General features: G+C 45.8%; 216 protein-coding genes, 8 tRNA genes, 3 pseudogenes and 4 riboswitches (2 of these 231 cut by a window edge). Of the genes and pseudogenes, 171 read left to right on the top strand and 56 right to left on the bottom strand.

The genetic code is table 11. The features are described from left to right. Positions 1–240: the final stretch of a carboxylesterase/lipase family protein gene (locus MHB46_RS07865; RefSeq protein WP_341163700.1), read on the top strand. 1,242 nt of this gene lie to the left of the window's left edge; only the last 240 of its 1,482 coding nucleotides appear in the window; the start codon falls outside the window, past its left edge; its stop codon occupies positions 238–240. A gap of 143 nt (positions 241–383) precedes the next feature. Here the strand turns inward: MHB46_RS07865 and MHB46_RS07860 are convergent, their stop codons facing one another. The 6 genes from MHB46_RS07860 to MHB46_RS07835 all read right to left on the bottom strand — a co-directional run bounded on the left by MHB46_RS07860 (position 384) and on the right by MHB46_RS07835 (position 7,433). Then, a complete protein-coding gene (locus MHB46_RS07860; protein WP_341162015.1) occupies positions 384–2,414 on the bottom strand; it encodes a methyl-accepting chemotaxis protein in 2,031 nt (676 codons plus the stop codon). A 240-nt stretch (positions 2,415–2,654) separates the two neighbouring features. Beyond that, positions 2,655–3,602 carry a DMT family transporter gene (locus tag MHB46_RS07855; RefSeq protein WP_341162014.1) on the bottom strand — a complete coding sequence of 316 codons (948 nt, stop codon included), beginning with the start codon at positions 3,600–3,602 and terminating at the stop codon, positions 2,655–2,657. Positions 3,603–3,774: 172 nt separating this feature from the next. Continuing rightward, positions 3,775–3,919, bottom strand: a riboswitch (FMN riboswitch). A 121-nt stretch (positions 3,920–4,040) separates the two neighbouring features. After that, positions 4,041–4,736: a hypothetical protein gene (locus MHB46_RS07850; protein ID WP_061829586.1), complete on the bottom strand. Its 696-nt coding sequence runs from the start codon at positions 4,734–4,736 to the stop codon at positions 4,041–4,043. After that, a complete protein-coding gene (locus tag MHB46_RS07845) occupies positions 4,729–5,652 on the bottom strand; it encodes an ABC transporter ATP-binding protein (protein ID WP_316243421.1) in 924 nt (307 codons plus the stop codon). Before MHB46_RS07845 ends, MHB46_RS07850 begins: the two co-directional genes overlap by 8 nt. Before the next feature lie 127 nt (positions 5,653–5,779). After that, complete coding sequence (locus MHB46_RS07840; RefSeq protein ID WP_061829584.1) at positions 5,780–6,724, bottom strand: sensor histidine kinase; 945 nt, start codon at positions 6,722–6,724, stop codon at positions 5,780–5,782. 1 nt (position 6,725) lies between these two features. After that, on the bottom strand, positions 6,726–7,433 hold the full coding sequence (locus MHB46_RS07835) for a response regulator transcription factor (protein ID WP_023987588.1): 708 nt from the start codon (positions 7,431–7,433) through the stop codon (positions 6,726–6,728). A gap of 1,183 nt (positions 7,434–8,616) precedes the next feature. Between MHB46_RS07835 and MHB46_RS07830 the strand changes: the two genes are divergently transcribed. From MHB46_RS07830 to MHB46_RS07815, 4 genes are all read left to right on the top strand, one after another. Continuing rightward, entirely contained in the window at positions 8,617–9,915 is a 1,299-nt protein-coding gene (locus tag MHB46_RS07830) for a right-handed parallel beta-helix repeat-containing protein (RefSeq protein WP_341162013.1), read from the top strand. A gap of 972 nt (positions 9,916–10,887) precedes the next feature. Next, positions 10,888–11,391, top strand: a complete 504-nt coding sequence (locus tag MHB46_RS07825) for a DUF6933 domain-containing protein (RefSeq protein WP_165176350.1) — start codon at positions 10,888–10,890, stop codon at positions 11,389–11,391. Between the two features lie 98 nt (positions 11,392–11,489). Next, entirely contained in the window at positions 11,490–11,798 is a 309-nt protein-coding gene (locus MHB46_RS07820) for a hypothetical protein (RefSeq protein WP_013309242.1), read from the top strand. 213 nt (positions 11,799–12,011) lie between these two features. Next, a complete protein-coding gene (locus tag MHB46_RS07815; RefSeq protein ID WP_254326514.1) occupies positions 12,012–13,643 on the top strand; it encodes a formate--tetrahydrofolate ligase in 1,632 nt (543 codons plus the stop codon). Positions 13,644–13,667: 24 nt separating this feature from the next. Here the strand turns inward: MHB46_RS07815 and MHB46_RS07810 are convergent, their stop codons facing one another. Further along, positions 13,668–15,398 carry an ABC transporter substrate-binding protein gene (locus MHB46_RS07810; protein ID WP_341162012.1) on the bottom strand — a complete coding sequence of 577 codons (1,731 nt, stop codon included), beginning with the start codon at positions 15,396–15,398 and terminating at the stop codon, positions 13,668–13,670. A gap of 107 nt (positions 15,399–15,505) precedes the next feature. Continuing rightward, on the bottom strand, positions 15,506–16,492 hold the full coding sequence (locus MHB46_RS07805; protein WP_341163699.1) for an ABC transporter substrate-binding protein: 987 nt from the start codon (positions 16,490–16,492) through the stop codon (positions 15,506–15,508). 317 nt (positions 16,493–16,809) lie between these two features. Between MHB46_RS07805 and MHB46_RS07800 the strand changes: the two are divergent. The 6 genes and pseudogenes from MHB46_RS07800 to MHB46_RS07775 all read left to right on the top strand — a co-directional run bounded on the left by MHB46_RS07800 (position 16,810) and on the right by MHB46_RS07775 (position 23,550). Next, positions 16,810–17,371, top strand: a pseudogene (locus MHB46_RS07800) (LysE family translocator). 110 nt (positions 17,372–17,481) lie between these two features. Next, positions 17,482–18,759, top strand: a complete 1,278-nt coding sequence (locus MHB46_RS07795; RefSeq protein ID WP_341162011.1) for an outer membrane lipoprotein-sorting protein — start codon at positions 17,482–17,484, stop codon at positions 18,757–18,759. Positions 18,760–19,018: 259 nt separating this feature from the next. Then, positions 19,019–20,215: an alanine racemase gene (alr, locus tag MHB46_RS07790; RefSeq protein WP_165176342.1), complete on the top strand. Its 1,197-nt coding sequence runs from the start codon at positions 19,019–19,021 to the stop codon at positions 20,213–20,215. 294 nt (positions 20,216–20,509) lie between these two features. Further along, complete coding sequence (locus MHB46_RS07785) at positions 20,510–20,791, top strand: CopG family ribbon-helix-helix protein (RefSeq protein ID WP_007429334.1); 282 nt, start codon at positions 20,510–20,512, stop codon at positions 20,789–20,791. A gap of 6 nt (positions 20,792–20,797) precedes the next feature. After that, positions 20,798–21,148, top strand: a complete 351-nt coding sequence (locus MHB46_RS07780; protein WP_007429335.1) for a type II toxin-antitoxin system PemK/MazF family toxin — start codon at positions 20,798–20,800, stop codon at positions 21,146–21,148. A 179-nt stretch (positions 21,149–21,327) separates the two neighbouring features. Continuing rightward, positions 21,328–23,550 (top strand): Tex family protein, encoded by a 2,223-nt coding sequence (locus MHB46_RS07775; RefSeq protein ID WP_341162010.1) that lies wholly within the window; start codon positions 21,328–21,330, stop codon positions 23,548–23,550. Between the two features lie 105 nt (positions 23,551–23,655). On the opposite strand, the gene cmpA is transcribed toward MHB46_RS07775, so the two are convergent. Continuing rightward, complete coding sequence (cmpA, locus tag MHB46_RS07770; RefSeq protein ID WP_007429337.1) at positions 23,656–23,790, bottom strand: cortex morphogenetic protein CmpA; 135 nt, start codon at positions 23,788–23,790, stop codon at positions 23,656–23,658. Between the two features lie 144 nt (positions 23,791–23,934). Between cmpA and MHB46_RS07765 the strand changes: the two genes are divergently transcribed. The 3 genes from MHB46_RS07765 (at position 23,935) to MHB46_RS07755 (ending at position 24,669) form a co-directional block, all read left to right on the top strand. Further along, positions 23,935–24,459, top strand: a complete 525-nt coding sequence (locus tag MHB46_RS07765; RefSeq protein ID WP_341162009.1) for a SprT family protein — start codon at positions 23,935–23,937, stop codon at positions 24,457–24,459. A gap of 44 nt (positions 24,460–24,503) precedes the next feature. Continuing rightward, positions 24,504–24,579: transfer RNA gene (locus tag MHB46_RS07760), tRNA-Asn, on the top strand. A gap of 1 nt (position 24,580) precedes the next feature. Next, a tRNA-Ser gene (locus MHB46_RS07755) sits at positions 24,581–24,669 on the top strand. Between the two features lie 177 nt (positions 24,670–24,846). Here the strand turns inward: MHB46_RS07755 and MHB46_RS07750 are convergent. After that, complete coding sequence (locus tag MHB46_RS07750; RefSeq protein ID WP_341162008.1) at positions 24,847–25,722, bottom strand: Cof-type HAD-IIB family hydrolase; 876 nt, start codon at positions 25,720–25,722, stop codon at positions 24,847–24,849. A gap of 69 nt (positions 25,723–25,791) precedes the next feature. Beyond that, entirely contained in the window at positions 25,792–26,553 is a 762-nt protein-coding gene (locus MHB46_RS07745) for a DeoR/GlpR family DNA-binding transcription regulator (protein WP_341162007.1), read from the bottom strand. 244 nt (positions 26,554–26,797) lie between these two features. Between MHB46_RS07745 and MHB46_RS07740 the strand changes: the two genes are divergently transcribed. From MHB46_RS07740 to MHB46_RS07715, 6 genes are all read left to right on the top strand, one after another. Continuing rightward, positions 26,798–26,869: transfer RNA gene (locus MHB46_RS07740), tRNA-Glu, on the top strand. A gap of 86 nt (positions 26,870–26,955) precedes the next feature. Continuing rightward, positions 26,956–27,031: transfer RNA gene (locus MHB46_RS07735), tRNA-Lys, on the top strand. Between the two features lie 15 nt (positions 27,032–27,046). Beyond that, positions 27,047–27,129 (top strand) — tRNA-Leu (locus MHB46_RS07730). A gap of 163 nt (positions 27,130–27,292) precedes the next feature. After that, positions 27,293–27,748 (top strand): MarR family winged helix-turn-helix transcriptional regulator, encoded by a 456-nt coding sequence (locus MHB46_RS07725; protein WP_053324898.1) that lies wholly within the window; start codon positions 27,293–27,295, stop codon positions 27,746–27,748. A gap of 185 nt (positions 27,749–27,933) precedes the next feature. Beyond that, positions 27,934–28,308: a helix-turn-helix domain-containing protein gene (locus MHB46_RS07720; protein ID WP_023987599.1), complete on the top strand. Its 375-nt coding sequence runs from the start codon at positions 27,934–27,936 to the stop codon at positions 28,306–28,308. Between the two features lie 93 nt (positions 28,309–28,401). Further along, positions 28,402–28,785 carry a helix-turn-helix domain-containing protein gene (locus tag MHB46_RS07715; protein WP_013309253.1) on the top strand — a complete coding sequence of 128 codons (384 nt, stop codon included), beginning with the start codon at positions 28,402–28,404 and terminating at the stop codon, positions 28,783–28,785. A 124-nt stretch (positions 28,786–28,909) separates the two neighbouring features. On the opposite strand, the gene MHB46_RS07710 is transcribed toward MHB46_RS07715, so the two are convergent. Together MHB46_RS07710 and MHB46_RS07705 are read right to left on the bottom strand one after the other, a co-directional pair. Next, positions 28,910–29,131: a Rha family transcriptional regulator gene (locus tag MHB46_RS07710; RefSeq protein WP_023987600.1), complete on the bottom strand. Its 222-nt coding sequence runs from the start codon at positions 29,129–29,131 to the stop codon at positions 28,910–28,912. A 296-nt stretch (positions 29,132–29,427) separates the two neighbouring features. Continuing rightward, the gene (locus tag MHB46_RS07705; protein ID WP_341162006.1) at positions 29,428–30,153 is read right to left on the bottom strand and encodes an urease accessory protein UreF; all 726 of its coding nucleotides are present in this window, start codon (positions 30,151–30,153) and stop codon (positions 29,428–29,430) included. Between the two features lie 262 nt (positions 30,154–30,415). Here MHB46_RS07705 and MHB46_RS07700 point away from each other — a divergent pair. Beyond that, positions 30,416–30,498 (top strand) — tRNA-Leu (locus tag MHB46_RS07700). 145 nt (positions 30,499–30,643) lie between these two features. Here the strand turns inward: MHB46_RS07700 and MHB46_RS07695 are convergent. Further along, a complete protein-coding gene (locus MHB46_RS07695; RefSeq protein WP_103048853.1) occupies positions 30,644–31,129 on the bottom strand; it encodes a glutathione peroxidase in 486 nt (161 codons plus the stop codon). 466 nt (positions 31,130–31,595) lie between these two features. Next, positions 31,596–31,768: riboswitch (cyclic di-AMP (ydaO/yuaA leader) on the top strand. A 115-nt stretch (positions 31,769–31,883) separates the two neighbouring features. Here MHB46_RS07695 and MHB46_RS07690 point away from each other — a divergent pair. The 5 genes from MHB46_RS07690 to kdpC all read left to right on the top strand — a co-directional run bounded on the left by MHB46_RS07690 (position 31,884) and on the right by kdpC (position 37,184). Then, on the top strand, positions 31,884–32,279 hold the full coding sequence (locus MHB46_RS07690; protein WP_165176324.1) for a hypothetical protein: 396 nt from the start codon (positions 31,884–31,886) through the stop codon (positions 32,277–32,279). 183 nt (positions 32,280–32,462) lie between these two features. Then, positions 32,463–32,540 carry a potassium-transporting ATPase subunit F gene (locus MHB46_RS26215; RefSeq protein ID WP_071559652.1) on the top strand — a complete coding sequence of 26 codons (78 nt, stop codon included), beginning with the start codon at positions 32,463–32,465 and terminating at the stop codon, positions 32,538–32,540. Positions 32,541–32,691: 151 nt separating this feature from the next. Next, positions 32,692–34,368: a potassium-transporting ATPase subunit KdpA gene (kdpA, locus tag MHB46_RS07685; protein WP_250258949.1), complete on the top strand. Its 1,677-nt coding sequence runs from the start codon at positions 32,692–32,694 to the stop codon at positions 34,366–34,368. Between the two features lie 37 nt (positions 34,369–34,405). Further along, a complete protein-coding gene (gene kdpB / locus MHB46_RS07680) occupies positions 34,406–36,436 on the top strand; it encodes a potassium-transporting ATPase subunit KdpB (protein WP_341162005.1) in 2,031 nt (676 codons plus the stop codon). Between the two features lie 19 nt (positions 36,437–36,455). Further along, a complete protein-coding gene (gene kdpC, locus MHB46_RS07675; protein WP_341162004.1) occupies positions 36,456–37,184 on the top strand; it encodes a potassium-transporting ATPase subunit KdpC in 729 nt (242 codons plus the stop codon). Positions 37,185–37,294: 110 nt separating this feature from the next. Here the strand turns inward: kdpC and MHB46_RS07670 are convergent, their stop codons facing one another. Beyond that, entirely contained in the window at positions 37,295–38,614 is a 1,320-nt protein-coding gene (locus tag MHB46_RS07670) for an Nramp family divalent metal transporter (RefSeq protein WP_341162003.1), read from the bottom strand. Positions 38,615–38,829: 215 nt separating this feature from the next. Further along, positions 38,830–39,114 (bottom strand): annotated as a pseudogene (locus MHB46_RS07665) (manganese catalase family protein); the annotation flags it as partial. Between the two features lie 261 nt (positions 39,115–39,375). Here MHB46_RS07665 and MHB46_RS07660 point away from each other — a divergent pair. The 3 genes from MHB46_RS07660 to MHB46_RS07650 all read left to right on the top strand — a co-directional run bounded on the left by MHB46_RS07660 (position 39,376) and on the right by MHB46_RS07650 (position 40,800). Beyond that, on the top strand, positions 39,376–39,795 hold the full coding sequence (locus tag MHB46_RS07660; protein ID WP_013309264.1) for an organic hydroperoxide resistance protein: 420 nt from the start codon (positions 39,376–39,378) through the stop codon (positions 39,793–39,795). A gap of 123 nt (positions 39,796–39,918) precedes the next feature. Continuing rightward, complete coding sequence (locus MHB46_RS07655) at positions 39,919–40,245, top strand: hypothetical protein (protein WP_025722703.1); 327 nt, start codon at positions 39,919–39,921, stop codon at positions 40,243–40,245. 129 nt (positions 40,246–40,374) lie between these two features. Continuing rightward, positions 40,375–40,800 carry a thiol-disulfide oxidoreductase DCC family protein gene (locus tag MHB46_RS07650; protein WP_165176314.1) on the top strand — a complete coding sequence of 142 codons (426 nt, stop codon included), beginning with the start codon at positions 40,375–40,377 and terminating at the stop codon, positions 40,798–40,800. 8 nt (positions 40,801–40,808) lie between these two features. Here the strand turns inward: MHB46_RS07650 and MHB46_RS07645 are convergent, their stop codons facing one another. Further along, entirely contained in the window at positions 40,809–41,585 is a 777-nt protein-coding gene (locus MHB46_RS07645; RefSeq protein WP_103047579.1) for a DUF3153 domain-containing protein, read from the bottom strand. A gap of 235 nt (positions 41,586–41,820) precedes the next feature. Here MHB46_RS07645 and MHB46_RS07640 point away from each other — a divergent pair, with 235 nt between their 5' ends. The 15 genes from MHB46_RS07640 (at position 41,821) to MHB46_RS07570 (ending at position 59,155) form a co-directional block, all read left to right on the top strand. Then, the gene (locus tag MHB46_RS07640) at positions 41,821–42,792 is read left to right on the top strand and encodes a metal ABC transporter solute-binding protein, Zn/Mn family (protein ID WP_103047580.1); all 972 of its coding nucleotides are present in this window, start codon (positions 41,821–41,823) and stop codon (positions 42,790–42,792) included. 14 nt (positions 42,793–42,806) lie between these two features. Further along, positions 42,807–43,571 (top strand): metal ABC transporter ATP-binding protein, encoded by a 765-nt coding sequence (locus tag MHB46_RS07635; RefSeq protein WP_165176308.1) that lies wholly within the window; start codon positions 42,807–42,809, stop codon positions 43,569–43,571. 5 nt (positions 43,572–43,576) lie between these two features. Next, positions 43,577–44,506 (top strand): metal ABC transporter permease, encoded by a 930-nt coding sequence (locus MHB46_RS07630; protein ID WP_341162002.1) that lies wholly within the window; start codon positions 43,577–43,579, stop codon positions 44,504–44,506. Then, positions 44,503–45,399 carry a metal ABC transporter permease gene (locus tag MHB46_RS07625; RefSeq protein ID WP_165176304.1) on the top strand — a complete coding sequence of 299 codons (897 nt, stop codon included), beginning with the start codon at positions 44,503–44,505 and terminating at the stop codon, positions 45,397–45,399. Before MHB46_RS07630 ends, MHB46_RS07625 begins: the two co-directional genes overlap by 4 nt. Positions 45,400–45,614: 215 nt before the next feature. Beyond that, complete coding sequence (locus tag MHB46_RS07620; RefSeq protein ID WP_341163698.1) at positions 45,615–47,942, top strand: histidine kinase; 2,328 nt, start codon at positions 45,615–45,617, stop codon at positions 47,940–47,942. 528 nt (positions 47,943–48,470) lie between these two features. Next, entirely contained in the window at positions 48,471–49,628 is a 1,158-nt protein-coding gene (locus MHB46_RS07615; protein WP_341162001.1) for a ParA family protein, read from the top strand. 15 nt (positions 49,629–49,643) lie between these two features. Further along, a complete protein-coding gene (locus MHB46_RS07610; RefSeq protein WP_341162000.1) occupies positions 49,644–50,891 on the top strand; it encodes a CpaF family protein in 1,248 nt (415 codons plus the stop codon). Then, positions 50,888–51,679 carry a type II secretion system F family protein gene (locus tag MHB46_RS07605; RefSeq protein WP_341161999.1) on the top strand — a complete coding sequence of 264 codons (792 nt, stop codon included), beginning with the start codon at positions 50,888–50,890 and terminating at the stop codon, positions 51,677–51,679. Before MHB46_RS07610 ends, MHB46_RS07605 begins: the two co-directional genes overlap by 4 nt. Before the next feature lie 6 nt (positions 51,680–51,685). Then, the gene (locus MHB46_RS07600) at positions 51,686–52,570 is read left to right on the top strand and encodes a type II secretion system F family protein (RefSeq protein WP_080942820.1); all 885 of its coding nucleotides are present in this window, start codon (positions 51,686–51,688) and stop codon (positions 52,568–52,570) included. 13 nt (positions 52,571–52,583) lie between these two features. Further along, positions 52,584–52,775: a Flp1 family type IVb pilin gene (locus MHB46_RS07595; RefSeq protein ID WP_013309278.1), complete on the top strand. Its 192-nt coding sequence runs from the start codon at positions 52,584–52,586 to the stop codon at positions 52,773–52,775. Beyond that, a complete protein-coding gene (locus MHB46_RS07590; protein WP_190298841.1) occupies positions 52,775–53,443 on the top strand; it encodes a TadE family protein in 669 nt (222 codons plus the stop codon). Before MHB46_RS07595 ends, MHB46_RS07590 begins: the two co-directional genes overlap by 1 nt. A gap of 40 nt (positions 53,444–53,483) precedes the next feature. Continuing rightward, positions 53,484–55,700 carry a hypothetical protein gene (locus MHB46_RS07585; RefSeq protein ID WP_341161998.1) on the top strand — a complete coding sequence of 739 codons (2,217 nt, stop codon included), beginning with the start codon at positions 53,484–53,486 and terminating at the stop codon, positions 55,698–55,700. Then, positions 55,669–56,664 (top strand): TadE/TadG family type IV pilus assembly protein, encoded by a 996-nt coding sequence (locus MHB46_RS07580; protein ID WP_341161997.1) that lies wholly within the window; start codon positions 55,669–55,671, stop codon positions 56,662–56,664. The genes MHB46_RS07585 and MHB46_RS07580 overlap by 32 nt, the downstream gene beginning before the upstream one ends. Positions 56,665–56,758: 94 nt before the next feature. After that, on the top strand, positions 56,759–57,271 hold the full coding sequence (locus MHB46_RS07575) for an A24 family peptidase (RefSeq protein WP_341161996.1): 513 nt from the start codon (positions 56,759–56,761) through the stop codon (positions 57,269–57,271). Between the two features lie 63 nt (positions 57,272–57,334). Beyond that, positions 57,335–59,155: a DUF6382 domain-containing protein gene (locus tag MHB46_RS07570; protein WP_341161995.1), complete on the top strand. Its 1,821-nt coding sequence runs from the start codon at positions 57,335–57,337 to the stop codon at positions 59,153–59,155. Positions 59,156–59,352: 197 nt separating this feature from the next. Here the strand turns inward: MHB46_RS07570 and MHB46_RS07565 are convergent, their stop codons facing one another. Then, positions 59,353–60,267: a TIGR01777 family oxidoreductase gene (locus tag MHB46_RS07565; RefSeq protein WP_341161994.1), complete on the bottom strand. Its 915-nt coding sequence runs from the start codon at positions 60,265–60,267 to the stop codon at positions 59,353–59,355. A 298-nt stretch (positions 60,268–60,565) separates the two neighbouring features. Between MHB46_RS07565 and MHB46_RS07560 the strand changes: the two genes are divergently transcribed. From MHB46_RS07560 to ppnP, 4 genes are all read left to right on the top strand, one after another. Then, a complete protein-coding gene (locus MHB46_RS07560; protein ID WP_025722686.1) occupies positions 60,566–61,693 on the top strand; it encodes a deoxyribonuclease IV in 1,128 nt (375 codons plus the stop codon). Between the two features lie 22 nt (positions 61,694–61,715). Continuing rightward, positions 61,716–62,615, top strand: a complete 900-nt coding sequence (purU, locus tag MHB46_RS07555) for a formyltetrahydrofolate deformylase (protein WP_341161993.1) — start codon at positions 61,716–61,718, stop codon at positions 62,613–62,615. A gap of 392 nt (positions 62,616–63,007) precedes the next feature. Continuing rightward, complete coding sequence (tkt, locus tag MHB46_RS07550) at positions 63,008–65,053, top strand: transketolase (protein ID WP_341161992.1); 2,046 nt, start codon at positions 63,008–63,010, stop codon at positions 65,051–65,053. A 215-nt stretch (positions 65,054–65,268) separates the two neighbouring features. Then, positions 65,269–65,583 carry a pyrimidine/purine nucleoside phosphorylase gene (gene ppnP / locus MHB46_RS07545; protein WP_023987633.1) on the top strand — a complete coding sequence of 105 codons (315 nt, stop codon included), beginning with the start codon at positions 65,269–65,271 and terminating at the stop codon, positions 65,581–65,583. A 108-nt stretch (positions 65,584–65,691) separates the two neighbouring features. Here ppnP and MHB46_RS07540 read toward each other — a convergent pair whose 3' ends face one another. Continuing rightward, positions 65,692–66,591 (bottom strand): NAD(P)-dependent oxidoreductase, encoded by a 900-nt coding sequence (locus tag MHB46_RS07540; protein ID WP_341161991.1) that lies wholly within the window; start codon positions 66,589–66,591, stop codon positions 65,692–65,694. Positions 66,592–66,841: 250 nt separating this feature from the next. On the opposite strand from MHB46_RS07540, the gene MHB46_RS07535 reads away from it, so the two are divergent. The 3 genes from MHB46_RS07535 (at position 66,842) to MHB46_RS07525 (ending at position 69,565) form a co-directional block, all read left to right on the top strand. Further along, entirely contained in the window at positions 66,842–68,197 is a 1,356-nt protein-coding gene (locus MHB46_RS07535) for a glucose-6-phosphate isomerase (RefSeq protein ID WP_013369975.1), read from the top strand. Between the two features lie 148 nt (positions 68,198–68,345). Further along, entirely contained in the window at positions 68,346–68,978 is a 633-nt protein-coding gene (locus MHB46_RS07530; protein WP_029516377.1) for a YigZ family protein, read from the top strand. Between the two features lie 5 nt (positions 68,979–68,983). After that, positions 68,984–69,565, top strand: a complete 582-nt coding sequence (locus MHB46_RS07525) for a TetR/AcrR family transcriptional regulator (protein WP_029516378.1) — start codon at positions 68,984–68,986, stop codon at positions 69,563–69,565. 172 nt (positions 69,566–69,737) lie between these two features. Here the strand turns inward: MHB46_RS07525 and MHB46_RS07520 are convergent, their stop codons facing one another. Continuing rightward, positions 69,738–70,139: a secondary thiamine-phosphate synthase enzyme YjbQ gene (locus MHB46_RS07520; protein WP_061829625.1), complete on the bottom strand. Its 402-nt coding sequence runs from the start codon at positions 70,137–70,139 to the stop codon at positions 69,738–69,740. Between the two features lie 219 nt (positions 70,140–70,358). Here MHB46_RS07520 and MHB46_RS07515 point away from each other — a divergent pair, with 219 nt between their 5' ends. After that, on the top strand, positions 70,359–71,420 hold the full coding sequence (locus tag MHB46_RS07515) for a sulfate/molybdate ABC transporter ATP-binding protein (protein WP_061829549.1): 1,062 nt from the start codon (positions 70,359–70,361) through the stop codon (positions 71,418–71,420). 165 nt (positions 71,421–71,585) lie between these two features. Further along, complete coding sequence (locus MHB46_RS07510) at positions 71,586–72,356, top strand: MBL fold metallo-hydrolase (protein WP_165176278.1); 771 nt, start codon at positions 71,586–71,588, stop codon at positions 72,354–72,356. Between the two features lie 15 nt (positions 72,357–72,371). Here the strand turns inward: MHB46_RS07510 and MHB46_RS07505 are convergent, their stop codons facing one another. Further along, positions 72,372–73,865, bottom strand: coding sequence for an aminotransferase-like domain-containing protein (locus tag MHB46_RS07505; RefSeq protein WP_341161990.1), 1,494 nt, complete (start codon positions 73,863–73,865; stop codon positions 72,372–72,374). Positions 73,866–73,997: 132 nt separating this feature from the next. Here MHB46_RS07505 and MHB46_RS07500 point away from each other — a divergent pair, with 132 nt between their 5' ends. Beyond that, positions 73,998–74,909, top strand: coding sequence for a DMT family transporter (locus MHB46_RS07500; protein WP_013309297.1), 912 nt, complete (start codon positions 73,998–74,000; stop codon positions 74,907–74,909). Between the two features lie 139 nt (positions 74,910–75,048). Here MHB46_RS07500 and MHB46_RS07495 read toward each other — a convergent pair whose 3' ends face one another. Together MHB46_RS07495 and MHB46_RS07490 are read right to left on the bottom strand one after the other, a co-directional pair. After that, a complete protein-coding gene (locus MHB46_RS07495; RefSeq protein WP_023987642.1) occupies positions 75,049–75,849 on the bottom strand; it encodes a Cof-type HAD-IIB family hydrolase in 801 nt (266 codons plus the stop codon). 162 nt (positions 75,850–76,011) lie between these two features. Continuing rightward, entirely contained in the window at positions 76,012–77,013 is a 1,002-nt protein-coding gene (locus MHB46_RS07490) for a lipoate--protein ligase (RefSeq protein ID WP_341161989.1), read from the bottom strand. Between the two features lie 159 nt (positions 77,014–77,172). Here MHB46_RS07490 and cobD point away from each other — a divergent pair, with 159 nt between their 5' ends. The 10 genes from cobD (at position 77,173) to MHB46_RS07440 (ending at position 87,640) form a co-directional block, all read left to right on the top strand. Next, a complete protein-coding gene (cobD, locus tag MHB46_RS07485; RefSeq protein WP_069291415.1) occupies positions 77,173–78,276 on the top strand; it encodes a threonine-phosphate decarboxylase CobD in 1,104 nt (367 codons plus the stop codon). Then, positions 78,266–79,237, top strand: a complete 972-nt coding sequence (cbiB, locus tag MHB46_RS07480; protein WP_341161988.1) for an adenosylcobinamide-phosphate synthase CbiB — start codon at positions 78,266–78,268, stop codon at positions 79,235–79,237. The genes cobD and cbiB overlap by 11 nt, the downstream gene beginning before the upstream one ends. A 44-nt stretch (positions 79,238–79,281) precedes the next feature. Continuing rightward, positions 79,282–80,040, top strand: coding sequence for a histidine phosphatase family protein (locus MHB46_RS07475; RefSeq protein WP_445667586.1), 759 nt, complete (start codon positions 79,282–79,284; stop codon positions 80,038–80,040). Positions 80,041–80,162: 122 nt separating this feature from the next. After that, positions 80,163–80,356: riboswitch (cobalamin riboswitch) on the top strand. 208 nt (positions 80,357–80,564) lie between these two features. Continuing rightward, positions 80,565–81,572 (top strand): ABC transporter substrate-binding protein, encoded by a 1,008-nt coding sequence (locus tag MHB46_RS07470; RefSeq protein ID WP_341161987.1) that lies wholly within the window; start codon positions 80,565–80,567, stop codon positions 81,570–81,572. Further along, positions 81,569–82,615, top strand: a complete 1,047-nt coding sequence (locus MHB46_RS07465; RefSeq protein WP_341161986.1) for a FecCD family ABC transporter permease — start codon at positions 81,569–81,571, stop codon at positions 82,613–82,615. The genes MHB46_RS07470 and MHB46_RS07465 overlap by 4 nt, the downstream gene beginning before the upstream one ends. Further along, complete coding sequence (locus MHB46_RS07460; RefSeq protein WP_053324912.1) at positions 82,612–83,445, top strand: ABC transporter ATP-binding protein; 834 nt, start codon at positions 82,612–82,614, stop codon at positions 83,443–83,445. Before MHB46_RS07465 ends, MHB46_RS07460 begins: the two co-directional genes overlap by 4 nt. 43 nt (positions 83,446–83,488) lie before the next feature. Beyond that, positions 83,489–84,559 (top strand): nicotinate-nucleotide--dimethylbenzimidazole phosphoribosyltransferase, encoded by a 1,071-nt coding sequence (gene cobT / locus MHB46_RS07455; RefSeq protein ID WP_341161985.1) that lies wholly within the window; start codon positions 83,489–83,491, stop codon positions 84,557–84,559. Then, positions 84,556–85,116 carry a bifunctional adenosylcobinamide kinase/adenosylcobinamide-phosphate guanylyltransferase gene (cobU, locus tag MHB46_RS07450; RefSeq protein ID WP_341161984.1) on the top strand — a complete coding sequence of 187 codons (561 nt, stop codon included), beginning with the start codon at positions 84,556–84,558 and terminating at the stop codon, positions 85,114–85,116. The genes cobT and cobU overlap by 4 nt, the downstream gene beginning before the upstream one ends. Beyond that, positions 85,113–85,982 (top strand): adenosylcobinamide-GDP ribazoletransferase, encoded by an 870-nt coding sequence (gene cobS / locus MHB46_RS07445; protein ID WP_341161983.1) that lies wholly within the window; start codon positions 85,113–85,115, stop codon positions 85,980–85,982. The genes cobU and cobS overlap by 4 nt, the downstream gene beginning before the upstream one ends. A 38-nt stretch (positions 85,983–86,020) precedes the next feature. Next, positions 86,021–87,640 (top strand): cobyric acid synthase, encoded by a 1,620-nt coding sequence (locus MHB46_RS07440; RefSeq protein WP_341161982.1) that lies wholly within the window; start codon positions 86,021–86,023, stop codon positions 87,638–87,640. 219 nt (positions 87,641–87,859) lie between these two features. Here MHB46_RS07440 and MHB46_RS07435 read toward each other — a convergent pair whose 3' ends face one another. Continuing rightward, the gene (locus MHB46_RS07435; protein ID WP_341161981.1) at positions 87,860–89,560 is read right to left on the bottom strand and encodes a methyl-accepting chemotaxis protein; all 1,701 of its coding nucleotides are present in this window, start codon (positions 89,558–89,560) and stop codon (positions 87,860–87,862) included. 499 nt (positions 89,561–90,059) lie between these two features. On the opposite strand from MHB46_RS07435, the gene MHB46_RS07430 reads away from it, so the two are divergent. The 5 genes from MHB46_RS07430 to MHB46_RS07410 all read left to right on the top strand — a co-directional run bounded on the left by MHB46_RS07430 (position 90,060) and on the right by MHB46_RS07410 (position 97,003). Beyond that, entirely contained in the window at positions 90,060–91,301 is a 1,242-nt protein-coding gene (locus tag MHB46_RS07430; RefSeq protein WP_341161980.1) for a PTS transporter subunit EIIC, read from the top strand. Positions 91,302–91,506: 205 nt separating this feature from the next. Further along, on the top strand, positions 91,507–92,340 hold the full coding sequence (gene licT / locus MHB46_RS07425) for a BglG family transcription antiterminator LicT (RefSeq protein ID WP_023987656.1): 834 nt from the start codon (positions 91,507–91,509) through the stop codon (positions 92,338–92,340). Between the two features lie 170 nt (positions 92,341–92,510). Further along, a complete protein-coding gene (locus MHB46_RS07420; RefSeq protein ID WP_341161979.1) occupies positions 92,511–94,415 on the top strand; it encodes a beta-glucoside-specific PTS transporter subunit IIABC in 1,905 nt (634 codons plus the stop codon). Between the two features lie 243 nt (positions 94,416–94,658). Beyond that, the gene (locus MHB46_RS07415) at positions 94,659–96,056 is read left to right on the top strand and encodes an L-cystine transporter (RefSeq protein ID WP_061829066.1); all 1,398 of its coding nucleotides are present in this window, start codon (positions 94,659–94,661) and stop codon (positions 96,054–96,056) included. Between the two features lie 248 nt (positions 96,057–96,304). Continuing rightward, complete coding sequence (locus MHB46_RS07410; protein ID WP_069291426.1) at positions 96,305–97,003, top strand: queuosine precursor transporter; 699 nt, start codon at positions 96,305–96,307, stop codon at positions 97,001–97,003. A 67-nt stretch (positions 97,004–97,070) separates the two neighbouring features. Here MHB46_RS07410 and MHB46_RS07405 read toward each other — a convergent pair whose 3' ends face one another. Together MHB46_RS07405 and MHB46_RS07400 are read right to left on the bottom strand one after the other, a co-directional pair. Beyond that, on the bottom strand, positions 97,071–98,159 hold the full coding sequence (locus MHB46_RS07405; protein WP_341161978.1) for a M24 family metallopeptidase: 1,089 nt from the start codon (positions 98,157–98,159) through the stop codon (positions 97,071–97,073). Positions 98,160–98,231: 72 nt separating this feature from the next. Continuing rightward, a complete protein-coding gene (locus tag MHB46_RS07400; RefSeq protein WP_341161977.1) occupies positions 98,232–98,960 on the bottom strand; it encodes an MBL fold metallo-hydrolase in 729 nt (242 codons plus the stop codon). A gap of 202 nt (positions 98,961–99,162) precedes the next feature. On the opposite strand from MHB46_RS07400, the gene MHB46_RS07395 reads away from it, so the two are divergent. After that, a complete protein-coding gene (locus tag MHB46_RS07395; RefSeq protein ID WP_341161976.1) occupies positions 99,163–99,675 on the top strand; it encodes a GNAT family N-acetyltransferase in 513 nt (170 codons plus the stop codon). A gap of 121 nt (positions 99,676–99,796) precedes the next feature. Here MHB46_RS07395 and MHB46_RS07390 read toward each other — a convergent pair whose 3' ends face one another. From MHB46_RS07390 to MHB46_RS07380, 3 genes are all read right to left on the bottom strand, one after another. Beyond that, complete coding sequence (locus MHB46_RS07390; RefSeq protein WP_103047615.1) at positions 99,797–100,231, bottom strand: threonine/serine exporter family protein; 435 nt, start codon at positions 100,229–100,231, stop codon at positions 99,797–99,799. A 20-nt stretch (positions 100,232–100,251) separates the two neighbouring features. Beyond that, on the bottom strand, positions 100,252–101,007 hold the full coding sequence (locus tag MHB46_RS07385) for a threonine/serine exporter family protein (protein WP_061829072.1): 756 nt from the start codon (positions 101,005–101,007) through the stop codon (positions 100,252–100,254). 112 nt (positions 101,008–101,119) lie between these two features. Then, complete coding sequence (locus MHB46_RS07380; RefSeq protein ID WP_341161975.1) at positions 101,120–101,974, bottom strand: hypothetical protein; 855 nt, start codon at positions 101,972–101,974, stop codon at positions 101,120–101,122. Between the two features lie 359 nt (positions 101,975–102,333). On the opposite strand from MHB46_RS07380, the gene MHB46_RS07375 reads away from it, so the two are divergent. Beyond that, positions 102,334–103,065 (top strand): HAD family hydrolase, encoded by a 732-nt coding sequence (locus MHB46_RS07375; protein WP_254351418.1) that lies wholly within the window; start codon positions 102,334–102,336, stop codon positions 103,063–103,065. 137 nt (positions 103,066–103,202) lie between these two features. After that, positions 103,203–103,883: a serine/threonine protein kinase gene (locus MHB46_RS07370; protein ID WP_341161974.1), complete on the top strand. Its 681-nt coding sequence runs from the start codon at positions 103,203–103,205 to the stop codon at positions 103,881–103,883. A gap of 85 nt (positions 103,884–103,968) precedes the next feature. Here MHB46_RS07370 and MHB46_RS07365 read toward each other — a convergent pair whose 3' ends face one another. Then, on the bottom strand, positions 103,969–105,387 hold the full coding sequence (locus MHB46_RS07365) for an NAD-dependent malic enzyme (protein WP_341161973.1): 1,419 nt from the start codon (positions 105,385–105,387) through the stop codon (positions 103,969–103,971). A gap of 272 nt (positions 105,388–105,659) precedes the next feature. Then, the gene (gene speD / locus MHB46_RS07360) at positions 105,660–106,466 is read right to left on the bottom strand and encodes an adenosylmethionine decarboxylase (RefSeq protein WP_013309324.1); all 807 of its coding nucleotides are present in this window, start codon (positions 106,464–106,466) and stop codon (positions 105,660–105,662) included. Positions 106,467–107,152: 686 nt separating this feature from the next. On the opposite strand from speD, the gene MHB46_RS07355 reads away from it, so the two are divergent. Beyond that, positions 107,153–108,001, top strand: a complete 849-nt coding sequence (locus tag MHB46_RS07355) for a hypothetical protein (protein WP_341161972.1) — start codon at positions 107,153–107,155, stop codon at positions 107,999–108,001. An 86-nt stretch (positions 108,002–108,087) separates the two neighbouring features. Here MHB46_RS07355 and MHB46_RS07350 read toward each other — a convergent pair whose 3' ends face one another. Next, on the bottom strand, positions 108,088–109,101 hold the full coding sequence (locus MHB46_RS07350; protein ID WP_341161971.1) for an RluA family pseudouridine synthase: 1,014 nt from the start codon (positions 109,099–109,101) through the stop codon (positions 108,088–108,090). Positions 109,102–109,324: 223 nt separating this feature from the next. Here MHB46_RS07350 and recQ point away from each other — a divergent pair, with 223 nt between their 5' ends. The 3 genes from recQ to MHB46_RS07335 all read left to right on the top strand — a co-directional run bounded on the left by recQ (position 109,325) and on the right by MHB46_RS07335 (position 114,646). Then, a complete protein-coding gene (recQ, locus tag MHB46_RS07345) occupies positions 109,325–111,223 on the top strand; it encodes a DNA helicase RecQ (protein WP_061829079.1) in 1,899 nt (632 codons plus the stop codon). Positions 111,224–111,279: 56 nt separating this feature from the next. Continuing rightward, on the top strand, positions 111,280–113,148 hold the full coding sequence (locus MHB46_RS07340) for a B12-binding domain-containing radical SAM protein (protein WP_341161970.1): 1,869 nt from the start codon (positions 111,280–111,282) through the stop codon (positions 113,146–113,148). A 184-nt stretch (positions 113,149–113,332) separates the two neighbouring features. Continuing rightward, the gene (locus MHB46_RS07335; protein WP_061829081.1) at positions 113,333–114,646 is read left to right on the top strand and encodes an alkaline phosphatase; all 1,314 of its coding nucleotides are present in this window, start codon (positions 113,333–113,335) and stop codon (positions 114,644–114,646) included. A gap of 257 nt (positions 114,647–114,903) precedes the next feature. On the opposite strand, the gene MHB46_RS07330 is transcribed toward MHB46_RS07335, so the two are convergent. Both MHB46_RS07330 and MHB46_RS07325 read right to left on the bottom strand, forming a co-directional pair. Continuing rightward, complete coding sequence (locus tag MHB46_RS07330) at positions 114,904–115,509, bottom strand: DedA family protein (RefSeq protein ID WP_341161969.1); 606 nt, start codon at positions 115,507–115,509, stop codon at positions 114,904–114,906. Positions 115,510–115,524: 15 nt separating this feature from the next. Beyond that, positions 115,525–116,100, bottom strand: coding sequence for a class I SAM-dependent methyltransferase (locus MHB46_RS07325; protein ID WP_061829083.1), 576 nt, complete (start codon positions 116,098–116,100; stop codon positions 115,525–115,527). Between the two features lie 544 nt (positions 116,101–116,644). Here MHB46_RS07325 and MHB46_RS07320 point away from each other — a divergent pair. From MHB46_RS07320 to MHB46_RS07245, 16 genes are all read left to right on the top strand, one after another. Next, positions 116,645–117,022: a hypothetical protein gene (locus MHB46_RS07320; protein ID WP_341161968.1), complete on the top strand. Its 378-nt coding sequence runs from the start codon at positions 116,645–116,647 to the stop codon at positions 117,020–117,022. Positions 117,023–117,210: 188 nt separating this feature from the next. Next, the gene (locus tag MHB46_RS07315) at positions 117,211–117,564 is read left to right on the top strand and encodes a FlxA-like family protein (protein WP_341161967.1); all 354 of its coding nucleotides are present in this window, start codon (positions 117,211–117,213) and stop codon (positions 117,562–117,564) included. 295 nt (positions 117,565–117,859) lie between these two features. Further along, complete coding sequence (locus MHB46_RS07310; RefSeq protein WP_254326467.1) at positions 117,860–118,288, top strand: GNAT family N-acetyltransferase; 429 nt, start codon at positions 117,860–117,862, stop codon at positions 118,286–118,288. An 11-nt stretch (positions 118,289–118,299) separates the two neighbouring features. Then, entirely contained in the window at positions 118,300–118,761 is a 462-nt protein-coding gene (locus MHB46_RS07305) for a hypothetical protein (protein WP_341161966.1), read from the top strand. Positions 118,762–118,797: 36 nt separating this feature from the next. Further along, positions 118,798–119,610 carry a helix-turn-helix transcriptional regulator gene (locus MHB46_RS07300; RefSeq protein WP_341161965.1) on the top strand — a complete coding sequence of 271 codons (813 nt, stop codon included), beginning with the start codon at positions 118,798–118,800 and terminating at the stop codon, positions 119,608–119,610. A gap of 105 nt (positions 119,611–119,715) precedes the next feature. Then, positions 119,716–120,672 (top strand): aldo/keto reductase, encoded by a 957-nt coding sequence (locus MHB46_RS07295; protein WP_341161964.1) that lies wholly within the window; start codon positions 119,716–119,718, stop codon positions 120,670–120,672. A gap of 255 nt (positions 120,673–120,927) precedes the next feature. Then, on the top strand, positions 120,928–121,419 hold the full coding sequence (locus MHB46_RS07290) for an 8-oxo-dGTP diphosphatase (RefSeq protein WP_028542993.1): 492 nt from the start codon (positions 120,928–120,930) through the stop codon (positions 121,417–121,419). Positions 121,420–121,421: 2 nt separating this feature from the next. Further along, a complete protein-coding gene (locus tag MHB46_RS07285; RefSeq protein WP_341161963.1) occupies positions 121,422–122,426 on the top strand; it encodes a phosphotransferase family protein in 1,005 nt (334 codons plus the stop codon). Positions 122,427–122,464: 38 nt separating this feature from the next. Continuing rightward, positions 122,465–122,986, top strand: a complete 522-nt coding sequence (locus tag MHB46_RS07280) for a GNAT family N-acetyltransferase (RefSeq protein ID WP_209949613.1) — start codon at positions 122,465–122,467, stop codon at positions 122,984–122,986. Positions 122,987–123,014: 28 nt separating this feature from the next. After that, entirely contained in the window at positions 123,015–123,464 is a 450-nt protein-coding gene (locus MHB46_RS07275; RefSeq protein WP_341161962.1) for a hypothetical protein, read from the top strand. Between the two features lie 24 nt (positions 123,465–123,488). Beyond that, positions 123,489–123,845, top strand: a complete 357-nt coding sequence (locus MHB46_RS07270; RefSeq protein WP_341161961.1) for a hypothetical protein — start codon at positions 123,489–123,491, stop codon at positions 123,843–123,845. 133 nt (positions 123,846–123,978) lie between these two features. Continuing rightward, positions 123,979–125,013: an NAD(P)/FAD-dependent oxidoreductase gene (locus tag MHB46_RS07265; protein WP_209949610.1), complete on the top strand. Its 1,035-nt coding sequence runs from the start codon at positions 123,979–123,981 to the stop codon at positions 125,011–125,013. 250 nt (positions 125,014–125,263) lie between these two features. Beyond that, on the top strand, positions 125,264–125,929 hold the full coding sequence (locus MHB46_RS07260) for an HD domain-containing protein (RefSeq protein WP_341161960.1): 666 nt from the start codon (positions 125,264–125,266) through the stop codon (positions 125,927–125,929). Positions 125,930–126,099: 170 nt separating this feature from the next. Further along, positions 126,100–127,161 carry an SPFH domain-containing protein gene (locus MHB46_RS07255; RefSeq protein WP_103047637.1) on the top strand — a complete coding sequence of 354 codons (1,062 nt, stop codon included), beginning with the start codon at positions 126,100–126,102 and terminating at the stop codon, positions 127,159–127,161. After that, a complete protein-coding gene (locus MHB46_RS07250; RefSeq protein ID WP_341161959.1) occupies positions 127,158–128,159 on the top strand; it encodes a sugar kinase in 1,002 nt (333 codons plus the stop codon). Before MHB46_RS07255 ends, MHB46_RS07250 begins: the two co-directional genes overlap by 4 nt. A 77-nt stretch (positions 128,160–128,236) precedes the next feature. Beyond that, a complete protein-coding gene (locus MHB46_RS07245; RefSeq protein WP_061829096.1) occupies positions 128,237–128,416 on the top strand; it encodes a hypothetical protein in 180 nt (59 codons plus the stop codon). Positions 128,417–128,492: 76 nt separating this feature from the next. Here MHB46_RS07245 and MHB46_RS07240 read toward each other — a convergent pair whose 3' ends face one another. Next, positions 128,493–129,584 (bottom strand): LuxR C-terminal-related transcriptional regulator, encoded by a 1,092-nt coding sequence (locus MHB46_RS07240; RefSeq protein ID WP_341163696.1) that lies wholly within the window; start codon positions 129,582–129,584, stop codon positions 128,493–128,495. Between the two features lie 173 nt (positions 129,585–129,757). On the opposite strand from MHB46_RS07240, the gene MHB46_RS07235 reads away from it, so the two are divergent. The 11 genes from MHB46_RS07235 to MHB46_RS07185 all read left to right on the top strand — a co-directional run bounded on the left by MHB46_RS07235 (position 129,758) and on the right by MHB46_RS07185 (position 138,761). Next, positions 129,758–130,525 carry a class I SAM-dependent methyltransferase gene (locus MHB46_RS07235; RefSeq protein WP_341161958.1) on the top strand — a complete coding sequence of 256 codons (768 nt, stop codon included), beginning with the start codon at positions 129,758–129,760 and terminating at the stop codon, positions 130,523–130,525. After that, positions 130,512–131,597 carry a saccharopine dehydrogenase family protein gene (locus MHB46_RS07230; protein ID WP_341161957.1) on the top strand — a complete coding sequence of 362 codons (1,086 nt, stop codon included), beginning with the start codon at positions 130,512–130,514 and terminating at the stop codon, positions 131,595–131,597. The genes MHB46_RS07235 and MHB46_RS07230 overlap by 14 nt, the downstream gene beginning before the upstream one ends. Before the next feature lie 144 nt (positions 131,598–131,741). Next, on the top strand, positions 131,742–132,137 hold the full coding sequence (locus tag MHB46_RS07225) for a hypothetical protein (RefSeq protein WP_341161956.1): 396 nt from the start codon (positions 131,742–131,744) through the stop codon (positions 132,135–132,137). 25 nt (positions 132,138–132,162) lie between these two features. Beyond that, positions 132,163–132,720: an SMI1/KNR4 family protein gene (locus MHB46_RS07220; RefSeq protein ID WP_341161955.1), complete on the top strand. Its 558-nt coding sequence runs from the start codon at positions 132,163–132,165 to the stop codon at positions 132,718–132,720. Positions 132,721–132,970: 250 nt separating this feature from the next. Continuing rightward, positions 132,971–133,684 (top strand): HAD family hydrolase, encoded by a 714-nt coding sequence (locus tag MHB46_RS07215; protein ID WP_235307854.1) that lies wholly within the window; start codon positions 132,971–132,973, stop codon positions 133,682–133,684. Next, entirely contained in the window at positions 133,681–134,268 is a 588-nt protein-coding gene (locus MHB46_RS07210; protein ID WP_341161954.1) for a GNAT family N-acetyltransferase, read from the top strand. Before MHB46_RS07215 ends, MHB46_RS07210 begins: the two co-directional genes overlap by 4 nt. A gap of 222 nt (positions 134,269–134,490) precedes the next feature. Then, positions 134,491–134,973 (top strand): ribosomal maturation YjgA family protein, encoded by a 483-nt coding sequence (locus MHB46_RS07205; RefSeq protein WP_235307856.1) that lies wholly within the window; start codon positions 134,491–134,493, stop codon positions 134,971–134,973. Between the two features lie 60 nt (positions 134,974–135,033). Then, a complete protein-coding gene (locus tag MHB46_RS07200; RefSeq protein WP_341163695.1) occupies positions 135,034–136,245 on the top strand; it encodes a rhamnogalacturonan acetylesterase in 1,212 nt (403 codons plus the stop codon). Between the two features lie 115 nt (positions 136,246–136,360). Then, a complete protein-coding gene (locus MHB46_RS07195; RefSeq protein WP_341161953.1) occupies positions 136,361–137,305 on the top strand; it encodes a class I SAM-dependent methyltransferase in 945 nt (314 codons plus the stop codon). A gap of 308 nt (positions 137,306–137,613) precedes the next feature. Continuing rightward, complete coding sequence (locus MHB46_RS07190; RefSeq protein WP_250261988.1) at positions 137,614–138,171, top strand: hypothetical protein; 558 nt, start codon at positions 137,614–137,616, stop codon at positions 138,169–138,171. A 29-nt stretch (positions 138,172–138,200) separates the two neighbouring features. Next, complete coding sequence (locus MHB46_RS07185) at positions 138,201–138,761, top strand: GNAT family N-acetyltransferase (RefSeq protein ID WP_165176201.1); 561 nt, start codon at positions 138,201–138,203, stop codon at positions 138,759–138,761. A 2-nt stretch (positions 138,762–138,763) separates the two neighbouring features. On the opposite strand, the gene MHB46_RS07180 is transcribed toward MHB46_RS07185, so the two are convergent. Both MHB46_RS07180 and MHB46_RS07175 read right to left on the bottom strand, forming a co-directional pair. Next, positions 138,764–139,105, bottom strand: a complete 342-nt coding sequence (locus MHB46_RS07180) for a GIY-YIG nuclease family protein (protein ID WP_341161952.1) — start codon at positions 139,103–139,105, stop codon at positions 138,764–138,766. Positions 139,106–139,138: 33 nt separating this feature from the next. After that, on the bottom strand, positions 139,139–139,897 hold the full coding sequence (locus MHB46_RS07175) for a DUF2087 domain-containing protein (RefSeq protein ID WP_341161951.1): 759 nt from the start codon (positions 139,895–139,897) through the stop codon (positions 139,139–139,141). Positions 139,898–140,105: 208 nt separating this feature from the next. On the opposite strand from MHB46_RS07175, the gene MHB46_RS07170 reads away from it, so the two are divergent. From MHB46_RS07170 to MHB46_RS07150, 5 genes are all read left to right on the top strand, one after another. After that, the gene (locus MHB46_RS07170; RefSeq protein ID WP_341161950.1) at positions 140,106–140,594 is read left to right on the top strand and encodes a HEAT repeat domain-containing protein; all 489 of its coding nucleotides are present in this window, start codon (positions 140,106–140,108) and stop codon (positions 140,592–140,594) included. A 27-nt stretch (positions 140,595–140,621) separates the two neighbouring features. Continuing rightward, positions 140,622–141,269, top strand: a complete 648-nt coding sequence (locus MHB46_RS07165) for a YfjL-like protein (protein WP_341161949.1) — start codon at positions 140,622–140,624, stop codon at positions 141,267–141,269. A 79-nt stretch (positions 141,270–141,348) separates the two neighbouring features. Next, on the top strand, positions 141,349–142,149 hold the full coding sequence (locus tag MHB46_RS07160; RefSeq protein ID WP_341161948.1) for a barstar family protein: 801 nt from the start codon (positions 141,349–141,351) through the stop codon (positions 142,147–142,149). A 28-nt stretch (positions 142,150–142,177) separates the two neighbouring features. After that, complete coding sequence (locus MHB46_RS07155) at positions 142,178–142,438, top strand: hypothetical protein (RefSeq protein WP_341161947.1); 261 nt, start codon at positions 142,178–142,180, stop codon at positions 142,436–142,438. Then, positions 142,439–142,735 carry a hypothetical protein gene (locus tag MHB46_RS07150; protein WP_341161946.1) on the top strand — a complete coding sequence of 99 codons (297 nt, stop codon included), beginning with the start codon at positions 142,439–142,441 and terminating at the stop codon, positions 142,733–142,735. It abuts the gene before it with no gap. Between the two features lie 193 nt (positions 142,736–142,928). On the opposite strand, the gene MHB46_RS07145 is transcribed toward MHB46_RS07150, so the two are convergent. Next, entirely contained in the window at positions 142,929–143,141 is a 213-nt protein-coding gene (locus tag MHB46_RS07145) for a helix-turn-helix domain-containing protein (protein WP_016820594.1), read from the bottom strand. A gap of 284 nt (positions 143,142–143,425) precedes the next feature. Between MHB46_RS07145 and MHB46_RS07140 the strand changes: the two genes are divergently transcribed. Then, a complete protein-coding gene (locus tag MHB46_RS07140) occupies positions 143,426–143,830 on the top strand; it encodes a hypothetical protein (RefSeq protein ID WP_341161945.1) in 405 nt (134 codons plus the stop codon). A gap of 41 nt (positions 143,831–143,871) precedes the next feature. Here MHB46_RS07140 and MHB46_RS07135 read toward each other — a convergent pair whose 3' ends face one another. Further along, positions 143,872–144,177: a hypothetical protein gene (locus MHB46_RS07135; protein WP_341161944.1), complete on the bottom strand. Its 306-nt coding sequence runs from the start codon at positions 144,175–144,177 to the stop codon at positions 143,872–143,874. A 165-nt stretch (positions 144,178–144,342) separates the two neighbouring features. Between MHB46_RS07135 and MHB46_RS07130 the strand changes: the two genes are divergently transcribed. Then, positions 144,343–144,416 (top strand) — tRNA-Pro (locus MHB46_RS07130). A 249-nt stretch (positions 144,417–144,665) separates the two neighbouring features. Here the strand turns inward: MHB46_RS07130 and MHB46_RS07125 are convergent. Next, positions 144,666–145,937, bottom strand: a complete 1,272-nt coding sequence (locus MHB46_RS07125; RefSeq protein ID WP_209941432.1) for an MFS transporter — start codon at positions 145,935–145,937, stop codon at positions 144,666–144,668. Between the two features lie 706 nt (positions 145,938–146,643). Here MHB46_RS07125 and MHB46_RS07120 point away from each other — a divergent pair. The 3 genes from MHB46_RS07120 to MHB46_RS07110 all read left to right on the top strand — a co-directional run bounded on the left by MHB46_RS07120 (position 146,644) and on the right by MHB46_RS07110 (position 151,509). Beyond that, positions 146,644–149,535, top strand: a complete 2,892-nt coding sequence (locus tag MHB46_RS07120; protein WP_341161943.1) for a 2-oxoglutarate dehydrogenase E1 component — start codon at positions 146,644–146,646, stop codon at positions 149,533–149,535. 5 nt (positions 149,536–149,540) lie between these two features. Continuing rightward, entirely contained in the window at positions 149,541–150,839 is a 1,299-nt protein-coding gene (gene odhB / locus MHB46_RS07115; protein WP_341161942.1) for a 2-oxoglutarate dehydrogenase complex dihydrolipoyllysine-residue succinyltransferase, read from the top strand. A gap of 139 nt (positions 150,840–150,978) precedes the next feature. Further along, entirely contained in the window at positions 150,979–151,509 is a 531-nt protein-coding gene (locus MHB46_RS07110) for a YfiT family bacillithiol transferase (protein WP_165176181.1), read from the top strand. A 95-nt stretch (positions 151,510–151,604) separates the two neighbouring features. Here MHB46_RS07110 and MHB46_RS07105 read toward each other — a convergent pair whose 3' ends face one another. The 4 genes from MHB46_RS07105 to MHB46_RS07090 all read right to left on the bottom strand — a co-directional run bounded on the left by MHB46_RS07105 (position 151,605) and on the right by MHB46_RS07090 (position 155,317). Continuing rightward, complete coding sequence (locus MHB46_RS07105; protein ID WP_341161941.1) at positions 151,605–152,612, bottom strand: alpha/beta fold hydrolase; 1,008 nt, start codon at positions 152,610–152,612, stop codon at positions 151,605–151,607. Positions 152,613–152,637: 25 nt separating this feature from the next. Next, entirely contained in the window at positions 152,638–153,612 is a 975-nt protein-coding gene (locus MHB46_RS07100; protein ID WP_341161940.1) for a type I phosphomannose isomerase catalytic subunit, read from the bottom strand. Between the two features lie 169 nt (positions 153,613–153,781). Beyond that, positions 153,782–154,363 carry a class I SAM-dependent methyltransferase gene (locus tag MHB46_RS07095; protein ID WP_341161939.1) on the bottom strand — a complete coding sequence of 194 codons (582 nt, stop codon included), beginning with the start codon at positions 154,361–154,363 and terminating at the stop codon, positions 153,782–153,784. After that, positions 154,364–155,317, bottom strand: a complete 954-nt coding sequence (locus MHB46_RS07090; protein ID WP_341161938.1) for a TIGR01212 family radical SAM protein — start codon at positions 155,315–155,317, stop codon at positions 154,364–154,366. Between the two features lie 306 nt (positions 155,318–155,623). Between MHB46_RS07090 and MHB46_RS07085 the strand changes: the two genes are divergently transcribed. Next, complete coding sequence (locus tag MHB46_RS07085; protein WP_013309373.1) at positions 155,624–155,821, top strand: hypothetical protein; 198 nt, start codon at positions 155,624–155,626, stop codon at positions 155,819–155,821. Between the two features lie 104 nt (positions 155,822–155,925). Further along, positions 155,926–156,639, top strand: a complete 714-nt coding sequence (gene trmB, locus MHB46_RS07080; RefSeq protein WP_322173845.1) for a tRNA (guanosine(46)-N7)-methyltransferase TrmB — start codon at positions 155,926–155,928, stop codon at positions 156,637–156,639. A 41-nt stretch (positions 156,640–156,680) separates the two neighbouring features. Here trmB and MHB46_RS07075 read toward each other — a convergent pair whose 3' ends face one another. Together MHB46_RS07075 and MHB46_RS07070 are read right to left on the bottom strand one after the other, a co-directional pair. Further along, positions 156,681–157,814 carry an MGDG synthase family glycosyltransferase gene (locus MHB46_RS07075; protein ID WP_445667585.1) on the bottom strand — a complete coding sequence of 378 codons (1,134 nt, stop codon included), beginning with the start codon at positions 157,812–157,814 and terminating at the stop codon, positions 156,681–156,683. 51 nt (positions 157,815–157,865) lie between these two features. Continuing rightward, positions 157,866–158,393 (bottom strand): phosphatase PAP2 family protein, encoded by a 528-nt coding sequence (locus MHB46_RS07070; protein ID WP_341161936.1) that lies wholly within the window; start codon positions 158,391–158,393, stop codon positions 157,866–157,868. Between the two features lie 610 nt (positions 158,394–159,003). On the opposite strand from MHB46_RS07070, the gene MHB46_RS07065 reads away from it, so the two are divergent. The 9 genes from MHB46_RS07065 to MHB46_RS07025 all read left to right on the top strand — a co-directional run bounded on the left by MHB46_RS07065 (position 159,004) and on the right by MHB46_RS07025 (position 167,423). After that, a complete protein-coding gene (locus tag MHB46_RS07065; RefSeq protein ID WP_341161935.1) occupies positions 159,004–160,242 on the top strand; it encodes a glycosyltransferase family 2 protein in 1,239 nt (412 codons plus the stop codon). Positions 160,243–160,552: 310 nt separating this feature from the next. Beyond that, on the top strand, positions 160,553–161,050 hold the full coding sequence (infC, locus tag MHB46_RS07060) for a translation initiation factor IF-3 (RefSeq protein ID WP_013309378.1): 498 nt from the start codon (positions 160,553–160,555) through the stop codon (positions 161,048–161,050). A 20-nt stretch (positions 161,051–161,070) separates the two neighbouring features. Then, positions 161,071–161,271: a 50S ribosomal protein L35 gene (gene rpmI, locus MHB46_RS07055; protein ID WP_013309379.1), complete on the top strand. Its 201-nt coding sequence runs from the start codon at positions 161,071–161,073 to the stop codon at positions 161,269–161,271. Between the two features lie 52 nt (positions 161,272–161,323). Further along, positions 161,324–161,683, top strand: coding sequence for a 50S ribosomal protein L20 (gene rplT, locus MHB46_RS07050; protein WP_007429517.1), 360 nt, complete (start codon positions 161,324–161,326; stop codon positions 161,681–161,683). Between the two features lie 379 nt (positions 161,684–162,062). Beyond that, positions 162,063–163,100 (top strand): BMP family lipoprotein, encoded by a 1,038-nt coding sequence (locus MHB46_RS07045; protein ID WP_061829124.1) that lies wholly within the window; start codon positions 162,063–162,065, stop codon positions 163,098–163,100. Between the two features lie 141 nt (positions 163,101–163,241). Beyond that, positions 163,242–164,780: an ABC transporter ATP-binding protein gene (locus tag MHB46_RS07040; protein WP_341161934.1), complete on the top strand. Its 1,539-nt coding sequence runs from the start codon at positions 163,242–163,244 to the stop codon at positions 164,778–164,780. Next, a complete protein-coding gene (locus MHB46_RS07035) occupies positions 164,773–165,852 on the top strand; it encodes an ABC transporter permease (RefSeq protein WP_039269736.1) in 1,080 nt (359 codons plus the stop codon). The genes MHB46_RS07040 and MHB46_RS07035 overlap by 8 nt, the downstream gene beginning before the upstream one ends. A gap of 1 nt (position 165,853) precedes the next feature. Further along, complete coding sequence (locus MHB46_RS07030; RefSeq protein ID WP_010349245.1) at positions 165,854–166,813, top strand: ABC transporter permease; 960 nt, start codon at positions 165,854–165,856, stop codon at positions 166,811–166,813. 262 nt (positions 166,814–167,075) lie between these two features. Further along, entirely contained in the window at positions 167,076–167,423 is a 348-nt protein-coding gene (locus MHB46_RS07025) for a hypothetical protein (protein WP_023987757.1), read from the top strand. 34 nt (positions 167,424–167,457) lie between these two features. Here the strand turns inward: MHB46_RS07025 and MHB46_RS07020 are convergent, their stop codons facing one another. After that, entirely contained in the window at positions 167,458–167,898 is a 441-nt protein-coding gene (locus tag MHB46_RS07020; protein ID WP_165176171.1) for a GNAT family N-acetyltransferase, read from the bottom strand. Positions 167,899–168,511: 613 nt separating this feature from the next. Here MHB46_RS07020 and ilvB point away from each other — a divergent pair. The 15 genes from ilvB to zapA all read left to right on the top strand — a co-directional run bounded on the left by ilvB (position 168,512) and on the right by zapA (position 190,190). Next, positions 168,512–170,257 carry a biosynthetic-type acetolactate synthase large subunit gene (gene ilvB, locus MHB46_RS07015; RefSeq protein WP_061829126.1) on the top strand — a complete coding sequence of 582 codons (1,746 nt, stop codon included), beginning with the start codon at positions 168,512–168,514 and terminating at the stop codon, positions 170,255–170,257. A gap of 1 nt (position 170,258) precedes the next feature. Beyond that, positions 170,259–170,744: an acetolactate synthase small subunit gene (ilvN, locus tag MHB46_RS07010; RefSeq protein ID WP_023987760.1), complete on the top strand. Its 486-nt coding sequence runs from the start codon at positions 170,259–170,261 to the stop codon at positions 170,742–170,744. A gap of 163 nt (positions 170,745–170,907) precedes the next feature. Further along, positions 170,908–171,900, top strand: a complete 993-nt coding sequence (gene ilvC, locus MHB46_RS07005) for a ketol-acid reductoisomerase (protein ID WP_013309387.1) — start codon at positions 170,908–170,910, stop codon at positions 171,898–171,900. Positions 171,901–172,024: 124 nt separating this feature from the next. Then, a complete protein-coding gene (locus tag MHB46_RS07000) occupies positions 172,025–173,566 on the top strand; it encodes a 2-isopropylmalate synthase (RefSeq protein WP_165176169.1) in 1,542 nt (513 codons plus the stop codon). Between the two features lie 204 nt (positions 173,567–173,770). Continuing rightward, positions 173,771–174,847 (top strand): 3-isopropylmalate dehydrogenase, encoded by a 1,077-nt coding sequence (leuB, locus tag MHB46_RS06995; RefSeq protein ID WP_076158045.1) that lies wholly within the window; start codon positions 173,771–173,773, stop codon positions 174,845–174,847. A 321-nt stretch (positions 174,848–175,168) separates the two neighbouring features. Then, positions 175,169–175,708 carry a peroxiredoxin gene (locus tag MHB46_RS06990; protein ID WP_023987763.1) on the top strand — a complete coding sequence of 180 codons (540 nt, stop codon included), beginning with the start codon at positions 175,169–175,171 and terminating at the stop codon, positions 175,706–175,708. Positions 175,709–175,969: 261 nt separating this feature from the next. Next, a complete protein-coding gene (locus MHB46_RS06985) occupies positions 175,970–176,386 on the top strand; it encodes a hypothetical protein (RefSeq protein ID WP_013309391.1) in 417 nt (138 codons plus the stop codon). A gap of 337 nt (positions 176,387–176,723) precedes the next feature. Then, positions 176,724–177,827 carry an ATP-binding protein gene (locus MHB46_RS06980; protein WP_165176165.1) on the top strand — a complete coding sequence of 368 codons (1,104 nt, stop codon included), beginning with the start codon at positions 176,724–176,726 and terminating at the stop codon, positions 177,825–177,827. A gap of 325 nt (positions 177,828–178,152) precedes the next feature. Next, positions 178,153–180,294, top strand: a complete 2,142-nt coding sequence (locus tag MHB46_RS06975; RefSeq protein ID WP_341161933.1) for a bifunctional diguanylate cyclase/phosphodiesterase — start codon at positions 178,153–178,155, stop codon at positions 180,292–180,294. 107 nt (positions 180,295–180,401) lie between these two features. Next, positions 180,402–180,472 (top strand) — tRNA-Gly (locus MHB46_RS06970). Between the two features lie 309 nt (positions 180,473–180,781). Beyond that, positions 180,782–181,783 carry a polysaccharide lyase family 1 protein gene (locus MHB46_RS06965; RefSeq protein WP_341163694.1) on the top strand — a complete coding sequence of 334 codons (1,002 nt, stop codon included), beginning with the start codon at positions 180,782–180,784 and terminating at the stop codon, positions 181,781–181,783. Between the two features lie 365 nt (positions 181,784–182,148). Then, a complete protein-coding gene (gene abc-f / locus MHB46_RS06960; RefSeq protein ID WP_341163693.1) occupies positions 182,149–183,999 on the top strand; it encodes a ribosomal protection-like ABC-F family protein in 1,851 nt (616 codons plus the stop codon). A gap of 449 nt (positions 184,000–184,448) precedes the next feature. Further along, positions 184,449–185,480, top strand: a complete 1,032-nt coding sequence (pheS, locus tag MHB46_RS06955) for a phenylalanine--tRNA ligase subunit alpha (protein ID WP_341161932.1) — start codon at positions 184,449–184,451, stop codon at positions 185,478–185,480. A 28-nt stretch (positions 185,481–185,508) separates the two neighbouring features. Continuing rightward, complete coding sequence (pheT, locus tag MHB46_RS06950; RefSeq protein WP_341161931.1) at positions 185,509–187,956, top strand: phenylalanine--tRNA ligase subunit beta; 2,448 nt, start codon at positions 185,509–185,511, stop codon at positions 187,954–187,956. A gap of 209 nt (positions 187,957–188,165) precedes the next feature. Next, on the top strand, positions 188,166–190,190 hold the full coding sequence (gene zapA, locus MHB46_RS06945; RefSeq protein ID WP_341161930.1) for a cell division protein ZapA: 2,025 nt from the start codon (positions 188,166–188,168) through the stop codon (positions 190,188–190,190). Positions 190,191–190,339: 149 nt separating this feature from the next. Here the strand turns inward: zapA and MHB46_RS06940 are convergent, their stop codons facing one another. After that, positions 190,340–190,699, bottom strand: coding sequence for a phage holin family protein (locus MHB46_RS06940; protein WP_023987773.1), 360 nt, complete (start codon positions 190,697–190,699; stop codon positions 190,340–190,342). A 152-nt stretch (positions 190,700–190,851) separates the two neighbouring features. Between MHB46_RS06940 and MHB46_RS06935 the strand changes: the two genes are divergently transcribed. The 4 genes from MHB46_RS06935 to MHB46_RS06920 all read left to right on the top strand — a co-directional run bounded on the left by MHB46_RS06935 (position 190,852) and on the right by MHB46_RS06920 (position 195,825). Continuing rightward, on the top strand, positions 190,852–193,221 hold the full coding sequence (locus MHB46_RS06935; protein ID WP_341161929.1) for an endonuclease MutS2: 2,370 nt from the start codon (positions 190,852–190,854) through the stop codon (positions 193,219–193,221). A 58-nt stretch (positions 193,222–193,279) separates the two neighbouring features. Beyond that, a complete protein-coding gene (locus MHB46_RS06930) occupies positions 193,280–193,693 on the top strand; it encodes a DUF350 domain-containing protein (RefSeq protein ID WP_340887074.1) in 414 nt (137 codons plus the stop codon). Between the two features lie 54 nt (positions 193,694–193,747). Further along, positions 193,748–194,455: a hypothetical protein gene (locus MHB46_RS06925; protein ID WP_341161928.1), complete on the top strand. Its 708-nt coding sequence runs from the start codon at positions 193,748–193,750 to the stop codon at positions 194,453–194,455. 116 nt (positions 194,456–194,571) lie between these two features. Beyond that, complete coding sequence (locus tag MHB46_RS06920) at positions 194,572–195,825, top strand: MFS transporter (RefSeq protein ID WP_341161927.1); 1,254 nt, start codon at positions 194,572–194,574, stop codon at positions 195,823–195,825. Between the two features lie 72 nt (positions 195,826–195,897). On the opposite strand, the gene MHB46_RS06915 is transcribed toward MHB46_RS06920, so the two are convergent. Then, on the bottom strand, positions 195,898–197,136 hold the full coding sequence (locus MHB46_RS06915) for an NAD(P)/FAD-dependent oxidoreductase (protein WP_341161926.1): 1,239 nt from the start codon (positions 197,134–197,136) through the stop codon (positions 195,898–195,900). A 114-nt stretch (positions 197,137–197,250) separates the two neighbouring features. Here MHB46_RS06915 and MHB46_RS06910 point away from each other — a divergent pair, with 114 nt between their 5' ends. The 12 genes from MHB46_RS06910 to MHB46_RS06855 all read left to right on the top strand — a co-directional run bounded on the left by MHB46_RS06910 (position 197,251) and on the right by MHB46_RS06855 (position 205,980). Next, on the top strand, positions 197,251–197,487 hold the full coding sequence (locus MHB46_RS06910) for a hypothetical protein (protein ID WP_029516489.1): 237 nt from the start codon (positions 197,251–197,253) through the stop codon (positions 197,485–197,487). A 31-nt stretch (positions 197,488–197,518) separates the two neighbouring features. After that, positions 197,519–197,905 (top strand): spore coat protein, encoded by a 387-nt coding sequence (locus tag MHB46_RS06905; RefSeq protein WP_029516490.1) that lies wholly within the window; start codon positions 197,519–197,521, stop codon positions 197,903–197,905. A gap of 143 nt (positions 197,906–198,048) precedes the next feature. After that, positions 198,049–198,549, top strand: coding sequence for an Lrp/AsnC family transcriptional regulator (locus MHB46_RS06900; RefSeq protein ID WP_165176151.1), 501 nt, complete (start codon positions 198,049–198,051; stop codon positions 198,547–198,549). Positions 198,550–198,561: 12 nt separating this feature from the next. Beyond that, on the top strand, positions 198,562–199,773 hold the full coding sequence (locus tag MHB46_RS06895; RefSeq protein WP_061829137.1) for an aminotransferase class I/II-fold pyridoxal phosphate-dependent enzyme: 1,212 nt from the start codon (positions 198,562–198,564) through the stop codon (positions 199,771–199,773). Between the two features lie 114 nt (positions 199,774–199,887). Next, positions 199,888–200,094, top strand: a complete 207-nt coding sequence (locus MHB46_RS06890) for an aspartyl-phosphate phosphatase Spo0E family protein (RefSeq protein ID WP_341161925.1) — start codon at positions 199,888–199,890, stop codon at positions 200,092–200,094. A gap of 101 nt (positions 200,095–200,195) precedes the next feature. Then, on the top strand, positions 200,196–200,765 hold the full coding sequence (locus tag MHB46_RS06885) for a hypothetical protein (protein ID WP_322173819.1): 570 nt from the start codon (positions 200,196–200,198) through the stop codon (positions 200,763–200,765). A gap of 18 nt (positions 200,766–200,783) precedes the next feature. Then, the gene (locus MHB46_RS06880; protein ID WP_061829140.1) at positions 200,784–201,347 is read left to right on the top strand and encodes a cob(I)yrinic acid a,c-diamide adenosyltransferase; all 564 of its coding nucleotides are present in this window, start codon (positions 200,784–200,786) and stop codon (positions 201,345–201,347) included. Between the two features lie 21 nt (positions 201,348–201,368). Beyond that, complete coding sequence (locus tag MHB46_RS06875; protein ID WP_341163692.1) at positions 201,369–202,328, top strand: RluA family pseudouridine synthase; 960 nt, start codon at positions 201,369–201,371, stop codon at positions 202,326–202,328. Between the two features lie 43 nt (positions 202,329–202,371). Continuing rightward, positions 202,372–202,737, top strand: coding sequence for an arsenate reductase family protein (locus MHB46_RS06870; RefSeq protein WP_134903970.1), 366 nt, complete (start codon positions 202,372–202,374; stop codon positions 202,735–202,737). A 72-nt stretch (positions 202,738–202,809) separates the two neighbouring features. Then, positions 202,810–203,706, top strand: coding sequence for a 5'-3' exonuclease (locus tag MHB46_RS06865; RefSeq protein WP_080710677.1), 897 nt, complete (start codon positions 202,810–202,812; stop codon positions 203,704–203,706). A 222-nt stretch (positions 203,707–203,928) separates the two neighbouring features. Continuing rightward, complete coding sequence (locus MHB46_RS06860; protein ID WP_341161924.1) at positions 203,929–204,807, top strand: ROK family protein; 879 nt, start codon at positions 203,929–203,931, stop codon at positions 204,805–204,807. Positions 204,808–204,972: 165 nt separating this feature from the next. Next, positions 204,973–205,980, top strand: a complete 1,008-nt coding sequence (locus MHB46_RS06855; protein ID WP_076294951.1) for an HRDC domain-containing protein — start codon at positions 204,973–204,975, stop codon at positions 205,978–205,980. 162 nt (positions 205,981–206,142) lie between these two features. On the opposite strand, the gene corA is transcribed toward MHB46_RS06855, so the two are convergent. Beyond that, entirely contained in the window at positions 206,143–207,078 is a 936-nt protein-coding gene (gene corA, locus MHB46_RS06850; protein WP_053325030.1) for a magnesium/cobalt transporter CorA, read from the bottom strand. A gap of 551 nt (positions 207,079–207,629) precedes the next feature. Next, a riboswitch (SAM riboswitch) is annotated at positions 207,630–207,755 on the top strand. 118 nt (positions 207,756–207,873) lie between these two features. Between corA and metA the strand changes: the two genes are divergently transcribed. The 4 genes from metA to mqnC all read left to right on the top strand — a co-directional run bounded on the left by metA (position 207,874) and on the right by mqnC (position 212,843). Next, positions 207,874–208,791 (top strand): homoserine O-acetyltransferase MetA, encoded by a 918-nt coding sequence (metA, locus tag MHB46_RS06845; RefSeq protein WP_061829145.1) that lies wholly within the window; start codon positions 207,874–207,876, stop codon positions 208,789–208,791. A 125-nt stretch (positions 208,792–208,916) separates the two neighbouring features. Further along, positions 208,917–210,101: a PLP-dependent transferase gene (locus tag MHB46_RS06840; RefSeq protein WP_043882120.1), complete on the top strand. Its 1,185-nt coding sequence runs from the start codon at positions 208,917–208,919 to the stop codon at positions 210,099–210,101. After that, positions 210,098–211,276, top strand: a complete 1,179-nt coding sequence (locus MHB46_RS06835) for an aminotransferase class I/II-fold pyridoxal phosphate-dependent enzyme (RefSeq protein ID WP_341161923.1) — start codon at positions 210,098–210,100, stop codon at positions 211,274–211,276. Before MHB46_RS06840 ends, MHB46_RS06835 begins: the two co-directional genes overlap by 4 nt. 433 nt (positions 211,277–211,709) lie before the next feature. Continuing rightward, complete coding sequence (gene mqnC, locus MHB46_RS06830; protein WP_061829148.1) at positions 211,710–212,843, top strand: cyclic dehypoxanthinyl futalosine synthase; 1,134 nt, start codon at positions 211,710–211,712, stop codon at positions 212,841–212,843. Positions 212,844–212,939: 96 nt separating this feature from the next. Here mqnC and MHB46_RS06825 read toward each other — a convergent pair whose 3' ends face one another. The 4 genes from MHB46_RS06825 to MHB46_RS06810 all read right to left on the bottom strand — a co-directional run bounded on the left by MHB46_RS06825 (position 212,940) and on the right by MHB46_RS06810 (position 216,215). After that, positions 212,940–213,815 carry a YitT family protein gene (locus MHB46_RS06825; protein WP_341161922.1) on the bottom strand — a complete coding sequence of 292 codons (876 nt, stop codon included), beginning with the start codon at positions 213,813–213,815 and terminating at the stop codon, positions 212,940–212,942. Between the two features lie 72 nt (positions 213,816–213,887). Beyond that, the gene (locus MHB46_RS06820; RefSeq protein ID WP_341161921.1) at positions 213,888–215,114 is read right to left on the bottom strand and encodes a cation:proton antiporter; all 1,227 of its coding nucleotides are present in this window, start codon (positions 215,112–215,114) and stop codon (positions 213,888–213,890) included. 4 nt (positions 215,115–215,118) lie between these two features. Beyond that, positions 215,119–215,613, bottom strand: a complete 495-nt coding sequence (locus tag MHB46_RS06815; RefSeq protein ID WP_013309426.1) for a cation:proton antiporter regulatory subunit — start codon at positions 215,611–215,613, stop codon at positions 215,119–215,121. Between the two features lie 206 nt (positions 215,614–215,819). Continuing rightward, positions 215,820–216,215, bottom strand: coding sequence for a hypothetical protein (locus tag MHB46_RS06810; RefSeq protein ID WP_341161920.1), 396 nt, complete (start codon positions 216,213–216,215; stop codon positions 215,820–215,822). A 240-nt stretch (positions 216,216–216,455) separates the two neighbouring features. Between MHB46_RS06810 and MHB46_RS06805 the strand changes: the two genes are divergently transcribed. The 12 genes and pseudogenes from MHB46_RS06805 (at position 216,456) to MHB46_RS06750 (ending at position 229,223) form a co-directional block, all read left to right on the top strand. Beyond that, on the top strand, positions 216,456–217,337 hold the full coding sequence (locus tag MHB46_RS06805; RefSeq protein ID WP_103048236.1) for a putative sporulation protein YtxC: 882 nt from the start codon (positions 216,456–216,458) through the stop codon (positions 217,335–217,337). Between the two features lie 61 nt (positions 217,338–217,398). Beyond that, a complete protein-coding gene (locus MHB46_RS06800) occupies positions 217,399–217,974 on the top strand; it encodes a 3D domain-containing protein (RefSeq protein ID WP_013309429.1) in 576 nt (191 codons plus the stop codon). 84 nt (positions 217,975–218,058) lie between these two features. Next, complete coding sequence (locus MHB46_RS06795; RefSeq protein ID WP_023987799.1) at positions 218,059–218,367, top strand: hypothetical protein; 309 nt, start codon at positions 218,059–218,061, stop codon at positions 218,365–218,367. A gap of 195 nt (positions 218,368–218,562) precedes the next feature. Beyond that, a complete protein-coding gene (locus MHB46_RS06790; protein WP_103048234.1) occupies positions 218,563–220,149 on the top strand; it encodes a S1C family serine protease in 1,587 nt (528 codons plus the stop codon). 149 nt (positions 220,150–220,298) lie between these two features. After that, on the top strand, positions 220,299–220,988 hold the full coding sequence (locus tag MHB46_RS06785; RefSeq protein WP_341161919.1) for a response regulator transcription factor: 690 nt from the start codon (positions 220,299–220,301) through the stop codon (positions 220,986–220,988). 1 nt (position 220,989) lies between these two features. Next, positions 220,990–222,468, top strand: a complete 1,479-nt coding sequence (locus tag MHB46_RS06780; RefSeq protein ID WP_165176135.1) for a sensor histidine kinase — start codon at positions 220,990–220,992, stop codon at positions 222,466–222,468. A 111-nt stretch (positions 222,469–222,579) separates the two neighbouring features. After that, the gene (locus tag MHB46_RS06775) at positions 222,580–223,536 is read left to right on the top strand and encodes a 4-hydroxy-3-methylbut-2-enyl diphosphate reductase (RefSeq protein ID WP_013309434.1); all 957 of its coding nucleotides are present in this window, start codon (positions 222,580–222,582) and stop codon (positions 223,534–223,536) included. A gap of 264 nt (positions 223,537–223,800) precedes the next feature. Continuing rightward, positions 223,801–224,838, top strand: a complete 1,038-nt coding sequence (aroF, locus tag MHB46_RS06770) for a 3-deoxy-7-phosphoheptulonate synthase (protein WP_341161918.1) — start codon at positions 223,801–223,803, stop codon at positions 224,836–224,838. Between the two features lie 270 nt (positions 224,839–225,108). Continuing rightward, the gene (glnA, locus tag MHB46_RS06765; RefSeq protein ID WP_061829159.1) at positions 225,109–226,533 is read left to right on the top strand and encodes a type I glutamate--ammonia ligase; all 1,425 of its coding nucleotides are present in this window, start codon (positions 225,109–225,111) and stop codon (positions 226,531–226,533) included. 265 nt (positions 226,534–226,798) lie between these two features. Then, positions 226,799–227,888, top strand: a pseudogene (serC, locus tag MHB46_RS06760) (3-phosphoserine/phosphohydroxythreonine transaminase). Positions 227,889–228,133: 245 nt separating this feature from the next. Continuing rightward, positions 228,134–228,598 (top strand): tRNA (uridine(34)/cytosine(34)/5-carboxymethylaminomethyluridine(34)-2'-O)-methyltransferase TrmL, encoded by a 465-nt coding sequence (trmL, locus tag MHB46_RS06755; RefSeq protein ID WP_341163691.1) that lies wholly within the window; start codon positions 228,134–228,136, stop codon positions 228,596–228,598. Between the two features lie 376 nt (positions 228,599–228,974). Next, entirely contained in the window at positions 228,975–229,223 is a 249-nt protein-coding gene (locus MHB46_RS06750; protein ID WP_013309439.1) for an AbrB/MazE/SpoVT family DNA-binding domain-containing protein, read from the top strand. Positions 229,224–229,321: 98 nt separating this feature from the next. On the opposite strand, the gene MHB46_RS06745 is transcribed toward MHB46_RS06750, so the two are convergent. Then, positions 229,322–230,389, bottom strand: coding sequence for a phosphodiester glycosidase family protein (locus MHB46_RS06745; RefSeq protein WP_341161917.1), 1,068 nt, complete (start codon positions 230,387–230,389; stop codon positions 229,322–229,324). Then, positions 230,386–230,686, bottom strand: the 3' portion of a protein-coding gene (locus MHB46_RS06740; protein ID WP_341161916.1) for a hypothetical protein. The gene runs 107 nt beyond the window's last position; 301 of the gene's 408 nt are visible here — the last part of the coding sequence; its start codon lies off the right edge, out of view; its stop codon occupies positions 230,386–230,388. The genes MHB46_RS06745 and MHB46_RS06740 overlap by 4 nt, the downstream gene beginning before the upstream one ends.

Here is a 230,686-nt window from a genome sequence, read left to right as displayed (position 1 = left end):
CTGGAGCTGCTAGGTAAGCTTGGATTAGAGATTCAACCGTCGATGCAGAAGCTCGCTCAAGCTATGCAGCAGGCATGGGTTGCTTTTGCACGTGATGGGAAGCCTGTGCTGTCCGAGGAGGCTTGGCCGATGTACGACAGGGAAGAGCGGACTACAGCTATTTTCCATCAGGATATTAAAATGGAGCACGACCCCGAAGGAGATAGACGCCGTCAGTTAACCGGTCAGATGACCCTATAAGTAAACAAGAGAGATCACCCCAAGTACTCACATGGAAAAAGCCTTCGCCCGTAATTAGTATACGGACGAAGGCTTTTGTTAGTAATTAGATATACTGCTGCTCATTCTTACTTGCATGAAATTGCAACGATACGATGTGTAACTTAAATCTTAAATCGCTTAACCAGCTGTTGCAAATCCTGGGCCATGTTGGACAACTCCTGAGACGAAGATGCGATTTCCTCCATGGCCGCCATTTGCTCCTGAGCGGCAGCAGAGGTTGTCTGCGAACTGTCCGCCGAATTGCGAGACAGACTTGCCAAATGGGTGACAGTGGCCGAAACTTCCTCTGTACTGGCTGAGATTTGTTCAGCCGCAGCCGACACACTTTGAATTTGTTCCACAATATGAGATGTAGAGCGTTCAATATTCGTAAATGCACCTTCTGCATCTTGGCTAATACGTAATCCTTCACCTACCTGGTTACGAACATTACCGTTCATGGTAGCGGTGGAGCGTTGAATCAAATCGAGCATCTGAGTAATGATCTGACTGATGGAATCTGCACTTTCCTTGGATTGCTCAGACAGCTTGCGTACCTCTATAGCGACTACGGCAAATCCACGCCCGGCCTCGCCAGCTCTGGAAGCTTCAATAGACGCGTTCAGAGACAACAAATTGGTTTGCTTGGCAATGGCGGCAATAGCTGTATTCATCTGCTTCGCATCGTCTGAGAGCTGGGATAGCTCATCCATCAGGCTAGCCGTTTGGCTTACAGCTTCCAGAATACGGTCCATTTGTGTCCGCACATGGCTGATCATTTGACTGCCTTGAGCTACATCATGCTCGGTTTGTCCTGCTGAATCCACGATGGAGCTTGCTGATTCGGCAATGGTGCTGACACCCTTGGCCATTTCTTCAACGGCATTAGCGGTTTGCTCGGATGCCTCGGCGCTGGTGGCTGCATTTTCTGCGGATTCCATAACCGTTTCCGCTACGTGTTGTACGGACTCCGTCGTTTGCTCTGTGCTTTCCTTGATCATCAGAGAAGAGGAAGCAAGTCGGGAGGACGTTTGATTGACCTCGGAAACCATCGTATGCAAGGAATGAGTCATCTGGTCAAAATTCTGTGCCAGTTCGCCGAACTCATCCTTGCTGGATAGGTTAACACGTTCGGTCAGATTTCCGTCACGGACGATGCGTGTTCCTGCTTGCAGCTTGCGCAGCGGAATTAAGAACGAGCGGACCATAAGCACAATGATGATCGCAGCGGCAAGTATGGAAATGACAATCACAATTAGGCTTTGCTTCAGAATCGGTTGGGCTGCATCACTGTAATCCTCCAGATCCGACAGTGCGACAATGCTCCAACCGGTGAGAGGGTCCTTAAGTGTAAAGGCCAGCATATCTCGATTCATAAATTGAATTTGCGACATGGAAGGAGTATCATTTTCGACGGTTGTCGCCACTTCGGGAAGTCCCTCTATGGCGTCAGCCGGTTTTTTGCCTGTCTTGTTAAAGGCTGTTCCAGTCCCAGATACAACTTTATGTTCAGAATCAACAATAATGAGTCCTCCGCGTTCACCAATCTTAACAGACTGCAGACTTTCACCCATCTTGTCCAGATTCAAAGCCAATGCAACAGCTCCTTCACCGTCCTCCAGCGTTCCCGATATATTAACGACTAAATTCCCTGTCGTGACACTGGCAACTGGAACACCGACGAATACTTTACCCTTTTCCAGCATCGCATTTTTGTACCATTTTCTCTCCCGGGGGTCATAATCGGACTCCTGTTTTTTCGGCGAACGTATGTATTGCCCCTTCTCATTGCCGAGAAGCGCAGCATCTAGCTCGGGATGAGCCTTGACGATAACATCCAACTTTTTCTGAAGGGCCTCTTGGTTGGTACCGATGGAATCAGAATTGATTTCAGTGGTAAGCACGTCCAGGTCTTTCATAATGGGCGCTACATACTGATTGACATTGCTTCGGATCAGATACAGATTCGTGTATACGGAACCGCCCATTTGCTGACTGAGTTGTGTCGTAGCCCCCTGATAAGAAAAGTACCCGATAAGTACGCTCGGAATCAATAACACAGCTAAAAAAGATATTATTAATCTTGTCCTCATTAAATAAAACTGCTTGAGAAACCTGTTCCACCACGGAACTGTTTGTTTTGTTTTAGTCATAGTTCTTGCTCCTCTGTGTCTGATGATTACTACATTGTTTTATTCGACAGAAACCGACGAATTTTATAGATGTAATCCTTGGGAAACGAGGAATAGTAGCATATTTTAGACACTTTTTTCGAAAAACAGGTCTAAAGAACTATGTTGAATATTAATGCGAATACATAAAAAGCCAAATCGGAGATGCAAAAGCATCTTCACGATTTGGCTTGGGTAAGTCATGAAAGGGACATTGAATTGTTAATTTTTTTGCTGACGTGAAATCATAAAGAGCGAAATCCAGATGAGCATAAAACCAGTCAATTGCGCTACAGTGACAATTTGCTGAAATGCGATCCAGTTAATCACGACACCAACCATGGGAAAGCTCAGTTCTGCCATCGTAGCATAAGACGCTTTGGTTGTACTTAAGCCTTTGTAATACAGTAGCAAGCTGAGAAGACCCGGAAGCAATGCCTGCAATAGCAGATTGATAATCACAGCTGCGCCCGCCCATGTACCGGCAGGCATATTCCATGGCGCATGCTCTACAGAGGTGAGGACAATCAGCAGAGGGAGCGCCACCATGAAGCGGAGGGAGGTTACTGTTTCATATTTCATTGAACGAAGCAAGTAACTTCCCATGACTGTCGAACCGCCCCACAGAACTGCTGCACCGAGTGCAAGCAGACTACCAACCTGAACAAAATCACGAACATGTCCGAAAGGGAGCGACCAACCGAAGGTCAGAAGATACGTCCCGAACAGAGCAACGACAATTAATAATCCAAAATGACGCGGCAACATTTCCTTCAAAATAATACGGGCTAGAACAATAGCGACCAAGGGTTGAAGCTTCTGGAGTAAGAGTACAGCATTCAAATCACCATTGCTGAGTGCCATAGTGAAAATCACGCTGGCCAGAGCCGAGCCGCCCCACGAGACGAATAAAATAGCGAAAACTTGACGAAGCCGTACCGCTTTGAGTTCCTCACGATGCTTCCACAGCATCGGTGTCAGAGCGAGGAAGAGCAGCACATGCTCCATAAGTACAATTTGTGTTGAAGTAAATGACTTTAGCAAAATAATACGAAAAAGCGGGTCTGCGCCCCACAAGGCTGCTCCAATTGCGACCAGCCAAAAACCGCTTTTCATGTGGGAGCTACGATCAAAACCTTTGGATGTTAGTACAGTAGAAGATTGACTCATACTCAATTAGCTCCTTGCGAATACAGGACCGGTGGCACAAAAACCCCCGTCCATGGCGAAAGGCCATGCAAGACGGGGGTTGATCAAATAAACTTGCCGCTTTATGCAAGTTAAATGAAGTTGCTGCAAAACTAATAACGCAGTATTCATCCACTTCGCGGCATGTTGATATTTCGATCTTCTTCCATCCGGACTTTACCGTCGGCTTTGGCATCTCACCAAATCAGTCCGTATCCTGTTGCCAGATACAGAGTCGCGGGCTTAGCTCCATGAGCCATACCGCCGGTTGGGAATCTCACCCTACCCCGAAGATCCTTATTCCGTTTTTAATTTCTCCTATAGGATATACCTGTTTTAGAATGAAGTCCAGTGAAAAATGTGTGTATATCTAACAATGATTTTCATCTGTTTTTTGAAAGCGCTCTACGAAATTACATATTACGAGGTAATATCCTTATACTCAATACGTCGAATCGCCGCATAAGCCACAAGCATTCCTAGTAGAGAGAAGCCAATTTGCACGGGGGCTATGGAGCTAAGTGTAGCGCCGTTATTATTGGAGAAAAGCAATGCTACAATCAGGATTGAGGTCACAATGGTGGTGGGTACAGAGTATCTTCGCATCCCCATATACAGCGGAACCAATCCCATAAAGCTGGCAGCAACGGCATTGATCAGCGTCCGTGCTGATTGTTGGCCCAGTATGGAAAGAGTAAGGTTATCCGGTACAATCAAGACAAACTGGTTGAGCAGATGAATAGCAGCCGTAATGATTATTTCCGAAATAATAATAGACAAGAACGTAAACAGCAGCACAACCAAGAGCTTGGCGATCATCAGCTTTTGACGGTGAATCGGGTACATGAACAAGATCGTAATCGATTTGGATTTAAATTCTCCGACGATAAAGCGGCATAGCAAAACGGAGGAAAATACAATAAATGTTGCTCTCACAAAATTGTCTATTAGATCCAAGAGTTGAGTGTACTGTGTGAATTCGGGTATTCCTTCACTTTGACTGTCCAGCGCGATAATACAGAGCAGCCCAAGAATGCATGCATTGGCGATCAGTGCTGAACGGATATAACCCGCCAGATGAAATTTTTTCAGCTCCAACTGCATCAATTTAAGCATGGAGATCACCTCCGTTTAACAGCCGCAAAAAGTAGTCTTCCAGTGTGCTGCTTTTCTGATGAATGGAATCCACTTCTATATCATTTAAAATGAGCGTCTTCGTAATTTGTTTCTGCGGTACATTTGAATCGTAAATACGTATACTCTGTTCATTGAGTACCCTTATATTATTCAGATTCAGATGATGGGAGAGGACGTAGGTCGCTTTTTTACAATCGTTGGTCGTAAATTCGATGTATTCCGTATTGGTTTCCCGCACCTGTTCCATCGACACTTCCTCAATCAGCCTTCCTTGATTAATCACGCCTACCGTATCCGCAATCTGCTCTATTTCCGCTAAAATATGACTGGACACGAGCAGAGTCATCCCATATTCCTTGCATAGCATGTGGAATAATTGGCGGATTTCCTTGATTCCCACGGGGTCCAGACCATTAATCGGTTCATCCAAAATGAGTAGCTCTGGCTTAGTCGCAATAGCGCGGGCAATCCCAAGACGTTGCTTCATTCCCAGCGAAAAATCCTTTACCGGCTTGTCATCCGCATTTCGCAAATTCACTAATTCCAGGGCATCCCGAACAGCCTGCTTATTGTAGTAGCCCATGTATTCACAATGAAGTTCGAGATTTTGCTGTGCCGTCAGCCTGTCATAAAAAATCGGGTATTCAATAATCGAACCCATCCGTCCGAGCAGATGATACGATTTTGGCGTTAATTTCTCACCGAATAATTCAATTTCACCCGATGTTGGCTTGAGTAAATTTGTAATCATTTTCATCATCGTCGTCTTGCCTGCCCCGTTAGGGCCGAGAAAGCCATAGGTTTCTCCCTTGCGCACATTCATACTGACTCCCGCTACAATTTCATTGCCCTTCAGGGCCTTGGTCAACTGATGTGTACGTATTACGTAAGTCATAGGTGTTCTCCCTTCGTATACTGCTGATAATTCAAGGATAAAGGGCGAAATGTTCATTTTTCTTTCGTGATTCTTACAAATTTATTAAGTTGAGCACAAATCGAATTATGCAAAATGCTGAGTTCGATTAATAGTTGATTTTCTTCAATGTAAAAGAGAAGACTGTCCGCTCATAAGGTCTACTAGTCAATTGAATTTCTCCGTTCATCGTTTCAACCAGGCGTTTGGCAATCGTAAGGCCCAGTCCGCTGCCTTGTACCGCCTTATTGCGGGAGTCCTCCAGTGTGTACATGCGTTCAAAAACTTTATCTTGCTCGGATTCCTGTATGCCTTTGCCACGATCCCATACCTCTATACGCACTGTATCCTGCTGTTCCAATAGAGCCAGACCCAGCGTCCGTCCATCTGCCCCATAGCGAATGGCATTCGAGATCAGATTGTTCAGCACCCGTCCAATCGCTCCTTCGTTCCCCAAGGCATGAATGGGGTGCTCCGGGATCTCAATATGCACAGTAAATCCCTGTGCGGTCAGCAGGTCATAAAATTCCAAAATGCTGCGTCTGCACAGTTCTCCCACTTCCAGTCGAGTCAACGGAATATCCGTATCATTAGCCTCCAGCTTCGCCAAGCTAAAAAAGCTGCCGATCAGCTCAATCGCTTCGCTTGTCTTTTGATGAATTTTGGATAGCAGCTTTATACGTTCTTCTGGCAAAATAGTCGGATCGCCATCCAGCATCTCGGCATATCCAAGCACAACCGTAAGCGGGGTCTTGAGATCGTGGGAAATGTTCGAAATCATTTTGCGCATGGCGATTTGGCTACGGTTGTAATCTGCAGACACTCTGAGATTCAAGTCCAGCAGTCGGTTAATTTCCGTCATGAGTCGTTGCAGTTCAACGTCACCTGTAACATATAGCAGCTTTTCCGCATGATTCACCGTCACAATCCGCTCTAGTAGGGTTCGGATATCCTTTATTTTGCGCTTATAGGCCATACGCTCCCGCCAAAGCCATACTATAACGACTGACATGATGAGGCCGACAATCCATTCAGAAATGTTTTCGATGTTCATATCAGCCATTCTCCCATTTGTAGCCAATGCCCCATAGCGTTTTAATGTGGACAGGATGAGAGGGATCTTCTTCGATTTTCTCACGCAGGCGGCGAATATGGACGTTAATCACGTTCTCGTCGCCCATATAATCGTCTTTCCAAATAAATCCGTATAATTGTGCTTTTGTAAATACCCGGTTCGGATTGGCTACAAATAGCTTCAAAATATCGGACTCTTTGGCTGTTAGCTGAATTTCATTTTCATTGCGTATGACTGTAAAATGATCAAAATCAATGCGCAGACTGCCGTAGGTCAAAACTTGTGCTTGCGGCTGTTCCTCCTGTTGTTGCTGACGGGCATATGTAGTAGATCTGCGGATCGCGGACTGAATACGAGCTGTCATTTCCAGCATTGAAAAAGGTTTGGCAACATAATCATCTGCCCCAAAGCCTAGTCCAAGCGCTTTATCTACGTCACTATCCTTGGCTGACATAATCAGAATCGGGACAGCGCTATGGGTACGAATTCGTCGAATCACCTCCATACCGTCCACCTTCGGCATCATCAAGTCCACCAGTACCAGATCATAGGTATGACGTTCAAAGGCAAGAAGACCCTCTTCCCCGTCATAGGCAGTGGTTAGACTGTATCCTTCCTTAGTGAGTGCTTTGAGTAGCATTTCGGCAATGGATAGATCGTCTTCAATAAGTAAAATATGCTGTGACATAGGTGTGGAACACCCCTAATTTTTAGATTAAGCTCGCGTGACGAACTGTACCTGAATTATATAGAGCAGTGGAGGGGATTTCCACAAAAAATATCCAAAGAGAAAATGAAAACTCCCTGGATTGCCCCAGGGAGTTACGTAATCAGTCGTTTGCATCATTCGCGTTCAGGCGCACGCGAGTCCTATAGTATTTATTTGGCTTTTGTAAAGGAAGAGGCTTAGATCAGGGGAAAAGTTTGTGTGCCTTTATAGACCCAAAGTAAGTATGTTTTTCCCAACCGCATAAATGTATGAAGTAGTAAATCTCCTAGAGCCACAAGGGGTAGGATTTCAGTGAGGACAACTTGCGATTAATGGTCAGTTTAGTATTTCCTAATTGGTACTCCAAAAAAGAAAGAAAGTTTTCTGCAACTAATCTATCAAAAAATATAACGTAATCATGGCAATAGTTAAGAAGTGTTGTGGGAGATAGTTTTCTTTTCCTGCTTTCAATAAACTCGTTACAAACCAGGGAAGATCGGACAATTTTTCATCAATTCGATTCATGTAGTAGACTTTCATTTTTTACCTATTTTAACCATAATATTGTAAAAATATATTTTTATATTACATGACTTTATACCTAAAAATGTAATACAAAAGAATTATTTAGTAATTGAGTTATACATATCTCTGTAATTTGAGCCGATGAAACTCATGGCGCCGGAATAATATGGAAGGAGGTCTTCTTTGTACCAGGAGATTAGCCACAATTCACTAATGAAAAGAAAAGTTTATATGCAGAGAAAATTGCGCAAGCTCATGTTGTTCCTGAGTGTTATGAGTTTAGTATATCGCTACCTTTTTCATCGAACACGGTTAATGCTGCTGCAGATCCCGAATGACGGAAAATTTAGGACGTGGAATCGTGGCTGCACGCAGCGGTTTCCAATACTATTGTAAGTTGGAATTTATTGAAACCCAACCCTGAAAACTTTAGATTTAACATCTATCGATTTACCTATGACGATCAAGAAATAAGCTAAATGATCCCGTTCTTTTGGAAGGGATAAACTTGGGCGTGAAGAGGCGAGGAAATTCAATGATTTGATTTAGGTTACATGTAATTTTGTTTTTCATTTAAAGATCCTTGTAGTTGTTAGCACAGCATCAAACAATTGATTGACAAAAGGAGAAATGATTTATGAGGAAATTTGGAAGTTTATTTATGATCTGTTGCATGCTTGTAGCCATGTTTATGACAAGTTCTGTTTATGCAACTAAAAACACTCTAGATGTGGAGGAAGAGACAGCAACAAGTACGACAAGCTATTATGTTTCTCCAACTGGCAGTGATAAAAATGCAGGAACTAAAAGTGAGCCATTTAAGAGCTTGATGCAAGCACAATCAGTAGCTTCGTCTGGGGATACAGTCTATATTCGTGAGGGAGTTTATGATGATTTTGATATTGCAAAAACCGATAGTAATTATAATTATGTAAATGCCTTTAATAAGAATGGGATTACCTATGAGGCTTATCCTGGGGAAAGACCTGTGTTTAATTTCAAAAATGTACCAACGAATCTACGTGTGGCAGCATTTTTTGTTGGTGATAATGTAACGGGCATCACTTTTAAAGGATTTGATGTGATCGGAGTTAAAGTAGGTGATCAAGCGCAATCAGAAGCTTTTAATATTAGAGGACAAGCCGATTTCGTGAATATGGCTGCTCATGATAATGAGGCCATTGGTTTTTACTATACTGGAAATGGATCAGGAACTGTTCTTAATTCGGATTCTTATAACAATATTGGACCAACACAAATATCAGCTGGTAATACAGATGGTTTTGGTGCTCATGGAGGGGCTGTTACCTTCATTAACTCTCGTGCATGGAATAACAGCGATGACGGATTTGACAGTATTAGTTCAAAAGGCCTAGTGATTTATGACCATTGTTGGTCATTTGATCATCAGGGTAATCAGAACGGTATCGGCAACAAAAATGGGTTTAAAGTCGGCGGATATGCGTACAGAATTACGGGAATTCCAGATCCATTGCCCGTTCATACCGTAAAATATTCTTTAGCTGTGAATAACGGTGCTAGTGGCTTTTATGCGAATCATCAGCCTGGACAATCAGCTACCTGGACCAATAACACGGCCTATAATAATAGTAGAGCCAATTTCGATATGCTGGAACGTGTTAGTCCAACGGACATAACCAATATTCCCGGTTACAGAGAAGTTTTACATAACAACATCGCTTTTATGAGCCGGGCAATTATGAATGACAACAATTTGCCGGAAAATGTATCTAATAATTCTTGGACCATCAACGGAGGACTTGAAATCACGGCAGAAGATTTTGTAAGTCTGGATACGGCCCAATTATCTGCACCAAGAAAACCAGACGGCAGTTTACCTGATGTTACGTTTATGCTTCCTGTAACTTCCAGTACTCTTTACAAATACGATTTAGGCTACCTTGCTGACAAATAAAATTTCTAACATTTTCCAAATGAAAGAAACGATAATAGTGAATTTGTGTAATTTGATCTAACGATAGCTCTAGATAAAAGAAAGGTGATGTCCAGTATATTTACAGACATCACCTTTTTAATGACTTTAATATTTTACAATTGCTACGTTCAAAGAACTACGCCATCTGGTACCACGATATCCGATTGTACTTTTCCATCAGGTAGCTTCACATGTATCACCTTTACGATACCAAGCGGCGTTAGGAAGGTGCCTTCCATCCACTCCAGATCGCCAAGCTACGGCTTTAACACTTATGGTCCTGCAGCCCGGCTTAACCGGACGGATATCCAACACGTATTCGGAGAGCCATGCCGTCGGACCCGTGCCCAGCCATGGCACAAGCTATGGCGATAGCCCTGGTAACAATAACCTCCATACGTGCCATGTACGTCAATCTTTCCTTCCGGCGTCAGTTCGTACATGGAGCTGCTGTGAAGCGCAGTTATAGCTCTCATCGTCATACATACATGATAACGTGTAGCTTCGATCGGAAACGGGAAGTACAACCTGATTCGATGAAAAAGCGGGCTGTAGGGACGCCTGTCAGCCTATTTGTGTTAACAAGAGATGTATTGAAATTGCTTAAATGGCCGCATAGGGATGTAGAAGTAGTGGTTTTAACTGCAACATATGATTATTAAAATTGATGAATATTGGACTTTTTCGTAAATTCAAAGATGTTTAAACCACCACATAAGATAGTATTTAAATCCGCTCATGAGAAGTAAGTGAGATTACTGAGGTCAACTCAACCCTAACACAAGATGTAATCAAATTACTAGCAGTTACAGTTCTCCTATATTATACTGAAAGAGTTTATAATTCGATGTTTGGAATACGGTGTTATGATATCCGGGACATTCCTCATATGAGAGATTAGGTATGTCGAATTACGCTGCGGTACAGGACCGTCAATAAAGGAGAGCAACGATGTTTGTTATACGAGGAACACAAAAACTGCTGAAGGAATGGGAGACTGAACCACTTCAAGTTGATATTTATCCGCCTTTAAATAGTTGGCATGCCAGCTTGTTTTTACTTAATCGAAGAAAAAATATAGTGTTCATGCATGATATATCCCGCTTAAGCATCACGCTTTTTGGGATCAAAAAATCGCAGTACAACAACCTGCCAGTTCTTTTTGTGCAAACTTTGAAGGAATTAATGATCAGTGAAGGCTTTGATGAACAGATTGTAAAGGCATACACACAGGAAGGCGAGCAGATGCTGGCTACGACGACGAATAGTCATAGTGTAATGGGCACCTTGGATGAGATTATTTTCATCATGAAGGAACTGGATATGGAGCATGGGTGTGAGCTGGAAAAAAACCAGTGGAATAACCGGATTGTTTTCAAAACTGTAGAATACAAGTACCCTGTTGATGTTTTTAAAGAAATGCTAGAAAAGCATTATAAACTAGAGAGTATTTGAGAATTTTATGATTTTACGAAATGAGTTCCATTTATTCCCTCTGTCCTATATAATCTAATATAGTTCTAAAAGACTATATAAAGAGAGGTAAGGGGTAAATGAAGATTAAATTAAGAAATAAAACTGGAATGATTAAGGAACGCAAAGTAGGTTTTTCATGGACTACGCTCTTTTTCGGTTTTTTCCCTGCGTTGTTTAGAGGGGATTGGAAGTGGGCAGTTATTATTTTTCTGGTATCGATCCTTACGAGTGGGGCGTCCAACTTTGTATTTTGCTTCATTTATAACCGCTTACATATTAATGATCTGCTGTCCCAAGGCTATGGTCCTGCTACTAAGAAATCCCAAGCTATCCTGATTTCTAAGGGATTTATTGCTGAAAATTACGCTGCTAACTTTGCAGGTTAAATTGAGAGCTGTTTGTTAAACGAGACGTATCAAAAGAGCATCCACCAAAGTCCATGCGGGCGGGGAATGCTCTTTTTTTTATAACTCACATGATAGCAACGCTTGCGATGAAATGAATCATAGCGCAATAAGCGGCACACTTTGGTAAAATAAAACGATACAGGGTTTGACACCATCGGTCAGACTTATAAAACGGGGGGTACATAACGAAAGATGAAGAGGATTATTGATATAGCCAAAGAAGCAGGAATTGAAGAAGAACATCTGGAGACGTATGGAAAATATAAAGCGAAGCTGAATCCGTCCCTGTGGGAGCAGTTAAAGGATCGCCCGAATGGAAAGCTGGTGCTGGTTACGGCGATGAATCCCACGCCAGCGGGAGAAGGAAAAACGCTGACAACCATCGGGCTGTCACAGGCGCTGAATGCGCTGGGGCATAAAACCGTTGCTGCGTTGCGTGAGCCGTCCCTTGGCCCTTGCTTCGGCATGAAAGGAGGAGCAACCGGGGGAGGACAAGCTCAGATTGTTCCGGCAGAAGACATTAACCTGCATTTTACAGGTGATATTCACGCGATTTCAGCTGCGCATAATTTGCTGGCAGCGATGATCGATAACCATTTGTTTCATGGAAATGCTTTGCGGTTGAAACCGGAGCGGATCGTGTGGAAACGCGCTGTCGATATGAACGACCGGAGTTTGCGAAATATTGTGACCGGATTGGGGTCAGGTAATGGAGCAGTGAGAGAAAGTGGCTTTCTGATTACCTCAGCTTCAGAAGTGATGGCGGTATTATGTTTAAGTGAAGATATGGACGATCTTAAAGTTCGATTGGGTCGGATGGTGATTGGTTATAACGAAGATGGCGAAACGGTAACAGCTGAGGAACTACATGCGGTGGAAGGTATGGCTGTGCTGCTTCGGGAAGCATTGAAACCCAATCTGGTGCAAACGTTGGAGGGAACTCCAGTTATTGTGCATGGCGGACCTTTTGCGAATATTGCGCATGGATGCAGTAGTTTGATCGGTACGAAGCTGGCCCTGAAGCTGGGAGAGGTGGTCGTCACGGAGGCTGGATTCGGGGCCGAGCTGGGCGCGGAAAAGTTTTTTGACATCAAGTGCCGTCAATCCGGTTTGCAGCCAGATGCGGCTCTGTTGGTCGTAACAGCCAAAGCGCTGAAATATAACGGCGGTGTAGCTAAAAATGAGCTGGATGCAGAAAATCTGGAGCAATTGCAACTTGGATTAGTCAACATGAACCGGCATGTTCGGAATTTGCAAAAATTTGGCGTGCCAGTACTGGTAGCGGTCAACCATTTTGTAACAGATAGCGAAGCCGAGTTGGAACTGATTTTCTCGGAATGCCGCAAGCTGGGTGTACCCGTAGAGCTGTCACAGGTGTGGGCACAGGGAAGCCAAGGTGGAGAAAAGCTGGCCCAAAGCCTGCTCAACCTGCTCCAGGAGGACAAAGCCCATTTTGCACCATTGTATGAGCATACACTTGATTTGCAAGCGAAAATTAGTGTCATTGCGAAGGAGCTTTATGGTGCGGCAGAGGTAGCTTACACTCCTGCGGCCAAACGGGCGTTGGCCGGTATGGAGCAGCTTGGTTTTGGACAACTGCCTGTATGCATGGCCAAAACACCGTATTCTTTCTCAGATCAACCTTCTCTGCTAGGTGCACCGGAGGGCTTTACCATTCACGTGTCCAGCGTTTCTTTGTCCGCAGGGGCAGGCTTTGTGGTCGTGGAAACAGGCAATACTATGACGATGCCAGGATTACCCAAATCCCCAGCAGCTGAGCATATGTCGCTGGAGGCAGATGGAAGCATTCATGGTCTAATGTAGCATCTTTAGAAAAATGGCAGCTTATCAGGATGAAGTGACGAGCAGTTTGGGCAGTGCAGTAAGCAGTTTTTGCCGGGTCATGGCATCGCTCCAGTTCCATCGGTCAGCTTCTACGAAATATACCCGACCTTGACGTACAGCAGGAAGGCTGCGCCAGAGAGGGCTGCTGATCATACGTTCCAGTGTACGTTTGGATTCTGGAACTGTTGGGACAAGCATAAAAATGCGGTCCCCGGCGTAATCAGGCAATTCGTTCGGATCTATTTCTGCGAAGCCTTGTTCCGCGTCGAGCACCTTTTGGATCGGCTCAACGGGCTGAAAGCCCTGTGGGTGGTAGAGGGCCGACGAGAATCCAGACATACCCATGACAAAGAGCCGATCACCATGATCGAAGATGAAGACGGAGGCCGTTTCTCCGGCTGTGATTTGCGTACCGAGCTGCTGCCACATTGCCAGATTGCGGGCTGTAAAGGTAGACAACCAGCGTTCGGCCTCCCGCTCCTTACCGAGCCAGGCGCCAAGTGTACGCATCCGTTCCTCCAGCGTGGCGAAGGAGTTGAAGGTGACGGTGGGAGCGATACTGGCAATGCGCTCATATTCCTGTTCATCCGAATTGGCGATGATAATTAGATCGGGATCAAGAGCGCTGGTCAAGCGAATATCCAGGGGAAGGCCCACATCGACGACATTCACAAGACGATGTTTATAGACGCTGTATTCACTGAGTCGCAGACTTCCACCGATGGCTTTGGCCCCTAATGCCAATAGATCGCCCATCGTTTCTCCATGATAGATGATGCGGCTTGCTCGGCGCGGAATATGAATATGGTGACCCGTCCAATCCTTGACGCGCACAGAACTGGAGACAGAAAGCGCGTACTTGCCAGGGGGAATCCCGGTCATTTGCCTAAACCGTCGATTAAAATAATATTCGTCAGAGAAACCAACCTGACGGGCAATTTCACGTAAAGGCCGTTTGCAATCCAGCAGCAGCCGCTTGGCATGATTCAAGCGCAGCTCAGTGAGGTAATGCAGCGGCTTTTTGCCTGTGATTTTACGAAACATTTGTGAGTATTGCCATATGGAAACGTTCGCCTGCTCGGCAAGTTGTTTGACGGTAATGGGCTTTTCATAGTTGTTTTCCATATATGAGAGAGTGCCTTCTACCGATGCTGGCAATGCCGGATTAGAGGTATTATTTTGATCAATATGGGTGTGGTCTTCCTGCCACAGCAAGAGCAACTTTTGAAACATAATTTGCTGCCGTAATACAGATATCTGGTTATGCGGCTGTATCGTTTGTTGGGTACTATGAAATAGCTCTTCAGTCAACTGAATAAGTTTGGAGGAAGAAGAGGAGACGATGCATTCGCGCGGTCTCGGCAGGACAGGTCCATGATATAGGGATGGCATACGTACTGCGTGTTCACCCAAGGCTATGTCCGCTTGTGGTTCTGACGGCAAAGCGATGACCTCAAACGTGATTTTGTAGTATTCGGGCACAGTTCCATTCAGGGGAGCGATTTGATGGGATTCACCTGGAGCTAGCCAATATCCATGACCTGTATGGAATAGATACTGCTCTGAGCCAATGTCCACCATACCTGTCCCACCGACGAACATAAGCAGACAGTGATATGAATTGGGACGTGATAATAATTCATCGGTAGGCTCACCAATCAACGCAATTTCTTTAAAATGAAAAAGCAGTGAACTGAACGGGGGAGGATATACGGACGACGGAGACTGGTTCACGGTATTGCTCCTTTTATTGAGAATGGTTATCATGTATGTATAAGTATACCTCCTTTAGGTTCAACAAAAAAGAAGCTATCAACAAGTGTCGATAAGCTTCTCCAATTTTATTTGATGAGCTTGGGCAATTCCTCCAGCAGCCATTCTCGAGTGGAAGCATCACTTTCAGTTTTGCCAATATCCTGAGTGTACACATGCCCCTGTTGGACAGCAGGGAGCTGGAGCCACAGCTTGCTTTTCATTAACTGTTCGGTGGATTGTTGGGCTTCTGAACTTGGTGTTCTTAGTATGAAAATCCGGTCTCCAGCGTATTGTCCGATCACTTCCTGAGATATTTGCACAAATCCTTTGTCTTCATCCAGGGCTTTCTGGATAGGAGGGGTAGGTTTGAAACCATTCTTTTCATACAGTATTTGTGACAGTCCTGTCCGTCCCATTGCGAATAAACGATCACCTGGATAGTAGGTAAAGACTGAAGCTGTTTCCCCCGCCTTAACACCCTCTGCGTGAAGCTTGGTCCACATCTCTGCTTCCTTTATTTTATATTGGGCAAGCCAATCTTCAGCAGCCTTTTTCTTGTTCACAATGTCTCCGAGATGCAGCAAACGTTCGTTTAACGGGGCAAAGGTATCGAACATAATTGTAGGTGCAATTTTTGTTAACGCTGCGTATTGCTTTTCATCCGTATCGGCGGTAATGATCAGGTCAGGCTGTAGTTCCAAGGCTTTTTCCAAATTAATTGGAAAGCCCAGATCGGCCACGTTCTGAACCTGCTTCTCATAAACCTTGCCTTCAATCATAAAAGTCGATGTACCTACAGCTTGTATGCCTAAAACCAATAAATCCCCATAGTTTTCTCCGAAATAAGCAATGCGTTGGGGAGTCGTAGGAATGTTCACTGTATGTCCCTTATAGTCTGTGTAGTCACGAGTTGTGGCAACTTCCGATGTTTTTGTAGATGTCGTTGATTCTGCTGAAGGTGTTGATGTATTCCCTGCTGTAGTCTGTTTGTCTGATGTGCCGCATCCCAGCATTAGCGCTCCCATGAGAGAGAACAGACCGAGCAGGACTGTACATTGCCGAACTGATTTCATGACCATTATGGTGACCTCCGTATGATTGATTCAGGATTTAACAAAACCCCCACGTATGTAAGAATGCTCGTTATCCTTGTACATATGATAATGAGAATTATTATCACAAAAGCAATAATAAGCGATGCACCTTCAACACTCAATGGACAAACTTGGCCAACGAATTTGATTTTGTACAAAATAAGCCTCATGTGTTTGGGTTTGTACAGCTTTAGAGGCCCCAGTTCAAGTCTGTTCCAGGGTGGAGTTAAGTCTATTGATTACTATTTTTTCATGATATAGAATGAACTTTTTATACTTTTGAAAGGGGTTCAAAAATGGCATTGTTTATTACATATGTTTTACTTGGCTTCTCCATAGCACTACCTGTAGGTACAATTACGGTTGAAATGACGAAGCAGGGACTGAAAAATGGGTTCATGCATGGATGGGTTGTCGGCCTCGGAGGAACAAGTGATTATGTGGTTCGTTGGAGCCCTTTTTTTGTGCTACGTAGGGTACGACAGCATTAAAAATGCAGATCATGATATTGCGCTGGAAGGAGAGAAAAAGACGAAATCATTATTTTCTTCCTATAAAAATGGGCTGCTCGTAGCTGTTTCACCGGGGAATTTAGTGTTCTGGGTGAGTGTTTTTCGGACTATGCTGGCAAGTTCATTTGATCGGTCAAATACAAGTCAGTTCTTGATTGTTGGCTTAGGTATTTTGTTTGGTATTCTTATCCATGATTTAGGCTTAATGGCCCTTGTTGCGACAACACGAAAAGCGATGAATCGAACCGCCATCAAGTGGGTCACGATCAGTGCTGGTGTGGTCTTGATCGGTTTTTCTTTTTATTTCCTGTATGAATTTATTGTCACTCTCCAAAAGATTTTATAGCATTACGCAAGGATACGCGCAAGCTTGTCATGCCAGTCTGCATAAATCGAACAAGTTCTTCATAGACATGTACTAATTCATTTAAAACATGTGCTGAAGGGGTTGATGACATGCGCCGGATTTCATGGATGCTTGCCATGGTCATGTGTGTAACGCTGCTGCTGGCCGGGTGCGGCAAGAAGAGCGCGGACGATGTGGTTAAAGATTTGAGTGACGTGGTGAGCGACCTGAACAGCTACCACGGTACAGCTTTGATGACGCTGCATACCGGCGACACGCCGCAGGAATACAAGGTGGATATTTCCTACCGCAAGCCGTCCTATTACCGAATTGCCATGACGAACGAGAAAAAGGATGTTACGCAAATTGTGCTTCGTAATGATGAGGGTGTATTTGTACTGACACCCAGCCTGAACAAAAGCTTCCGTTTCAAAAGCGACTGGCCAAACAATCAGGGTCAAGTATATTTATATGAAACGTTGGTTCGCAGCATTATCGGCGATGCCTCCCGTCAGTTGGCTACCGACGATAAATCCTATGTGTTTGATGTGGCAGCGAATTACAACAGCCATGCGCTGGTGAGACAAAAGATATGGCTGTCCAAAAATGACTATGCACCGACTCAGGTACAGGTGTCTGATGCGAATGCCAAGGTAGTTGTTGATCTGAAATTCGATCAATTTGCTTTTGATACGAAGTTTGACAAGGACTCTTTTGATATGGAGCGGAACATGGCTTCAGGTAAGACGAGTACGGGTAGCGAAGGGGCGCCATCTTCCGGAGCAGTGGAGCCCAGCGGTCAGCTTGATCCTTCCGGTGCGATAGATGGGACGACTGGCGTGACGTCTGGCGAACCCGGACAAGAGCAGGGAACAGCAGGGGATGCAGTCCAGCAGCCGTCAGGGGAAGCGAAGGTGGACGGTACTGCCACAAATGATACGTCCAAACCGGACGCAGCAGCCAACGCAGATGCGCAGCAACAAACCCCGGGCACATCGGATGCCGCAAACGGAACGTCAGCGGGAACAGATGCGGCAGAAGCTGTGATGGGTGAGTTCGGCTTAATCGAACCATCCTACACGCCAGCCGGAGTACAGATCAAGGATACGCCGGAGCTGGAGGATAATGGTACACATGCCGTGATGCTGCGGTATAGTGGAACGTATAATTATACCATTGTGGAGGCGCGCCCAAAAGATCGGGCAGTCGCACTAGCCGCAGGCGAACTGGTTGATATTGGAGGAAGCTTTGCCGTTCTGACCGGAAGCGAACAGCAGACGATGACCTGGATGAATGACGGAATCGAGTTCAGAATCACCAGTGCTGACCTGCCTGTAAGCGAAATGATACAAATTGCCGCTTCTATACAGGATCAATCGGGTAAATAAAACTTTATAGACGGATGCAGACGGTCTAGAGTGTAAAAATGCTCTGCTGCCGCCCGTATCCGTCTTTTGTTCATTCGCGGTCTAGGATGTGCACCGCTTGTATGTCGTGTTCATTGTAGAGGATGCTGGCAAACTTCTCCTGCCATTTGACAGCCACGTTTTTGAACATTACCATTAACCTTTGGAAGCAAGAACTTTGCCACACTCCGAATGGTAAAAGGTTATGTTACAGGCTAACAATTGAAGAAGGTGACTGGATTTGCAAGCACAATACAGATCGACCCGGGCCGAAATCAACCTGGATCACCTTGGCGCCAACTATGAGGCTTTTCGCAAGGCATTGCCAGCGGATAAGCTGATACTGGTCTGTGTCAAGGCTAATGCCTACGGACACGGCGCCGTGGAAATTTCAAAGGAATTGGAACGCCTTGGTGCGGATTATTTGAGCGTCGCTTTTCTGGATGAAGCGTTGGAGCTTCGTCATGCAGGGGTTCAGCTACCAATTCTAGTACTTGGTTACACCTCACCGGAAGCTGTGCAAACGGCTTGGGATCATGATATCTCATTGACAGTGTTCAGTGAGGAAGTGCTGGAGGGTATCCGCAGACTGGACCGCCAAGGAAACGAACGCAAGTTGAAGGTGCACATCAAAATAGACAGCGGCATGGGAAGACTGGGTTTGCTGCCTGGAGAAGAGGCTATGGCTTTTGTCCGGCAGGCTCACGAATTAGAGCAAGTGCTGCTGGAAGGCATGTACACCCATTTTGCCCGCGCGGATGAAGAAGACAAAAGCTATACACTGCTACAATATGATCGGTTTCGGGGCGTGGCGGAAGCGCTAAGGGAACAAGGTATCACCATTCCCATTATACATACGGCCAACAGCGCCGCTACCATTGATACCCCTTCTCTTTCCCCCAATATGGTGCGGATTGGTATCAGTATATACGGTCTGTACCCGTCTGATGAGGTTAACCGGCAAGCCATTGAACTGCTGCCTGTATTGTCATTGAAGACGGCGGTGGTTTATACCAAGACGCTTCCTCCCGGCTGGGGAGTTAGCTATGGCACCCGGTATGTGACTTCCAGTGAAGAACGGATCGGTACACTGCCAATCGGCTATGCGGATGGATACTCCCGCATGCTGAGTGGGAAGATCGAAGTATTGATACGCGGTCGCCGCGTCCCGGTACTCGGCACGATTTGCATGGACCAGTGTATGGTATCCTTACAATCTTTCGCAGAAGATGCGGAAGAAATCCAAACCGGCGAAGAGGTTGTTCTCATCGGTCAGCAGTCCGGCGAAACTATCGCGGCGGATGAGCTGGCATCCAAGCTTGGTACGATCCACTATGAGGTGATCTGCATGATCGCAGACAGGGTACCGCGTGTATACACACGAGGTCATGTTCCTGTTGTTCGAGTGAACTCGCTTCTTCCAACCCGCTGGAATTAATTTCATAACGCAAATTACCGAATAAAAGCAGGAGTTTTCGCAGAACGTCCCGAAATATGATACAAAGGAAAGAAAAGAGCGCTATAACTGTCAAAAGACGCATCAGGCTCCGCTGACACTTGTATTTCGGGGATCAAACGCCTGTACGAAAACGAACTGCGTAGTTTATAATGGAATGCAGCATAGATGATATACGAATATCATATACATTCTCTTGTATTCCGTTTGAATAAATTACCGGGAATAACGTTATAATGGTACAATGGCGACAAGGTTTTGGGGGTGGAAGAGAAGTTGGCCAATTTGCAGAACACCAAAAGAATAATGATCAGTTTGCCAGATCATCTCTTGCAGGAAGTGGACGGGATCGTAGCTATGGAAAATTCCAACCGCAGTGAATTTATTAGGCAGGCCATGAAGCTGTATGTAGGCGAACGTAAAAAACGTTACATTCGTGAAGCTATGCAGCGTGGATACATGGAAATGGCTAAAATTAACTTAACCATGGCATCCGAAGCCTTTCACGCGGAGGAAGATGCAAACAGCACCTTGGGCCGTACAGTTAGCGGGGTGTAATCCATATTGATCGTAAAGCGCGGCGACGTTTTTTTTGCAGACCTTTCACCCGTAGTCGGTTCCGAGCAAGGTGGCGTCAGACCTGTGCTGATCATTCAAAATGATATCGGCAACCGGTTTAGTCCTACTGTGATCGTAGCAGCCATCACCGCCCAGATTCAGAAGGCAAAGCTGCCTACACACGTGGAAATCGACGCGGCGACGCATGGCTTTGATCGTGATTCTGTTGTTCTTCTGGAGCAAATTCGGACGATCGACAAGCAAAGGCTTACCGACAAAATCACCCATTTAGATGAAGAAACCATGCGCAAAGTGAGCGATTCGCTACAAATCAGTCTCGGTTTGATTGATTTTTAGCGTGATGGAACGACGAGTGAAACGGGAAAAGGGCAGCGCTTGGGCGCTGTCCTTTTGTGTGTCCGATGAAAAATGCAGGTAGGGCTTGCTTTAACGTCACCTGCTGGCGCTTTGAATCATTTTTTGTGATAATGAAAGACATGGTGTAAGACAAGAGCTGTGAGGAAGAAGGGATAGGTTTGTCTAACGAGGAAACGAAGACGGAAATCCGGCAGGAGCCGAACGAAGCAGAACGCCAAGAGCGGATTGTCAAACAAGTGGCGAGAGAGCTGTCGCTGGCACTCAAGCAAATCCGGACAACGATCAGTTTGTTGGATGAAGGGAATACAATTCCTTTTATCGCGCGTTATCGTAAGGAAATGACAGGAGAGCTGGATGAAAATCAGCTGCGTGAAATTGAAGATCGTGTGGTGTATTTGCGTAATCTGGAGGATCGTAAGGTAGAGGTCATCCGCATTATTGATGAGCAGGGCAAGCTGACGGAAGACCTGCAGGCTGCTATCACCTCTGCGGTTAAACTTCAGGAAGTGGAGGATCTGTACCGTCCGTATCGGCAAAAGCGCAAAACCCGCGCCAGTGTAGCAAAGGAACGGGGACTGGAGCCGCTCTCTATCTGGATCTGGAGCCAGCCGAAGCAGGGCGATGCTCTGAAAGAAGCCGAGTCTTATGTAAATGCGGAACTGGGAGTGGACAGCGCCGAGGCGGCCATCCAAGGAGCCTTGGATATTTTAGCTGAAAATATAGCGGATGATGCGGCTATTCGCCAATGGGTACGCCGATATACGCTGGACCATGGTATGTTGACCTCCGAAGCGAAGGACGCGGAGCAAGAATCCGTGTATGAGAACTACTACAGCTATCGTGAGCTCGCTAAGAAAATGCCACCTCACCGTATTCTGGCGATTAATCGCGGAGAGCGGGAAGGCATTCTTAAGGTTGGTCTGGAGGTAGTGCCAGATTCCATCTACAATTACGTGGCAGGTCAAGTGATTAAAGGATCGTCTGTCGTGCAAGATCTGCTCCGCAGTGTCATCGAGGATGCGTACAAAAGACTTATCGCGCCGTCTATCGAGCGTGAAGTGCGCGCTGAAATGACGGAGAAGGGCGAGCAGCAGGCCATCTCCATCTTTGCAGGCAACTTGCGCAGTCTGTTGCTACAGGCTCCGATCAAGGGCCGACGTGTGCTCGGTGTCGATCCGGCCTATCGGACAGGCTGTAAGCTGGCGGTTGTCGATGACACCGGCAAGCTGCTGGAAGTGGCAGTGACGTATCCGACACCGCCGAACAACAAGAAGCGCGAGGCTGCTGAAAAGTTCAAGCAGCTGATTGCCAAATACAGGATTGAATTGATTGTCATTGGTAACGGAACCGCTTCGCGCGAGACAGAGCAATTCGTAGCGGAAGTCATCGCGGACATTGGTGACAGCAGTCTAGCATATCTGATCGTCAATGAGGCGGGCGCGAGCGTATACTCTGCCTCCAAGCTGGCACAGGAGGAATTTCCCGATTTGGACGTGGCCGAGCGCAGTGCGGCTTCCATCGCACGTCGTGTTCAGGACCCGCTGGCTGAGTTGGTCAAGATTGAGCCGAAGGCTATTGGTGTAGGCCAATACCAGCATGATGTGTCGCAGAAACATCTGGATGAAAGCTTAAAGGACGTTGTCGAATCAGCCGTTAACCATGTCGGTGTGGATGTGAACACGGCTTCCTCTGCGCTGTTATCCTATGTAGCAGGGATCAACGCGACGATTGCCAAAAACATCGTTAAGTACCGTGAGGAAAACGGAAAATTCAGCAACCGTCGTCAGTTGCAGAAGGTGCCGCGTCTTGGTGCAAAAACCTACGAGCAATCTGTAGGCTTTATCCGTATACCGGGTGGAGAAAATCCGCTGGACCGCACACCGATTCACCCTGAATCTTATGCTGTCGTAGACCGCCTGTTGGCGGAATTGAACATTAGCGCTCACGATCTGGGTACTAAGACTGCAATGGAAGCACTGAGCGTGTCCAACATTGACGAATTGGCTGCGAAGCTGGAAGTCGGCGTGCCGACACTGAAGGATATTCTGGACAGCCTCCAGCGTCCGGGCCGTGACCCGCGTGACGAGCTGCCGTTGCCTGTATTCCGCAAGGATGTGCTGAAGATCGAGGATCTGGCACCGGGTATGGAGCTTCAGGGAACCGTCCGCAATGTCATTGATTTCGGCGCGTTTGTCGATATCGGTATTAAAAGTGACGGGTTGGTTCATATTTCACAGCTGCGCAGTGGCTTCGTAAAGCATCCGATGGATGTCGTATCTGTCGGTGATAACGTAACGGTGTGGGTGTTGAATGTTGATTTGAAAAAAGGCAGGGTTGGTCTGACGATGAAACCTCCTGCAGAGGCGCAATCGCAGGCATAATACTTTAAATAAAGCTGTACAACCTTCTTGTGCAGGTATAATAAAAGCCGGAATCTCCGAACTGCATCGGAGCTTCCGGCTTTCATTTTTGGATGCCTTTAGCTTTCACCCGTTGTTGGCATCGAACTCCACGCCAGGTGCTTTATGATAAAAAAACCAACAATCGTTCAACAGTTTAATTTGGCGCCGGTCCTTTTTGTAAAAGGCCCGCATGAGCTGGTTGCTGAGCCATTGAGGCAAGCCGATCTCCTCCTCTGCGTTACATCTGTATGTTTAGCATATGGGGTGGGTACCTAAAGTGTGCTTATGAATTGGGGGTTAGACTTCGGTCGTTATTTTATAATATGCTTGTCAGTAAGGAGCAAAGGAGGGGAGACCGTTAGAATGGAGTCCAAGTCCCTGAGCGATTCAATGAACCATTCAATGAACCGTTCTATGAGTAATGAAGAGCTTCAAGAATGGGTAGAGCGCATTTCGCTGGAGAGCTTCGGCGTGCCGTTTCGACATCAAGCCACCTTTAATGCGCGCCTGTCTTCCACAGGTGGTAGGTATTTTATGAAAAGTCATCATATTGAAATTAATCCACATCAACTCGCAGCTTACGGACGTTCTGAGGTGGAGAAAATTATTAAGCATGAGCTGTGCCATTATCATTTGCATTTGCGCGGGATGGGCTATCAGCATCGAGATGCTGACTTCAAAGCATGGCTGGCCCGTGTAGGAGGAAGCAGGCATTGTCAGACTCTGCCGGGAAGAACGGAACGTAAGCCTCAGCCTTATCGTTACAAGCTAGTATGCGTTTCCTGTAAACAGGAGTATATGCGCAAGCGTAAGATGAATCCTCAGCGGTATCGCTGTGGGAAATGTGGAGGGAAGCTTCGCCTGTTGGCACTTGACGGCACCCCCTGAATCATGGTAAATTAACCATACTGTAAGATAATTTACAGTAATGTTCCCTGATAGCTCAGTTGGTAGAGCACTCGACTGTTAATCGAGTTGTCACAGGTTCGAGTCCTGTTCGGGGAGCCATGGAGAGGTACCCAAGTGGCTATAAGGGGACCCTCTGCTAAGGGGTTAGGCTGCGAAAGCGGTGCGAGGGTTCGAATCCCTCTCTCTCCGTTGGTATTTTAAGTAGAAAAAGGACGCTCGTATGCATTGTAATGATGCTTGCGAGCGTCCTTTTCGTCTATATCTGCTTTGAGAATAACGGTGGACTGAAATCGTTTAAATGAAGAGGGGACGTGCTGCGTACAGCATGAAGCGGCGTTAGCCTGTCTTGTACGCAGCCAATGACTTCTATTTCACGGTGTCAGCCTCGACTGTCTTGAGTATGTTCAACAGAGCATGAGCGACGCCATCTTCCGCATTAGTCAGAGTCACTTGGGAGCAGACGGCCTTGATGTCGTCTTTTGCATTGCCCATGGCAATGCCTGTTCCTGCCATCGTCAGCATGGAGATATCATTGTAGCTGTCCCCAATCGCTACGGCTTCCTGCATGGGAATGCTCAAATGATTCGCCAGATAACGCAATGCATTACCTTTAGACGCATCCCTATGCTCGACTTCAAAGTTACGGTCTGAAGAGATGACCATGTTCAGGCCCTGAGAATCTCGGTAACGCTCACGGCCCCGCTCTAATTTGGCTTGATCAAAGGAGAAACAGAGCACGTTATAAATCTCTACATCCAGTGGAATGTCCTCATATGAAGCGATCCGGGTATGTCCAGTCTGTTCATATTGTTTTTCAGCTGCATGTAATAAAGTATCCAGCGAAATATCCGGGTTGGCACTCAGCAAGCGGTCCATTTCAACAGCAAGTAGCTGATGTCCGTTTTGTGGAGAATAAATAGCGCGGTCTGTCATGACCTCATAGTAAAAGTCGTTGTCATGCAGCCAACTCAGCACTTCAAACGTTTCACTGCGGCCCATAGGAGTAGAGGTTAACTGACGACGATGCACATCGTGTACGGTTGCACCGTTTGCTCCAATGACTGGAGTTATAAGCTCTGCTTCCTCTAGCTTCGTCCAGGCGTCATAAGCGGCTCTACCAGTGGCAATTGTCACCTGAACGCCTTGCTGCTGTGCTTGGCGTATAGCCTCCGCGTTCACTTTGCTTATTTTTCCTTCCTCGTTCAGCAGTGTTCCATCCATATCAATCGCAAACAGTTTCATTTCTCTCCAACTCCTGTCTTTCGATATCTCTGTGATAAATCTTGAGTTCTAGCTAAGCAGTTTCATATTTTATGAGGGTACAACAACTTCAACATCATAATGTTGCAAAATTTCCAGCATCGCTGGTTCTGGCAATCTGTCGGTGATCACGATATTAACTTCAGACAGATCGGCAAAACGATATGGAAAATTGATTCCGAATTTCGAATGGTCCGCAAGGATGATCACCTGATCTGCCTGCTTCATCATCTGATGCTTCAGCATACCGTCTTCTTCATGAATCAGGCTTAGTCCGTGGGCAGATATACCACCAATCCCGATAAAGGCTTTGTCTACAAAATAGTGAGACAAAGTGGCGATCACGGAGGAACCATATACATATCGGTGTTCTTTTTGCAGGCGGCCTCCCAACAGATGTATGGAGACACCGTCTTTTCCAGATAGCACGTCAGCCTGATTGATTGAATTGGTGATGACCGAACATTCCTGCACATTCAGTCTTTCTGCACACGCCTGTACGGTGGTAGAGGAATCCAATATAATACGATCCTTATCTCGTACCATGCTGGCAGCCAGCTGTCCGATCACTTGTTTCTCCTCGGATACAGTAAGTAGTCTTTCGTTATAATTTCCAATTGGATCGTGATGCAGTGTAGGGATAAGAGCGCCGCCGCGGGTGCGAATAATTTTTTGATGTTCTTCAAGTTTTACGAGGTCTCGACGCGCCGTATCTCGTGAAACATTAAAAAATTCACAAATATCATCCACCGAAATACGTTTATGAAGCTGTAAGTAATCAACGATTTTTAACATTCGTTCTTCCTGATACATAGAAAGCTCCTCTGATATATAATTATTTCGGTATCTTGTAAGTGATTATAAGTAAATACAAGTGATATTGCAATCATTTATCGCTGTTTTCAGGATTTTAATGATTTGGGATAAGTGATTGTAAGTTAATATGCATTTTGTACTTATAAAAACTGCTTTTTTAAAAATTTTAGAAATAAGTATTGCCATTCGTTATTCTATTTGATATACTCTTTCTTGTCGCCAAGTTGGCGCATAATAATAAGGCCCGTTGGTCAAGGGGTTAAGACACCTCCCTTTCACGGAGGTAACAGGGGTTCGAATCCCCTACGGGTCATTGTTGTCTTTATAGACTACATGTTGCATGCTTAAGGGAAATTCCTGAGGTCTGGTCTAATGGCGGACAGCTTGGATGAACAGCATGAGCCATTAGCTCAGTTGGTAGAGCACCTGACTTTTAATCAGGGTGTCGAAGGTTCGAGTCCTTCATGGCTCACCATTTATATTTTGTTATGCGGTCGTGGTGGAATGGCAGACACGCTATCTTGAGGGGGTAGTGAGCGTACGCTCGTGGAGGTTCGAGTCCTCTCGACCGCATCAATGGAATAAACGGAAAAGTCTCTCGCGGTAGAGGCTTTTTTTATTTGTGTAGTGATGTAATAAAGTAATGATTATGATGAAATAATGATTCCATAGTATAATATAATGCCATAATGTTATAGAATGATAAGTATAAACTTATGAAGTGACGGTGAAAAATATGGACACTCAACTGTTAGGAAATATATCAGAAAATATTTTGGGCTTGTTTCCGATTGTGAAGAAGAAATTTTTCACCTACGGTCCGCTCGATTTACCATTACACTTGTCGCCTAATAACTTTCAGGTATTACTGCTTCTGCGTGAGGTGCGCTTGTCTACGGTATCTGATTTATCCAAACAGCTCAATGTCTCACGTCCGAACATGACTCCTCTTCTGGACAAACTGGTGGAGCATGGGTTGGCTGACCGCCAGTCGTGTGATTCGGATCGCAGAGTCGTGAATGTGGCGATTACACAGGAAGGCGATGCTTTTTGTGAACAGGTATTTCATACCTTCTCCAATAAAATTCAAGAAAGACTGGTGTATCTGCCAGAAGAAGATTTATTGCATCTGAGTGAAACTTTGAATGAATTGAAGCATATCTTACTTAAAATCGACAACGCTGCTACGTGATTGGCGTAAGTGAACTGGCTTAAAGACCGCCCTTTCTTCGGAAAACAGGCGGTTTTTGTTGCGTGTTGTGGTATAATGGAAACCAACATACATAATTCGGTAATTTTAGCATACGTGATCTTTGAAATGGGAACAGAGAACATGATATCGTTATTTGAGAGCCTGCTAGGGAGGAAGGAACTTCTATGCAATCTATTTACCATCGCATTGAGGAACTCATCAAGGAACGGGGAATGACGAAAAAGGCGTTCTGCCAGCAGTTAGGCATTAGTACAGGGAACTTCGGGGATTGGAAAAGAGGAAAAACGACGCCGGGCACGAATAAACTCATTGAAATCGCTTCTTTTTTTGATGCCAGTCTGGATTGGATTATGCTGGGTCGAGATGTACAGGGTGAGGTGCTGAAGGAGTCGCAAGACCCTTATTTTTTTGACGCTTCAGGGCAACTGAATTGCCAGGAGGAACCGCTAAGTGAGGCGGAAAGAAATTTTATACTTGAGTATATTGAATTTACCCGCTTTCGTAAAGAGAAAAACCAGCGCAATTCTACTATGGGGTAATGGTTGCTTAGGATTTGATGAGGATTACTAATGAGTAAGGCTGAAAAATGAAAATTATTTCAGAAAAAGTTACTGTGTCGGAGGGGAAACATTTTGGGAGATCAAACTATTTATCAGCGGATTGAAGCTTTGATTAAGGATCGCGGAATGACCAAGAAGGCATTTTGCGAAAAACTTAAAATCAGTTCAGGGAATCTCGGTGATTGGAGAAGAGGTAAAACAACGCCGGGTACCACCCATTTGATTCAGATTTCGGACTTTTTTAATGTATCGCTTGATTGGTTAATGAAAGGGATTAAGCCAGGGGAAGGCGTACTTCAGGAGCAGAAGGCTGCTTATTTTTTTGGAGTGATGGGGCCACTGAATTGCCAGGCAGAAGATCTTGAGACGGAAGAACAGAATTTTATTTTAGAATATGTTGAATTTGCGAAATACCGTAAGCAAAAAAGTGAGAAGGATAAAACAAAGCCGGAATAATTTTTTGGCTAAAGATCGTCTGGGTTGAAAACCCGTAAACGAACTGGAGGGGTTCGCTTTACGGGTTTATTTGGTTTCTTGGTGATATGGAATGACCTATATGTAACTGGAATGCTTGTTGGGTTTAGAGTGGCGGTGCCTCCTTATAATCGTTATCGTCGATGTTCAGAATTGCAGAAACTTGTTTTCTGTACCTTTGTGCTTTGCGGGTGCCGTGAATCAGATTGGACAAGCGTGAGGGCGGAATATTGTGTGTCTCACAAAATGTTTTCTGATCCAGTCGAAGTTCGACAAGCCGTTGTTTGATGGCCCACCCGAAGGAGGTGACAGGCATTTTGTTGTTCAAGAGAAATCGCCCCTTACGGATTCTTGCGGAATAATTGGTGTGTTATAATAATCATCAGTAAACATGTTAGAATTAACCATCTGACACTATGATACACTTTTATACGTGTTTTTACAATCGTAAATGCGTCTTTTTGTTGAATTAATTACTTAATTAAGTGCTAGGTGGTTCTGATAATCTGTCTAGAGTCTGCTAATGGTGTGAATTGCGATTATATGTGGATAAAAAACACTCTGCCACCTGAGGAAAGGGACAGAGTGTTTTTCGTGTTGTGACCACATTGGCGAAACGACGCATCAGGGGGATGCTGGAAGGCGTTTGAATAGACCTGGGGAGGAAGACAGTCTAGGTTCATCCAAGCTCATATAAAGAGGTAGAGTGATGTAGGAGCTGGACCAATGTCTGTGAAGAAAGCGACGCTGAGATGCAGTTGGCTCAGGTTGGTTAAGCTTCTTCCAGGCAGAGAGCAGCTCGCTTGTCATACGTTCCATAAGAGGGTTCTTTTCCTCATAAGGAGGATTGAGTAGTTTGAAGGCATCTTCCACACAGAAGGACACCGCTGCGCTAAGATAGCCGTGAACGGTCTGTTCTACATCGTTTCCGAGGAGGAAGTTAATCCAGGTGTGAACGGTAGCGAGTGTGCCAATCGCATTGTATTGAATGAGTATGGATTCCAACTGGTCAAATTCAAGCCAAGGATAAAGAGCCTTAGCGAGCTTGAGTAGACGCTGACCGGATAGACGAAACTCCTTCACATGCTGCAAGGAGGGACGTTGGGTATGCAGCATCTTATCGATGAGAGCGATCCGCCAACTGTCATTCTGCTGGATGGCGACATACAGACTTTTGATAGCCATGCCGTCAACGGTTGTACATTGAGGATACAAATCATCCAGCATGTAATGTTCCAGGTCTTGTAGACTGTTCAAATGTCCGCTGCGGAATAGTTTCTCCAGTTCGTTAAAACGGGTGAAGCCACCAACAGGTAGGGAAGGGTCCAACAATAATGCATAGTTCAGCAAGCGGTTGCCTTTATGCAGGGCGGTTCGCCTCCTCGAAGTGAATCCTTATGTTATGTTATTTTACTCTTTACTTGGGGGGACGAAAGATATTCGAAATATATGTAATATATATTTACATTTAAGTAGCTTTTGTGTCAAATTAAATATTCTTATCGCTCATATATGTTAGTTAAAATAACATATAAAATAATTATTATATTTTTGTTTACAAATAGTTGATGAGAGAGTATAATAAATCTGTTGCCTCATTACATTATGATTTGCGGTCGTGGTGGAATGGCAGACACGCTATCTTGAGGGGGTAGTGGGCGTACGCCCGTGGAGGTTCGAGTCCTCTCGACCGCATTATATGCAAGACCTAGTTAAAAAAGCATCCTGACACGATTTACGTGAAGGGATGCTTTTTTTGTTAAGCATTTTTCGTTATATTCTTTAGCCACGGAAGCCACGGTTGCAACAGGTCGTTTATTAACTGTGATAATGAAGAATGTCAGTTTTGCTGCAAAAGCTTCTCTATATCTCCCGCCAGCTTATCTGGAGTGGTTTGCGGTGCATAGCGCTTAAATACGTTACCTTCTCTTGTAATTAAGAATTTAGTAAAATTCCATTTGATCGCTTTGGACCCTAACACCCCCGGAGCTGTTTGGGTCAGGTAGCGAAATAAGGGGTGTGCTTGATCGCCATTGACATCTGTTTTGGCGAACATCGGAAAGGTAACCCCATAATTGATCTGGCAAAACTCGGAAATCTCCTCGCTGGAACCTGGCTCTTGTTTGGCAAACTGATTGCTGGGAAATCCCAAAATCTCGAGCCCCTGTTCATGGTACTGGTCATATAGCTCTTGTAGCGCTTTGTATTGGGGGGTTAACCCACATTTGCTGGCAGTGTTCACGATAAGCAGAACGTTCCCTTCATATGTGGATAACGGAATTTGTTTCCCTTGCAGGGTTTGCGCATCATATTCATAAACGGTCATAGTATCTCTCCTTATTCAATATTCAACAATTAAATTGTAAGCAATTAAAAACAAGGTTGCAAGTCTGGAAAAGCTGTATCAAGCCTTTAGCCGCTGTAAAATCGTATTTTGTTTAAAACAGTAAATCGCACCGCAAATGAAGCGAATTAAGGTGTTTCTTCTTATAAAAGAGGGTTCAATCGGTGTTTAGCTGGTACATATAGCGTATTTTCTTCTCTTTTTACAAAAAATGGCCAAAAACGCTTTACCCTACGCCAATATTGACATGCTTGTCATTTTCAAAAAGGGATGAAAAACAGAGATTGGAGGAGCTGTGAGAAGCATAATTGCATTGTAAGCGTTATTATTAATCTTCTATGCTCTAAAGGCCGATTTATAACCCTGCAGTTGAGCTTTACAGTCTTCCATGCGCGGGTGTATGATTCAAGACGTAATTTCAAATTAACTTGAATGAAGCAACAACGAAATGTCTATAGCGCTGAATTTTGCAGTTGCAAAAGCGGGGGAACCAATCGAGACTGTACGGCTTCGGAAGCCATGTGTCTCATGGGGTGAATTTTCCGGTCAAGTGCCAGAAATAGGGCGACTCTCACGTCCGAATCCGACAGCTAACCTCGTAAGCGTACAGGGAGAGGCAACAAACCGCCGTGTGCAGCCATGGTTTATTTTATCATGGATATGTCAGAAGCCGGAGGAAAGCCTTTTTCCTTCGGCTTCTTTTTGTTGTCTTTTTATACCGGGAGAGGAGCTACTGATGGAAGGTCGGTTAATTATTGTCACTGCACCGAATGAAGCGGGCAGAAGTTTTGTGAAATTGCTTATTTACAAAAAATTGGCGTTTGCAGTTCTGACGAATAGCGCCCAGGAGGAACGACAGCTCAAAAAAATGGGTGTGGAGCACATTGTCCGCATCAATACCATGCAAGCGGGAAAATGGAATTTTCCAAAAAAAGAAATTGGTAGTGTGTATTTGTTCGAGAACAGCTTGAATCTGACTTGCCGTTTCCTACAAATATGTCGACCACTAACATCGGAATCGATCTATGTTATTACACACGGCTGTAATCCACAAGGAATTTATCGGGGATTGGGAGCGGACCATGTGATCTACACATTGAACGGAGAGGTGGGTTTTCTGCTGAACGGATAAGCACTTATAACATAGTTGTTTTATGATTTTATGATGAAATAAGAATGGCGATCTGAAGACCGATACGGAGGGTATAAACATGATGGATATATACATGCTGCTCGTCATGGCTGTGAGTTATGGAGTGATACTGCTGTTTGTACGCTGGTGTGATGCGCAGACCTCTAAAGGAGGACGAAGAGGATGATCGTTATACTCGGGCTTACGGCTATTGTGTTTATGTATTTAATCTACGCACTCCTGAACCCTGAAAAGTTCTAGTCACTGGTAGGGATAGAGCGGGCGGGAACAACAGATCTGAACATTAAAGCATCATAGGTAGCAGGTTTTCGCAAACGTGTGCACACAATTGGTGCTCTGGAAGCAGGTCTGTTGTTCCAAACGCAGGAGCATTTTGAAGGAGGAATAAAGGATGGAGCTGCTTCAAATTGGAATTGTGATCGTTATATTGCTGCTCTTGGTAAAGCCAATGGGTACATATATGTATCATGTATTCTCGAATGAACCCAATCGGACGGATCGGATTTTTGGCAGAACAGAAAAGCTGATTTATAAGGTAGTAGGCTTGAAGAAAGTGGAGAGCATGCGTTGGACTACGTATGTTATGAGTTTCATTGCTACGAACGCCGTGCTTGTGGCAATCAGCTACTTGCTGTTGCGTTTACAGGGAATGCTTCCCGGTAATCCGGCTGGAAACAGTAATATGGAAGCATCACTAGCTTTTAATACGGTAATCAGCTTTATGACGAATACGAATCTCCAACATTATAGCGGAGAAAGCGGGCTTACGTATCTGACACAGATGGCGTTCGTCACGATGATGATGTTCACTTCGGCTGCTTCCGGTTTTGCGGTTGCTGCGGCTTTTATGAGGGGATTGACGCGGCGCGGTGAAGGGATGGGCAATTTCTTTCAAGATTTTATTAAAGCCATTATAAGAATTTTCCTGCCGCTGGCCTTTGTGCTTACGCTGGTGCTGGTTGGATTGAAGGTACCACAGACGCTTCAGCCTACGGCGGATCTTACGACGCTGAGCGGAACACAACAGCAAATTTCTATGGGACCCATTGCTTCTCTGGAGTCCATCAAGCATTTGGGGACAAACGGGGGCGGATATGCGGGAGCTAACTCTGCGCATCCTTTTGAAAATCCAAGTCCTTGGACGAACGTGCTGGAAATTTTGGCAATGTGGGTAATGCCGGCTTCGTTGCCGTATACCTTTGGATTGTTTGCCCGTAATCGTAAGCAGGGCTGGATTATTTTTAGCTCCATGATGGTATTGTTTCTAATTTTTCTATCCATTACGTACGTGTCTGAAAAGACAGGTAATCCGTTAATCCAGACACTGGGTGTGGATGCTTCTCAGGGAAGCATGGAAGGGAAAGAGGTTCGTTTCGGCATTGGACAATCGGCTTTATTCACTGCGGTCACAACAGCGGCAACGACAGGTTCGGTCAATAATATGCATGATACACTAACCCCGCTGGGTGGCATGGCTGCTTTGGGAGAAATGATGCTAAACGTCATTTTTGGCGGCAAGGGTGTCGGGCTGATGAATATGCTGATGTATGCGATTCTGGGTGTGTTTATATGCGGACTGATGGTCGGGAGAACTCCGGAATTTATGGGAAGGAAAATTGAAGGCAAGGAAATGAAGCTGATCGCGATTGCCATTTTGGTACATCCGTTTCTTATTCTCGCCCCAACTGCGCTTGCGTTTATGAGTCATTGGGGATATGATGCGGTCACTAACCCTGGCTATCACGGGTTGACTCAGGTGCTCTATGAATATGCGTCATCTGCTGCAAATAACGGTTCGGGATTTGAAGGTCTCTCGGATAACAACACATTCTGGAACGTGACAACGGGGATGGTTATGTTCTTCGGACGATATGTATCTATGATTGCATTGTTGGCTGTGGCGGCTTCGTTGAATGCCAAAGCACCGACTCCGGTGACGACGGGGACACTGCGCACGGACAACAAGTTATTTGGAGCCATTCTGATCGGGGTCGTGCTGCTTATTGGTGCGTTGACCTTTTTACCCGTTATCGTATTGGGACCTGTTGCTGAATTTTTGACCATGTGAAGAAGAAAATGAGAATGGATGAACGGGGTGTTTGATCATGAAGGAACAACGCAAACACATGCTGGACAGAAGCATCTTGAAGCATGCGATCAAGGATAGCTTTATAAAATTAAATCCGATGATTATGATGAAAAATCCTGTCATGTTCGTCGTGGAGATCGGTACATTGGTCGTGCTGCTCATGTTACTGTTTCCTGGTTATTTTGGAACTGGCAAGGAAATGGGCTTTAACCTGGCCGTGTTTGTTATTCTGTTGTTTACGTTGCTTTTTGCTAATTTTGCCGAAGCGCTCGCGGAGGGGCGGGGTAAGGCACAAGCTGCCTCTTTAAAAAAATCCAAGCAGGATACGCAAGCTAACAAACTCATCGGAAATGACATTCAGGTGGTTAGCTCAACCGAATTGCGTAAGGGGGACGTGGTTATTGTCTCCCAGGGCGAAATGATCCCAAGCGATGGTGAGGTCATTGAAGGTCTGGCTTCGGTGGATGAATCTGCAATTACGGGCGAATCGGCTCCGGTCATCAAGGAATCGGGTGGTGACTTTTGCTCGGTAACCGGCGGGACGCGAGTGGTCAGTGACCGGATTAAGGTGCGGATTACGACAGAGCCGGGCGAGACATTTATTGATAAAATGATTTCGCTCGTGGAAGGCGCACAGCGGCAAAAAACGCCGAATGAGATTGCACTGAACACTTTGCTGATTAGCTTAACGATTATTTTTCTAATTGTAGTGGTTACGCTAGCGCCGATTGCCCGTCATTTTAACATTGATTTGCCTGTTCCTGTGCTGATTTCGTTGCTAGTCTGTCTGATTCCAACCACGATTGGAGGACTGCTGTCAGCCATCGGGATTGCCGGTATGGACCGGGTCACCCAGTTTAATGTGCTGGCCATGTCAGGCAAGGCGGTAGAAGCTTCTGGGGATATCAACACGATGATTTTGGATAAAACAGGTACAATCACCTTCGGGAACCGAATGGCGAGTGAATTCGTGCCTGTAGAGGGCGTGGAGAAGGCAAAGTTAGTGAAGTGGGCAGCGATTAGCTCTATGAAGGATGAGACGCCGGAGGGTCGCTCGGTTCTCGAATTGATGCGCAAACAGGAGCATACGTTGGATGCATCCTTGGCAGCAGGTGGAACCTTTATCGAATTCAAGGCGGAGACCCGGATGAGTGGTCTGGATCTGGCCGATGGACGAAAGGTACGCAAAGGCGCGGTGGATTCTGTTCGGCAATGGATCGTATCGCAAAACGGCAGTGTTCCAGCCGATCTGGAGGAAAAAGCGAATCAGGTAGCCTCTGAAGGAGGTACACCGCTGGCAGTCGCGCTAGATGATCAGATATACGGTATTATTTATTTAAAGGATACAGTGAAGCCAGGCATGAAGGAACGGTTTGATCAGCTCCGGGAAATGGGTATCCGTACGATCATGTGTACCGGAGATAATCCGTTGACAGCAGCTACAATTGCACGAGAAGCGGGAGTGGACGACTTTGTAGCTGAGAGCAAGCCGGAGGACAAAATCGCGGTTATCCGACGTGAGCAGGAACAGGGTAAGCTGGTTGCTATGACCGGAGACGGTACCAATGATGCACCTGCGCTGGCGCAAGCGGATGTCGGTCTTGCCATGAATAGCGGCACAGTCGCGGCCAAAGAAGCAGCTAATATGGTGGACCTGGATTCCGATCCGTCCAAAATTATTGAGGTGGTCGCGATCGGCAAGCAGCTGCTTATGACGCGCGGAGCATTGACAACGTTCAGCATTGCGAACGATGTTGCCAAATATTTTGCCATCATCCCGGCGATGTTCATGCTGGCCATTCCACAAATGGGCGCTTTGAACGTCATGGGGCTTGGCTCCCCGCTGTCCGCTATTTTGTCGGCGCTGATCTTTAACGCGGTTATTATTCCGCTTCTGATTCCGCTGGCCATGAAGGGCGTGAAGTATAAGCCGATGAGCTCGGATCGCCTGCTGGGACGGAATTTGCTGATTTACGGTCTGGGCGGTATGGTCGTACCGTTTGTCGGCATTAAGGCCATTGATTTGCTGGTGCATTTGTGGATTTAGCGCAGAAAGGGTGAACGACATGAGTGGTTTTTATCGGATGATGTCTGGACGCAGATTTGCTGCGCACGAAAAAGCCGAATCTGGTGGGCAAGGTCATAACAAACGTACAGGGACCGGGACAGTGTCGGAAGGACAACCGGAGAGACAAGAGATGCGAGGAAGTACAGTTATTGGAGTGGCTTTGCGAACATCGGTGCTGATGATTCTCTTGTGTGGTTTGGTATATCCGCTAGTCAGTACAGGAGTAGCGCAGGTTCTGTTTCCGCAGCAAGCAAACGGCAGTATGCTCCGTGACGCAGAGGGGCGGGTGGTCGGCTCCGAATTGATTGGACAGTCCTTTGCCGATTCGGCGTTTTTCCAAGGTCGGGTATCGAGCGTTGATTACAATGGGGCTGGTTCAGGCTCGAGTAACTACGCGCCGTCGAATCCAGCCTTGATACAGCGAGTCAAGGACTCTATTGCGGATTGGCAGAAGCATAACCCGGATGTACCCGTCAGTCAGGTTCCGGTGGACCTGATTACGAACTCCGGCTCCGGTCTGGACCCGCACATCTCGCCACAGGCGGCACGGGTGCAAATTCCGCGCATTAGCGGCTTGACGGGTATCCCGCAGGATCAACTGAGAGCACTGGTGCAGGAGCAGACAGAAGGCCGCAGCGCCGGGGTATTCGGCGAGCCGCGTGTGAACGTGCTCAAGCTGAATCTCGCGCTTGAGGCGCAAATGCAGGTAGAGCCTGCCAAGCGTTGAGTATTCTTTATGTATACAGGACAAATAAAATAGGATGAACAAAAAAAGGTATCTCGTTGCCATTGGGGCTAGTGAGATACCTTTTTAATATATTCATATTTGGCTACCGATTATCCTGAAATCGTTTGAATGATGAGCACTACATTCAAGATGATAATGACAGCGGTCACGATCCAGGTTAATACTTTTTGCCACATTTTATTTGCGAATTCACCCATAATCTTTTTGTCGCTGGTAAAGAGAAGTAATGGAATGATGGCAAAGGGAAGCTGGATGGACAGGATGACCTGGCTCAGCACAAGTAGTTCCTCCGCACCTTTTTCACCTGCGATAGCAGTGACGATAACCGCTGGAATGATCGCGATGAGGCGGGTCACCAGACGACGCAACCAAGGTGAAAGACGAAGATTCAAAAAGCCCTCCATCACGATTTGTCCGGCTAAAGTGCCTGTAACGGTTGAATTTTGACCTGAGGCGAGTAGCGCCACCCCAAATAGTATGCTTGCCAGCGTGGTTCCAAGTAGTGGCGAAAGCAGATAATAGGCATCACTAATTTCGGCTACATCTGTTCTTCCTGCCGTATGGAATACAGCAGCTGCCACGATCAAGATGGCGGCATTAATAAATAAAGCGAACATCAGCGCTATACTGGAATCCCAAGTTGCAAATGTAATAGCTTCCCGTTTACCTGCTGAAGTCTGCTCAAATTTGCGAGTTTGTACAATAGAAGAATGCAGATACAGGTTATGCGGCATAACAGTAGCGCCCATAATACCGATGGCAATATACAGCATGCTTGGATTCGTCAAAATTTGCGAGTTTGGTACAAAGCCGCCCAATACGCCGCCCCATTCCGGTTGTGCCAAAATGAGATTAATCCCAAAACAGCCGGCAATCGTCGCCATCAGCACAATGACAAGTGTTTCCAATGCCCGAAAACCTTTGTTTTGCAGCAGTAAAATAAGCATGACGTCAAATGCGGTAATGATGACTCCGTATAGTAACGGTAGACCAAACAGCAACTTCAGCGCAATGGCTGAACCGATGACCTCGGCCAAATCCATGGCTGCAATGGCAATTTCGCACAAGAGCCATAAGCCGATCGCGACAGGACGACTGTAGGCATCACGGCACATTTGAGCCAAATCTTTACCTGTGGCAATGCCAAGCTTGCCAGATAAGGCTTGTAGCAGGATGGCCATCAAGTTGGAGATTAGAATGACACTAAGCAGCGTGTAGCCGAATTTCGATCCGCCAGCGATGTCTGTGGCCCAGTTGCCGGGGTCCATATAGCCGACTGCGACCATATAGCCGGGTCCAGCAAAGGCAAGAAACTTCCGAAACCAGGTTCCGTCTTTCGGGACGCTCAAGGAACGATTCACTTCCGACAGTGAAGCGATTTCCGCGAAGTTACCCTTTGTATTTTTCATACGCTTCACCTTCTTTATTGATGTTGAAATATATTATTAGTGACATAACGATTGTGTTATCCCTATTGTACACTTACAATAGTTTTTGTCTAGTGCAACTTTTGTGTGGTCAAGCAAGTTAATCGTATTTTTGAAGCAATATGGGCATCGTATAAAGCTGAACACTAGAAAAAACCAAGCTATATCGCTCTGAGGGGAGCAGCTTGGTCGTTTTGGATTTTTTTAAATTGTTGTCCATCTTCCGGGTGAACGCTGCTCCATATTTTATCAATTTCCTTGTAGTTATTCGGACTGAAACGATAAATAGCCCGGTGCAATCCTTTTTCTTCGAATTTACGCGTTTCAGAAAAGGCTTCATTCTCCAAGTTCGGAATCGGAAGCATTTTGGTCATTTCTACGCCTGTAAGCTTTTCCAACGCTTTGGCATAGGCCATCACATGGACTCCACCCCCCACCAACAAGTAGCGTACGAGCTCGCGTGCGACAGGGGTGTCAGACATGGAAGTCTGAGCAGATACAATAAAATGATGCGAGTAAGCCTTCAAGACACATGTTGACGGCTCCTCAAGTTAGGGGCTTATAACATATAGTGTAAACAAGGTGAGGTTGAACTAAACGGTAAATATACTGGTTAACAAACATATTTCAAATGATTCATTTTGTGTAGTTCGTTTAAAGTACATACGAGAAGGAAATCATGTATTAACATGACGATAGATTCCTGCGGAAAACATATGATATAGAGAAGGAGAGATGAAATCATGGAAGCATTATACACAGCATCAGCAACGGTACATGGTGGAAGAGACGGTTCAGTCGCTTCATCCGATGGAGTTTTGAAGCATAAGCTCAGCACGCCGAAGGAACTGGGTGGCGCAGGCGGAGAAGCTACGAATCCGGAGCAATTGTTTGCGGCAGGCTATGGTGCCTGCTATGAGAGCGCATTGGCTAATGTGGCCCGGAAGGCTAAGGTGAAGGTAGACAATGTTGAGGTCACCAGTCACGTATCTATCGGCAAGGACCCAAGCGATGGCGGCTTCCAGCTGGCGGTACGTCTGGATGTGAAAATACCCGGTATTGAACGCGCTCAGGCCGAAGATCTGGCACGCCAAGCGCATGATTTTTGTCCGTATTCCAAAGCAACACGCGGTAACATTGATGTCGAGCTTAATGTCATTTGACTGCATTTCTATAACTTTTACACTCTGGCCGCCGATTTATCGGTGGCTTTTGCACATAGATCTTGATTCGCTGAGAGTTGCGACCATTTGACATCATCGCCAAAATTCATTAAGATGGCTTAGGTGATTCTGGTCATCAGGTACGAAACAAATTTGAAAAATACGGGTGATATGATGTCTTACAGACCGAATATTGTTAATTTCACGCTGGCTGGCAGCAACGAAAAAGAAGGGCTTTATGAGTTTAAAATGAGTTTGGCCGATGGAACGGAGTGCCGCGTTTTTTCTCAACGTAATCCGGAGTGGACCTTGACGAATATTAGTCGACTGCTAACGACGCCTTGCCCGGTATGCCATAAGGATTTTATCTGCAAGTGTATGGATAAGTTTCATGAGGAGTTTTTAGAGCAAATTAATACGAAACAGCTGTTTGAAAAAGCATTGAGCTAGTTTTCGAACAGGTAAAGACTATACATTTCTAAACAAGCGTCGGATACTTTCGGCGTTTTTTTGTTTATATTCATATGGTTGCGTTGCTGGTATTCATGCCGTTGATTTCTCTGGAGGTGAAATGCATTTATGAACCAGTCTGATCATGCTCGTTCAGATCATTCCATTGTGTTGGTGGATGGGGTATGCCACTTTTGTCAGGGAGCGGCCCGCTTTATTATCAAGCGTGACCCTAAGGGAACATTTCATTTTGGTTCCCTGCAATCCGAGGCAGGACAAGAACTTTTACGTGCAGGAGGACTATCTACAGATCAACTGGATACGTTCGTGCTGATTGAAGACGGTACGTATTATACAAGATCAACCGCAGCTTTGCGAATTGCCAAACGTCTTCGTTTTCCATATCCACTGGCCTATATGTTCATCCTGGTTCCCCGCTTTGTGCGCAATGCAGTCTATAACTGGGTGGCGCGTAACCGATATCGTTGGTTTGGCAAGGATGAAGAGGATCAATGTCAGATCCCCCCACCAGAAATTAGACAACGATTTTTTTAGTTGCTTTTTTAAGTTTCTTTTTTGGAGCGATGTCTACGAATTAGTAAGATCACAGCGATCACGATCAGTATCAGGCTCGTAACAGCTACATACACGATATGTCGTACATTGGGTACGTTAACAGACAATTTTAGCTCGTTAGATTCCAATGGAGCAATGTCCCAATACAGTGTTTTTCCGTCTTCCGACACACGGTCCGCATTATTGGTAGCAGGTTGGATGGGTAAGGATAGGCTGAAGTTAAGATCCAGCTGCCGCTCCAGTAATTTGCGCGCAAACACATTCATTTGCTCAAATTTGTCACTCAGTCCTTGAGCTTCTTCAGGAAGCATCCGTGGTAGATCGAGCTTCATGGTAAGATCAATATTCGTTGTGAAAAAATGTTGACTCACAGCGCGCTTTATTTCTAATCCCTCAGGTAGATTTAATTCCTGACTGGGATTTTTTTTGTTTGTGCTCCAATCTCCTTGATAATGTCCCTTGATTTGATATCCCTTTCTTCCCTGTTCAGCTAGCGGCTGTACATCTACATTGTTGCTTTGAATACGCTTGACTAATCGATCCAGCAGCCCGGGATTGTCCAACATCATCAGTGTCTGGTTGTTTACACTGAACGTTGCATCCATATCTACACTTTGATCGAGATGAACATCTACATGGATGTCACCTCGAGCACAGGAAGTTAGGACAAGCAGACAGCACACCAGCATGAAAATGAGCAGTATTTTTCGTATCCGAACTTGCCGACATTTGTTCCGATAAGGGCTGTATCCTGTTGGCTCCATGACCTGCACCTCTTTATATGTATTCTTTGGTTTAACGACTGGATATCTTCTATATATTACACATTGGGAGAACGAAAATCGAACGGTATAACGAAATACATAAGAATTATATTTTATAAAATGTTTCCCTAGGTAAAAACTTTAGTGTATACTCTAAAATATAGTGTTGATAAAAAATAATTGAATCAAGGAAATAGTTTGTCTCAAAACGAAATTCAAAGGAGGATTTTAAAACATGAACAAGCAGTTTAAGAAGGCTTTGCCGCGATGGGTAACGACGGTTGGAGTGTTGTCTCTGGCTCTGGTTCTAGCGACTGCATGTACCGATGCTAAGAAGAAGGAGCAGGGAACTGCGAGAGAGGCGGGACAAAAAATAAAGGCTACGGCTACCATCGGTATGATCTCTGACATTGTCGGCAAGGTCGGCGGTAATCATGTGGAGGTCACAGGAATTATGAAGTCAGGCGTTGACCCGCATTTGTACAAGGCTTCTCAGGGAGATATGCGCAAGCTGGATCAGGCCGACGTTATTTTTTATAACGGGTTGCATCTGGAAGGTAAAATGCAGGACATTCTGGAGAAAATCAGCAAGCAAAAACCCGTCATACCCGTGTCCAAAAACATCGCACAGGATCAGTTGCGTGCAGGTAGCCCGGAAATGGGATCTGAGCATGATCCACATATCTGGTTTAACGTACAGAATTGGATGTCTGCGGTAGAAACCGTCAGAGATGAATTATCGGCGCTAGACGCTGTTCATGCGGAGGAATATAAGGCCAACGCAGAAGCCTATCTTACTGAGCTGCGAGAGCTGGATGATTACACGAGAGAGCAGATTGCCAGTATACCGGAAGCCCAGCGCGTGCTTGTCACAGCACATGATGCTTTCGGCTATTTCGGAGATGCCTACCACATTCAAGTGAGAGGACTTCAAGGTATGAGCACAGAATCAGAAGCGGGTTCTCAAGATGTGACCAAGCTGCGAGATTATTTGGTGGAGCATAAAATCAAGGCTATATTCGTAGAATCTAGTGTTCCGAGAAAGGCCATAGATGCGGTTATTCAAGGGGCCGCTCAGCAAGGCCATACAATTAGGGTTGGTGGCGAGCTGTATTCGGATGCCATGGGTGAAGAGGGCACAGAAGATGGAACATATATTGGGATGGTCAAGCATAACGTCAATACGATTGTTAAAGCTCTTAAATAAGGAGGCAAAGATACATGGGGCATTCACCACTTGTCGTTCGTGATTTATCGGTAGCTTATCAAAAAAAGCCCGTTTTGTTCGATGTTTCCTTTGAGGTGCCGGAAGGCAAGCTGATTGGTATTATCGGCCCGAATGGGGCTGGGAAATCTACGTTGATCAAGGCAGCGCTTGGACTGATTCCAAAGCTTAGGGGCGAGGTGCTGGTCTACGGCAAGCCCTATAAGCAACAGCTGCTCAAGGTTGGCTATGTACCACAGCGGGAGTCGGTGGATTGGGATTTTCCGACGAACGCATTGGATGTGGTTATGATGGGACGGTATGGCAGATTGGGCTGGTTTAAGCGTCCGGGTGCAGCAGATCGTCAGGCTGCGATGGAGAGTTTGGACAAGGTTGGAATGAGTAAATATGCAGACAGGCAGATTAGTCAATTGTCTGGCGGTCAGCAACAACGTGTTTTTTTAGCCAGAGCACTCGCGCAGGATGCTCAGCTTTATTTTATGGATGAACCGTTTGTCGGTGTGGATGCTGCAACAGAAAAAGCCATTATTTCGCTGCTCAACGATCTGAAACAGCAGGGTAAAACCGTACTTGTCGTTCATCATGATTTATCTACAGTCACGGATTATTTTGATCAGGTTATGCTGTTGAACGGGCATCTTATGGCGTTTGGAGAGACGATAGATATTTTTACTGAGGAAAATCTGCAGCGTACGTATGGTGGGCGTCTGAGTATACTCAAAACAAGCCCGGATTCCGGCACGATACTCGGAGTGAGGTGAGCAGTATGACAAGCTTGGCAACGCTTTTGACCGACCCGAATATGCAGTGGATTTTGCTGGGCTGTATTTTGCTCGGTTTAAGCAGCGGAGTGATTGGCAGTTTTATGTATTTGCGCAAGCAGTCGCTCATGGGAGATGCTTTGGCACATGCGGCTTTGCCGGGGGTATGTGTGGCTTTTATGATCACAGGTACAAAATCCGTGTTTGGATTTATGATTGGGGCCGCCATTGCAGGGATTGTTGCGACCTTTGCCATCAGTGCATTAACCCGGTATTCACGAATTAAAAGCGATTCCGCGATTGCAGCGGTGCTGTCGGTATTTTTTGGCTTCGGCATTATGTTGTTGACCGAAATTCAGCATAGTGGCGCTGGAAACCAAAGCGGATTGGATAAATTTCTATTTGGTCAAGCTGCGGCAATGGTATTGTCTGATGTCTATACGATGGCGGTAATTTCGGTGGTACTCATCGGAATATGTATATTATTTTTCAAGGAATTTAAGTTGCTCAGCTTTGATCCCGGCTTTGCCCGCGGACTTGGTTATCCGGCAGGGTTGCTGGATAAGTTGTTGATGCTATTGATTGTCATTGCGGTGGTTGCTGGCATTCAGGCCGTGGGAGTCATTATGATGGCTGCCCTGCTGATTACCCCGGCCGTGTCGGCAAGATACTGGACAGAGAAGCTGGGGGTCATGGTGTGCCTATCAGGCTTGTTTGGTGCTATAGCAGGCCTTGGTGGGACGCTCATTAGCTCTCTGGGGCAAAATCTGCCTACAGGACCGTTATGTGTGTTGTGTGCGACTGTGGTGTTTGGAGTGAGCTTGATTTTTGCGCCGCAGCGCGGGATGATCTCCAAGGCTATCGTTCGGTTGAACGCCAGAAAAAATCTGGAGCAGACAGTCGGAACACAGCCAAGGGAGGAGCGTGCCCTATGAGTTCATTTTATGTAATTTTGACGGGAATGTTAGTGGCAGGGGGATGTAGTATCGTTGGGTGCTTTCTCGTGCTTCGAAAAATGGCTATGATCGGTGATGCAATCAGTCATGCGGTATTGCCGGGGATTGTCATTGCCTTTCTCATCAGCGGATCGAGGGATTCGGTGTGGATGATGTTTGGTGCAGCTGTGCTGGGTCTTCTAACGGTGTACCTAATTCAGCTATTCCAACAAAGCGGTCTGCAAAGTGATGCTGCCATTGGCGTGGTGTTTACGACATTGTTTGCTATCGGTGTTTTGCTGATCAGTGTGTTTGCTTCCAATGCCCATCTGGATATGGATCACGTTTTGTATGGGGAAATTGCTTATGTGCCATGGAATACGTTCGAGATTGCCGGCTTCGATGTCGGTCCGAGGGCTGTGTGGATTACGGGCGCGATGTTTTTGATCAATTTGCTCGTGATAGGGGGCTTTTTCAAGCAATTTAAAATCACTTCCTTCGACCCCGCCCTGGCAGCTTCATTAGGCATTCCAGTTGTTTTTTTTCATTATCTGCTGATGAGCCTTGTCTCGCTAACGACGGTGGCATCATTTGAGAGCGTGGGCGCAATTCTGGTGGTTGGCATGCTCGTTGTGCCGCCGCTTACCGCTTATCTGCTGACGGAGAAGTTGTCTCGTATGATTGTATACAGCGTCGGATTTGGGGCCATCAGTTCGGTCGTAGGCTTTTACACAGCAAGTGTATTGGATGCTTCTATTGCAGCATGTATGCTGTGTGTATCGGGTGTGTTGCTGCTTTTGGCTTTTCTCTTTTCTCCGTCTCACGGTGTGGTATGGCAAAAGTTATTTCAACAACGGGGGATCGTTGGCGAAGTTGGCGAAGATAGCAAGTGATTGTAGGAAGTGATCCCATATGAGTTACCCAAAATAGCGTGTATTCAGGTATAAGAGACCTGAATGCACGTTTTTTTGCGCTTATACTGCCCTGCGCGGCTTTTTTTGGAGCAAGCTTGATTGATCATCTTGAATTGATTGGGACACGGGAGTACATTCATTACAACCATATAAGAATGAACGGAATGAGCGGTTACGCTGGGGGAGGAACGAAAGTGGAGAGCTTCAAACGTAAATCACCAGAGGAAATACTGGATTCGATTAACAAACTGCATCGAGGCAGACTCAAAATATACATGGGTGCGGTCAGTGGCTCGGGCAAGACGTATCATATGTTGCAGGAGGGACAATCGTTGCAGCATGAAGGTATTGATGTTGTAATTTGCGCGGTCTCAACCATGCAGCGGCCTGTGACTGTGGAACAGGTCGGCACGCTGGAGCGCGTGCCTAGTATTCATTGGATAAAAGATGGTGAGGAGCAAAAGGATCTGAATGTGGAAGCTTTGGTGGCACGAAATCCCGAGGTGGTACTGGTGGACCATTTGGCACATCATAACCGGAAAGACGCCCCATTTCCAACACGGCTGGAGGATATTCGGTATTTGCTGGAGCAGGGAATTAGCGTCATTACGACGGTCAATGTATATGAACTCGAAGGAATTACGGAGTGGGTATATCAGCTAACAGGCTTTGAAGCGGAATATACGGTTCCAGTTGATACACTGGAACTGGCGGATGAAATTCGTCTGATTGATGCCACCCCGGAGATGATTTTGGAACGGCTGGCGAAAGGCTACATGCATACACCCAATCCTGAGATGTTTCACCGGGGAAATCTGGGTAAATTGCGTGAGCTAGCCCTGCGATTGGTAGCAGAGGATGTGAACGATTCGCTGGAACGGCACCGAGAGGAGTTAGGCTTGCACGGGGCGTCAGGAGCGGCAGAGCGTATTTTGGTACCTGTTCAATATCATTGGAATGGGTCTATTTATGTACGTAGGGGAGAACAGGTCGCCAAGCGGTTGGGTGGAGATATGCTAGTGGTCTCCTTTGTCAGCTCGAAGCGCAGGCTGTCCAAGGAATCAGCAGCCTTCAAGCGTTCGATTGAGCAGTTGGCTGACAAGATCGGATCGACATTTGAAGAAATTCCGCTTTTTTCTCGCAGAAGGTTGCCTCGTCAACTGATTCATTATGCGGTGACGCACAATGTTACCCGAATTGTTATGGGGCATTCTCGGCAGACTCCGTGGCAGGAGTTGATGAAAGGATCGCTGGTGAACGGGATTTTAAAACGAATGAAAAATATGGATCTGCTGCTGATTGCGGACCGGGCCGAGCAGGAGGGTGAGCGGATCTTGCCAACAATGAGACAGGAGGAGGGAGATAATGATCCGTATCATCGTTTGAGCGTTGAAGAAGCACAGGCTGAGGCAGCCAAAATCCTGCGGGGCAAGCTCAAGGTATATATTGGCGCTGCTCCGGGGGTCGGCAAAACATACACGATGCTGAGAGAGGGAAATGATCTGCTGGAGAGCGGGATCGATGTAGTTATCGGACTGCTGGAAACGCATGGAAGAGCAGAAACACTGGCACAAGTAGGCTCTCTGGAGATGATTCCCCGTCAGTCCATTGAGCGTCATGGCGCACATTTGGAAGAAATGGACACCGAATCCATTCTCAGGCGTAATCCCGAGGTGGTGCTTATTGATGAGCTTGCACATACCAACGTGCCCGGAAGTGTGAGATCTAAGCGCTATGAGGATGTGCTTACCATTTTGGAACAAGGTATTTCTGTGATATCCACAATGAATGTACAGCATTTGGAGAGCCTGAATGATGCGGTAGAACAGATTACTGGCATACGAGTGAGAGAGACTGTTCCCGACCATATGATGCGTCTGGCCGATGAAGTACAGCTTGTTGATGTGGCTCCTAAATCGTTGCAGCAGCGTATGCGTGAGGGCAAAATATACGATCCTGCGAAGGTGGAACAGGCACTTAGCCACTTTTTTAAACTGGGCAATCTGATTGCGTTACGTGAACTTGCTTTGCGGGAATTGGCAGATGACGTAGATGAGCGGCTGGAATCCTGGGATCGACATGAATCACTTCGGGGACCGTGGCGCAGGGAGGAAGTGATCTTCGTAGGTGTGACGCTAAGCGAAAATGCTGAAAGGTTGATTCGCCGTGGTTTTCGTATCGCCTTTCGTCTGAAGGCTGTGTGGATTGTGACTTATGCTCATGTCGGTGAGCGTATACCTGAGAGACTGAACCCTCGTCTGGAACAACTAAAGTTGCTGACCCACCGACTGGGGGGGACCTTTGAGATACGGCTTGTTTCCAGCCGACGCGAAATTGCCGAAATTTTGATTGCTCCGGTGGAAGGATATTCAGGTACACAGCTCATCGTGGGGCAGTCTTCCCGAAGTAGCCGTTGGGGTAAGGCTGCGGTTGTGCCGAGGATTCTCCGTCAAGCACGTCATATGGATGTTCTAATTGTGGCGGATTATGATCCGGATATTAAGCTGGAGGTAGATCATTAATTAGCCCAGTAAATTCATAAATAGTCATATGCTGGTTACCGATAGTTCGCTGCTTCCATAGTATATTCTATCTCAAAGAAATGGAGGCGAATTTGAATGTATAAACATCGTAAGCATGATTGTCATTTTCCAAAGCCAAAAAAACGTGTCTTTAAGAAGATCATTAAGGTGACTGTCATTAAGTTTAAACCTAAATTTAAACGTGATCACTGGAAACATGAAGATTTTGATAAGAAATGTCATTGCCGGAAACGTCGCCATCATCGCCATCATGACTGTCATCGTCGTCACCACAAATTCTACTAAGATGAAGATAGTAGGAGGCGGGGCTAGACTGCCCGCCTTCTCCTAGTACGAGGATTTTGGAAGATACTTGCACAAAAAATACTTGCTCTAATATAAGCGCTATGCTATTCTACCAGTAAATAGATTGCACGTGACGGAAGCACCGTTCACCAACCGTATGTACTTACGGATGGATGAACGGTGCTTTTTTGCGTTGTTGTGTTAGGGAAAGGGATGAGCGTTATGGTTCCAGTGAAAGTGGTATTGGCTGTAGAAGGCCGGGATTATATTGAGCCGCTGCTGAATTATGTTCACGGAAGCGAGTACGCCAGAAGGCTGAGAATAACGGCTTTTTCGCAACCGGAGGCATTTCATCAATACATGATGGAAACCAGCGGAATGAAAAGACCGGACGTGGTGGTTGGTGAAGCGGCTTTTTTGAATCTATGGACAGATAGGGAAGCTGCTGATATTCCTTGTTTGGTATTGCATGAGGGAGAACAAATGAGCGAATATGGACAGCCTTTATTAAAATATCAGCCCTTATCTGAGCTGGTCGGTTTTATTTTGGAAACGGCGAGACAGAAGTCGAACGGTCGGAAATGTGTAAACAGCCGGGAAGGTGGACTGATTATCGGCATGGTAGCAGCTTCCGGCGGACTGGGCAAGACAACGGCCGCACTCAATATGTCCAAACAGCTGGGGAGTGAGGGATATTCGGTATTCTATCTGAATCTGGAGACGGTGGATTCAAGCTCGTTGTTCACTGGTTCAGACAGTGCTAGCGGAGCAGAAGGAGAAGGGCTGTCCAGGCTGCTCTATGATCTCAAGGCGGAGGGGAATGAGGGCATTCCATTATCCGTGGCAGCCTATTGTGTTCGCCGCCCTGAAATTCAGGCGGATACTTTTCAGCCTGTCTATAATCGTAAGGAACTGACGGACATGACTTGTGATGAAGCGAAGGAACTGATTCGAACGGTTGCCGAAAGCGGACAGTATGATGTAGTGATCGTAGATGGCGATTCTGAAAAAGGTGACCGGGCTCAAGCTGTGCTTGAAGCTAGCCATAAGCTGATCTGGCTGCTGGCAGACGATTTAATGAGCATGCACAAGTGCGGATTATGGCTGGATGTTTTAGAAACCACGCAGCCTGAAGGGCTTGAAGATATGATATGCAAAACCAGCTTTGTGGTGAACCGCTATATGGGAACTATGATCAACTCGTTACCTCGTGACTTCATGGAGCTAAACGGAGCGTTACCCTATATACCCTCATGGAAGCAGATGCAGCACCGTGAGCTACTGCTTAGTTCACCGATTTATCAGCGGGAAATTCGTCATCTGTGCCACGAGCTGCTGAATGTGGACAGTGTAACACATTCGCCGGCCGTTTGGTCTTAAAAGGGGCTGATGAACATGAATGAGGAACGGTTTAAGGCATTGCGAGCAGATATCCGAAACGGGCTGGACGTAACGTCTTCGGTAAAGGATGCCGATCTGGTTCGGCATATTGAAAATCGAATTTTACACGATGTAGAGCTGGCGGGCTTAACTTCCCGTGAGAAGCACGCACTTGTCCGCAAGATTTTTAACTCTTTCCGTGGGCTAGATGTACTCCAGCCATTGATTGACGACCCGACCGTTACGGAAATTATGATCAACAGTCACCGGGAAATCTTTGTGGAGCGGGCTGGTGAGGTGATGCAGGTACCCGATCAATTTGAGTCCCGCGAGCGACTGGAGGATTTAATCCAGACGATTGTAGCCGGGGTGAACCGAATTGTGAATGAGGGTTCTCCCATTGTGGATGCCCGGTTAAAGGATGGGTCACGCGTAAATATTGTGCTGCCTCCAGTTGCTCTCAAGGGTCCGACGATGACAATACGGAAGTTTCCCGAGCGTCCTATGACGATGGATGACTTGATACGAATGGGTGCGCTGGATGCAGAAACCGTTGCTATGCTCAAGGACTTGGTACGTAGCAAGTACAACATTTTTATAAGCGGGGGAACGGGCTCTGGTAAAACAACTTTTCTGAATGCATTATCCCAGTTTATCCCGTCGTCTGAACGGATTATTACTATTGAAGACTCAGCAGAGCTGCAAATTGTGACGGTCCCTAATCTGGTTTCCATGGAAACAAGGAATGCGAACACCGAGGGAAAGGGAGAAATCACAATTCGTGATCTGATTCGCTCCTCCCTGCGTATGCGGCCCAATCGCATTGTGGTGGGTGAGGTCCGGGGAAGTGAGGCGCTGGATATGCTGCAAGCGATGAATACTGGCCATGATGGAAGTTTGTCAACTGGGCATGCGAATAATATCCGCGATATGGTCAGCCGGCTGGAAACGATGGTGCTCGGAGGGGCAGAGCTTCCGCTTGGAGTAGTACGGCAGCAGATCAGCTCAGCTATTGATATATTCGTTCATCTGTCACGGATGCGCGACAAATCCAGACGAGTGCTGGAAATTAGCGAAGTGATTGGTTTTGAAAATGGTGAGGTGACGCTTAATCCCCTTTATCGTTTTCAGGAACGAGGAGAAAGTAAGGGGCGAATCGTAGGAGGTCTGGAACGTTGTGGCGAGGGTCTGCAACATACTTTGAAGCTGCAAATGGCCGGGATCAATCCGGAAAGCTGGCACAGGGGAGGAGTATCAGCGTGAAGTTAGGAAAAACGACTGCCAAGCAAGTATCACGTGAGGTCCCTTCTCTGCCAGATTATACGGTGTATACATTATCGTCAGTACAAAAAAGTCTATGCATATTGTTTAGTGGCGTGCTGTTTGCGATGATCGGCTATCTATTTTATCACCAATGGATATTATCATTTCTGTGCGCTGCCGGGGCTGTGGTGACGCCTCGTTATTTTAGGCAATTTTTGCTGCACCGACGCAGGTCTGCTCTAAGCATCCAATTCAAGCAGGCTTTATATTCGCTCTCGTCTTCTCTTTCAGCGGGGAGGTCGGTGGAGAATGGTTTTCGTGAGGCTGTAGAGGATTTGAGATTGCTTAGTCCAGATGGAGATCACGACCTGATTTTTGAATTTAATATCATTACCGCCTGTCTTGAAATCGGACAGCCTGTAGAGGCTGCTTTGCAGGATTTAGCCCGTCGGGCGCAGATGGAGGATATTACGAATTTTGCGGACGTATTTGCGGCTTGCAAACGAACCGGAGGTGATCTGGTGGAAGTCGTACGACGAGCTTCAAGTGTCATTGGTGAGAAGCTGGAAATTCAGCAGGAGATCGGTGTAATGATTGCGCAGAAACGTTTTGAATCGAGGGTTATGTTTGCGGCGCCTTTTTTGTTTGTATTGTTTATGACGATGACGGCGGGTGATTACATGATGCCCTTATACAGCGGTACAGGTATGATTTTATCAACCTTTTGTTTATTGGTGCTTGGTGGGTGTCTTGTGTGGATCAACCACATTATGAAGATTGAAGTGTAAGGAGAGATGGGTGTGGTGATGTTGGTTTGTCTGGTCATGCTGGTTCTGCAAGTGGGAGGTTGGGTGGTGCTGAACCAGATGCATAGTGCTAAGTATGCGCATTTTCGCCATATGAAGCTGGAGGGACTGCGGCTGCAAAGACTTTCAGTCCCATTTGTACACATGATTCATGCTTCACGTGCTACTCACCGGCTACCTTTGCTGATGTTCAAACTCCAGCGTTCGGTGCAGAAGCTGTATGGTATGCGCAACAGCGGAGAAAAAACGATGCTTTTTCTGGCAGAAATGTTGGGTTACGGATATATGATGGCTGCTGGTGGAGCTTTAATATCGCTTATGCTGGGCGGGGATGCGACTGGGCTGGTGCTCGGATTGGGACTTGGTATTCTGGTACCCATCGCGCTGATCAAGGATTTGCATGGGAAAGTACAGAAGCGGGATCAGCAAATTTTAATGGAACTGCCTGAACTGTTGAGTAAAATGATGCTTTTAGTAGGTGCAGGTGAGACGGTACAACGGGCATTGCTACATTGCGTGGAACGTAAAGGGGCGGATACGGAACATCCGTTGTATCGAGAACTGAGGCAGACGGTGGCGGAATGGGAAAGTGGTTTTTCCTTTCAACAGGCATTTGAGCACCTGAGCAAACGTTGTGGTATTCAGGAAATGACGGTATTTACGACGACAGTTTTGTTGAATATGAGGCGCGGCGGGAGCGATTTCGTGATGGCTTTACGTGAGTTATCCCAGACGTTATGGGGCAAGCGGACTTCAATTAGCCGCACAAGGGGGGAGCAGGCTTCATCTAAGCTAGTATTCCCGATGGCGCTGATTTTGCTAACGGTAATTGTGCTGGTGGGCGCTCCGGCTTTAATGATGATGAATATGTAGGAGGAATACAACGATGATGACATTAGTAACAGGCAGTATTCGTAAATTGTACAAGGATGAGGATGGTCTGGGTACGTTAGAAATGATCCTGATCATTGCCATTCTGATTGCGGTGGCAATTATTTTCAAGGATCAGATCAAGAAAATTGTAGAAGGGCTTTTGAAAAAGGCGGATAAAAAAAGTAACGATTTTATGGATTCATAATGCTGCGCAAATTGGCACAAAAAGAGGACGGGAGCTTCTCCTTGGAAGCTTCCCTCGTCTTTCCCATTCTACTGCTGGTCATTTTTGTGATGTTATTTTTTTGCCTGTACATATATCAAAAATCTATATTGGTGCAGGTCGCTGCTACTGCTTCGGAAAGGGCCGCTTACAGTTGGGATAACAGCTTCAAGGACCCGCGTACGGGAGCATTTATGCAAGGGCAACGGGATTCTCTCTATTGGCGCTTGAAGGATGATGTTATGCTGGGAGCCCTGTTTGGCTGGACCGGAGCCAACAATCAGGAAAGTGTACAGGTGCCGGGCGGCAATGGGGGAGGCTCGTTACCTGCTCAAAAGCTGTCCAATGCAGAAAATAATATGCCTGCGGGCATGCAGGGGCAGATGACATATGAGAACAGTATGATTCACCGTAAGGTGACCACAAAGTTAAATAAGATAGTGAAGGTACCTTTGTTGAATCAGTTTTTAGATCAGACAGATTTGCAAGGGGAAATGAGTTCTGGCGTGGTCGAACCTGTAGAATGGATTCGTACGGTGGAGTTGGTCCGTTATTATGGTGCGAAGTTTATGGGCAGAGGATCAGGTGAAAAGGTAGATTCGGCAGTTGTAGGGAAAGTATTGATGCAATATGGTCAAAATGGTCAGTGAGAAGTAAGTAACGGGAATGTAACTGGAAAGGAGGAAGCGGGTGTTTGGTAAGGGACACAATATAAAGGACGGGGAATCAGGTGCTGTCACGGTCTTTTTAATTCTGATTTTGGCGGTCATGTTCGGTTTTATTGCTGTATTTATTGATTACGCGAGAATTGCTGCACTGCATGTGCAGACCGAACGGCTGACCCATGCGGCGGTTCGTTCAGTGATGTCTGCTTATGATCCGACATTACAACAGGAGTACGGTTTGTTTGCTTATGGCGAAGGCGGCGGAGAACAAATTATGGTCAAAGTGCTCAATGACAGCGCGCGGCGTACGGCACGCGCAGAAACGCTACCGCTTATGAATATGAAGCTGGATTCTAGTTCCCTGCAAATGGAAAGGGAGCTTGGTAAATATGCCATATTTAACGAGCAGATCCGTGAAGAGATGAAGTATAAAGCACCTGTCGATTTTACGTTTGAAGTGCTCGAAAAGCTAAAGCCGCTCTCTCAAAATATGAAAGAGGCTTCTCATACGGTAGATTTGCTGAAACGGCTGCAAAAGCTGTACGACAGACGAGAGGCCAAACTAGATGACATGCTGGAGAAGCAGCGTAAGGCAGGAGCTTATATGGAAGAGGTTCGTAAGCGGATTATTAAACAGAGGGGCACCTATATGCCCAATCAGTATATATGGGACCCGCTTGAGGTTGTAGCCGATATTGCCGCTCAATATAAGCATTACGTACATGTATATGAAGACAATAAGAAGAGTGTGGACGACGTAAAAATCATGCAGATGGAAAAATATGCACGTAGAGCGAGGGCAGCGCTTGATCGCCTGCGTCAGATCATGGCTCAGGCTGGAGAAGAACATGATAAGCTGCTTCTGGAAGCCAAGGAACCGTTAAATGAGGCCCGGCAGATCAATGAAGAGATGCGCAAAGTCATTGCCCAGTATAAGCAGAGGGCGGCCAATGCAGGCTACGATGAGGTTTCAGCAGCACCTACTCCAAGCGGAGCAGGCTCCAGCGCAGATCCGTCGGTAGGAAGCGCACGGCAAAAGGTAGAGGATTTGTTGATTCCAGACAAGGAATTTGAGCAATGGGAAGCAGAAATTGAAAAGCAACGGACTTCTATAAATACTGCTAACAATAGAATAACGAGTATGATGCGTACATTATCTTTTTATACAGATCCATTTTTGAATGCAGACATGCTCAAGCAAGAAGTCGCTTCAACGCTCAAAGAGATAGATAAATACTTGAGTGCGTATGCTTGGACGGGACCTGCGAATGTACTCGACGGTGAAGCCAAAATGATGGATACGCGACGTGGACCGGACAAAGAACGCAAGAAAATGGAAAAAGAGGCGAAAAACAAGCTCAAACAAGCCTATCGGATCATTGAGGTTCTTTCCAAAGGTAAACAAAGTGCAGAACAATTCCGAAATCTGGAGCGGTATTACAATGAAAGTATTTCGTTTAACCAGTCTACATCCAGTCCATCTGTATCCGCTGATTTGTCCTATGACACCTATGATGCAGCGGGAGCTTCCATGGATAGTATGGATGGTCTATACGGGTCGGCATCCAATTTACTGACTCAACTGGGAGACGAGTTTTACCAGAATGAATACGCACTTTCTTACTTCCATCATGTGGATTTTAGCTGTTTTGGCAGTTTGGCCAGATCGGATGGAAATGTGGGAAATGCTGCACAGATTTTGGGAGATCAGCTGGAGGTGAATAATCAGGAAGTTGAGTACATCCTGTATGGGTTCCATAATCCGACGGGTAATCTGGCATCCGCCTATGGAGAAATTTTTGCTATGAGACTTGCCATTCGAACAATGGAGGGATTGGTTAAAAACAGTTCAAAAGGTAATCCGCTGGTCGTTTTGGCGGCAGCTTTGTTATATGGAGTAGAAAAAGCGATAGAAGATATGATTATGCTGGCACAAAAGGGGGACGTGCCATTGTCTGATTTTCTAAAATTTCGAATGACATACAAGGATCATTTGCGATTGTTCCTGATGCTCCATAGCAATAATGAACGAAAAATGTCCCGTATGCTTGCTCTGATCCGCCTGAATACAGATGTCAATCCTGCTGAGCGGCAAACGTATGCAACGGGTGAGGTCAAGAATGGGATGAGGCTGTGGTTTCTACCTGGGGTAATGAAGATGCTCGGAACCGCCTCAAAAGAAGGCGAGAGTATTAAGGGAAGTGTGTACTATGTCACGAAAACAGCGCATTTTTCCTATTAATCAGTATTTACGGCAGGTTTGTGGGCAGGAGGGGCGTGAACAAGGAAGTATTGTTTTAGAAGCGTCACTCGTGTTGCCAATGTTTCTGTTTTTTATTATTTTTCTCATTTATATGGTTCAGATGACGCTGGTATCCACAGCCTTGCAGACCACCGCTTCAGAAGCGGTTAAGCAGGTTTCGACTAAAATCTACCCAGTTTCTCTAGCCGTGGAGGCGGCGTCCGCGAAAATAGATGCAGTCCGTGAACTGCTGGATGGATTGCCCAAGTTATCTGTGAGTGAATATGCAAGCCAATTCGCTGCCCAGTTGCCACCTCCAATTGGTGATTGGGTAGAAAGCGCTGTTCAGGGCGGTCAAAAGCCGATGGAGGAGCTGCGGGGGCGATTTACGGAAGCTGCACTTGACCCTGTTCTGAAGCCGATGCTAAAGCCTTTTATGGAGGAAAGCATTCTCGAGTATGACCGTATTCATATAACGAGCGTACATGTACCTGCTCTTACAGGAACTAAGGACCCTTATTTTAGAGTAGAGCTGTCGTATGAACTGCCGATGAAGGTCCCCTTTCTGTATCGCAGCATTGTGCTTCAGGCGGCGGCAGAGGAACGTCTTTGGATTGGCGACACAGGGGAAGGAGCAGGTACAGGAAATGCGACAGGAGATAAGGATGCGCAGCATTCCATACAGTTGCTCGTCAAGCCTGAACCTGCTGTGAAAGGTGTGTACAATTTGATCAAGGCCAAGGTTGAGCCTGGGACGACTGCTAACCTTTCTGTACTTTATAAGTCGGGTGAGAGCACAGCTCAGCACTTGGGCTGGACCTCTGCCAATGCGGACGGGATTATTGAATGGAACTGGTTTGTGGGAACGAATACAACACCCGGTCAATGGAGCTTTGTGATTGAAACGGAGGACGGTCAACGTATAGAAGTTCCGTTTACCGTGGAAAAGTCAGCTGATGGATAGGTAGGATCGACTCGACATAGACGGACAGGAATAACTACGATGGAAAGTGATTTGGTAGTCTGCTAGTTCTATTTTATAAAGGGGGAAGATCGCATTGACGTGGATGTATATTGTATGCGGAGTTCTGCTCGCGATTGCGTTAGTTACGGATTTACGTAGCATGAAAATCCCTAATAAGCTTACATTGCCCGGCATAGTGGTAGGCTTGGTGTTCAATACTCTGTTTGGAGGGTGGCACGGTTTTTTATTTGCTGTTGCTGGACTAGGTACCGGATTTGGGTTCATGCTGATTTTGTACTGGATGGGAGCTGTTGGTGCAGGAGATGTAAAGCTGTTCGGCTTGATTGGAGCATGGACAGGTGCTGCTTTTGCATGGCAGGCAGCTTTATATTCGATTTTTTTTGCAGGTATTATTGGCATAGGGATTTTGCTATGGAAGAGGGAAACGATCATCAGACTGCGGCGCGTGGCTTTTAATTTAGGAGGATTTTTTCTATTTCGCAGCGGCAAAGCGCTGACCAGTGGAAATGAAGCGCACCTCAGGTTTCCTTTTATGACGGCAGTCATTCCGGGAGCGATCAGTGCTTATCTTTACTTCTTGCCATGACATGTCCGCTGGGGGAGATCATGCTACCTCACGGAGATAGGAAATTGTTAAGGAGGTCATGAATTGTTGGGTTTAAGTAGGGATTTTGCCCGGAACGGCGGGACATTTATGATTCTAAACAAGGAAGACGGGCTCAAGACCGATGATTTAAATTCCGTACAGACCGGAATGATGACTGGTAATCGGATTCCCGGTCTGCTGGAACTTAGAATAAAGGAAGTCGATTTTCAGATTGAGTTACATTACGACATTTCGGGGCAACGCATGCTTTCCCAGTTATGGAAAGGTGGGGGCGTGTCGACTTCTGAATTCTACCGGATTCTTTATGAAGTGGCAGATGCCCTCCATCGCAGCCCGCAATATATGTTAGATATCCGCCAGTTTATTTTGCATGAGGATTATATTTTTCTAAGTGGTTCAGGTACTAGGGAAACCGCCAGTTTAACCTATGTTCCTTTACGCAGTGTACAGTATGCAGGGCAAACAGGCAGTCAATTTAAGCAGATGGTTATTCGTTTAATGACTCGTGTGGTCCACCTTCAGGGAGAATATATACAACGCATACTCGATCTGTGTGATAGAAATGAATTTGAATTGGGATTGCTAAAGGAACTGCTATTGCAAGGAATGAAGGCTGGTACAGAGAGTGCTAGCGTGCAGGGAGAAAGTATGGAAGGGCGAGCTTTTTCATCAGCCGACCCTATCATATCTGCTCATACCTCTCATGTCTCTCATACCTCACAGGGGAACTATACTGATCGTGGCGGAACATACGGGCAAGAGCATCAGGAGACTCTGCAGGAGATTCAGGAGCTTAAACGGATCAATCGGCTCAAACCGTCCATGAAACCAGAGGAGAATTCTGAGCTTGTAACAGAAAACGAAGTTGAAGATGTGGAGCCTGGATTGCAAAAATATAAAACGTACATTGCTCTTGGATATCTGCTCGCTTCGGCCATCGTGTGGCGTTATATTTATCTGGATCATCCAGAGACGGTACCGTTGATCATTTCCGTGGTGCTTACCTTGGTACTTGCCGCTGTTGCTTATATAAGCTGGACGGGGAAATGGGAGCGCAATCGAGCTTCATCTCATATGTACAGCGATTCAGTACCTGTATTGGATTCGGAATGGTTAGGAACTACTTCTTCCCCAGCACAGCGGAAAAATGATCGTTATCAGGTAGATAAGCTGACCGGATTTGTAGCGGGACGTCATCATCAAGACAAGCAATCTTCCGATTCGAGTGATCAAGGGCAGGAGAGCTGGAGATGGACTTTTCCAAACTCAGAATCTAAAAGCATGGGAAACCGAGTTACGGAAGATAGGGAGAAAACTTCAGCAAATTTTGACTTACACGAGCCATCGTGGAAAGGTGCGGAGCAGGGAAATGAATTGGAGGCTAGTGATACCAGTGAGGCTTATTATAAGTCTCTCTCCGGGGTTACGGAGCTGCTAAATGCTGTATCTAAGCAGGAAACGATGCTGCTTCGTCCAGATCAAGAGATACCGATTTCACCTGTTCAGCAATCTCCGATTGCTTGCCTGGATCGCAAGCCACCAGGTAGTGGAGGGACCGAGCGCATCCGGTTGCAGCCAGACCAATTCGTTGCAGGCAGCTTTATCATCGGGAGAGATCCGCAATTGGTCCAGTTTGTGGAGCATACGGATGGAGCTTCCCGTTCTCATATTGAGCTTTGCATAGTTACAGGAGAACATAGCCACATTGTTAAGGATTTATCCTCGACGAACGGAACTGTTTTAAATGGAGAGCCTATGGTGCCTTATAAGGAGTACACAATGAAGGATGGAGACACTTTTAAAATCGCCGGGGTATCTTATACTTATCGGTTGGACTCTTTTAAATCCTCCAATGCATCATAAATAAAGGTTATATGGATATATGTCAAGAAGAGGCCTGTTATGTTCAGGGCTTCTTTCTTTGTAATAGGGGCTATTCATAGGAATAAAATGAGCATCTTAAAAACTTGCAGTCTGCTTGAGAGATTGTGTCGGACTAAAAAAAGAACTCTAAGCTGGCAGTGACACTACCTACCAGCCTGGAGTTCCTCTTTTTAGATTCAATGCTGTTTTTGGGAAGAATGGAGTTCCTCAAGAGCGTCCTTAAGTAAAGGATAGTTAAACTTAAATCCGTGCTCCAGCGCTTTGCGCGGTAGTACCTTTTGACCATCCAATACAAGCGTACTCATCTCACCAACTAGCTTTGAAACGAGAATGCTGGGGACGGGAAACCAGTGCGGACGGTGATATACCGTAGCTACTGTCCTCCCAAACTGGTCGTTCGTCAAGGGATGTGGTGATGAAGCATTCACTGCCCCGACGATTTCCGTCGTATGGATGCAGTACGTGATCAGACGAACGATATCTTCAATATGAATCCAGCTCATCCATTGATGGCCACTGCCTATTTTGCCGCCGAATCCGAAGCTATAAGGCATCTTCATGAGGGGGAATGCCCCTTTTTTTCTGTCCAGCACAAGGCTAATGCGTAACTTAATTAAACGGGCATCAGAAGGATAGGCATTGGCGGCTTCTTCCCATTGCTCTACCACCTGAGACAGAAAATCTCCCGAACGACGTGGGCTCGTTTCATCGAATGTTTCGGTCAGGGAAGTACCATAGGCGGCAACAGCCGAAGCCTGAATGATAACTTTCGGCTTTTTTTGTAGAGCATTCAATGCTTGAGCCAACCGTGCAACAGATAGCAGTCGAGATTGAAGAATTCTTTGTTTGGACTTATCCGTCCAGCGCTGATTCAGCGTTTCGCCTGCTAAATTAACGACCGCATCGGTGCCTTCCAGTACTTCAGGCTTTTGTTTTAATTCGTTCCAACTCATATATTGCAAACGGGGGCTCGCTTCGTGTCCTACCAGTGGCTTGCGGGTAACGACTTTCACGGTGTATCCGTCGTCTAGCAAGCTTTTGACCAGTGCACTCCCCACCAATCCAGTTCCTCCACATACGATGATGTTCATGGAGCCAGCTCTCCTTCCGATTCACAAAAAAAATACATCTGTTATAGAATATAACCCTTTTCGAGAAAAAAACTTCATATGAATGTACCTTTATACGGTTAAGGATGTCAAACCATGATTTTATTTACCCTCGTTTGACTAACATATATTCGGATGTGTACTTTATCTACGTGTTCCCTTAATAGAGTCATTTAAGAAACCTGCCATAAAAGCTATGTTGTTTGATTTCAATAATCACGTTAAAATGATTAAATTAAAATAAGACAAGCATAACAGGATAAGGGGATGAATCAGAATCATGCTGAAAATTGGTTCTCATGTGTCCTTCTCGGACAAGGGTCTGCTCAGCGCTACAAAAGAAGCGTCTTCTTACGGGTCCAGCTCCTTTATGATATACACGGGGGCACCGCAAAACACGCGCCGTAAGCCGATGGAGTCCATGTATTTGGAGGAAGGCAAGCAGTTAATGGCTGAGAAGGGAATGGAAGATATCGTGGTGCATGCCCCGTATATCATCAACCTTGGCTCTTACAAAGAAAATACCTATGAGCTTGCGGTCAGCTTTCTTCAGGAGGAAATTCGACGCACACACGCGATTGGTGTGAAAAATATCGTGCTACATCCAGGCGCTTTTACCGATAAGGATGCAGAATACGGAATTGGGCGTATTGCTGATGGTTTGAACGAGGTACTAAACGGCGTGAAGGAGACAGATGTTAACATTGCGCTTGAAACGATGGCAGGCAAAGGAACGGAAATGGGTCGTAGCTTTGAGGAGATTGCCTCCATTATAGATAAAGTAGAGCATAACGAGCGTCTTACAGTTTGTATGGATACCTGTCACATTCACGATGCGGGTTATGATATCGTAAATGATCTGGACGGTGTATTAGAGCAATTCGACCGTATTGTCGGCTTGAATCGCATCGCAGTTGTTCACATTAATGACAGTAAAAATCCAGTTGGCGCTCATAAAGACCGACATACTCCGATCGGATCAGGCTGGATTGGCTATCAGACGATTCATAATGTGGTGCATCATGAAGCACTTCAAGGACGTCCGTTTATTTTGGAGACGCCATGGATTGGGAAGGAAGCCAAAACTCAGCGTCCGATGTATGAGGTTGAAATTGCCCTGCTTCGCGGAAATGTAAAGGAGCGCTTTGGGGATGAGTTTTTGGGTCAGGTAGAGCAATTGCATTCGTTTTTCAAAAAACAGGATGTGGATGTCCGTAAATTTGTGCTGGACACCTGGGCTCTGCTGAAAAATGATGCCAAAGCAAGAAAAGCCGATCCACGTGAGCCGTTGGAGCGTCTGTATGACATGATAACGGAAGCAGCACTATTTCCAGATTTGAGCGAAGAACACATTAATCAACGGTTGATTGCCTGGTTTGCCGGCAGTCATTTGCCAGTGACGGTATAAGCTAAGGGGGATTAATAGCCACATGGAAATTCACGTAAAACATCAGCCAAATAGCACTCTATCAGCCCATGAAAACCGCGCGCGTATGCTTGTATCTTGTCCAGACGGACCAGGTATTGTAGCGGCCGTGTCCCGTTTTTTGTATGAGCATGGGGCCAATATCGTTCAATCTGACCAATATACAATGGACCCGTCCGGCGGTATGTTTTTTATGCGGATTGAATTTGATCTGCCGAATTTGAGTGCAACCCAGCCACAGTTGGAGCAGGATTTTGCCGCTGTTGCTGAGCAATTCCGTATGGAGTGGACGATTTCTGCGGTCAGCCGCAAGAAAAAACTGGCTATTTTCGTTTCCAAAGAAGATCACTGTCTGGTAGAACTGCTGTGGCAATGGCAGGCAGGAGATCTGGACGCGGATATTTCATTGGTGGTTAGTAATCATCCGGATATGAAGGAGTATGTGGAATCGTTTGGCATCCCGTATCACCATATTCCGGTAACAGCCGATACCAAGCCAGAGGCGGAGCGCCGTCAACTAGAAGTCATTGGCGAAGACATTGACGTTATCATTTTGGCCCGTTACATGCAGATTATTTCTCCCAAGTTTATTGAGCATTATCACAACCGAATTATCAATATTCATCATTCCTTTCTGCCTGCATTCGTGGGTGGGAAGCCATATGCCCAAGCCTATAATCGCGGTGTGAAAATTATTGGTGCTACTGCGCATTATGTAACTGAAGAATTGGACGGCGGACCGATCATTGAGCAGGACGTGCAGCGTGTAAGCCACGGAGATGATGTAAATGAGCTAAAACGGATCGGTCGCACCATAGAGCGGGTCGTTTTGGCAAGAGCCGTGAAGTGGCATGCAGAGGATCGTATTCTGGTTCATGAGAACAAAACGGTCGTATTTAACTAATCCTAAAATTTTAGAAAAAATTTTGTGAGTATATATTTTTTTGTTGAACAAAGCCCGTCGCATAACGGGCTTTGTTTTTTTATGTGAGTTATTTGCCTTATAAACGGTCAGTACATAATATTTTTTGTGATTTTATAATTTTTTAAATGAGGTTAATACATTACGGGTATATTTATATGAGGACTCGGTACAACATTTCCACAATCATCTTTATAAACGATCTGGCAAACTTTCACGGCAAATGTTACAATACTTAAGAATGTATAAGTCATATTGAAACATTCAAGCAGATTCACTCACTTCAATAGACATCGTTTCTATATCGGACGGTGGTGTTGGAGAGTATGACCGAATGCAATTGACATACTTTATACAATATGAGGAGGCAAACCATGACTGACCAGAATCAAGCGATTCAAAAGGATGAAAACTCCACGATCGACAATTTGTCCATCACAACTATTCGTACGTTGGCAATTGACGCCATCGAGAAAGCAAACTCGGGACATCCTGGTATGCCGATGGGCTCCGCGCCAATGGGATACCAACTTTTTGCTAAAACGATGAATCATAATCCGGATCAACCTACGTGGGTTAACCGTGACCGTTTTGTATTGTCCGCAGGACACGGTTCCATGTTGCTATACAGCCTTCTGCACCTGAGCGGCTATGATCTTCCTATGGAAGAATTGAAACAATTCCGTCAATGGGGCAGCCTTACACCGGGCCACCCTGAGTTTGGGCACACTGCTGGTGTAGATGCTACAACTGGACCTCTGGGACAAGGTCTCGCAATGTCCGTAGGTATGGCAATGGCTGAAGCTCAACTGGGTGCAACATATAATAAAGACGAATTTAAAGTTGTAGATCACTTCACGTATGCAATCTGCGGCGATGGCGATCTGATGGAAGGTATTTCCCACGAGGCTGCTTCGCTGGCTGGTCGCTTACAACTGGGCAAGCTGATTGTATTGTTTGATTCCAATGATATTACACTGGACGGCAAGCTTAACCTGTCCTCTTCCGAAAGTGTTGCCAAACGCTTTGAAGCTTACAACTGGCAAGTACTGCGCGTAGAAGATGGTAACGACCTTCCAGCCATCCAAAAAGCCATTGAAGAAGCGCAAGGCGACTCGACACGCCCTACGCTGATTGAAGTGAAAACAGTCATCGGCTACGGAAGCCCGAACAAACAAGGTAAAGGCGGACACGGTGGTACTCATGGTTCCCCGCTGGGATCAGAAGAAGCCAAGCTGACTAAAGATTTCTACAAATGGGTATACGAAGAGGACTTCCACGTACCACAAGAGGTTCGCGAGCATTTTGCTAAAGTAAAAGAGCGCGGTATCGCGGCGAACAAAGCATGGGATGAACAGTTCGCGAAATACAAAGCAGCTCACCCTGATTTGGCAGCTCAGTTCGAAACAGCTGTAAACGGCGATCTTCCAGAAGGATGGGATCGTGATCTTCCGAAATACACGACTGGAGACAAAGCCGTTTCGACTCGTGTAGCTTCTGGTAATGCTCTGAACGGATTGGCTCCAAACGTACCTTTCCTGACAGGCGGATCTGCCGATCTGGAGAGCTCCACGATGACACATTTGAACAACCTGACGAACTTTACGCCAGAAGACTACGCCGGCCGTAACATCTATTTCGGTATCCGTGAATTTGGTATGGCTGCTGCGATGAACGGTATGGCGTTGCACCAAGGTGTAAAAGTATTCGGCGGTACATTCTTCGTATTTACAGACTATCTGCGTCCAGCCGTTCGTCTGGCAGCTCTGATGGGATTGCCTGTAACCTACGTTCTGACTCACGACAGTATTGCTGTAGGTGAAGATGGTCCGACTCATGAGCCGATCGAACAATTGGCTTCCCTTCGTATTATCCCGAACTTGACAGTAATTCGTCCAGCGGACGGTAATGAAACTTCTGCTGCTTGGGCTTATACGCTGGAAAACAAGAAAAACCCAGTTGCTCTAGTATTGACTCGTCAAAACCTGCCAATCCTGGCTGCTAGTGCTGAGCATGCACGCGAAGGTATCAAACGCGGTGCTTATGTGGTTGCAGATGCAACAGACGGCAAACCGGTTGCTCAAATTCTGGCTACAGGCTCCGAAGTACAATTGGCTGTTAAAGCTCAGGAAGCACTGGCAGAACAAGGTATTCAAGTACGTGTTATCAGCTTCCCAAGCTGGGATCTGTTCGAAAAACAAGACAAAGCATACAAAGATTCCGTTCTGCTGCCAGAAGTGAAAGCTCGTTTGGCTGTAGAAATGGCGTATCCACTGGGCTGGGAAAAATATGTTGGCGACCAAGGCGACATTCTCGGTATCAGCACGTTCGGTGCATCCGCACCTGGCGACCGCGTAATTAAGGAATACGGCTTTACGGTAGAGAATGTTGTTAGCCGTGTGAAAGCTTTGTTGAAATAAAACACTGGAGCATCGAAAACAGACAGTCGTAACCTGAGAAAGGCTTACGGCTGTTTGTTTCATACAGTTGATGCTTTGCAAAAAAATCACTATTGAATTCCAGTGTATAGCATACGGTGATACAGTGTGTATTTTCATACTGAAGCTGGAATCAAATCTATGTTATGATGCACCAATATTCATTCAACCATTGAGAGCAGATGAGGGGATAACGAATGACACAGTTTGATGGAGTAAGCGTAGTTAAAAAAGCAAACGTTTATTACGATGGTCAGGTTACAAGCCGTACAGTCATCCTGGGTGACGGCAGTAAGGTTACACTGGGTATTATGCTGCCAGGAACGTATGAGTTCGGCACGGATTCCCGTGAGATCATGGAGATTTTGGCAGGGGATTTGAGAGTGTTGCTTCCAGGTACTGAAGAATGGCTGGAAATACAAGGGGCGGCAACCTTTCACGTACCTGCAAAGTCATCATTTAAGCTGGAAGTACGAAGTGTAACTGATTATTGCTGTTCTTATCCCGAATAATAAGCCAAAACGGGTAAGCACACTCAGCCTTCAAGCCAAGTGTGCTTACCCTAAAGCTATGCCATATGTACACAAGCACAGCCGTATGGTTACAAAGAAAGGTACAGCTTATTCGAGAGGTTGACCACCAATGGTGCGGCCAATCCATGCTTCGTATGTCTTCACGACAGCGGATAGGTCTTCATCGCCGTAGCCTTGTGTTTGCCCGGCTTGAAACAGGCTTTTGGCAATGGATAACATAGGTGCAGGTATGGACAGGCTGTCTGTTAGTGAGGAAGCAAGCTTCAAGTCCTTAAGCATCAAGGCGAGTGAGAACTGGTTGCTAAAATCATGTTCAATGATTTTGCGCCCTTTCAGGTCAGCGGCCTTGCTGCCTGCCGATCCGAGTTGTACTAATTCAAGGAAGCTGTCTGCCGGGATGCCGGATTTAGCTGCGATAGCAAAGCCTTCAGCCAGAGCGAGGTTATGAATACCAACCATCGTATTATGAGCGAGCTTGGCTACGGCTCCGCTGCCATTAGGTCCCATATGAAGTACCTTTTTGCCCAACGTATCAAAAACATCTGATTGTGCCGCAATGGCTTCTGCATTACCGCCAACCATGAACACGAGTGTGCCGTCTACAGCGGCAGGCTTACTGCCTGTTACGGGAGCATCAATGAAGGAGCAGCCCAGCTTGTCCGCTTCGGCGGCCAGTTGTTTGACCAGTTCAGGTGAAATCGTACTGTTGTCCATCACGGTCATGCCAGCCGTAAGTCCGGCAAACACTCCCTCTTCGCCGTAATAGATGTCGCGAATAGAGTGATCATCGCTGACCATGGTAATGATCAAGTGCTGACCTTCAGCTGCTTCACGAGGAGTTGAAGCTTTACGTGCGCCTTGCTCTACCAGTGGTTCGCAGCGCGAAGCGGTACGATTATAAACTGTGACTCCGAATCCCTGCTTTAGCAGATTGGATGCCATCGGGGCGCCCATGGTGCCCAGTCCGATAAATCCGATGTTTTTCATTGCTAATCACCTTTCTTGTTGGAAGTTGCCGTCCGATGCAGATTGCGAGTTCGGCTTGAAATGAATATAAAACAGGTTGATCTCAGTTAATTGTAGCATGGGCATGCTACCCTATCTACAGGAGGGGCTGTCAAGCACAGGATACACAGGTAACGCAAGCTTGTCAGGCCCCGCAAATTAAAGTATCCTATTCCTAAGTCCTTATGTTCGTATTCATGGTCTTAGTAATACCAAACAGGAGGTTCCAAACATGTCTAAAAAAGTTATTTTTGATTACACTAAAGCACTCTCCTTTGTAGGTCAGCACGAAATTGATTATTTTGCAGAGCCTATCAAGTTGGCTCATGAGCAACTGCACAACCAAACCGGTGTAGGTTCCGATTTCTTGGGTTGGATTGACCTGCCTACTAATTATGATAAAGAAGAGTTTGCGCGCATCCAAAAGGCTGCTGCTAAAATTCAAAGCGATTCCGAAGTACTGATCGTAATCGGTATCGGCGGTTCTTACCTTGGAGCACGTGCTGCGATCGAAATGCTGTCGCATTCTTTCTATAATGCGCTGCCTAAAGATCAACGCAAGGGTCCAGCTATCTATTTTGCGGGTAATAACATCAGCTCTACATATGTGAATCATCTGTTGGAACTGATTGAAGGTAAAGACTTCTCTGTGAACGTCATTTCCAAATCAGGTACGACAACAGAGCCGGCGATCGCATTCCGCGTATTCCGTGCAGCTCTGGAGAAAAAATACGGTAAAGAAGAAGCACGCAAGCGTATTTATGCAACGACGGATAAAGAACGTGGCGCTTTGAAAAAACTGGCTAACGAAGAAGGCTACGAATCCTTCATTATTCCTGATGATGTGGGTGGTCGTTACTCCGTGCTGACAGCAGTAGGCTTGTTGCCGATTGCTACTGCAGGCATTAACATCGAGGAAATGATGCAGGGGGCGGCAGACGCTTCCAAAGAGTACAGCAACCCGAATGTAGCTGAGAATGAAGCTTATCAATATGCAGCCGTTCGTAACGCTTTGTACCGCAAAGGTAAAGCAATTGAAATTCTCGTAAACTATGAGCCGTCTCTTCATTTTGTATCCGAGTGGTGGAAACAGTTGTACGGAGAAAGCGAAGGCAAGGATTACAAAGGCATTTATCCTGCTTCTGTTGATTTCTCGACAGACCTGCATTCCATGGGACAATTCATTCAGGAAGGCAGCCGCAACATTTTCGAAACGGTAATCCAAGTAGAAAATGTACCAAGTCACATCACCATCGAAGCAGATGAGGATGATCTGGACGGACTGAATTTCCTGGCAGGCAAAACTGTGGATTTTGTAAACAAAAAAGCATTCCAAGGTACATTGCTGGCTCACACAGACGGACAAGTACCGAACTTGATTGTAAATATTCCTGACTTAAGCCCTTACTCTTTCGGCTATCTTGCTTATTTCTTCGAAAAAGCTTGCGGCATCAGCGGCTACCTGTTGGGTGTAAATCCGTTCGATCAACCGGGCGTAGAAGCTTACAAGAAGAACATGTTTGCGCTGCTCGGCAAACCAGGCTTCGAAAAAGAAAAAGCTGAGCTTGAAGCGAGATTGTCTGAATAAGAGTGCTGTAATCTCTGATGCGAAACAGGATTTCGGTCAGAAGTGTTATAGTGTATAGCATCAATTAAAGTACAGGAAAGCAGTTCACCAGCTGCCAGAAGCGGGGGACTGCTTTCTTGTAAAATGAAGTAAGGAAGGTTATACGTGTATGTTGGAACAATACCGAACCGTACGCGGTGCCGGCAACAAGGAAATTGTGATCCGAAAATCCCGTTTTATCGGCCATATTCAGCCTGTTCAAACTGAGGAAGAAGCAGTTGCTTTCATAGAGCGCATCAAAAAAGAGCATTGGAACGCTACCCATAATTGTTCTGCTTACATGATTGGGGAAAGAGACGAAATCCAAAAGCAATCGGATGACGGAGAACCGAGTGGTACGGCTGGAAAGCCTATTTTGGAGGTGATCCGCAACCAGAAGCTAAAAAATGTCGCTATTGTTGTTACCCGTTACTTTGGTGGGATTTTGTTGGGAGCAGGCGGTCTGATTCGCGCGTATTCAGATGGTGCTGTTGCAGCAATCGAGGCAGGAGATGCAATTACACGTGTGCTGCATCGTGAAGTTTTTGTAGAATTGGATTATACCTGGTTGGGCAAAGTGGAAAATGAATTACGCAATCGCAGCATCCGCACTGGAGAAACAATGTTTACGGATAAAGTTACCTTAACCTGTCTGCCGCTGGCTGGTGATGCGGAATCCTTCAGCAACTGGATAACAGACTTGACGCAGGGGCAATCGCTTGTGTCGGAGGGAGAGCAGCTTTACTTTATTGAAGGGGAATAAATAATATGGCTAGAAGAGCAGTAGAACAGGAGTTGTCAAGAGGGCGGATTCTGGAAGCGGCCAGGCACTTGTTTATTACCAAGGGCTACCGTGCGATTTCAATGCGCAGCATTGGCCAGCATCTGGGTTACAGTCATGGTTCGTTATATTATCATTTTAAAGAGAAGGCTGAACTGTTCTATGCCATTGTAATTGAAGATTTTAATACATTGCGTGGGATTCTACTGCAAGCAGCAACAGGTACGCCTGATGATGGCTTGAGCAGGCTGGAGTACTTGATGCTGGAATTTATCCGTTTTGGTTTGGAAAATCCATATCAGTACGAAATTATGTTCATGATGCACGATGAAGAACTATTTGCATACTGTCGCACAGAGCAAAACCGTTGTGTGGAACTATTTGCGTCCATGATCCGTCAAGAATTGAGTGGTCAGGGGCATTCGGAGGAAGATTGCTCTAGGGTACCGAAAAGTCTGTTTTTATCCATGCATGGCTTTGTATCATTTTATATTCAGGACGGTTTAACATTTGAAGAAATTAGGCCCGCTGCTTTAGCACATGTAAAGCTGCTGTGCAGACACCTATGAGCGTACCTGCATTCACACACTTCAGCCATGAACATGTAGGACGCTTTTCTGGGTGTATACACTTCATGACGGTGACTTATCATTACGTTACTTTGCGAAAGCGACTAAGAATTTAACAGACGATGATGCATCCAGTAGGAAAACATCATGGTCTGTTTTTTTACCCGGTCCGTCAGCCTTTCATGATCTTTACATGGTATTGGCGTCTGCGTGGTCCGTCGAATTCACAAAAATAAAGTCCCTGCCATCGTCCGAGCAACAGCTTTCCATCATGGATGATGATCGTTTGTGAGGGGCCTGTCGTAATGGATTTTAGGTGGGAAGCTGTATTTCCCTCCATATGGCGATATTGGGGATGCTCCCACGGATAAACTTCATCTAGTCTTAATATCACATCATGTTTGACGTCTGGGTCTGCATTTTCATTAATGGCGATGCCGGCTGTCGTGTGTGGACAATAAACAAGTGCGGTTCCTTGTTGGACCCCGCTTTTTTCGATCAATGAAGCAACCTCTCGTGTAATATCGCGCATTTCATCTCGCCGTGTAGTGGATAATTCTAAAGTATGCAACAATAACTCCATCTCCTTTCTTCCTAATACTTTACCCTTTTAATTCCTAATATAATATATAGTTGACGAAAATTACTTTCCTTTGATAAAGTATCACATAAGAAAAAACATAGTATATACATTGGAATAATTAAATGATTTCAAATGAGGTACGTGCTTTGCGGGAAGCAAGGCTGCTGCTGTTCCTGAACAGGTCCAGAAGCGGAAAGGAAGTGTACGGATATGCATGTGGAAGTAAGAGGGTTAAACAAGCATTTCGGTAATTTTCATGCAGTAAAGGACGTATCTTTTGATATTCAGGCGGGCCATCTTATTGGCTTACTCGGTCCAAGTGGTGGGGGGAAAACCTCCATTCTTCGCATTTTGGCGGGTCTGGAGCAACCGGATGCGGGAGAAATTCATTTTCATGGAAAAAGGGTAAACGAGCTATCCCCGCAGGAACGTGGAATCGGATTTGTATTTCAAAACTATGCTTTGTTCAAGCACATGAGCGTCTACGACAATATTGCCTTTGGTCTGAAAGTGAAAAAAAGCTCCAAAACCCGCATCAAGGAACGGGTCACAGAGTTGGTCGAACTAACGGGGCTCAAAGGATTTGAGCATCGTTATCCGCATCAGTTGTCAGGTGGACAGCGACAGCGGGTTGCCTTTGCGCGTGCTTTGGCACCAGAGCCTCAATTGCTGCTGTTGGATGAGCCTTTTGCAGCTATTGATGCCAAGATTCGTCAGGAGCTGCGCACCTGGCTGCGAGAGTTGATTGAGCGGGTGGGTATTACTTCAATTTTTGTCACCCATGATCAGGATGAGGCGATTGAAGTAGCGGATGAAATTATGGTGATTAATCAGGGACGACTGGAGCAGAAGGGAACACCTTGGGATATTTATAAAAAACCGGGTACTCCGTTCGTGGCTTCCTTTATTGGGGAATCTACGGTGATTGAACAGGCAGGCAGTCTCCGAGGCTTCGAAGAAGCTGCTGGAGTGGGAACACGTGCCTTGATCCGTCCAGAGTATATTGATGTCGGGCCAAGCGAGGAATTTACGCTTCTGTCGGCGACTGAGGAAGGCACAGTGAAGCATTTGCATTTTCGTGGAAGTGAGTGGATGGTTGAAGTACAGGTCGGGGATCATCGTCTCATGACATACCGCTCGCTGGAGAAGTCTACGCTGGAACCTGGTCAGCAGGTGCGAGTGTTGGTGCATCGAGCCTATCTCTATAATGACCAGTCCAGCTGGATGGTGGAAAACCGCCTGAAGGAAGATCCAATGCCTATCATCATTTGAAAATAAATACGATCACGCATGAGGGGATGTCTGGCCGGATTTCACGGCTTTGGGCATGCTCCTTTTGGCGTTAGACGCTGGAAGGATTTACGCAGATGATTTACGTAGAATCGGTCTGTTCGTTATAATAGTAGTAAAAAGACCCAGGTAGATAGGAGTTAAACCATGAATCGGCTTATTTTTCTTGGCACGGGGGATGCAATGGGGGTTCCGCGTGTATATTGTGATTGTCTCGTATGCACAGAAGCTCGCACGACAGGGGCGAATGTAAGATTGAGATCGTCTGTGCTGATCGAAAGCGAGACGGAGGACTTTATGATTGATTGTGGCCCGGACTGGCGCAGACAGCTAGAATTACGCGGTTTGCGTTTTATCCCTACGATCCTTGTGACACATGCACATTTTGACCATATTGGAGGATTACCAGAATGGGCAGATGCCTGTCGCTGGACTGGGAACAGAGGTCGCTTGTACGCGCCACAGGAAGTGATCGACACGATCTTGCGTCAATTTTCCTGGCTCTCTGGAAACTTGGATCTTATTCCAGTAGACCAGGGAGCCCAACTTGGCGGATGGAATATCCGGGGATGGCGTGTGAATCACGGGAAGAACGGATATGCCTACGCTTATCGTCTGGAAAAGGACGGTTTCTCGTGGGCTTACTGTTCGGATTCGATTGGATTGAATGAGGTGGAAATTCTGCCCTTGCACAATCTGAATTTGCTCGTCCTGGGAACGAGTTTTTATCATGAGGAGGCCGAGTATGCCACCCGTTCCGTATATGACATGCTGGAGGCTCAGGAGCTTATAGGAAGGCTTAAACCCGAAAGCACAGTGTTTACACATATGTCCCATGATGTGGATGTCACACGCAACTATGGGCTTCTGGAAGGGATTAGCTTGGCACACACCGGCATGAGTTTGCCGTTAGAATAAAGGTGACCTTTACCTTTACATCGTTTGACTGATACGTAGAAGTGTGGAGATTCCTTCTTTGATTTGTAGCTCGTTGGCGTATGAATAGGACAGCCGTACATGCGTTTTACCCTCTGCGCCGATGGGATCAAATACATTGCCGGGGACAAAGGATACAGACTCTTGTAAACTTTTGGAAAGTAATTCATTAGGTTTCAACGTAGAAGGCAGCTGGAGCCACAGGTTGAGTCCCCCTGCCGGGCTGGTCCATGTCCAACCGGAGTCGCGGAGACTGTCTTCCATCGTATCCTTACGAATCTGGAGCGCGATACATAGCTTTTTAATATGCTGCTGCATACGTGGAGATTGAAAGTATTCTAAAAACAGCTTTTGATTCAGCAGTGGCGATCCATTGTCCACTAACGCTTTGACGTTCAGCAGGCTGTTCATGAGCTGTGGTCGGCAGGTCACGGCTGCGATTCGTAGACCGGGTGCGACATATTTACTGTAACTTCGAATGTAGACGACGCTTCCCGAAACATCATAGGCGAAAATCGGAGAAGGGGGCTTTTGCCCAAAGCTAATGTCATAGGTGCTGTCATCCTCAACAATGAGGCAGCCATAGCGCTCGGCTAGTTCAGGCAGTCGTTTGCGCTGCTCATCGGGGACCGTAAAGCCCGTCGGGTTGTGGAATGTTGGATTCATATAAAAGAGGCGTGGTTTTTCCGTTTTCATGCACCACTCAATCTGGTCCATATCATAACCTTCTGGTCGAATATCAGTCATAGTCAGACGTGCGCCTAGTCTACGGAATATTTCCATAGCGGGGCCATAGGCAGGGCGTTCGATCAATACACGGTCTCCTGTATGGAGCAGAGATCGGGCAATTAAATCAATGGCTTGCTGTGCTCCCGAGGTAATCATCACTTCATCCGGTGATAAAGCAAAATGCTTATCCACGCTAAAATGCTGCGCCATGGCCTCCCGAAGCTCGGTATCACCCTGTACAGCGGAATAGGTGGCTGCTACTTTCGGATGCTTTTCAAAAACCTGCATCATCAGCTCTCCCCAAAATCGGTTGGGCAGGAGAGAGGGGTCAATCAGCGCTTTGGAAAACTGGAAATGCGTATTTACGGATTGAACGCGGCTAAGTCCATCCATTCCTCTCCAGGCTGAAACTGACGGATCATCTGCCGCATGGGCAGATTCGGAGTGAATCGTGAGGTGAAAGGACGAATGTCCCGAGTAGCCAGCATATTTTGCATGCCCAGTCGCTTGGGAAGCATGAACGTAATATCCTGATTTGTCCTTTACATAGACCAGTCCCCGTTGCTTCAACTCCTGATATGCCCGGAAAACAGTTAGCCGATGTACACCCAGCTCCTGAGCCAAGCTTCGTACGGACGGCAGCTTCATGTCTGTTTGCCAATCCCCGCGATCGATCCGCACAGTTACATAATGGATAACCTGCTCATACAGCTTTAAGGCATGATCGGCTGCAAAGAGTAGTTCGCTGTTGTTCTTACCCATGCTATCCACGCTCCTTTCTGTGTATTGTACTATATAGCACTTCAAAAACGTATACAACTGTTCTGTAGTTATACATCTGTTCTGTTCGTCTCCCTGTATGCTTAAAAGCAACTGAAGGGAGAGGGACGTATCATGATAGGTATCGCGTTTACAGTAATGTGTCTTATTTTTGGCACAACGTTTTTGGCCATAAAAGTGGGAGTGGAAGCCGGACTTCCGCCATTCCTATCGGCAGGTGTACGTTTTTTCGCGGCAGGGGCGATATTGTTCATTGCTATGAAGCTGACCGGAAAAGTACGATGGTCGTTATTATGGCGTAAGGAAATGTTGCTGATTGGAGCAGGAACGACCTTCGGTACATTTTCAGCCTTGTATTGGGCAGAGCAATATGTCAGCTCCGGGATCGGAGCTATTTTGTCAGCTACCGGGCCGATGATGATCGTCATTTTGCAATCTGTACTGCTACGGCAAAAAACGTCACGGATTACGGTCGTTGGCTGCATGATCAGCTTTCTTGGTGTGGTGCTGGTTGTGCTGCCCGGATTGGCGGTTCAGATCAGTGGTCTGTGGCTGGCGGGATGCCTTGTCATTTTGCTGGGGGAGCTGTGTTATTCCGGGGGAGCTCTGTATTCCAAGCGAGTGATGGATGTATTTCGTGAAACGAACCCGATTGCCCTGAATGCGGCGCAAATGATCCATGGGGGATGGATGCTGCTGTTACTGTCTGCGATCACGGAACCGTGGAGTTCTGAGGGGTGGCAGTATCTTCCTGCCATGGGGTCTTTACTTTATCTGATCCTGTTTGGTTCGATGATTGCACATACACTGTTCTACTGGCTCATGGAGCGTACAAATCCCCTGTTTCCGACGACGTGGCTGTATATATCACCGCCGATTGCGGTGGGCTTGGGAGCGTTGTTGTATGGAGAGCATGTAAGCTGGTGGATGCTGGCTGGGGTGCTGCTCATTGTGACCGGATTAATCCTTATGAACAATGGAATTATCCGTCTGGTGAACAGGCGTAAGGTACGTTCTGCTGCCTGATATTTTAAAGGGGGCAGGTTATTATATGATCTGACAGAAAAGGCCTCCAAACTGCCGTATGTTACTGAACATGCGACGTTTGGAGGCTTTGTTGTTGTACTACTTCATTTAAGTATTATAGGAACAGTTACTTTTTACTTTATTCAACGTTGAGTACGAATTTGTCGATGGCGTGCTTAACACCGTCTTCGTTATTGCTGCGAGTGATGTAATCAGCCAGCTTTTTCAAATCAGGAATGGCATTCTCCATCGCTATGCCGAGACCAGCGCATTCAAGCATCTCATGGTCGTTCCAAGAGTCACCGATAGCAATCGTTTCCGACAGTTCACAGCCAAAATGGTTTGCAAGGAAGGTAAGCGCATGGCCCTTAGTGCCTTCATGATGCATAATTTCCAGAAAATGAGGCTTGGATTTTGTAATGTGAACTTCATTGCCAAGCAGTTCGCGAAGTTCAGGAATTAATTCATCCAACACTTCAGGCTCGTCGATAATCAGCAATTTAGGAGCCGGCTGCTCTATAACTTTACTGAATACAGGCTCTACGAAATATTCCGTGTTGTTCAGCTCCGTGTAATCTTTGATTTTCTGATTATCTTCACGTGTGTACAATTTGTCATCTATATACGTTTGCAGATGCAGATTGCGTTCCACGCAGAACTCATACAGGCGACGTGCAGCCACGAGTGGAACATAACGCTCATACAGCACGTTTTCGTCCAGCAGGTTTTTAACCAAAGCTCCTTGGTACGTAATGATCGGCACGTTCAAACCCGTCTGGCGAGCAATTTTGTGTGCAGAGGCATAAGCTCGTCCAGTAGCGAGGGTAACCACCACACCTTTTGCTACAGCAGCTTCTAATGCCTGTTGTGTCGCTGGTGTGACTTCTTTCTGGTCGTTAATGAGTGTATCATCAATATCAATGGCAATTAATTTATACATATCGGTATTCTCTCCTTTATCTCTATCATGGGGCAATGTTAAAATTGTATCTTATAATATTCAAAATGACAATATCGCAATGAAAAGGGGACGGCTCCTATAAGAGCCTGTCCCCTTATAACCACTGAAGTATTGGCTTGAAACGATGGGAAAAAGTAACGGTTAGTCTTCCAAAAATACAAGTCCAACAAAATCGTCCAGCTCAATATTACCAAAATAGTGCTTCAAATCGAGAGAGGATAAGGCTTGACGCACCTCACCTTCATCATAACGCTTGCCGCGCAGGATATTTTCAATATCAGCAACGTCACCCACACCAAAGAAATCCCCATAGATTTTAATATCACGGATGTAGCCTTCCTTAAGATCCATGCGGATATCAATAATACCGACCGGAAATTTACGTGTGTGCTTGATATTGCTCTCGGGGGATAGACCGTAGTTCCAATCCCACGATTGGTAGCGTTCTTTGGATATTTCATGGATTTTGGCCCAGTCGGCATCGGTGAGCTTATATTGAGGTACTTGATCCAATTCTGATCCGAATATGAAACGCAGTAGTTCCTCGCGAAATTGCTCTATGGTCATCTCACGGTCCATCAGTTCGCTGATGTTAGCTACGCGACTGCGGACAGATTTAGTGCTTTTGGATTTGAATTTTTCGGGATTGGCATGCAACGATGCAGCCACATTGTCCAGATTCAGGTTAAACATCAATGTACCGTGGCTGAACATACGTCCGCGTGTGGCAAACTGAGCGTTTCCTGAAATTTTACGTTCTCCGACCTGTAGATCGTTGCGGCCTGTCATTTCAGCTTCTACTCCCATTTGGCGGAGTGCATCAATCACAGGTTGCGTAAATTTGAGGAAATTATGAAAGGACTCCCCGTTATCCTTAGTAATGAAGCTGAAATTTAAATTACCGAGATCATGATATACAGCCCCACCGCCGGACAGGCGACGAACGACTTGAATATTGTTGTCCCTAACAAACTCGGCGTTGATTTCTTCAATAGTGTTTTGATGCTTGCCTATAATAATAGAAGGCTCATTAATATAAAACAGCAAATAGCTGTCATCCAGCGGTAGATGCTTGAGCGCGTATTCCTCAATAGCAAGATTAATGGCTGGATCGTGTATGCCCTGGTTGTCGATGAACAGCATGTCCATTCCTCCGTATATAAACTGTGTAATTTATGTGTGCCTCCTTCTATTGTAACCCAAGTGAGCCATGTACAAAAGCTCATTTGCATTGACGGGACGCAAAAAGCAGCCTCATAATGGAGCTAAATGATTGGAAACGGGCGGAAAGGATGAGAGGCAATGATAGAGGTTTATGGTCATGGCGGGGACAGGGAAACAGCTGCCGCGACTTTTGGCGGAGCTGCTGCGGATTTTGTAGATTTTAGTGCAAATATTAATCCGCTTGGTCCACCGCCGGAGGTGCTTGAGGCGCTGCAACACTCATTTGACACTGTGATTCGCTATCCAGACCCCGGGCATCGGAATTTTAAAAATATGCTCGCACGGCGACTGCATGTTCCACCGGAGTCGCTAAGTATCGGAAACGGAGCGGCTGAAAGCATGGCGCTCCTACTATTGGGACTAGCTCCTAAGCGTGTGGGTACAGTGGAGCCGTGTTTTTCGGAATATGCCGAGCTGGCTGGCAAATTCGGAGCCGAGGTCAACCGGGTGTATGGGAAGGCCTCGCTTCAATGGAAGGCGGACGTGGAGGACATCCTTCAGCTCATGGAGCAGGTAGATGTTTTGTTCCTCGGACAGCCGAATAATCCAAATGGCGTGCAATATAGTGAGCAGGAGCTGTGCGAGCTGGCAGAGGCGGCTGGCACAACGGGTACCGTGCTGGTGGTGGATGAAGCATTCATTGATTTTATTCCGCTGGAACGGCGAATCTCACTGCTGCCTGTGCTGGATCGCTATCCTCATGTGATTTTAATCCGGTCAATGACCAAATTTTATGCCATTCCTGGCCTACGATTGGGTTATGCGATTGCTCATCCGGACTATATCCGGCGAATGACGGCCAAACAGGTGACCTGGAGTGTGAATGGATTGGCATTGCTGGCTGGGGAGGCGTGTTTGAGAAGTGGGCAAGCATATGAGCGTCAAACACAGGAGCTGATTGCTGCGGAGCGCAACCGCCTATTGACCGCCTTGGCGGAATGGGGCTGCGGTGTCGTTCCCGGTGAAGCCAATTACGTGCTGGCAAGGGCGCCGGGTACGTGGAGCGCATCGGCTATTCAGCAGGCGCTTGGACAACGCGGAATTCTTATACGTAGCTGTGCTATGTATCCGGGACTGACAACGAGCCATTTTCGGATTGCGGTCAAGGATGCAGAAGCCAACGACAGGCTGTTGTCTGTATTGGGTGAAGTGCTGGAGGAGGAGCAGCGGCGTGACAGTTAGCTTGATTATCCTGGCAGCCTACCTTTTGGACAGGCTGATCGGTGATCCGAGGTGGTTGCCGCATCCAGTCATCGGTATGGGACATGCCATTTCGGCATTGGAAAAATTGATTCGCCGCCAGGTCCGAAGTGACCGGGGGCTGAAACGTGCGGGCATACTGCTTCCACTCATTGTGGCGGGAGGCTCCTTTGCGCTCGCCTGGGCGCTGTTGTACTTGCTTGCCTGGATTCATCCGTGGTTGTCTGTCGGCGTAGAAATGGTGCTGATTGCGACCACGATTGCTTCCAAAGGACTAAAGGATGCAGGAATGGCAGTATACCGAGCGTTGCAGGCGGATGACCTGGCTGCGGCACGGCGGGAGCTAGGCATGATTGTCGGGCGGGATACGCAACAGCTTGATGAACCTGAGATTGTACGCGGTACGGTTGAAACGATCGCTGAAAATATCGTGGACGCGATTATTTCCCCGCTTTTTTATGCCCTGATCGGGGGAGCACCCTTGGCGCTGGCTTATCGTGCTGTGAATACGCTCGATTCCATGGTTGGCTATAAAAATGAAAAGTATCTGCATTTAGGCTGGGCTTCAGCACGTCTAGATGATGTAGCTAACTACATTCCGGCACGCCTGACAGCGGCAATGCTTGTGGTAGCGGCGTGGATGTACAAGCGAGATGCTGCAAGAAGCTGGCGCACAGTCAAGCGAGACGCTCGTCTGCACCCAAGCCCGAACAGTGGCTACCCGGAATCGGCTGTTGCTGGTGCACTGGGGATTCGTCTTGGAGGCTATAATGTGTATCATGGCGTACGCTCCTTTCGTGCATACATGGGCGATTGGATACGACCGCTAGAGTCGAAAGATATACGGCATACAATCCAGCTGATGTTCGCCGTGTCCAGTATGTTTGTAGGATTGTGTTTGTTAGGAGCCGCAGGTTGTTTTGCCTTGGGATGGATGCGGTGAGGGTGAGGAGTGACACACTGAATAATGATCGAGCAGGAAGTGACATGATCTTGAAACAAGATATAGCAGTAAAAAGGACAGTAGAATACGCACAAAATCCGAACTCACAGGAGGATAAGGTGCCGGATTATGCTAAAGAAGATCTGCATTGGGACATGGAACTCGTGTTAGTTCGTCACGGCACAACCTTATGGAATAAGGAACGTCGATATCTGGGACACTCCGACTTAGGTTTGCTACCGGGGGCAGAACAGGAATTAAAGCCTTTGCAAGAAGAATGGCAGGGGCAGTCCTTTGCTCGAATCTATTGCAGCGATTTAATGCGATGTCGCCAGACCTTGCAGATCATTGTGCCGGAATCAGAATTGACGTCTGGAGGTTCCCTATCTATTATGTCTCCTATGATGGAACCACGTCTGCGAGAGCTTCATTTTGGCGAGTGGGATGGAAAAACGTATGACATGCTCAAGGATGTGTCGTTGTATCGCGCTTGGATTGATGAGCCACAACGGATAACCCCTCCTGGAGGAGAGTCTTGGACAGATTTTGTGAATCGTTTGCGGAAATTTCTTGACTCTCTGTATGAATGGCGTGTTGCTATGGAAGTTCAACCCATGGATTTGACTGCTGGGCCGCTCTCTGTTTTGGTCGTTACGCATGGTGGCGTAATTCGTCAGTTAGCTTGCATGCTGATACCGGGTCATGATTTTTGGAGTCTGAATCCGAGGCCGGGAGAAGCATTTAGGATTCAATTGAGGCTGGCAGGACCGCACAATTACATAGCGGAAATGCTCTCTCATTAGGTTAGACACCAGTGGATAAAGAGGCTGTTTGGGTTGTAAGCCGCCTCATTTTAACCTATAATCATCAAGTAAAAGAACGGCTTGACTACCACTACATCAAATATCCAGCAGACGAGGTCGGCGCAGTGTGATGAAACTATGGTTTCCCTTGCCTGCGCTGTTAAAAGGGAAGTCGGTGTAAGTCCGGCGCGGTCCCGCCACTGTAAATGGAAACATGCCGGTTAGTCCTGCTTTATGTGCTACTAAGCATATGAAGGAAGTTCAGGACATGCATCTTACCATAAGTCAGGATACCTGCCCGTCCGCCTGTCACCATAATCCTTCGAGGAAAGGATGACGTGTTCGCAGTGACTGTCCGTGCGGAAAGAAGCTGCCGCCTGCGCACGATCTGCGCTAACGTGACCCCTGTGTCCTGATATAAGGATGCGGGGTTTTTTAGATAGGAAAAGAAGGCTGGATTTAGAAGATATCTGATGATGATCAAGTAACGCTCTTAACGATTTTTTTATGAAGGGGTGCAAATCATGGCAGGAAAAAAAATAAAGGTTTGGACAACAGGTCTATTGGTTCTGATTTTGGCAGTTGTGCTGAGTGCATGTGGCGCTAATGGAAAAAATGCTGAAAATAAAGAGAATCAGACTTCTTCACAGCAGCCAGGAAAGACCGTAACCGCACAAGAGCCTCCGGGCAAAACAGTTTACCCACTCACAGTTAAGGATGCAACAGGACAGGAATTTACATTCAAAAAAGCGCCGGATAAAATCGTTTCCGTCTCCCCGGCAGAAACCGAGGCGCTGTTCGCCATCGGGCTGGATAAGGAAATAGTTGGCGTCTCCGACTACTCTGATTACCCGGAAGCAGCTACGAAAAAGCCTAAAGTAGGCGGTATTATGAAACCGAACGAAGAGGCGATCATTGCTGCTAACCCGGGAGTCGTTTTTGCAGGGATATCACTTAGTGAACAGGCTACGACCAAGCTGCGCGACATGGGAATTATGATTTTTAAAACGGAACCGAAGACAGTTGAAGATGTCATAGCTAACATCGAATTGTATGGGAAAATCACCGATCATCAGAAAGAAGCGAGAGCGGTGACTGACAAGATGAGAGCAGATGTAGCGGAAGTGAAAGAAGGAGTTAAAAATATCGGTAAAGGGCAGAAGCTGCGGGTATACGTCGAGTTTTCACCAGGCTGGACAGTTGGTAAAGGCGAGTTTATGGACGAGCTGATTACGTTGGCGGGCGGCGAAAATGTAGGTGCCACGCAAAAGGGGTGGTACCAAATTAGTGAAGAAAATATTATTGCTGCGAACCCTGACGTGATTTTGTACAGCAAAAGTGTCAAGGACGACAAAACTGGCCAGACGCTCGGCGAAATCATTAAAGCTCGCAGTGGATGGGATCAAATATCGGCTGTTCGCCACAACCGGGTGTTTGCCGTGGATGATAATTTGATCAGTCGTCCGGGTCCACGCGTAACGGAAGGTCTCAAGGAAGTGGCCAAGGGCGTGTATCCTGAAATTTTCAAATGAACCGTAAACTGATCGGCTTTGGAGGGACAGGTCTTGTCCTGCTGTTGCTGACGCTGCTGCTCTGTCTTGGCATCGGCTCGGCCAAGCTTCCGGTCAGCCAGATCACGGGCATTCTGGTTAACCACCTTCCGTGGTTAGGCGATACGTTTACACCGGATTGGAATACATCCTCAGAGCAGATTATTTTGAAGGTCAGATTGCCACGAGTGTTACTGGGAATGTTGGTAGGAGCAGCGCTGGCGCTAGCGGGAGCCGGATTTCAGGGTGTGCTGCGTAATCCTTTGGCTGATCCGTATACACTGGGGGTATCCTCGGGGGCTTCGGTAGGAGCGGCAGTACTGATCTATTGGGGCCTTCAATTTTCATTTGTTGGCATATGGACGCTGCCGCTAGTGGCATTTACGACCGGAATGCTGACGCTGTGGATGGTGCTAACGTTGGCACGGGAAGGTGGAAAAATTCCGACACAAAGTCTCATTTTGTCGGGTGTGGTGATGCAATCCTTTCTAGGAGCAGTTGTTTCCTTTCTGACAGCCATGTCGAAGGAGACGGTCAATGAAATATTGTACTGGACGATGGGAAGTCTTAGTCTGCGCGGTTGGTCATATACAGGAATCCTTTTACCTTATGTGGTCATAGGACTGGTATTTCTATGGAACCGGGCACGTGTGCTGAATATTTTGGCTTTGGGTGAACGTCAGGCGGCTCACATGGGAGTTCATGTAGATGCGACGAAGCTATCTGTTTTGATCATTTCCACGCTGCTGACAGCTGCCGCTGTCTCGGTATGTGGAGTGATTGGCTTTGTGGGACTTGTTGTACCGCATATCATTCGTCTGATGACAGGCCCTGATTACCGGATGATTGTTCCATTATCTGCGCTCGGTGGAGCTATTTTTATGGCTTGGGCAGATACGGCGGCTCGCACGTTGTTAGCCCCCACGGAAATTCCCCTGGGAGTGATGACGGCCTTTGTTGGGGCACCATTCTTCGCATATCTCCTGTACCGGAACAAGAAGCTGCGCAGGGGGGAACTGCTGTGACAGAACAAAGTGAATCACAGAAGGTGCGTGATCGGGCATTAGAGGTAGCGGGTCTGACACGTGCCTATGGAGAGTTCCATGCGTTAAAGAATATAAGCTGGAGCGTCGACGAAGGAACTTGGTGGGGGATTATTGGTCCGAACGGCAGTGGAAAATCGACCTTGCTGCATCTGCTTTCGGGTGTAGATCAGCCAACTTCAGGAAACGTTCATATCTATGGCAAAAAGGTCGGTAGCTACAGCAGAAAAGAGCTTTCCCGACTCATAGCCGTACTCCAACAGGAAGGGCTTCCTCCAGTGGGATACACCGTCAGGGAAGTCGTAGAAATGGGACGTTTTCCTCATCAGGACTGGCTAGGTAGGGAAAAGGGTGTTGATGTGGAGGCGATCACGGATCGCGTGCTGGAGCGATTGGGTCTTACCACGTTGGCGGACAGAGCATTGGACCGCTTGAGTGGGGGACAGCGACAGCGTGTAGCTTTGGCAAAAGTAATGGTGCAGGAGCCACGAATATTGCTGCTGGACGAGCCTACGACCTATCTGGACTTGCGCTATCAGCTTGAATTTATGGAACTGCTGGCAGATTGGCGCCAAGAAACGGGTGTGACGATCATTGCGGTCTTGCATGATCTTAACTTGACAGCCCAATTTTGCGAAGATTTGCTTGTACTCAAGGATGGAATGGTTGAAGGATTGGGAGCTTCATCGAAGTTATTAACCGAGGATCGGATTCGACGAGTATACGGTGTTGAGCCTGTGATGCTTCCGCATCCTGATAGCGGTGTGCCGCAGCTCTTGCTGCGCAGAAGTGCTTCGGATACAGCAGATTAAATAAACGATGAAACACACTTAAAAAGAGCAGGGAGTGGAAGGTATGAACAACAAGCTGCGTCAGCTGATCGATAGCATTGCCCAGCCGGATGGGGTGGCGGCCTCGGCAGCTTTAGCCCATTTGGACCAATTAACAAAGCCACCGGGAAGTCTTGGGAAGTTGGAAAGTGTGGCCATCAAGCTAGCAGGAATTACAGGAGTGGACAAGCCTGAATTTGATCGTAAAACGGTTATGGTTATGGCTGCGGATCACGGGGTGTGTGAAGAGGGAGTCAGTGCCTTTCCGGCTGAGGTTACACAGCAAATGCTGTATAACATGCTGTCAGGTGGCGCGGCAATTAATGTGCTGGCACGTCATGCGGGCGCAGATGTCAAGGTGGTAGATGTTGGCGTGAATGCGGATGTCGCTCACGCGAATCTGGTGGACCGTAAGGTACGCATGGGTACTTCGAATATAGCTAAAGGGCCAGCGATGCTGCGTACGGAAGCGGAACAGGCGGTTTTGGCCGGAGCTGAAGCCGTAGCAGAAGCGGTCAAAGGTGGCACACGGCTATTCGTTACCGGAGAGCTGGGCATCGGGAATACGACAGCCAGCGCTGCGGTCGTATGTGCTCTTACCGGGCTAGAGCCGGAAGTTATCGTAGGCCGGGGGACGGGTGTAGATATGGCTGGGCTTACCCGTAAAATATCGGTTGTCTGCCGCGCATTGGAGGTGAACCAGCCAGATGCAAATGATGCGCTCGACGTGCTCACTAAGGTCGGCGGTCTGGAGATTGCCGCCTTGGCAGGAGTCATCCTCGGCGCAGCCGCACATCGCTGTCCAGTCGTGTTGGACGGCTTTATTTCAGGCGCAGCCGCCCTTGCAGCGCGTGCACTTGCGCCTGCTAGCGCTGCGTACATGCTCGCTTCGCACGCCTCGGACGAGCGCGGGCACGCGGCGGTGCTTCGCCAGCTCAAGCTGGAGCCCATGCTTTATTTGGACATGCGGCTCGGGGAGGGCACAGGCGGTGCGCTTAGCTTGCACCTGATTGATGCGGCGTGCCGCATCATGCGCGAAATGGCGACCTTTGCCGATGCAGGCGTATCGGACGGTCAGGGGGCCGCGCAGCGATGAAAGCGCTCGTGACCGGCGGGGCACGCAGCGGGAAAAGCGGCTTTGCCGAGCGATTATGCATGTCGCGCGCTTCGCGCGCCTGCTACATTGCAACGGCGCAAGCCTATGACATGGAGATGAAGGAGCGCATCGCCCTTCATCGGGTCCAGCGCGAGTCTGCCGGATACGACTGGCAGACGCTGGAGGAAGCGCAGGCGTTACCGGAGGTGCTGCAGCGGCTTGGTGGCGATCAAGCGTCGCAGCCCGCGCCTATGTTGCTAGTCGACTGCCTGACCCTGTGGCTGTCGAATGTGCTGCTGGCCGCAGGCGAGGACGGCGAAGCTGCGTCCAGAGCTGCCATGGACGCACTGGCGGCAGCTGTGGAGCAGTATCCAGGGCAGCTTGTCATCGTAACCAACGAGGTTGGTGACGGTATTGTGCCCGAATATCCGCTGGGTCGGCTGTATCGGGATTTGAGTGGGGTTATGAATCAGCGGATTGCCCGTCTTTGTGATGAAGTATTTTTGGTGACGGCGGGCATTCCCGTAGAACTCAAACAGTTGGAATATAAGCTATGAGCCGCGAACGTCAGGCTGTTGCTGCGGCTTTTCAATTTTTAACGCGTCTTCCGGTGAAGGCGGAAATAGATTTTTCCCCGGATTTGCTTAAATGCAGTGCAAGTTATTATCCGCTGGTGGGAGTGGTTATTGGCATCATTGTCTGGGGCTTTGCGGCGCTTACTTCTATGGTATTGCCGCCGTTGCCGTGTGCGATTCTTACGCTTGTTGTCTGGGTTTGGTTGACGGGCGGATTGCATTTGGACGGGTGGATGGATGCGGCCGATGCCTTGTTCAGCTACCGATCTCGTGAGCGGATGCTGGAGATTATGAAAGATAGCCGTGTAGGGGCTATGGGCGTTATTGCTTGTGTGCTGCTACTCATGCTCAAGGCTTCTTTGCTGTATACGGTGCTGGTTGAACGGAATGTGTCTGGCTTGCTGCTGCTTCCGATGGTTTGGAGCCGCTGGTTTATGGTACATGCAATGAAGCGCTGGCCTAAAGCTCGTAATGATGATGGGCTGGCTGCGCGTTTTGCTGATATGAGTGGTGGCCGCGTAGGGTTGGCCGTATTCTGGGCAGTATTAGTGACCCTGAGTGCTGCCGTAGGACAATATCTTCTGGCAGGTTTGGCTACAGCAACAAGGGGGACTGGGAATCTGTCGTTGGCAGGATCCTACTTACAGACGTTCCTTTCATATTCTGAGAGCCTTCCAATCTCGCTAGGTTTTGTGTTGCTTCCGGTCTTGGCTTACGGTGTTGGAACCTTCACGGCAAACCGTATTAACCGCCGCTTGGGTGGACTTACAGGAGATATATACGGAACTTTAAACGAATTGCTGGAGACTGTTTTATTGTTGTTTATTGTCATTTTGTACGGGTTGTGACCAGATTTGAAATGAATTCGTTAAAGGGGAAGAGGCAATTGTCAACTTTCGAACCGTCCTGCACGAACCCGTCAGCCGTATTAATGCTTCAAGGAACAGCGTCGGATGTGGGCAAAAGCGTCGTGACGACTGCGCTTTGCCGTATTTTTACGCAGGACGGATATCGTCCCGCACCGTTTAAGTCGCAAAATATGGCGTTAAACTCTTATGTTACCGAGGACGGCAAGGAAATTGGACGAGCTCAGGGGGTGCAGGCTGAGGCCTGCGGTATTGAGGCCACGACTGACATGAATCCGATTCTGATTAAGCCGGTCAAAGATATGCACTCACAAATTGTTGTACACGGTGTACCTTATGCCTATATGAGCGCCTCCGATTACCGGAAGGATTTTTTGCCAAAAGCCAAACAGACCGTCATGGATGCTCTGAATCGGTTGCGTGATACCTATGATATTGTCCTTATGGAAGGGGCAGGCAGCCCGGCAGAGATTAATTTGAAGGACCGCGATATCGTAAATATGAATCTGGCAGGTTGGGCGGATGCTCCAGTGTTGCTTATTTCAGATATCGACCGGGGCGGTGTTTTTGCCTCTCTCGTAGGAACTATCGAATTACTGGAACCCCATGAAGTACAGCGTATCCGCGGATTTATCATTAATAAATTCAGAGGTGATCTGTCTCTGCTTCAACCAGGATTAGACTGGCTGGAAGAACGGACAGGCATTCCTGTACTCGGTGTATTGCCCTATCTGCCAGACATACGCATTGAAGCAGAGGATTCGGTAGTATTGGATAAGAAGCCCAAGCAATCTGCAAAGGATAAAGAACTGGATATTGCGGTGATACGATATCCGCGGATTTCCAATTTTACAGATACGGATGCTCTGGCCGCAGAGCCGGATGTGAGTGTTCGTTATGTCACAGAAGCCGGACAGTTGGGCGTACCGGACGCCATTATCTTACCAGGGACCAAAGACACCATTGGAGACCTGCTGGAATTGCGTGAGAGAGGTCTGGAGAAAGACATTCGGCAGGCTATGAATACCGGATGCACACAGCTAGTTGGCATTTGTGGAGGTTATCAGATGCTGGGTACCGCACTTTTTGATCCCGAAGCCGTCGAATCTGGGTTGCCGCAGCAGGCAGAAGGGTTAGGTTGGCTTGCTCTATCCACGACCTTTTTAAAGGAAAAGCAAACCGTACGCGTACAGGGAACCCTGTCTAATCATTGCCCGCTTTTGCTTAGCACTGCGACTGATTCAGGTTCTGCCTCCAAGCCAAGCATTGAAGGTTATGAAATACATATGGGCGTTACGGAGTATGTTACGGAACCATACGCACCTACAGATAGAACTTTAAACCTAAGCGAAATGAAAAGGTTATTCTATATCCGGCGTGGCGAAGGAACAGCTTTTGAGGAAGGCTGGGGTACAACAGATGGTAAAGTATGGGGAACCTATTTACATGGTGTGTTTGATAATGACCTTTTTCGCCGGTGCTGGCTGGATGGATTGCGACAAACCAAGGGCTTGGCACCTTTAGAAAGCACTTTTACTGTACGTGAAGCCAAGGAACGAGAGTTTGACCGTGTCGCAGAAGTGGTACGGGCTCATTTAGATATGGAGCAAATTTATCGTATTATGGGAATGAATTCATAAACTTCATGGATGATTATTAAAATCGCTTTTAAAAAATAAAGAGGTATCTCTACAGCCATTATTAAGACTGTGAGATACCTCTTTTTATTCAGGATTTTGCAAAATTCGATTCCAGTCGCTCTGAAGTGCAAGATATAGACGAACTAAACCATTTCGATCTACATCTTGTCCATTGGAAGTCGCTTATGGGATTTTTGCAAAATCCTCTATTGTATCGGCTTACGTAATTTTAAATTTTTGGACAGCCTTTTGCAGTTCGGTTGCTTGTTTGCTTAATTGGCGAACAACCTCGCTGTGGCTTTCCATTTCATTCAGTTGCTCATCGGCATTTAAACCGATTTCTTGAATCATATGCTGTGCATTGGCTGCGATGAGAGCTGTCTCTTCCACGGAAGCAGATACTTCCTCCGAGCTGGCGGATACCTGCTCCGTTGCTGCAGAGACCGTTTGAATCGTAGCATTGATCTTTTGCATAAGCTCACTTAGCTGGTTAAAGGCTGAACTCGCTTGTTGAACCATTTCCGTTCCCGAATGAATTTCACGGCTCACCTGGGTCACAGAGTCCACAGATTGTTGCGATACTTCTTGAATGGTAACCAAATAGTCGGAAATTTCTTGTGTGGCTTCTTTAGATTGCTCGGCAAGCTTACGTACTTCTCCGGCTACTACGGCAAAGCCCCGTCCATGTTCGCCCGCTCGGGCAGCTTCAATGGAGGCATTCAGGGACAACATTTGAATTTGCTTCGTAATATCGAAAATAGCCGAAACGATACTGCCAATGGCTTCTGAGCGCTCATTCATACTATGGATGTATCGAAGCGATTCATCGGCAGCATGTCCTACCTGTGACATTTGAGCTACAGCTTTTTGAGCGAGCGTATTACCGTTAACCGTTTCTTTCGTTGCTTCACTGATTTGATCGGATACATCATTGGCAGAGGAGGCGATGTGCTGAACACCTTGAGCGATTTCCTCCATAGCCTGTGCATTTTCCGCAGCAGCTGTAGCTATGCTGGTACTGCCCTTTGCTACTTCCTCTGCGGCAACTGTAGAGTCCTGCACTTTTACACTCATAGCCTCAGTCCGACGAAGTAGCTCGTCCGATCCTGCAACAACCGCACCGGATGTAGAAAGCACATGGCCGATCATTTCTTTCAAGTTATGAGACATGGATTGGAAGCTGCGGGCAAGTTGGGCAATTTCATTGACTCCATGAACCTTCGCTTCTTGTGAAAGATCACCTTGAGCAATTTTTTCGCTATGACGAACCAATTCAGCAATGGGTTCTACAACTTTACGTATCACGAGGGTAGAAATAATGCCGCCCAGCAGGAGCGTTGCCACTGTAATACCTATGCAAATCCATAGAATTTGTTGGGATTTTTCCTGTACAAATCCGACGTCTTCGTTCACACCCAGAACTAGATTACTACCTGATATAGCAAAGAAGGCGGTTTTGTGTACTCCGTATGAATCGCTGTAAATTTCACTGATATTCATCTCGCCTTGTTTTGCTTTTTTAATATCCTCAACAGGAATGAGTGCATCCTTGACCTTGTATACTGATTTTACATTCCGTGCGACGACTTCGGCTTTATCATCCTTCACTACCGCGATATATGCCGATTCTAATTTGAGGGTATCGACCTTGTCCTGAAGATAGGATTCCATCTGTATAGCGGAGCCGGAATCAGAACCGCTTCCTTGCCCAGCCTGAACAGCTAAGGAAATATTGAGATCCTGATACACATTTTTAGCTCCAGTTTCTAGCAATTGGTCTACCTGAGGCATGACACTGTTATTAATGATACTCATGGATATTGCATAGAAACTGATGCTGAACAAAAGGGACGCAAAGAGCTGAATCAGCAAAAACATAATTCGTAATTTCGCGCCAATGGAACGATTAAAACTCTTCATGAAAAATCTCCTCTCACATGATGGTAATAAAATCAGACGAATTCCCTGCTTGAAGTAGGCCGCTTGTCCAATAGATACTTGACACGCCATGATCTACTTGTGTTCCTTTCCTTGCTTGAAGAAAAGACTGAAAATGTTCGGATTCTATGTATATTTCAGCTGAATTCAAGGGACAAGAATGTGAAAGGGAAGTAATCCATGATTTACTAAAAAGTAGGTTAGACCTATTTTACATAATTAACAGACGGTTGAATAGTCATATTTGCCCAAAAACAAACAAAAAATATATAACTATGGTCTTAGGTGTTTAGATGTAAGTTTGATGTAAATTATCAGGTGCATAAAAACGAATAGATTACTCCTTCTTTAAAACTATTGTAAAAAAGAAGTAATATAAGTAGCATAAGGAATACCGCTTTTATTACAATATTCTTCTAAGCTTGGTTTGGTAAGTTCGAAAGTGGTCTTCAATATACATATAAAAGGGGAAAAGGTTGTTATGAATCGGGATTTACCTTCCAAAGAAGTGATTTCGCAGGTCAGAGGAGAAGATACACAGGAGCAGACTTCCGGAAGTTACAGAGCTGCCACAGGGAGAAATCCGATAAGTCGTCTATTAGATTATGTATCAGGCGTATTCACTCCGATCTTGCCGGCAATGATTGGAGCGGGAATGATCAAGGTATTAATATCTATTTTCATGTCCTTAGGTTTATTGTTGTCTGATCCGCAGGTATATACTATTTTAATGGCTATCAGCGATGGGATATTTTATTTTTTACCTATTTTTGTTGCGGCAAGTGCGGCAAGAAGGCTGCGCAGCAATGTGTTTGTTGCGGCAGCCATCGCAGCATCCGTATTCCATCCCCAATTAACAAGTTTACTCCAGTCTGGTGAGGAGGTGCGTTTTGCCGGTCTACCAGTTATAGACCCACAAGCTGCTTCATCTATAGTACTCATACTTGTTGTCGTCTGGATAGCATCGTATGTCGAAAAATGGTTAGACAGGTATATCCCTTATTCACTTAAATTAATGGTTGTCCCGACTTTGACACTGATGATCACTATACCTTTAATGGTGTTCGCTTTCGGGCCACTGTGGAGTTATCTCGGCCAACATGTATCCGATGGACTAGGCTGGTTGTTTGACAATGCAGAAGTATTTACAGGGTTGTTGCTCGGAGGCACGATGTCTTTGCTTATTATTGCAGGTATGCAATATATAATGCTACCGATTATGATCAGCTCGCTTACAACATTGGGTTATGATCACCTTTTTCCCGTGGTCGTTGCAGCGGCTTTCGCTCAGGCTGGCGCAACATTTGGCGTATGTGTTAAATCCAAAAATGCCAAAGTCAAAACGCTGGCTGCGTCCACAGGTTTGTTGGCCATGCTGGGAATCATTGAACCGGCTATGTATGGTGTCAATATCCGTTTCAAAAAACCGTTAATAGCAGTTATGATCGGTGGAGCCGTTGGTGGGGCTTGTATGTGTCTGTTTGAAACCGAGCTTACTGCTATTGGTGCCTCAGCTGGGTTGCTCAGCTTACCTTTATTTTCTGAACCCACGCTTGTGTACGGTATTGTGGGTATGCTGATTTCGTTTGTTACGGCTGGCGTAATTACGTATTTTATGGGCTTTGTGGATGAAAAAGATGAGCATTCGCAAGTAGTGTCCACATCTGACATGAATGATTCTCCTTCTCCGAACTCGGTTGTGGAAAAGAGCCCTGGCAGCTAAGGCGTGCCAACGCCCAAAAGCCTCATGAAAGTGTTTACAAAAAAACTTGTCACCTCAGTCTTTATATGATATTATGGTGTCAGTTATTCAAAACTGCACAATCGTGGATTGTTACTGAGCGTATCGGGCAAAACCATAAGCAGGCACTATGTGTCAGTTTTGGTATTGCCTTTTTTTACTACTCCAAGCGGCTTAAGGTGATGGAATGAAGATAGCAAAGGTGCTGAATAATAACGTCGTAACGGTCATTGATGAACAGCAGAAAGAATTAGTCATTATGGGAAGAGGAATTGCTTTTAAAAAAAACACAGGCGATGAGATTGAAGAAGAGAAAATCGAGAAAATTTTCAAACTTGAAAGTACCGAGGTTTCCCGCAAACTCATGACCCTGATGTCTGATATCCCCATTGAATATGTTGAAATTTCTGATGAAATCATCCAATATGCCAAAACGATACTTGGTGTAGAGTTGCATGACAGCATCTATATTTCGCTGACGGATCATATCCATTTTGCCATAGAGCGTTATCGCTTGGGTATGGATATCAAAAATGCACTTTACTGGGAAATCAAGCGAATGTACCGTAAGGAATTCACGATTGGGACCAAAGCATTGCACATGATTCAGGACAAGCTGGGAGTTACACTTCCAGATGATGAAGGAGCATTTATCGCCTTACATTTGGTGAATGCACAGCTTAATAGCGAAATGCGCGAAACGATAACCCTGACTAACATTGTCAAGGATATCATAAATATTGTAAGTCGCTTTTTTGTAATGGATCTGGATGAAGAGTCGTTAAGCTATTACCGCTTTATTACACATCTCAAATTTTTTGCTCAACGGGTAATGAATGGGACCCCTGTACAAAATACAGATAATTCCCTTCATGATATGGTTAAGGTTCAGTATAAGAATGCTTACGCCTGCGCGGAAAAAATAAGAGATTATACCACTAAAATCTATGGTCGAAGCTTGTCCCAGGATGAGATGTTGTATCTCACCATTCATATCGAGCGTATCATTAAAAATCAATGATTTCATGTATGATCAGGGATTTAGGATTGCTACTTCTAAACCAGAAGGCAAAACCTGAATGCTGAAAGAAGATTGGCTTTTTATAAAGCTGTCTGCTTTCTGTATTCAGGTTTTTTTATTGCCCATTTGCGCATTTTATTTTATACCTTAAAAGAAAAGAGGAATACCTCATGGATCGAAATCAATTATCCAAAGAGATACTTACACTAGTTGGTGGTGAAGAAAACGTAGAGCAGGTCATTCACTGCATGACCCGCTTGCGATTCAACCTTCATGATGATAAGAAAGCTCAGAAAGAGCAGTTGCAAAAAACGGATGGCGTCATGGGAGTCATGGAGAGTGGCGGCCAGTTTCAGGTTATTATCGGTAATGATGTAGCTAACGTGTACAAATCGTTGGTGAGCAATATGTCCAAGGCTCCGCAAAGTGACTCAGGAGCAAGCACTGCATCGAAGAAAAAACAAAACCCGATCAGCAAACTGTTCGACTTTATTGCGGGAATGTTTACACCGATTTTGCCAGCGATCACCGGTGCAGGTATGATCAAAGGGATCATTGCTCTTTTAGTGGCCATGAACTGGATGTCCGATAAGAGCCAAACCTATACGATTTTAGCCGCAATAGGTGACGGTGCGTTCTACTTCTTGCCTATTATTCTGGCCGTGAGTGCTGCTAGAAAACTGGGCAGTAATATGTTTATTGGTGCGGCGATTGGGGCTTCCATTTTACACCCGACGATTACAGCTTTACTGGCATCTAACGTGAAGGTTAGCTTTATTGGTCTTCCGGTGACAGCGGCCACGTATTCTTCGACCGTTATTCCAATCGTTATTGCGGTCTGGCTGGCATCTTATGTTGAAAAATTCATTGATAAGTATACACATGCATCACTGAAATTGCTCGTTGTTCCGACGTTGACTCTATTGATTATTGTACCTTTGACTTTGGTTGCTGTAGGGCCGCTCGGCTCCATTATTGGTAATGGCCTGTCAGGTGGTATCTCTTGGTTGTTTGAAAATACAGGTGCACTTGCAGGTCTGCTGCTAGGCGGTACCTTCTCCCTGATCATTATGACAGGTATGCACTACGCGTTGGTTCCTATTATGATTGGATCGATTGCAACGTTGGGCTTTGACTACATGATTCCAATTATGGGAGCAGCCAACTTGGCACAGGCTGGTGCTGCACTGGGTGTATTCTTAAAATCAAAAAATGCCAAAGTCAAAACAGTGGCTTTCTCTACGAGCTTGACAGCTATTATGGGTGTAACTGAGCCTGCAATGTATGGTGTGAATATGCGGTTTAAAAAACCATTTACTGCTGCGTTGATCGGCGGAGCTGTCGGCGGGGGCTTTATGAGCTTGTTTGGCACAAAAGCGTATGTTATGGGTGGACTTGTTGGTGTGCCTGGACTGGCGATGTTTATTGGACCGACTTTCTTGTACGCAATCCTTGGTCTGATTATTGCATTTGTAGTTGCTGCGATTGTTACCTATTTGATCGGCTTTACAGATGAAAAGAATGAAGAAGCACCACAAGCAACAACAGACGCTGCCGGAGACATCTCTACTGATGAAATAGCACAATCTGCTGTGTCCTCACTGCCGAAAGGTGAGAAAATCCCGGTATACAGCCCGATTATGGGTGAAGTTAAGCCGCTCAGTGAAGTCAATGACCCTGCATTTTCTCAAGAAATCATGGGTAGAGGTTGGGCTATTGAACCATCCGAAGGCCGGGTTGTTTCCCCAGTGGATGGCACAGTGTTCTCCATTTCCAAAAGTGGGCATGCTGTTGGATTGGTGAGTGATTCAGGACTTGAAATGCTCATTCATGTTGGGATGGATACGGTTAAACTAAAAGGACTTCATTTTACGCCTCATCTTAAAGCAGGAGATCGCGTGAAGGTAGGAGACCTCGTGCTGGAGTTTGATCTGGTGGAAATCCGCAAGGCTGGTTACGAAACGATAACGCCTGTTATTGTTACGAATGTAGCTCAGTTTAGCGAGTTGAAGTCCGCTGATAATCAGCATAAAGTGGTTAAGGAACAGGAACTGTTATACACAGTGATCGTCTAACGGCTGATAAAAATTTTACGCCTAAGTTGAATACATGTCGTTGTGTTCAGGACAAAAAACAGCAAGCCTTCGAAAGATGAAGGCTTGCTGTTTGGCATTTTCAATAAAACCCAAAGTGGAAGTTGCTTAACTATTTTATTGTAATAAAACCTACAAAAATAGTTGGTTTTGTGATATAGTAATCTTCGGATTGAAGGATCACCTTATAAAACATATTAAGTATAAGTTTGGAGGAAATAATACATGGATACCTTCTTTATTATTTTAAATGTAATCGTGCTGCTTTTGCTGCTAGGCGTATTGGTCTGGATGCAGAAAAAGCACATCTCCTTTACAAAAAGGGTATTTGCCGGACTTGGCTTCGGACTAATCTACGGGGCTATTCTACAATATGCTTATGGTGCAGGCTCAGAGGTCATTACAAAATCGGTTGATTGGTTCAACCTCGCAGGTAACGGTTATGTCCGTTTGCTGCAAATGGTCGTTATTCCGCTTATCATGGTGTCGATTATTTCGGCTATTATGAATTTGAAGGGAAGACAGAACCTTGGCAAAATCAGCGTGTCCATTATTGCAGTACTACTGATTACAACGGCAATTGCTGCTTCAGTTAGTATTGTAACCAGCCTGTCGTTTGACCTAAAGGCAATTGAGATTCAAGGTGGGGAAAAGGAACAAGCACAGGGCTTGAAGATGGAAGAGCGCCTTGGAACAGTTCAGGACATGACCATTCCACAGCAGGTGCTGGAATTTATTCCTTCAAATCCTTTTGAGGATATGACGGGAGCACGTCGTACGTCGACGCTGGCGGTGGTTATTTTCTCGGCCTTTATCGGGGTGGCTGTACTCGGATTGGATCGTAAAAAACCGGAACAGGCGCAAACCTTCCGTAAAGTGATTGATGCAGTGTACGCTGTAGTGATGCGAATTGTAACGCTGGTGCTGAGATTGACTCCTTACGGCATTTTAGCACTGATCACTAAAGTAGTAGCTACGACCAATCCAGATGAAATTTTGAAGCTAATCAAGTTTGTGCTCGCTTCTTATGTGGCTCTGTTGGTCATGTTTATCATTCATCTTATTTTGCTGGCCTTGTTCGGCTATAATCCGGTGACGTATGTGAAAAAGGTATTGCCTACACTGGTTTTTGCTTTTACTTCTCGTTCCAGTGCGGCGACCATTCCGTTAAATGTTGAAACACAAACGAAAAAGCTTGGTGTGTCCGACGGCATCGCGAATCTGTCTGCGACCTTGGGAGCGACTATTGGGCAAAACGGCTGTGCTGGTATTTATCCGGCAATGCTGGCGGTTATGATTGCTCCAACCGTGGGTATTGATCCAACGAGCTGGGATTTTATCCTCACGCTGATTCTGGTCGTTACGGTCAGCTCGTTCGGCGTGGCGGGTGTAGGCGGTGGTGCCACTTTCGCTTCCCTGATCGTGCTTTCTACCATGAATCTTCCAGTGGCATTGGCAGGATTGCTCATCTCAGTCGAACCGTTGATTGATATGGGACGCACAGCGTTAAATGTCAATGATTCTATTACTGCAGGTCTCATTTCAGGCAAGGTGCTCAAGGAGAACGATCAAGACGTATTCAATAATCATGGTATGGATTTGGATGCAACGGCACACTCTTAAGTAATGATAAATGAAGGGTGTACGATCAGTCTCATATCACATCTGTAGCCTATATAACACACGTACTGTATGTACGCTGTACAAAGAGCCGGCCATAAGGTCGGCTCTTTGTATTGAGTTTAGGGCAGTGTAAATTATGGCTGTTCACAAATCCTAATCTATGATACATTAAAATAATGTTTTTCCGGCTTGCTTCGGATGAACCGCGGTTCGCAACCATCCCGCGCTATCAAAACTAGGAGGATTTCATGTTTAATCTGTTATGGGGGGCAGCTTTTGTCCTCGTCAATTTTATGTTCTTTTTGTTATGTTTTCGGTTGTTCGGTAAAAAAGGGCTGTACGCCTGGATTGGTGTTGCTACTGTACTGGCCAACATTCAGGTAACCAAAACGATTGATCTGGTCGGCATTACCACGACATTGGGAAATACGATGTATGTTTCTATGTATATGGCCAGCGACTTACTGAATGAAAAATATGGGCCTAAAGAAGCGCGTAAAGCTGTGTGGTTCGGCTTTTTCACTCTGATTATGACGACGATAACGATGCAAATGGTGCTGCAGTTTCAGCCTACTGCAACGGATTTTGCCCAGACACCGATGCAACAGCTGTTCGGATTGTTGCCAAGGCTTGCGCTTGCCAGCTTGACAGCCTACGCGGTCAGTCAATTGCTGGACGTGCGTCTGTACGCCTGGATTCGCAAGTTCTTCCCGGAACGTCATCAGCTCTGGATTCGCGGCAATGGCAGCACGATGATCAGCTCGTTTATAGATACGCTCATTTTCTGTACTATTGCCTTTTACGGTTATGCGTGGGGGATATGGCTCGAGATATTATTCACCACCTACATCTTAAAATTTGTACTGACCGCGGCGGGTACACCCATTTTGTACATCGCACGCAATTTCCGCTTTATAGAAGAGGAGGGGCAAACCCTCAAGCCATGATGGCTTGGGGTTGCCCCTCCTTTTTTTCATCCTTTTTTACATACCAATATAATGAATAGCGATGGGTTTATCCGAGCACTGTCAGTTCTTTTGGAAAAGAGGTAAGCACTTCAACACCATCAGAGGTGACCAGAACGTCATCTTCAATCCGCACACCGCCGAGGCCTGGCACATAGATGCCGGGTTCGATTGTGAACACGAAGCCTTCATGAAGCAGATCACTATTGCCTCCGTGTACAGATGGATATTCGTGAACACTCATGCCAAGGCCGTGTCCAACTCGATGGTTAAAGGCAGGACCATATCCAGCGGCTTCAACAACAGCCCGTGCTGCCTGATCTACGGATGCGCAGGAAACTCCCGGGCGAATGGCAGCAATTCCCGCTTCGTTCGAGCGAAGAACCGTATTATAAATCGTTTCCAGCTCAGCAGATAGCTTTCCAAAAGCAAAAGTACGTGTAATATCCGAAGCATAGCCATCGGAGTATACGCCCATATCAAACATGAGCAGATCGCCATGCTGTAGCTTGCGGGTGCCTGGAACACCATGAGGCAAGGCTGTTTTGGGTCCAGACAGCACTGTTGTGTCAAAGGACGGGCCATCTGCGCCGATCTTCTTCATCTGGTATTCGATTTCTGCCACCAGCTCGACTTCCGTCACTCCTTCGCGCACATGGGTGAGGCCGTGGCGAAGAGCATCTTCCACCAAACGAGCTGCATGTTTCAGACGTTGTACTTCCTCAGGAGTTTTTCTCACACGCATTTCTTGAAGCACAGGACCCAGATCCACATATTGAGCCGCGCCAATAGCAGTATGTAACTGTTCATAACGGAGGACGGAGACGTGCTCCTTTTCCAGCGCGAATGTTTTCACTCCGGTGCCTGTACGTTGACGCAACAGATCATATGGATTGTCCGTATCGGTGTGGGTGGATATACGAGTCACAGAAGAAGCAGCTTGGGCGGCTTCTGCATCCAGAGCGGGTACGATCAGTTCTGGTTCTTGGTCTCGAAGCAGCACGAGACCAAGAAAACGCTCATGCGGATCACTGGCAAAGCCCGTCAGGTAGTAAATATGTTTGGGATCGGTCACAAGCAGGCCATCCCAAGATTGTGATTTCAGTTCATCATATAATCTTGTAATTTTATCATTCATAGAGTCTCATTCCTTTCTGTCCATGTATTCATTATAGCTCTTATTACATCATAATTTATAGCTTTGAATGGCTTACTCTCTTGCCTGACTTAATGTTTGCAGACGTGCTTGTACGTTCTGATCATAGTAGCCGCCATGGTAGCAGATTACCTTTTCAACATCCAATACCGTCAGCTTTTCGAGGCTCTTCAGAGCCAATGGCATATCCGGCTTAGCCGACTCAGCAGGACCGACCAGTTCACCTTCGACTACCAGCAGTTCATCTGCTGCCAACAGTAGCTTTTGTGCGGGCACATACAAGCTGATATGCCCGGGTGTATGGCCAGGTGTATGTATAATCTGTATTCCTCCACCATAGGGTAGATGCTCACCGTCCTCAAGAATATGAGCAAAGCGCAAATCTGGCAGGCGGCGAATCATATCCTCTGCTTGCTGCTTGAGCACAGTATCCATTTGTCTAATCCGTTCCGACGTCAGCTTCACAAACGGTCGCTCCCCTGTCATATAAGGAACGTCATCCTTATGGGCTAACAGGGCAGTATTCGGCAGCAGATCCAGCAGTGCATGAACATTTCCGATATGGTCAATATCCTGATGTGTTAAAATAATTCTTTTCACGCGGCTGATATCCTCACCCACATCTGAGATAGCCTTGCGTAATGGCTCCAATTGGCCGAGCATTCCCGTGTCAATCAGTGTAAGTCCATCCTCGTCCTTGAGCAGTACAGGATAAATAGTCGTTTTTCCAAAAAAAGATTCCATAGGTATTTCCAAAATCAAGAGTTGAGTTCCAATATTCATATTAAGCTGCTTCAGAATCCTTGACTCCGAAACATACCTCCCGTCTCATCGTGTTAAATCGCTTTCCCCGTTTTTATTTTTCCTTATTTCAAGCTCTATTATAAAACCCTTTGGGACTAATCCGCAAAACAACTCGATATGGCTGATCGGGCGCTTGTCTTGTACAATAAATAAATCACACCATAGGAGGCGGATACGAATTATGAATCAGGACCAATCTTTTTCCATTGAATTTGCGTGCAAAGAGGATCTTCCCGATATTGTGGATATTTATAATTCTACGATTGCAGGACGAATGGTCACGGCAGATTTGGAACCAGTGACAGTGGAGAGCCGCATTCCATGGTTTGAGGCTCATCAGGAAAACCACCGGCCTTTATGGGTATTAAAACAAAAGGGAACAATTGTCGGTTGGGCCAGCCTTCAGTCCTTTTATGGGCGTCCAGCTTATAACGGTACAGCAGAAATTAGCATTTACGTCCATGAGGATTCTCGTGGAACCGGAACAGGAAGTCGACTGGTACAGCATTTGCTAAATGAATGTCCGAGACTGGGGATTACAACGTTGTTGGGATTTGTTTTTGGTCATAATGAGCCAAGTATTGGGCTGCTGCGGAAGTTTGGTTTTGAGCAATGGGGGTACTATCCGCGTGTAGCTGTGCTGGACAGCATAGAGCGAGATTTGGCGATATTGGGCAAGCGAGTGGATGAATAATAGCTTATGACAGTTAAATATTTTTTGTAATGTGTACAGAAAAAGGCTGTTTCCAAAATCGTCTCATACACTGCGGATGATTTTGGGAGCAGCCTCTTTTATTTTGCTATTTTCATCGCTTTTAACGCTGAGGTCTAAAACGTATGTTGTGAAAAATTTGATTAAGCACCTCAGACAGCACCAAACCGACAGCAATAGCTCCTGCGATCATCAGCGTGCTCATAGCCAGCTCTAGTGCCTGAGGATAATGTTGTTGTACGAACTGGCGCATGGCATTATAGGCCATTCCCCCTGGAACGAGCGGAATCATGCCTGCCACACTGAAAATAATCACAGGCATTTTGTACAGCCGCGCAAAGCCTTGACTGACGATGCCGATGAGGATCGTTGCCAAAAGGCTGGCGCTCACAGGTCCCATGCTGTCCGTGGTTGAATAATAGACCAGCCAACCTAGCATACCAACAAAACCACATTGCAGCAGCGAGCGCCGGGGGGCGTGGAAAAGTATGCCGAAACCAGCGGTGGCAATAAAGCTTGTGAATAATTGTGCAAGCATAGACTTGAATCTCCTCCGAATCACATATAAGAAATGATAACCGCAACGCCAGCTCCAATGCCGAAAGACGTCAGGCAAGCATCGGCTCCCTTGGAAAGACCCGAAACAAGGTGCCCGGACATTAAATCACGAATGGCATTTGTAATTAACAAGCCTGGAACCAGTGGCATGACGGAGCCAATTATAATTTTATCCATCATCTGTCCCCAGCCTACTATCGTTAACAGAGCCGCCAGCAAGCCGATTAGAAAAGATGCAGAAAACTCTGAGAAAAACTTGACCTTAACGAGCCTGTGAAAATACTGTACGGCTGCAAATCCGATACCGCCGCATAACACAGCTGCGGGGAAGTCTCGCCAGACACCACCAAACATAATCATAAAGCAACCGCTGGCCAACGCAGCAGCCATCAGCTGTACACGGTTGGAATAGCGGAGGGGGCCACGCTCAATCTCCGCAAGCTCCTTTACGGCAGCGCGGGGAGACAAATCACCTGTGCTGATTTTACGTGAAATGGAATTGACCTCTGTCACCTTGTGCAAATCGGTGGTCCGCTCTACGATGCGGATGAGCTTGGCAGGCTCCGAATCATTAATGGCAAAAAAAATCCCAGTTGGTGTTACATAGCTATGGGACTGGGATATGCCATAGGCTGAAGCAATGCGGGACATCGTGTCTTCAACACGATAGGTTTCGGCTCCATTTTGCATCATCAGTTTGCCCGCCAACAGACAAACTTCAATGATTTCAGGAGTAGGATAGGAATGATTATTCATACTCGCTCTCTTTCATTCGTACCGGGCCGTTCGACCCTATTATTTTCATTTATTGTAGCACAAAAAGCCGCCTTTTCAGAGGCGGTTATGTTAGGGGGAATCGAAGTTTTCGTCAAGATTCTATCATATCGGGAATAACGGTATAGTAGGACTCTTCCAGATATGTTGCGGCCTCAGATAGGCCCATCAACTTAAGCTGTCCAGCTACAAAAGCACGAAGGGCAGAATGGGTGAACAGATGCCGTGTCTGGGCATCCCGAATAAAGGCCAGTCTGGCTTCACGCGAACCGTTATAGAACAATTCACGTACAGCTTCGCCTTGTTGTTCCCAACGGAAAGGCTCCGTTACGGTCAAGAGGGTACTTTCCATAGAAGAGCTATGCTTCGCGGAAGAAGATACCTGAATGCCCAAGCCGTTCAGCGTAGGAGCTGCTTCATTGTGCTTCCGTTCTGCTCGCAAGCTGTCGATATAGGCAGCCATATCCTGAATCGGTTCGATACCAAATCGTTCCCGAAAGCATTCGCGTACAAACGCGGTGCGTTCATCTACAAGCTGAGGCAGTCGCTGACCTGCATGTCCAGAATAGTCGTCTCCGCTGGCGTAGTATCGTTTTAATGAACTGTTCTCTGTATAAACAACGCTTAAAAAATCCTGCAAATGACGGGCAACCACCCATACACCCGTCCAATCGACGGGAGATACGCATACGATAGGGGCCTGTGAAAGGTCCTTTTCAAGACCAAAATCCGTTAAAAAGCCATAATGTATTCCGTCCACTCCTGCGTGGGCAAAAGGAATAACATCTGGTGGTGTAGCCATATATCGTGGCGCGCGGCCCTGCTCCATAATCAATCCCAAATCAAAACTCAGAGAATGCCGGTTCGCTTCGAGCTCCTTTTCAAATTCTATAAGTGCCTCAATCAAAGGTGTAGCTGATCCATAGGCTAGGTTAGAACCGGAATCCATCGTGTATGCCTCCCTTATCCAATACATCCATTAAAGCGTTCATCCCTAAAAGGTACGTGATTTTACACGAAATGTAAACCTGTATGACGAATATTTTCAAAAATGTGACCTTTTACCCGTGTGTTGTCAAATAAAACGCTTTCGGGCAAAGCAGGACAAGATACCTATGTTAGCTCGGTAGAGAAGTAAAGTGGGTTTGCGAAAATGCGGTCTTTTCAGTGTATGTTAGCAACCGTGAAGTGTGATTGCAGGATGCGCGGTGTGAAGGACAAGGTGCAACGTAACAGGCCAACGGGTATAATATCAGGACAAGGTGAAAAGGAGCGTCATCCGAAGATTTAACAGAAAGAAGTGGGCATATGAACTTGCAAAAGAAGGCTGTTTTTTTTGATGTAGATGATACGATGTACGATCATTTGCACCCTACACGCGATGCATTGCGTACAGTATTAGGATTGAGTGAGCGTTTTCCTTATGAGAAAGCCTACCATCGTATTCGCTATTACAGCGATGTACTGTCGGCTAAAGGAGGACTATTGGAGGGGAAGGCAGGGCCGGATGAACTGGATGAGATGAGGGAAGGCCGTTTCATTCTGGCTTTACAAGAATTCGGGGTAGAAATTACCCGTGAGCAGGCAGTACATGTTCAGCAAGAATACTTGGATCGTCAGTACCGAATTGAGCCTTTTGAGGGGGCTACCTCGTTAATAAATGATTTGAGCTCGGCTGGCTTTTTGGTTGGATTAATTACAAACGGTCTTGAAGAACACCAGATGAGCAAGATCAAGGCGATGGCGTTGGAAAATCATGTTGCAGCAGAACATATCTTTGTATCTGGGACCGTTGGCTATGCCAAGCCTGATCCGCGCATCTTCGAAGTAGTGAATGAGCGGACAGGAACGTTAGCAGAGCATTGCTGCTACATTGGGGATTCCTGGCGTAATGACGTGGCGGGAGCTATAGCTGCAAATTGGCAGGTGATCTGGTTCAATCACAGGAATGCTCCCCCGGAAACTGATGTGCTGGGGGACTATAAAACAGCAGCAAGCTATGCAGAGTTAAGAAGGTTGCTGCTGCCGGACGCTCGTTAGACACGGTACATACCGTATTTTTTAAAAGAATCAACCTATTTTGAAGCCATTCCAAAAGATAACCCGTAATACTATTTATCTGTTATAGAACTAACTTCATTGGTAAAGGTTTAGAACAGAGAAGGAGGGGATCGCGCATGGTAGAACAATGGAGGCAGGCAGAAGACATCATAAGTCAAGTGACCGTATACAGTACGGAGGATAATGATCCGGTTACCATTAAAACAGCCACTCAAGACGTCCGCTGTATTGGCATCGGGACTGATGCGGCCGTATTTACGATCGATACGTTGCCAGGCTACGCGTTCAAGGTGTACTCAGACATGGCGATCGAGAAAAAAGATGCGGAGGCCGACGTATATGAGCGTTTGCGAGGATCTGACTTTTTTCCTCATTATTACGGAAAAGGCGACAAGTATATTGTCATAAGTTATGAATCCGGTATTACGCTGCTGGATTGTTTGCTGCAAGGAATTCCTGTGCCAGAGCAGGTCATTCTGGATGTGGAAAAGGCGAGGGAATTTGTCCGGTCCAAGGGGCTGAATCCCCGTGATATTCACCTCAAGAATGTACTTATGCAAGACGGGCGTGCCAAGGTATTGGACGTGTCGGAATACGTGAAGGAAGGCGATGACAAGCGCTGGGAGCATTTGGTGTGGGCATATCATACGTTTTATTCCGGTATCTCGGAGGTTAAGGTTCCCTCATGGATTTTGGATACGATTAAAAAATGGTACTACACGCTGGATAACTCCAACTTTAATTTGGAGGAGTTTGCTCAGCGTGCCAGTCAATTGTTCTCTAAATGGAGGTCATAACCGCTGTAAAGATAACGGATATGCAGCTTGATCTCTCGATAGCAAAAAGGATTGCACCCGCATTTAGGGGAGCAATCCTTTTCTTTTATCTGAAATCCCGAGGCACTCTTCTGGCTGTACCGCTCGCAATCGCGGCTTGGATCACCTTTTCACGTACCCGTTGAACCGCACTCTCGTTAAATACACCTGGGATAATATACAACTTGTTTAGTTCTTCAGGACGGATCGTGCCTGCGATGGCCTCTGCGGCCGCCAGCTTCATCTCTTCGTTGATTTCACGGGCACGGCAGTCGAGCGCTGCTCGAAAGATGCCAGGGAAACAAAGTACATTGTTAATTTGGTTGGGATAGTCCGAACGTCCGGTGGCGATGACACCTGCAATGTCCTCGACGTCCTCTGGCGCAATTTCAGGAACCGGGTTAGCCATAGTGAACAGCACCGGGGCTTCTTTCATACGTTTCACGTCTTCTCGTTGCAGTATTCCACCTGCCGACAGACCGATAAACACGTCAGCGTCCTTCAGAACCTCGGACAGCGTGCCCGACAGCCGTTCAGGGTTGGTATGCTGTGCATACCAGTTCCACATCGGATGCTCGTATGTTTCATCAGCTGTAAGAGCCCCATGGCGGTCTACGCCAATGATGTTGACAGCCCCTGCAGATAGCAAAATTTTGGTGCAAGCCACACCCGCAGCCCCGATACCACAGACGACAATTTTGACGTCAGACAGGGCTTTGCCGACAACTTTGAGCGCATTGATCAGCCCTGCGTATAAAACGACAGCTGTGCCGTGCTGATCGTCATGAAAAACAGGTATGTCCAGCTCTTTACGTAACCGCTGCTCAATCTCAAAGCATCGTGGCGATGAAATATCCTCCAGATTAATACCACCAAAAGCTGGGGCCATTTGCTTAATGGCCTTAATGATCTCTTCGGTGTCCTGCGTATCCAGACAGATTGGAAAGGCATCGACGGAGCCGAGCTGCTTGAACAGCATGGCTTTGCCTTCCATAACCGGCATGGCTGCATAGGGACCGATGTTACCTAGCCCGAGGACAGCGCTTCCGTCAGAGACGACAGCGACCGTGTTGCGCTTGATCGTCAAACGGAAAGCTTTGTCCGGTTCCTCGTGAATCGCCATACATACGCGTGCCACATCGGGGGTATATACCCGGGATAAATCATCGCGGTTTTGAATTGGGACTTTGGGCTGCATTTCAATTTTGCCCCCGAGGTGTAACAGGAAGGTGCGATCAGAGATGGATAATACCTTAACACCTTGTGTTTTTTTAATTCGGGCAATCATACGGTCGATTTCTGCTGGATCGGCAATGGTCACCGTAATATCTCTCACAGTGACCTTCTCAGAGGTGCTAATGACGTCAATGGCAATCACATCTCCGCCATGTTCGTTTACCAGCGTAATCAATTGACCAAATTGGATGTGCCCGGTGGAAATCTCCAATCGTAAAATGATGTTTTTACCGCCAATACCGCCTTGCATACAAATTCCTCCTTTGTCTTCCATAACAAAATCATACGTAGAATCAATTGATTGCGCTTACAATAAGAAACAAATGTTAAATCTATGCTGTTATTTTAAATTAGTGGTTTCTTCCCCTATCATAGTGAACAATCTCTCGCTTGTACAGATCAAGTTGAGTAATAGCTATTATTTTGTATTTAAAAAAGGACGAAAGCCCGGCTATATTCCAGTCCAAGCGATCCTCCTTTTTTCAATGAAATGATCTATTTTATTTTTACGCATTCGATCTGTTACGTCATATTTTTACCGTAGTAAATTTCGTCCATTTCGATTTTGAGACGTGTTGATATATTTTGTTGCTCTTTTTCACTCAGGCTTTCCTTGGTGTAGCCGAACAGGTAATTGTCCAGATCGAATTGTTTTAGCTTACATTTGGTATGAAAAATATTTTCCTGATACACATTCACGTCGATCATGTCATACTGACTGCGCACTTCGTCCGGAATATAGTTTTGAATGGAGGCGATATCATGGTCGATGAAAAGCTTATGTCCATTCGTATCACGTGTGAAGCCGCGCACCCGGTAATCAATCGTCATAATGTCAGTGTCGAAAGAATGAGTCAAATAGTGGAGTGCCTTGAGCGGGGAAATTTCCCCACAGGTAGAGACATCAATATCTGCTCGAAACGTACTGATCCCCTCGTCTGGATGATATTCCGGGTAGGTGTGAACCGTAATATGGCTTTTATCCAGCTGTATCACGACAGATTCAGGCAGGGGGCCGGGTGACTCGGCATAAGATTCAGTCGGTACCTCCACAATGGGTCCTTCTGATATAAGTACGGTCACGCTGGCTCCTTGAGGTACATAATCCTGCTGGGCTACGTTGAGCACGTGGGCGCCGATAATGTCAGATACATTTTTTAAAATAGCTGTCAGTCGATCTGAGTTGTATTGTTCATCAATATATTCAATATACGCCTCGCGTTCTTCTTTGGTTTTGGTGTAACAAATATCGTACATGTTGAAGCTCAATGATTTGGTCAGGTTGTTAAATCCGTGCAGGGTAATCCGCTGTTCCGGTGTTATGGTCATAGGCTATTTCCCCTTATAGTCGCAGTATTCGTACATAATATTCCCAACACGCCTTTTCATATACCGATTCATAAAATCAGTTCTGTAGCTGTTAGATTAAAGGTTTGAACAAGTATGTCTTACCCGTTTGGCATAATTAAAAACAGGTAGGGGAGTGGCTTTGTTTTTACATGTATGGAAATTTTAATGTATATATATTTTATTTCTTACTCAGTAATTTTTAAGTAACAGGACTTATAATATGAACTATGTATACGAAGAAGGAACTGAATGGACAGAGGAGTCGTAATAAGATATAAGAACCGGGTTAGTCATTCATTAATTTATTGTGTGTCACCTTCACAATGCCGAAAGCTTAACCGAATATGATTATAGACCCGAAAAAATAGTGATTTTGTATATTGCGTAAATCGAAAAAAGCAACTTCAGCTAATAATGTGCGTATAATGAAATAAACGTAAGAAGCTGAGAATTATGAAGTTAAAATGAATTTTGATAGCAAATTTCATTTTATAAACCGATCGCATGTTACTATAAGGATTTTACAAAATTCGATTCCAGTCGCTCCGAAGTGCAAGTTATAGACGAACTAAACCATTTCGATCTATATCTTGTTCGTTGGAATTTGCTTATTGGATTTTTGCAAAATCCTCTACTGTAAGAAAAACGGTGGAAGGAGTATCAAGATGCTGGCTTTGTCCGATCCGGCCTGGACTCTGCTCCAAGGCCCCTACGGTTCCTCTCAATACGTCCCAGAAATGTTGAAACAGCTCCAAGCCGGATATGACGGCGAAATGGCTGACACCTTGTATTGGGAGGAACTGTATCACCAAAATACATTGTATACTTGTACATTTGCGGCTGTTCCTTACCTTGTAGACATTGCGTTAAAAAGTTCTGATATAGGGATTCGTGCAGATATATATAACATTTGCGGAATATTCGAAGCGAAGAATAACAATCCCTTACATACCAAAGTTCCATTGGAATTTACAAGGGATCAGGTGAAAGTGGATTCTAGTGTGGCTGAATATATTTATTCGCAATATCGGTGTGCCATTGTCCGACTTGCAGAATTGACTGAAGAAATGGTGCTCTATGCGAAAGAACACGAAGGAGATGTAGGTAAACGCTATGTTCTGGCTGCGGGTGCCGCTTTTCAGGGATATCGCTGCATAGCTTATATGCTACAAAGCTTCGATACAGGTGACGAATATACGCTGGATTGTCCGCATTGCGGTACCCCGCTCTATATTTGGCCTGATGAACAGAATGACACCCTGGTTGTCTATGATGAGGATCCTGTAAATTCAGACAATCTGGTTCCCCATCCGATCCGCCCCCGTTCATTGGACCATAAAGGTGCTAATATACAGTGGTTACACGAATATGTCCAAAAAATTGAAGAGAACAAGCTTCTTGCTCAATTACCCTATTTAATCGGTTGGCTAGATTGTCCAGTGTGTAATACGCCCATATATATATGGGATGAGTTGATGAAAATGGCTGATGGTGTTCGGAGGTATACCGCTTAATTAATCAAAAAAAGGGTGCTGTTTTCTACAGCCCCCTCATTTCCTCTTCTATTTTTCCATCTAATCTCCGTATGCTTTGCTCAATTCTACTCCTGAAACGGATTCAAAAAGGTTTTAGGAATATCGGATTCAAAACGCAGCAATACTCCGGTGACGGGATGAATAAATGACAATATCCTCGCATGTAGGCCAAGGCGCCCAATCGACTTGGATTTGGAACCGTATTTTTTATCTCCAACAATTGGATGACCGATATCCTCCATATGTACGCGGATTTGATTTTTGCGTCCGGTTTCCAAACGTACTTCCAGCAAGGAAAAATGCCGATTGGCTTGAAGCAGCTTGTAATGAGTGACTGCGTGCTGCCCGTCATTTGGATAAGGACTGGAATACATTTTTAGCGTCTTGCTTTCTTTCAGCCATGAGGTGATTGTACCCTCAGCTTTTTTAACCTGTCCTTCTACAAGAGCAATGTATGTTCGTTCATACACAACTTCCTTCCACGCTTTTTGCATTTCCTGCTGTATGGCTTCGCTTTTTGCAAACATCATCACTCCTGATGTATCACGATCCAAACGATGCAGTACAAAAATACGATTGTACGGATGTTCGCGCCTCACATGGGCCGTAAGCTGGCGATAGGCTGTTACTTCCTGCTCCTGCGCTGAAGCCACGGACAGCAACCCGGCATCCTTATGGATAACGATAATGGCTTCATCCTCATGCAAGATACGTAGCCCAGTCAGTGGTACGACGGGAGTTACTTTTTCCTTGGAAAGCGCGACAGTCTGACCTTGCTCCAGTGGAAAATTGTGCACGGTACGCGGAATGCCGTTGACGGACACCTGCCCACGAGCCAGTGCTGATTTAATGGAGTTACGACCCATGCCAGTCACATGCTCTACTAAAAAGCTTAACAGCTCGGCAGGCTCCTGGACGATGTATGTTTTGGCAGGGGCTTTATCAAAAGCATTCGTTCTCCGTTGAGCTTCCGGTCTATGGGAGCCAGATCTTCCGGCAGGTTTATGACTGCGTTTGGAATGGCTTGCGTTTGACGTAGATTTTGTATGATTTTTCCGTTGGGGTTTCCGATTGTTCATGGGTTCTTTCTCCTTCTTGGAACCGTGTCTCTTCATAATTATGGACAAATTTGCGGCACCGTGTTCACTATATCATGAGAAAACAGCGAACGCCATAAGGGACTAAACCAGATTGGCAGTCTTCTAGCGGTTGAACATTACCCTGAACCCCGGTAAACTAAAGGTAACGAAAGAAAAGCCGATATGCGTCAAGGACGCTAGAAATATGAGGAGTTTTGAAACTATGAGTGTACAAGCACCAACATTGGAACGGGCGCAGGACTTGCTGCAAAAATTTTATGGCTATCCCGATTTCCGGGAGGGACAAAAGAAAATTGTGGCCAGTATGCTGGAGGGCAACGATACGTTGGGCATCATGCCGACAGGGGGCGGAAAATCGATATGCTACCAGATCCCCGCGTTGTTGCATGAGGGGCTGACCATTGTCGTGTCACCGCTCATCTCGCTGATGAAGGACCAGGTGGATGCGCTGACCACAATGGGGATTGCTGCTGCCTACATCAATAGTACGTTGAGTGGTCGAGAAGTGAATGATCGCATACGAGCCGCACGGAATGGTGACTTGAAGTTACTATATGTCGCACCGGAACGACTGGAACTGGACTGGTTTCGCGATGAAATGGCTCAGTTGCCGATTTCCTGCGTTGCGGTAGATGAGGCTCACTGCGTATCCCAGTGGGGCCATGATTTCCGTACCAGCTACCTGGCTGTGGCTCCATTCGTGGACGGGCTGTATGAACGCCCAATCGTGGCGGCGTTTACGGCAACGGCGACACCGCAGGTCATGGATGACATCGTGCGCCTGCTTCGTCTGCGCTCACCGGAGACGTTCGTTACAGGCCTTGGACGGCCCAATTTGGCGTTCAGTGTGCTGCGTGGGGAAGACAAACGCAGCTTTTTGCTGAATTATACCCGTGAGCATGAGGGTGAATCGGGCATTATTTATGCGGCGACACGTAAGGACGTGGACGATTTGTACCAACGGCTACGTGACGCAGGCATGGCGGCCGGACGCTATCATGCCGGGATGACAGATCAGGAACGTGCAGATAGCCAGGAAGGGTTTCTGTACGACGATATCCGTGTCATTGTAGCAACCAATGCCTTTGGCATGGGGATAGATAAATCGAACGTACGCTATGTCATTCACTACAACATGCCTAAAAATATGGAGGCTTACGTACAAGAGGCGGGACGCGCAGGACGTGATGGCGACCCGAGTCAATGTATTTTGCTGTTCGGACCGCAAGATATTGTGACGCAGAAGTTCCTGATTGAGCAAAATCCACAGGATGAAGACCGCAAGCGCAACGACTATCGCAAGCTCCAGCAGATGGTTGATTATTGCTACACGACTCGTTGCCTACGTACGGCACAGCTTGAGTATTTCGGAGAAGCGGAGGAGCATGAAGCTTGCGGCATATGCAGTTCATGTACAGATGAACGGGAACTGGTTGATATGACCATAGATGCGCAAAAGATTTTTTCGTGCATTCATCGCATGCGGGAACGTTATGGGGTCTCGATGGTCGCCTCGGTGTTGAAAGGCTCGCGTAACAAAAAAGTGCTGCAGTATGGTTTTGACAGCCTGCCAACCTATGGCGTGATGGGCAACCGGACGGAAAAAGAAATTGCCGAAATTATCAATGTTCTTGTTTCGGAAGGCTATCTGATGTTGTCCGAGGGACAATATCCGGTCGTACGCTTGCAGCAGCTTGCGGCTGAGGTGCTGAAAGGCCAGCGAGAAGTCATGCAGCGTGTGGTGCGACATGCCACGGCTTTTGCAGGTGGAGCAGGTTCACGCGGACGACAGGGACGCGATGCATACCCGGCTGCAGTCAACGAAACCGTGTTCGAGCAATTGCGCCTGATCCGCCGCGATCTGGCAGCACAGGAGCATGTACCGTCTTATATCATTTTCAATGATGCGACGCTGCGTGAGATGAGCGTAGCGAGCCCGCAATCCGAGGCAGACATGTTGCGGATCAAGGGTGTCGGCGAAGTGAAGTTCCGCAAGTACGGCAAGCCGTTTCTTGATTTTTTTCAAAATCAGGGGAATATCGGAGGAACGGTAAGTGAGGATGAGATTTATGCAGACGATGTGTACGAGGATTTTGAATAGCTATACTAAGGTAAGGGGATATAACAGTTCATGCAAACTATAGAAGGTTGTGACCTATGAAAGTCATTTTATCAACGTTAAATGCAAAATATATTCATACCTCGCTGGCCATTCGATGCCTCAAAGCCTACAGTGAAAAGGACTTTGATATCGAGCTGGCGGAGTACACGATTAAGGACCCGGTGATGAACATCGTATCCGATTTGTTTCAACGCGGGGCAGATGTCATCGGCTTTTCCTGTTATATTTGGAACATTGAAGAGACGATCAAAGTCATTGATGTGTTGAAAAAGATTATGCCCGAGGTCAAAATTGTTCTGGGTGGTCCAGAGGTATCCTACGATACGGATCACTGGATGAAGCGCTTGGCGAATGTGGATTTTATCGTGGTTGGTGAAGGAGAGGAAACCTTCCATCAACTGCTGCAGGAGCTGGAAGGGGATGGCAAGTTCCATTTTGTGTATGGACTGGCTTACCGTAAGGGAGAAGAGGTTATTCAGATGCCCGGTCGCCCGAAAGCGGACTTGAACGAGCTACCGTCGCCCTATCGTTTTGCAGAGGATATACCGGAACTTGGGAAACGGGTTGTTTATTTTGAAACGAGCCGAGGCTGTCCGTTCAGTTGCCAGTTTTGTCTGTCGAGCATCGAAGTTGGGGTGCGCTATTACGATATCGAGCGTACAAAGTCGGATATTCTGTATCTGATCGACAATGGAGCCAACCTAATTAAGTTCGTGGATCGGACGTTTAACATTAAACGCGATTATGCGCTGGAAATGTTCAAATTTTTGATTGAAAATCACCGTGGTTGTGTCTTCCAGTTTGAGATTACGGCAGATATTATGCGTCCCGAAGTATTGGATTATTTAGCGGAAAACGCGCCGCCGGGCGTGTTTCGTTTTGAAATCGGTGTCCAATCAACGAATGATCCTACCAATGAGCTGGTTAAGCGTCGCCAGAACTTTACCAAACTTTCCCGTACTGTTACCAAGGTCAAACAAAGTGGTAAAATCGACCAGCATTTGGATTTGATCGCTGGATTGCCCTTGGAGGACTACAACACATTCCGTAAAACGTTTAATGACGTTTTTGCGCTCGGCCCGGAAGAGCTTCAACTTGGCTTCCTCAAAATGCTGCGTGGCACCGGACTGCGTATCGACGCAGACAAGTATAACTATACGTATATGGATGTTGCGCCGTATGAAATGTTGAGCAATGACGTCCTTTCCTTTGCCGATATCGTCCGGCTCAAGCGCTTGGAAGATGTATTGGAAAAATACTGGAACTCTCATCGTATGGATCATACAGTTAACTATCTGATCGAGCGCGAATTCTCGTCCGCCTTTGATTTCTTTCAGGAATTCGGAGACTACTGGGAAGGACAGGGCTGGCAAAAAATCGGGCATCAGCTCGAAGACTTGTTCACGCGTCTCCAGTCCTTTCTAGAATCGCGTGGAACAAAGCGAATGGATATGGTGCTTGGACTGATGAAGCTTGATTATTTCCTTAACCATAAATACAAGCCGCGTAAAATTTGGTGGGATCATACCTTGGAGAAGAATGATTGGTCTAGCTATATGAAAATGGTTCTCCAGCATCCGGATGCGCTGTTGTCACCTGCGGTTACAGATTTTGTGGCAGATGCGAGCAAGGAGAGTACAGGTGGGATGGATGTAGGCAGTCAACAGCCGCAGCCATACCGCGAGATTATTCCAGCCTTTGCTTCCTTGAAGCTGAGTGAAAAGGAACTGCAAAAGCACGCTGTGCTGGATGTACTGCCGTTCAGTCTGGATCATATCCTGAGCGGAGGAAGCCCATTGACAGCCGAAGGCCGCACCCTGCTGCTTGTAGTCTATCAGCAAAATGGACAGCAAAAACCGCTCTACTACACCATGCCGATCGGCAAAAATATCGCCGCCATTTAAATAAAAACGCCAGAGGGCATCGACTTTGATATACCAAGAGTCGGTGTCTTTTTTGTTTTATAAATAAATAGGCGCTCATTCCAAATTTTACATTCGCATAATCTATTGCTTTACGATGCTTTACAAAACAAATATATGATTACTTTATCATATATGAATATCAAATTTATTGGAGTGTGACCTTGTGAAAAAGCGTTCGATGAAAAAGAGTATCCTTGCTTTAGGTGCCATTACCGTTTTGAGTGCGCCATTGTTATCTGCTAATATCCCTAACGCTTTTGCAGCCTCATCTAATACCAAGTCTACTACCGCACAGGTATCCAAAGGACTGAAAACTTCGTCAGCGAAAGTCGATGCTCCTAAGAATGTCATTCTCTTTATCGGCGATGGTATGGGAGAAGCAAGTCGCAACGCGATTCGCTTGGCGACGGTAGGGAAATCGGGATTACTTGAAATGGACAACATGCCTGTAACTGGCCTGGTTAGCACAAGTTCAGGGGACAACCTGGTTACGGATTCTGCCGCCGCTGCAACTGCCATTGCAACAGGTGTGAAAACGTATAACGGCGCAATCGGAATGGATTTGAATAAAAAACCAGTGACAACGATTATGGAGCTGGCCAAAAAAGCAGGCATGTCTACAGGTGTCGTGACGACAAGCCAAGTGACAGACGCAACGGGGGCCGCCTTTGGTGCGCATGTCGAAAAACGCTCCGCTCAAAGCGAGATTGCCAAGCAGTATCTGGAGAAAAGCAAGCTGGATGTTATTCTGGGCGGTGGTGAGGATTTCTGGTACCCTGCCGGAACAGTAGGCAAGCATCCAGATGCTCCGGCAGAAGATCCTGAGGAAGCTAGTAAGGGAACTCAAGGGAATTTGGTAGAACAAGCGAAGAAGCTGGGTTATAGCTATGTGACGGATCAGGCAGGAATGAAAGCAGCCAAAGGTTCTAAGTTGCTAGGGCTGTTCGCCAATGAAGAGATGTTTCAAGCTCACAACAAGCTGGGTAACTCTTACAACCCAACGGTTTCTCTACCGGATATGACGGCTAAAGCGATTGATGTTCTTTCCAAAAACCAAAAAGGTTTTTTCCTGATGGTAGAAGAAGAAGGAACGGATGAGATGGCGCATGACAATGAAGGGGAGTTAACGATTAAGGCTGGGCAACAACTTGATAAGGCCGTTAAAGTAGCTAAAGAGTATGCCAAAGCGCATCCAGATACATTAGTGTTGGTGACGGCAGATCATGAGACGGGCGGTTTGGCGATTGAAGGTGAAGATGCGGAGGATGAATCCGGTGAAGGCATTTCTAAAGAGGATGGTCCTTTTACTGTAAAAGGCTCCGATGAGAAGTTTTATATCGACTGGACCACGGGTGGACATACATCTGTTGATGTGGCGTTAACCGCGATGGGACCTGGGTCTTCTCAGTTTAGCGGGAATTATCCGAATACTGCCATTCATGACAAGTTAGTAAAGTTGCTTCAATTAAAGAAGTAACATGGTGTGAAAGGAAAGCCGCCCCTTAAAAAGATGTGCCATATTGGCAATATGGTTTTTCCTGTGATAAACTAAAGCTAATAAGTATATACTGAAAAAGAGTAAGGATGCTGCCAACATCCTCACTCTTTTACAACAGCCGCTTATAAGGGCGGTGGCTGTAGGGTTGGATTAGTAAAATAGACCGCTAACCTTTTCCAGAGGGCGGTCTATTTCTTTTTCATGTAGGTAATGAACATGCCGAATATACTTAACCTTTACTCCTCCGTTGTTTTCTTCCCCCACACAAATTTCATTATAAAAAATATAATTGTCAGCATGATGAGAAGCAATGCCATCTGCAAGCCATAACGATGGATTAGTTCTCCTACTGCTTGTACATGATCGCCAAAGATACGTCCGAGTAGAAAGAAGATCAGCGTCCAGATCAAACCTGTTGAATAAGAGAAGAGGGCATAGCGTTTGAAACTCATTTTATTGATTCCGACAATATAAGGAATAATGTGACGGACGATCGGCAGCAAATAACTGATGCAAATAGTGAAGTTTCCATACTTATGTATCAATTTTTCCGAAAATGTAATGTACCTGTCCATTTTTTTCTTCCGACGCAAACGTTCTAGAATCGGTGTGCCCACGGTTCTCCCCAATACATAACCTAAGGACAAGCCTGATATAACCCCAAGATATACAATTAAAAAAGCGGGTAACGGGTGAAGTATGCCCATGCCTGTTACAGCCCCGGCAGTCATTACGATGACTTCATCCGGGATGGGCAGACCCACAATCCCCAGCCATAGAGAAAAGAATAATGCTGCATAGCCGTATTGTTCGATGATGGAAATTAAATATTCCACGTCCATACCCATACTCCTTTCTTAGGTTTTCTTTCGGCATACATACACGAATGCGGGTGGAACATTCATTGGCACAAACTTGATTTCCTCAATATCAAACCATTCACCTAACTGCTGCTTCATCTGTTTAGAGTATTGAAAGGCCACAAACATTCCTCCATCCCTGAGTGATAGATGAATTTGTTCTACAATTTGATTCCGCATCGCTTGTGGAAAATTGAAAAATGGCAGCCCGCTGATTATGCAGTCAAGCTGTTCTATTTGGGCATTTTTCATAGCAAGCTGAAGCTCACGCGAGTCGGAATAGCACAGATAATTCGGGAATCTTCTTTTTAAACTCTGCTGCATGGTTTGGTCTTTCTCAAAGAGTAAAACCTTGGGTTGAAATTCAGCAGCAGACGGGATGTATTGGGTAATTGCCCCTGTTCCAGCACCAAGCTCGGCAACAGCATGAACTTCACTCCATGGAATGGATTCTATCATATTTTTAGCTAAAAATCTGGAACTTGGTGTTACACTACCCACATATGCAGGCGAGTACAAAAATTTGACTAGGAACATAAGTCTCTCGTGAACCAAATGGCTAATACGGATCATACATCATTTCCCTACTTTCAATTTTTAAAATACGTTCATTTATTCTTTGCTAAGAGTAACAAATTATCCCTTTACTTACTCCTGTCTCAAGTAGGGTTGATCCCCCCGTCTTGCGGAGGGGATTTTCCTTGACTATGGTCTAGGAAATAATAAAAGGGTTGCGGTATTAATGAGTTTGTATTTATTCAGTTATCATTCAGTATACCCTCAGGTTGCATTCAGATTTGTTACCGATGAAAGGTAGGTGGGCAGCTAAAAACATTATGTACACTGAGAGGGGATCTACTTTGTCACTATCCATTAACAGGCATCTCATCACGACTTCCTATGATCAATCGAATACGGTGAAGTCAAATGAGAATGGACTAAATACCGCGGGTCATACCACACACAAGAAATCTAACGATTCACTCGAATTGAGTAAGGAATTCATGGAATACACGGGAGGAATGCAGGTCCGCTTCCTACGGAAAACTACAGTAATGATTACAAGTACGACGACCAGGATACTATTACACTAACTACAGACCAACAGAAAACGCTGTTGTCTGATCTGCAAAGTTACCTGATGTCTTCCAGTGCTTCCTCTGATACAGATGAACTCACCAATAGCACGAAGAATCCGTTGGCTTCGGTTAGAGACTTATTAGCTGATGTGGATATTTCGACGGCAACAGATGAGGAAGTATCGGATCTATTCGATAAGATAGCACAAACGATCCAAAATAATCGTCCTGCACCGCCGCCTGAAGGTGACCCGTCCCATCCTGAAATGGATAGCAGTGGTCTGCCTCCTATGATGCAGGCAATGGGTGGAATTATGCCTCCTTCGCATGGAATATCCAAAAGGCTTCCAATCAAGAGGATAACAGCACTACATCTGAAAAAGAGCTTACAGTTGATGAAAAAAGATCCTTGCTGAGTGATTTGCAGAGCGTTCTGAGTTCCAGTCTTATATCCGGGTCAACAGCTTCGGACAAAGATCAGGAAACGGATCTGCTTTCTGCATTAAAAGACGCGTGGGGAAATACAGATGAATCGAATGCCACAGATTAGAACCGGTTAGCCCACACGTGTTAAACTCATACTTTTATAAAGGGGAAATCTCGTATGATCATTTCATCCACATCCAGCAGTTCTATATCTATTGCAAGCACTTCATTTTCATCCAGTACCAACGATACAACTAGTCTGGAAAAGCAAAAAGCTCAACTTGAAGCGGAATATAACAAGGTACAGCAAAGTAAGGATAGTAAAGATACAAAAGAAACAAAAATGAAGCAGCTTCAGCAGCAAATTAAACAGATTGAATCTCAAATTGCACAGCAAAGTTCGCAATCCAGCGGCACGTCAACTCCAAAAATGGAAAAGCCCGCTCCAAGTAACACGGAAACAAATCGTATCAACAGCGCTAACAGCAGCGATATTACGGGAGTTGGGAAATCACTGGATATTTCAATTTAATCATCCCCTCTCTTCTCCTGTATGGCAGACGATGTATAAACGATAGCAGGTTCTCCGTTTCATAGGGGCCTGCTTTTTTCGTTTACTAAATATTTTGCATGAATCCAGGGAGCGACTTTAATCAGCGATATTTAGATTAGAATAATTCTGTCCATCTAAATTGAATCATGTGACTAAACATAGAAAAGTATATACAATATATAACAGTAGGAAGATGAAAGTATTTTAACCCTATTATTTTCTATATTTAAATCAGTAAGTGCTAGTAATCATTTCAAATTGGAGGATTTATGCTATGACGCTGGAACCTCAGATGAATCGAAGTAGTAGAGATGAAGCGCGTTTAGTCAGAAACAAGTTGATTGAGTTTAATGCGAAACACGTCCCAGCAGATATTCGAACCCGATACGAAGAGATTAATCTTACGCTCAAAGATGAAGACGGTCAGGTCATGGGCGGTCTCCTAAGTGTACTGTGTTGGAACTGGGTGGAGGTTGATATTTTGTGGGTAGATCAGCGTTACAGAGGAAAGGGCTACGGTTCACAACTGCTTGGTGAAATTGAACAGATTGCTAGAGATAAAGGGTGTAATTTTATACAACTTAATACGTTTACTTTTCAAGCGCCTAAATTCTATGAAAAGCACGGGTATGAAGTCGTTGGTGTCATTGACGATGCTCCGAGAGGCTTTAAACACTATTATTATAAGAAAAGTATCTACTGAGGACTCTATATATGCGTGTACAGATCAAGGAAATAAATAAAGATCAGCATATCATCATTCGTAGTATTGGCGAGGAAAAAGTATACGGCTACTGGACATGTTTTTGGCATGAACTGACTTCCGGATATGCGTATGTTGTCCCGTATGAACAAAGCTTGAATAAGATGATTCCCGGTTGTGTAATTTCGGTCGAGACTTCTCAATCCAGTATAGAGGGGTTCAGAAGGCTTAAGTCTACTGAAGAGACAGGGATTTTTCGACCTCAGCCAAAGCTAGGCGACTATTGGATTCAAGGAACGATACATCAAGTGATACAGGGCGAAGCAGGCGAGATAGAATGTCTGGAGATTGTAGTAGGAGACACTACGTTTATTTTGGATTCTAAAGAAATGAATGGTGATGTCAACGTTAAAGCGGGCGACGGTGTCGCCTTTGAAATCATAGGCCTACAGTTGTTTGACGAGGGACTGTGATCGTTCTATGGCGATTGATTCGAAAAGAGGTGACACATGTCTAATGATTATAGTAAATCGAAAACGTTGGGAGCTTTTCTGAAATCACGTAGAAATCGACTTCAACCAGAGCAGGCAGGCCTTAGACTTTCACAGGGGCAGCGAAGAACACCGGGGCTTCGCCGAGAAGAAGTTGCTATGCTGGCAGGTGTCAGTGCGACGTATTACACATGGCTGGAACAAGGTAGAGAAGTAACAGCATCTAAGGAAATTATCGAAAGTATAGGAGAAGCTCTACAATTAACTCATGATGAGAGAGCACATCTAATTCAATTGTGGAATCCCAATGAGACGGTTGCTATTTCGCCCATCCATACAACGCTGAATCCACAGTGGCAACATATTATTGATCAGTTGTCCTATCCTTCCTTCATCAGCAATGAGAAAGCGGAAGTGCTTGCTTGGAATAGCGCGGCGAATGAGGTCATTACCGATTTTTCTTCCCTGTCTATTTCTGAACGTGTCATGATTCGTTTATTGTTCGTGGATTCCGAATTACGTCGTCGAATGGTTAACTGGGAAGAATTTGCGTCCTATTCGGTAGCTGTTTTTAGAACCTATTATGACAAGTATTTAGGAGATCCTTGGTTTGAGGAGACGGTAGAACGGCTACGTGTGGAAAGTATGGAGTTTGACACCATGTGGAAGCTGCATCATATCCAGCTCAAAAAAGTGAATCGGGTTTCCTTTCAAATCCCTGGCGCTGTGGAGGCAGTTTCCTATGGAATTAATTCTTTAGCAAGTATTACGGACCAACCGGGTCTGCACTTTTGTATCTACACGCCAGTAAGCCAATCCTCTGCCTGGTAATCTTGTTACTAGTATAAACGTACTGTGGTTGCCTCCATATGGGTCCATTAGAATGAGTACATGTTCATTCCATCCATTTACCCAAAGAAAAGAGGGAACCATGATATGCTGAAAAGGAAATTGGGACATGAAGGGCTGGAGGTATCAGCTCTGGGCCTTGGCACGATGATGATGCCGAACAACGAGGAGTCGGTGCGTACACTTCAGGGAGCGCTGGACCTTGGTGTAACGCTGTTTGATACAGCAGATCTTTATGGTGAGGAATACGCACAGCAGAAGTTCGGCGGCAATGAGAAGCTGGTTGGACGTGCGCTCAAGGGTCGTCGAGAGGAGGCCGTGATTGCCACTAAATTCGGGATCACGCACACTCAGGGGCCCAAGGGAGATCCGGCATATCTCAAAAAATCCGTGGACGCCAGTCTATTTCATCTGGGGATTGATTATATCGACCTGTATTATCAGCATCGAGTCGATCCCAATACTCCGATTGAAGAGACCGTCGGAACGATGGCCGACTTGGTTAAGGAAGGGAAAATCCGTTATATCGGCTTGTCGGAAGCGTCGGCTGAACAGATCCGCCGCGCGCATGCGGTGCATCCAATTAGCGCGGTAGAAACCGAATATTCCTTGTGGAGCAGAGAAGTGGAAGATGATGTTCTTCCGCTACTGAACGAATTGGGAATCGGCTTCGTACCCTACAGTCCACTGGGTCGAGGTTTCCTCACGGGACAGATCAAGAAATTTGACGATCTGCCAGAGGATGATTACCGCCGTCATTTTCCACGCTTCCAAGGAGAGAATTTCAACAAAAATCTAGAAGTTGTCCTCCTGATCGAAAAACTGGCTGCCCAAAAAGGCTGTACTTCTGCTCAGTTGGGGCTGGCATGGCTGCTGGCGCAAGGCGACCATATCGTTCCGATTCCGGGAACGAAGAGACTGGAAAGAGTGCGTGAAAATCTTGGTGCTCTACAGATCTCCTTGTCGGAAGCAGAGCTTCAAGAGATTGAGCGCATTTCGCCTAAAGGTTTCGCAGCAGGTTCTCGTTATCCGGGGAGTGTCTAGAAAACTGATTATTGGCATGATGGATAAGACCGTTCCTTTCTGGAGTCGCTTGGTAGTACCAACGGCTTTGCAGAAAGGCGGTCTTTTTTTTGCTGATTTTGACCGACTTAGGCATGAGTTTTCTAATCTAGTCTATGGTTAGAGTTATTGCGCTCTACAAAATAACGCGTTAAAGTATGGTGAATACCATATTTAACCACAATATGTCGGTGAGAAAGTTAAAAGCTAGATCATGAATCGTGAATAAAGAAAGGTATGATCGGATTGACAACAGAAGTGACACACAAAATATATACCATGTGTATGATTCAAGACGGAAGCAAGGTATTGCTTATGAATAGACCCAATCGAAAGGGGTTTCCGGGTTATATTGCTCCAGGAGGAAAAGTAGAGTTTCCAGAAAGCATTGTGAATGGGGCCATTCGTGAAGTAAAGGAAGAAACGGGCTTAACCGTGACGGAAATTGTATTTAAAGGAATCGACGAATATTGTGATCCAAGTCAAGGGCTGAGGTATATGGTCTTTAACTATTTGGCTACAGCCACTGAAGGTGAACTATTAAAAAATCCCCCCGAGGGGGAACTGCTGTGGGTCGATATGAAGGAGGCGTTAAATCTGCCGATGCAGGATTGGTTTAAGCGGAGATTTCCATTGTTTTTCGAGCCGGGAACGTTTGAGGTTAGTTTCGTTTGGCTGGCAGATACGGATGAAACCCTGGAAGCAACGATTAAGAGCTATGGTGTGTAGAGATGACGACGACCATTTATTTTTCGTCTAATCGGCTAGGTGAGGTAACAAATGACCAAATGCAAAGGATGCTGAATCGTTTTGATTTGGGACGTTTGCTGTCTTACGAAAAAACGGCAGAAGGTGTCCTAGGGCAAACCCTCTATGTTTCCTCAACGGCTGGACAGTTTGTACTGAAGGGGAACCCGCTTTTTCTAGGGCAATGGATAGAAGAAAAGTTTATGGTGGAGCAAATACAGACACGGACTTCAATTCCCGTGCCAACACCGTATCTTGTGGATTATACGGAGGACATTTTTGGCTGGAGCTATGCAGTTATGCCCCGTCTATACGGTCAGCATATACATACACCTGAGTTGCAAGCAAAGCTGACCTCGCTGGATAAACAGCAAATGGCTGAAATGCTTGCTAATGTTCTGTTGGAGCTTCATAGCTGGAAGGTTAAGAACAGTGGAGAGCTGGATACAACAACTCTAGCCATTCGTCCATTTGAAGTTTCTTATCGAGTATGGTTGTATGGGCGAATTCGATATTGGCTAGAGGATGCCAAAAAATACTCGAACATTTCTGTACAGGATATCGAATGGGTAGAGGAAATATTGGAAGGCTCCCGTCAAGCATTCGATCAGCTGGAAGCTGCCACCTTTGTGATGGGGGATTTTAAACCGCAAAATTTTCTTGTACAGAATGGGGATAAGGGTTGGAGAGTCAGTGGTCTTTTTGATTTTACGACAGCCTATTTTGGGGATGGGATTGCCGACCTTCCGAAAATAACCACCATGTATCTGGAGAATGGCGAAGAAGAGTTGGCAAAAGGGTTTCTTACTGCTTACGCACAAGGGATGGAAGCCAAAGAAGGATTTACTGAGCGTTTCCGGGTGCATATGCTGCATCAGCAGGTTCTAAACTGGGGATGTGCCAAAGCGATGAAGCTAGTCACTTGGGATGATAAGCTCTCTTTTGCAGATTGGGCGCAAAAATTTATGGATATTGAATATAAGCAATAGCAGATGAATTGAACGTTTAAAGAGGAGGCCGTGAGTGGATGCAGACCGTCAGATTGGTAAAGCCGGATCAGGACTGGAAGGAGGCTTATCTTTCATTTTATGAGGAATGGAAAAAGAGTCAGGAGCATATGGTACCTTGGGTGATCTCTGTAGAGCCGTACGATTTTGAAGGTATGCTGACGGTTTTAAGTAATCAGGAAAATGGAATGAACCTGTCTGAAGGCTGGGTCAAAAGCTCAACATACTGGCTTGTGAATGCGAATGAACAGGTTGTGGGAGCAGTGAATATCAGGCATGACCTTAACGAACACCTAATGAATGCCGGAGGTCATATCGGTTACGGTATCCGTCCTTCTGCACGAGGGAACAGGTACGCTGTTACAATGCTGGCCTTGGCGTTAGAAAAAGCAAAAGAGCTGGGGATTTCCCGAGCCCTGGTCGTATGCGACTCCGATAATATTGCCTCCAAAAAAACAATCATACAAAACGGCGGAACGCCGGACAAGGATTACATAGAGGAAGACGGAAACCGTGTAAACCGGTTTTGGATCGAACTGTGAGTGAGAAAGAAGGGAACGCGAGAAGCTCATGAAATTATGGCCTGAATATGCGCAAAACATCATTGTTGGTGTTATCTTTGAAGGGGAATGGAATTGGTATGTGACGGAAAGAGAGTATTGGTTTTTGAATACCGAGATGGAGGAACGGTTTGGTATCCCTATTTTGGATGAAACCACAGTGGGAGCATTTTTGGATCACATCTGTGAATATAAGGTGGCTACTGGGGAACTAACTTCAATGCTCCAGTTGCTTGATGGTGCTATTCAGCATCAGGATGAAGTGTTGGAGTTCTGTCCTGCTCTGTATGTTAACTTTGACGAGAAAGTTCTCTATTCGCTATTTCCAGAGCCAGCTTCGTTTGAACACTATGTCCCAGCGGGATGGAAAGGAGAATATCAAAACTTTTTGAACGAGGTACCTTCACCTGAACAGTATTGGATGATCGATGGAAGTAATTTTTTTGAAACATTCACTTGATAGGACGAAGGAGGAAATGAATATATGGATTCTTCCATGCATGAGTTTAAAATCATATCCAAGCACAGAATGTACGATCAATATTTGGTAAAGTTGCGGACATGCATTGTGCTTTTGGATGAACAGGTGCTATGGCGCGTGGGTGAGGCGGAAACAAACAGTATTGGTGGGATCATCAACCATATCATGGTGCATGTGCGCAGAAACGCAGCCAAGCTCATAGATCCGACGATTACATACAAGCAAGGAATGGAGGATAGCTTTATACCTTCCATGCAAAACAAGGAACAACTGATGGATGAGGTAGAAGAAGCTTTTTCATCCTTCTGTGCAGCAATCCTCGCAAAATTTACGAGAATAACGGAAGTAGCAGTTATATAAACTTATAAAATATAGTTCTAAGGTCACGAAAAACTCTGTAATGGTCATGTTTTTATTTCTTAATTGATATTGATAATTATTATCACTTATAATAGGAGCAGACATATTACGCTATGATAGGGAGAGTTGCAGAGTGACAGTATCCTTGGAATTATATGATGTAACGATCATCGGCGGTGGTCCTGCCGGTATGTATACCGCATTTTACAGTGGAATGAGAGATATGAAGACCAAGCTGATCGAAGCCAAGCATGAGCTGGGCGGACGGATGCGCATATACCCAGAGAAGATGATATGGGATGTCGGGGGGGTTACCCCGGTTTTATGTGAAAAGCTGATTGATCAGCTGGAGCAGCAGGCGCGGACGTTCGAGCCTACCATTGTGTTGGGACAGCAGATCACTGGTTTGGATCGGCAAGAGGATGGCACGTTCCTGCTAACTTCTGCCACAGGGGAACAGCATTGGACACGCACGATCGTTCTGGCAGTAGGCTATGGTATTCTCAAAATGGCTAAGTTGGAGATTGAGGGGGCGGACCGCTATGAGGTTACGAACCTGCATTATACTGTACAAGAGCTGGAGCCATTCCGGGGCAAGCACGTCCTGATTTCCGGTGGGGGCGACTCGGCGGTGGATTGGGCGAATGAGCTGGAGTCTATTGCGGCGAGTGTGACCGTCGTACATCGTCGGGATCACTTTGGCGGACATGAGAAAAATGTAGCTCGTATGAAATCATCTTCGGTCCGTGTTCTCACACCATACGCGGTGAGCCAGCTACATAGCAACAATGGAGAGACGATTGAACAGGTGACGATCAGTCATGTAGATACGGACGAAATACAGGTGTTGAATGTCGATGCAGTCATCGTAAATCATGGACTAAAATCCGATTTCGGCCCGCTTCGGGATTGGGGGCTGGATATGGGTGAGTGGCATGCCCGAGTGAGCGAAAAGCTGGAAACGAATCTGTCGGGGATTTTCGCGGCAGGCGATTTTGTTGAGTACGGAAGTAAGCTGTATCTGATTGCTGGTGCGTTCACAGATGCCGCCCTTGCACTGAACAGCGCGAAGCTGTACATTGATCCAGCAGCTGACAAAGCGGCATATGTATCTTCTCATAACAGCCGTTTTAAGGAGAAGAACCGCGAGCTTGGTGTCGTGGAGTAGAGTAAGATACGGAATTAAGTTAAATAGGATCGGGTTTAGATAGACAAACGTAAAAGAACTTCCGCGACTACGATTGATGTGGTTTTGGAGGTTCTTTTTTTGTCAGGTTACTGACTTCTCGTTCTAAAGGTTGGATACCATACACCCTATAGAATAAAATGAAGAATGACTCGTAGTAAGCAAATGGACAAGCATTAAAAAATTAAACGAACCTACCATAGAAAGTATGGACGGGATTGAAAGGTGACATATGAAGAGACGAACGGAGCAACAGGAAGCGATTTTGGCAGATATTATTCAAAAGGCGGAGCCCTTTGTACAGCAGCAGTTGGAGCATGATCATAGTGGTCACGATTGGTGGCATATAGACCGGGTGAGAAAGCTGTCCCTTAAAATTGCTGCCAAAGAGGGCGCAGATTCGTTTATTTGTGAGCTGGCAGCACTGCTACATGATGTAGCGGATGAAAAATTAAATGATTCCAAACAAGCGGGGCTAGATAAAGTAGAGCAGTGGCTGCGTCTGCATATCAGCGATCCGAATGTAATCACGCACGTGATGACTATTATAGCTACGATGTCCTACAATGGTGGACAAAACCCGCCTATGGAGACGCTGGAAGGTCAAGTTGTGCAGGATGCGGATCGGTTGGATGCTCTTGGAGCGATTGGGATTGCAAGAACCTTTATGTATGCAGGCTCAAAAGGCAGCATGATGCATCACCCGGATAAAGACTTTTCACAGCATGAGTATCGTGCCGCAGGTAAAAGTGCCATATACCATTTTTACGAAAAGCTACTCAAGCTCAAAGATTTAATGAATACCACTTATGCCCGAGAGCTGGCGGAGGTTCGGCATCAATGGATGGAGATGTACTTGGAGCAATTTTATAGAGAATGGAATGTGGATGATAAATAGAGTGTTTTAATAAGGCTGTTTCCTCTAACCGAGTATATCGGAGGGGAAATAGCCTTTATTTTTTTATAAATGTCATATTGATATTATCGAAAATGTGTGTTATTTTATTGTTAATAACAAAATGATAATAACAAAATATTATAAACTATAAAGAAAGCAGGGAAGCGGCTATGTTTGGATTTAATTTTGTTAAATTTCAGCCCAGTGAATATGTGATGAAGGTGAAAAACGGGAAGGTGGTTCGGGAGGGTGTTGGATTATCTTTTTATTATTACGCCCCGACCACCTCGGTCGTCGTCGTGCCCGTCTCTTCCATTGATGTACCGTTCATGTTTGAGGATATGACGAATGATTTTCAGGCGGTGACGGTGCAGGGGCAACTGACTTATCGAATTGTAGATTATCGGAGAACGACGCAGATTTTAAACTATACGTATGACTTGAAGGAACGACGCTACATTTCGGATGATCCGGGTAAGCTGGCCCAACGGGTGATTAACATCGCCAAAGTGCTTACCAAAAAGTATTTGGAGCGTGTCCCGCTCAAAGAAGCTGTTCAGTCCAGTGAACGTCTGGCCCAAAACATGACGAAGGATATTGCTCAGCATACGGAAATGGAAAAGCTCGGCATTGAGGTTATGGGGTTGTCGATTTTGGCGATTCTACCCAATAAGGAGACGATGAGAGCGCTGGAGGCTCAAGCGAGGGAAGAGATTCTTCGCAACGCGGATCACGCTTTGTATGAGCGTCGTAATGCATCTATTGAGCAAGAGCGGCGTGTGAAGGAAAACGAGCTGAACACCGAGATTGCAGTGGAGACGAAAAAGAAACAAATCCGCGAAACTCAACTCGATGCCGAGCGTTCTGTGAAGCAAAAGCAAAGCGAGATGAAAGAGGAGCAGCTACGATTTGACACGGCCTTGGAGGAGAAAAAGCGTGAGCTGATTGAGCTGACCGTAACGAATAAAAAGGCAGAAGCCGATGCCAAGGCCTACGAGCTGACAGCAGTCATGAAATCGCTGCAGGATGTTGAGCCGAACGTACTTCAAGCTATGGCCAACATGGATATGAGCCCGGATAAGCTAATTGCGATAGCATTCCAGGAGCTTGCAGAAAATGCAGGGAAAATCGGTCAGCTGAATATTACACCGGATCTGCTGCAAGGTCTCATGTCAGATACGGGAGCAAACGGATCAGCAGGATCGAGAGGGTCTGGAGGAAGAACACGATGAGCAGCCGAATGACGGAGCAAAAGATCATTTTAGTGAAGCGTAAAACGCGACTGGAGGAACTGATTGTCCGATACAATACGGTGCAGCAGGCTCGCTTCTTTATGGAACGGCTGGGTGCGGATTTCAGTGATTATGTGCTGGAGGACGAGAATTACCGCAGGGCGGTGGCAACGGCTACGTCGGAGTTAACGGCCTTGGGTCGTGTTCAGATTGTGGAGCGGGAGCATGTGCCGAACTTTATTTTTGGTGAGCAGGATACAGTGGTGGTGCTGGGTCAGGATGGGCTGGTAGCCAACACGTTAAAATATTTGACTGAGCAGCCGCTTATCGGTGTGAATCCAGATCCATTGCGCTGGGACGGGGTATTGCTGCCGTTTACTGTATCCGACCTGCGCTGGGTGGTGCCGGATGTATTCGTGCACAGACGGCCAATTAAGGAAGTTACGCTGGCTAAGGCCCAATTAAATGATGGCCAATCCTTGTATGCTGTAAATGATTTGTTCATTGGGCGCAAAACTCATGTCTCCGCGAGATATGAGCTAAGACTGGAGGATCAGGTAGAGCAGCAATCCTCTAGCGGCATTATCGTTTCAACCGGAATGGGAGCGACAGGCTGGCTGACCAGCGTGCTTGCTGGAGCGGCCGGGATTGTCGGCAGTGCTACACGGCATCCAATCTCGCTGACTCCAGGCCAGCTGATGCCAGGTGCAGCCTTCAGTCAGGAAGGGGCAGTAGACGGAACGAGTCAGGATCATCGTGCAACCTGGAGTTTGCCATCACTTTATTTTACAGTGAGAGAACCCTTCCCCAGTCGAACGACTGCTGCGGATCTTGTGTTTGGTCAGGTAGTAGCCGAAAAGCCGTTACGGATTGCATCGCAGATGCCGGAAAATGGAGTTATTTTCAGCGATGGAGTGGAAAGCGACTTTCTGGAGTTTAATGCTGGCATTGAGGCGACCATTGAACCAGCGGAGAAAAAAGGGCATCTGGTCGTGTAGAGGTTTGTACAGGACGGCAATGGGTAATTATGAGTAAGGTACAACCATCAGATGAAATTAAAAAAGGAGGAATCAACATGAGCGACCACACTCAAGACGAAGCGAAAATCCGCAACAAGAAGGACGAGGACGGAGATTCCTTGATGGAGAAAACGAAGCTGGAAAATGGCGTGGATATCGAGCCTGAGGCTGATGAATGGATTGCGAAGCCCTCACCAGTGTCATACGATGATACGAAATCCTCTTCGAAGAAATAAGGCTCTTGTGTCCAAATAGAGCAGTGAAGCAAAGACAGATGACCCCTAATTGGGTCATCTGTCTTTTTTACATAGGTTAGTTGAATCTGGAATATACCTTCCATACGAGCTCACGACGGCTGCTTACATCTGTTTTCAAGAAAATCGCTTTCAGATGATCCTGCACCGTGTAGGCAGTAATATGAAGTGCGCTGGCCAGCTCCTTGGTCGAAAAGCCTTGAACAATGAGCTGGACAATTTGTCTCTCTCGTTCGGACCATGAGTACACCTCGGTCATAAGCGGCAGCATGTCAGTTGCTTTAGCAGCCTCAAACCATACGGCTAGCTGTTTCTGGCCCGTATGCTCCTGTCCGCCTTGCAAAAGGGTGGCTCTGATGGTTACCCATGGGGTTCCTGCGTCTGCGGAAGGGATACATAGTCGGGCTGGTGCAGTGGCAGTGGATAGCGCTCGCAAGCAAACCGCCCGGACAGGAGCCGGAAGGCTGTCTTCATGGATTCCCTCCTGCTGCCGAAGCAGCTGTAGCCACTGCTCTGCTACTGTATTGGATGAGATCGGTTCTAGCTTATCAGAAAGTATGAGAACTCCTGGTTCAAGTTCATTTTCCGTAATCATGACAGGGGCTGGAGATAGACCGACACTGGCCTGACGCAGATGGTAGGCAATGGACGGCGCTAACGCTTCAAGCAGTTGTTGCTCTTCCTCGCTGAATACAGGCTTTCCATGATGCCGGAATAACGTAAGAAATCCCCAACAGCTCCCTTTGTACATAAACGGAACACGTAGCTCGTCCCCGAATCCGGCGGGTTGCAAAACATCTCTATATCGTGTGCTCCGATCCGGTTGGCCTTGTGTAGACCCATGTAGCGTCGCTACAGACTGTCCTTCTCGCACCAACTGATCATATTTGATCATATCGTCATGCAGATATTCGTATTCTAGCAGTTTGTTATGAATGTCCTCCACACCCGATTCTGTAAATGCCCCCGTGGAAAGCAGCGTACGCGGATCTACTGAGGTACAGCACGCCGCATCGAAAGCAACCTGAGTACGCAAGCGGTCGATTAGGGTGTGCTTGTACGTTAGGGATGAGGGGGCTTTTTTTCCCAGATCAATGATCTGCTGTCGAGCGTCCTTAAGCTGTGCAAATTGCCAGTATTGTGCGTTCATCATTTACTCCTATCGTGAAAGCTGGAGATTCTCAAGCGCGCTTATTTAAATCCCACATTTATGGGATGGTGGATATTCGTATTGTCTTTATAATTGAGAATGATTCTTAATAAAATCTACAATAAACGAATGGTCTGAGAAGATCAAGACTAAATGTTTGGAGGAAAGCACATATGAGACATACCCCTATTGGAAATACGGACTCAAATCAACCTATGAGCTGGAATCATCCGAATGTGCATAAGTACGCGGATACGATTGCTTTAAAAATACCTGGATATGCTCATTTGTACGAGATGACAGACTGTTTGATAGCCGCACAACTTGAGGCACAAGCTCATATTCGAAATATAGATCCAAATGTGCTAATTGTCGGAGCTGGAGGCGGCCAGGAATTGATTACGCTCGGAGAGCGCCATGAAGCATGGTCCTTTACGGCAGTTGATCCCTCCGAGCACATGCTGGATTTGGCACGTAAGCGTGTGACACATGCGGGCATCAGTTCAAAAATATCGTTTGTTGCAGGTACGTTGGAAGAGTCATCTAGAGAACCGATCTATGACGCTGCTACCTGCCTGCTGGTGCTTCATTTTCTTCAGAGCTTGGAAAGTAAACAGGCATTGCTACGCCAGATATCCGCTCGACTCAAGCCGGGTGCACCTTTTTGTCTAGCTTCTATTAATGGGAATCCGCAGGAGCCTTCTTTTTTCCTCCAAATGCAGGCGTGGAAAGGTCATATGCTGAGTCAGGGCATTTCACTGGAGGATTGGGAACGATTCGCTGCTTCCATCGGTCGTGAGTCAAACCCGGTGTCCAATGCGGCAATACAGGAACTGTTGATAGATGCAGGCTTTACCCACATCACCCGGTATTATGGCACTTTTTTAGTAAATGCATGGTTTGCGGTTAAAGAGGGAGAGACGACTTATGACAAAGGATAACATCATCATCATTGGCGGGTATGGCCATGTTGGAAAAATTATATGCACGGAGTTAAGTGAAATGTTTCCCGGCAAGGTATTTGCCGCAGGTCGTAGTCTGGAGCGTGCCACTGAATTTAGTAGACAATCGAATGGTAAGATACGGCCCTTGCAGCTTAATATTCATGAGCCGATGGACCCGTCAATATTAGAGCAAGCCAAATTGGTGATCATGTGTCTGGATCAGGACAATACGGCCTTGGTACGTGCCTGTCTTCAACATGGGGTGCATTACATGGATATTACCGCGAATGCGGACTTTTTGAGTCAGGTGGAGCAGTGTCATCAGGAGGCCCGAGCTTATCAGGCCACAGCCCTATTAAGTGTAGGATTAGCTCCGGGACTGACCAATCTGTTGGCACTGCAAGCGACACAGCTCATGGATCAGACGGATGAGTTGAATATATCTTTGATGCTGGGCTTGGGAGATCGACATGGTCAGGCTGCCATTGAGTGGACAGTAGATCAGATTCATGCCGATTTGGAGGTTATAGAACAGGGACGCCCTGTGACTCGAAAAAGCTTTACCGACGGCATAGTGGCAGACTTTGGTGCAGGAGTGGGTCGTCATCGGGCGTATCGATTTCCTTTTTCGGATCAGCAGACACTTCCTCGTACGCTCAAAGTTCCTACGGTCAGCACACGCCTTTGCTTCGATTCGCGCTTGACCACCCGGCTTCTGGCAGGGCTTCGAACGATAGGAGTGTCAGGTCTACTCCGACAGAAAACCGTGCGTGATGCAGTGGTTCGCAGCTTTGGCAAGGTACATATAGGAGGGGATGCTGTAGCGGTCAAGGTAGATGCTCGAGGAACTCTCAATGGCAAGGAGACGAAGGTCGAATGCCGGCTAAGGGGGCACCATCAGTCTGATTTAACCGCTAAGGCAACCGTCTTTGCAGCGCTCGCCCTGTACCGTTCAGAACTTCCATATGGTGTATTTCACATGGAGCAGGTTTTTTCGTGGAATCGCATGCAGGCTTGGATGGGGCAGCAAGTAGCCGTAGATATTCAGGTGAACGGACAGCAAGAATAAAAGTCATATATTATAATAAAGGACTCTCATATAATCCAAGCTTATTCAGCAATGTATTGCGGATAGGTCTTGGATTTCTTTTCCTATTGAATTACACTAGAAAGAAGTACATATTTTTGGAAAAGACCTAAGGGGAAGATATGAATGTGGAACCCCTATGAAAACAGCAGACAGCATACGCACGATTTTACAATAAAATATCGATTTTACACGCCGGAAGAAGGAGGCAGGAAACAGTTGCCTATTCAGGGTTATCGCTGTGATTTTGCCTATGAGAGCGATGAAATCACGACGACGGGAATTTACGCCATACATCCTGAGTTTGAAGATGAGTATGGTCAATTGATCATGGATACCGAGCATCCGGTTCACCGGGAAGGACAGGCGAGAATGTGGGTTTTGTTTGGAGAAATGAGGGAAAAGATACACCGACACCAGATACAGGTAGGAACGAGGGGATATTTTATGGAAGGCCCGCGCCGTGTTGGTGAAGTTGAAGTTACAAGCCTGGTAGGCCTCTTGACCAATCCGGTCAACTAGCTAGCTGCTAAGGAGTCGATAAGAGATGGATATCGCTTATATCATAGATTTATTACGTAAACACGATGTGACCTTAGCTCCAGGACTATCCATGCAAGAGGTTACCGACGTCGAAGGCAGGTATGATATTCACTTCCCACCCGATTTGCGGGAGCTTCTGATGAGCGTTCTTCCCATCGGTAAAAGCTTTATTCCTTGGAGAGATACGTCACCACAGCGGATGGGGGTAATTCGGCAAAGGTTGAATTGGCCGCTGGAAGGTATGATTTTTGATGTAGAGCAGCATATATTCTGGCCTCCCGAATGGGGCGAAAAACCGACAGATTCGGCGGAAGCCGTTGATATATGTAAACGTGAGTTTTTACGTGTACCCAAGCTAATCCCGATCAACGGACATCGATATATCCCAGAGCAGCCATCTGAAGAAGGAAATCCGGTATTTTCCGTGTATCAAACGGATATTATCGTGTATGGGGAATGTTTGCAGGAGTATTTCAAGCTGGAATTTGGGGAGAAGCCTTATGAACAAATTGGTTTTAATGCCGTAAAAAAAGTGCGTTTTTGGAGCAACTTGTGTGAGTGAGTGTCAGGAAGATGAATAAGTCGAAACGAAGGAAGGGGAGCATGATGTGAAGGTGGAGCAGGATTTGGAAGAAATCAAAGAAAGGTTGACCCAGATCGAGATCAAACTGGAACAAAAGTCGACCTCCAAGAGAATCTTGAAGTACATGATCATCGTTTTCTTGTCTGTTTTTTTTCTTTTATTTCTAATAGGAATTATTCAATTTGTTTCAACCTAATCGGTGCAAGAGGATGAAGGAAGGGAGCTATTTATGTCCATAGAAGCGATTGTTTTTGATCTGGATAATACTCTTATTCATCGCAAACAGGCGTTTGCGGCATATACAGAGCGCTTTATAGAACGATTTATTGTGGCAGAAGAACCTGCGATCCGCGCGGCTGTCGTTGAACAGATACGTTTGGCGGATCAGGACGGATATCGGGATAAGAGGGAACTGTATACCGAGCTGCATGCAGACTTGGAACTGAAAAATCCCGATACGTCAGTACAAGAGATGTTGGGCTTTTGGTATGGTGAATTTCATAAGTTTACGGTGTTGATGGACGGGGCCAAGGAAGTGCTGTCCGAACTGCGGTCGCGTGGCTTGAAGCTTGGTATTATTACCAACGGCTCACTCCGTACGCAGCAAGCGAAAATCGACCGAGTTATGCTGAGGGATTATGTCGATTCTATTATCGTATCGGGCGGCGTCAACATCCAGAAGCCTAATCCTCGAATTTTCGAGTTGGCTCTGAATGAGCTGGGCATTGTCGATCCCGGCCATGCCTGCTATGTAGGCGATCACCCGACAAATGATATTCGTGGTGCACAAAGTGCAGGATTGCATACCATCTGGCTGGAAGGCTTTATGACGTGGCAGGAAACGGGCATTGTACCGGACTATCAGATTGGGAGTTTGCGTGAAATCACAGGTTGGCTGGATCGTCGCAGTTATTCAACGAATAAGGAGGAGGGTGCATCATGAGTATGGAGCAGCAACCGAATCCCATTCTCTTATCGTTCCCTGACCAATTCCAGACGGAACGATTGACCATACGCGCTCCGCAATGGGGGGATGGGGCGGCAGTCAATGAGGCGATACGAGAGAGTGCGAATGAACTGCGGCCTTGGCTTCCGTTTGCAAGAAATCTTCCTACGGCAGAGGAATCTGAAATCCGTTCGCGCCAAGCCAGACTTAAATTTCTGGATCGGTCTGATATGATGTTGTACATATTTGATACGGTTTCGGGAAAATTTGTAGCCAGCAGCGGTCTGCATCGTATTGATTGGGATGCACGAAGATTTGAAATTGGGTATTGGCTCAGAACATCATGGACCGGAAAAGGCATTATCACAGAGGCCGTGCACGGTATTACGAATTTTGCCATACAGCATTTGAATGCCAATCGGGTGGAGATTCGTTGTGATTCCAGAAACACACGCAGCGCCAAGGTAGCGGAACGTGCAGGTTTTACACTGGAGGGGATTTTAAGAAACGTCGAGTATGATGAAGAGGGAAGCATGGCACACCAAATGGTTTTTGCCAAGGTGCGTGGTATTGAATTCTAGTATCCTCACATGAACAGTTTGGAAGTTGCTGATGGTTTGTACGATATTACGGAGGCTCATTATGATTAATTATATTATGAAAAATACAGACAAGTTAGTGTGCATACAATATGTCATCAGCAAAAGGTTCAGCAATCTTGCAAGCGCTATCCAAAAGAGGATGCTTTACGAATTTCCAGCAGCTTGGCGAAGATGTCCCAGCATTAGGACAGGTGATTTAGCATGAGGAGCGTTCGCAAGAGCGTCATCAGGAAGGCCAATCGGGAAATAAAGGCGAAATTCCGCTGGAAGGCCCGCGCTGCGTACCTAATTGCTGTGCTGGTCACGATTTTGTTGGGTTTGGGAAGCCGGGTTTTCTCCTCCCAGTTGCCTGAATTCGTTGCCAATCACTTTGGGGATGCTTTGTGGGCGTGCATGATTTATTTTGGGCTGAGAATGTTGTGGGTGAATCGTCAATTGTCTGTAGCCCTGTGGGGCAGCTTGCTGTTTTGCTTCGCCATTGAGTTCAGCCAGATGTACCAGGCTCCCTGGATTAACCACATTCGGGCAACGACGCTGGGCGGCTTGGTGCTTGGGAAAGGGTTTCTGACCGCGGATCTGATCAGGTATACAGTTGGCATTGTGGTATCCTGGGCGCTGGATCAAGGCTGTCAAAAGCTGGCGGGGAGCAATACACGTAGAGACAATGACAAACCACTCAAATAACCTGAAAAGCGAGGGTTGCGCTTGAAACAAAAGGGAAAGCGTCACAGGTTGTTCGGTAAGATGATTGGATTATGCGCAGGATTCAGCTTGTTGTTTGCGACCATACTTATCCCAGGGCAGGCACTGGCCGAAAGACAGCTTGCGGCGTCTCTTCGATTCGACTTTGGCCCAGGGAACGTAGCTGACGGCTACACCCAAGTCACTGCCAAGGATGTTTACACGCCTGAGCGAGGCTATGGATTTACCGATCTTTCCAAGGTGGATGAAGAGGATCGTGGTGGAAGTGATGCTATACGCTCAGATTTTGTTCGTGTTCAAGGATCATCATTTGTCGTCAATTTACCACCTGCGGATTACACGCTTTCCCTTATTGCCGGAGATACTGCCGGAAACACAGACATTACGGTTAAAGCCGAGTCCATTGTCAAGGTAGAACCTACTACCAAAACAGCAGGACAATTTGTCGAGGCTGGATTTGAACTTGCACTCATCGATGGTCAGCTCGAATTGTATTTCTCAGGTAATGAAGCGAAGATTAACGCTTTGGTTATTACTCCAAAGGATGCTCGAACGGCTGGAGAACACCCTTCGGTATACCTTGCGGGAGATTCTACGGTTCAAACCTATAAATCCGCGATGAAGCCTCAGGCGGGCTGGGGGCAAATGATTGCTCCGTTCTTCACAGATGAGCCTATTTTTGTGAACCGTTCTATTGGTGGACGAAGCACGAAAACTTTTCTGGTACAAGGGCGGTTAGATGATATTTTACGCAATATCCGTCCAGGAGATTATCTGCTCATACAGTTTGGGCATAATGATGCCGCGATCAACAACCAAGAGCGTTATGTTTCACCCGCGGATTACAAAGTTTACTTAAAAACCTACATCCAAGGAGCCATGCAACGCGGTGCAACACCTGTGCTAATTACTCCTGTTGGCCGCCGAGATTATGATGCGGCAAGTGCCTCGTTTCGGATTAGTTTCCCGGAATATGTGCAGGCCATGAAGGAAACAGCATCGGAGACAAATGTTGCACTGGTCGATCTTAGCCGCTTGAGTGTAGCGTACTACGATACACTTGGCCTCGAAGGAACACTCCCGTTATTTTTACATGTGGAGCCAGGGGTGTATCCTGCATTTCCTGATGGAGTGAAGGATGATACACATTTTCAGGAATACGGTGCGGAGCAAATAGCTCGGCTGGTAGCTCAGGGAATACGTGAGTTGAATATTCCTTTATCCTCTTATGTACAGGCGGAAGGTTCGCAATAAAACATTATTTCCATAGTCATGGTATACTTAGAAAATAAGCGGGCCCTACCCAAAGATAGCATTGCTGAGGCTTGGGTAGGGCTTTAATGTTCTGGATCTTAAGGAGGAAGCGAAAATGACAGTCGCTCAACTTCATAATCTTATTAACGGTCAACTCCTGTACAATCAGCATCGGAGTTTATTTTATATGCGCGAGGGTTCTGTTCTGTTAGGACCTTCAACAGAAATGACGTACTGGCTGACGCAGAGAAGCTCGGAGCTGATCCTCATGCTTCAAAGCTTGAAGCGCCAGCATACGTATAACGCTTTTGTGACGGATGTAGCGGCTAAAATACTGTCCCAGTTTGTAAATACCAATCAGTATCTACATTTTCACACAGATCATGCGAGGGAGCTTACGGAGCTGTATGATCGACTCTTCACTCGGATTGAAAAGTTGTTCCAGAAGAAATCTATAGATAGAGCAATCCTGGACTTGCTGCTTCAGCAGCATTATGGACATTTGAGAGATTTTTTAACTCGTACCAATGGACGTGAAATGTTTGCTAAGTATGCAGAGTGTGAGTATACCTTTTGGATACCTTGTGAGGAATATACGCCGGAGTTGCAAGCTAATCTACTAGGATTGGACATTGCTCGTTTGCAAGAGCCTGTTCTAGATGTTGGTTGCGGATCTGAGGCACGGTTAATTACTTATTTACGTGCCTGTGGAATTGAGGCTTACGGAACAGATCGGCTGGCTGAAACAGCAGGTTGTGTCACTCAAGGAGATTGGTTAGAGACCACCTTTGGAGAACGTACATGGGGGACGATCATTTCACATATGGCATTCTCCAATCATTTTATACATCATCATCTGAAGGCAGATGGTAATATTCATGAGTACGCTCGCAAATATATGGAATTGCTTAGAGCCATTCGGCCAGGAGGGAGTTTTATTTACAGTCCGTGCCTTCCGTTTATGGAAGAGCTTTTGGATGCCCGAATGGGTTATCAAGTAGAGTATATCCAGTCATCTGAAGGTTACAGGGCCACGAAAATAACGCGTATACATTCATAAGCGCGAGTAGTAGTCCATTCATTTGTCAGATTCATTCTTGGAATGGTAGTATAAGGATAGATATTACTCTATTTGGGATTCTGTTAATGATAAAGATTCTCATGACGCTAATTGACACCATTAGAGGATAATCATTAGCAGCATGGCTGCACTGAATAATAATGATTAGCTTACAGATAACGGAATTTTCAGGAAAGATTAAATCATATTTTCCTAAAAGCCGATATATGGGAATGAGGCGAGAACATACTGTTATTATACCCGCCCGAAAATGGAAGTATATAATTTGGGTTAGGAGAGTAGAAGAAGTGTCAGATCTGTATACGAAAAAAGAAGTAGAAGATTATGTAACGAACGTGGTTTTCGAACGACCTTTAGGTGTAAGCATTTCAGCCATTTTATTGATCTTTAATGGGGCACTTCTGTTGGTGACCCAGCTATTGACGCTTAATGCATTAAATGAGGCTTCTACGTTAGTAGGCATTTGTAGGGGCATGTTTCAAGGATTTATCGCGTTACTCGGTTTGGCAGGGACGACTGCCGGTGTCGGTATGTTATTTGGTAAGAAGTGGGCTTGGTGGCTGGCAGTATTTTATTTTACATATGAGACTATGCGTTATACGTGTGCAATTCTGTTTATTCCGGATGTCCCTCCAACGTTGGGCGGTGTACAGCTAAACCCTGCTCTATACTACGTAAAATATGGTATGCGTATTATTTGGAATTTGTTGTTTACGTTGTTCATGTGTCGTAGTAAAGTCACAGGTTTTTTTCAAACAAGTGGAATCCACAAGTGGAGAGCATGTATTGTATTATTCTTCATAAATGGAGTGATGGTTGGGATTGGCTGGTGGCTGATAAGATAGGTTCTTCGATGTGAAGGAGGAGATGGATAATGTCAATGGAAACGTTTCCGATTTTAGAAACCGATAGGCTTCGTTTAAGACAGCTTACAGTAGGGGATGCGGAGGATGTGTTCGGCTATTTTTCCAAGGATGAGGTCACACAATATTATGACTTGGAAAGCTTTATAGAGGTAGAGCAAGCCGAGAAATTTATTCGTTCGATGCTAACCAGATATGAGAAGCAAGAGGGCTTTCGTTGGGGGATTACGTTAAAAGAAGCTCCTGAGCGGATCGTGGGTACAATTGGATTCCATAACTGGCACAAGGAGCACTCCCGTATTGAAATTGGGTATGAGCTGGCACCGGAATATTGGCGGCAAGGTCTGATGACAGAAGCGATGAAGGTGGTCGTGAATTATGGCTTTCAATTGCCGCAGGTTCACCGTATAGAAGCCTTCATTGATCCAGATAACGAAGGCTCCAGACGGCTACTGCTCAAAAGTGGCTTTACTAAAGAAGGCCACCTGAGAGACTATTTTTATGAAAAAGGTCAGTTTGTCGACGCTGTTATTTTTGGCTACCTTCGGAAGGAGTTTTCCGTGGATCGGTAAGTTTACAAATATCCCTTGTCTCCGTATGGCTGGAGTCGATCAAGCCAGGTCTGCTCCAGCTTTGTCAGTGCATCTTTGACATCAAAGAACGCTGAGTCCTTTTTCTTCAAAACGTCCAGCACTTCAAATTCAAACGAATCTTCGCCATACTCATTCCATTCCTGTTGCAGTTGTTTATTCTTAAATCCACCCATGTTCAGCTCAAAACGCCGTCCATTCAGCGACTTTAAATTCGGCGTGGAAGAGACGAAAATTTTCCCATTATGTGTATTGCGAATGCAATAGATTCCTGCCTCTGTCTTCATCTCCATGTACTGCTGCACCAATTCTTTTCTTCGATTCATTGTCGAATCCTCCTATTGTATAAACGTTGAGCTTCAAGATTCCTTCAACCAATATTCACTGCCATCCGGCTTACGATCCAATAGATTGTATTCAATCATATATCTTCGCACCGTGACATAATCGTCATATACTTCCTGTAAAATCGCATTGATATCCTTCTCATGATATATTTGTCCCTTTACAAAACGGCCCGCAATTTCACGCAGCACAATCAGCTTGTGCTTTTCTTGCATTTTAAAGGTCTTTAGGCGTCCGTCTGTCCCATTCGGAAAATACTTCGTGAGTACCTTTTGCCGCTCGTTTTCCGTAATGTTGTAGCGTTCGTCCACCATCCGTGCTTGTACTGGTACTTCTACAATGGCAGGAGCGTGCCGGTCCTTCTCCTTTAACAGCTCCATTAATGTGAGAAAAACCTTGGCCTGTCGTTCTTTTTCTTTGAGACCAAAGCGATGATTACGTATGGTGGATGCGCTACCGATTCCAGTTTCCTTTTGAATATCCGCATCGCCCATGCCTTGATAAAATAACTGAAGCAACCGATTCTGATGATCCGTCAGTCCAGTCAGCTTTTTGTCCAGACCGATCAAATAGTCAAACACCGATCCGTACGTCCGCTCAATATGAAGTCGCATGTACCTCTCCGCGTCATAAAATACCCCTTGATCCTGATATATGATGCCTTGCTCAAATCGATGTCCGTCCAGCAGGCAAATTACCTGCTCTTCTTGGCGAATATATCCTCGCTTTAGTTCTTCGATTCCAGCATTCCAGAACAGTTCGGAATGATCCATTTTAGCAAACACCTCAATTAAATGATGATTATTTTATAGACAATATAACATTTTGTTTATTTTAAATCAATGAATGGATATTTATTTAGGGTCTCGACAATGTTCGCTATATACAAAAGAGACATCGGATTGTTATCATATGTAAATTATTGAATTGCATTAAGACTGGATAGTTGCTATATATTGTAATAAGGTGGGTTGGTAAACTATGAACAAAATGCGATTAGAAGAAGTCATAGAAAGTGGAGATTTAAAGGAAGCGGTAAGGATTATAGAGGAGATAGGTGAAAAGCTGGATTATACATTCACTCCAATATTATTGAGATATTTAGCAACGACGGATAGTGTATTGCTAAGAAATGTAATCGCCATTACGTTAGCTGATCTAGGAGACCGTGAAGCGGTGTTGCCTCTTATCGACTTGTTAAGAAATCCAAAGACCAAGGGGAATAGAGGAACACTGTTATATGCTTTAGAATTTTTTGACGTATCTATTCATGTTGTGGCGCTGGTAGATTTACTGGATGATACCTTTGAAGCGAGTAGACAATCCTATCAACTGATAAGTACCGTACAAGATAAAATTACTAAGGCGCAAAAGGACATATGTAGACAAAAGATAAGAAGAAAGCTAGCCGATTATAAAAACAAATATAAGCGTGACTTTTTGCTGGAATCTTTAGAGCTTTTTACATGATTCTTTTATTAGAGAGGTTTGGTTGGAGTGGTAAAAAAAACTGTTTTATTCGTGATCATCATTGTAATTGCATATACAGTTGTATCCATTACAACAGGAAGTCCGATAGAAAGAGTCCAATTTCGGAGTAACGTCACTGACTACTTACATAAAACGTACACTATGAACTGGAAAATTGATTCAATAGATTATGATTTTAAGAATGATAAATTTATAGCTAATGTGATCTCTGACTCAGGGATTTCTTTTTTGGTGGATGAAGACTATTATGGGCAAATGATGGATAACTATGCCTGTTCTATTTGGATGGATGAGATAAAAACTGCCGTGACCAAAAAAGCAAAGGAAGTTACAGGATCAGATGCAGAAGTGATAGTAGATATATATAGTCTTGGAAGTCATACTATAATATACCGCGATGAAATTCCAAGCTATTCTACTGTTAGCCGAGCCTTCTCATCAAACGCTACAATTCTTATTAAAGGTAACTTTTCGGCCACTCACTATCTGCAAGAGATGTTGGAAATAAAGCAGTGGATTGTTGAAAAGAAGTATGATGCTTCGTTAACATTTAAGTCTGAGAAGGGGGAAATTTATTTTGCAATACCTGCAGAAGATCTAAAAAAAATAAAAAGTGTAGAGGATCTCAATCCTTATCGGCTTCAAATTAATTGATTATTCTACTCAAGAAGCTAAAAGTGATGCCTTAAAATGCTACATTCCTTAAAATTATTGTGAGGAGGTATGATATAAAATGAGGCCGAGATTTGCTGTCATTGACGATGAAAGTGGGCTCACTGTTGGTTATTGTAGAGATGTGGTTGGCTTAACGGGTGATATCATTGTCGAAACATATAAAAAGGTCATTTTTGAGCAATTTGTATTTAACGAAGAATTCATAGAAAACATAACGAAGTTAAAACAATCTATATACAACTTGTACATTGCTATTTTAAATGATGAAGAAACAGTGATTGGAAGCTATTATTATCACCTACCTGAATCTTACATAATCAATAAACTAAACTACAATAAAGGAAACTTCAATCTGGAGTTAACAGGTATACTTGAAACGAAGCCCTCCCCTGTGGAATTAAGATTATGGGAGTTTTTTAAGGGTGATAAGTCGCTTGAAAATAATATATGGCAAGGCTTTTCTAAAGAAGAACGGTCCGGGTGGCTAAACGTGACTAGAATACATTCTGCATCTAATCATTTTGCCAGACTGGATAAACGAGGAGAAGTCTACACCTTGGACGGCGAATACATATCTGATTTTACAACATTTTTCATAGCACTTGGTGAAGCGATTAATGGGCCCGGAGGGTACTATGGATTTAGCTTGGACAGTATATCGGACTGTCTCTGTGGAGGTTTTGGGACAGTAGGACCGTTCACGATCCATTGGGAAAACGCACATTATTTGTTGGAAAGATTCGAGGAAGAATGGGATCAAGAAGAGAGATGTTATGGATTTTCACCACAGCAATATTTTACGGATCTTTTAACGATCTTAGTATTAGGTGGTGTTACCGTGAATTTTTCTTCGAATTAAGATAGCTAAGCAAGAAGGGATTTTTGAAATGGAATATAAATTAATGCAACCACCTTTTGACATGAAAGAATACTCTGAAATGAGTGAAAACGAAGCTAAAGAACATTTTAATTGGTTTAAACAACAAATACCTTCGCGTTTAGAGCAACTTGGCGCATTTTCACAGATACATCTGGATTACAGTGATCGTTCGCTCATAGATATTTGGGAATGGTATTTAAGAAATGTACAGATTCAAAACAAAAGTACGTCAGAATTAGAAGAGGAGTATTCAGAGACTGAAGAATGATTGAAGAGCTATATATGTGAGAATAAACTCGACACAAAATCCCAAGCTTTTACACTGGATATTGCCATTTATCTAGGTGAGGTTGTAAAAAGTAATCACAGTGGGTTGGATTGGGGAGTTGTTTTTAAACCCAAGTCGTATGTTAGCCTTAATCGCCCTGTTATCACTGGTTTGACTAAGCAAAAAGATATGGATGTGATCATGATCGTAACGAATAAAATGTATCTGGTTCTAGACGGAGAGCGTAACCCCAATGCTTTATTCGACATTTATCATACATGGGAAGAATTTATTTAAAATCGCCTGACAGGAAGGGATTATGATCTTCGAATCTAATTTGAGTGGGAAGATCGGTAAAAAAGTATTTTGAATATTATATAAGAAACAGTGAGCCGTAACATGTTAACGGCTCTCTTCGTCGTCTTCGGAGTACGCCAAGGGTTCTAAACCTAATTGAAACAGTTTCTCATAACAAGAGAAGTTCATTTTACTAATTTGTATCATCCTCTACATACTCGATAACATCTTGAACATGGCAGTCTAGAGCTTTACAAATTTTATCTAGCGTATCAAATTTCACACCGTCTGTTTCTTCGTTGTAAAGTTTGGTGATTCCGTTTCTATGTAATCCAGTCATGCGGGAAAGCTCGGCAATATTTATTCGTTTTTCGCCCATAATACGGGAAAGATGAATCTTTATCATATTTTCCTCCAGCTAAATGCATTCTATAGTGTTAAAAAGCAACATCAAAGTATTGACAATAAACACTGTTCGATGTATTCTGAAAACAACAAAAATAACACTGTAATGTGCATTTGGTTTATTGAAATGTTATTTGTGAACGTCGTAGTAATATGCTTATCGTACCAAAACGTTTTACAATTAGCAATTAATTATCGTTCAACCACCTAGTTTGAAAAACCACCTGTAGAAGAAAGTATATTGGCAAATAAGAAACTTTGAACAAAGGAATGGAGCGAGGATGTATGACAGAATGGGTAATGGGATTGGAACGGGTATCCATGGTTCAGGGGCCATATGATTTACCTCATATGTATGAGATATGCGAGGGGATTCTGTATGACCATCAATATTTCTTTTACCTCGAAAATGGCATACTGTGTTTGCGCCATGTGAAGAAGGTGGAGCAATCATATCATACGCATCTTTATCTGGATGGAGAGAGCGGAGGCTTGCAACTGGCAGAGGGTGTACAAGGGGAAGTTATGCAAGTTGTCACGGAGATCATCGAACGCTTACGCGCTAAGGATGGACTGACATTTTTATTCGATGAACTGCTGTGGCTACATGGTAGGGGACCCATTGAATTAAACCTTTTCAATAAGAAGGATGAAGTGACCCCAAGTGGCAGACAACTTGCTAGGAAATAAATGATTCTTATGCTCTATATCATGGAACTTGTAGAAAAAAATTATGATTTCAGTGAATGTACCAGTTGTTGACTGATGAAAATGAGCGGATACCGAATCAATATGGTCAATTCCACCACAACAGCATCAACTGAAGGAGTAAACCCAAAATCACCTCCCAATAATATGTTTTGCTGCTGTTCTATTATAGGTGACTGAGGTTCTTCCAAGCCATATTGCTCCACTATTCTCTCTTTCGTTTCTTGATCTATGATAAGGTTCTCCTGTGCAAAGGTATAGCAGACAGGAACGCTTAATTGTATTAAAAGAAGTAATGCAACGGGTATAAGCACTTTTTTGCTTTGCATGGTTAGCTCCTAAGATCTCTGTTTTTGACCTCTTAACTTTTGTATCTACCATAATGAAAACAACTTAAAAATGCAACGGAAGAATGAGAAAATAATCCCTTTACAGGATTTTATGACCAGAATATAATGGTAAATAACAGCATCGATCTACATACACTGAGTTATCGGGGTATAGCGCAGTCAGGTAGCGCGCACCCTTGGGGTGGGTGAGGTCGTGGGTTCGAATCCCGCTACTCCGATTTCAATCAAAATGTCCTGCTGATGCAGCTAATGCGTCTGCCGGGCGTTTTTTTTTTGAATATTACATACCCTATCGGTCTATGTATCTACTGGGTTGTGACGAGCTAGTCGTATGCAACCAACGTATGTACTTGTCGAGCATCTGAGGGGAGATATGATGAAGCCACTTCTGCACTGGATTCGGAGGCAGAAGTGGCAATTCAACAATCGCTGGTGGAATGGTCTGCTGTATGACTTTTTTAATTTGCCTATAAAGATTCCTGAAGGGTCTTGGAAGAAGTGCTGTAATCAGCATAACGGGGAAGCACAATAGTGTAGTATATTCCTACAATAACGGTACAGACCCCAACTAATAAAAACAAGACTTCAATTGAAATAAATGAAGGAAAGCTTACAGCAATGAAACCTAATGTAAGAGATTGGGACAGCATCATTAACGGATTAATCAAACCTTGCACACGTCCCATCATTTGAGGATCTACAATACGAGGAAGCCATCCTCCTATGCCAATGTTAATGAACGGAAGTATCAGTGCAATGACAAAATTGATAATCAGAAAAGCGTAGATGTGGTCAACAAATCCTAGTATGCACATACCTATTCCGGCTACCAGAACTCCCGCTGCAATCATTTGGTGTAGCTTTAGCTTGGCGGAGATGAGAGAAGCGATTAGGGTACCAAGCAACACACCAGCTCCAAAAATAATACCTGTCCAAACCATATACTGCTCATAGTTGCCTGGAGTTAGCTTATATTTAAGAATAAACATCGGTAAAACGCTAAAACCACCATTTAAAATACCGAACATAAAAAAGCCTGAAACCAACCAAAGCAATAGTCTGTTGCGTAATATGTAAAGAAACCCTTGTTTAAAATCGATCATGACAAGTTTGAATTTTAATTGTTTGAATTGATGTGCCCCGTTCGGAAGGCGTACTTCCTTTGGAATTTTGCAGGAACGAATAAGCAGTGCAGACACAATAAAAGAAATAGCATCAATTAGGATGGCTCCAGTAATTCCAAAGTGCCAGTAGACGACGGCCCCTAGAGTTCCTCCAAATAACATGAAAAGACTCCCCATCATTTGATTGAGGCCTGCGGCAATGGTGTAATCATCTTCGCTTAATATCCCCTGTATAATGGCACTTTCGGCTGGGAAGAAAAATTTGGAGGCAGCACTACGAATGAAGAGGAGGGCAAATATCAAAGGAATCGAATCGACCCAAATAAAAATAAGCAAACATAAGGATAAAAAAGCGCTGATCCAGTCACAATTAACAGCAATTTTTTGTCTGTCCATCCGATCTGCCAGCACTCCAACCACGAGAAATACTACCAGCATCGGGAGCGAATACATTAACTCGGCAAGCGTTGCATAGTATGGCTGATTTGTAAACCGTTTCAACAAATAAAACATGAATGCAGTAACCCCGATAATTCCTCCCATTTGTGAGGCGAAGGTTGCCAGGAAAAACCTGACATAATTCTTGTTTCTGAGTACTTGTTTTAATCCAGTCACAGTTCCATCCCTTTCGCTTTCAAAGCGGTTTTTAGATGCCTAATTAAAATAATAGTGAAAAGTAGGAATATTGTACAGAAAAGTGACTTTAATGTCACTTTAAGTTTGAATTTGCATCGTATCAGACCCTCTGCCTTTTAAATTCTGCTGTTAACGATAATCATAGTGGGGTGGACTGGGAAGTTGTTTTTAAAATAGTTTGGCGTAGTATAAGGTGTAACATAAACTTAAATAACCAGCCGTCGGTTGAGATCCGACGGCTGGTTATTTAAGTTGCCAGGTGTTTGATTCCTGACTCACAAATGGATGTTAGTCTCCAATCTTAATGAAGCTAAGTCCTCGCCATTTGTAGTGATTACTTTTTTATACCTATCAAAGCTTTTCTTCTTTTTGTAGAATGGCTTCTTTTGATTGTCCGATATGTTATCTGAAATAATCCATACGGTAATTGTCTATAATGGGAGGGAGAATTACAGAATAGCCCGATTCATCTCATTTACGCATGGATATGTTGAGAAAAAGGAAATGCTCATAGCTAGAAAACTTTATACAATGGAAGAGGAATAAGAATTGTGAAATTCGACTTTTGATGAAGGATTTCATATAATGTGAGCATATTGTGAACAACTTAAATTGAAGACTTAATAAAAAAATGAAAATGATTTCCGTCCAGCTATGAATTTCAAAATTTGACGGAGGGAACGAGATGACAATGGAAGAGAGCAACAGACAGGTACCCTGGCAGGCGTATTACGGACCTAATCTAGGTTATGTGCAGGACCAGTATGAAAAGTATGTAGCGGACCCCGGAACGGTTGACCCGGCTTACCGCGAGCTGTTTGATCAATGGGGTGAGCCGCCACAATCCGAATATTCGGCTGCTTCCATGATAGACAACAAATTGCAAGGCCCCCCCACAAGTGCTTTGGGGCACCTTGATTCAAACACATTGCAGAAAGCGGTTACAGCGGGGAAAATGGTGTGGAATATCCGTGAATATGGACATTTAGCCGCCCAGATTGATCCGCTGGGACTGGATGCAGAGCAGGATACACGCTTGCTTAATCCAGCATCTTACGGTTTAACTGAACAAGACTTGAAGGCTTTTCCAGCCTCTTTAATATGGGATAACGCTCCTGCGGGAACACTTAACGGATGGGAAGCCATTCAACGGTTACGTGTGGCATACACAGGACCGATTGCCTATGAATTTAGTCATATTCACAACGAGGAGGAACGCCGCTGGCTGAACAGCTATGCAGAATCTGGCTGGTCCTCCAAGCCACTTACAACACAGGAACGCAAGTCGTTGCTAGGCAGATTGGTAGAAGTAGAACAGTTCGAAGAGTTTTTGCATAAAACATTCGTCGGACAGAAACGTTTTTCCATCGAGGGTAATGATGTGCTTGTCCCTGTTCTCGACGAGATTATTCGTCTAACGACAAATGCAGGAGCAAGTCATGTCCTGATGGGTATGGCGCATCGCGGCCGTTTGAATGTACTGGCTCATGTGCTGGGCAAGCCTTACAGTAAAATTTTCTCTGAATTTCATCATTCGCCGAATAAGGATTTGATCCCGTCGGAAGGTTCCACAGGAATTAACTACGGCTGGACTGGCGATGTGAAATATCATCTGGGTGCTGATCGTTTTGTAAAAGATGGGGGAGCAGTGCAAGCCCGTTTAACATTGGCGAATAACCCGAGTCACCTGGAATATGTAAATCCGGTAGTACAAGGATTTTCACGAGCTGCACAGGAAGACCGCAGTGAGGCTGGTTATCCGAAGCTGGATGTGAGCAAGGCAGCTACAATTATTATGCATGGTGATGCGGCTTTCCCAGGTGAAGGTATCGTGGCAGAATCACTTAATTTCACAAATTTGCGTGGCTTCCGTAATGGCGGCACGGTCCATATTATTGTGAATAATCGTTTGGGTTTTACGACAGAGAGTGTCGATTCACGTTCGACCCGTTATGCCAGTGATTTGGCTAAAGGCTATGAAATTCCAATTGTACATGTGAACGCGGATAATCCTGAAGCCTGCATTGCAGCGGCACGTATGGCTGGTGAATATCGCAATCGTTTCAAGAAGGATTTTTTGATTGATCTGATTGGTTACCGTCGTTATGGTCACAATGAATCCGATGACCCGGAAACAACACAACCGCTGGTATACCGTAAGGTGAAGAATCATCCGACGGTGAGCAAATTATATGCTCAAAAGCTGATGAAGCAGGGTATAGTGGATGAAGCGTTTAGTGCCGGCCTCATTGAAAAGGTCCAAAACAGACTGAAGGAAGCGCATGAGCATGTGAAGAATCAACCGGAACAAGAGCCGGAAATGACTCCTGTGAAGGCGAAAAAGAATCAGAATTCTATGGTACGTACTGCAGTGGAATTGAAAAAGCTGCGCCAAATCAATGAAAACTTACTCAAATGGCCACAGGCTTTTCATGTATATCCGAAGCTGGATCGAATTTTACAGCGTAGAAAAACCGCTCTGAACGAAGGGGAAAAGGTAGATTGGAGCTTGGCGGAGACGCTGGCTTTGGCCACCATTCTCGCAGACGGCAAGCCTATTCGTATGACAGGTCAGGATGCGGAGCGAGCTACATTTGCTCACCGTAACCTTGTGCTGCATGAGCCTGAAACAGGCCGTACACATTGCCCGTTGCATACATTGCCGGAAGCACGTGCTTCATTCAGTATTCATAACAGTCCATTGTCTGAGGCATCTGTCCTCGGCTTTGAATATGGCTATAACGTGTATTCTCCTGAAACGTTAGTGATTTGGGAAGCACAATTCGGCGATTTTGCTAACTGTGCACAGGTTATTTTTGACCAATTCATCTCCGCAGGCCGTGCCAAATGGAGACAGAAATCGAGTCTAGTGATGCTGTTACCGCATGGTAGCGAAGGACAAGGACCAGAGCATACAAGCGCACGTCTGGAGCGTTTTCTCCAGTTGTCCGCACAAAATAACTGGACTGTCGCTAATTTGAGCAGTGCCTCACAGTATTTCCATCTGCTACGCCGTCAGGCTGCATTAAGCGAAAGTGAGGAAGCCCGCCCGCTTGTGATGATGTCGCCGAAGAGCCTGATTCGTAATAATCGTGTCGCTTCGCCTGCCACTGAATTCAGCGAAGGAGCATTCCGTCCTGTGTTGGAACAGCCTGGTCTGGGTGCGCGTCCGGATCGTGTAGAGCGCATTGTACTATGCAGTGGCAAGATTGCCATTGATCTCGAAGAAGCATTGGAAAAGGATAAGAATGAGGCAGAAGAGCGTCTGCATATTATTCGTGTGGAGCAGCTATACCCTTTCCCGGAAGAGGAAATTCGGAATATTTTCGGCCGCTTCCCGCATGTTAAGGAGTTCGTATGGGCTCAGGAAGAACCTAAAAATATGGGGGCCTGGAGTTACATTGAACCTCGTCTGCGGAATGTAGTGCCACAGGGAGCGGAAATTCGTTACGCAGGCAGACCAGATCGTTCAAGCCCGGCCAGCGGTTATCAGCAAGTACACAGCCTAGAGCAACAGCGAATTATTCAATCGGCGTTGAAGCAGGATACCAAAAACAATATTACAATGGGGAGGTAGCGGCTGTGAGCGATATTATAGTGCCAGCAATGGGAGAATCCATCACGGAAGGAACAATCTCCAAATGGCTTGTGAAGGAAGGGGATTCCGTAGGACAGGGAGATGTTCTACTGGAGCTGGAAACCGATAAGGTCAATCTGGAAATTAGTGCGGAAGAAGCAGGTGTGGTCCAGAAAATCCTTCGTCAGGAGGGTGATACTGTAGTCATCGGTGAAGCTGTTGGCTTGATCGGAAGCGGCAGTGGTGGTGCGGAATCAACCGGTGCTGGAGAAGTTGCAGCGACTCAAGCGCCTGAAGCACCGTCCGTAGCGACTTCACCGTCTTCCGTAGGAGGCGGCGGTAAAGCTGAAGAAAAGTCTGCACCGCCTATTTCATCGAATGGCGACGGGAATGGCCAGACGGCATCACCATCCGCCCGGAAGTTGGCGCGTGAGCGCGGGATTGATCTTGAGCAGGTACAGGGAAAGGACCCGCTCGGACGTGTTTTCCAGGAGGACGTAAAAACGCATAACAGCTCTGAAGTGTCACGTGCAGCATCTGTACCTGCGTCTCCTGCTACTAGCAAGCCTGCGCCTCCGTCTACAGCACAAACGGAGTACAGCAAGCCTGTGGAACGCCAGCGGATGTCTCGGCGCAGAGCGACGATCGCTAAGCGTCTTGTTGAAGCACAGCAAACAGCTGCCATGCTCACCACTTTTAATGAAGTGGATATGACCGCCATTCTCGATGTGCGTAAACGCCGTAAAGATAAGTTTAAGGAAAAACATGATGTAGGTTTGGGCTTTATGTCCTTCTTTACAAAGGCAGTGGTTGGCGCACTCAAGCGCTTCCCTACCGTGAATGCAGAAATTAACGGCGATGATATCGTACTGAAAAAATACTATGATATCGGGATCGCTGTATCTGCCAAGGAAGGTTTGGTCGTGCCAGTTGTACGGGATGCCGATCGTCTTGGCTTTGCTGAGATCGAGAAAAGTATTGCAGATTTGGCTGGCAAAGCACGCTCCAATTCGCTTTCTCTGGCCGACTTGCAAGGAGGAACGTTTACTATAACCAATGGAGGTATTTTCGGCTCCCTGCTGTCTACGCCAATTCTCAATACGCCGCAAGTGGGTATTTTGGGCATGCATAAGATCCAACTTCGCCCGATTGCCATCGACGAGGAACGCATGGAAAATCGTCCGATGATGTATATTGCGTTGTCCTACGATCACCGGATTATTGATGGTAGTGAGGCGGTTCGTTTCCTGGTAACGGTCAAAGAATTGCTGGAAGATCCGGAATCATTGTTACTGGAAGGATAAAATAAATCGGGCAAGTGTATCTCCTCTTTACGTGTATGACAAAAGCAGACTCTTGCGAGTCTGCTTTTTTTCCTGCATAGTTATAACATAAGGCAACTGACATTACAGGCAGTAGATGTAGAGAAGGGCGGGAACTGTTTTGGACAAAGACTTGCGCTATCCGATAGGATCATTCGTTGTTCCAGATACCATTACAGAAGAACAGCTTATCGCATGGATTCACGACATTGCTGAATTGCCTGCACAGCTGCGTCAGGCGGTCGAAGGACTGAATGAGCAGCAGCTCAATACGCCTTATCGCGAAGGGGGCTGGACGATTCGGCAGGTAGTTCATCATGTGGCAGACAGCCATATGAACAGCTATATCCGTTTTAAGCTGGCACTGACGGAGGATACGCCGACGATCAAGCCATATGATGAGGGGCGTTGGGCCGAAATACCAGACGCCAGGGAGCTTCCACTGGAACCTTCGTTGCAATTGCTGGAAGGACTGCATGAACGGTGGGTGACCGTGTTACGATCGTTGGGAGAGGATCAGCTACACCGAACATTTATTCATCCTGAATCGGGCCAGACGATCCGCCTGGAACGAAACATCGGCATCTATGCCTGGCATGGCAAGCATCACACAGCTCATATTACTTCCCTGAGAGAACGGAATGCATGGTGATTTTTAAAACTATATCCAAATGAATATAAGGGAATAAAAAAGAAACCTTCAATCCCACTTTAATCGTGGTTTTAAAGGTTTCTTTTCTTATTTCCTCACAAGGTTGATGACTTGGGCGAGATTGAATGTCCAGGTGCCTCGGAGTCTCCAGACAATGCGGAAACAGAGGTCACCCCTGTGTTAACATGACGGTCGAGCCAGTCCACGATGTCACTCATCACCTCGTCGCGGTTTGTTTCATGAAGCATCTCATGGCGACCGTCAGGATAGAGGCGGTATTCGATGTCCTGAAGCTCTAAGCTTCGATACATTTCCACTAGTGACAACACACCTTTACCGAACAAACCCACTGGATCACGATCCCCGGCAAAAATATAAACTGGCAGTTTGGGATTGATGCGTTTCAGCGAGGAAGGCCAGTGGATTTCTTGTAATAGCCTGAAAAAATCCAGAAAAAAGCCTGTCGTGCATATAGCTCCACATAATGGGTCGTGCACGAATTGATCTACTTCCTCAGGATCACGGGACAGCCAGTCGAACGCCGTACGCACCGGACGAAAGGCACGGTTAAAGCCGCCAAAGACCATAGCGTTGAGCAGCATGCTGCGATGATCCATTCCTTGCAGCTTGGCTTGCAGTAGAGCAACTTGCTCTCCGAGTTTTAGGAGACCACGTCGTCCGTTGGTTCCCGATAAAATAAACCCGTGATACGTTTGCCGATCATCATACATAATTTTCTGGGTTAAAAAGGACCCCATGCTGTGACCCAGCAAAAAACGAGACTGATCAGGGAATTCCTTAGCTGCAATTTCGCCTAGCTCCAGCATGCCGTTTGCCATTCGATTAAACGCATTAGCTCCCGGCATACCCAGCTTATCAGGATCACCAGCCGTACGCCCGTGACCGATATGATCGTTGGCATACACGCCATAACCGCAAGCAGTAAGTTTTTCGGCCAGTCGGATGTAGCGATAGGACGTCTCGCACATGCCATGCGAAATTTGAACAATCCCCTTAATGGGCAAATTCTGATCAGGCAGCCAGCGGTAGGCAAAAAGCTCTGTTCCGTCATTTTCAGCGATGGTGAAGGTGTATTCCCGCATAATTAGACATCACATCCTTTAAGCTTTAAGGAAGATAAGATCTAAGTACGGTCATTCTGTCATTCAGCGTGTAACCACTCAGGTTAGCGGGCAACAGGAAGCAATCTCCAGCTTTACAGGAAAGAGACTCGGTATTATTGTTCCATGTTATGGTCCCACTGCCTTCACAAATCACGAGAATGGTGAAGCTGTCTTCCGTTGTAGAAAGTGCCCAACTTCCATCTACGATACCCTTTTCCACAACAAAATACTCACAGGCTGCCAACTGGAGCCATTTACCAGGCTGTAAGCCGTCCGTTTTCATCGTTGTTGCGCCTGCACCTTCGTAGGAGGTTACATTGAGGGAATCCTCGATATGCAACTCACGAGGCTTGCCGTCCAGTCCGGGGCGATTGTAGTCATATAAGCGATAGGTAGTATCCGAATTTTGCTGGATTTCAGCAACGACAACGCCTGCACACAGTGCATGTACGGTTCCGGCGGGGATGAAGAACGTATCGCCTGCTTCGACTGGAACCTGGCGCAAACTGCCGAGGATATCCCCACTTTCAAGGGCTGTGCGCAGACTCTCGCGGGTTACACCTTCGGTCAGACCATAAATAATCTTGGCATCTGGCTTGGCATCAAGCACGTACCACATTTCAGTTTTTCCTAATTCTCCGGCTGGAAGTCCTGCGTAATCATCTGTCGGGTGTACCTGAACGGATAAGTCATCATTACAATCCAGTAGTTTGATCAAAAGAGGGAATCGTCCGCCTTTTTCCGATACACCCTTGGCCCCGAGCCAATTCTGCCCGTAGGTCTCGCGGATTTCATCCAGTCCTTTGCCTGCCAGCTCACCATTGATAACCGTTGTTGTTCCGTTTGGATGATCGGCAATCATCCATCCTTCCCCGATATGTCCTTCTGGTGGGGTTAGACCAAATTGCTCTAAGGCCCGTCCTCCCCAAACTCTCTCTTTGAACTCAGGTTGAAATTGCAGCGGGTATGGCTTTAGCATAATTTCTCTCCTCCATATTGAGTAATGAGTGCGACCTAACAGAATAGGGAAATCAATAACGTGCCGCTAGGGCAATAAACTGGGATGAATAGCGTCCAAATGAGCTAAAAAAATGATATATGTAAGGCGGCTAAAAAAGCCGCTCATAACCTGAGTTTAAAATCCGACATTATTTCTTCTCAACCGCCACTACGTAAGGCGAAGCGGCTCGTTGTAATTGACGATAAATAATGCTTTGACCGCTGGAGACTGGGAGATCAGAAGCCCATTGAAGAACGGCATCTGCTTCTTCAATGCCTCCGGCGTGTCCTGGATATAACACGGCAGTCAGAATGCCGCGTGGTCGCAGCAATTGTAAGGCAGCATCAAGTGCGACGAGCGTGCTGTCTGTATGGGTGATGACCGTAGGATCGGCGCCTTCGGAAGGCAAGTAGCCGAGGTTAAACATGACCGCAGCGACTTTGCCATGCAGCATGTCCGGAACGGCCTCCCGCATTTGCTCATGACCTTGTAGCAGTAGCGATACTTCTGCTAATGAAGGAGAAGCGTTTTCTTCCAGTCGACGACGGGCGCAATGCAGTGCTTCTTGCTGGATGTCGAAGCCATAGACACGGCCCCGTTTACCAGCAGCCTTTGCCAGAAACAACGTATCTGCTCCTGTGCCGATAGTGGCGTCTATAGCAGTATCGCCTGGCTGCACCCGCGCAGCCACCAATTGATGAGCGTAGCTCAGGACGGATAGGAACCCCATTTAAGGTTGCCTCCAGTATTTTCCCTGCCACGTTTCACGTGACTTCAGTTCATGATCAATGGCATTAAGCACTTCCCATTTTTTAAGCGACCACATGGGCCCCATTAGCAAATCGCGTGGGGCATCTCCGGTTAACCGATGAACGATCATTTCGGGAGGTAAAAACTCCAGCGTATCAACTATCAGCTTAACGTATTCGTCCTTTTCCAGAAAGCGTAGCAATCCCGCTTCATATTGCTTGACCATGGGCGTTTTGCGCATGAGATGCAGCAGGTGGATTTTGATGCCCTGCACATCCATAGCGGCTACCGCCCGTCCCGTATCGAGCATCATTTCATGCGTCTCTTGGGGCAGACCATAAATGATGTGGGCGCACACGCGGATATTCCGCTTGCGCAGCTTTTCCACCGCATCCAGATAGCATTGAGTATCATGAGCGCGGTTAATCAGCTCTGAGGTCGATTCATGGACAGTTTGCAGACCCATTTCGACCCATAGGTACGTGCGTTCGTTTAGCTCGGCAAGGTAATTCACTACATCGTCAGGCAGGCAATCAGGACGTGTAGCGATGGACAGACCGACAACACCGGGCTGCTCCAGAATAACCTCGAAGTATTCTCGCAGTTCCTCAACCGGGGCATACGTATTAGTATAGGCTTGAAAATAGCCAATATATTTGGCGTTTGGCCATTTTAGATGCTGCCGATCCCGAATCGTATTGAACTGGGTGACCAGATCATCACGACGACGCCCGGCAAAATCACCCGATCCGCGTGCGCTACAAAAGGTGCAACCCCCTTTAGCGATGGAGCCATCGCGATTCGGACAGGTAAAACCGGCATCCAGCATGACTTTGAACACTTTATTTTGAAATTGCTCACGCATTTCGTAATTCCAAGTATGGAACCGTTTATCTCCCCACAGGAGAGGAGCAGGCAATAAATCTGTTTTCATGGGTGTACTCCTTTTTTTACGATCACCCTATTGTAACAAAAATCAGTCTTCATTGGGAATCATTTGACCGAACAAGTCAATAAAATGTGCGTATTTTATGGCGTTGCGGATTGAAAAAGGTTACACAATGTGTTATATTGTAAGCGGTACCAGACATACAATAAAAGGACTGTTTTCGATCCTGAAGATAAAAGTTATCCGTTGCTAATGATTATTCTTCAGGGAGGCAGCTATGCTGTTTCTATCGCCTGTTTTAGGGTAAGTGCACGTCGGTTCCATCACAAATAACCCGTGAGGTGATCTTTTATGAATGCGCAGGATAAGACGCGTATGGATAAAGTTACTGTTGAGTTAACCTTTGATGAGGCGTTGGCATTGACTGGTGTCCGTTTTGGGCAGGATCGTCAGATTGGAACGACCGCACGTCAAAAAATCAGAGCGGCTTGCCAAAAGACAATTGATTTTTCACCTGCTGATGGGGTAGACTATGAACAATTAAATTAGTTGGACCCCAATCCAAATATATTGAAAAAGGAATTTCATTTCCGTATCTTCAAGCGGGGGTGGAATTCCTTTTTCCTTGATAACAGAGTATATGGAGGAGTAACATGCGTTTACGCGGAAGAAAAGGAATTCGGGAAAGTCTGGAAGAACAGCAGGACCTAGTCATCTTGGAGCCAGCACAGTATAAGGGGAAATGGCAGCAGCTTTTTGGTAATGATCGTCCCATTCATGTAGAGTTCGGTATGGGTAAAGGGCAATTTATAAGCCAAATGAGCTTCCGGAATCCGGAGGTTAATTATATTGGCTTTGATATGTATGATGAGCTGGTTCGCCGTGCAACAGAAAAGTCTCGTCTGGCCTGGAGTAATTCAGAGGTTGATACGCCGCCTAATATCAAATTGGCACTGGCAAACATCGAACAGATCGAAAATGTTTTTGAACCAGGAGAGATTGAACGCATTTATCTGAATTTTAGTGATCCCTGGCCTAAAGCCAAACATGCACGTCGTCGTTTGACGCATCCGCGTTTTTTGGACAAGTACCGTCAGCTTTTGAACAGCAAAGGACAAATTCATTTTAAGACCGATTCGGAGACACTGTTTGAGTTTTCTCTCAATTCGTTTGCCGATAGCGGTTTGCAGATGACGAATATTTCGTTAAACCTTCATCGTGAGGGGATTAACGAGGAGCATGTCATGACGGAATATGAACAAAAGTTTATGGGCAAAGGTATGAATATTCATCGAGTCGAGGTGCTGATCGGCAAAGATGCTTTGGAAGAGTACGAAAAAACACGCCTTGAAAAGTACGGGAAATAAAAACAGATCAAATGGATAAAATAAGACAGGGTGCTTCCTTATTAGGAAAGCACCCTGTTCGGTTCCAGTATATCCAAAATACTCTGTGCGCTCTGAAGAGGATAATATCGCGCTACATTATGGACGTGCTCCTGTCGCTTGCGGACGATTTCTGGAAAATCGTGTAGCAGTCGGTTCATCCATTTAACGACAACATCCAGCGAAGTAATCGGTTCTCCGAAGCCTTGAGCCGTAAAGTATTGACAATTTTCCTCCTCCTGTCCAGGGAGAGGTTTGTGAAACAGCATCGGAATCCCTTTGGCCAATCCCTCGGTGCATGTCATTCCGCCGGGTTTGGTGATGAGCAGATTCGATACCTCCATTAATTTGTCGATTTCCCGTGTGAATCCGAAGATATGAATATTTGGATGATTAAACCTGGGATCTAATTGCATTTTACGACGAATTTTATCATTATGCCCCAAACAAAAAATAAATTGTATGTTTTCTCTCCACTGAGTAAGCGAATGATGTATGACTTCGTCATTCATAAGGCCCCAGCCGCCACCCATAACGAGTACGGTCGGGATGGGTTTAAGTCCGAATTGTTCTCTAATTTCATCGTGCCCAGGATGTTCCCAAAAATTTGGATGAACGGGAATACCGGTCACCTGGATTTTCGAGACGGGTACTCCGCGTGCGCGCAGCTTACGCATGACTTCAGGCGTAGATACAAAGTACCGGTCAACCTCGGGACTAATCCATGTTCCATGTGCATCGTAATCTGTAATGACAGTACAAAGCGGAACATGTAAGCCTAAGCGCTTCAAACGTGAAATTACCGCGCTAGGGATGGGATGAGTACATACCACCAAATCGGGACGAAGCTGCCGGAGAATGTTTCGGGTCTGCGTGTAGAACAGACGGTGCAAAGCGAGCGTTGTAAGACGGTTTAATGATTTTTTGTACTGATGACGGTAAACCAATCCGACTAGACGAGGCTGCGATACAACAGTCTTTTTGTATGCTGTAATAATAAGCGGGGCCATTCTTGGATTCAAAAAACTCCCCAGCTCCAGCACTCTTGTCTGCACATTCGGAGAAAGCTTCCGCAAACTGCTTGAGAGCGCGTAGGCAGCTTGAGTATGTCCGGCACCGAAACCTTCCGATAATAATAACACTCGTTTTTTAGCCACTCTCATTTCACCTGTTCCTGCTGGGATGTTCTCAATCATACCATATCGGCTTTAAGGCCAGAATGCAACCGTTCCTATTGCTGCAGACGTTCCGATGACCGCTCCTGCGAGTACATCCGTTGGGTAGTGAAGACCCAGATAAATTCGAGAAAAACCAACAATTGTCGCTACAGGCAACAGCAGCAATGTTAGCATCGGTGACTGTAGCATGAAAGGCACGGTAGCTGAAAAAATAGCGGTCGTGTGCCCTGAGGGAAAAGAATGGTCCGACAAGGGGTTGCGGAATGTATTTGTACCTGGTAGCGCCAAATACGGGCGAATCCGCGGGTACAGCTTTTTAACGATAGCTACGGGGATGTGACTGACCCCGAGAGCGATGGCTCCCTTCATACCGGTATCTTTCCACGGATTCGGAGCGAGCCACCAAATAAGGAGTGTGGAGGCTATAGTAAAGGTAGCCCCGCCTAAATGTGTGAGATAATAAAGCCAGAAGTTCAAAAAACGGTTGTGTAAGCGTCCGTTGATCCATTTGAACAACTGCTGCTCCAGATTTATAAGTTTTACGACTAAACGTTGCATTTGGTTTCCTCCGGTTGCCGGTTCAGGTCAGTCGGCAATATTTTGAGTCATTTTGACATAATCAGACCATAAGTAATTATTCTCTTGCTCTCATCATATTTTTAAACGCTGTTCATTTCAAGAATCACTAAAGATTCATAACTTACTTGGTTCAATTCTACACAAAAATGTTAATGGAATATAAGCCAAATTGTATAACTTTCTTTGCGTTCATCCGTCTAATAAGATAGAGTGTTTAGAAGTGGTTGCTAATTGGCCCACAAAAAGGAGGGACCAAAGAAATAAAAAGTTAGCAAATGGATGAAAATAAGACCTAAGCGTCATCAATGAGAAGACCAGCGCCGCATTCCCGGTTCAAACGGGAGTTTGTTGTGTTTTTTTGCTGCTGAGACCGGTTTAAGGGCTTTGACAAAAGATTGAAAACCAACGAAAATCGTAATGGCATTCCTGTGTCAGCCAAAAGGGGGCTGCGCACAGCCAATGAAGAAAGCAAGGGTCGGGTCAAAAACTACAGAAAAGGCGCGCAAAGCGCCGCAACTTGCGCTACACAGATAGAAAACAAACAAACGCAAGATTTTAAGGGGTATAAAAAAGGGGGTAACAAGAGATCATGTTAGACGCTATTTTTGTGACGCTCCAGGTCATACTGGCGGTGATCGCAGTCTATCAGTTTGCATTCTCCTTGTTCGGATTGGTTCGCAAGAAAAGGAAAGAGCACGCTGCTCCAGAAAAATCATTTGCCATTTTAGTCGCTGCCCACAATGAAGAACAGGTTGTCGGAGCATTGATGGAAAATTTGAAGCAACTTGATTATCCGAAGGAACTTTACGATGTGTTCGTAATCTGTGATAACTGCACAGATAAGACTGCGGATATTGTTCGCGCTCACGGCATGAATGCTTGTGAACGTACGAATCCAAATCTGCGTGGTAAAGGCTACGCTATTGAGTGGATGCTCAAGGAATTATGGGCTATGCCGCGCCAATATGATGCCATTGTCATGTTTGATGCTGACAATTTGGCGCATACCAATTTCTTGAGTGAAATGAACAATGATCTGTGCACAGGTGCCCGTGTTATTCAGGGGTACATTGATACTAAGAATCCTGAGGATTCTTGGATTACAGCGGCATACGGGGTATCTTATTGGTACATCAACCGTTTGTGGCAGCTGTCACGTCACAATCTGAACATGGCTAATTTCCTCGGTGGTACAGGCATGTGCTTTGAAACAAATCTGCTTAAGGAAATGGGCTGGGGTGCAACAAGTCTCGTAGAGGATTTGGAATTCACCATGCGCTGCACACAACGCAACGTATATCCAAGATTTAATTACGATGCCAAGGTATATGATGAAAAGCCGTTGACATTCAAAGCTTCGTCCAGACAGCGTCTGCGCTGGATGCAAGGTCACTTCACGGTCGCTCGTCGTTATTTCTTCCCGTTGCTGTGGCAAAGTATCAAGCATAGAAGCCTGACTAAATTCGATATGGCTCTTTATGGTCTAAACGTGTATATCGTACTGCTCACCTTCTTGATGACAGTAGCTATGTGGATAGATATAGCGTTATTTGGTGGACCTAATATCGAAAATATTTATGTACAATTCCCGGCTTGGACTGGTGTTATAGCTGTGGGTCTGAATATTACTACCTTTGTGATCGCGATGATTTTGGAAAAGGTCACGTTCAAAAAAGTATATCTGTACCTGCTGCTATTCCCGGTATATCTGGTCTCGTGGTATCCGATTACGTTCTATGCGTTCTTTACACAGAACAACAAGCAATGGAGCCATACCCAGCACACGCGTGTCGTTCGCCTGGAAGAGGTTCAGAGCAAGCAAGGTTAATTGGACGATGAAATAGGACTGAAGATCGGTGTCATTCATTTTCTATTAAAGTGTTGACACCTCGATTGCACCGTGATAAGATATTCGAGTATGTTAATTGAAAAGTATGGATTAACAAGTAGAAGGTCCGACTTCTCACCTGCCCGGTATTGCCGGCTGGTCATGATCCAATGATTTGTGAATTGAACTTTCATGATGAATTGAGTATCAGACAGGGATGTCGGCTGTGTAGTCGTCATCCCTTTTTTGTGCTTAAACACAATACAACAATAACAGGTTCTGGAGGTGGAGGGTTATTAGTAAGGAACATATGATCAATGATGAGATTCGGGTGAGAGAAGTACGTCTAGTTGGTGCGAATGGGGAACAAATCGGGATTACACCGACGCGTGAAGCTTTGCAAATGGCGATTGACGCAAACTTGGATCTCGTAAACGTGGCGCCTCAAGCGAAGCCGCCCGTGTGTCGGATTATGGATTACGGTAAATTCCGCTATGAGCAACAGAAGAAAGAAAAGGAAGCCCGTAAAAACCAGAAGATCGTTGACATCAAAGAGGTATGGTTCCGTTCCAACATCGAGGAACATGACTACCAAACCAAGTTTCGCAATGTGGTAAAGTTCCTGAATGAAGGGGACAAGGTGAAATGCTCCGTTCGTTTCCGCGGTCGTGAAATTACCCATGCTAATGTGGGTCAAAAAATTCTCGAACGTGTGAAATTGGAAGTTGCTGATCTTTGTACCGTGGAGCGCCAACCCAAGCTCGAAGGACGCAGCATGATTATGATATTGGCTCCAAAGAGTCAATGACAAATTAAGGAGGAAGTTCAATGCCTAAAATGAAAACACATAGCAGCCTTAAAGGCCGCTTCAAAATTACCGGTACTGGTAAAGTAATGCGTTACAAAGCTTACAAAAACCATTTGCTTTCCCACAAATCCAAACGTGCAAAACGCGTTCTGGGTACTAACCCTGAGATGGCACCTGGGGACGTTAAGCGTCTGAAACAAGGTCTTGCTAACCTGAAATAGCACTAGCACTGCAATGAATGAAGTATAAACATTATTTGGGAGGTCTATTGATATGGCAAGAGTAAAGGGCGGATTCGTCGTTCGTCGTCGTCATAAAAAAGTATTGAAGCTTGCTAAAGGTTATTTTGGTTCCAAACACCGCATTTTTAAAACAGCTAACGAGCAGGTAATGAAATCGCTTGTTTACGCATACCGTGACCGTCGTCAGACGAAACGTAACTTCCGCAGACTGTGGATCGTGCGTATCAACGCAGCAGCTCGTTTGAACGGTTTGTCTTACAGCAAATTGATGCACGGTCTGAAATTGGCTGGTGTGGACATTAACCGCAAAATCTTGGCTGATCTTGCAGTCAATGATATTAATGCATTCAACTCTTTGGCAACTGTTGCTAAAGGCAAAATCAACGCTTAATTATTAATAATGAAGGCGTGGAAACCGCGAAAGCGGTAAAAAGGTATCCCAAGCAGTACGCTGTGTAGGGATGCCTTTTTTTGTACATACTCAATGTTACGGAAAAGACTTCGTTTTCTCCAAAATACGAATAAATATGACGTGAGATGGAAAAATGTATGTTTTTTTTAACTTTGTAACGCTTACATTGATGAGATTTTAAAAAAAATTGACCCAAGGTTATTAATTGTCTAGATTTTAGCCGATCATAATTGTATAATCTCTAAAGTAAGTCTTCTGTACGATCTGTCTCGTCAGTAAATGACATGCAATGAGCATGTACATGTTCAAAGAAAAGAGACAGTCCAGGGATCTAACACTAAGGGGGAACAGTATCAGCATGAAGAAAATGTTCAGTATGTCTTTGGTTATGCTGCTGGCGATCTCGGTCATTCTCGCAGGCTGCGGTAACAAAAATCAAGGTGCATCCAACGCAAATGGTGGAGACACAGGTGGTTCTGCCAAAACATCGAATGTCCAAATCGGCATGGTTACAGATGTGGGTGGAGTAAACGACAAATCGTTTAACCAATCTGCTTGGGAGGCACTACAAGCCACTGAGAAAGAATCGGGCGTTAAAGTTAAATACCTGCAAAGTAAATCCGATCAAGATTATATTCCTAACCTGAACCAATTTGTTAAGGGTGATTTTAACCTGACTTGGGGAATCGGTTTTAATCTGGCGAATGCGATTGGACAAGTAGCGAAAGACAACCCAAGCAAGAATTTGGCGATCATTGACAGTGTCGTGGATGCGCCTAACGTAAAATCGGTTGTTTTTGCTGAAAATGAAGGTTCCTTCTTGGTGGGGGTTGTAGCTGGTAAGCTTACCAAAACAAACAAAATTGGTTTTGTGGGTGGACAAGACAGCCCATTGATCAAACGTTTTGAAAAAGGATTCGAAGCAGGAATTAAAGCTGTAAATCCAAATGCAAAATTGGAAGTTAACTACACAGGTGCATTTGATAAGCCGGACCTGGGTAAAGCAGCAGCTGCGACGATCTATAACAGCGGTGCGGATATTATTTTCCATGCAGCTGGCGGATCTGGTACAGGTGTATTTAATGAAGCGCTCGCACGTAAGCAACAAGGTCAGCAAGTATGGGTTATTGGCGTAGATAAAGACCAATCACTTGAGTTTGGTGACGACGTAACATTGACTTCGATGGTAAAACGTGTAGATGAAGCTGTAAAACGCGTATCTAAAGAAGTAATTGATGGTAAATTTAAGGGTGGTGTCGAGACACTGGCTCTGAAGGATAATGGTATTGGTTTGGCAGACACATCAACGAAAAACGTACCTAAAGACGTGCTTGATCTTGTAGAACAATACAAGCAAAAAATTATTAAGGGCGAAATTACAGTTCCTTCGAAATAAGTTTTGGCTTGAAGAACATAGAAGTAGCGACAAGGCTGGTTCATAAGACTAGCCTTGTTCTTACGTCTGGAGTTATATGGATTATAACGGGCAAAATCAGCTCATTGGAGCACATACTATAAAGTGTATAAGGGTGATCTCATGGATGCAGCGACCCCCGTCGTTGAGTTAAAGCAAATTACAAAACGATTCCCCGGCATCGTTGCCAACGACTCCATCAGCATCAAGCTGCATAAGGGAGAAATTCATGCCCTTTTGGGTGAGAATGGCGCGGGTAAATCTACGCTTATGAATATTCTTTTCGGACTGTATCAGCCGGATGAAGGGACAATTGAAATCGGAGGTAAACCCGTACAGATTGATAGTCCAAATAAGGCGATTGATCTGGGGATTGGCATGGTGCATCAGCATTTTAAACTCGTACAGCCGTTTACCGTTACCGAAAATATTGTCCTGGGCTCGGAGCCACGTAAGGGTCTGAAAATCAATTATAAAAAGGCTGCCGCAGAAGTACAGCGGCTGTCTGAGCAGTACGGTCTTCAGGTAAATCCGAATGCCAAAATTGAGGATATATCTGTTGGTATGCAGCAACGTGTAGAAATTATCAAAACGCTCTATCGCGGTGCAGATATTCTGATTTTCGATGAGCCTACAGCTGTGCTGACACCGCAGGAGATCACTGAGTTGCTGGATATTATGAAGCGCTTGGTCGCTGAAGGCAAATCAATTATTCTTATTACTCATAAACTTAAAGAAATCATGCAAATTGCAGATACGGTTACGATCATTCGCCGAGGTCAGGTTATTGATACGGTCAAGACGTCTGAAACAACACCAAATGAGCTGGCTGAGAAAATGGTGGGCCGTCGTGTGTCCTTTAAAGTGGACAAGCAGCTTGCGCAACCAGGACAAACGGTACTGGAAATGAACAATGTAATTTCTAAAAACAAGGATGGCATTAATGTTCTAAATGAGTTGAACCTTCAGGTCAAGGCGGGCGAGATTTTGGGGATTGCCGGAGTAGATGGAAATGGACAGAGTGAGCTGATTGAAGCTTTGACAGGCTTACGCAAGGTGGATGACGGAAGCATCCGTTTGCTCGGACAAGAGGTGGCCAATCAGCCACCACGCAAAATTTCAGAGGCAGGCGTTTCACATATACCGGAGGACCGTCATAAGCATGGGTTGGTGCTCGATTTTTCTATGAGTGAAAATATGGTGCTGGAGACGTATTACCAGGCGCCTTACAGTAAAAATGGCTTCTTGAACAAAGATGCTATAGAGAAACAGGCCAAAAGTCTTATCGAAAAGTTTGATGTAAGGACACCGGATATTCACACGAAGGCAAGAGCATTATCTGGTGGGAACCAGCAGAAGGCTATCATTGCGCGTGAAATTGATAAAAATCCAGACCTTCTCATTGCAGCACAGCCTACACGCGGTCTGGATGTCGGAGCTATTGAATTTGTCCAGAAACAACTGATTGCCCAGCGGGACCAAGGTAAAGCTGTGTTGCTCATATCTTTTGAACTGGATGAGATTATGAATGTATCCGACCGAATTGCTGTCATCTATGAGGGCAAGATTGTCGGGGAAGTGCTGCCAGAAGAAACGAATGACCAGGAACTGGGACTGATGATGGCAGGAAGTGCAGTGAAGAAAGGAGTAGAGAATGGCTAATCTATTGAAAATATTCACAAAAGACTCCTTTGTACTGGCGCTGGTCTCTATTATTTTGGGTCTCCTTCTGGGTGCTATTGTGATGCTGATTGGCGGGTATGACCCTATTGTGGCCTATTCTGCTTTGTTTAGCCGTGTATACGGAGATTCTTATAACTTTGGAGAGGCTATCCGTGAGATGACTCCGCTGGTTTTAACGGGGCTGGCATTTGCTTTTGCGGCCCGCGCCGGATTGTTTAATATTGGCGGCGAAGGTCAGTTTCTGGTAGGTATGACAGCTGCTTCGATTGTGGGCATTAAACTCCATGGGTTGCCAGCTATCATACATGCACCGCTAGCTGTGATTGCAGGTGCAGTTTTCGGAGGCTTGTGGGCTGCGATTGCTGGCTATTTGAAGGCCAAACGAGGCGTGAATGAAGTTATTACATGTATTATGATGAACTGGATTGGTCTGTATTTGGCTAATTTGGTGATCAATCAGTTCGCACTTATGGATGGTGAAAATCGTTCTGTGGATATTCAGCCTTCTGCTTCAATTTCCATCGAATGGCTGTCCCAGATGATGGGGAATGCTCGGGTACATTGGGGTACAGTTATTGCAGTGCTGGCGGCAGTCTTTTTCTACATTTTCATGTGGAAAACAAAGCAAGGCTATGAGCTTCGGGCTGTCGGATTTAATCAGGATGCATCCCGCTATGCAGGTATGAATGTAAATCGTAATATCATAAAAGCGATGTTCATTAGTGGAGTTTTTGCCGGATTGGCAGGTGCCTTTGAAGTACTAGGAGTATTCCATTATCAATCTGTCATGGCAGGATCACCGGGAACCGGCTTTGACGGTATCGCTGTAGCTCTGATTGGGATGAATAACCCATTCGGTGTGCTGCTCGGTTCTGTTTTGTTCGGAACGCTTACGTATGGTTCTGCGGGGATGAGCTTTAGCGCAGATGTACCGCCCGAAATTATCCGGGTTGTCATTGGCTCGATTATTTTCTTCATTGCGGCCCAAGGTATTGTACGTTGGGTTGTGAAGCCGCTCTACTCCAAGCGGAAGAAAGAGAAGGTGTTGTAGAATGAGTTGGTTAACACTTGGTGAATTAATCCATACAACGCTCGTTTTTGCGACGGCGATTATTTTTGCGTCTCTCGGCGGAGTTTTTTCAGAAAAATCCGGTGTAACGAACCTCGGGTTGGAAGGACTTATGGTATTTGGAGCGTTTGCAGCGGGTGTTGGCGGATTTTATGCCGAGCAAGCTGGACTAGGAGGCACCTCTGCGGCTTGGGTAGGTGTGCTGTCAGCTGCGGTGTTCGGTATTCTGGTTTCGCTAATTCATGCTGTAGCCTCTATTACGTTCAAAGCCGATCAGGTAATAAGTGGTATAGTTATCAACTTTTTGGCAGCAGGTAGTACACTGTACATGGTCAAGCTTTTATTTGAGGGTGATGGTGACACGGGTCGGATTCAGGGTTTCAACGAAATATCCATCCCTTACCTTGTGGATATCCCGATTGCAGGAAAAGCCTTTTTCCAAGCCTATCCAACGACATACTTAGCCATTCTATTAGTTATTATTGGCTATTTTACTTTGTATAAAACACCGTTTGGCTTGCGTTTGCGTTCCGTTGGGGAGCATCCAGGAGCGGCCGATACAGTGGGTATTAAAGTAAATCGTCTTCGGTATATTGGTGTTATGATCAGTGGGGCGTTGGCTGGGATTGGTGGGGCTACAATCACTCTGACTACAACCAACATGTTCTCGCACAATACAGTTTCGGGGCAGGGATATATTGCTATTGCCGCTATGATTTTCGGTAAATGGAATCCGCTCGGCGCTTTTGGCGCAGCAGTGTTTTTTGGTTTTTCACAAGCCATTCGCAACTATGTGCAGCTGTTCGCATGGTCCCAAAGTATTCCCCAGGAAATTATTTTTATGTTGCCATATCTCCTGACGATTATTGTACTGGTAGCGGCTGTCGGACGTTCACGTGCTCCGGCCGCTTTGGGTCAACTTTATGATCCAAGCAAGCGTTAAAACTTATAAATAGCTGATGTGTATGTTTTGAAAATGTACATTGGTGTATAAAAAATCTGGTATCTGCATGTGCAGGTACCAGATTTTTTTTATATTGTGCAGGCATTTAAACATACGCCACTGGCATGAATGGAATAGACTGTGCTATGCAGATTGGACGGGACGCTCGGCCCCTGTCAGCTCCGGTCTATTTTGTGGTGGTGATGAGCTATCAAGGAGCCGTTCAATCTGTCCATCCGTTGAGAAAGAAGGAGGAAATACGATGAAACAGGCAGTAACCAGAAAGCAGGTGGAGAAGCTTGTTGGCAAAGTCATCTTTGCTACTCGCAAGGATGGTTCCCAGGTCAGCGGCAAGCTGATTCGCATTTCGGGTAACCGACTGGTTCTTCAACCAAACCGCAAGAAAAAAGTAAACACGAAGGCGATTATTCCTCTGGTGCTGTTTGACTTGCTTGCCATCGGCACAGCTCCATACATTGGTGCCTATGGTGGGGGATATGGTGGCTACGGTCCAGGTTATGGAGGACCAGGATATGGTCCGCAGCCAGGCCCGTATACAGACGGGGGGTACCCCGGCGTAGGATATCCGTATTACCCTAATTTATTTTAGTCATACAAAATCTTGAGCTCGAAAAAGATACTTTTTACAGTGACTTTTCGAGTTCGTGGCATCGGCTCAGAGCTACGTAGCGCAGCATTTGATATTGATGACGTAGATAAAAATGGATCCCCCTGATATTGTCTTCGTCCACCATAACTTTAGCCCGCTTGCAGCGACGCAGTCGTCCGTAGTGTTCGGCATGCTCCAGCAGTTTTTTTCCGTATCGCATACCTTGATGAGCCGAAGAGATTGCGATCAAATCAATGTATAATAGTTCGCCATGCAGCATAACATGAATGAAGCCAACAACCTGTGCATTATCCGGTCTGCAAGCTACAAAAGTGATGCCCCGGTTTAAGCGCCGGGGTAATTCTTTGCGTATTTGTTCCATTTCTGGGGCACTTAAATGCGATAGGGGGACAAGCTCTTGCTCGATGAGACGAAAGATGATGCTGTCATCTTGATAGCTTCGTTTTCGAATCATAAACGGGCCTCCTTTTCTACCCTTTTAACAAGATAAGACGTGGCTTTGGAGGAGTGCACTGTCTCACCGTGTGGTCTTTTTTATAATATGCGGGTACCTCTTACAAGCGTGCGACTCTGAGGTGCTTCAGAAAAGAAACATAAATTTTTATGAAATATGGGTATTGACTATCCCAGATGAGAGACATATAATGTGTCTAAACATTTGAAAGAATGACATGAACTCAACGGCAATGAAGAGGACGAAGTGATTAGGGCTCTTTTGTTCAGAGAGTGAGGCATTAGCTGCAAGCTTCACCAAAATCCCTTTTTAACGAGCTCACCTTGGAGCTGTTTTCCTGAAAAGTATTTGGGCCCGATGATATTAACGGTGCGCTGAATCACCTATTAGGGAAAATCGTACGGTCTACGTTACAGACGCCAGATATGGAGATCCTTTGTGATTTCTGTACCTGCCAAGGTTCGATATTGCGAAATATCGGGCAAACACGGGTGGTACCACGGAAGCTACAGCCTTTCGTCCCTCAGTAACAGCAAGTCTGTTCTAGGGATGAAAGGTTTTTTTGTTTTTACAAATGTCAGATGTATGTAAATTTTGTAAAGGAGGATGACCAATGAGTGCACAAATTCCTGAAGTTAGGTCAACCAATGAATTACGTGAAAAGTGGATGAAGCCTGAAGTGATTACAGGTTCGGAAATTTTACTCCGTAGCCTGTTGCTGGAGGGAGTAGATTGTGTCTTCGGATATCCTGGTGGTGCAGTGCTTTATATCTATGATGCCATGTATGGCTTTAAGGATTTCAAGCATGTCCTCACTCGTCACGAGCAAGGAGCTATTCATGCGGCAGATGGTTATGCACGGGCGAGCGGTAAAGTGGGTGTCTGTATCGCCACTTCCGGACCTGGAGCGACAAATCTGGTAACTGGTATTGCGACGGCTTTTATGGATTCGGTGCCGTTAGTGGTCATCACGGGTAACGTTATATCTTCCCTGATCGGTACGGATGCTTTCCAGGAAGCCGATATCACGGGAATTACAATGCCGATTACGAAGCACAGCTATCTGGTAAGAGATGTGGAGGATCTGCCGCGAATCATCCATGAGGCATTTCATATTGCCAACACAGGGCGCAAGGGACCGGTGCTGATTGATATTCCGAAGGATATTTCTGCAGCCCAGACGTTGTTTGTTCCACAAACGGAACCTGTGACCATGCGGGGTTATAACCCGAAAGTGATACCCAACAAAATTCAACTAGACAAGCTAACTCAAGCTATTTCCGAAGCAGAACGTCCATTCATTCTGGCAGGTGGAGGAGTTGTATACTCCGGTGGACATGAAGCACTTTACGAGTTTGTTCGTAAAACGGAAATTCCTATTACGACAACATTGCTCGGATTGGGTGGTTTCCCAAGTGGACATGAACTGTGGACGGGGATGCCGGGGATGCATGGAACATACACCTCCAATCAAGCGATTCAACAGTCAGATCTGTTGATCTGTATCGGAGCCCGCTTCGATGATCGGGTAACAGGCAAGTTGGATGGGTTTGCTCCTCAAGCTAAAATCGTCCACATTGATATCGACCCTGCTGAAATTGGAAAAAATGTTGCAGCGGATATTCCTATCGTGGGTGACGTGAAGGCAGTGCTGGAATTGCTGAATCAGGATGTGAAACGTGCGGATCGAGCTGATGCATGGAGAGCGCAAATTCAGCATTGGAAGAAAGAGAAACCTTATTCATATAAGGATTCTGAAACGGTGCTTAAACCACAATGGGTTGTTGAGCTGTTGGATGAAACGACCAAGGGCGGCGCAATCGTAACGACGGACGTGGGACAGCATCAAATGTGGGCAGCGCAGTATTACAAATTCAATCAGCCACGTTCATGGGTCACCTCTGGTGGACTCGGTACGATGGGATTTGGTTTCCCTTCTGCAATCGGTGCTCAGATGGCCAATCCCGACAGATTGGTAATATCGATTAACGGGGACGGCGGTATGCAGATGTGTTCGCAGGAATTAGCCATCTGTGCAATCAATAACATTCCGGTTAAAATCGTAATTATCAACAACCAGGTTCTTGGAATGGTTCGCCAATGGCAGGAATTGATCTATAACAATCGGTATAGTCACATTGACCTGGCTGGAAGTCCGGATTTTGTGAAACTTGCCGAAGCATACGGAGTCAAAGGACTGCGTGCTACGAATAAGGAAGAGGCACGTCGGGCTTGGCAGGAGGCGCTTGATACACCCGGACCGGTCGTTGTCGAGTTTGTAGTCAGCAAGGAAGAGAATGTATATCCGATGGTGACGCAAGGTTCGACAATTGATCAAATGCTGATGGGGGACGAGTAAAATGACAACAAAAAATACCATTGCTGTACTGGTAAATGATCAACCCGGCGTTTTGCAACGTGTGTCCGGCCTGTTCGGTCGTCGAGGCTTTAACATTGAGAGCATAACGGTGGGACAATCGGAAGAAGTTGGATTATCCCGTATGGTCATTGTGACTGTAGGGGATGAGAACAACTTGGAGCAGATTGAAAAGCAGCTTTACAAGCTGGTTGATGTGATCAAGGTCATCGATCTCAGTTCCAAGCCGATGGTAGCTCGGGAATTGGCGATGATAAAGGTAAAGGCAGAACCGCCTCAGCGGCCAGAGATCATGGGTGTGGTGGAAACATTCAGAGCAGCTGTAATTGATGTTGGAACGACGAGCTTGATCGTACAGGTCATTGGCGATACAGAAAAAATTGATGCCATGATCGAGTTGTTGAAGCCTTACGGTATTCGGGAGTTGACTCGAACCGGGGTTACAGCTATGATACGTGGCAATGCTTAATATGGAGCTTTAACGAATTACCGCTTATAGCGCATTACATCAATAAAGAACCGCCCGCATAAGAGCGGGGGCTCGAAGAGATTTTTAGATACTGAGCACGAGGGAAAGTCTCTTGGGGTACCCGCTCATTATGAAGGGTCCAATTAAAAGGAGGAAATTAACCATGGCAGTTACAACGTACTACGAAAAAGATGCAGAACTCAGCGTATTGAAAGGAAAGACAGTGGCCGTTATTGGTTACGGTAGCCAAGGACATGCTCAAGCACAAAACTTGCGTGACAGTGGTGTGAATGTTGTTATTGGTTTGCGTGAAGGCAAATCAGCTGATGTCGCAAGAAACGACGGTTTTGAAGTTCTGAACGTAGCTGATGCAACAAGCCGTGCAGATGTGGTTCAAATTTTGTTACCTGATGAAACTCAAGCTTCTGTGTACAAAAATGAAATTGAACCTAACCTGAAAAAAGGCGCAGCTCTTTTGTTCTCCCATGGTTTCAACGTTCATTTTGGACAAATCGTAGCTCCTAAAGATAGCGATGTATTGCTGGTTGCTCCAAAATCCCCAGGACATATGGTACGTCGTACCTATGTAGAAGGGTTTGGAGTACCGGGGTTGATCGCAATTGAGCAGGACGCAACGGGTCAAGCCAAAGAAATCGGTCTTGCATACGCAAAAGGCATTGGCTGTACACGTGCGGGCGTAATTGAAACCTCCTTCCGTGAAGAAACGGAGACGGATCTGTTCGGTGAGCAGGCGGTATTGTGTGGCGGCGTGAGCGCACTCGTAAAAGCGGGCTTTGAAACATTGACTGAAGCAGGTTATGCTCCTGAGATGGCATACTTTGAATGCTTGCATGAGCTTAAGCTGATCGTTGACTTGATGTATGAAGGTGGATTGGCAACGATGCGTGATTCCATCAGTAATACAGCGGAATATGGTGATTATGTAACTGGACCACGCGTGGTAACGGAAGATACGAAGAAAGCCATGAAGGATGTATTGACTGACATTCAACAAGGTAAATTTGCTCGTGACTTCATCCTTGAAAATCAATCTGGACGTGCATTCCTGACGGCTACTCGTCGTAATGAAGCTAACCATCCGATTGAAGTGGTGGGCGGACAATTGCGTGAAATGATGCATTGGATCAAAAAGTAATAATCTTTTGTACTATGAACTCGACAACATGAATTATTTATAAATATTAATTACAATGCGGCCCTGCTTATTGCGTGAGCCGCATTGTAATTTAAGGGTCCTAATCCTGAGGAGGTGCGTTAGGTTGCGCAAAATATATATATTTGACACAACGTTGAGAGACGGAGAACAGTCACCTGGCGTGAACTTGAATACTCGTGAGAAAGTGGAGATCGCTCATCAGTTGGAGAAGCTGGGAATCGATCGTATGGAGGCTGGGTTCCCGGCTGCTTCTCCGGGTGATCTGGCGGCTGTTAATGCAGTAGCAAAAGCTGTGAAAAATTCGACGGTTATTGGTCTTTCGCGTGCAAGGGAACAGGATATTGATGCGGTTCGCGAGGCACTCAAGGGAGCTCAGGACCCGTGTATCCATATCTTCTTGGCAACTTCTCCTATTCACCGTCAGCATAAGCTGCGGATGGAGAAGGCACAGGTATTGGAAACTGCTCGTGCTGCCATACGCTATGGGTTGAAATATTTGCCTAAAGTGGAGTTTTCTTTGGAGGATGCAGGTCGTACAGAGCTTGATTTTGTGGTTGAAATGGTTACCATGGCTGTACAAGAAGGGGCTTCTGTCGTCAACATTCCAGATACGGTAGGTTACTTGACACCCTACGAGTATGGAAATATATTCAAACACATTAAGGAAAATGTGGTCGATGTGGAGAAGATTCAATTGAGTGCACATTGCCACAATGACCTGGGAATGGCTACTGCTAATACACTCGCTGCCATCCTGAACGGTGCGGATCAGATCGAGGGAACCATTAACGGTATTGGTGAACGCGCTGGAAACACGGCCATTGAGGAAATCGCCATGGCACTGGAGACGAGACAGGAATTTTTCCAGGCCAAAACATCTCTGCAATTGTCTGAAATTGCGCGCACGAGCCGTTTGGTTAGCCGTTTGACGGGGATGGTAGTGCCGGGCAACAAGGCGATTGTTGGAGCCAATGCTTTTGCGCACGAATCAGGTATTCATCAGGACGGCATGCTGAAAGAGAAAACGACCTATGAAATCATGACACCAGAAAGTATCGGTCTAAAAGAAAGCAAGCTGGTACTCGGTAAGCACTCAGGTCGTCATGCTTTCCGTGAGCGTTTGATCGAGTTGGGCTACGAATTGAGTGAAGAAGATCTGAATCGCGCTTTTGGGCAGTTCAAGGACTTGGCTGATAAGAAAAAGGAAGTTTCGGACGATGATATTTTGGCATTGCTGGAAGAAAAATTGGCCGATGCACCTGAAGTCTTCAAGCTGGAAACCATTTTTGTTACCTACGGGAACAAGGCTACGCCTTCCGCACAAGTACGTCTGGTTAACGATGAAGGTCAGGTTATCGAGACAGAAGCTGAAGGAAATGGTTCAGTCGATGCGATCTACAATGCGATTGACCAAGCCAGCAGCGAAAGCGTTGTACTTTCAGATTACTCCATCAAGTCAGTTACCCATGGTAAGGACGCCCTGGGTGAAGTCCATGTAGTGCTGACGCAAAACGGACTGTCTGTGCAGGGACGCGGGGTAAGTACCGATATTCTGGAAGCAAGTGCTCGGGCTTACGTAGATGCGCTAAATGGTTTGATCGACAAGCGTAAAAATTACAGTAATCGCGTAGATTATAAATCTTAATTTTATGCAGACTTAAGAGTTGGATATATACAGGATCGGATGTTTCCGGTCCTGTTTTCTTTTTCTCTGATGAAAAAATCAGCTTATAGGCTGTGCCTATTGAATTGATAGATTCTATATCTTGGTCAAAGTCCTGCCATGTATGTTACAAAGAAGGTATGAAAAATACGGTTGTATAGCTGTATAACAAGAGGAGTGTACGTGATGGCAGACGTTAAAAAGATTGCGGTAATAGCGGGAGATGGAATTGGACCTGAAGTGGTCGCAGAGGCAGAGAAAATTTTGAAACGTACGGAAGAAGTGTTCGGCCTTTCATTTGAAACGGAGCATGCGCTGTTCGGTGGGATTGCGATTGATAAGAAGGGCACACCATTGCCGGAAGAAACACTGGCAGTATGTCAATCTGCAGATGCCGTCCTGCTGGGAGCGGTAGGAGGACCACAATGGGACAACAATCCAAAGGAACTTCGTCCTGAAACTGGACTGCTGGGCATTCGTAAAGAGCTCGGTCTGTTTTCGAATCTTCGTCCTGCTGTCGTCTTTGACTGTCTCAAGGACGCATCTACATTGAAACCGGAAGTGTTGGAAGGAACGGACCTGATCGTGGTGCGCGAACTGACGGGCGGCATTTATTTCGGCGAGAAGTTCAGACGAGAAAGTCCTCAGGGTGAGGAAGCAGTCGATACTTGTGCATATAATGTAACAGAAGTAGAGCGTATAGTGCGCCAATCTTTCGAAATTGCACAAAAACGTCGCAAGAAACTAGCATCGGTGGATAAGGCTAATGTACTGGAAACCTCCCGTTTATGGCGTGAAGTAGTTAACCGGGTTGCTGTAGACTACCCGGATGTCGAGCTGGAGCATGTATTGGTTGATAACTGCGCCATGCAATTGCTGCGTCGTCCATCTAGCTTTGACGTCATCGTGACGGAAAATATGTTTGGTGACATTCTCAGTGATGAAGCGGCTATGCTGACCGGATCCATCGGCATGCTCTCCTCCGCATCACTTGGAGAAGGCAGCTTCGGCCTATACGAGCCGGTACATGGCTCGGCGCCTGACATTGCAGGTCAAGGGCTGGCGAATCCCATCGCAACGATTTTGTCCGTTGCTTTGATGTTCCGTCTCACCTTCGGGTACGAGAAGGCAGCTGATGCCATTGAGAAAGCGGTAGCTGAGGTATTGGATGCAGGGCACCGTACGGCGGATATTGCGGTGGATAAATCTCAAGCGATCTCGACAACTCAAATGGGAGATCTGATCGCAGCAGCTATTCGTTAAAAGCTCCGTAAATCACCTGTTCTGAAAAAAAGCTTCCTATTATATAGTAAGGTTATACAGTACAGCCTTTTCGACAAATGTTTAGCACAGTAGCTCCTGAGCAGTCAGGAGCTACTTGTATATTCAAAAGTTCAAAATGTGAATAAAACGTGAATTTTTAAGCTAGTTTAAAATAATTATAAAAAAGTAATGGTTATAATATTGACTTTGATTTCAGCGAATGATAACATTTATCAAGTAAGTTGTTCATTACAATACAGATGATTGAGGAAAACACATTCGGTGTTTTTCTTACATATTTTAAAGGAGGATTTCATTATTATGGCAGAAAGATTGGTAGGAAGACCCGCCCCTGATTTTGCATTGGAAACAGTGACTGGAGACGGTCAAGAATTTGGTTCGGTGAAGCTTTCCGATTACCGTGGCAAGTGGCTCGTATTTTTCTTCTATCCACTGGATTTCACTTTTGTGTGCCCTACGGAAATTACAGCGTTGAGCGATGCTGCTGACCAATTCAAAGAGCTGGATACTGAAATTCTGGGTATCAGTGTAGACTCCGTGCACAGTCACAAAGCATGGATCAACACAGCTAAAGAAAACAATGGTCTGGGCAAACTGAACTTCCCATTGGCTTCTGACATCACGAAGAAAACAGCGAGCGATTATGGCGTTCTGATCGAAGAAGAAGGCGTTGCATTGCGCGGCTTGTTCATCATTGATCCAGAAGGCGAATTGAAATATCAAGTGGTTAACCACAACGACGTAGGCCGCAGTGTGGAAGAAACTTTGCGTGTACTGCAAGCTTTGCAATCCGGTGGCTTGTGCCCAATGAACTGGAAACCAGGCGATCAAAATCTGTAATATAAGCTTCACAAGTTGAAATTAAACAAGCAAGCCCCCAACTAGCGGTTACTCTGCCGTTATTGGGGGCTTGCTTGCCTGCTCTGCGCCAGCGCAAGATGTGAGGATATCCTGTTTAAATGAGACAATATAGAGTGAAGTAACAAATAATTATGGAAATGTTGTTGTGTTCTGGAGGAATTTTGCCTGATGAAAGCGAATAAGGTATTGTAGAAGATAAACAAGGCAGAACAGGTTTTGTTCAGAGGAGGCTGAGCCCGGATGAGTTATTGCTGTGGAGCAAGCATGGTAGGAACCAAGGGAACGCTGAAGCATTACCGCACCCAAGTTCATAATGTTCCTTTGCTGTTTTGCCCGGTATGTCGTCGCATTGAAGTTCATTATAAAGTCGAAAATGAGTATGAAATTCTGGCTGAATATGCACATGGAGATGGGGCAACCGAGATTGATTTTCAGGATTATGTCATGGAAGACGATGATACGATATTTGAAAATTGTGTGAATCGTGAAAGTGAAGATGCCTTTGAAATTGTGAAGCGTCAAATTGACATATCCCTGGATTTATTGATGGTAGCCAAACAGATGAATGATGAAAAATGGCAGGGAGAGCTTAAGAGAAGACTGGCCGTTATGAGCCAAAGACGATCCCGGCTTCAACATAATAAGAGCGGCAGTTGACATCCTACACACCAAAGAAGCTCTCAATTCTGGAGAGCTTCTTTGGTGTGTAGGGCGCTTGTTCCTAACTTAATCTCTCATTTTGGTAATATTGCGCAGATATTATGACGAAAGAAAACAGGATAAAAATTTGGATTCGACACTTTTTCCGATTGACTGCGATCCTTAATCTTGTCTATCATAAAATAAGACTCGAATTGGAAAGAGATGGTCGGATTTCTGTGAAACTGTTTTCTACACCATTGAAGGGTAGTCGATAGATGCCTTTCTCTTCTTCAAGATTATTACGCGTCCGAAACGGCCAGTTTGTCATTCCGAAACAAGGGGGAAGCCTGGCATGATCAGTGAATTCCAAGAAGCCTTGCTTGATACCGTGGGAGCTTGTCCTTCCACACAGATCGCCAATAACAAGTATGAAAATGTGCTGGAGAACCTGGATAGTGGTATCATGCTGTTTGACAGTGACGGGGTACTGACCTTTATTAACGTGCAGATGGCGAAATTGCTGGAGCTACCACGGAGTTCGCTAGCAGGTCGCAATTTGATGCAAATTTTGCATCATCCTGAGTTAAGTCGGTTTAAGAAGAAGAAAATCATGCGGATTTATAAAGAAACTATCTTTCATAGAAAGCGCTATCACGAGTTGATTGATGAGTATGGTCGGCATTGGTTGATAACAGTGACCTATGGTGATCAGATGGATGGGGATTTTTTATTTAGCGTCAAGGATGTGTCGGATTATAAGCAGATTGAGCAGACGGCGTATCAAAACGATAAGCTGGCGATGCTGGGACGCATCTCGGCTTCTATCGCCCATGAAATCCGTAACCCGCTTACCGCAATCCGGGGCTTTATTCAATTGCTTCGGCCACATTTGGTGGAGTTGGGCAGGGATGAGTATGCCCGCATTATATTAACAGAAATTGATCGTGCGAACGACATTATTTATGAGTTCTTAAATTCGTCCAAGCCTTCGGCTCCGCAAAAAACGGCTGTATCTGTGATGGGGCTGCTGAAAGAGGTAGTGATGCTGACAGAAAGCGAAGCATTGATGAAGGGTTGCCAGATTGCATTGGACGAAAATGATGAGCTCATGAAGGTTTCCATTGATGTGAAGCAGATTAAGCAGGTTATCCTCAATATGATTAAAAATGCGATGGATGCCATTGAAAGCATCAGTGGGGAACGAGAGGGCTGCATCGATATCCATACAGTGCTTGAGGGTAATTATGTCCACATTTGTATTGAAGATAACGGATTAGGTATGGATCACAATACATTGGCGCGTTTATTTGATCCTTTTTTTACAACAAAAGAAAGTGGAACTGGATTGGGATTGGCTGTGAGCTATCGAATTATCAAAAATCACGGAGGCTTCATACATGTAGACAGTAAACATGGAAGTGGCACACAATTCAAAATCACGCTTCCTGTAGTTTAATATGGGGAGGTTTTCCATACTATTTCTTTTATGTTGTGCAGCGTTCGGGTATAGGTATCACCTTTTTGGAAAAGGTTGTATGAAGCGCATAATCTGACAAGATGATGCGCTTTTTTGGTGCTGTAAGCTCGGTTATTTGCGTAAATACGAAAATGAATTCATGAATTTAAGACAAAAAAATGATTCACCTTTCACAGATTAAATGCTATTATATACCAGAATACAACATTATTTTTGATACTATAGACTTAAACAACGGCTTCCAAAGCTGTCAAACGTCTTAGATGATCGGAATCTCCGATATGCAGGGGGCTGAAGAGGCTGAATGAGTATACGGCTGGAAATAAAAAAAACGATAGGTATCGGCATTGCTTCGATAGTTTTGTTTGTCTTGGTTCAGTTATTTCACGTAACTTTGAATAAGATATACTCCGATAATGTTTTTTTCTTGTTATATCCGATTGTAGGATTTTCTTGTGCTGCGATTTGTTTTTCTATTTTTTATCAATCCTGGTCCGTTTTACTGGAACAGTTATCCTTGCAGAGACTTCTTATTGCCCCTACGTTTTTGGTGGCTGGTCTGCTTTACCTTGTTCATATTGTTTCGTTTAGTTTCGTAAGCCTGACGGACTTTGCTTTGTCTTCGGGCATTTCGTTATGGCTGCTATTTGTAAATCGTGCCTTTACCGCTGTCTTGCTCTTATGTGTTTGTTTACTCCCGTTTAGCAAGACGAAGTCTGAATACAAAACAGTGGCTTTGTGGGCGGGGATAGGCTGCACTTTGCTGATTCTAGGAGTTATTAAGACATTTGGTACAGGCTTACCGGATCTACGTATACGATACGAAATAGGCAACCTGGGCTGGACGTTAAATCTGGCTGTCATGTTACTGCTTGTGCTCACTTTTATTTTCGGGGTGAGAAAATATCGGAAAGCCTGCCCGGCAGAGTTGGGCATGTTGCTTATTGTTCGTGGGATTGGGCTGTGTGTTGTGAGTCAGTTGTTCTATTTATTTGCTGAGCAAATGAGTGATATCAATCACCTTTTGGGACTTTTGACCAACGCGATAGCATTTTATAATATGTTGAGCGGGCTGGTACGGTTGATGGTTCTGGTTCCTTATCGTGAAAAGCAGGCAGCAGAATCTGAGTTTAATCACATTGCCTATAATGATGATATAACAGGACTCCCCAATCGTCGTCGCCTTTCCCAACGCTTAGATAAAATATTGCGCAAATCATTGAAATCGGATGAGACAGTAGCGCTTTTAGTGCTAAATATTGATCGTTTCAAGGCGATTAATGATTCGCTTGGACATATGGCAGGGAATTATTTGCTGTATGCGGTAGGCGAACGCTTGGGGCATTTTAGCCATGAAGGGGAAGCTGTCTTTAGCATGGGCGGAGATGAATTTGCCTTTCTTCTAACGGGATACGAAGATACAGATGCTATGAGAAATCGTATTGATGATATGGTGAAGCTGTTCGATCAGCCTTTCGATATTAATGGCGAATCCTATCATGTGATGGTGAGCGTTGGTATAGCTTTATACCCGTTGGATGCGAATCAGAGCGAACAGCTTATTCAGCAGGCGGATACGGCTGTCCATAGTGCCAAAGAGCAGGGAGTGAATTTTCAGCGGTATGCTAGCGCGATGCAGATGCGAGCGCATGAAAGACTCCAGCTGGAAAATGATCTGCGGCGAGCACTTGAAAATGAGGAATTTTCATTGGTATATCAACCACGTGTCCACCTGCAAAGTGGTGAGCTAACGAGTTTGGAGGCGCTGGTGCGATGGAATCATCCTCATCGTGGGATGGTGATGCCGGGCGATTTTATTCCGGTGGCTGAAGAAAGTGGTTTAATTGTGCCCTTGGGGGAATGGGTGTTAAGGGAGGCCTGTCTGCAAAATAAGCAATGGCAGGAGCTCGGGTACCCACCCATCCCGATTTCGGTCAATTTATCCATGCGCCAATTTCAGCAAAAAAAGCTGGTGGATGTCATTCGGGGCATTTTGACCTATACGGAACTTGAAGCACGCTATCTAGAGCTTGAGATTACCGAAAGTATGACCTTTGATAAGGATCGGGCCTTTGAACAGTTGAAAAAAATAAAGGCTATTGGTGTTGCAATCAGTATTGATGATTTTGGAACTGGCTATAGCTCATTGCATTATTTGAAGAATCTCCCGATTGATCGTCTAAAAATTGACCGTTCCTTTGTAAATGAGGTACTGGTCGACAGCAAAAATGCGGCAATTGTATCTACTATTGCCTCCATGGCTCACCATTTGAAGCTGAAGGTTACGGCTGAAGGAGTGGAAAATGAGGAGCAGCTTCATTTTTTGCAGGCACAGGATTGTCATGAGGGTCAGGGATATTACTTTAGTCGCCCCATTCCTGCAGAAGTCTTTGAAAAATTGTTTTTACGTAAACCTATGAATTGGCTGGCTCAGGATAGTATGTAGTATGCTTGCATTTTGCTGAAAGGTAAGTTATACTAAATAACATCCTGATTCAGCTGGTTGACGATAGGTTAAGCGTGTCATACATAAGAATCGAGATGTTATAAAATGCGGGTGTAGTTCAATGGTAGAACTTCAGCCTTCCAAGCTGATAGCGTGGGTTCGATTCCCATCACCCGCTTACTGTTTTAAGAAGTTCAGAACCCTTGTGACGCAAGGGTTTTTGTTTTGTTTGGAGCTAGATAAATGCATTATAGCCGGGGTGCCGACGGGGTATCACGGCTTTTTGCGTTCTTACGAACTATTTTTACATTGCTACACAAAATAAAATATAAAATATTTAGCTTAGATGCTATAAATAAACAGATAAAAAGAACTATTTACCAATTACTAAAAAATAAGTATAGTCGCATTGTCGGGATTTAACTTAAAAAAGGATGGTGTAGCTGCAATGAGGAAAATTTCTTTTCTGTTTTTAGCATTAACTTTGATGCTGTTTACTTTTTCAGCAAGTTCTACGTTCGCCGCTGTTGATTTTCCAAATACGTCGACGAATGGAATGACTGGTTTTGCCGGACAAGCTAAAAGTGAAAATGGAGCTACAAAGCCTGCCACAACGGGGGGAAAAGGCGGTCAGATCATCTATATCAATAATCTAAACGATTTGAAAAACCAGTTAGGGGATTCAACTCCTAAAATTCTGGTAATCGAAAAAAATATTTCTGCCTCCTCTAAAACCGTGGTCAACATTGGTTCCAACAAATCACTCATTGGTTCTTATGCTCAAAACAAGCTGGTTAACATTCATTTGAAAACAACGAATAATTCGGGAAATGTGATCTTTCAAAATTTAACTTTTGAGCACAGTGCCAACATTAATGGTAACGATGACATCCAACTTTATCTCACTGCAGGTACAAATTATTGGATTGATCATGTTACATTTGCAGGTCACAGTTATAATGCGAATGGTTCGGATCTGGACAAACTTTTGTACATAGGCCAATCGGCTGATTATGTAACCATTAGTAACTCCAAATTTGCTAATCATAAATATGGTCTCATTTTGGGATATCCTGATGATGGCAATAAAAATTATGATGGCATGCCCCATATCACGATCGCCAATAATTACTTTGAAAACTTACTTGTACGTGGCCCAGGGCTTATGAGATATGGATATTTCCATGTTAAAAATAATTATATTAATAATTTCCAGCTTGCTTACACCATTGCTACGAATGCAAGAATCTATTCTGAGTACAACTACTTTGGAAAAGGTAGTGAAAAGGGCGGTATTCTTGATGATAAAGCCAATGGCGAGTTTAAAGATGTGGGGAGTTTTCCCGCCATCAACAACCAAAAATCGCGTGTAACCAGCTGGAATCCAAGCAAAAACTATAGCTATCAGGTTCAGACTCCTGAATATACTAAAGAGTTTGTAACGAAATATGCAGGTTCGTCCAATACAACTTTGGTATTTGGAAAATAACGCGGGTTATTTGCAAATGTGCTGTGATCTGCTATACTGACTGCAAGTAAGTATCCCATGAAAAGGAAGGTAACCATACGTCCGATGAAGTAAGCACACTGATTTTCCCACTTAACTGCACAGTTACTGGCAGGCGGCTGTAAGCTGCAACGGGAGAAGTGTGTCTGAAAATGAATATAGGGACGTATGCGTTTATTCCGGAACGGGATTTGGCTTATTCGTTTACGGTATTATTTTTCATAAGCGTATGTTCTGAGACGATTCATAACAGTCATTCTATATTCCTTGTATGCAAGCCGCAGCCTTCTGCGGCTTTTTTTATTGCTTCCGGGGTCAAAAAACCGGACTGGGAAAGGATGATCGGTATGAGAACGATTTTGCGTATTCGCAATGTAGTAAAGGATTGGAACGGGACATCTTTATTTGAGAATGTGTCGTTGGATGTGATGGAAGGAGAACGGCTCGCACTGTTTGGAAGAAATGGAGCAGGTAAAACGACGCTATTGCGAATATTGCTGGGAGATGAAGCGCCAACCTCTGGCCAAGTAGAGCATGATTTGCCACTGGAAGAGCGGGGCTGGCTGAAGCAGCAGGATACGGTGGATTGGTCTCGAACCGCACTGGAGGCCGCACAGCAGGCCAGCCCTCGGCATTGGCTTCTCAAGCAAGCGTTGGGACAGCTGGAAGCTGACCTAGCCGATGCTGGGAAGGATATGGAGAATCATCTGGAGCGTTACGGCGAGCTGATGGATGAATACGAACGCCTGCAAGGCTTTGCCTGGGAGTCTGAGGTGGAAAAGGCGCTCACTCGAATGGGAATGCCTGTCCAGACGTGGTCTATTGCTTATGGTGACCTGAGTGGCGGACAGAAGACGAGAGTGCGATTAGCCGGACTCATGGTCAGACAGCCGAAGCTACTGGTGCTGGATGAGCCGACCAACCATTTGGATGCCGAAAGCTTGCTTTGGCTGGAGCAGTGGCTGTCCACGTATCCGGGAACACTGCTGTTTGTATCGCATGACAGAGCCTTTTTAGATCGGGTGGCTACGAGTATAGTTGAGCTCACATCGACAGGTATTGGGCGCTATAAAGGCGGCTATAAGGAATATAAAGCGCAAAAGGAGCGAGAACTGCGAGAGCAGGAAGCCAACTATCGGAAGCAGGAGCTGGCGAAACAGGCGCTGGAGGAAACGATTCGAAATTACAGGGAATGGTTTCATCAGGCGCATCGTGGCGCATCCAAGGTTGAGATGGCCGTTACGCAGAGCTTTTATAAGGCCAAGGCTAAAAAAAATATTTCCCGTTACCATGCGAAGGAGAAGGAACTGGAGCGACTGGAAGCCAATAGAGTAGAGCAACCGCGTGAGGCTGCGTCTTTGCACATGAAATTAAGTGACAGCGGGTTTCAGGCAAAATATTTGCTGCGTGCTGAGCAGGTTGACTTTAGCTACGACGACCGTATCATTGTGAAAAATCTAAATCTGATCGTTGCACGTGGAGACCGTCTGGCTGTTCGGGGGCCCAATGGAATTGGTAAAACCACGCTGCTTCGGTTATTAACAGGTCAACTGGAGCCGCAGACAGGAAAAATCACAACCAACCCACAGTTGAACATCGGATATTTTTCACAGGAGCTGGAGCAGCTTCCGGAGGATCAAACGTTGCTGGACAGTCTGCTTGCACTCCCGACGATGACTCAAACAGAAGCGAGAACGGTATTGGGCTGCTTTCTTTTTGCGAAAGAGGACGTATTTAAAAGGATCGGGACACTCAGTATGGGAGAAAAATGCAGGGTAGCTTTTCTGCGTCTGTACTTTAGTGGAGCCAATCTGCTGGTGCTGGATGAACCCACGAATTATTTTGACATTGAAACCCGTGAAATTGTAGAGGATTCTTTGCGTAACTATGATGGAGCCCTGGTGCTCGTCTCACATGATCGGGAGCTGGTGAGGTGCACGGCAACTCGGTTACTGGATATGAAGCCGGGGGGCGGATATGAAATCTATGAGGGGACAGCCGACGAAAAGCAAGAAGATGAGCGGAGCCGTCAACGGGAGCCAGAAGACCAGGAGCGGCGTGAGGAACGGCTTCGATTACAATTGCGTCTTACAGAGTTGATGGGAATGACGGACACGAATGACGAAAACGAGAAGTTGTTGAGCGAAATCAGGCGCATTCGTGCAAATCTGGAGCGGTTGGATGATCTCGATATCTAAAGAAATGAAACGTATGCCCTGCTTGCCAAAGCGCGGTAGTTTGCATATAATAATGAACAATAGTTCGAATTTTTGAAAATGTCTTGATGGAGAAGAGTAGACAGTGTCCGATTGAACAGGGAGGAAGCGCCGTAGGATTGAGAGCGTTTCTGCAAATACTGGGCTGTTGAAGTTCGCTCCGGAGCAGTTCCTTGAACCTCAGACGCCATGTGAATGGCGAATGTGCAAGTAGGGGATACCGGTTCACGACCGTTACAACGTGCAGAGCGAGACGATGATGCATAGCATGAAAATCACCTGTAACTAGTTGCCATAAGGCAGAATGCCGGGTGAGCTGAGCTTATTGTCTAACGAGGGTGGTACCACGGTCTTTTCGTCCCTTACCGGGAGAAAAGACCTTTTTTTGTTGTCTGAAAAGCTGGAAATGAAGAAAGGGGACTGAACAGGCGATGAGCGAAACCATCCAAATGAAGGAACATTTGCTGGCCTTGAAGGAAGAAGCACTGGAAGTATTGGAGAAGGTGGCAACACCCAAGGAGCTGGCTGATTTACGGGTCAAATATTCGGGGAAAAAGGGCGCATTGACTGAAATCTTGCGCGGTATGGGCAAGCTGAGCGCGGAAGAGCGTCCAGTTGTTGGACAGGTAGCCAATGAGGTGCGCGAGGCGATTGAAGAAGTCGTTAACCGTAAGCAGGACGAGTTCACGAAAGCAGAAACAAATGAGCGTTTGCAAGCGGAAAAGATCGACGTTACGCTGCCTGGACGCGCGTTGCCGCAAGGTGGACTGCACCCGCTCAACAAAGTGATTGAGCAAATCGAGGATATTTTTACAGGTATGGGCTATCGAGTGGCTGAAGGTCCACAGGCAGAGACGGATTATTATAACTTCGAAGCATTGAACCTGCCTAAAAATCACCCAGCACGGGATATGCAGGATTCATTTTATCTGACTGAGGATCTGTTGATGCGTACCCATACGTCACCGGTTCAGATTCGTGCAATGGAAGCGATGAAGGGCGAAACGCCTATTAAGGTTATCTGTCCGGGTACGGTTTTCCGACGTGATGATGACGATGCAACGCATTCTTTTCAATTCCACCAAATTGAAGGGCTTGTCATTGGAAAAGACATTCGTATGAGTGATTTGAAAGGAACCTTACTTCAATTTGCACGCGAAATGTTCGGAGAATCGACCGAAATCCGTTTGCGCCCAAGCTTCTTTCCGTTCACAGAGCCGAGCGCTGAAGTAGACGTGACTTTTGTGAAGAAAAATGGCGAGCGTGTATGGATTGAAATTTTAGGCTGTGGCATGGTCCATCCGAAAGTGTTGGAGATGGGCGGTTTTGATCCCAAGGTGTACAGCGGCTTTGCATTCGGTATGGGTGTAGAGCGGATTGCTATATTGAAATACGGTATCGACGATATTCGCCATTTTTATAACAGTGACCTGTCGTTCCTGAAACAGTTTGCGCGTCAATAAACAACTATATCAAGGGAAGTGAACCCATATGAAAGTATCATTCGAGTGGCTGTCCGATTATGTATCGCTGGATCAGGTAAGCGCGGAGGATCTAGCAGAGAAAATCACCCGTTCGGGCATAGAAATTGATGAGGTCGAGCAGCGCAATCAAGGAATTACTGGTGTCGTTGTCGGCTATGTTAAAAGCAAGGAAAAGCATCCAGATGCTGATAAGCTGAATGTATGTATTGTCGATGCAGGTCAAGAGGAAGATCTGCAAATCGTGTGTGGTGCTAAAAACGTGGATGCAGGTCAAAAGGTTCCTGTTGCAGTTGTAGGTGCAAAGTTGCCGGGAGATTTCCACATTAAAAAGGCCAAGCTACGTGGTGTTGTATCCATGGGCATGATCTGCTCGGCCAAAGAACTGGGCATGAATGACAAGCTGCTTCCAAAGGAATTGCAAGAAGGTATTTTGGTGCTGCCTGAGGATGCTGAAATTGGTATGCCAATTACGAAGCTGCTGGCGCTGGATGATCAGGTGCTGGATTTTGATCTGACACCCAACCGTTCGGATTGCCTGAGCATGCACGGAGCAGCATATGAAGTGAGTGCGATTCTGGGACGTGACATTTCGCTGGCTGACCCGGCTAAGGATCTGGTTGAAATTAGCGATGCAGCAGCAGATCATCTGTCTGTGAAGGTAGATACTCCTGAACTGTGTACGCACTATGCGGCCCGTTATATCACAGGTGTAAAAGTGGGGGCTTCCCCGTTATGGATTCAAAACCGTCTGATGGCAGCAGGTGTTCGTCCGATCAACAACATCGTAGATATTACGAACTACGTCATGCTGGAATACGGTCAGCCGTTGCATGCTTTTGATGCGGATAAGCTGGAAAATGGAAATATTGAAGTTCGACTCGCTCGTGCAGGCGAAACATTGATTACACTTGACGATCAGGAGCGTAAGTTGGAGCCGTATATGCTGCTGATTACAGACGGTGTGAAACCCATTGCATTGGCAGGCGTGATGGGTGGAGCCAATTCCGAGGTTACGGATGCGACGATCAGCATTGCGCTGGAATCTGCCAAGTTTGACGGCGGTACAGTTCGCAAAACATCCCGTCAACTTGGACTGCGTTCAGAAGCAAGTCTGCGTTTTGAAAAAGAGGTTGATCCAGGCGCTGTTGTGCCTGCTGTGAATCGTGCAGCTGCGCTGATTCAGCGTTATGCGGGAGGCACTGTACACCAGGGCATCGTAGAATCAGCGTCTGCAAAAGCTGAAAACCGCATTATCAAGCTGTCGCTAGATAAAATAAACCGATATTTGGGAACCGAACTGTCGCTGCTTGAGGTGAAAACGATTTTCGGTAGACTTCATTTCGGATGTGGCGATGCAGAGCAAGGTGTACTGGAAGTTCAAGTTCCTACACGCCGTGGAGATATTACCATTGACGTGGACTTAATCGAAGAGGTAGCTCGTCTGTATGGTTACGACAATATCCCGACCACACCGATTGAAGGTCCTACAACTCCGGGAGCTTTGACAGCATCGCAATCATTGCGCCGCTCCCTGCGCAGATTGCTGGCTCATGGTGGTTGGCAGGAGACGATCAGCTACTCTTTTGTACATCCGCAGAGTACGGGGTTATTTAATGCCCTGACAGAAGGTAGCCATCCGGTACGTTTGGCTATGCCTATGAGCGAAGACCGTAGTGTTTTGCGTACGAGTATCATCCCACAGATGCTGGATACAGCGGTGTACAACATGAATCGCAAGCAAGACAATCTGGCGATTTTTGAGATGGGAACAGTATTTTATACAGAGGAACAAACATTAACCCGTCAGCCGCAGGAAATTCAAGTGCTTAGTCTACTGCTGACTGGGGTACGCCGTGAAAAACAATGGAATATTGGTGCTGAAAAGGTTGATTTCTTTGATATTAAAGGCGCGCTTGAAACGGTGTTTGACTATTTCGGATTGAGTGCCAGCATTCGTTATGTGGCTGACCAACCACAAAGCTACCACCCGGGCCGTTCTGCTTCGGTATGGCTGGATGTGAATGGAAACTCTCAACGGATCGGTACCATTGGACAGATTCATCCGGAGCTTCAACAATCTTATGGGCTGAATGATACGTATGTAGCGGAAATTGCGTTGCAACAGGTCGTTGAACACGCCAACTCTCATATTCAGTTCAGAGAGTTGGCTCGCTTCCCATCCGTGGAACGTGACATTGCCCTCGTGGTAAATAAAGACGTTGAGGCAGGTGAACTGCTTCGTGTTATTCACGCTGCAGGCGGAGAGCTGTTGCAGGATGCACGAGTGTTTGATGTATTTACAGGCAGTAAGCTTGGTGAAGATAAGAAGAGCGTAGCTATCTCTCTGACCTATCGTCATTGGGAACATACGTTGACGGATGAAGAGATCAATGCGGCGCATACTCCTGTCGTTACGTCTCTGGAACAAACTTTTGGAGCGGAATTGAGAAAGTAGCAGGAAATGCGGGAAGCCGTATCGAATCTTAGTGACAGAGGTTCGATACGGCTTTTTGGCCTATCATCATAGAAGCTCTCTTACTCTGATATTTACCCGCTGCGGGGAAGCCGGACTAATAAGGTTGAACGCTTCACGGAAGGCGGGTTACCATAGTACCGGACACACCTTAGAATCAACATACAGTAGTATTGAAGGAGGGCATAATTGTGACTACACCAGATCGTACTCGCGTCACTGTAGAGATCTACGGTACTTCTTATAAACTCGTCGGCAGCAATACCGATTATATGAAGCAGGTTGCCAATTACGTGGATGAGCGTATGCACAGCATTTCTCAAGCTCATTCGCGTCTGGATATGCCCCGAATTGCCGTGCTGGCTGCGGTTCATATGGCAGAAGAAGCTGTACAAATCCAGGAAATTCAGAGTCATATGAACCGCTTAGCAGCGGAACGAGCAGAACTCCGGGGAGATCTGGCGCAACTCCAGACGGCTCTAGGGGAACAGCAGCAAAAAAATACAGATCTGCATCAATCTCTTGTTCAACTAAAGGAAGAAAAGGAAGCAACGCAGAAGAAGCTGATGGAAACCGAATCTGTATCAGCCAAAGAGATTGCCCAATTGAAGGCAAAGCTAGAACAGCAGGAGAAAAAAGCGACTGAACTTGAAAATGGACAAAAACAAGCTAAACGTGAATTGGAGGAGTCTCGTCAAGAAGCTTCTCGCAAGCTGAAAGAGCAGCAGGAGGCGGCTAATGCCCGTATCCGGCAAATAGAAGAGCAGATGAAGAAGGAAGTAGCTGAAGCGACTAAACAGGCCGAAGCCAAGCTGTCAGCTGCAGAGAAGACTCATCAGGAGCAAAAGCGTACAGAACTGGACAAGCTGCGATCTGCTTTGCAGCAAGAGCATAGTAAGAAGGTAAGCGAATGGCAGACCAAGTGCTCAGGGCTGAATGAGCAGCTGGAGCAGGAACGTAAACAGGCTGAATTGGCGTTGAATGAAGAAAAGCTCCAGCATCAGGAAGCTCAGAAGCGAGCTGATGAAGCTGCACTGGAGCAGGAGATTCGGGTTGAGGAGCTTCAGGAACAATTAGAACAAGTACAAGCAGGCAGTACAGAGCTTGCTTCTCGTCTGGGAGAGGCTCAAGAACAAGCAAGAGTACTGAAGCAACAACAGTCCGAGCTGGAGTCTGTGCTGGAAACACAGCGACAGGCTGCGATAGAGCGAGAGCAGGCAGATACGCTTGCGCGTGAAGAACTGCAAAGCCGATATGATCAATTAGAAGCTGAAGCCAAGGCTACGCAGCAGCAGACGGCTAAGCTGGAGGAAGAACAGCGGCGGATGCATAAGCTGCTGGAGCAAGCTCACGTATCTTCTCGCAAACTGCAAAGTGAGCTGGCTACGCTAGCTGAAAGCGAGAAGTTATGGAAGAAACTCGCAGAAGAACGCCAGTTGGCAGTTGATGAGCTGGAGCTCTCCCTGCTGGAAGCACGTGAACAGAAGGAAGCGATACAGGAGCAATTACAGCACGCAGAGGCTGAGCTCGAAGCTATTAATGATAAATTTGCTTCACAACAGCAACGGCTAGTTCAACTCGAAGCGAGAATCAAGGAGCTTTCACCTGAGCTGATTCGCGTTCAGGATGAGCTTGAGAAAGCCAAAGTCCGAGAGCAAGAGGGAGCTAAGGCGTATCAATTGCTTCAGGAGCAATATGGAAGCATGAAGAGCCGAGCTGGACAGCTGGAGCAGAATATTAAGCAGCTTCAACAGGAAGATCACGAACGGCGGAGTAAACTGGAACGTGCTGAGGAAGAATCTTTAGAGTGGCAACTTAAATACGATCAGTTGAAGGCAGAAGCGGAACGTCTGGAAGCTGAAGATGCTGCCCGTAAGGAAGAATTTGCATCTTGGGAACGGGAAATAGCGGTAACCGTTGAACAAAAGGAACAGCTTCAGGAGGAGACTCGTTTGGCGGTTGAAGCTGCCAAAACAGCGAAAGCTGAACAGCAGTCCATAGAGCAGGAACGAATGGCCTTGCAGTCTGAATTGGACGAAGTGGGTCAAAAATATGAAATGGCGGCGCATCAGCTTCGTCTACTACAAGTACAACAGGACGTAGATCGGGAAAATACGGAGAAGATTTCTACAGAATTACGTCAATTACAGGAAGAATACACTAAACTTCAAACGGAGTACAATGAATGGATTGAACTTATCGAACAGGATCAGTAGATATGGATTAAAAATGTAAGGCAATCCCCGGCTGCTCATCGCCGGGGATTGTTTGCTTATTGTATCCACTCAGAAGTTATATGACACAAAGCTGTCCTTTGGCAGACGAAATCTGCTTCGGGACAGCTTTGTCGGGGTGTCTATTGAAGTTATTTTCCGTCTTTGCGACCGGCTTCAAACGGTGTCGATACCGGAATAAACAGGTCGATAATCCCGATAACCAATGCAGCTAGCAATGCGCCCAGAACGGAAACACTGACATTGGTCACCACATATTGAGCGATCCAGATCACCAGAGCGCTCACAAGAAAACCTACGATACCGCGTCCAAATGGAGAAACGCGTCGGCCGAACACTGCCTCGATAATGTAACCAACCAAGGCAATGACAATGGCAAGAATCAGCGCGCTCCAAAAGCCGCCTACACTAAATCCGGGAACGATCCAGCTTACGACCATCAGCACCAGAGCGGCAACGATGAAACGTACAATGTGCCCGAGAATGCTCACGGAATAACCTCCTTTGTTTTTTGAATTTACAGGGTTAGACAAAGGTTAGTGTGTGGCATGAAGAGCTTTCTTATGTGTAAAACAGAGTTGGCAAATAGCGTAAGTTTGCTGCTTTCGGTATAATATAGATATATGTGAAAGGAGTAGTGAAGTTGGACTCTAAAATTTTTAAAACCCTTGAATATCAAAAAATTCTAAATAAACTAAGTCACTATGCTCAAACGGCAACGGGACAACAGACAGCCCTTCGACTACAGCCCAGCGATGATTTGGAGCATATCAAGAAAATGCTGAAAGGCACGGATGAGGCCTATGCTGCTGATCGACTCAAAGGGGTACCTTCATTTAATGGAGTAGTGGATATCACTCCGGCAGTGAAGCGTGCCCGTATTGGCGGAACGTTAAGCCCGCAGGAGTTGCTTGGCATTCGGACAACAGTTCAGGCCGCACGCCGTATACAGGTATACGTGGCAAGTTTGCATGAGGAAAATCCTGTCGAAACATTGCTGTATTGGAGCGAGCAACTTTCGGAGCAGAGAGGTTTAGAAAACTCCATTAAAGGCTGTATTGACGAAAATGCAGAGGTGCTGGATTCTGCCAGCACAGAGCTTTCTCAAATCCGTCGGGAGCTGCGCTCGGGAGAAGTGCGTATTCGTGAAAAGCTGGATTCCATGATTCGTTCCTCAACTGTATCCAAAATGCTTCAAGATCAGTTGATAACGATTCGTGGAGATCGGTTTGTGATCCCAGTTAAGGCCGAATACCGTTCTTATTTTGGCGGAATTGTTCATGATCAATCCGGGTCTGGCGCAACATTGTTTATCGAGCCTGAATCCATTGTAGCCATGAACAATAAGCTGAGGGAAACAAGGCTGAGAGAAGAGCGTGAAATTGAAGTCATTTTACAGAAGCTGACCGCACTTGTCGCAGAACAAGCAGATATGTTGTTGTATGATGTGGACATATTGGGCAATCTTGATTTTATTTTTGCAAAAGCGCGTCTCGCCCGTGAAATGAAGGCAACCTTGCCTTTAATGAATGACCGCGGATATTTGAAGCTGAAAAAGGGCAGACATCCCCTAATTCCGTTGGAGCAGGTTGTTCCCATTGATGTGGAGTTGGGCAATTCATACACCTCCATTATCGTTACCGGACCGAACACAGGGGGGAAAACCGTTACTCTGAAAACCATCGGTCTGCTTAGTTTGATGGCGATGTCTGGACTGTTTGTACCTGTAGAGGATGAAAGCCAGCTGTGTGTATTTGATGCAATCTATGCCGATATTGGTGACGAACAGAGCATTGAGCAAAACTTGAGTACATTTTCCAGTCACATGACCAATATCATTAGCATCCTGAAAAATATGACGCCCAAAAGTCTTGTATTGCTTGACGAAGTGGGGGCAGGAACGGACCCCGCGGAAGGTTCGGCTCTAGCTGTATCCATTTTGGAGCATATACATGCCATGGGTTGCCGTATGGTTGCCACGACTCACTATAGTGAATTGAAGGCGTATGCCTATGAGCGTAAAGGAATTATTAATGCAAGCATGGAGTTTGATGTCGCTACATTAAGCCCGACTTACCGCCTTCTGGTCGGTGTTCCCGGACGAAGTAATGCATTTGCTATTGCCGAGCGATTGGGATTGCCAGGGCGTATTTTAGACTATGCCCGTGGTGAGGTAACGGAAGAAGACCAGCGCGTCGAGCACATGATCGCGTCACTGGAGCAGAACCGTTTAACAGCTGAGCAAGAACGGGAAAAAGCGGAGCAGCTGCGTAAGGAAATGGAAGCATTGCGTAGCCGTCATCAGATGGAGTTGGAAAAGCTGGAGTCCCAACGAGACCGTATGCTGGAAAAAGCTGAGGACGAAGCAAGAGTTCTCGTGGATAAGGCTCGTAGTGAAGCAGAGAAAATCATTACTGATTTGCGTAAATTGGCTCAGGAAGAAGGGGCCTCGGTTAAGGAGCATAAGCTGATTGCAGCTCGTAGAGAACTGGATGAGGCTGAACCGAAGCAACGCAAGAAAAGTACCGTCAAACGCCCGGCCGCTACACGTACTCGTTCTATCATGGCTGGCGATGAAGTATCCGTTCACAGTCTGAATAAAAAAGGCCACGTGGTTGAACTGTCCGGTACCAAGGAAGCTGTGGTTCAACTGGGGATCATGAAGATGAAAGTCAGTCTGGATGATCTGGAACTACTGCAACCTGCCCAAGCAACGACTCCAAGAGTTCAAAAACCAGTGACTGGCGTTAAGCGGACACGGGATGATAACGTACGAAGTGAACTTGATCTTCGGGGGGCGAACGTGGAGGAAGCCTTGATGGAAGTGGACCGCTTCATGGATGAAGCGTTTCTGGCCAATCTGGGTCAGGTACACATTATACATGGCAAAGGTACAGGTGTCCTGAGAACCGGTATTCAGGAGTACCTCCGCAAGCATAAACATGTGAAAAGCTACCGTATCGGTAATTACAATGAAGGCGGCACAGGCGTAACAGTTGCTGAATTGGAATAGCTATGGGTTGCCGGCTTTGCCCGGGAACGCTTGGTAGAACGGGAGGGACGAAGTGAAGATGGCGATTGATGAATTGCTGTCACATCCGTTGGGGATGATGCTGGGTTATTTCTCGGTGGCGGTGCTGGAGCTAATTGTATTTTTGTCGTGTTTTGAGCTGGTAACCCGCTATAAATGCTGGGAAGAGATCAAGCACGGCAATGTTTCGGTAGCCATGGCTACGGGAGGGAAAATGTTCGGTATTTGCAACGTGCTCCGCTTTGCGATGGAAGCCAAATCTAGTGTGTATGATACGATGATTTGGTCGTTCGTTGGCTTTTTACTGCTACTTGCGGCGTACTTTCTTTTTGAGTTTCTAACACCGGTATTTTCTATCGATCAACAGATTAAAGAGGATAATCGTGCTGTCGGCTTGTTCTCCATGATTATTTCCATATCTTTATCTTATGTGATCGGTGCCAGTGTAACTTGACACATCTTGTATACTAGAGCTTGGTATACGCTTGGAACGGAAGGATGATAAAGCTTGGAAATGACTATTTGTCCATGGTGTAACATGGAAATTATTTGGGATGAAGAATTAGGACCTGAGGAAGAGTGTCCTTATTGCCATAATGATCTGAAAGGGTACTCTGACATCACCGATGATGAAGATGAGACTGTTTCTCCACCTGTGCATAGACATGCCGGTGAGCATGGACATGAAGAGACGAAACATGATCATGTGGCTTCTGTAACCCCGGTGCCCCACTCTCATGGAAAAGAAGACCTGAAGGGTTATCGTACATTGAGTATTCAGCTCGGTGATGATGAGGAGCAGGATATTTTATATGAGGCAGAGGATGAAATCGTAGTTGAAAAACCGGTTGATGCACCGTTGTTGCAGGATAATGAGCTTCATAAGCTGCCTGTGCTGCATACTTTGCAAAAATTTGAAGAAAGCGGTGCGGATCTGATGGCTTATGAACAAGGTGCTGAACAAATACTCGACAGACAAGATGAGGTTCTTGAATGTTCCCAATGTGGAGAGTACATGCTGCATGCGGGTTCGCAAACCGTAACCAGAGAAGGCTTTGAACCGTCGATGTCTCCAGCACTTGGCAAGCCTGTTCTGGATTTGCCGTTCGTCTTGAATGTTTATGTGTGTCCTAGCTGCTTCCATGTCCAGCAGACACTATCAGAGAATGACCGACTGCGGATGCTGGAGAAGCTCAGCGGTATTTCCAACAATTAAATAGCAATCCCCCGGATAGGCCCAAGCTCAATACGGGCATCTTAAATCGAAGAAATCTTTAAACAAGCTGGCTTGAAATAAGCTGATTGGTGATTTTTCGGTTAGGGGGAACTGCATTGAAATCAAACCTGAACGGACAATCCATTCTGCTATTAAGCTTGAATGGATTGTTTGTGTTTGCAGCAGCATTGTCAGGCACATTTCTTAACGTGTATTTGTGGAAAAGCAGGCAGGATTACGCGATGATCGGCTGGTTTAATGTCAGTCAACAAATTGCACTGGGAATTATGGTCTGGGTGGCTGGAAAGTGGGTCAAGGAACATAATAAAATGAATGCCCTGCGCGTGGGGACCGCATTATCCGGCCTATTTTATCTGATCGTGTTATATACGGGAACGCAGGCTGTGAACTACATATGGCCGCTCGGGATGCTGCTGGGTGCAGCATTAGGTTTATTCTGGCTGGCGTTTAATGTGATTTTTTTCGAAGTCACGGATCAGGCAAGTCGTGATCATTTTAACGGATGGGTGGGTCTGCTAGGCTCGTTTTCCGGTATAGTGGGACCTTGGCTGTCCGGTTGGATTATTGCCCGTATGGAGGATGACGCAGGTTACCGCGTGATATTCAGTATTTCCTTGGCCTTTTATGTCGTAGGAGTGGTGCTTAGTTTCTTTCTTCGTAAGCGTAAGCCGACAGGAAATTACAATTGGAAGGAGCCCAAGCAGCGATTGTCACAAAAAGGGAGTATGTGGCGTCCATTGTCGTTATCGCTTGTTGCCCAGGGCATCCGTGAAGGGGTATTTGCCTTCCTGATTACGCTGCTCGTGTATGTAGCTACTCAACAGGAATGGAAGCTGGCGCAGTTTTCACTTATTACATCGGCGGTTTCATTTTTCAGCTTTTGGGCTGTCGGAAAATGGCTCAAGCCACACTATCGTTCGGCGGGTATGCTGTTGGGTGCCGTATTGTTGGTGATCGCGCTTTTACCGTTATTGTGGCGTATGGAGTATAGTACACTACTGATTATGGGGATCGGCACCGCTTTATTTATGCCCTTGTATTTAATTCCCATGATTTCTGCCAGCTTTGATTTAATGGGTACGAGTAAAGGAGATGCCAATCAGAGAGTGGAACTCGTTGTACTACGCGAACTATGCTTAATGGTAGGCCGATTGACCGGAACACTCATTTTCTTGGGTGTCCTAAGTATCAGCAAGGCTCCCACGGCGATGATCTGGTTGTTGATTGGACTGGCATTGATGCCAGTGCTCGGATGGTTTTTTATGCGAAGTGTGCTGAAAATGGAACAAAAGACAAAGCAGAGCAAGTCTCATTCCCACGCACAACGCTGGGACAAGCAAACCGAATAGTTTAAAATACATTTAAAAAAAGACCTTCAGACCCGCTTATAGGGAAAGAAGGTTCTTTTTTTATTCCATATGTTAAACTATCGGTTCCGTTGTTTCGGGCGAGGGCTTGGTAGTACGGGTCAGAGAATAAAGCTCCATTTCAGGTCGGTGTGTGCCCGTCAGTTCATCAGCCAAAAGTTGTGCGGCCATCATACTCGTGACTGCTCCATTTCCCCCGTAACCCTCTAAAAAGTAGCAGTTGGGAAAACGCGGATGTGGACCAATATACGGCAAGCCGTCATGAGAGGAGCCGAATACAGCAGCCCATGCAAAGTCGATCTGAAATGGTATACCCGGAAAAAATTCCTGTAATGTTTGTAGCAGCTTTTGCTGTTGGTGCAGGAGCCTGATTTCACGTTGATTGGCGTCCAGTACAGGTTCGTCTAAACCACCAATAATAATGCGTCCTTCCGGTGTGGAGCGCATGTATAGATAAGGACGAGCAGTTTCCCAGATGAGACACTGTTCATGCCACAAGGGATTATCTCCGATTGGATTGGTGGCGATAGCATATGAGCTTTCCAGAACGGCTCCACGGTCTGTTTTAATCTCTTGTGTTTCATAGCCCGTTGCAAAAATGATTTTTTTCGCTCGGATAATTCCACCGCTGGTATGACAAACAACTTCATTTTCGTTAAATTCAAAATGCTTGGCTTCCGTATGCTCATATAAGCGTACACCGAGACGGCTGGCAGATCGCAGCAGTCCTTGGGCGAACAAAAATGGATTAACCTCGGCATCTTCGTGCGTGTATAAGGCCGCTGGTTTTCGGAAAGGAAATCGGGCAGCAATCTGTTGATCATCCCAGTATTCGAGGGGAAATCCAAACCGGGTTAGCTGTTTGTACTCTTTTTGAAGTGTCTGCACATCCTCCGATGTACTTGCATAGTACAGGCTACTTCGGCGTATAAAAGACGGATCAATTTCCAGCGTGGTAGACAGTTTTTCCAACTGATCCAGAGCATCTTTGCACATACGGTAAAAAAGTACACCGTTCGTTTCACCAAACGTATTGATCAAGGAAGTTAAGGTCTTATCATTGCTATATTGCAGCAGTCCGGTATTGGCCGAAGAACTTCCATGTACTAGCTTGCGTTTGTCAATAACCACGGTGTCTACCTGTCGTTCTCCCAACAGTCGGGAGCAGATGGATCCACCCATCCCGCCACCGATGACCAAGACATCACAATTTAAATCCTCTGCCAAAGGCGGGAAATCCAACGTTTTCTCCAAGGTACTCGGCCAATATGTATTCCCGCTTATCAATTCCATATAAATAGCACTCCTCATAAGGTAATATGTAGTATTTCTTATGTGTACATAGTATTTCGCCAAACGGACAAGATAACCAGCGTGCAACAAAACATTCAAGGAGGCACAGAGATTATGCAATCTACGAACATGCAACCCTTGTCAGGCAAAGAGCTGGAGTACATCGTGGACTCCATTTCCAATGAAGAACTACTACTCAAACAAAGTGCGGCGACAGCGGCTTCTATTCAGCACCCAGCCGTCCAACAAGCCTGTTTGCAACTGGCAAGAACTCATGAGCACCACTTGAATCTGCTTTCTAATGCTCTTCAACAGCATCAGCAGCTTGCCCCAATGCAACCGCAGCAGTAATTTGGATTTACAATAAAGGAGGTTTGACAGAATGTATTCACAAAATAATATGTCATTTATGCCCGAAGAAGATTTGCTCTATACCATTCTTGCTGATATGAAACGTACAGTGCGCGAGTACACAACGGCGACGACAGAATCCAACTGTCCGTCTGTGCGTCAGATGTTCACCGACCTTACGAATGATACATTGCGTCTGCAAGGTGATTTGTATCATCTGATGAGCCAAAACAATATGTATGCCACTCCGACTAAAGCACTGCGCATCGATTTGGACAAACAGATTCAAGAAGCTCGCAAGACCCAACAAGAATGCCAACAGTTCATTCAGCAAAAGTCGGCATCCGCGGGAGTATATGGCCAATCTATGCATCAGCAAGGCCAGTCTACTCATCAAAACAACCCTTATTATATGTAAACGGGATTTTCCGTTTTTGAAGCAGATTCCCATAACAGCCGTCCATCTGCCGGGTTTACCGGAGTGGACGGTTTTTCTTTGCAGGTTTAAAGTGCGTATTGTATGATGTATAGTAATCTCTTTCGATGGAGGCCTTATGTAGAATGACAGAGCTGAATGAATTGAAATTAAAAGTGCTGGAATTGTTAAAAGAAGATGCAAGAAGAACACCGACTCTAATGGCTACTATGCTGGGGGTTGACGAGCAGGATGTTCGCACCTCAATTAAAGAGCTCGAAGACCAACATGTGATCGTCAAATACGCCGCTGTAGTCAATTGGGACAAAGTCGACGACGAAAAGGTTACCGCTTTGATCGAAGTACAGATTACACCCGAGCGTGGAAGAGGCTTTGAAGGGATTGCAGAACGGATTTATTTGTATCCGCAAGTTAAATCGGTCTATCTTATGTCCGGAGCATACGATTTGCTGGTAGAGGTTGAAGGCCGCAATCTCCGTGAGGTCGCTAACTTTGTGTCGGAAAAACTGTCGCCTATTGATTCGGTCTTATCTACCAAGACTAATTTTACGCTTAAAAAATACAAGCAGGACGGAATTATCTTTGAGGACCATCAGGAAGATAATCGTCTGATGATTTCGCCGTAAAGGAAGATCATGATGAATCTCAAAACAGAAGCATTTACCGACAGTAACAAAGCCATGAGTTCCTATTTGTCCCCGTTGGTGCGCGAGATCCCATCTTCGGGTATTCGTAAGTTTTTTGACTTGGTGGGTGGCAACAAGGATATTATTACCCTTGGTGTAGGCGAACCGGATTTTACAACCCCTTGGCATATGCGGGAAGCCTGTGTCTATTCATTGGAGCGAGGTTTTACCAGCTACACGTCTAATGCGGGAACGCCAGAATTGCGTGAAGCGATTAGTGATTATCTGAATGAGCAATTTGAAGTCCGTTATGATCCCAAAAATGAGATTATCGTAACCGTTGGGGGAAGCGAGGCGATTGATCTTGCTTTGCGTGCGTTAATTGTACCTGGCGACGAAATTCTCGTGCCCGAGCCGTGCTACATTTCATATTCTCCAATCACTTCGATTGGAGGCGGGATTCCAGTAGGTATTGAAACATTTGCTAAGGATGAATTCAAGCTGACAGCTGAGGCGTTGGAGGCAAAAATTACACCTAAATCCAAGGTGTTGATTTTATGCTATCCGAGCAATCCAACTGGGGCTACGATGACTTATGAGGATTGGCTTCCGATTGCCGAAGTCGTGGAAAAACATGATTTGATCGTCATTTCTGATGAAATTTATGCTGAATTGAATTATGGAGAGAAGCATGTCAGTTTTGCCGCTATGCCTGGTATGATGGATCGTACGATTCTGGTCAGTGGTTTTTCCAAAGCCTTCGCCATGACAGGCTGGCGTATTGGATATACATGCGGGCATCCAGATCTGATTGCCGCTATGCTCAAAATCCATCAGTACACCGTAATGTGTGCGCCTTCTATGGGTCAAGTTGCGGCACTGGAAGGCTTGCGGAATGGTTTGGGTGAGAAAGATCGTATGGTAGAAGCCTATAATCAGCGTCGCCGTCTGATGGTTGAAGGGTTCCGGGAAATCGGCCTGGAGTGCCATGAGCCAAGAGGGGCTTTTTACGTTTTCCCTAGTATTCAAAGCACGGGACTCAGCTCAGATGAATTTGCACAGCGTCTTTTGGCAGAGGCTAAAGTTGCGGCTGTACCGGGTAATGTGTTCGGTTTGGGAGGCGAAGGCTATCTTCGTTGCTCATACGCGACTTCTGTTGCTCAGCTGACGGAGGCACTGGATCGGATTGGTCATTTTGTAGAAAAAGTAAGAAAAGAAGGTTAAAATTATTTTTTTATGGGTAATTCATAAAAAATAGTCTTTTATTTCTAAATTTCTATGCTATAATTTGAAATCGGAAGCAGGAAGTTCAATTTTTCAATTGTAGGAGGAATGCTCATGTCATATGTTGGATATAATTCATCTAGTTCAATAGGATACGACATTTCCCTGGAAGATGAAATTTTGTTCCTGCGCAATGAGATGATGCAGACATTTCAGGAAGAGCAGTCCTTCACCTCTGATCTTGTTATCCAGATCAGTTGTAAGCTCGATTTGAAAATCAATGAATATATGAAGCTGTATGGTACGGAATGCAAGGTTTAACCGTATGGAGTCAGCCAAATGTAAGAAGAAGGCCGTCGGGCCTTCTTTTTTTGCGTTCACAACTTATGATATATTAATGGCATGGAAGAGGGGGCGTACATATGAGAGCAGGGCTAAAAAGGCTATCGCCATGGATCATCGGAATGCTTGCACTTGTATTATTGGCTGGATGTGGGGGACGGGACAAGAACAGCTTCTCCATTTTTATTATGGATAAAGGGGATGCTTCAGTCATCCGTGAAGAGCTGGCACAAAAGCTTAAGGATAAGCTAGGCGAACAGGCTCCGACCATTGAGATTTCGGTCAGTCCGCTGTATAACCAGCAGAAGCTGGTTGTAGAATATGCGGCCGGGGAGCATGATCTGTTTCTTTTGCCGGAAGAGGACATGAAGCTGTATGGACAGAATGGCTCGAATCTGCCGTTAGATGATGCTTTTGACAAGAAGACGTACGCTCGGGGCGTGTTCGAGGGCGGCGTATTTAAGAAGAAGGGGCAGGAGGAAGAAGGATCAGATGTAAGCAAGGAAACTCATTTGTTCGGAATTCCGGTGGAGCAGATGAAGATGTTTAAGGAGCTAAAATATAACTCCAAAACATTATTTGCTACCGTGCCGCCTCGTACAAGCAATAAGGAAGAAGCCATCAAGGTGCTGAAAGCACTTACGGAATGATAAAGGGGATGGAATGAAATGGGCATATATACTAGAACAGGTGATGAAGGACAAACTTCTGTGATCGGCGGTCGAGTGTCCAAAGATGATGATCGTGTGGAGGCATACGGTACAATTGACGAGCTGAACAGCTTTGTAGGACAAGCGATCAGCTTTGCCGAAGGGGAAGAGTTTACGGATATTCGGACTCAATTGGAAGAAATACAGCAGGAGCTGTTTGATTGTGGTTCGGATTTGGCGTTTGTTAAAATTAGTGAAAGCAAATATAAGGTGAAAGACGAGCTGGCAGAGCGTCTGGAAGGCTGGATTGATGCATGTCAGGAGGAAAATCCGAAGGTGGAGCGTTTTATTATACCGGGTGGTAGCACATTATCCTCAACGCTTCATGTTTGCCGTACAGTTTGCCGACGCGCTGAACGCCGTGCTGTTACACTAGGTAAACATACGGATATTAATCCGGCGGTACGTCGGTATTTGAACCGCCTTTCTGATTATTTCTTTGCCGTTGCTCGTACAGCGAATGTCCGTCAGGGTGTGCCCGATGTCGAATATGTGCGCAGCAAAAAAGTGTTCCGCAAATAAGGAGGCAACCGGGAATTTGTGATGAGCTTGTATTATGAACCTATCGTATATACGATCCCTCCTGAGGAGGAGGGCATGCTGTTGAAGACTATTTTACAAAAACGTATGAACATTTCTCGAAAGTTAATATCCAAACTCAAGCTGACCGAGCAAGGTATTATGCTGAACGGGACACGTGTGTACATCAGCGTAAAGGTGAAGTCCGGGGATCGAGTAGAAATTCGTATGGAGCGCGAGCGTTCTGATGATATTTTACCTGAACCCATTCCTTTTGAGATATTGTTTGAGGATGAACATCTGTTAGTGGTGAACAAGGCGGCGGGCATGATTGTCCATCCGACTCACGGTCATTACACAGGAACACTGGCTAATGGGGTTGTGCATTATTGGCAGGCCAAGGGAGAGTTGTTCCGGTTTCGTCCTGTTCATCGTCTTGATCAGGAGACGACGGGTGTGCTGGTAGTAGCCAAAAATCCGTATGTACACCAGCATATTTCTGAGCAGATGATTGCGGGAACGGTGGATAAGCGCTATACAGCTTTGGTGCATGGACGGCCTGAGCTGCAGGAAGGAAAGGTAGACGGACCGATTGACCGCAACCCGGATGATCCGCATTTACGTATGGTGACCCCGGATGGTTATCCTGCCCTTACGCTGTATAAGCTGGAGGAAGTGTGGAACGGGGGAAGTCGCATTGGGCTAAAGTTGGAATCCGGGCGTACGCACCAAATTCGAGTGCATATGACTTATATCGGTTGTCCGTTGATCGGAGATAAAATGTACCGGATTACACCCGATGATGCTGCGCAACGTGAGCGATATGATCAGCTCGATGCCAGGATGCCTCGACAAGCCTTGCATGCCTCAGAGCTGTCCTTGGAGCATCCTGTAACCGGGGAGCGGCTGAAGTTCTATGCTCCGCTGCCTGAAGATATCGCTGAAATGCAGGAGCTATTAAGAGCGCAATATCATCCAGAATAAAATATAAATAAGCGATTGAAACCAAGTGGAGGTTATTCTAACGATGAGCCAACTGAAAGTATATCAGTATTCTAAATGCAGTACCTGCCGTAATGCAGTGAAATGGCTGCAAAACAAGGGACATGAGACGGAACTTATTCCTATTTTTGAACAACCGCCCGGACCGGAGGAATTGGAAGACTTGATTGGAAAAAGCGGGCTGGAGCTAAAAAAGTTTTTTAATACAAGCGGTGAGGTGTACAAAGAGTTAAAGCTGAAAGATAAGCTTGGAGACATGAGCCGTGAAGAGCAAATTTCGCTTTTATCCTCGAATGGAAGATTAATCAAACGCCCGATTGTAACCGACGGGAACAAAGTAACGATAGGATTCAAAGAGGAAACATTTGAGGGCACATGGGGAGCTGAATAACGCCCAATTAACCCCCACGATATGTTATACTGTGGGGGTTAAATATTATGATGAATGGGAGCAATACAATCTGTGACACAACGCAATGAACAATCCGTAATGCTGGTTGACGGCATGGCCCTGCTATTTCGCGCTTATTATGCAACCGCCGCAAACGGTTATATCCGTCGTACAAAAGCTGGAGTGCCAACGAACGCCATATATGGTTTTATTCGATATTTTTGGGATGCAGTTCAAACGTTTAATCCTACACACGTCATTTGCTGCTGGGATATGGGCGGAACGACATTTCGTGGGGAACATTTTGCTGCGTATAAGGGAAACCGTGCCGACGCACCAGATGATTTGATTCCCCAATTTACATTGATTCGGGAAGTGACGGACAGCCTCGGCATTCCCAACATTGGAGCGGAAGGTTTTGAAGCCGATGATTGTATCGGTACGCTTGCACGCCATTATTCGCAAAATGAGGACATGGATGTAATGATTCTCTCGGGAGATCATGATTTACTTCAATTAGTGGATGATCGGACACGGGTCATTATTATGAAAAAAGGGCACGGCAATTATATGGTATACACCCCGGAGACCCTGCTGACTGAAAAAGGGCTTAAACCACGCCAAGTGGTGGACCTTAAAGGCCTGATGGGGGATGCAAGCGATAATTATCCAGGAGTACGAGGTATTGGTGAGAAAACGGCACTCAAGCTGGTGCAGGAATACGACTCTATTGAAGGCATCCTGGAGAATTTGGATCAATTAACACCCTCGGTCCGTAAAAAAATTGAGAGTGATTTGGATATGCTGCATCTTTCACGCAAGCTTGCTGAAATTCACTGCGGTGTACCTGTAGCATGTGCTTTGGATAGCTGTCTGCTGACGCTGGATCACGTGCAAATTGTAGACAAGTTTGAGCAGCTTGAAATGAAAAGCTTGTGTACATTGATGGGTGTCGCAACCGGATCATAATGAAGCTGTTAGGCTTGATACGGACAATTTAAGTGAAGTAAGTTTATAGGGATGCTGACGCTGGGTGCGTTAGTGTCCTTATTTTTATACCGTTATGTCAAGGGAGTTGTATAGTCATGTGAAGGATTATATACAATTGCGATAAGGGGATTGACCTCGGGCACATTTCAGGTGAATATAGTGGAGAGAGAACCGGATTATTGAAAGGGGACAACAGCAACTATGACAGTATTGGGAGCAATTGAGGCAGGCGGTACCAAATTTGTATGTGGAATTGGTAACGAACATGGGGAGGTACTGGAACGAGCAAGCTTTCCAACGACCACCCCAGCAGAAACAATGGAGAATGTCATCGCATTTTTTGAAGGCAAGGGCATTGAAGCATTGGGTGTAGGCTCGTTCGGGCCGATTGATCCAATCGAAGGCAGTGATACATATGGCTATATTACAACAACGCCAAAGCCACATTGGGGAAATTACAATTTAATTGGCAAACTGAAACAGCATTTTGACGTGCCTATGGGGTTTGACACGGATGTGAATGGAGCAGCACTTGGTGAGTCTATTTGGGGTGCCGCCAAGGGATTGGACAACTGTCTGTATATTACGATAGGTACAGGCATCGGGGCGGGTGCTTTGGTTGGTGGAAAGCTGATACATGGATTATCCCACCCGGAAATGGGACATATTCTGGTACGTCGTCACCCAGAAGATACTTACGAGGGGACATGTCCTTATCACGGAGATTGTTTGGAGGGACTAGCAGCAGGTCCTGCACTCGAAAAAAGATGGAAGGTTAAAGGACATGAGCTTTCTGTCGACCATCCAGCCTGGGAAATGGAAGCGTACTATTTGGCACAGGCTTTAATGAGCTATGTATTAATCCTGTCACCGCAAAAAATTATTATGGGCGGGGGAGTGATGAAGCAGGACCAACTGTTCCCGCTCATTCGTATCAAGCTTCAAGAACTTTTGAACGGATACGTACAGCATTCGAGTCTGACAACAGATATTGAGCAATATATCGTATCTCCGGGATTGGGTGACAATGCTGGATTGTGCGGTGCTCTGGCATTGGCAAAGGAAAAGCTGAATCATTAGAATTTATGGTTGACGGCACTCTAAGGTACGGTTATTATATAGGCAACAGCATAGTACGGCTCAAAAAGGGAAGCACCTTTCTTGCGAATACGCAGGATAGGTGCTTTTTTTGCGTTTTTGTGTTGTGCGGGACTGTCTTTCAACGATATGAGGGAGGAAGAAATCATGGAGATTGTATTTTTAAATCGCTTGTCCAAACGGAATGAACAGGGCTATGAGGACTTTGCTCAGGTATGGATTGGGCAACATGAAGGGGGATGGAGTGCAGGCTGGAGCACACAACATGTCCCGGATGAAAGTATAGACGACCTTTGGTATGAGGGCAGCTTGTGGCAGGAATTACTGCATGTATACCGTCATGAGCTGGCGCTCAAAATGGCTGAGGGCTACAGGCCCTTAATCCATGGCGTATTTCATGAGCAAGAAGGATCATCAGGACGAGGACAAACGCTGCAAAAGCTGTATTGCTACAGTGATTTGTTTCCACGTGATGAAGTGTATGAGCAGTTGACGATGTGGAGACGGCAAAAAGCAGCAACGGAACGAAAAGCGCCTTATTTTATCGCTACGAATCGGCTGCTTCGACTCATTAGCGTCTATCTTCCCCATACCGAAGAAGAACTGTTGGAGCTGCCTGGTATGGGTCAGGGTAAAGTGTCGCAATATGGGACGGAGCTATTGGCTATTACGACACAAAATGACCGGACCACGCCATTTCCGTTGAACTGGGTAACAGAGACGCTGGAAGAAGAAGTTTTTTTGTCATGGCTATACAAGCAAAAAGAGAACCAGTACAGGCAGGAGCTGAACAAATTCAGCCTAACTAGAACGATTATCGAAGGCATTTCGGACGGTCTTTCACTGGAGCATATCGGAATGAAGACAGGTTTGCATCGTAGAGAGATGATTGAAGCTGTGGAGCATTTGGACAGGGATGGCATTGATATGGAGAAGCTGATCCGCAAGGAATTGGTGAATGTATCTGAGGAGGAGCAGGCAGCCATCTGGTCTGCTTATGAAGAGTTGGGGGATACGCTGCTCAAGCCCGTCATGCTGAAAGTGTATGGGGAAGAAAAGGCAACCGAAACAGGACTGGATCAAATTTACGAGCGTCTGCGTCTGATCCGTATACGGTTTCGTCATCAGCAGGTACCCGACCGACATGTTGGATAATATAGAACTGATTGAATAAAGCTAAAGTTATTAAAGTACATTCAGGGTCCAACAGACTAAAAAGCAGCAGCCAGTTCCTCATAGGACACGGCTGCTGCTTTTTATGATCAAGCTTGAAAATCGAAATAGGTATCCAACTCCGTACTTTTTCCCCTTTTCTTTTTAAACCCAGTCTTTCTTGCGGAAAATACAGAACATACTGACACCTAATGCCACCATAATACCAATGACGACAAAATAGCCATAACGTGTATGAAGCTCAGGCATATTATCGAAGTTCATCCCATATATTCCGGTAATGACTGTCAATGGCATAAATACGGTCGTAATTGCCGTAAACACACGCATAATTTCATTGGCACGGTTGGCGATACTGGATTGATAAGCTTCTCGAAGGTTACCCATCAAGTCGCGGTAAGTTTCAAAAGTCTCCGAAATTTTCACAGCATTTTCATAAATGTCGCTGAAATATTTTTGCAATTGATCGTCGATGAGCCGCAAATCCCGTTTGTTCAGGGTATTGATGACTTCTTTTTGTGGACCCAGCACTTTTTTCAGCCACAGAATCTCACTTCGTAAGCCGATGATTTCGTTCAAATGCGACTTTTTCGTATGCATTAGAATATCTTCTTCCAGCTTCTCAATGCGGACCTCAATCCGGTCACCAACCAGAAAATAGTTGTCAACAATCAAGTCGACCAACAGATACATAAAACGGTCAGGCTGGCTGACTTCTTGCTCCCACAGCATAGGCTTGAGGGTACGAAGCTCATTTATTTTCTGCTTGGTCACCGTAATGATAAAATGGCGGCCGAGAAAAATGTTCAAAGCTCGCAAAAATATTTCTTCATCATCAAAACGAATGCTATTTACAACGATAAAATAATGGCTTTCATAAATTTCAATCTTCGGACGCTGTTCTTCTTCACTCAAACAGTCTTCTACTGCAAGATCATGCATGGAAAATAAAGGCTGGAGCACTGTCAAATCATCGACATCGGCATCAATCCAATAAAAACCTTCTGCCGGTGCAGTAAGCGCCATTTCAATTTCTTCGACAGGGGTAAAAACCCCGTTGTTGACCAAACGGATTTTCATATATGTCACTCCTTATGCTCCGTCGTAACGGAAATACGTTTACCTTAAGCATAAGGAATGGACTCAGTTAGCCAGTTAGCCGGTGCGGGTAAGCGTGCACTCCCATCAAAAGCCGGAGGCTTTTGGAGCATGCAGAGCCTGGCGTCCCGTCTTTCGGCAAGCTGAAGTCATTCCTATGCTGTTGTTCAGGGATCGCCGCCTATTCGGACTCGGGTCGCCTTCCATTCCGGATTCACCTCTCAAATGTTCTTTTTTAGATTGCCACAGTATCGCAGGAAACACTCAAATCTGCACTACTACTCCATATTTTTGCCTAATAGCACTTGTATAGTATAACGCTCGGCCTACGGCCTTTCAAGCGCAAAATCATGGGCTAAATCAACAGTAGTGGCAAGAGCTTCAGCGAAAGGAGGGATATGATTTAACCTATGGAAAAGGTAGACAAAATGTGATTGCAGGGCACAAATTTAAAAGTCCCATCTTGACGAAGCCCAGCCGATGCATTAAAGTGAACAACAAGAACTTTGTGAACCCAAAATGAATATAGCGAAATCTTATCAAGAGCAGGTGGAGGGACTAGCCCGATGATACCCGGCAACCGGCGATTTTAATCGCACGGTGCTAATTCTTGCAGGACGCGCGCTTTGTACAAAGAGCGTTGCCCTGACAGATGAGAGAGGCGCATATGGATACAAATATGACCTTTCTCTAACCAGAGAAAGGTCTTTTTATTATATGCCCGGCATCTCAGCAGGACGATTTTCGCAAAACTTACCGAACAAGGAGTGAGTTTACATGCCGATTAAAATTCCAGATACACTACCTGCCAAGGAAGTGCTGGAGGGCGAAAATATTTTCGTAATGGATGAAAGCTTGGCTTATCATCAGGATATTCGTCCGTTGCGCATCGCCATTTTGAATTTGATGCCTACGAAGGAAACAACGGAAACCCAACTATTGCGCCTGGTCGGCAATACGCCGCTGCAAGTGGACGTCACGCTGGTGCACATGAAGTCTCATGTATCCAAAAATACATCGCAAGAATATTTGAATATGTTCTATAAAACGTTTGACGAGATCAAGAACAGTCGTTTTGACGGCATGGTCATTACAGGAGCTCCGGTTGAACAGCTTGAGTTTGAGGATGTGAACTACTGGGAGGAGATCCGGCAAATCTTTGAGTGGACGAAAACGAATGTAACTTCGACCATGCACATTTGTTGGGCCTCACAGGCAGGTTTATACCATCATTTCAATGTCCCGAAATACGGGCTCGACTACAAATGCTTTGGCGTATTTCCACACACCGTGATTAAACCTAAAGTAAAATTGCTACGCGGCTTTGATGAACTGTTTTATGCCCCTCACTCCAGACATACGGAGGTTCGGCGGGAAGATATTGATCATATCGCCGAATTAGAAGTTTTATCCGAATCCGAGGAAGCTGGAGTGTACCTCGTAGCCACGCTTGACGGTAAACAAATTTTTGTAACTGGGCATTCTGAATATGACCCGCTTTCATTGAAATGGGAATACGACCGCGATGTGGCCAAAGGAATGGATATTGAAGTTCCCAAAAATTATTTTCCTAATGATGATCCTGAGCGCACACCGCCCTCAATCTGGCGGGCGCATGCCAATTTATTATTCTCGAATTGGCTGAACTATTATGTATACCAAGAGACACCTTACGATATCGGGCCCCAGATTTAAAAAAGGGGCTTGTAGTTTACCCTTGTACAGTACCACCTTGCAGTAGCGCAGCAGTATAGTCTTTGACATCCATTTTTGCAGGATTGGTTATAGAACCCACTATGGAAGTTAACAGGAGGATTCATATGAGTGAGAAACAGTGGAAAATCGAAAGTAGATTGGCACAAATCGGTTCAGTAGAGGAGCCAGTAACCGGGGCTGTTAATTACCCGATTTACCAATCTACGGCGTTCCGCCATCCCCGTCTGGGTCAAAGCACAGGATTTGATTATATTCGGACGATCAATCCCACGCGAAAGGTACTGGAAGAGGCTTCTGCTGCACTTGAATCTGGTGATGCAGGCTTTGCATGTAGCTCAGGTATGGCGGCGCTGCAAACGGTATTTGCATTGTTTGGACAGGGAGACCATCTCATAGTATCGCTGGATCTGTATGGCGGGACATATCGTTTGCTGGAGCGTATTTTATCTAAATTTGGTGTGACAGCCAGTTATGTGGATACGAACGATCTTGAAGCACTCGAACAGTCATGTCGACCGAATACCAAAGCCGTATTCATAGAAACGCCTACAAATCCGTTAATGATGATTACTGATATTCGAGCGGTTGCCGAATGGGCATCACAACATCAGTTGCTTACCATTGTAGATAATACGCTGCTAACACCATATTTCCAGCGGCCATTGGAACTGGGCGCGGATATTGTGGTACATAGCGCAACCAAATATTTGGGCGGACACAACGATGTGCTGGCAGGGTTAATCGTAACCAAAGGCAAAGAGCTATCAGCTGAAATTTCCTTCCTGCACAATTCCATAGGAGCGGTGCTTTCCCCGAGTGACTGCTACCAGTTGATGAAGGGGATGAAGACGTTAGCGCTGCGTATGGACCGACATGAGCATAATGCAACAGTGCTGTCTAACTATTTACTGACGCATCCGGCGGTGGCGGAAGTATTTTATCCAGCTCTCGAAGGCCACCCAGGTCGTGAGATTCAAAATAAACAATCCAGCGGAAATACAGGTATCTTCTCCTTTAAAGTAAAGGATGCTCGTTATGTGGAACCTTTGCTTCGTCACATTAAGCTCATTGCGTTTGCGGAAAGTCTCGGCGGTGTGGAATCGTTAATGACCTATCCCGCTGTGCAGACACATGCGGATATACCAGCAGAAATTCGGGATGCTGTCGGGGTAGATGATAGGCTGTTGCGTTTCTCCGTAGGCATTGAGCATACAGACGACCTCATTGAAGATTTGCGTTCGGCGTTGGAAGCGGCACGTCAAGAAGTAGAAGGAGGGGAGCTGCAATGATAGAGGATGCGAGGAGGATCGGGCAGGATCTGAACAAAGATCGGAAGTTCGCTACCAAGCTGCTGCATTTTGGTTCTGAAATTGACAGCGTTACGGGGGCCTCGAGCGTCCCGATCTATCAAGCTTCTACCTTTCACCATCATGATATTTTTAATCCTCCACAGCATGACTATAGCCGTTCAGGTAATCCGACACGACAAGCTTTGGAGGATTATATCGCTTTATTAGAAGGCGGGGCGTGCGGCTTTGCCTTTGCGTCAGGTATGGCGGCCATCTCCACTACCTTTATGCTCTTATCCGCTGGAGATCATGTCATTGTTTCCGAGGACGTATACGGGGGAACATATCGACTGTTGACCTCCATTTTGAAACGGATGAATATCGAAACTACCTTCGTCGACATGACGGACCTCAACCTTGTGAAAGAGGCGTTGCAGGAGAATACAAGGGCTGTATATATGGAAACCCCGTCCAATCCGACACTCAAAATTACCGATGTAGCAGGAATAACCTCTTGGGCACAGGATCACGGACTTTTAACTTTATTGGATAATACTTTTATGACACCTTATTATCAACGTCCGATTGAGCAGGGAGTCGATATTGTATTGCACAGTGCGACCAAGTTTCTGGGCGGACACAGCGATGTGCTGGCAGGACTTGCGGTAGCGCGTACCGAATCGCTCGGGAGACAAATCAAGCAGCTCCAAAATGGACTGGGTACCGTGCTGGCTCCGCAGGAGTCATGGTTGCTCATGCGCGGTATGAAGACACTGGAGGCTCGTATGGCTCACAGCGAAAAGAGTGCAACCAAGCTCTCTAACTGGCTGAACGAGCGTAACGACATTGAGGCAGTATACTACCCGGGTCTGGAAAATCATCCAGGACGTGAAGTTCATGAGCGTCAATCCAGCGGTTATGGTGCAGTGATATCGTTTGATGTGGGTTCTGGTGAGCGTGCAAAAGAAGTCCTCAGTCGTGTACGTATTCCAATTGTAGCGGTGAGTCTGGGAGCTGTGGAAAGCATCTTGTCGTATCCGGCGATGATGTCACATGCGGCTATGCCCCATAGTGTACGATTGGAGCGCGGGATTACGGACGGACTACTTCGCTTCTCCGTAGGTTTGGAGGACATTGACGACCTGATCAGTGATCTGGATGAGGCGCTGCGCTAGAGCGTTAGCACATCTGCAGCATCTTTGTCGTTTTCACGCCGGGAGCAAATATGTACAGCACTAAACAGCAAGTTTCCAGTATTTCAGGAGGCTTGCTGTTTTCTATAAGAAAGACATGAAAGACAGTGTGAAAAAAGGCACTTTTCAGTCCTGTTTTGTTATTTCTTAGCTATACGCAATGTTAAGATAAGCTTGGCAGTTTCCTGTTTTCCTAGGTGAAAAGCAGAAAGAAGCGGGAATAAGTATGGTTCCTTACCTAAAGATATGTTAGTATTATCATTAGGTTTTACTATGCTAAATAGCACAGACAACATACAAGGCCAGTCATGAACATACATTACGGCAGGGTTCGAACGCAGGTTTGTGAAAGCATTCTCGTTCATAAGTCCTGTCGTTCATTTCGTCGCCCTGTGACAGCGAAGGAGGATACACCATGAGTGTAATCGACCATATTTTAGATAAAGCCCTACGCGGCGAACGCCTGAATTTAGAGGATACCGTTGCTTTGTTCGAATCAGACGAGGTAGAAAAAATAGGTCACGCGGCGAATAAAGTCATGAATCGCATGCACCCCGATCCCATTAAAACCTTCGTCATCGGACGAAATATTAACTATACGAACGTATGTGACGTATACTGTCGCTTCTGCGCTTTTTACCGTAGACCGGGTTCCGATGAAGGTTATGTTTTGCCGGATGAGGTGATCTTTCAGAAGATCAAGGAAACGCAGGAGGTAGGTGGCACCGAAATTCTAATGCAAGGCGGTGTAAATCCCAATCTGCCGTTCAGTTATTATACGGATTTGCTGAAAGCTATTAAGGAGCGTTTTCCCGATATTACGATGCACTCCTTCTCGCCAGCTGAAATTCACAAAATGAAGGAAAAATCCGGTCTATCTATGGAAGATACGATTCGAGCCATTCATGAAGCTGGATTGGATTCGCTTCCGGGCGGAGGCGGAGAAATTTTGGATGACCGCACACGCCGCAAAATTAGCCGTCTCAAAGGCTCTTGGCGTGATTGGATGGATGTCATGCAAACGGCTCACAAGGTTGGGATGAACACGACTGCTACGATGGTTATCGGCTTTGGCGAGTTGATGGAGGAGCGTGCGCTGCATTTGTTGCGTGTTCGTGATGCTCAGGACGAATGCATTGAAAACAAATATAATTCTGAAGGATTTTTGGCCTTTATTCCTTGGACCTTCCAGCCAGACAATACCAATCTGAAGAAGGAACGCCAGACGCCAGAGGAGTATCTGAAGACCGTTGCGATCAGTCGTCTTGTATTGGATAACATCAAGCATATTCAGTCTTCGTGGGTAACTATGGGACCTGAAATCGGTAAAAAATCGTTATACTACGGTTGCGATGATTTCGGCAGCACCATGATTGAAGAAAATGTAGTTTCCGCTGCAGGCGCAACGTATAAGGTTAACATCGAATCCATTTTACAGTTGATCCGCGAGACGGGTCACATTCCAGCGCAGCGCAATACCCGTTATGATATTATTCGTACTTTTGACAGTGCCAGCAGTATTGAACATGATTTTATCATGCAAAATTAATATCCGTTAATATATTGTTAATTACAAAACGCTTATCCATCACTAATCTATGTATAAGGATTAGTGTAGATAAGCGTTTTTTGATGTGTTACTTTACTATGCTTTCCACCGTTTCATATACATGATCTCAGCCTGCGGGTCTGCCATTTGGATGACTGCCTTAAAGCGCTGCAAATCCAACAGATGAACACTGTAAACGATGACCATTTCTTCTTTATTATCCTCAGATTCGCTTTTAATCTTACCCTCTATCTGTGCAGAGCCTCCAACAGGTGTGCTGTGTATACGCAGCCTGCGATATATGGCATCCTCGACGGTTTGCTGTTTCTTGCTGACAACACAAACCATACGCGTCAGACCGGTAAACATCAGCCGTGTCGTTTCATAGGCGGCGAGGCAGGATAAGGCTGAATAGAGAGCTGGCTTCCAGCCTAGCACAAAGCCGGCGGTAATCAGCAGCAGACCATTACACAGCATAACAATCTGTATTAATGGAATCTTGCGGTGTGTTAGCAACAATGTGGATGGACGGCCATCGTCAGATTCGTTAAGTCCTAGTGAATCGAGCAGACCACCATGACGAGCTGCCAGCCCTGCGCCAAGACCGATACAGATGCCGCCGCCCAAAGCGCATACGACCGGATGGCCACTCACTGCCGGAAAAGGCGAAAGAATAATGGCTGAGCCCGAAAAGGCGAACAAGCCAGGTAGTGCCCGAAGCAGCATGGGTTTGTGAGTAGACAGAGAATACAGCAACATGAGTGGCAAGTTCAAAACGAATAGCAGTAACCCAAAATGCTCCTGTGTATAAAGCGACATGAGTCTGGAGATCCCCGTGACACCTCCAGCGATCATATCATGCGGATGTAAAAACAATTCCAGACCGACGGATGCTGTAATTCCACCAATCACCGTATAAAAGACAGGGAACCTTCTCGCATCTCCTGAAGCGGGCTTTACAAGCCGCCTCATAGAGTTTCGGCATGTTTTACAGCGTGCCGCATAGCCTTCCCTCCTATGGATTGTCGTATCCAGCTTTTGCAGTTATGACGAGTTACTTTCTTCCTTTCGTAGGCGGGGGTCCTTGAACTTAAATATTTTGTTTAACATATTAAAGATAGGTTTTGACTGCTTTGTCAGAAGTGGTCCAAGAATCGCCAGTATGAGTACATAGATAGCTGCAAAGGGCTGAACAATATCAAGCAAACCGCCTTCTTTGCCCAAGTTGGCCATGATGATCGAAAATTCACCCCGTGCCACAATGGTCAGACCGATATTTGCTGACGCTTTGGGAGATAAGGAGGCCGTACGCCCAGCCAGCATTCCTGCCCAAATGTTACCAAACAACGTGAGGACGACTGCTACCAGCGCAAGCCATATCGCGTTTCCTCCCAGGGACAGTGGATCGATGGATAGTCCAAAGCTGAAGAAAAACAGGGCACCAAAGAAATCGCGGAAAGGAACAATTAAATGCTCGATTCGTTTGGCATGTTCCGTTTCGGCCAGTACCAGACCGACCAACAGGGCGCCGATAGCTTCCGCCACATGAATCGTTTCCGAAAAACCAGCCACCAGAAACAGAGAGCCAAAAACAACAAGTCCGAATACCTCATTGGAGCGAATACGGAGAATCCGATTTAACAGAGGGACGGCCTTACGGCCGATAATAATGACTGCAAGCATAAAGCCAAGCGCGATTAGCGCTGATAGCAGCACACCCCCGAGCGAGGATGAATCACTAAGAACCAATCCGGAGAGGATGGAGATGTATACGGCGAGGAAAACATCCTCGAACATAATAATGCCCAAAATCATTTCTGTTTCTGCATTGGCAGTCCGCTTGAGATCTACCAGCACCTTCGCAGCAATAGCACTGGATGATATTGTTGTAATTCCGGCGATAACCAGTGTCTCTGCTACAGGAAAGCCGCTCAGGAAGCCAAGGGCCAGCCCCAGTGTAAAATTGATGCCAATATAAATGGTGCCGCCCACGGCAATGGAACGGCCTGATTTAATTAACCGACCTACTGAGAACTCGAGACCCAAGTAGAAGAGAAGAAACAGCACTCCGATTCTTCCCATAAAATCAATAAATGGGGCGCTTTCGATAAAGCGAAAATCAAAATGCCATAGCTCCATCGCATGCGGGCCAACTGCCATTCCGATCAGGATATAAAAAGGGATGACCGAGAAGCGCAGTTTGGAGGAAATAAGTCCGGCTGCAGCGATGAGAGCAATTGCCAATCCAACCTCAAATACCAGATGATCCATCCAATCACCCGCTTCCGTTCATAAGGATTTGTTTAAAGCGTTTTTGCTGATCGCGTTCCCCGACAACGACTACAGTGGCATCATCGTTAATAATCACTTCAGGACCAGGATTTACATATTTCATTCCCTTTTTCTCCACAATGGCAATAACAGTGGCTCCCGAATTTTGCCTTACATCCAGCTCACCGATGGATTTGCCGACACTTGCATAGTGGGATTCCACTCTATACCATTCGATAATAAAATCATCAAACGTCATTTCAACACTTTCAAGCTGTTTGGGCTTATATGTCATACCCCCGATGATGGAGGCTACCAATCGCGCTTCCTGATCATTCAGTGTTGTCATAGAAATACTTTGTTCCAGATCCTCGTAATCAAAGTGATACAACTCGCGCCTGCCATCATCATGAATAATAATGACAATTCGGTCGCCACTCTCTGCATCTATTCGATACTTAATTCCGATTCCTGGCAAAATAGACTCTCGAATATCCATTTGTAAAGCCTCCTGTACGATACGTTATTTAAATGAATGGTATGGGAAATAAATCACATACTTTGGGAGTGACATGGAAACTTTCTTTTTGTATTAAATTTTATGAATTAACGTAAAAAACCTGATACATACACTTACGTATTACAGTCATTGGAAAATATTAACAAATATACATGCGAATGTGGTGATGTGCATGCAAAGGGAGGTTAAGCCACATAACTAGAGGTGAATTTGATGGGGAACAAGTACAATTGCTTCTTTAGTTTGCAAATGACAGGAATAAAAGGCAGACGTAGTTTAGGGATGCTCAATAGCAGCACAAGCGCTATCAAAATGACAAAGGGAAGTGATTTGGCCGCAGCGATCACCAGATGAAGTAAAGGGGAGGATTTGCGTATAGCTGGTTTGGAATGGTGCTCCAGACCGTGAGAATCTGCTTCTATCGAGGAAACATCAGCATGAGGCACGACAGAAGATCCCGCAGTAAACTGGAGGGATTGAGTGGTGTCTTCCGCATGAAACGTCACAGGAAGGGACAAAATCTGAACGAGGCTCAATATGATGATCATGAATGTACGCAGCATGTTCAGCATCGTTAACATCTTATCTCCTCCCTCTTGTGAAAAATTCATATTACTATAACCTTAACATACCCCACCCTAAATATTCAAACGTCTTTCGGTTTTTTTCCTATATCACAGTAATGTTTATAACACGCCAACCGGCTTTTTGAAACCAGATCATCCTCTTTTGAATATGTCTTTCTGTTTCCAGTCGTTCACTTCGTATAACCCTTCAGAGGCCGCCATATACTGAAAGCAGTGATCGAAAGGAGTGAGCCAATGGAACTGTTTACAGTGTGGACCAATACAGACGGAGATCAGGAAACCGACCGGTTTTACGAAGTGGTCAAAAGTAGAACAAAGGGACTACATATGTCACGGCGCGGATTTCGATTCACTTTCAGACAGTTGGACAACAAAGTGGCATGGACCTGCAAGGGCACAGAAAGCAATTCGGCGTTTGAAAGCTTTCTCCCCTGTGTATACAGCATCATGTCTTCGGCAATAGCGGATTATATTATCGAAGTCAAGGAGTGGGGGATGCTCAATCTCATTCTCACCAAAGCCTGTTCGCTGCTGGAGAAAGAGGATACGGAGCAAATTCGCAGTATGATTCGTTCACTGTTAAACGATGATGGCCCGAGAGGCCGTTTGAAGCGTCATGGTAAGCTGACCACTCTCCTGGAGAAGGATTTCAAGGAGCTTCGTGTGATCAATTTGGAAGGACTGATTCAATTTAGGCTCCATGCTTATAAAAAAGAGCTTGAAGAAATCGTCGACTATGCCATGGAAGAATTCTGGGCAGATCGGCAATACGAAGAATTTATGGGGCTGCTTAAATATTTTGTTTTTTTTCAGGAAAGCAAAGTTCCGCTCGTACACGTACTTCACCAAGGCGGACATAATTTTACGATTCTGGATAGTGCCATGGTGCCCATACCGACTCCTGATGCAGATGACATCATTGTCGAGATGCCAGGCATTGAATTGGAAATGGAGGTCGAGGATCGAATCGTGAGCACCCTTATTTCGATTTCTCCTGCTTCCATTATATTGCACACAGACGATGAACACACCCCCATAGTGCGGACACTCCTGCATATTTTTGAAGATAAAGTGAAACTGAGCAGACTTTATCCAGGTCAGGATGTTCAAAAATAATAATCTGTTCGTATAAACTAATGGATTTCTGGAAAGCCTTTGCCTCAAGGGGAGGTTTTTTATGAGATCCATGTTGGTATGGAAACGGATTTTGGGAACCGTGTTAATTGCAACCTGTCTGGTATTGCCCGGCAATGAAGTTTACGGTCACAAAGAACCGGTCCAGCATAAAAAATGGCAGTCCACACCTGTTTTAGCTCCACGCGAAGAGCAGGTTATTACGACCATGACGGTCACGGCAACAGGATATACAGCAGGCTATGAATCGACTGGCAAACGGCCAAGTCATCCCGGTTACGGTATTACGTATTCCGGTGTAAAAGTGCGTCGTGACAAGAACACACTGTCTACGATTGCGGCTGATCCCAAAACGTTTCCTTTGGGAAGCATATTGTACATTCCAGGTTACGGATACGGGATTGTAGCAGATACAGGTTCTGCGATTAAGGGCAATAAAATTGACTTGTATTTTAAAACAACCCGGCAGGTGTATTCTGAATGGGGCAAGAAAGATGTGGATGTTCAAATTATAAAAAAAGGGAACGGAAAATGTACAGAAAAGATGGTCAAATCGCTCCAAAAGGCGATAGAAACGCATAAAACTATTCCGACCGCGACACTGGATGCTTCCATATAATCCTTGAATATTGTTTTTTCCAACATCACATACTATGTTGCGGGATGAGCTTATCCCGCAAAACATACTGGGAGGTTGAGAATTATGCCAAATCAAGGCGGAAGTTCTTTCACGAACAAAGGCTTCAAGGCAAGCGCAGGAAATCAGTTCAAAGCGGAATTTGCACAAGACAATACGGTAGGTGTCGTTTCACAAAAGGTAAAGCAGTCTGAACAAAATAAAATTCAAGACAACTTTCAGACACCAAATGAGAAGTATGATGAAGAATTTGCAACAGAACAAGGCGGTACAGGCGCTGTAGCTCAAAAAGTTCAAAACTCCAGTCGCAACAAAGTTCAAAACAATGCTCAAACACCGAACGAAAAGTTCGACGAAAACTTTAACACGAAATAAAAAAGCATATACAATTGATAATGCTCCGGATTATATCCGGGGCATTTCGTTTTAAGTGAAGGTGAATAGGTACAATAGGTCTAAGGTTTTATCTCCTTTTTAATTGTTTTTAAGGTGGAATTAAGGTTTAAAGTGCAAAATAAAGTCAGTTAAACAACACCACCTTGAAGCATAGGGTTTGGGAGGAGATATACAATGGACGAATTTAAAAATAATAACTCCGGACGCCGGAACGACAACGATCAGGTTGATACCGATAACGCAACTCGGCAAAACGATTCGAACGGTTCCTCATATTATTATTCTTACGGCCCTTTTTCTTCAGTTCAATCGGACGGACAACGTAAGGAAGGGCAGTCGGTGGAAAAGGATGTTGAGATTACGCCACCACAGGCAGTGAGACCTCTTCCTCCCTCATACCATCGCGCTATGCCTGAGCAACAGGATGGTTCGGGTCGGAATGGTGGCAACTGGCAATTCAAACCGAATAAGCCCAAGTCGCAGGTGAAAACAATATTCTTATCTTTTTTGGCCGGGATGCTGGTCATTACGGTATTGATGTATACAGCTGACCGAACAAATATGTTCACACCCGAGACGGCGTTGACTTCGGCGGCAGCTGAAAGCGGAGAAACGACTAATTCAGGAACAACCAGCTCGACTCCAAGCGCAGTTCCGGCTGTGATGCCTTCAGGTACCGCTGATGTTCAATCTGTTGTGGCTAAGGCTGGGCCGGCAGTCGTCAAAATCGAAACGCTTGCCAAACAAACCAGTGGCAGCAGTGGCAGACAAAGCAGCCCTTATTACAATGACCCGCTGTATCAATACTTTTTCGGTAATCAGTATGGTGACAGTGGCAGCAGCGGTAACAGTAATGAAAATGAAGGTAGCAACAGCGGGCAGCTGACTCCGCTTGGTATTGGTTCCGGTTTTATTTTTGATAAATCGGGTTACGTCCTAACCAACAACCATGTTGTTGAAGGCGCGAGTGTGGTTCAAGTTACAGTAGAGGGAACTAATAAGCCTTACGAAGCCAAAGTCTTGGGCAAAAATGCTGATCTTGATTTGGCGGTACTTAAAATTGAAGGCAAAAACAACTTTCCGACAGTAACTTTGGGTGACTCCGATAACGCTAAAGTCGGCGAATGGATGGTCGCAATCGGCAACCCTGAAGGCTTTGAACATTCGGTAACAGCCGGGGTGCTAAGTGCGAAAGAACGTACGATCACCATTAATAGTGAATCGACTGGAAAACCGACGCAATACAAGCATCTCATTCAGACGGATGCGTCCATTAACCCTGGTAACTCTGGCGGACCGCTATTAAATCTGCAAGGGCAGGTTATCGGTATGAACGTAGCTGTTAGTGCAGACGCACAGGGAATCGGGTTTGCGATTCCGTCCAATACGATTTTGGAAGTCGTCGATAAGCTGAAAAATAACCAGCCTATCCCGAAAGAACCTGTACCTTTCATTGGTGCAAGTCTGTTAAATTTGAGTCCTGAAGTAGCCAAAGAACTGGGTACATCCCTGACCGAAGGCTCGGTTGTACGGGATATTATATACAAATCACCAGCTTATCAGGCCGATCTGCGTCCTTACGATGTGATTATCGGAGCGAATGGTACGCCTTATAGCACATCACAAGAGTTGATCCAGTTCATTCAAAAACAAAAAGTGGGTACAGCGCTGACACTTAACATCGAACGAGCTGGGCAGAAAAAAGATGTTCAGCTGAAAATAGGCAACAAAAATGACTTTAGCTCGACGCTTCAGCAATAAGCTGATAACTCTACAAAAATGAACATGTGCACGCAAGAAACGGAAGGAAGATCCCTTCCGTTTCTTGCTGTATGGAGCAGCCAGATGCTACACGCGTCTACTCCTGCTACAATAGAAGGAAAAGAAGAGATAAAGGAGTTCGATCGTGTATGCGTTCTACTATTCTAATCATTGATGACGATGAAAAAATTGTTTCCATGCTGCGCAGAGGGCTGGCATTTGAAGGCTATGAAGTGCTGACAGCCGCCAATGGAGCAGAAGGATTAAATAAAATGTTGACAGCTGAGCCTGATGTGGTTGTGCTGGATGTAATGATGCCGCAGGTCGATGGTTTTGAGGTATGCCGTCGTATGCGGGAGGGTGGAAGTACGGTACCTGTCCTAATGCTTACAGCCAAGGATGAGGTTGAGAATCGGGTTAAGGGCTTAGATCTAGGGGCCGATGATTATCTCGTTAAGCCGTTCGCTCTAGAGGAGCTGCTGGCGCGAGTGCGAGCGCTTTTGCGGCGTAAATCCGAACAACAGGACAATAACGGAAATCGGCTTACCTTCGAGGATTTACAACTGGACAACGAATCCCGTGAAGTGGTTCGTGGCGGCAAGCGCTTGGAACTGACGGCCAAAGAATTTGAATTGCTCCATTTATTCATGCAAAACCCGAAGCGGGTTCTGTCGCGTGATCTGATTATGGACAAAATTTGGGGCTATGACTATAGTGGAGAATCAAATGTGCTGGAAGTATATATTGCCATGCTACGACAAAAAACGGAGCAGGATGGTGGTAAACGACTCATTCGTACAATTCGGGGAGCTGGCTATATTTTAAGAGGTGATGTGTAATATGTCTATTCGGTGGCGGCTGACGGCCTGGTATTCGAGCATCTTGGCTATAGTACTAGTCATTTTTGGTCTGGTTACTTACGGACTAGTATATTACTACACATATAATGAAGTGAAAAGTCAGCTTATGACTCAGGCGCCACAGATTAACAAGCAATTACGCCTTATTATAAAAGGGGGATTGTTTGAAGTCCCCAACCTGGATTTGGGATTAGAGCAGGGACGTGGAATAGATGACTCACAGCTATATGTACAAATTTACAATTATACGTCTGGTGTAACGAAAACGACCCAAAATATGAAAGACCTCAATATTACCTTCCCTGTCCCCTCCACAGCGGCAGGAGCAGTTCAAAATGAGGGAATTCGACGTGTGAACGTAAATGGGGATTCCTTTATGATTATTCAACAGCCGATCAAATCCGAGGAGTTGGGCTTGGTGGTCGGGCTGCTACAGGTAGGACAATTCACGGGCTCTCAGGATCGACTCATGAACAGGTTACAAAATGTGCTTGTATACGGCTCGTTGTTTGCATTACTCGCTGCTGCGACTTCAGGTCTCTTTCTGGCTCGCAAGTCTATGAAGCCGCTGGTCAAGGTCATTGAGGGGGCCAATCAGATTCAATCCAGTAATGATTTGAGTGTTCGGATTGAATATGACGGACCACCAGATGAAATTGGTCAATTAATCGGGACAGTTAACAACATGCTGGGGCGCACAGAGGTATTTTACAAGGAGCTGGAAGATGCGTACGGTGCACAGCGCCGTTTTGTGGCTGATGCTTCCCATGAGCTTCGTACGCCGCTAACGACGATCCGTGGCAACGTTGATTTTTTGCTCAAAATGTGGACTACCGAACCAGGAGAGCGACCGAAGATGGATGAAGAGATGATTCGCGAGCTTTCTATGGAGGCATTAAATGACATGGCGGATGAAGGCAAACGGATGAGCCGTTTGGTGAGTGATATGTTGTCACTCGCGAGAGCGGACACAGGGAAAACGTTCGATAAGACTCCCGTTGCGCTGGAACCACTTGTAAGTGAGGTTGCCCGTCGTGCTCAGTTTTTAGAGCGAACGGCCGAATGGAATGTGGGAGATTTTTCGTTGCTGAATGGTATTTATATGGATGGCAGCAAGGATTATTTGCAGCAAATGCTATTCATTTTCATTGATAATGCATTCAAATACACACCTGAAGGCACAGTCCGATTTGATGCCATTGTTTATCAAGGACAGGTGGGCCTACGGATCAGTGATACGGGCATTGGAATGGACAAGAGTGAGGTTCCCTTTATTTTTGACCGCTTTTACCGGGCAGATGAGTCACGCGGGGTGACAGAGGGAATTGGGTTGGGGCTATCTATTGCCAAGTGGATTATTGATGAACATCACGGGTCTGTGGAAGTGGTTACGCGCCAAGGAGAAGGAACGACATTTGTCATCTGGCTCCCGGTCAGCTTTTCCGCGCCTTTGGAATAGGCTATAATAGGAAGGCAACTACATCATAGAATTGGCCGGTAAAGGCTAGGATGCCCACAGCTACCGAGTTATCGGAGCTGTATACTGTGTCGAAGAAAGCGGGGGCTCATTTTGGAAGTACTCAGAATTTCGCCCCGGGGTTACTGCTACGGCGTAGTCGATGCCATGGTATTGGCTCGTCAGGCAGCCAGAAATCTGGACTTACCCCGGCCTATTTATATATTGGGCATGATTGTGCATAACAGTCATGTCACCAATTCCTTTGAAGACGAAGGGATTATTACACTGGACGGCCCGAACCGTATGGAGATTTTAAGCCAGGTAGAGAGCGGCACTGTTATCTTCACTGCTCATGGCGTATCACCAGAGGTTCGTAAGCTGGCACGAGACAAGGGGCTGACTACGGTAGACGCGACTTGCCCTGACGTCACAAAGACGCATGATCTGATTCGGGAGAAGTCTGCCGAAGGCTATCAGATTGTTTATATTGGTAAAAAGAATCATCCAGAGCCAGAGGGAGCTATTGGTATTGCTCCTGACCATGTTCATCTGATTGAAAAGGAAGAAGAGATCGACAGTCTTACGTTACCAGCTGGCAAAATACTTATCACGAATCAGACGACCATGAGCCAATGGGACATCAAGCACATTATGAAAAAGCTGCTGGAGAAGTTCCCGGGTGCTGAGATACACAATGAAATCTGTTTGGCGACGCAGGTACGTCAGGAAGCGGTAGCTGAGCAGGCTGGACAGGCGGATCTGGTAATCGTTGTCGGTGATCCGCGCAGTAACAATTCAAACCGATTGGCTCAGGTTTCGGAGGAGATTGCTGGTACAACAGCTTATCGTATTTCTGATGTAACCGAGCTGAAGAGAGAGTGGCTTGAAGGTGTAGCCAAAGTGGCTGTGACTTCTGGGGCTTCGACCCCGACACTGATTACCAAAGAGGTTATTACGTATTTGGAGCAGTATGATGCGGCTAACCCGGATACGTGGGAGATTCAGCGAACCATAGATATGAAAAAACTACTGCCTCCTGTACGAGAGAAGTCAAAAACAACGAAATAGTATATGATTGATTACAGCCGTTATTCGGATACAACCATCCGGATAGCGGCTTTTTAAATTGTTTTAATTTGTAGATATTTTCCGGTTAGCTTCGCTAAGTTAGAATATTGAATAATTCGGGATAATTAAGCCTTGACGAGTATAGCTAAAACAGGTATAGTTGCTTTAACGAATAAAAGCTTAAAAGCGAACAAGCGTCTAAGTGTCATAATATTAACCTGTATTTTGGTTTATAAAATATGTTTTATAGAGAGGAAGAAAAAAATGATCGTTATCGCTGGTGTTCAAACACCTGAAGAGCATATTCAAGCTATTGTTGAAGTTATTGAGAAAGAAGGATTGCAGGCTCATGTATCAAGGGGATCGGATCGCACGATCATCGGACTGATCGGTAGTGTAGAGCCCAAGCTGGCTGAACATCTGCGTCAAATGAAAGGCGTAGAAAATGTGGTTAAAATATCGAAGTCCTATAAATTGGCCAGCCGTGATTTTCATCCGGAAAATACGGTTATCTCTATTAAAGGTGTAAATATCGGCGGGGGCGAGCTTGTCATTATGGGTGGACCATGTGCCGTTGAGTCTGCTGCACAGATAGATGAAATTGCCGGATTGGTCAAAGCAGCAGGTGCTCAAGTTCTCCGTGGAGGTGCTTTTAAGCCGCGTACAGGGCCTTATAGCTTCCAGGGAACTGGTGTAGAAGGTTTGATCATGATGGCTGAGGCAGGTCAAAAGCACGACCTCCTGACCATCACAGAGGTTATGACACCTGAATACGTAGACATTTGTGCGGAATATGCCGATATCCTGCAAGTAGGTACACGTAATATGCAAAACTTCGATCTACTGCGTAAGTTGGGTACTTGCGGCAAGCCAGTGTTGCTCAAACGCGGCTTTAGCTCGACTTATGACGAGTTCTTGAATGCTGCCGAGTACATCTTGGCAGGTGGCAATCCGAATGTTATGCTGTGTGAGCGCGGTATTCGTACATTCGAAACCTACACTAGAAATACGCTCGACTTGTCCGCGATCCCTGTGTTGCAACAGTTGAGCCATTTGCCGGTCATTTCCGATCCTAGCCATGGCACAGGTAGACGTGAACTGGTTGTTCCTATGACGAAGGCTTCGGTAGCTGCCGGAGCGGATGGTTTAATTATTGAGATGCATACAGACCCTGACAACTCGATGACGGGTGACGGCGTACAATCCCTGTTCCCAGATCAATTTTCAGATTTGCTAAAAGATTTGGAAATATTGGCTCCTGCTGTGGGGAAAAAATTTCACACGCCTACTACCATTGCTTAAAACCAATGTTTAACATTAATGCATAAAAGTTTTGCTGCAACGCAGTAATGAGATTTAAATTGCCTAAAAGCCCGATGTTTCGGGCTTTTTGTGCTATTCAAATGTTATCAAGGGCGTAAGCATATCTAACATTAGTTTAAAAAATACCTTACATAGCTATTGACCCGTGTCATGTTTGAGATTTATAATGACGACAGAAAAAACATTCGATCATGAACATTTCAGGGTTGTATAAGACTTAATGTTCGGAAAAATTGGGAGGAAGAAGACATGTCCGTTGAAAACGTATTGAAAACAATTCAGGAAAATAATATTGAGTGGGTAGATTTTCGTTTTGTAGATTTGTCTGGTCGTGCTCACCATATTTCATTGCCAGCTTCCGAAGTAGATGAAGAGACATTTGTTAACGGTGTTGCTTTCGACGGTTCTTCCATTCCCGGCTATCGTGGCATTGAGGAATCCGACATGGTTATGCTGCCCGATCCAGAAGCGGTTTTTATCGACCCTTTCACTCAGCATCCTACACTGAATATCCTGTGTGACATTGCTACGCCAGACGGCGAAAAATACGACCGCGATCCTCGCGGCATCGCAAAAAAAGCTGAGGCATTTCTGCAATCGGCAGGAGTGGGCACAGCAGCATTTTTTGCACCTGAGTCCGAGTTTTTCATCTTTGATGATGTACGCTACGAAAGCGGCATGAACAGTTCCTCCTTCTTCGTAGATTCCGAGGAAGCAGCTTGGAACACGAACCGTAAGGAAGAAGGCGGCAACCTGGGCTTTAAAGTGGGGGTGAAGGGCGGATATGTACCTGTAGCGCCAGTAGACACCCAACAAGATATCCGTAGTGAAATGTGCCGTTTGCTTGAAGAAGCAGGTCTGAGAATTGAGCGCCATCACCATGAGGTAGCTACGGCAGGCCAAGCGGAAATCAACTTCCGTTTTGACACACTCAAGAAAACAGCAGATAACCTGCTCGTTTATAAATACATTGTACACAACACGGCTCGTCAATATGGTAAAGTAGCAACATTTATGCCGAAACCAATCTTCGGAGACAACGGAAGTGGTATGCACGTTCACCAATCCATTTTCGATGGCGACACTCCTTTGTTCTACGAAAAAGGTGGTTATGCTAATCTGAGCGAAATGGCTCTTCATTACATTGGCGGTATTCTGTACCACGCACCTGCGTTGATCGCTTTGACCAACCCAAGCACCAACTCGTTCAAACGTCTCGTTCCTGGCTACGAAGCACCAGTTAACCTGGTATTCTCCAAAGGTAACCGTTCTGCGGCTGTACGTATTCCAGTAGCAGCTGTTACTCCAAAAGGCTGTCGGATCGAGTTCCGTACACCGGACTCCACAGCTAACCCTTACCTTGCCTTCTCAGCAATGCTGATGGCGGGTCTGGATGGCATCAAGCGCAAACTGAACCCAATCGAATTGGGATATGGTCCACTTGACAGCAACATCTACGAGCTGTCTGACGCTGAAAAAGGTAAAATCCGTAGCGTACCTGGTTCATTGGATGAGGCTCTGGACGCTCTGGAAGCTGACTACGAATTCTTGACTGAAGGCGGCGTATTTACGAAGGACTTTATTGATAACTATGTAGAGCTCAAACGTTCTGAAGCTAAATCGGTGAACATCCGTGTTCATCCACACGAATACAGTCTGTATTTTGACTGCTAATAAGTCGATAGCATAGCTGCTTTGAATAACAAGCATTAGCTTACGGGTAACAGTTGTTATTCAAAATAGGTCTCCGGTCTTATGCCGGGGACCTTTTAATATTAAAGTGAAAATCACAGAATAAAGATGTTAAATATGTTGACATTCACAACTCTGTCACATCATAAATGAAATTGAAAACATTTTTATACAAGTCTTGAACGCATTTATGAATACTGCTATCATAGCGATAATATCCACACCAGAGTAGAGAAGGGATGGGAATTTGTTGAGTAAGAGAGCCTACAATTTTAATGCAGGACCAGCGGCATTGCCGCTCAAAGTACTAGAACGTGTACAAGCTGAATTCGTAGATTTCCAGGGAACAGGGATGTCGATCATGGAAATGTCTCACCGTGGAGCTGTGTATGAATCTGTTCATAATGAGGCGCAGGAACGCCTGTTATCTCTGCTGGGCAATCCACAAGGCTACAAGGTGTTATTCCTACAAGGGGGCGCAAGTACGCAGTTTGCAATGCTGCCTTTAAATTTCTTGCGCGAAGGACAGACTGGGAGCTATGTAATGACGGGTAGCTGGTCGGACAAGGCATATAAAGAAGCCAAGCTACTGGGCAAGGCTCATGTTGCTGCATCCTCCGCTGATGAGAAGTACATGCGTCTTCCGAATGTGGATTCCTTGGACTTGCCTGAGAATACTGCTTATGTGCATATGACGTCCAACGAAACAATTGAAGGTACACAATTTAAGCAATTCCCGGATACGGGTTCCGTACCCTTGATTGTGGACATGTCCAGTGATATTTTTTGCAACTTTTGATGTTACTCAATTTGGATTGATTTATGCTGGCGCACAAAAAAATCTGGGACCTTCTGGTGTGACGGTCGTGATTGCCCGTGAAGAGTTGCTGACTTCCTCACCGGACAATATTCCTACGATGTTGCGTTATAGCACATATGAAAAAAATAACTCTCTCTACAATACTCCCCCATCCTTTGCCATATACATGGTGAATGAAGTGCTGAAATGGATTCAGGAAGAAGGCGGTTTGGAAGGCATTGAGCGTGTGAACCAGCAGAAAGCTGCTTTGCTATACAACCGTATTGACAGTAGCGAAGGCTTCTATCGTGGTTGTGTGGACAGCGCTGATCGCTCTATCATGAATGTAACCTTCCGCCTCGCGAATGAGGATCTGGAAAAACAATTTATTAAGGAATCCGAACAGGCCGGATTTATCGGACTGAAGGGACATCGCAGTGTAGGAGGGCTTCGCGCCTCGATCTACAATGCTGTTCCACTGGAGAACTGTCAAGCATTAGCCGAGTTTATGGACGGATTCAAGCAACGTAACAGTTAATTACGCGGACATATATTTCGATACACGATATTTAAAAACGAAAAAGTAAATGTAGAGCCTTCCCTGAATGTGTATAGGGGAAGGCTTTTAGTGGTGTGGGTTGAAATTTTTGTCGTTTGATGTTCATATCTGTCTGATTTTGTTAAAATAAAAGAATGTGTATGTTTTTAATGTATACACTTTGGTTAAACTGTAGGTTATTTGTCTGATGAATTATGAATTTAAAATGAAGGGAACGAAACGTGATGCCATTACATATTGTGCTTGTCGAGCCGGAAATCCCGGCTAACACAGGGAATATTGCTAGAACGTGTGCTGCAACCGGAACTCATCTACATCTGGTGAAGCCACTGGGCTTCCGAACCGACGATGCCACGTTAAAACGGGCCGGACTTGATTATTGGTATGCTGTCCACATTGAATATCATGAGTCTTTTGCTGAAGTGCAGGAGAAATATCAGGAAGGTCGCTTTTTTTATGCGACGACCAAAGCGAATCAGCGATATAGTGATATTGCATTTCAGGATGGAGACTTCTTGGTATTTGGTAAAGAAACGAAAGGTTTGCCGCCAGAGCTGCTAGCTGCTAATCCAAATACATGCATCAAGATGCCTATGTCAGATAAAGTAAGATCTCTAAACTTGTCGAATTCCGCTGCGATTATCGTATATGAAGCGTTGAGACAAATGGATTTTCTAGGTTTATCGTAAAGAACATCGAGTGAACAAGTATAAATGCGAATAAAGAACCAGGACCTTAGTTGGTAATAAAAGTTTCACCTATATTGCTCAAATCTACATGATAGTGGAACTAAAATAAGGGTTGTATGGTCAAAAATTTGCGAAATTTCTCAGCGAGGGCTAATGATAATTGGCTTTCCGGTCGATAAAAATATTACAGACATTCTGTACCATACTTTGATATGGTTCATGATTTTATGAAAAAATGTAATAAAATTTCCTGTGATCAGCAGGATTCGACAAAAAGACAGCGAATACTACATAAAGAATAGTGTCTTTGTACCTAGTTTTTCGCATGGTAAGAAATTTGTAAGTTATTACTCAATAGGAGAGGTGTACGATCACGATGAAACCTGCCGGTGTGGTACGTAAAGTTGATCAGCTGGGGAGAATAGTTTTGCCTAAGTCACTGCGTAAAAGATATCAAATGAATGAGGGAGATCCTGTCGAAATTTTGGTTCAGGGTGACCACATTATTTTGGAGCGTTATCGTCCAAAATGTGTATTCTGCGGGTCAGTAGAACAAGTGAACGATTTCAAAGACCGTTATATTTGTGCTCAATGCCTGACAGAAATGACACAGTATTCCTCCTAAATGAGGCAAAAGCATCACGACATTCGTTCGTGATGCTTTTTTTCGGATAGAGCCGTACGTCGGCAAGCATATTTAATTTGTTAGCAGACTACACATAGCTATTTATAGAACAAAAAATGAGTAGGGACTGGACGCAAATTACCATCTGACGGTTTGTTTACGACTCGACCGTTAAGTATAAGCGACGAGGAACCGCCTCCGTCCAAATTATAGGCATCTTGAACACCTAGATTGTACATTTTTCCTTGCAGTTCTTCGAGCGTCGCGCCCGAACCCCCGCTTTCATTGTAGCCGTCTACGACAATAATGAGCAACTGATCATCTTTATAGTTGCCAATGACCGTACGTGGGGCCCGCTTGGGGGAGACTTTCCATTTGTCAGGAATAGGCATTTTTTGTCCTCTTTGCAGCAGGACGGGAACGAAGGTAGCACCAAAGGCAGGCTTTAAGCTGTCAAGAGCACCTTGACTGTAAAATTTGCCACCGATAAGCTTGCCATCGTTACTCAGTCCGACGAAGGACAAATCCTTAAAACTGGACTGAAAGCCAGTAAGGTAGTGGCCGTTCAAGACAGTAGTGCTTAATGGATAGCGTTTGCCGTCTCCATCCGCAAAGCCGCCTGCATTGATGCCTGCAATAGCTCCGTGTCTCAAGACTGCACGCATGGTGGTTTCGGAGCCACCCAATTTGTCACTTCCCAAAGACAATTTCATAGCAGTAGGATCTTTAAGTTTGACCTTCATAGCGTAGCCATGATAAATTCCCGGGTTTACCTTAAATAATTCAATGGTAATCCGATTGCTATCTACCCGCTCATAGGGAACCCCCAGTTTGGCGGTGATGCGTCGATCATAGATAATCGCGGGCCGCTTGGACTGCGTAGAGGCAGTCACGACAAGCTGATTCATCGTTTGAGTTGTTTGTTTGTATAGCTCAGAAGTCCGGCGAATTGTAGACAAGGTGTATGTTGCCGTTTGCTTGGCTTCATCAAGCTGCTTGCCTACTGATTGCATTTGTAGAGTGACTTCAGCTTTTTGCAGACTCAAAGAAGTAGACCCAGGAAAGCTCAATGAGGGATGCACTAACAAAATATACCCCAACAAGCCGATAAAAGGAGCAAGGGCCAACATAAAGAACCGGTTCACTTGTTTTGCGTCTACATTCATTTTAGCAAGTCCATTTTTTTCTGAAGTGTATTGAGTTGCTGTTTGACTTCATTTAATTGGGTATACAGTTTGTTGCTGTTATCGGTCCTATTGTTTGCATTATCCTTCGTAAAGGTCAGTAGTTCATTGAAGGACTGGACTTTTCCCTGCAATCCGCTAACTTCCTTGGAAAGAGCAGTCAGTTGCTTTTCATAGTCAGATTTGAGTGCTTGAATCTGTTGGTCTGTATGGGTTTGCATCTCGTTTAGCATTTGCTGTTTCAAGTGATTGCTATACAGATAGGTTGCGAGAGCACCT

Source organism: Paenibacillus sp. FSL H7-0703, from assembly GCF_038003485.1.
Taxonomy (GTDB): Bacteria; Bacillota; Bacilli; order Paenibacillales; family Paenibacillaceae; genus Paenibacillus; species Paenibacillus polymyxa_B.
The sequence above is the reverse complement of the archived record's forward strand: the minus strand, read 5'-3'. Positions and strand labels throughout refer to the sequence as shown.

Excerpts from the sequence above, each read along its gene's own strand:
- abc-f (WP_341163693.1), top strand. The coding sequence starts at position 182,149 with ATGAGAACGATTTTGCGTATTCGCAATGTAGTAAAGGATTGGAACGGG.
- mqnC (WP_061829148.1), top strand. The coding sequence starts at position 211,710 with ATGAGTGTAATCGACCATATTTTAGATAAAGCCCTACGCGGCGAACGC.
- MHB46_RS07105 (WP_341161941.1), bottom strand. The coding sequence starts at position 152,612 with ATGCGGGAATACACCTTCACCATCGCTGAAAATGACGGAACAGAGCTT.
- MHB46_RS06900 (WP_165176151.1), top strand. The coding sequence starts at position 198,049 with ATGACAGAGCTGAATGAATTGAAATTAAAAGTGCTGGAATTGTTAAAA.
- MHB46_RS06980 (WP_165176165.1), top strand. The coding sequence starts at position 176,724 with ATGATCAGTGAATTCCAAGAAGCCTTGCTTGATACCGTGGGAGCTTGT.
- MHB46_RS07375 (WP_254351418.1), top strand. The coding sequence starts at position 102,334 with ATGAACTTGCAAAAGAAGGCTGTTTTTTTTGATGTAGATGATACGATG.
- MHB46_RS07670 (WP_341162003.1), bottom strand. The coding sequence starts at position 38,614 with ATGAAAAATACAAAGGGTAACTTCGCGGAAATCGCTTCACTGTCGGAA.
- MHB46_RS07745 (WP_341162007.1), bottom strand. The coding sequence starts at position 26,553 with ATGTATCAGGAAGAACGAATGTTAAAAATCGTTGATTACTTACAGCTT.
- MHB46_RS06795 (WP_023987799.1), top strand. The coding sequence starts at position 218,059 with ATGCCAAATCAAGGCGGAAGTTCTTTCACGAACAAAGGCTTCAAGGCA.
- MHB46_RS07160 (WP_341161948.1), top strand. The coding sequence starts at position 141,349 with ATGAGGCCGAGATTTGCTGTCATTGACGATGAAAGTGGGCTCACTGTT.
- MHB46_RS07295 (WP_341161964.1), top strand. The coding sequence starts at position 119,716 with ATGCTGAAAAGGAAATTGGGACATGAAGGGCTGGAGGTATCAGCTCTG.
- MHB46_RS07235 (WP_341161958.1), top strand. The coding sequence starts at position 129,758 with ATGAGACATACCCCTATTGGAAATACGGACTCAAATCAACCTATGAGC.
- MHB46_RS07650 (WP_165176314.1), top strand. The coding sequence starts at position 40,375 with ATGAACCAGTCTGATCATGCTCGTTCAGATCATTCCATTGTGTTGGTG.
- MHB46_RS07500 (WP_013309297.1), top strand. The coding sequence starts at position 73,998 with ATGATAGGTATCGCGTTTACAGTAATGTGTCTTATTTTTGGCACAACG.
- purU (WP_341161993.1), top strand. The coding sequence starts at position 61,716 with ATGGAAATTCACGTAAAACATCAGCCAAATAGCACTCTATCAGCCCAT.
- MHB46_RS07495 (WP_023987642.1), bottom strand. The coding sequence starts at position 75,849 with ATGTATAAATTAATTGCCATTGATATTGATGATACACTCATTAACGAC.
- MHB46_RS07395 (WP_341161976.1), top strand. The coding sequence starts at position 99,163 with ATGAATCAGGACCAATCTTTTTCCATTGAATTTGCGTGCAAAGAGGAT.
- MHB46_RS07530 (WP_029516377.1), top strand. The coding sequence starts at position 68,346 with ATGTTGGAACAATACCGAACCGTACGCGGTGCCGGCAACAAGGAAATT.
- MHB46_RS07025 (WP_023987757.1), top strand. The coding sequence starts at position 167,076 with ATGAAACAGGCAGTAACCAGAAAGCAGGTGGAGAAGCTTGTTGGCAAA.
- MHB46_RS06860 (WP_341161924.1), top strand. The coding sequence starts at position 203,929 with ATGACAGTATTGGGAGCAATTGAGGCAGGCGGTACCAAATTTGTATGT.
- MHB46_RS07490 (WP_341161989.1), bottom strand. The coding sequence starts at position 77,013 with ATGCTGTTCATCGACAACCAGGGCATACACGATCCAGCCATTAATCTT.
- recQ (WP_061829079.1), top strand. The coding sequence starts at position 109,325 with ATGAGTGTACAAGCACCAACATTGGAACGGGCGCAGGACTTGCTGCAA.
- MHB46_RS07380 (WP_341161975.1), bottom strand. The coding sequence starts at position 101,974 with ATGGATTCCGGTTCTAACCTAGCCTATGGATCAGCTACACCTTTGATT.
- MHB46_RS06910 (WP_029516489.1), top strand. The coding sequence starts at position 197,251 with ATGCAATCTACGAACATGCAACCCTTGTCAGGCAAAGAGCTGGAGTAC.
- MHB46_RS07065 (WP_341161935.1), top strand. The coding sequence starts at position 159,004 with ATGTTAGACGCTATTTTTGTGACGCTCCAGGTCATACTGGCGGTGATC.
- MHB46_RS06750 (WP_013309439.1), top strand. The coding sequence starts at position 228,975 with ATGAAACCTGCCGGTGTGGTACGTAAAGTTGATCAGCTGGGGAGAATA.
- MHB46_RS07580 (WP_341161997.1), top strand. The coding sequence starts at position 55,669 with ATGTCACGAAAACAGCGCATTTTTCCTATTAATCAGTATTTACGGCAG.
- kdpC (WP_341162004.1), top strand. The coding sequence starts at position 36,456 with ATGAGTGGTTTTTATCGGATGATGTCTGGACGCAGATTTGCTGCGCAC.
- MHB46_RS06835 (WP_341161923.1), top strand. The coding sequence starts at position 210,098 with ATGATAGAGGATGCGAGGAGGATCGGGCAGGATCTGAACAAAGATCGG.
- MHB46_RS06895 (WP_061829137.1), top strand. The coding sequence starts at position 198,562 with ATGAATCTCAAAACAGAAGCATTTACCGACAGTAACAAAGCCATGAGT.
- MHB46_RS07135 (WP_341161944.1), bottom strand. The coding sequence starts at position 144,177 with ATGCAAAGCAAAAAAGTGCTTATACCCGTTGCATTACTTCTTTTAATA.
- MHB46_RS07085 (WP_013309373.1), top strand. The coding sequence starts at position 155,624 with ATGAATGCGCAGGATAAGACGCGTATGGATAAAGTTACTGTTGAGTTA.
- cobT (WP_341161985.1), top strand. The coding sequence starts at position 83,489 with ATGAACAACAAGCTGCGTCAGCTGATCGATAGCATTGCCCAGCCGGAT.
- MHB46_RS07315 (WP_341161967.1), top strand. The coding sequence starts at position 117,211 with ATGATCATTTCATCCACATCCAGCAGTTCTATATCTATTGCAAGCACT.
- MHB46_RS07525 (WP_029516378.1), top strand. The coding sequence starts at position 68,984 with ATGGCTAGAAGAGCAGTAGAACAGGAGTTGTCAAGAGGGCGGATTCTG.
- ilvN (WP_023987760.1), top strand. The coding sequence starts at position 170,259 with ATGACAACAAAAAATACCATTGCTGTACTGGTAAATGATCAACCCGGC.
- MHB46_RS07120 (WP_341161943.1), top strand. The coding sequence starts at position 146,644 with ATGACAATGGAAGAGAGCAACAGACAGGTACCCTGGCAGGCGTATTAC.
- corA (WP_053325030.1), bottom strand. The coding sequence starts at position 207,078 with ATGAAAATCCGTTTGGTCAACAACGGGGTTTTTACCCCTGTCGAAGAA.
- MHB46_RS07185 (WP_165176201.1), top strand. The coding sequence starts at position 138,201 with ATGTCAATGGAAACGTTTCCGATTTTAGAAACCGATAGGCTTCGTTTA.
- MHB46_RS07695 (WP_103048853.1), bottom strand. The coding sequence starts at position 31,129 with ATGACCGTTTATGAATATGATGCGCAAACCCTGCAAGGGAAACAAATT.
- MHB46_RS07535 (WP_013369975.1), top strand. The coding sequence starts at position 66,842 with ATGTCTAAAAAAGTTATTTTTGATTACACTAAAGCACTCTCCTTTGTA.
- MHB46_RS07180 (WP_341161952.1), bottom strand. The coding sequence starts at position 139,105 with ATGAATCGAAGAAAAGAATTGGTGCAGCAGTACATGGAGATGAAGACA.
- MHB46_RS07095 (WP_341161939.1), bottom strand. The coding sequence starts at position 154,363 with ATGGGGTTCCTATCCGTCCTGAGCTACGCTCATCAATTGGTGGCTGCG.
- MHB46_RS07820 (WP_013309242.1), top strand. The coding sequence starts at position 11,490 with ATGAAGATTAAATTAAGAAATAAAACTGGAATGATTAAGGAACGCAAA.
- cobS (WP_341161983.1), top strand. The coding sequence starts at position 85,113 with ATGAGCCGCGAACGTCAGGCTGTTGCTGCGGCTTTTCAATTTTTAACG.
- pheS (WP_341161932.1), top strand. The coding sequence starts at position 184,449 with ATGAGCGAAACCATCCAAATGAAGGAACATTTGCTGGCCTTGAAGGAA.
- MHB46_RS06975 (WP_341161933.1), top strand. The coding sequence starts at position 178,153 with ATGAGTATACGGCTGGAAATAAAAAAAACGATAGGTATCGGCATTGCT.
- MHB46_RS07860 (WP_341162015.1), bottom strand. The coding sequence starts at position 2,414 with ATGACTAAAACAAAACAAACAGTTCCGTGGTGGAACAGGTTTCTCAAG.
- MHB46_RS07560 (WP_025722686.1), top strand. The coding sequence starts at position 60,566 with ATGCTGAAAATTGGTTCTCATGTGTCCTTCTCGGACAAGGGTCTGCTC.
- MHB46_RS07465 (WP_341161986.1), top strand. The coding sequence starts at position 81,569 with ATGAACCGTAAACTGATCGGCTTTGGAGGGACAGGTCTTGTCCTGCTG.
- leuB (WP_076158045.1), top strand. The coding sequence starts at position 173,771 with ATGGCAGACGTTAAAAAGATTGCGGTAATAGCGGGAGATGGAATTGGA.
- MHB46_RS07845 (WP_316243421.1), bottom strand. The coding sequence starts at position 5,652 with ATGACTTACGTAATACGTACACATCAGTTGACCAAGGCCCTGAAGGGC.
- rplT (WP_007429517.1), top strand. The coding sequence starts at position 161,324 with ATGGCAAGAGTAAAGGGCGGATTCGTCGTTCGTCGTCGTCATAAAAAA.
- MHB46_RS06785 (WP_341161919.1), top strand. The coding sequence starts at position 220,299 with ATGCGTTCTACTATTCTAATCATTGATGACGATGAAAAAATTGTTTCC.
- MHB46_RS07040 (WP_341161934.1), top strand. The coding sequence starts at position 163,242 with ATGGATGCAGCGACCCCCGTCGTTGAGTTAAAGCAAATTACAAAACGA.
- MHB46_RS06855 (WP_076294951.1), top strand. The coding sequence starts at position 204,973 with ATGGAGATTGTATTTTTAAATCGCTTGTCCAAACGGAATGAACAGGGC.
- kdpB (WP_341162005.1), top strand. The coding sequence starts at position 34,406 with ATGAAGGAACAACGCAAACACATGCTGGACAGAAGCATCTTGAAGCAT.
- MHB46_RS07270 (WP_341161961.1), top strand. The coding sequence starts at position 123,489 with ATGGATTCTTCCATGCATGAGTTTAAAATCATATCCAAGCACAGAATG.
- MHB46_RS07365 (WP_341161973.1), bottom strand. The coding sequence starts at position 105,387 with ATGCAAGGCGGTATTGGCGGTAAAAACATCATTTTACGATTGGAGATT.
- MHB46_RS06820 (WP_341161921.1), bottom strand. The coding sequence starts at position 215,114 with ATGGATCATCTGGTATTTGAGGTTGGATTGGCAATTGCTCTCATCGCT.
- MHB46_RS06890 (WP_341161925.1), top strand. The coding sequence starts at position 199,888 with ATGTCATATGTTGGATATAATTCATCTAGTTCAATAGGATACGACATT.
- licT (WP_023987656.1), top strand. The coding sequence starts at position 91,507 with ATGAAGATAGCAAAGGTGCTGAATAATAACGTCGTAACGGTCATTGAT.
- MHB46_RS07230 (WP_341161957.1), top strand. The coding sequence starts at position 130,512 with ATGACAAAGGATAACATCATCATCATTGGCGGGTATGGCCATGTTGGA.
- MHB46_RS06780 (WP_165176135.1), top strand. The coding sequence starts at position 220,990 with ATGTCTATTCGGTGGCGGCTGACGGCCTGGTATTCGAGCATCTTGGCT.
- aroF (WP_341161918.1), top strand. The coding sequence starts at position 223,801 with ATGATCGTTATCGCTGGTGTTCAAACACCTGAAGAGCATATTCAAGCT.
- MHB46_RS07250 (WP_341161959.1), top strand. The coding sequence starts at position 127,158 with ATGAGCAGCCGAATGACGGAGCAAAAGATCATTTTAGTGAAGCGTAAA.
- glnA (WP_061829159.1), top strand. The coding sequence starts at position 225,109 with ATGTCCGTTGAAAACGTATTGAAAACAATTCAGGAAAATAATATTGAG.
- MHB46_RS07470 (WP_341161987.1), top strand. The coding sequence starts at position 80,565 with ATGGCAGGAAAAAAAATAAAGGTTTGGACAACAGGTCTATTGGTTCTG.
- MHB46_RS07370 (WP_341161974.1), top strand. The coding sequence starts at position 103,203 with ATGGTAGAACAATGGAGGCAGGCAGAAGACATCATAAGTCAAGTGACC.
- MHB46_RS07420 (WP_341161979.1), top strand. The coding sequence starts at position 92,511 with ATGGATCGAAATCAATTATCCAAAGAGATACTTACACTAGTTGGTGGT.
- MHB46_RS07690 (WP_165176324.1), top strand. The coding sequence starts at position 31,884 with ATGGAAGGTCGGTTAATTATTGTCACTGCACCGAATGAAGCGGGCAGA.
- MHB46_RS07220 (WP_341161955.1), top strand. The coding sequence starts at position 132,163 with ATGGATATCGCTTATATCATAGATTTATTACGTAAACACGATGTGACC.
- MHB46_RS06990 (WP_023987763.1), top strand. The coding sequence starts at position 175,169 with ATGGCAGAAAGATTGGTAGGAAGACCCGCCCCTGATTTTGCATTGGAA.
- MHB46_RS07350 (WP_341161971.1), bottom strand. The coding sequence starts at position 109,101 with ATGAACAATCGGAAACCCCAACGGAAAAATCATACAAAATCTACGTCA.
- MHB46_RS07505 (WP_341161990.1), bottom strand. The coding sequence starts at position 73,865 with ATGGGTAAGAACAACAGCGAACTACTCTTTGCAGCCGATCATGCCTTA.
- rpmI (WP_013309379.1), top strand. The coding sequence starts at position 161,071 with ATGCCTAAAATGAAAACACATAGCAGCCTTAAAGGCCGCTTCAAAATT.
- MHB46_RS07610 (WP_341162000.1), top strand. The coding sequence starts at position 49,644 with ATGAATGAGGAACGGTTTAAGGCATTGCGAGCAGATATCCGAAACGGG.
- MHB46_RS07640 (WP_103047580.1), top strand. The coding sequence starts at position 41,821 with ATGAACAAGCAGTTTAAGAAGGCTTTGCCGCGATGGGTAACGACGGTT.
- MHB46_RS07240 (WP_341163696.1), bottom strand. The coding sequence starts at position 129,584 with ATGAACGCACAATACTGGCAATTTGCACAGCTTAAGGACGCTCGACAG.
- MHB46_RS07385 (WP_061829072.1), bottom strand. The coding sequence starts at position 101,007 with ATGAATAATCATTCCTATCCTACTCCTGAAATCATTGAAGTTTGTCTG.
- MHB46_RS07430 (WP_341161980.1), top strand. The coding sequence starts at position 90,060 with ATGAATCGGGATTTACCTTCCAAAGAAGTGATTTCGCAGGTCAGAGGA.
- MHB46_RS07215 (WP_235307854.1), top strand. The coding sequence starts at position 132,971 with ATGTCCATAGAAGCGATTGTTTTTGATCTGGATAATACTCTTATTCAT.
- MHB46_RS07400 (WP_341161977.1), bottom strand. The coding sequence starts at position 98,960 with ATGAATATTGGAACTCAACTCTTGATTTTGGAAATACCTATGGAATCT.
- MHB46_RS07835 (WP_023987588.1), bottom strand. The coding sequence starts at position 7,433 with ATGTCACAGCATATTTTACTTATTGAAGACGATCTATCCATTGCCGAA.
- MHB46_RS07405 (WP_341161978.1), bottom strand. The coding sequence starts at position 98,159 with ATGAATGATAAAATTACAAGATTATATGATGAACTGAAATCACAATCT.
- MHB46_RS07590 (WP_190298841.1), top strand. The coding sequence starts at position 52,775 with ATGCTGCGCAAATTGGCACAAAAAGAGGACGGGAGCTTCTCCTTGGAA.
- MHB46_RS07475 (WP_445667586.1), top strand. The coding sequence starts at position 79,282 with ATGATCTTGAAACAAGATATAGCAGTAAAAAGGACAGTAGAATACGCA.
- MHB46_RS06825 (WP_341161922.1), bottom strand. The coding sequence starts at position 213,815 with ATGAGGCGGCTTGTAAAGCCCGCTTCAGGAGATGCGAGAAGGTTCCCT.
- MHB46_RS07720 (WP_023987599.1), top strand. The coding sequence starts at position 27,934 with ATGCAATCTATTTACCATCGCATTGAGGAACTCATCAAGGAACGGGGA.
- trmB (WP_322173845.1), top strand. The coding sequence starts at position 155,926 with ATGCGTTTACGCGGAAGAAAAGGAATTCGGGAAAGTCTGGAAGAACAG.
- MHB46_RS06810 (WP_341161920.1), bottom strand. The coding sequence starts at position 216,215 with ATGTTAACGATGCTGAACATGCTGCGTACATTCATGATCATCATATTG.
- MHB46_RS07725 (WP_053324898.1), top strand. The coding sequence starts at position 27,293 with ATGGACACTCAACTGTTAGGAAATATATCAGAAAATATTTTGGGCTTG.
- MHB46_RS07840 (WP_061829584.1), bottom strand. The coding sequence starts at position 6,724 with ATGAACATCGAAAACATTTCTGAATGGATTGTCGGCCTCATCATGTCA.
- ilvB (WP_061829126.1), top strand. The coding sequence starts at position 168,512 with ATGAGTGCACAAATTCCTGAAGTTAGGTCAACCAATGAATTACGTGAA.
- MHB46_RS07210 (WP_341161954.1), top strand. The coding sequence starts at position 133,681 with ATGAGTATGGAGCAGCAACCGAATCCCATTCTCTTATCGTTCCCTGAC.
- MHB46_RS07660 (WP_013309264.1), top strand. The coding sequence starts at position 39,376 with ATGGAAGCATTATACACAGCATCAGCAACGGTACATGGTGGAAGAGAC.
- ppnP (WP_023987633.1), top strand. The coding sequence starts at position 65,269 with ATGACACAGTTTGATGGAGTAAGCGTAGTTAAAAAAGCAAACGTTTAT.
- MHB46_RS07435 (WP_341161981.1), bottom strand. The coding sequence starts at position 89,560 with ATGAAGAGTTTTAATCGTTCCATTGGCGCGAAATTACGAATTATGTTT.
- MHB46_RS07630 (WP_341162002.1), top strand. The coding sequence starts at position 43,577 with ATGACAAGCTTGGCAACGCTTTTGACCGACCCGAATATGCAGTGGATT.
- MHB46_RS07410 (WP_069291426.1), top strand. The coding sequence starts at position 96,305 with ATGTTTAATCTGTTATGGGGGGCAGCTTTTGTCCTCGTCAATTTTATG.
- MHB46_RS07510 (WP_165176278.1), top strand. The coding sequence starts at position 71,586 with ATGAATCGGCTTATTTTTCTTGGCACGGGGGATGCAATGGGGGTTCCG.
- MHB46_RS07850 (WP_061829586.1), bottom strand. The coding sequence starts at position 4,736 with ATGCTTAAATTGATGCAGTTGGAGCTGAAAAAATTTCATCTGGCGGGT.
- MHB46_RS06745 (WP_341161917.1), bottom strand. The coding sequence starts at position 230,389 with ATGAATGTAGACGCAAAACAAGTGAACCGGTTCTTTATGTTGGCCCTT.
- MHB46_RS07825 (WP_165176350.1), top strand. The coding sequence starts at position 10,888 with ATGTTTGTTATACGAGGAACACAAAAACTGCTGAAGGAATGGGAGACT.
- MHB46_RS07815 (WP_254326514.1), top strand. The coding sequence starts at position 12,012 with ATGAAGAGGATTATTGATATAGCCAAAGAAGCAGGAATTGAAGAAGAA.
- MHB46_RS06905 (WP_029516490.1), top strand. The coding sequence starts at position 197,519 with ATGTATTCACAAAATAATATGTCATTTATGCCCGAAGAAGATTTGCTC.
- MHB46_RS06800 (WP_013309429.1), top strand. The coding sequence starts at position 217,399 with ATGAGATCCATGTTGGTATGGAAACGGATTTTGGGAACCGTGTTAATT.
- MHB46_RS07330 (WP_341161969.1), bottom strand. The coding sequence starts at position 115,509 with ATGGACGTGGAATATTTAATTTCCATCATCGAACAATACGGCTATGCA.
- MHB46_RS06840 (WP_043882120.1), top strand. The coding sequence starts at position 208,917 with ATGAGTGAGAAACAGTGGAAAATCGAAAGTAGATTGGCACAAATCGGT.
- MHB46_RS07645 (WP_103047579.1), bottom strand. The coding sequence starts at position 41,585 with ATGGAGCCAACAGGATACAGCCCTTATCGGAACAAATGTCGGCAAGTT.
- MHB46_RS07290 (WP_028542993.1), top strand. The coding sequence starts at position 120,928 with ATGATCGGATTGACAACAGAAGTGACACACAAAATATATACCATGTGT.
- pheT (WP_341161931.1), top strand. The coding sequence starts at position 185,509 with ATGAAAGTATCATTCGAGTGGCTGTCCGATTATGTATCGCTGGATCAG.
- MHB46_RS07170 (WP_341161950.1), top strand. The coding sequence starts at position 140,106 with ATGAACAAAATGCGATTAGAAGAAGTCATAGAAAGTGGAGATTTAAAG.
- MHB46_RS07340 (WP_341161970.1), top strand. The coding sequence starts at position 111,280 with ATGAAAGTCATTTTATCAACGTTAAATGCAAAATATATTCATACCTCG.
- MHB46_RS07275 (WP_341161962.1), top strand. The coding sequence starts at position 123,015 with ATGAAATTATGGCCTGAATATGCGCAAAACATCATTGTTGGTGTTATC.
- MHB46_RS07300 (WP_341161965.1), top strand. The coding sequence starts at position 118,798 with ATGTCTAATGATTATAGTAAATCGAAAACGTTGGGAGCTTTTCTGAAA.
- MHB46_RS07045 (WP_061829124.1), top strand. The coding sequence starts at position 162,063 with ATGAAGAAAATGTTCAGTATGTCTTTGGTTATGCTGCTGGCGATCTCG.
- MHB46_RS06885 (WP_322173819.1), top strand. The coding sequence starts at position 200,196 with ATGAGAGCAGGGCTAAAAAGGCTATCGCCATGGATCATCGGAATGCTT.
- MHB46_RS06985 (WP_013309391.1), top strand. The coding sequence starts at position 175,970 with ATGAGTTATTGCTGTGGAGCAAGCATGGTAGGAACCAAGGGAACGCTG.
- MHB46_RS07415 (WP_061829066.1), top strand. The coding sequence starts at position 94,659 with ATGGATACCTTCTTTATTATTTTAAATGTAATCGTGCTGCTTTTGCTG.
- MHB46_RS07225 (WP_341161956.1), top strand. The coding sequence starts at position 131,742 with ATGTGGAACCCCTATGAAAACAGCAGACAGCATACGCACGATTTTACA.
- MHB46_RS07155 (WP_341161947.1), top strand. The coding sequence starts at position 142,178 with ATGGAATATAAATTAATGCAACCACCTTTTGACATGAAAGAATACTCT.
- tkt (WP_341161992.1), top strand. The coding sequence starts at position 63,008 with ATGACTGACCAGAATCAAGCGATTCAAAAGGATGAAAACTCCACGATC.
- MHB46_RS06875 (WP_341163692.1), top strand. The coding sequence starts at position 201,369 with ATGAGCTTGTATTATGAACCTATCGTATATACGATCCCTCCTGAGGAG.
- MHB46_RS07280 (WP_209949613.1), top strand. The coding sequence starts at position 122,465 with ATGCAGACCGTCAGATTGGTAAAGCCGGATCAGGACTGGAAGGAGGCT.
- cobD (WP_069291415.1), top strand. The coding sequence starts at position 77,173 with ATGATAGAGGTTTATGGTCATGGCGGGGACAGGGAAACAGCTGCCGCG.
- metA (WP_061829145.1), top strand. The coding sequence starts at position 207,874 with ATGCCGATTAAAATTCCAGATACACTACCTGCCAAGGAAGTGCTGGAG.
- MHB46_RS06870 (WP_134903970.1), top strand. The coding sequence starts at position 202,372 with ATGAGCCAACTGAAAGTATATCAGTATTCTAAATGCAGTACCTGCCGT.
- MHB46_RS06790 (WP_103048234.1), top strand. The coding sequence starts at position 218,563 with ATGGACGAATTTAAAAATAATAACTCCGGACGCCGGAACGACAACGAT.
- MHB46_RS07245 (WP_061829096.1), top strand. The coding sequence starts at position 128,237 with ATGAGCGACCACACTCAAGACGAAGCGAAAATCCGCAACAAGAAGGAC.
- MHB46_RS06915 (WP_341161926.1), bottom strand. The coding sequence starts at position 197,136 with ATGGAATTGATAAGCGGGAATACATATTGGCCGAGTACCTTGGAGAAA.
- cobU (WP_341161984.1), top strand. The coding sequence starts at position 84,556 with ATGAAAGCGCTCGTGACCGGCGGGGCACGCAGCGGGAAAAGCGGCTTT.
- MHB46_RS07255 (WP_103047637.1), top strand. The coding sequence starts at position 126,100 with ATGTTTGGATTTAATTTTGTTAAATTTCAGCCCAGTGAATATGTGATG.
- MHB46_RS07310 (WP_254326467.1), top strand. The coding sequence starts at position 117,860 with ATGACGCTGGAACCTCAGATGAATCGAAGTAGTAGAGATGAAGCGCGT.
- MHB46_RS07600 (WP_080942820.1), top strand. The coding sequence starts at position 51,686 with ATGGGTGTGGTGATGTTGGTTTGTCTGGTCATGCTGGTTCTGCAAGTG.
- trmL (WP_341163691.1), top strand. The coding sequence starts at position 228,134 with ATGCCATTACATATTGTGCTTGTCGAGCCGGAAATCCCGGCTAACACA.
- MHB46_RS07200 (WP_341163695.1), top strand. The coding sequence starts at position 135,034 with ATGATTGGATTATGCGCAGGATTCAGCTTGTTGTTTGCGACCATACTT.
- MHB46_RS07205 (WP_235307856.1), top strand. The coding sequence starts at position 134,491 with ATGAGGAGCGTTCGCAAGAGCGTCATCAGGAAGGCCAATCGGGAAATA.
- MHB46_RS07805 (WP_341163699.1), bottom strand. The coding sequence starts at position 16,492 with ATGAAATCAGTTCGGCAATGTACAGTCCTGCTCGGTCTGTTCTCTCTC.
- MHB46_RS07615 (WP_341162001.1), top strand. The coding sequence starts at position 48,471 with ATGGTTCCAGTGAAAGTGGTATTGGCTGTAGAAGGCCGGGATTATATT.
- MHB46_RS07355 (WP_341161972.1), top strand. The coding sequence starts at position 107,153 with ATGCTGGCTTTGTCCGATCCGGCCTGGACTCTGCTCCAAGGCCCCTAC.
- MHB46_RS07140 (WP_341161945.1), top strand. The coding sequence starts at position 143,426 with ATGACAGAATGGGTAATGGGATTGGAACGGGTATCCATGGTTCAGGGG.
- MHB46_RS07855 (WP_341162014.1), bottom strand. The coding sequence starts at position 3,602 with ATGAGTCAATCTTCTACTGTACTAACATCCAAAGGTTTTGATCGTAGC.
- MHB46_RS07625 (WP_165176304.1), top strand. The coding sequence starts at position 44,503 with ATGAGTTCATTTTATGTAATTTTGACGGGAATGTTAGTGGCAGGGGGA.
- MHB46_RS06930 (WP_340887074.1), top strand. The coding sequence starts at position 193,280 with ATGGCGATTGATGAATTGCTGTCACATCCGTTGGGGATGATGCTGGGT.
- kdpA (WP_250258949.1), top strand. The coding sequence starts at position 32,692 with ATGGAGCTGCTTCAAATTGGAATTGTGATCGTTATATTGCTGCTCTTG.
- MHB46_RS06805 (WP_103048236.1), top strand. The coding sequence starts at position 216,456 with ATGGAACTGTTTACAGTGTGGACCAATACAGACGGAGATCAGGAAACC.
- ilvC (WP_013309387.1), top strand. The coding sequence starts at position 170,908 with ATGGCAGTTACAACGTACTACGAAAAAGATGCAGAACTCAGCGTATTG.
- MHB46_RS07030 (WP_010349245.1), top strand. The coding sequence starts at position 165,854 with ATGAGTTGGTTAACACTTGGTGAATTAATCCATACAACGCTCGTTTTT.
- MHB46_RS07595 (WP_013309278.1), top strand. The coding sequence starts at position 52,584 with ATGATGACATTAGTAACAGGCAGTATTCGTAAATTGTACAAGGATGAG.
- MHB46_RS07540 (WP_341161991.1), bottom strand. The coding sequence starts at position 66,591 with ATGAAAAACATCGGATTTATCGGACTGGGCACCATGGGCGCCCCGATG.
- MHB46_RS07565 (WP_341161994.1), bottom strand. The coding sequence starts at position 60,267 with ATGAACATCATCGTATGTGGAGGAACTGGATTGGTGGGGAGTGCACTG.
- MHB46_RS07635 (WP_165176308.1), top strand. The coding sequence starts at position 42,807 with ATGGGGCATTCACCACTTGTCGTTCGTGATTTATCGGTAGCTTATCAA.
- MHB46_RS06815 (WP_013309426.1), bottom strand. The coding sequence starts at position 215,613 with ATGGATATTCGAGAGTCTATTTTGCCAGGAATCGGAATTAAGTATCGA.
- MHB46_RS07750 (WP_341162008.1), bottom strand. The coding sequence starts at position 25,722 with ATGAAACTGTTTGCGATTGATATGGATGGAACACTGCTGAACGAGGAA.
- MHB46_RS07035 (WP_039269736.1), top strand. The coding sequence starts at position 164,773 with ATGGCTAATCTATTGAAAATATTCACAAAAGACTCCTTTGTACTGGCG.
- MHB46_RS06965 (WP_341163694.1), top strand. The coding sequence starts at position 180,782 with ATGCTGTTTACTTTTTCAGCAAGTTCTACGTTCGCCGCTGTTGATTTT.
- MHB46_RS07260 (WP_341161960.1), top strand. The coding sequence starts at position 125,264 with ATGAAGAGACGAACGGAGCAACAGGAAGCGATTTTGGCAGATATTATT.
- MHB46_RS07285 (WP_341161963.1), top strand. The coding sequence starts at position 121,422 with ATGACGACGACCATTTATTTTTCGTCTAATCGGCTAGGTGAGGTAACA.
- MHB46_RS07100 (WP_341161940.1), bottom strand. The coding sequence starts at position 153,612 with ATGCTAAAGCCATACCCGCTGCAATTTCAACCTGAGTTCAAAGAGAGA.
- MHB46_RS07090 (WP_341161938.1), bottom strand. The coding sequence starts at position 155,317 with ATGAAAACAGATTTATTGCCTGCTCCTCTCCTGTGGGGAGATAAACGG.
- MHB46_RS07765 (WP_341162009.1), top strand. The coding sequence starts at position 23,935 with ATGGAGTCCAAGTCCCTGAGCGATTCAATGAACCATTCAATGAACCGT.
- MHB46_RS07390 (WP_103047615.1), bottom strand. The coding sequence starts at position 100,231 with ATGCTTGCACAATTATTCACAAGCTTTATTGCCACCGCTGGTTTCGGC.
- MHB46_RS07175 (WP_341161951.1), bottom strand. The coding sequence starts at position 139,897 with ATGGATCATTCCGAACTGTTCTGGAATGCTGGAATCGAAGAACTAAAG.
- speD (WP_013309324.1), bottom strand. The coding sequence starts at position 106,466 with ATGACCATAACACCGGAACAGCGGATTACCCTGCACGGATTTAACAAC.
- MHB46_RS07195 (WP_341161953.1), top strand. The coding sequence starts at position 136,361 with ATGACAGTCGCTCAACTTCATAATCTTATTAACGGTCAACTCCTGTAC.
- MHB46_RS06880 (WP_061829140.1), top strand. The coding sequence starts at position 200,784 with ATGGGCATATATACTAGAACAGGTGATGAAGGACAAACTTCTGTGATC.
- MHB46_RS07070 (WP_341161936.1), bottom strand. The coding sequence starts at position 158,393 with ATGCAACGTTTAGTCGTAAAACTTATAAATCTGGAGCAGCAGTTGTTC.
- infC (WP_013309378.1), top strand. The coding sequence starts at position 160,553 with ATGATCAATGATGAGATTCGGGTGAGAGAAGTACGTCTAGTTGGTGCG.
- MHB46_RS07305 (WP_341161966.1), top strand. The coding sequence starts at position 118,300 with ATGCGTGTACAGATCAAGGAAATAAATAAAGATCAGCATATCATCATT.
- MHB46_RS07515 (WP_061829549.1), top strand. The coding sequence starts at position 70,359 with ATGCATGTGGAAGTAAGAGGGTTAAACAAGCATTTCGGTAATTTTCAT.
- MHB46_RS07795 (WP_341162011.1), top strand. The coding sequence starts at position 17,482 with ATGCGCCGGATTTCATGGATGCTTGCCATGGTCATGTGTGTAACGCTG.
- MHB46_RS26215 (WP_071559652.1), top strand. The coding sequence starts at position 32,463 with ATGATCGTTATACTCGGGCTTACGGCTATTGTGTTTATGTATTTAATC.
- MHB46_RS07145 (WP_016820594.1), bottom strand. The coding sequence starts at position 143,141 with ATGATAAAGATTCATCTTTCCCGTATTATGGGCGAAAAACGAATAAAT.
- MHB46_RS07830 (WP_341162013.1), top strand. The coding sequence starts at position 8,617 with ATGAGGAAATTTGGAAGTTTATTTATGATCTGTTGCATGCTTGTAGCC.
- MHB46_RS07325 (WP_061829083.1), bottom strand. The coding sequence starts at position 116,100 with ATGATCCGTATTAGCCATTTGGTTCACGAGAGACTTATGTTCCTAGTC.
- MHB46_RS07020 (WP_165176171.1), bottom strand. The coding sequence starts at position 167,898 with ATGATTCGAAAACGAAGCTATCAAGATGACAGCATCATCTTTCGTCTC.